We start from the raw sequence: 222,096 nt of genomic DNA, 5'->3' as shown, positions 1-222,096 counted from the left end.
AGCGACGATCCCGGCCGGCCGTCTCGGCAAGGCGGAGGAAATCGCGTCCATGGTGGCCTATCTCGCCTCCGAGGATGCGGCCTTCGTCACGGGTGCCGTGATGACCGTGAATGGCGGCCAGTACATCGCCAACGCCTGAGGGCGCTGCACAAGGGCGACGACGCGTATTAAACCTCTGCGCCGGAAACCGGCGGCGGAGAGCATCATGAGCAAGGGACGCGCGACGGCGGTGGGCTTCACCGCCGTCCTCATGTGGGCGCTACTCGCGCTGTTCACCGCGGCGAGCGGGCAGGTTCCGCCCTTCCAGCTTGCCGCGATGACCTTCCTCGTCGGAGGCACGATCGGCCTTGCCCGCATGGCCACGCGCGCCGAGGCGCGGGCGGCGCTGCGCCAGCCGCCCGTCGTCTGGGCGCTCGGGATCGGCGGGCTCTTCGGCTATCACGCGCTCTATTTCACTGCGCTGAGGAACGCCCCACCGGTGGAGGCGGGGTTGATCGCCTATCTCTGGCCGCTGCTGATCGTCGTCTGCTCGGCCCTGCTGCCGGGGGAGCGGCTGCGCGTCCATCACGTGGCGGGTGCACTCCTGGGGCTCGGCGGGGCGGCGCTGATCGTGACGAAGGGGCAAAGCCTGTCGCTCGATCCTGCGTATGCGACGGGTTACCTCGCTGCGCTGGGCTGCGCGGGGACATGGACCGCCTATTCGCTGCTGTCGCGCCGGTTCTCGGCAGTGCCGACGGACACGGTCACGGGTTTCTGCCTTGCGACGTCCGTTCTGGCGGCGGCCGCGCATCTTCTGGTCGAGGAGACGGTCTGGCCGGACGGCACCGGCGAATGGCTCGCGGTCCTCGCGCTCGGCCTGGCGCCGGTGGGCCTTGCCTTCTATGCGTGGGATTTCGGCTGCAAGCACGGCGACATACAGGTGCTGGGGGCGAGCGCCTATGCCGCGCCGCTGCTCTCGACGCTGGTGCTGATCCTCGCCGGATATGCCGGGGCGACGTGGCCTGTCGCAGGGGCTGCGCTGCTGATCAGCGGCGGCGCGGCGCTCGCGGCGAAGGACCTGATCGCGGGCCGTGCTCAGCCGCCCGGCTGACGCGGGCGCGGAAACCAGTCCTCGGGCGCCATCTCGAAGCCCGAAAACTCGAACCCCGGCGAAACCGTGCATCCGACGAGCGTCCAGCGCCCCAGGCTCTCCGCCGTCTGCCAGGCGTGCGGCGGAACCACGATCTGCGGACGTTGCCCCGTGGCGAGGCCCGGCCCCAGATGATGTGCCGCCGCGTCCTGGCCGTTTTCCGAGATCGTGAGGACGAGCGGCGCGCCCGCGTACCAGTGCCAGACCTCGGCGGCGTCCACCCGGTGCCAGCGGCTGACCTCGCCCGCTTCCAGCAGGTAATAGATCGCCGTCCCCGCGGCGCGCGCTCCCCCGGCCGCCGTGGCGCGCCACGTCTCGCGGTAGTGCCCGCCCTCCGGGTGCGGCTCAAGGCCGAGCAGCGCGACCACCTCCCGCGCGGTCAGGTCCCGCATCTCAGAAGGCGTCCTTGCGCGCGCGGGTCTCGGCGAACACGGCGACGAGGTCCGCGCCTGGCAGCCCCAGCGTCTTCTGCAGGTCCGGGCTGGCTGGCCGCAGGAAGGGGTTGGTCGCCTTCTCCAGCCCCATCGTCGTGGGCACCGTCGGCACGCCGCGGGCCCGCGCGGCCTCCACCTCCGCCGCCCGGCTCCTGAGGATTGCATTGTCCGGTTCGACCGAGAGCGCGAACTTCGCGTTCGAGAGCGTGTATTCGTGCGCGCAATAGATCGCCGTGTCGTCGGGCATCGCCATCAGCTTTTGCAGCGAGGCCCACATCTGCGCGGGCGTGCCCTCGAACAGGCGTCCGCAGCCCATGGCGAACAGCGTGTCGCCGACGAAGGCGGCCTTCGCCTCGCGGAACCAGTAGGCGATGTGTCCGCGCGTGTGGCCCGGCACGTCGAAGACGGTCGCCTCGGCATGGCCCAGCGCCACCGTGTCCCCGTCGCCGACCTCGACATCGATGCCCGGGATGCGCTCGCGGTCGGCGCGCGGGCCGACGATCGTGCAGCCATGGCGCGCCTTGAGCGCCCGGTTGCCGCCCACGTGATCGGGGTGATGGTGGGTATTGAGGATATGCGTGAGGGCGAGGCCGCGCTCCTTCAGCCGCTTCTCCACCGCGCCAGCGTCCGCAGGGTCGACGACGGCGGTCACGCCCGAGGTCGGCTCGTGCAGCAGGAAGATGTAATTGTCACTGAGGGCCGGGATCAGTTCGACCTGGAGTCCCGTTGTCTTTTCGCCGTTGGCGGTCATGGTCATCTCGTCTCCGCTTGGCCCGGACGGGATCGGGCGGCAGTCTGTTCAGCTTTTCCTGCCAACCTAGAGATCGGGCGGGAGCGTTTCAAATCCCGCGTGCGCGGGTACACTCGGTCGGACCATGCATCTCGACGTCATCGACCTCATGGCGTTCTACCGGACGCCGCTTGGCCTGATCGCCCGTGCGCAACTTCGGCGCAAGGTGCGCGGGATGTGGCCGCGCGTGAAGGGCGAGTCGGTGCTGGGCCTCGGGTTTGCGACCCCGCTGCTGCGTCCCTTCCGAGACGAAGCGGTGCGGGTGATGGCGCTGATGCCGGCGGCGCAGGGCGTCTTCCACTGGCCGCCCGAGGGGCGCAACTGCACGGCGCTGGTGGAGGAGACGCGGCTTCCCCTGCACGATGCGAGCGTCGAGCGGGTGCTGCTTCTGCACGCGGTCGAGACGGCGGACCAGGCGCCCGCGCTGCTGTCGGAGGTTTGGCGCGTGCTGACCGCGGGCGGCGAGGCCATCATCATCGTGCCGAACCGCCGGGGGCTCTGGGCGCGGGCGGAGACGACGCCCTTCGGCTATGGCCGCCCGTTCAGCCGCGGGCAGCTCGACCGGCTGTTGCGCGATGCCCAGCTTGCGGTCGAGGCGTGGGACACGATCCTGTACGTGCCGCCTACGCGGTTGCGCATGGTGCTGCGGTCTGCGGCGGCGTGGGAAGGCGCGGGCCAGCGCCTCTGGCCCGCGTTCGGGGGGCTGCATGTCGTCCGCGTGACCAAGCAGGTCTATGCCCGCCGGCCGCGCGGCACGCCGGCGACCGCGCGCCGCCCGGTGATCGCGATTCCCGGGCTCGCCGCGCCGCAGCCCATGCCCACGCCCCGTTCAGCGGCGGGTGAGGAGGAAGATGGCCTGTTCGCCCGTGAGGTTCACATGGCCCCGCGGTGAGCGCGTCAGCCGAGGACGGCCGCGCGTGTTCAGCGTGTAGGCGGTTTCGATCCGCACGCCCATCTCGTCGCACAGGCCCACGAAGTCACGGATGGTGCAGAGGTGGATGTTGTCGGTCGCGTACCAAGGCTCGTCCAGCGCCTCGGTCATCGGCATCGTGCCCTTGAAGAGCAGATGCAGCCGCACCTTCCAGTAACCGAAATTGGGGAAGGAGACGATGGCGCGGGTGCCCACGCGCAGCATCTCCTCCAGCATGCGCCGCGGATCGGTCATGGCCTGCAGCGCCTGGCTTAGGATGACGTAGTCGAAGGCGCCGTCGGGATAGTCGGCGATATAGACCTCGGCGTCGCCCTGGATGACCGACAGCCCCCGCGCCACGGCTGACCCCACCTCGTCCTGGTCGATCTCGATGCCGCGCCCGCGCACCTGCTTCTCCCGGCGCAGCAGGTCGAGCAGCAGCCCGTCGCCGCAGCCGATGTCGAGCACGCGCGCGCCCGCGCTCACCATGCCGGAGATGATGCGGAAGTCGTGCCGCTCGCTGCGATGGACGATCCCGCTCACAGGCCCCGCGCCTCCGCCGCCGACTGAAGGAAACCGCGCAGGGTCCGGAACATCTCCGGCTCGTCGAGCAGGAAGGCGTCGTGCCCGCGGTCGGTCTCGATCTCCACGAAGCTGACGTCGGCGGCGACCGCGTTCAGTGCCTGCACGATGCGCCGGCTCTCGACCGTCGGGAACAGCCAGTCGGAGGTGAAGGAGATCACGCAGAAGCGCGTCTCGGTCCCCTTGAAGGCGTCGGCCAGCACGCCGCCGTGATCCGCCGCGAGGTCGAAATAATCCATTGCCCGCGTGATGTAGAGATAGGAGTTGGCGTCGAACCGGTCGACGAAGGTGATGCCCTGGTGGCGCAGGTAGCTTTCCACCTGGAAGTCCGCGTCGAAGCCGAACGACAGCGCCTCCCGGTCCTGCAGGTTGCGGCCGAACTTCCGGTGCAGCGCCACCTCGGACAGGTAGGTGATGTGCGCGGTCATGCGCGCGACCGCGAGGCCCTTCTGCGGCGAGGTCCCGTGTGCGAGATACTCGCCCCCGTGCCAGTCCGGGTCCGCCATGATCGCCTGGCGCCCGACCTCGTGGAAGGCGATGTTCTGGGCCGAGTGCCGGGCGGCGGTCGCGATGGGAGCGGCAGCGAACACCCGGTCCCCGTAATCCGACGCCCATTGCAGCACCTGCATGCCGCCCATGGAGCCGCCGATCGCGCAGAAGAGATCGGGGATGCCGAGGTGGTCGAGCAGCATGGCCTGGCCGCGCACCATGTCGGCGATGGTGATGACCGGAAAGCGGATGCCCCACGGCTTGCCGGTCGCGGGATCGGTCTCGCGCGGGCCGGTCGTGCCCATGCAGCCGCCGATCACGTTCGGGCAGATGATGAAATAGCGGTCGGTGTCGAGCGGCTTGCCCGGGCCGATGATCGTCTCCCACCAGCCGGGCTTGCCGGTGATCGGATGCCGGCTCGCGGCATATTGGTCCCCGGTCAGCGCATGGCAGACCAGCACCGCGTTCGTGCGCTCCGCGTTGAGCGTGCCATAGGTCTCGTACGCCATCGTCACCGGCGCCAGGTCAATTCCCGACGACAGCTTCAACGGCGTTTCCACGGAAAAGGTGACCTTGTCGGACGACCGTTCCATCGAGCCCTCGTTCCCGCCGCGCGGCCCCTGCCCGCGCACCGCCGGTAGCTAGGAAGCCGGTTGCCCGGGTGTCAACGTTTTCTTTGATTTAAGAGGCCCCAGGGCGTAATGATGCCCGCCTGTTCGGCCAACAGATCATCAGGCAATCGAGATGGCGGAAACATCTGCGGCGCTGGAGCGTGCGCGGCACGAAATCGACCGGATCGACGACGCGCTTCATTCCCTGCTGATGGAGCGGGTGGAGCTTGTGTCCGAGATTGCTCGCGCGAAAACTTCGGGCGGGGCTGCGCCGGCCCGCGTGGCCCTGCGCCCGGCGCGGGAAGCGCAGGTGCTGCGCCGCCTGCTGGCGCGGCATGCAGGCGTGCTGCCTTTCGACGTGGTGGCGCGCATCTGGCGGGAGATGATGGCGGCCTTCACCCGCCTTCAGGGTCCGTTCTCCGTCGCCGTTGCGGGCGGCAGCGAGCCGATGGCCTATTGGGATCTCGCGCGGTTCTACTATGGCGCGGCGACGCCGATGTCGCTCGCCACGTCCGCGCTGGCCGCGGTTCAGCTGGTCGGCCAGGGCGGCGGCATGATCGCGATCGTCCCGGTGAGCGGCGACGACGCCGGTCCCCCCTGGTGGGTGCATCTGGGGGAAGGGCCGGATCAGCCGCGCGTGCTCGTCCGCCTGCCGCTGGTGCGCGGCACCGACGTTACGCGCGATCATCCGTCCGCCTACACGGTTGCCATCGCGCCACTGGAGCCGAGCGGCGACGACCTGACGCTCGTGGCCGTGGCGACGGCGGGCGACGTGACGCGCGCGCGCGTCGTCGCGACCTTCGAGGGGGCGGGGTTCGCCGCCCGCACGCTGGAACTGGCGGAGGAACCGGGCAGCGACGAGCGCATCCATCTGGTCGAGCTGGACGGCTTCTTCGCCAGCGGGCAGGACCCGCGGTTTGGCGTTCTGAAGCCGCGGCCGCGCGGGCTGATCCGCGACATTCGGGTGGTCGGGGCCTTCGCGCGCGGGATCGAGCCGGTGGAGAACGAGGCGGCGGCCGCGACGGGCGCAGCTCTAGGGGACGACAAGCGATGACGGATGGCGGTTCGGCCGGCGCGGGGCGCGCCCCCGCAGCCCGGCCCGGCGTGATGGAGATCAGCGCCTATGTGGGCGGCGCAAGCGGCGCGGCGGGGGCCGCGCGCACGGTAAAGCTCTCCTCCAACGAATGCGCCTGGGGGCCAAGCCCGAAGGCGGTCGAGGCTTTCGAGGCGGCCTCGAAGAAGCTCTACCGCTATCCGGACGGCGGCGCGGCAGACCTGCGCGCGGCAATTGCACGGCGCTTCGGCCTCGACGCCTCGCGGATCGTCTGCGGCGCCGGCTCGGACGAGATCATCTCGCTGCTCTGCCAGGCCTATCTGGCGCCAGGTGACGAGGCGCTCTACAGCGCGCACGGGTTCCTGATGTACCGCATCTCGACGCTGGCGGCGGGCGGCGTGCCGGTGACCGCGCCGGAAACCGACCTGCACGCGGACGTCGACGCCCTTCTGGCGAAAGTGACGGACCGCACGCGGATCGTCTTCCTTGCCAACCCGAACAATCCGACCGGCACCTACCTGCCGGCGGCCGAGGTGCGCCGCCTGCATGCCGGTCTCAGGCCGGACATCCTGCTCGTGCTCGATGCGGCCTATGCGGAGTTCGTGCGGCGGAACGATTACGAAGCCGGGATCGAGATGGTGGCGACCTCTGAAAACGTCGTCATGACGCGCACCTTCTCCAAGCTCTATGGGCTCGCCGGCCTGCGGGTCGGCTGGGCCTATTGCCCGGAGGGGGTGGCCGACGTCCTGAATCGCGTGCGCGGGCCGTTCAACGTCAACCTTCCAGCGCAGGCGGCCGCCGTTGCCGCGCTCGCCGACACGGGCTGGGCGGACAAGGTCGCGACCGAGACGATCCGCCTGCGGGGCCTTGCGGCGGAACGCCTCGCGGCGCTCGGCCTGACGGTCACGCCGTCGGAGGGGAACTTCCTCCTCGTCCATTTTCCGGTGACGGCAGGCCGCACGGCGCAGGACGCCGACGCGTTCCTGCAGCGCGAGGGCGTCATCGTGCGGCGCATGGAGGGCTACGGCCTGCCCGGCGCGCTGCGCATCTCCATCGGCACCGAGGAGGAGACCGCGGCCTGTCTCGACGCGGTTGCGCGCTTCGTGGAGGGCTGGGGTGGCTGAGGCCGGCCCCATGTTCGGCCGCGTCGCGCTGATCGGCCTCGGGTTGATCGGCTCCTCGCTCGGCCACGCCATGCGCCGCGGCAGCATCGCGGGCGAAATCGTCGGTGCGGCGCGCACGGCGGAGACCCGCGAGGCTGCCCTGCGCCTCGGTTTCATCGACCGGGGCTGCAAGACGGCGGCGGAGGCGGTCGCTGGCGCCGATCTCGTGATCCTGTGCACGCCCGTGGGCACCTATGGCGCGCTCGCCGCCGAGATTGCGCCGGCGCTGGCGCCGGGCGCCATCGTGACCGACGTGGGCTCGGTCAAGATGTCGGTGATCCGCGACATCGGCCCGCATATACCAAAAGGCGTGCATTTCGTGCCCGGCCATCCCATCGCCGGTACGGAGCAGTCGGGACCGGAGGCGGGCTTCGCGCACCTGTTCGACGGGCGCTGGACCATCCTGACGCCGACGGCGGTCGCGGATCCCGATGCGCTGGCCCGGCTGACGGCGTTCTGGACGGCGTGCGGCGCGAAGGTCGAGGTGATGGACCCGGAGCGCCACGACATGGTGCTCGCCATCACCAGCCATTTGCCGCACCTGATCGCCTACAACATCGTCGGCACGGCAGCGCACCTGGAGACGGTGACGGAGTCGGAGGTCATCAAGTTCTCCGCGGGCGGTTTCCGCGACTTCACGCGGCTCGCGGCATCCGATCCGACCATGTGGCGCGACGTGTTCCTGAACAACCGCGAAGCGGTGCTGGAGATGCTGGGCCGCTTCACCGAGGACCTGATCTCGCTGCAGCGGGCGATCCGCTACCGGGACGGCCAGGCGCTCTACGACCTCTTTTCCTACACGCGCCAGGTGCGCCGCGAGATCATCGAGGCCGGGCAGGAGACGCCGCTCGCCGACTTCGGCCGCCATCCGGGGGCCGACACGCACGTTCCGAACGCCCGTGGCGGTGCCGCGCGCAAGGGAAAGGCCTCAGAATAGCGGCGGCAGGGTCGCGATCCGCATCGGCCCCAGAAAGGCGACGCCGCCGGACATGTGGATGCTGACCGGGACACGGCCCTCTGCATCCGCGCCGATCGCGCCGAGCAGACCAAGCGCCGTGCGCAGGTTGGCGGCGGTTTCGGCCCGCAGAGCGCCCGCGGCAACCAGCCGGTCCAGCGTCTCCTCGTGACCCGCGATGCGCAGGGCGAGCGTCCCGGCCGGACGCCGCTCGGCATCGAGCATCAGCCGGCCCGTCCCGGCGACGGACAGCGGCCCCCAGTCGAAGGCGAGGTCTAGCACCTCGGCACTGATCGGACGGCCCGCCCGGATGCGCGCGCCAAGGCTTGCCAGGTCTTCCGGGTGCGACAGGCCCTCGAAGCGCAGGAAGGCCGACGCCCGCCCGATGTGCGTGCCGAGCCCCAGCCGCGCGATGTTCCCCGCGTGGACCTCGATGGCTTCGAGGCTTGCCCCGGCGCGCAGGCCCGGACGCTCCGCCCCCGGCTCGGCCGGATAGGCTTCGGCCAGCGCACGCCCTACCTGCGCGACCGGCCCCTCGGGTGCGGCGAGCGCGACGTCTCGGTAGTCCACGATCACGCGGCCGAGGTGCGCGCCGTCGCGCCGTGCGCTTGCCAGCGCCGTTTCAGGCGCGGCGGTCAGTGCGAAGGGAATGGGGCCACCCCGCCACTCGAAGGCCTGGTCGCCGTCGGCCTCGGCAATGGCATGGTACAGGTTCCAGGGCTGGAGATAGACGGTCAGCGCCGGGACCTGCCACGACCAGAGGTGCCCGTCCGCAGCGCCCGCCGCCGCGTTCTCGATGCCGATGGCAAGGCGGTAGGGGAAGCCTTCCACCTCGACCGCGCCGTAATCGAGCGCGACCGCGCCATGCGTGCCGCGGGCAGCGGCCAGCCGTTCGCCCGCGCGGTTGGCGAGCGTATTCCAATAGACCGTGTAGCCGGCGATGGCCGCAGCGACGGCGCCGATCAGCAGGAAATAGCGCAAGACAGTCTTTCCCCTTTCCGCCGGGGGGTGAACGGAGCGTCGGGCTTCGTTATAGAGGATGCTCGGCAAGCGGGCGAGATCGGGGCGAACGGAAACGGCCAGGCGTCATGTCGCATATCCACCAGGGCTTCTGGGTCTTCGGATACGGCTCGCTCATGTGGCGGCCGGGGTTTTCGTTCGTGGAGCGGCGGCGCGCGCGGCTCGACGGCTTCGCGCGCGCCTTCTGCCTGTCCTCGGTCCGCTACCGCGGTACGCCGGAGCGGCCGGGGCTCGTCCTTGGCCTCGACGAGGGCGCATCGTGCGAGGGCGTCGCCTACCGTGTCGCACGCGAACACGCGGAAGCGACCCATGCCTATCTCCGCGAGCGGGAGATGGTGACCTATGCCTATCGCGAGGCCTGGCTGCCGCTGACGCTGCACCCCGAACATGCGGGTGAGACGGTGGAGGCGCTGTGCTATGTCGTGCGGCGCGACCATCCGCAATATGCGGGCGGCCTCGACCTGGAGGCGCAGGCCCGCCGCATCGCGGGCTGCCGCGGACCCGCGGGACCCAATGCGGACTATCTTTTCAACACGGTCGCGCACCTGCGCGAAATGGGCGTCGAGGAACCGGCGCTCATCGCGCTCGAGGCGCGTGTGCGGGCCCATATTGCCGAGGGCTGTACGGACGAAGGGACCTGACCTGGCTCCGGCCCCGGCCTAGCTGCACTTGGAATGCCCGCAATTGAGGCAGGTCGCGCAGCCCTCCTGCCGAGCGAGCGCGCGCGCCCCGCATTTCGGGCAGGGTGGAAGCGCATTTGCCGGCGCGTCGACACGGGGCGAGGGGAGATCGGCGTCCCCGATATCGCCGCCGGCCGCATAGGCCGCGCGCAGGCCCGCCACGTCGGCCTCCCCGTCCGCCGCGAGGAAGCCGATCGCGCGCATGTGCTTCTCGATCACGGTGCCGATGGCCGCCAGCAGCGAGGGCACGTAGCGCCCCTCCATCCATTGCCCGCCGCGCGGATCGAACACCGCCTTCAGCTCCTCCACCACGAAGGAGACGTCGCCGCCGCGCCGGAACACCGCCGAGATCATGCGCGTCAGCGCGACGGTCCAGGCGTAATGCTCCATGTTCTTGGAGTTGATGAAGATCTCGAACGGCACGCGGCGCCCCTCGCGCACGATGTCGTTCAGCGTGATGTAGATCGCATGGTCGCTGTCGGGCCAGCGCAGCTTGTAGGTGTGCCCCTCCAGCGCGCCGGGCCGCTCCAGCGGCTTCGTCATCCAGACGACGGACCCGTGCCGGTCTCCCGGCGCAGGCGCATCGGGCGCACCGGACGAGGGGTGGGCCTCCGCCGCCGGCTGCGGCGCGGGGTCCGCCGACAGGACCGCGCCGGTGACGGGATTCGGGCGGTAGGTCGTGCAGCCCTTGCAGCCCGTGTCGTAGGCCAGCAGGTAGACGTCCTTGAAGTCATCGAACGAGATGTCCTCGGGGCAGTTGATGGTCTTGGAGATCGAGCTGTCGACATGGGCCTGCGCGGCGGCCTGCATGCGCACATGGTCGGCGGGCGCAAGCTCCAGCGCAGTGACGAAATAATCGGGAAGGGCTGCGTCCGCACCGAACATGCGGCGGTAGAGCGCGTAGGCGTAGCTCTCCACCCGCTCGGTCCGGGCGCTGCCGTCGGGCTCCAGCACGCGGCGGGTGTAGGAATGGCTGAACGCGGGCTCTATCCCGCTCGACACATTGCCGGCGAACAGCGAGATCGTGCCCGTCGGCGCGATCGAGGTGACGAGCGCGTTGCGGATGCCGTGCGCGGCGATCGCGTCGCGCACGTCGGCGTCGAGCGCCTGGACGGTGGGGCTTTCCAGATAGGCGTCGCCGTCGAAGAGCGGAAAGGAGCCCTTCTCTCGCGCGAGATCGACGGAGGCGAGATAGGCCGCCCGCTGCACGCGCGCCAGCCAGCGCCCGCTCACCTCGGCCGCCTGCGCCGTCCCGTAGCGCACACGTACCATGGCCAGCGCATCGGCGAGACCCGTCACGCCGAGACCGATGCGCCGCTTCGCGCGTGCCTCCTGCGCCTGCGCTGGCAGCGGGAAGCGCGAAACGTCGATCACATTGTCCATCATGCGCACGGCAACGCGGACGAGATCGTCGAGGGCGTCCTCGTCGAGGTGCGCCCCTTCCCCGAACGGGTCGGCGACAAGGCGCGAGAGGTTCACCGAGCCCAGCAGGCACGCGCCATAGGGGGGCAGCGGCTGCTCCCCGCACGGGTTGGTGGCGCGGATCGTCTCGCAATAGGCGAGGTTGTTCATCCGGTTGATGCGGTCGATGAAGATGACGCCCGGCTCCGCCACGTCATAGGTCGCGCGCATGATCCGGTCCCACAGCGCGCGGGCCTTCACGGTACGGAAGGTCACACCCTCGAACACGAGCGGCCAGTCGGCGTCGGCGCGCACCGCCTCCATGAAGGCGTCCGAGATCAGCACCGACAGGTTGAACATGCGCAGGCGCGCGGGGTCGCGCTTGGCCTCCACGAACGCCTCGATATCCGGATGGTCGCAGGAGAGCGTGGCCATCATCGCGCCGCGCCGCGACCCCGCGGACATGATGGTGCGGCACATGGCGTCCCACACATCCATGAAGGACACGGGGCCCGATGCGTCCGCGCCCACGCCGCGCACGGGCGCCCCGCGCGGGCGGATGGTGGAGAAGTCGTAGCCGATGCCGCCGCCCTGCTGCATGGTCAGCGCGGCTTCCTTCAGATGGTCGAAGATCCCGCCCATGTCGTCGGGGATCGTGCCCATGACGAAGCAGTTGAAGAGCGTGACCGACCGGTCCGTGCCCGCGCCTGCGAGAATCCGGCCCGCCGGGAGATAGCGGAAGTCCGTAAGCGCCTCGAGAAAGCGGGTCCGCCAGCGGTCCCGCGCGTTCGTCGCCTCGGCCTCCGCCAGCGCGGCAGCAACCCGCGCCCAGGTGTCCGACACGTCCTGGTCGACCGGCGTGCCGTCGGCAGCCTTCAGCCGGTATTTCAGGTCCCAGATGTGCCGGGCGATGGGGGCATCGAAACTCATGCGCGGTGCGGCTCCCTGCCGGTGGCGCTGCTGGCCGGGCTGAAAAGATAGGCCCGGCCGCGCGTATCGTCAACAAAAGTTCCGTTTTCGTTCACGCCTTGCGGGTTTCGGCGCGGGCCTCCGCGACGAGGCGGCCCACGGCCTCTTCTGTCACCGTTTCGAGCCGGGTGCGGAACTCGGCCTCCTCCAGGCCCGCGGGGATCGGGGGCAGGAATTCGATGACGCAGGTACCGGGATGGCGGATCAGGCTGCGCCGCGGCCAGAAGAGACCCGAGTTGAGCGCCGCGGGCACGCACGCGCGGCCCGTCTCGCGGTAAAGGGTCCAGATGCCGCGCTTGTAGTGCGGTTCGCCGTCGACCGGCATGCGGTGGCCTTCGGGGAAGATCAGCACGTCCCGGCCATGGTCGAGGCGGTCGGCGGCGTCCCGCGTCATCTTCAGGACCGCACGCCCGCCGCCCTTGCGGTCGACGACGATAAGTCCCGCCTTGCGCACGACGGGACCGACCAGCGGGATCAGCGTCAGTTCCTTCTTCAGGATGATCGCCGGGTCGTGGAGGATGCCGAAATAGGCCATCGTCTCCAGCATCGACTGGTGCTTGGAGGCGATCAGCACGCCGCCCCGGGCGACGTGTTCGCGCCCGCGCACCTCCAGCCGGATGCCCGCGATCTTCTCCATGCCCCAGGTGCCGGCCCGTCCCCACATCCGGAAACCGCGGCGCATGTGGCGCCCGGGCAGGAAAACCGCGGGCACGTGCAAGAGGACAAGGCCCACGGTCAGCCCGTAGAGGTACAGCTGAAAGGCAAGCGAGCGAAGCAGCGTCATGGGCGCGCGGTCTCCAGGGGCGGGCGGATCACAAGGCCCGGCGCAGGCGGGCGAGCACGGTCAGCCGGGCAGTTCCCCAGGCCACGAGCGCAGCCAGCAGCGGTGTGGCCGCAACCGCCAGGCTCTCCGCCCAGCCGAACTCCAGTTCCGGCAGGAAGCCGGCCATCGCGGTATCGGGAACCGTGAAGACCAGCGCGCCGATCAGGGCGATCGCCATTGCGGCCCCCGCCGCGCCGCCGATCAGGCCGAGTTCGAGGAAGCGCCGCTCGAACGCGCGCGCGATGAAGCCGTCGTGCGCGCCCATCAGGTGCAGGACGTCGACGATCTCGCGGTGGGCGGCGAGGGTCGCCCGCGTTGCAAATACGACGATGGCCGTGCCGGCGACGGCGATCAGCAGCGTGATCGTCAGTGCAACCGTACGTGCCGTCCGGGCAAGCGTGGCGAGCGAGGCGCGGGCGCCGGCGTGCGTGTCGGCCCGTGCGCCCGGAACCTCGGCAAGCGCCGCCGCCAGAACGCCTTGCGCGTCGTCCGAGCCCGGTTCGAGCCGCACGGCGATCAGTTGCGGCATCGGCAGGCTTCCGAGGTCCACGCCCTCTCCGAGCCAGGGGGCGAGCAAGGCCTCCGCATCCGTCTTCGGCACCTCCTCCGCCCAGACGACGCCGGGTGCGGCTGCCAGCGCGGCGATGGCACGCGCGCGTTGTTCTGCCGGATCGAGACCTTCGACCGGAAGAAGCTCGACGGTCGCGCTTCCATCGAGCGCTGCGCTCCAGCGGTCCGCGGCACCAGAGAGCGCCAGGCCTGCGACCAGTGCGAGCGTGCCCAGCGCGCAGATTGCCGCGATGACGATAAGCAGGAAGCGGATCTCCCCTCCCCGCGGCACGATGGGGGCAGTGCCGGCCTGGATGCGCCGCGACAGACTGGACAGGAGGATGGGCAGGCGGGTCATGGCTGCACCTCCTCCGCGACAGGGGAAAGTTGCGCTTCCGCGGGCACGGCAAGGCGGCCGTCGCGCAGCGCAAGCACCGAGGCTGCGAACCGCTCGATCAGGGTCGTGTCATGCGTGGCGATCAGGACGGTCGTGCCGAGGCGGTTCAGTTCGACGAACAGCCGCATCAGGCGCCGTCCGATCTCCGGATCGACGTTGCCCGTCGGCTCGTCGGCGAGGATCAGGTCGGGCCGCCCGATCACCGCGCGGGCGATGGCGACCCGCTGCTGTTCGCCGCCGGAGAGCGTCGAAGGAAGCGCGTCCATCCGGTCGCCGAGGCCGACCCATGTCAGAAGCTCGCGCACGTCGTCGAGATGCTCTTCCAGCCGCGCCCCCTGGATGCGCAGCGGCAGCGCGACATTGTCGAGGGCGGAGAGGTGCGGCAGGAGCCGGAAGTCCTGGAAGATGACACCGATTCGCCGCCGGATCCGCGGCAGGCCGCTGCGTGGCAGCGTGCCCATGTCCTCGCCGAACATCTCCACGCGGCCGCGCGACGGCCGGTGCGCAAGATAGAGAAGCTTCAGGAGCGACGTCTTGCCCGCACCGGACGGGCCGGTGAGGAAATGCATGGAGCCGGGGCTCAGGCGGAAGTTCAGGCCGCTCAGAACCTCCGGCCCGTCGCCGTAGCGCAGTGCGACGTCCTCGAACCGAACCAAAGCGCCAGCCGCCTCCCCCAGCGTCACCGTTCCGAGCGTTGTACCGGAGCGGGGGGGCGGTGGGAAGGGCCGGGCAAGGAACGGCCCCCTGCAGGTCGCTTTGTGGACAAGCGGCGCTGCGCGACCTTATAAGCGAAGAACCTCGAATGACGGGCTGTCGATGATTCTCACCTGCCCTGCCTGCGCCACGCGCTACCTCGCCGACGACGCCTCCATCGGGCCGTCGGGGCGCATGGTGCGCTGTGCAAGCTGCGGCCACACCTGGCACCAGGCCCCGCCGATCGAGCCGGCCGTCGATCCGGACGAGGGGTTCGACATGCCGATCGACGCGGCCGATGCGGCTGCCGCCGCCACGGCGGCGGAGGAGACCGCACCCGCGGCGGAGGCGGAGGAAGGCAGCGGGGCAGGCGTCGTGCTGGGGTGGGTGCTGCTGCTGGCGCTGACGGCGGCGGTCCTGTCCGGCGCCTACGTGTTCCGCGACCGGATCGTCGAGGCCGTACCCCAGACGGAGCGGCTCTATGCGCTGGTCGGCCTCTCGCCCAATCCGACGGGTCTCGAACTGCTCAGCCCGTATTTCGAGCGGTCGATGAAGAACGGTGAGCCGGTGCTGACCGTATTCGGCGAAGTGGTGAACGTGTCGACGCGGACAGTCACGGTGCCGCCGATTCGCGTGAGCCTGCGCGACGCGGCCAACGCGGAAGTGTTCGCCTGGACGAAGACGCTCGACCAGCCGGAACTCGTTCCCGGCGCAACCGCGAGCTTTGCAACCTCGATCGCCAACCCGCCGCTCGAGGCTGTCGACGTGCGTATCGAGATCACGCGGCCCGACGCGAAGTGACGCCGGGCTGCGGCGCTCAGAAACGCTCCAGCAGCCGCCTCAGATACTCCAGTTCCTCTCCCGGGCGGTCCTGTTCGGCCGCGCGGCGGCGCAGTTCCTGAAGGATTTCCCTTACGGTCTGCAATGCCCGCTCGTCGGGAACGCGCACGCTGTCGCCGTCGTCGGGCCCGCGCTGGGCGCGCGGACGGCCGAGGGGATCCTGCTCCTGCCCGTTGCGGCCGGTGCCGCGCTGCTGCGCCTGCCCCTGTCCGCCGTCCTGTTGCTGCTGCATCCGGTCCATCAGTTGCTGGGCGAGCGACTGAGCCCCGTCCCGCAACTGGTCGATGGCGTCGCGCTGGTGGCCGAGGGCGCGGCCCCTGTCGTTCTCGCTGAGCCCGTCCGTGGCGCCGCGCATCGACCCTTCCGCCTCCCCCAGCGCCTGCGGAAGGTCCGCGCCCGCCTCGCCGAGCCGCGACAGAAGCTCACCCAGTTGCCGGCGCAACGCATCCTGGTCCTGCGCCATGCCGCCCATGCCGCTTCCGGGCCGGGGGCGGCCCTGCTGGCCCTCGCCGCCCTGCTGCTCGCCCTGCTGCATCTGGCCCTGGCCCTGGCGCTCTCCGCGCTGGGTCCGGTCCATCAGGCGCTGCTGTTCCGTGATGATGTCCGACAGCTCCTGCAGCGCCTCGTTCATCTGCTGGTCCTGACCCTGCATCGGCTGGGGGATGCCGGCCTGCAGGTTCTCCATCATGCGGCGCAGCTCGTTCAGAAGCTGCTGTGCGGACTCGCGTGCGCCGGAGCGCGCCATGTCCTCGATGGCGTCGAGCATCCGTTCGAGCTGGTTCTGGTCGACCATGCGGTTCGGGTCGACGGGCTGCATCGCCTGCGGCGGAATCTCGCCGCGCTGCAGCGCCTCCATCATCTGGCGGGCCATTTCCTGCATGTAGCGGTTCATGGCTTCGCGCAGCTGGTCCATGAGACGGGAGATTTCCTCGTCCGAGGCACCTTCCTGCAGCGCGCGCTCCAGCGCCTCCTGTGCGGCGCGCAGGTCGGCCAGCGCCATGCTGGCGTCCCCCTCCTCGAGCGCGAGCGCGATCTCCCACAGCATCGCCTGGACGGAGGCGAGCCCTTCCGGCGACCGGTCGGCGCGCAGGCGCGCCGCCGCGACCGCAATGCCCAGGCCCGGCGTCACCCGCTCGAACAGGCCGTCGGGATAGAGCAGGATCGCGTCGAGCGCCGCGGCCACCTTGTCGCGCCGCTCCGGCGAAAGCGTCAGGACCTTCCGCTGCTCGACCAGTGCACGGGCTACCTCGTGCATGAAGACCCGCTCGGGCAGGACCATGGACACGGGGTCGGACAGGCCCGTGTTGCCGCCGCCGTCGCGTGCCAAGATCTGCACGGTGACCGGCAGGCCGGCGAACGGATGGGGCGTCAGGTCGCGGAACGTCTCCCCCGTCACCGCCGTGCGCTCGCCGGAGTAGGGAAGCGGTATGACGAGCGGGTCCGCCGCCTCGGCATTGTCGAGCGAAATGCGCGCTTCCAGCCGCTCCACGCCATAATCGTCCTCGGCCGCGTAGACGAAGCGCAGGGCGTAGTTCTGGGTGATGCCGATCTCCTCCCGGAACCGCACCTCTGGCGCCCGGTCGGGGGTGATCGCGAAGGCCTGGGCGAAGCGCGGCATGCCTGCTTCCGTGACCGTGACCGTGCCGTCCGCGGTGAGCGAGAGGCGGGTCTCCCGGATGCTTGTCTCGGTGGCAGGGGCCGAGGCGTTCGCGTCGGCCTCGACCGGCTCCTGCCCCGGCGCGTCGAGTGCGACCTCTCCGCCGCCGGAAACGCGGAGCGTCAGGACGCTGCCCGCGGGCACGTCCAGAATGTCGGGGATCGCCGCGTCTCCGGCGGTGAGAAAGACCGGTGCGACGCGCGTGTAGGCGGGCGGCGTGACCCAGGCGTCGACGTGCGCCGGCGGCGGGGCCGGCAGACGCAGGTCGATGTCCAGCGCACGGGCAAGGCGCGTTGGCGCGTCGGCGCCCGCGACGAAGAGGCCGGCAGCCAGCGCCAGCACGACCGCGCCGCGCAGGGCGAGCGGATCGCGCCGCGCCGCATCCGGGCGCGGGGCTCCGGCGCGTGCGCGCGCCGCGGCCTTGCGGGCGCGCTCCAGATGCGCAGCCCAGAGCGCGCTGGCAGCACCCTCGGCGCCGCCGACCGGGGTGTCGGCGAGCGTGGCGAGCGGACGGTGGGGCAAGCGGCCCGCAGTCTCCAGCCGCCTGAGCGCCATCTCGCGCGTCGGCCATCTCATGCGGGCAAGACCGCGGAGGGCAAGACCGATTGCGGCCAGCGCCAGAAGGGCGAGCAGGCCGATGTGGGCCCAGAGCGGCAAGACGGCGAACACGTCGAACAGCGCAAGCGCCAGCCCGAGGCCGACGACCAGCGCCGCGGGCATCAGCGCGGGCCACAGCGCCTCCCAGCCGAGCGCGAGGCGCGCCTGGGCGAGCCGCCAGCCGAGGCGGCGGGGCAGGTCGGGTTCCGGACGCGGTTCGGTGGCCATGGCGTGCCCCGTTCTTCCTGTCTCGCGCGCAGAACGGGGCCGCGGGAACGGTGCGGCTCAGTCCTCGCTCAACCAGTCTGGCACTCTATCACGCGCCAGCATCTCGTCATAAGTTGGGCGAACGCGGACAATTGACCAGTCCTCTGCGTTCACGAGCACTTCCGGGACGAGGGGGCGGGAGTTGTATTCCGAGGCCATCACCGCGCCATAGGCGCCCGCGCTGCGGAAGGCGACGAGGTCGCCCGCGGCCAGTTCCGGCACGCTGCGCGCCTTGGCGAAGGTGTCGCCCGTCTCGCACACAGGCCCCACCACGTCATAGGGGACCGCCGGCCCGCGCCCGCCCTCGGCGACGGGAACGATGTCGTGGTGCGCCTCGTACATCGCCGGGCGGACGAGGTCGTTCATCGCCGCGTCGAGGATCAGGAAGCGCCGTCCCTCGCCCTGCTTCACATAGATCGTGCGCGACACCAGGACGCCCGCGTTGCCGACGATCAGACGGCCCGGCTCGAACATCAGGCGGCAGCCGAGATGGCCCACCGTGTCGATGACCATGTCGGCATAGGCGTCCGGCGAGGGCGGCACTTCGTTGCCCGCGACATAGGGGATGCCGAGACCGCCGCCCAGGTCGAGGTGGCGGATCGCGTGCCCGTCGGCGCGGAGCGCCGTGACAAGGTCCGCGGCGCGCGCATAGGCCGCGCGGAAGGGTTCGAGGTCGGTCAGTTGCGAGCCGATGTGCAGGTCGACACCCGTCACCGAAAGGCCGGGCAGGCGGGCTGCATGGGCGTAGATTTCCCGCGCCCGCGCGATGGGGATGCCGAACTTGTTCTCCGACTTTCCGGTCGAGATCTTGTGGTGGGTCTTCGCGTCCACGTCCGGGTTGACGCGCAGCGAGACGGGCGCCGTCATGCCCCTGGAGACGGCGACCTCCGAGAGGGCCTCCAGTTCCGGCTCCGACTCCACGTTGAACTGGCATATGCCGGCGTCGAGGGTGGCCGCCATCTCCTCCCGCGTCTTGCCGACGCCGGAGAAGACGATGCGGCCCGGCGGCACGCCCGCGGCCAGCGCGCGGCGCAACTCCCCGCCGGAGACGATGTCGCAGCCCGCCCCTTCGCGTGCCAGCGTCGCCAGCACTGCGAGGTTCGAATTGGCCTTCATGGCGTAGGCGACGAGCGTGTCCTCATGGCCCGGCCGCCGCGTGAACGCCTGCGCGAAGACGCGGTAGTGCCGCACCAGCGTCGCGGTCGAATAGACATAGACGGGGGTGCCCACTGCCTCGGCGATGGCGTCGAGCGGTACGTCCTCGGCATGAAGCCGCCCGCCGCGATAGGTGAAATGGTCCATGTCCGGTCAGGCTCGCGTTTCGGGCAGGGGAAGCGCGCCGGTCTTCGGCGCCTCCTTCTTCGTATCGGGGGTGGGCGGCGGTTCGAGCGGTCCCTTGCGCCCGCAGGCGGAGACCCCGAGCGCCAGTGCGAGAACGAGGATGAGCGGCAGTGCCGTGCGTCCCGTCATGTCACACGCCCTCCCGCGCCAGCACGTCGCGCCAGTGCGCGATTTCGGCCCGCACGTTCTGGGGCGCCGTGCCGCCGAAACTCGTCCGGCTGGCGACCGAGCTTTCGACCGTCAGCACCTCGAAGATGTCCGCCGTGATGCGCGGCTCCACCCCCTGCAGGTCGGCGAGCGCGAGGGCCGCGAGGTCGCAGCCCTTCGCTTCCGCCAGCGCGACGATGCGGCCCGTCACGTGATGGGCATCGCGGAACGGCAGGCCCAACACGCGCACCAGCCAGTCGGCGAGGTCGGTCGCCGTGGCGAAACCGGCGCCGGCGGCCGCGGCCATCTTCTCCGCCACCGGTGTCATGTCGGCGACCATGCCTGCCGTCGCTTCCAGGCAAAGCTCGATGGTGTCGGCGGCGTCGAACAGCGCCTCCTTGTCTTCCTGCATGTCCTTGGAATAGGTGAGCGGCAAGCCCTTCATCAGCACCAGCAGCGTGTTCAGCTGGCCGATCACGCGGCCAGACTTGCCGCGCACGAGCTCGGCGGCATCCGGGTTCTTCTTCTGCGGCATGATGGAGGACCCGGTCGTCCAGCGGTCCGACAGCTTCACGAAGCCGAACTGCGGCGTCATCCAGATCACGATCTCCTCCGCCAGGCGCGACAGGTTGACCGCGCAGATCGCCGCCGCCGACAGGAATTCGAGCGCGAAGTCGCGCGCCGACACGCTGTCGAGCGAGTTGCGCGTCGGCCCGTCGAAGCCCAGCGCCTTGGCCGTCATGTGCCGGTCGATCGGGAAGCTGGTGCCGGCGAGTGCCGCCGCCCCGAGCGGGCAGCGGTTCATCCGCGCGCGGGCGTCGATGAAGCGGGCCCGGTCGCGGTCCAGCATGTTCACATAGGCGAGCATGTGGTGGCCGAAGGTCACGGGCTGCGCGCTCTGCAGATGGGTGAAGCCCGGCATGACGGTGTCGGCGTGCGCCTCGGCCTGTGCCAGAAGCGCGCGCTGCAGCTTCAGGATCTGCGCCGCGGTGCGGTCGCACGCCTCGCGCACGAAGAGGCGGAAGTCGACCGCCACCTGGTCGTTGCGCGAGCGCGCGGTGTGCAGCCGGCCCGCGGGAGCGCCCACGATCTCCTTCAGCCGCGCCTCGATGTTCATGTGAATGTCTTCGAGGGCGGTCGAATAGGCGAAGGTGCCATCCGCGATCTCGCGCTCGACCTGCGCCAGGCCCGCGTGGATCGCGTCGCGGTCGGCCGCCGTGATGATGCCGCACGCCGCGAGCATGTCGGAATGGGCCCGGCTGCCCGCGATGTCCTGCGCCGCCAGCCGCCGGTCCACGTCGATCGAGGCGTTGATCGCCTCCATCACCGCGTCGGGCGAGGTAGAAAACCGTCCGCCCCACATCATATTGCTGGAGGATGCGCCGCCTTGCGCCTCACGTACGGGGGTGGCTGTTGCCTTGTTTTCGTCCATGCCGTCGCGGATCCTTTCGGGATCGGAAATCGGGAGGTGCCAGATGCGTCGAACGCTGCTTGCCGGGATCGGGGCCACGATGGGCCTTTTCGCGCTTGCCCTATACGGCACATGGGGCGGGCCTGTCCACGCGGGCGCGCGCGACCTCGCCACGGGCGAGGTGGAGGGATTCGTCGTCCATGACGCGCCGCAGGCGGTTCCGGCAGGGGAGTTCACGGACGCGGGCGGCGGCACGCTGAGCTTCGCCGACTTCCGCGGCAAGGTCGTGCTCGTCAATTTCTGGGCGACATGGTGCGGGCCGTGCCGGGAGGAGATGCCGGCGCTCGACCGCCTTCAGGGCGCGCTCGGCGGGCGGGACTTCCAGGTGGTCGCCATCTCCACCGACCGGCAGGGCGCGTCGGTGGCGCAGCCTTTCCTCGACGAGATCGGGGCGAAGAACCTTGCGCTTTATCTCGATCAGCGCGGCTCGCTTGCCCGCGCACTCGGCCTGCGCGGCTTGCCTGCGACGCTGCTGCTCGACGGCGAGGGCCGCGAGGTCGGCCGCATGTTCGGCCCGGCGGAGTGGGATTCGCACGACGCCCTGCGCCTGATCCGGTACTTCATCGACCGGCTTGAGCCGTCGCCGACCAAGGCAACGGACGCGGGCAACGCACGCACCGCGTCATGACGCGAATCGGGCGGACCCCGGAAAAGGGCCCGCCCGCCATGTCGGTCCGAAATCGGGCGCGTCAGCGCGTCGGCACCGGCTCCTCGCCGCGATAGTCGTAGAAGCCCCGCTTCGTCTTCTGGCCGAGCCAGCCCGCCTCGACATATTTCACCAGCAGCGGGCAGGGACGGTACTTGCTGTCCGCCAGCCCCTCGTAGAGCACCTGCATGATCGAGAGGCAGGTGTCGAGGCCGATGAAGTCGGCCAGCTGAAGCGGTCCCATCGGGTGATTGGCGCCGAGCCGCATGGCGGTGTCGATCGCCTCGACGTTCCCCACGCCCTCGTACAGCGTGTAGACCGCCTCGTTGATCATCGGCAGCAGGATGCGGTTCACGATGAAGGCGGGGAAGTCCTCCGCGTTCGCGGTGGTCTTGCCGAGCCCCTGCACGAAGTCCCGCATCGTGACGAAGGTTTCCTCCTCCGTCGCGATGCCGCGGATCAGTTCGACCAACTGCATCAGCGGCACCGGGTTCATGAAGTGCACGCCCATGAAGCGTTCCGGGCGGTCGGTGCAGGAGGCAAGCCGCGTGATCGAGATCGACGAGGTGTTCGTCGCGATCATCGCCTTTGGGCCGAGCGAGGGGCACAGCTCCTCGAAGATCTTGCGCTTGACGGCTTCGTTCTCGGTCGCTGCCTCGATCACCATGTCGGCGTCCCCGAACGGCGCGTTCTCGAGGATCGGCGTGATGCGGGCCAGCGCCTCCGACACCTGTCCCTGCCCGATCAGGCCCTTGGCGGCCTGGCGGGCAAGGTTGCGCTCGATCGTCTTGAGCCCGGCATCCAGGCGGTCCTGGCTGATATCCTTGAGCAGCACCCGATGGCCGGCGACCGCACACACGTGCGCGATGCCGTTGCCCATCTGGCCCGCGCCGATGACGCCGACCGTTCTTGCCGTCATGCGATCCGTCTCCTTCGTGGGGCCGGGCTCAATACCCGGCCTTTTCCAGTTCCTGCTCAAGCTCCGGCACGGCCTGGAAGAGGTCCGCAACCAGGCCATAGTCGGCGACCTGGAAGATCGGGGCTTCCTCGTCCTTGTTGATCGCGACGATGACCTTGGAGTCCTTCATGCCCGCGAGATGCTGGATCGCGCCGGAAATGCCGACGGCGATGTAAAGCTCCGGCGCGACGACCTTGCCGGTCTGGCCGACCTGCAGCTCGTTGGGCACGAAGCCCGCATCGACGGCCGCGCGGCTCGCACCCACGGCGGCGCCCAGCTTGTCGGCGATCTTCTCCAGCATGACGAAATTGTCGCCCGACTGCATGCCGCGGCCGCCGGAGATGACGATCTTCGCCGCCGACAGTTCGGGCCGCGAGCTTTCCGACAGCTTGTCCTCGACCCAGCTCGACAGGCCCGGATCCTCCGCCGCGTCGACGCTCTCGACGCTTGCCGAGCCGCCTTCGCCCGCAGCCGCGAACGAGGTCGGGCGCACGGTGATCACCTTCTTGGCGTCCGTCGAGGTGACGGTCAGCATGGCGTTGCCGGCATAGATCGGCCGCACGAAGGTGTCGGCCGACTCCACCGCGATGATGTCGGAAACCTGCATCACGTCGAGCAGGGCCGCCACCCGCGGCATGAAATTCTTGCCCGTCGTCATGGTCGAGGCGACGAGATTGTCGTAGCCACCGGCCAGCTTGACGATCAGGGCGGCCATTGGTTCGGCCAGCATGTGCGCGTATTGCCCGCCCTCGGCCAGCAGCACCTTGGCCACGCCGTCGAGCTTTGCGGCGGCGTCGGCCACGGCCTTGCAGCCTTCGCCGGCGACCAGCACATGGACGTCGCCGCCCAGCGCCTTCGCCGCGGTGACCACCTTGGCGGTCGCTTCGTTCAGGGTTTCGTTGTCGTGATCGGCAATGACGAGGCTTGCCATGGTCAGATTACCCCCGCCTCATTCTTCAGTTTCTGCACAAGTTCCGCGACGCTCTCGACCTTGATGCCGGCCTGGCGCTGCGGCGGCTCGGTCACCTTCACGGTCTTGAGGCGCGGCGCGACGTCGACGCCCAGGTCGGCGGGCGACGTCTCGTCGATCGGCTTCTTCTTCGCCTTCATGATGTTCGGCAGCGAGGCGTAGCGCGGCTCGTTCAGGCGCAGGTCGGTGGTGACGATCGCCGGCAGCGCGATCTCGACCGTCTGCAGGCCGCCGTCTACCTCGCGGGTGACCGCGGCCTTGCCGTCCGCGATCTCCACCGCCGAGGCGAACGTGCCCTGCGACCAGCCCACCAGCGCCGCCAGCATCTGGCCCGTCTGGTTGCTGTCGTCGTCGATCGCCTGCTTGCCGAGGATGACCAGCTGCGGCTCTTCCCTGGCGACAAGTTCCTTGAGGATCTTGGCCACGCCCAGCGGCTCGACCTGGTCGTCCGTCTTCACAAGAATGCCGCGATCGGCGCCCATCGCAAGCGCGGTCCGGATCGTTTCCGATGCCTGCTGTGGGCCGACGGAAACGACGACGATTTCGCTCGCCGTGCCGGCCTCCTTCATGCGGATCGCCTGTTCCACCGCGATCTCGTCGAAGGGGTTCATCGACATCTTGACGTTGGCGAGTTCCACCCCGGTCTGATCCGCCTTGACGCGGATCTTCACGTTGTAATCGACAACCCGCTTGACGGGCACCAGAACCTTCATCAGCCGCTCTCTCGCTTGCGTCCCTAGCCTATGCCGCGCTGATGCGCGGCGCTCCCGCCGGGCCGCCCATGATGGTCAGATGGGCGATCCGCCTCGTTTTTGTGCAGCGCGAAACGCTACAAGCCGCCCGGCGCGCCTGTCAATCGACGGTTTCGCAGGGGCGGGTCCCGCCGCGCTGGGTGCGGCGCAACCGCCACGCTCAGGTCCGGTTGGCCCCCGGCACCCAGAGCACATCTGCAGCCCCCTGGTCGTTGACGTGACGGCCGAGCACGAAGAGATAGTCCGACAGCCGGTTGACGTAGCGCACCGCGGCGGGGTTGACCGGATCGCGTTCCGCGAGTGCGACGATGCACCGCTCGGCCCGGCGCGTGACCGTGCGGGCCTGGTGCAGGTAGGCCGCCGCCATCGTGCCGCCCGGCAGGATGAAGGAGCGCAGCGGGGCGAGGTCGGCGTTCAGCGCGTCGATCTCCCGCTCCAGCCGGACGACCTGTGCGTCGGTGACGCGCAGGGGCTCGTATTCCAGCGGCTCGTCCGTCTCCGGCGTGCAGAGATCGGCGCCGAGGTCGAAGAGGTCGTTCTGGATCCGCATCAGCGCGGCGTCCACCTCGGCAGCGTCGGGCAGGGTGTCGATATGCTGGCGCACGATGCCGAGGATGGCGTTCGCCTCGTCCACGGTGCCATAGGCCTCGATCCGCAGGTCGTACTTGCGGACCCGCTGCCCGGTCCCCAGCCCGGTCTCGCCCGCATCGCCCGTGCGCGTGTAGATCTTGTTCAGAACGACCATCGGTGTCTTGCCTCCCTCGGGGGTGCGCCGCGCCGGCGTCAGTCGAACCAGGTCGGCCCGCGGCCACCCAGCCAGATCGCCGCCATGATGAGCAGGATGGCGGCGAACTGGAGCGCCACGCGCATCCGCATCAGCTTGTTGGAGCGGCTGCGGTTCTCTGCGCCCCGGCGGAACAGCGTGACCAGTCCGAGCAGGACCATGAGCGCTGTTGCGCCCATGGCCACCGGGATCAGGATGTGCAGAAGGTTTTCCATGCGCCACCGATATAGTGCATGGACGCGGCTGGGAAGCCCCGGCTATAGGCCTACGCGCCGGACCTTTTGCCGCGGCGGGCGAGCGCGAGGCCCGCCAGCCCCAGCAGCAGCAGCGCGATCGGCGCCGGTTCGGGGACCGGCGTGCCGCCGGAGGACGTGCTGCCCCCAGACGAGGTGCTGCCGCCAGAGGTCGTGCTGCCCGAGGACGCTCCGGACGAGGTCGCTCCGGACGAGGTCGCGCCGGAGGAGGTCGCGCCCGAGGATGCGCCGGACGAGGTGGCGCCGCCGGACGTGGACCAGCCGCCCGAAGTCGAGGACCCGCCAGAGGCCGACCAGCCGCCGGAGGTGGAGGAGCCGCCGGACGTGGACCAGCCGCCGGAGGTTGACATGCCGCCCGAGGTCGACCAGCCGCCGGAGGTCGAGGAGCCGCCCGACGAACCGGACCCGCCGGACGAACCGCCTATAAAGACCGGCGGATAGAGGCCCCAGGCGCCGACATAGGGCAGGAGACGCGGCGCGCCGAGCACGAGCGGATCGGCCGGGGGCAGCGGGTTTTCCTCGCCCAGAACTACCGGGTCGGGATCGACCGGCGGGAAGGTCGAGACGGCAATGTCCATGCCGACGTGCGTGAACTCGCCCGAGCGGGTCTTGTCCGTGGTCATGCCCCACAGCCAGAAGATCATGTCCCGGCCTTCGCGATAGACGCCATTGTAGGGGCCCATCGCCATCTCCCAGAACTCCATGGTGTGAAGCTCGTCGGTGATGACGTTGCCCTGGGCGTCGCGCGTCTGGATGCGCACGGGCAGCTCGCCCGAGATGAAATTGGTCGGCCGGGTGCGCCGCGTACCGTCCCATCCCGCGCCGTCCAGATCCCACTCGCCGGAGAATTTCCGCGACTGCCGCCCGATGGTCAGCTTCCCGCCTTCGAGGAAGGTCATCTCGCCCGTGCGCCCTTCGTAGGCGTTGATGCCGATGAGCGGAACGACCGGGGCGCCAGCGATGCGCACCTCCGAGCCGTCGATCACCAGCCGCATCCGGGTATCGGCCAGCCGGTACAGGCGGGCGCCGGCGATGTTCGTGCGCGAGGGCGTTTCGTGCAGGATCGAGAAGCGGGTCTTCGCCTTCGAATTGTTCGACGTGAGGGAGTGGGCGAACCGTTCGTAACGGGCGGTGGGGTCGAATGTCTCGCGCGAGGGCAGTTGCGAATCGGGGCGCGCGGGCTTGACCGCGCCGATCGTCGTGACTGGCTGCATCGTCGCCGCAACCGGCGCCTCCGCGTGGGTCAGGATCGGTTGTGCGGTCACGGTGCCGACGGCTTCCGCCGGCGTGGCGACCGGTCTCGGCGCCGGCGCCCCCAGCGCGGCAGGCGCCTTGGCCACCTTGGGTGCGGCGCCCACGGCCTGGGCGACCCGGGCCGCCGAGGAGGCGTCGGGCACGATCGTGGTCTGCGCAGCAAGCGGGCCCGCAGGCACAAGGCACAGGACGAGGGCAGCCGTCATCGCCCGCGCGACAACGTCGGCACCACCCAGAATCCGCTCGATCTTCTTATGGCCAAACAACACGGTCGTGCTCCTTGCAAGCAACGCGAAGCCCGTTGCCCGCAGCAAGTTGTATGCCATGAAGATTAGCATTCCACGAACGGAAATCGCGGCGAGTCTTGACGAAACTCGCCGCGATTGACCCAAAATGCTACACAAATCCCGAGCCAGACCATCCGCGTCCCGGAGGCGGACAGGCCCCGCGGCCGGGGCTCAGGCCTCCAGCAGCCGCCGGGCAATGACCTGCGCCTGGATCTCGGCCGCGCCCTCGAAGATGTTGAGGATCCGGGCGTCGCACAGAACCCGGCTCACCGGGTACTCCAGCGCGAAGCCGTTGCCGCCATGGATCTGCAGCGCATTGTCGGCGTTGGCCCAGGCGACGCGCGCGCCCAGCAGCTTCGCCATGCCGGCCTCCAGGTCGCAGCGCCGGCCCGCGTCCTTCTCGCGCGCGGAGAAATAGGTGAGCTGGCGCGCGATCATGGTCTCGACCGCCGCCCAGGCGAGCTTGCCGTGGACGCGCGGGAAGGCGGAGAGCGGCTTGCCGAACTGCTTGCGGTCGCGGGCATAGGCGCGGCCGAGCTCGAGCGCGCACTGCGCGACGCCGACGGCGCGGGCGGCGGTCTGGATGCGCGCGCTCTCGAAGGTCTGCATAAGCTGCTTGAAACCCTGCCCCTCGCGCTCGCCCAGCAGGTTCGCGGCCGGAACCTCGAACCCGTCGAAGCCGATCTCGTACTCCTTCATGCCGCGGTAGCCGAGCACCTCGATCTCGCCGCCGCTCATGCCCGGCGCGGGGAAGGGGTCGGCGTCCGTGCCGCGCGGCTTCTCCGCGAGGAACATCGAGAGACCGCGATAGTCGGTGCTCCCGGGATCGGTGCGGACCATCAGCGTCATCATGTCGGCACGCGCCGCGTGGGTGATCCAGGTCTTGTTGCCGGTCACCCGGTAGACGTCGCCTTCGCGCACCGCGCGGGTGCGCAGGCTGCCGAGGTCGGAGCCGGTGTTCGGCTCGGTGAAGACGGCGGTCGGGATGATCTCGCCGCTTGCGAGCTTCGGCAGGAAGTGGGTCTTCTGCGCATCCGTGCCGCCCGACAGGATCAGCTCCGCCGCGATCTCCGAGCGCGTGCCGAGCGAGCCCACGCCGATATAGCCGCGGCTCAGTTCCTCCGACACGACGCACATCGCCATCTTGCCGAGGCCGAGGCCGCCGAACTCCTCCGGAATGGTCAGGCCGAAGACGCCCAGCTCCGACATCTCGCCGATCAGCTCGATCGGGATCAGCTCGTCGCGCAAGTGCCAGCCATGGGCGTGCGGCACGACCTTCTCCTCGGAGAAGCGGCGGAACTGGTCGCGGATCATCGCGATGTCCTCGTCCTCGCCGGCATCGCCGACGGTGGTGCCGGAGCCTTCCTCCATAAGCTCGTAGATGCGCGCGCGCGCGGCCGCCGTATTGCCGCCCTGCGCCAGCGCGCGGGTTGCGGGCGTGGCGAAGGCGCCAAGCGCCTGCTCGCCCACCAGGTCGCGGGCGCGCACGATCTCGCCCTGCGACATCGGGATGCCGCCCAGCATCTGCGAGAGATATTCGCCGAAGGCCGCCTGCAGCATCAGCTGCTCGATCTCGCCGAACTTGCCCGTTTCCTTCAGGCGCAGCGCCCAGCCCTGCATCTGGCGCAGGCTTTCCACATAGGTGGCGAGCCAGGCGAGGCCGTGGGCGAGGAACTGTTCCCGCTCGATCAGCGTGCCGGAGATCTTGTCGCCCTCGCTGACCCGCGCACGGACATTGGTGCGGGCGGCGGCGAGCAGGGCGTCGGCTGCCTCGACGGCGGCGGCCGTCTTGCCCAGGAGATCGTCCATCACCGGCGACCCGCCGGTTTCGAAGGCTTCGGCAACGGACATCGGGCGTGCTCCCTCGGCTGTTCTGAACTCTTGTGCAGCGTGTTTGCGTCCTACATGCACCAAGCGCCCCCTCCCGTCGAGGGAAGAGGCGCCGGGCGCAGTGTCGCAGGGCCATGCGCGCCGCGCATGGGCACTCAGGCCGCAGGGGTCAGCCCCAGGCGGCCTCGACCGCGTCCTCGAGCGTGCGCATCCCCGGATACTTGGCGGACACGAGCACGGACATGTTGCCGGGCTTGTGTTCGTTCCGCCACATCTTGGTGTGGGCGCGCGGGATCTCCTCCCACGGGAACACCTCGGACATGCAGGGGTCGAGGCGGCGCTCCAGCATCAGCTGGTTGGCCTGGCTCGCCTGGTAGAGGTTGGCGAAGTGGCTGCCCTGCACGCGCTTCTGGTGCATCCAGACGTAGCGCGCGTCGAACGTCAGGTTGAAGCCCGTGGTGCCGGCGCAGAACACGACCATGCCGCCTCGCTTCACCACGAAGCACGAGACGGGGAAGGTCGCCTCGCCCGGATGCTCGAACACGAAGTCGACATTGTTGCCCTTGCCCGTGATCTCCCAGATCGCCGCGCCGAAGCGGCGGGCTTCCTTGAACCACTCCCGGTACTCGGGCGAATTCACCTTGGGCATCTGGCCCCAGCAGTTGAAGTCCTTGCGGTTGATCACGCCCTTGGCGCCGAGACCGAGCACGAAGTCGCGCTTGTCCTCCTCGGAGATGATGCCGATGGCGTTCGCGCCGGCGGTGTTGATGAGCTGGATCGCGTAGGAGCCGAGGCCGCCCGACGCGCCCCACACCAGCACGTTGTGGCCGGGCCGCAGGATGTGCGGACGGTGGCCGAACAGCATCCGGTAGGCGGTCGCCAGCGTCAGCGTGTAGCAGGCCGCTTCCTCCCATGTCAGGTGCTGCGGCCGCTTCATCAGCTGCTGGGCCTGCACGCGCGCGAACTGGGCGAAGGAGCCGTCCGGCGTCTCGTAGCCCCAGATGCGCTGGGTGGGCGAGAACATCGGGTCGCCGCCGTTACACTCCTCGTCGTCGCCGTCGTCCTGGTTGCAGTGCACCACGACCTCGTCGCCGACCTTCCAGCGCTTCACCTTAGACCCGACCGCCCAGACGATGCCCGAGGCGTCGGAGCCCGCAACGTGGTAGGGCTGCCTGTGGACGTCGAAGACGGAAATCGGCTCGCCCAGGCCCGCCCAGACGCCGTTGTAGTTGACGCCCGCGGCCATCACGAGGACCAGGACCTCGTTCGCCTCGATCTCCGGAACGTCCACGACCTCGACCTGCATGGCCTGCTCGGGCGGGCCCTGCCGCTCCCGCCGGATCGCCCAGGCGTACATCTGCTTGGGCACATGGCCCATGGGCGGGATCTCGCCGACCTCGTAGAGGTCTTTCTTCACGCCCCAGCCCGTGCCTTCGTCCATGTTCTCGACCGCTGCCATGTTTCCCGTCCGCTGCAGTGCGTTCAGTAGATCCGTCCAGAAGTGGCCGATAATGCGCTCTGCGCAGTTAACCACTCATTGACCGGCCTCTGACGCAATTATGTTGCGTTTTAATGCCATCCCTGATGAAACTCGTTTCGTGTCCGCGCTGCAAGTGCGATTTTGCATTGCGGCAATCCGGATGCAAGGCTAGCAGCCGGTCCGGGTCCTGTCAGTCCGCCTTTTTGCCGGGGTGGAGGCAGCGCCTGGGGGTGTTATCCGAACGCGGAGACTGGAAGCGGAGACGGCACGGGATGACGACGCGCGACAAGCCCTGGATGATGCGGACCTATGCAGGCCATTCGACGGCCGCGGCGTCCAACGCGCTCTACAAGCAGAACCTCGCCAAGGGGCAGACGGGGCTTTCCATCGCCTTCGACCTGCCGACGCAGACCGGCTACGACGCCGATCACGCGCTGGCCCGCGGCGAGGTGGGCAAGGTCGGCGTTCCCATCTCCCACATCGGCGACATGCGCACGCTGCTGGGCGGCATCCCGCTCGGCGAGATGAACACCTCCATGACGATCAACGCCACCGCGCCGTGGCTGCTCGCGCTCTACATCGCGCTGGCCGACGAGCAGGGCGTACCGCGCGCGTCCCTGCAGGGCACCACGCAGAACGACGTGTTGAAGGAGTATCTGTCGCGCGGGACCTATGTCCTGCCGCCGGCGGCGTCGATGAAGCTGACCACGGACGTGATCGCCTTCACCTATTCGCAGGTTCCGAAGTGGAACCCGACGAATGTCTGCTCCTACCATCTGCAGGAGGCAGGCGCGACGCCGGCGCTGGAGTTGTCGTTCGCGCTGGCCATCGGGTGCGCCGTGCTCGATGCCGTGAAGGACAGCGGGCAGGTGCCGGACGCCGACTTCGCGCGCGTGGTCGGCCGCATCTCCTTCTTCGTGAACGCGGGCATCCGCTTCATCGAGGAAATGTGCAAGATGCGTGCGTTCGTGGACCTGTGGGACGAGATCTGCCGCGACCGCTACGGCATCGCGGAGGAGAAGTACCGGCGCTTCCGTTACGGCGTGCAGGTGAACTCGCTGGGCCTCACCGAAAGCCAGCCGGAGAACAATGTCTACCGCGTGCTGCTGGAAATGCTGGCCGTGGTGCTGTCGAAGAAGGCGCGCGCCCGCGCCGTGCAGCTTCCGGCCTGGAACGAAGCGCTGGGCCTGCCGCGCCCGTGGGACCAGCAATGGTCGCTGCGCCTGCAGCAGATCGTGGCCTACGAGACGGACCTGCTCGAATACGAGGACATCTTCGACAACAATCCCGTCATCGACGCGAAGGTCGAGGCGCTGAAGGCGGAAGCGCGCGCAGAACTTGCCCGCATCGACGAGATGGGCGGCGCGGTCGCCGCCATCGACACCGCCTACATGAAGCGAAAACTGGTGGAGGCGAACACCGCGCGGCTTGCGCGGATCGAGGCGGGCGCGCAGGTCGTGATCGGCGTCAACCGGTTCACGGAGACCGAGCCCTCGCCGCTGTCGACCGGGGACGGGGCGATCCTGACCGTCGATCACGGTGTCGAGGAGGAGCAGGTCGCCGCGCTGAAGCACTGGCGCGAGACGCGCGATGCCGATGCAGTCGCTGCCGCGCTTGCGACGCTGGAAGCCGCCGCGCGCGAGGGCCGCAACATCATGGAGCCGTCCATCGGCTGTGCGAAGGTGGGCGTCACCACGGGCGAGTGGGGCGACGTGATGCGCCGCGTCCACGGCGAATACCGGGCGCCCACGGGCGTCGGCAAGGCCGCGCGCACGGATGCAGCAGGCGAGATCGCGGCCGTGCGTGCGCGCGTGAGCGACGTTTCGGACAGACTCGGCCGGCGGATCAAGATGCTGGTTGGCAAGCCCGGTCTCGACGGGCACTCGAACGGGGCGGAACAGATCGCCGTGCGCGCCCGCGACTGCGGGTTCGAGGTGGTCTACGAGGGCATCCGCCTGACGCCCGCGCAGATCGTCAACGCCGCGCTGGAGGAAGGCGTGCACGTCGTCGGCCTGTCGATCCTGTCGGGGTCGCACGTGCCGCTGGTGACCGACGTGATGGAGCGGATGCGGGCGCAGGGCCTGCCGGACGTGCCCGTCGTGGTCGGCGGCATCATCCCGCCCGAGGATGCGCAGGCGCTGCGCGCGATCGGGGTCGCGGGGGTCTACACGCCGAAGGACTTCGACCTGACGCGGATCATGTCGGACATCGTCGATATCGTCGACGCCAGGACGCAAGAGGCCGCCTGACGCATCTTTTCTGCCGAGGGGGGGAGCCGTTAACCATGCTGTCCCATTGCGGGACAGCCCCCTTGTCGCTTACAATCATTTTTAGTGATTTGAGCGCATTGCGAAGGGGGCGTCCGCATGACGCGGCGCATGGGACAGAACGCAGCAGCGCGGCGAGGCGGGCAAGGGGCGGCCGGCGAGGGAGAGCCTGCGCCGGCGGGCGTTTCCGGCGAGTGTGCGCCCTCACGCGGTCTGCCCGCCACGCTTCCCCGTGCGCGCGGAGGGGCGGCGGCCCGGGTGGTCGACCTCGCCCGCCTTGATCCTATGGACCTTGCCGTCATGCGCCGCGTGCTGGATGGCGGGGAGAGTTACCTGCGCGCAGGCCGTGCGCTGGGTCTCACCTATGACGAGGTGCTGGCGCGTATCGCCCGCGTACGTGCCGCGCTGAGCGGCCTCGATCGGGGGCTGGTGCCGCCGTCTCCCTTCGGGCGGCTTGTGCTTGCCTATGCAGACAACCGGCTCGACACGCTGCGGGCGCGCCAGATTGCGCGCTGGCTCCGCGACCGGCCCGAGCACCGGGCGGAGGTGGAAAGCTGGCGCGACCAGAACCGCCTCCTGCGCGAGGCCTTCGAGGCCGAGCGGGAACTGGCCCCCGCCCGGCCCCGGCGGCGGCTGCGGCCGGGTGTGCGCGCGCCGCGGGTGGGTGCACGGCTGACCTGACGCCGGGCGGGCTTCCCAGGGGCGCGCTGACCCACTAGACATGCGCGCCCATGGACATGATCACCGGCCCCATCCTGACCATCGTCGGCCCCGTCTTCGGGGTGATCGGTCTCGGCTATGCCGCGACGAGGGCGGGCCTTTTCAGGGACGCATGGATCGACGGCCTGTCGGCCTATGTCTTCCGGTTCGCGATCCCGCTGCTGCTGTTTTCCAGCATGGCGCGTCTCGATCTCGCCGAGGTGTTCGAGCCGGACCTGCTGATCGCCTATTACACCGGCGCTTTCCTGACCTTCATCGTGGTCGGCCTGATCGCGCGCCGGCTGTTCCGGCGGCCGCTGGACCATGCGGTGACGATCGGCATGGGCGGCACGTTCTCGAATGCGGTGCTCGTCGGTTTGCCAATGACCATAGTGGCGTTCGGAGAGGCGGGCGCGGCCAAGATCATCCTGCTGATCGCGTTTCACGGGCCCCTGCTGCTGACCGTGACCGCGATCCTCATGGCCTTCGCCCGGGGGCGCGAGGCGGGCGGCGCGCAGGCGAAGATCGGCGCGATCCTCATGGAGACCGCGCGCGACATGGTGCGCAACCCGGTGCTCATCGGCGTCTTTACGGGCCTGGCGTGGAACTTGACCGGCTGGCCGCTCACCGGCGTTCCCGCAACGATCATCGAGAAGTTCGCGGCGACGGCGGGAACCTGCGCGCTGTTCGCGGGCGGGGCGTCGCTGACGCGCTATGCCATCGCGCGCTCGGTACCGGTGGCGGCCATGATGTCGGCAGGCAAGCTGATCCTGCTGCCCGCCATCGTGGCGGCGCTCTGCCTTGTCGTGTTCCGCGTACCGATGGAGAGCGCCCGCGTGGCGATCCTGATGGCGGCGATGCCTGCGGGCGTGAACACCTTCCTCGTCGCCAACTACTACAAGGCCGCCGAGGGTGCCGCGTCGAGCGCCATGGTGCTGTCGACGCTCCTCTCTGTGGTCACGGTGTCGGTGGTGCTGATCCTGCTGGGTGCGGGCTGAAGCCGAGCCGGGCGCGCACCTGTGCCGCCGTGACCCCTCGCGCACGCAGGTCGCCCAGCGTCTCCCCGCCCCGGCGCTTGGCGAGGCGTTCGCCGCCCTCGTCGCGGATCAGCCGGTGATGGTGATAGCGCGGAACGGGCAGCCCCAGCAGATCCTGCAGGACACGCTGCACCGGGGTTGCGAAAAAGAGGTCCTGACCGCGCGTAACCAGCGTCACACCTTGGAGCGCATCGTCGACGACGACGGAGAGATGATAGCTCGTCGGCACATCCTTGCGCGCAACCACGACGTCGCCGAGCGTTGCGGCCAGCGCCGCGTGCCCTGCCGCGATCTCCCCGCCGCCCCCGACGGGCGGGGTGCCGGTCTCGACAAAGCGGACAGGCCCCGTCAGCGCCATGGCGCGGGCGAGGTCGAGGCGCAGCGCGTGCGGGCGGCCCTCCGCAAGCCGGGCGTGCGCCTCCACCGCGGACAGGTGTCGGCAGGTGCCCGGATAGATGATGCCCTCCGGTCCGTGCGGGGCGTCGAGCACGCCCTCGATGTCGCGTCGCGTACAGAAGCAGGGATAGAGAACGCCCAGGCCCTCGAGTCGGTCCAGTGCCGCCCGGTAACCCTCGAAATGATCCGACTGGCGGCGCACCGGCGTCTCCCACTCAAGGCCCAGCCAGGCGAGGTCGTGGAAGATGGCCGCCTCGAACTCCGGCCGGGCGCGGGAGGTGTCTATGTCCTCGATGCGCACCAGGAAGCGCCCGCCGTGCGCGACGTCGGCGAGCGCTGCCGCGGTCAGCGCGGCGAAGGCGTGGCCGAGGTGCAGCGGGCCGTTGGGCGAGGGGGCGAAGCGCGTCGTCTCTGGCATGGCGGGCGCGAGACTGGCGCGGGCGGCAGGCCAAGGCAAGCGCCGGCAGCGAACGCGCGCTGCCGCCGCCTGTCCGGTCTTGCGGCTCAGTACTGGTAGTTGCCGTAATACTCCGTCCGGAGCGGCAGGCCGACCTCCTGGCGCAACGGGTTCTCGACCGTGTCGATGACCCTGTTCTCCTCGGCGTCGAACACGTCGGAGTAGGGCGGTGCCCCCTCGGCCTGATTGGCGCCGGAGTAGACACCGTTCAGGTGACCGAGTTCATGCGCGATGGTCACGAACATCGGCATCGGGATCACGGTGCCGTCGGCCTGTTCGTAGGTCGTGCCGTCGGGATTGGCGGCGTAGGCCCCGTCGAGCACCACGGCATTGCCGCTGACATTGCCGTTGTCGTCGCGGAACTGCCCGGAGAAGTTGGCGTTGCCTTCCAGCACGTAGAGGGGGGTGTTGCCTGCTGCCGCCCCAAGCTGGGTGAGTTGCGCCCTGCCCGTCGCGGTCGCCGCCAGCGTGTCGAGCTGCGCCGAAACCGCGGCCTGGAAGGCGGGGGAGCCCCCGATGTTCACCTCGGGCACGCCGGGTATGTCGCTGGTCCACAGGCCGACGCTTGCGTTCTGCGGGGCAAGCTGGGTCTGGGCCATCACGGCGCCGTCCTCGCCGACGAGGTTGCCGAGCATCGTGGGGCTCGGCGCGCTGCTGACGCCGAGCCCGGGCGCTGCTGCCGGGTCGGACAGGGTGAAAGGGGCCTCCGGGGCTGCGAAGGCCGTGGCGTCGGGGGCGATCGATTGGGAAGCGGCAATGGCCATGGGTTCACTCTCCTGTCGGGATGCATGAGGAAGGGGAGGACCGTTCAAGATCGCGCCATTACACTGGGGGCGATCCGGCATGAATGTGTTCCAAACAGAAACATTAACCATAGATGCAAGTCAATCAGGGTTTACATAAAGCGAATGGGCACGCGGCTTGATACCCCGGACGACCTCGCCCGTGCGGTTGCGGACCTCGCCTCGCGCGACATCCATCTCGCCCGCGCGGTGGAGGTGGCGGGACCGCCACGTCTGCGGGCGCAGCCGCAAGGATTTCCCGCGCTGCTCCGCATCATCACCGAGCAGCAATTGTCGGTCGCCAGCGCGAAGGCGATCTGGGCGCGCATCGAGGCGGGCCTTGCGCCGCTGACGCCGGAGGCCCTGCTCGCCCGCGACGAGGCCGCCTTGCGGGCCATGGGCTTCTCCGGACAGAAGGTGCGCTATGCCCGCGATCTGGCCGAGGCGCTGGTGGCGGGGCGCCTCGACCTCGCGGCGCTTCACGAGGCGGAGGAGGAGGAGGCGGTTGCCGCCCTCACCTCGGTCAAGGGGATCGGGCGCTGGACCGCGGAGATCTACCTGCTGTTCGGCCTGCGCCGGGCGGACATCATGCCCGCGGGCGACCTCGCGCTGCAGGCCGGGTTGCAGGCGCTGCACGGCCTCGACGCGCGTCCCGCCGAAGCCGACCTGCGCCAGATCGCGGAGGCATGGCGGCCCTGGCGCGGTGCGGCGGCACTGACGCTGTGGACCTACTACAGGCATGTGAAGGGTTTGCCCCCCGCCGCGCCTGACGATAAGGCTTGAGGCGCGTCCATGCCGAGAGAGAGGTACGAGAGCCAGATGACCGCCGAGACTCCCACGCTGACCGGTCCGATCGTCGAACCTGCCGACGGCCAGCCGCCGCGCCGCCTCGTCGTGCTGATCCACGGCTATGGCGCGGACGGGCAGGACCTGATCGGGCTCGCCCCGCACCTGCAGCGCATCCTGCCCGACGCCCTGTTCGTCGCGCCGAACGGGCCAGACCGCTGCGGAGTGAACCCGATGGGCTACCAATGGTTCCCGATCCCGTGGATGGACGGCTCGAGCGAGCAGGCGATGGCGCAGGGTTTCGTGCGGGCGGCCGCCGCGCTCGACGCCTTCCTCGATGCGCAGATGGCAGAGCACGGCCTTACGGAAGCACAGACCGCGCTGATCGGCTTCAGCCAGGGCACGATGATGAGCCTGCACATCGGTCCGCGCCGGGCGCGCCAGCTTGCGGGCATCGTGGGCTTCTCAGGACGGCTGGTGGATGGCGAGGGGCTGAAGCAGGCCGCCGTGACACATCCGCCGGTGCTGCTCGTTCATGGCGACATGGACGAGATGATCCCGGTCAAGGCGATGGAGGATGCGCGCGACGGTCTCGCCGCCGCCGGCATCCCGGTGCGCTGGCACGTCTCGCGCGGGATCGGCCACGGCATCGGCCCCGACGGGTTCGAGCAGGCGGCGCGGTTCCTCGCCGGTCTCGACTGGTAGGCGTGGCAAATCCTGTGGGCAGAGGGCGGACAATTCGCTATATAAAGGGGAGGTGTCACGGCACTGTCGTTATCCCGGCTTAGGAGAGGGTCCATGACGGCAAGGAGAGGCACATGACGGTTCACGTGGACCCGCCGAAGCCCGACGGGTGCCCCGCGCTGGTGCTCAACGCCGATTTCCGGCCGCTCTCCTACTTTCCCCTTTCGCTCTGGAGCTGGCAGGACGCCGTCAAGGCGGTGTTCCTCGACCGTGTCAACATTGTCTCGGAGTACGAGACGACGATCCGCTCCCCCTCCTTCGCCATGCGGCTGCCGAGCGTCGTGTCGCTCAAGGAATACGTCCGGCCGGCGGAGCATCCGGCCTTCACCCGCTTCAACGTGTTCCTGCGCGACGGGTTTTCCTGCCAGTACTGCGGTTCGGTGGAGGATCTGACCTTCGATCACCTGATCCCGCGCTCGCGCGGCGGGCGGACGACCTGGGACAATGTCGTCGCGGCCTGCGCGCCCTGCAATCTGCGCAAGGGCAACCACCTGGCACAGGAATGCGGGATGCTGCCCCGGCAATGGCCGTTCGAGCCGAACATCCATCAACTGCAGAAGAACGGCCGGCGCTTCCCGCCCAACTACCTGCACGAAAGCTGGATCGATTACCTTTACTGGGATGTCGAGCTCGATCCCTGAGGTGTGCTAGGAAGCCTATCTCCGGTTTGCGCAAGCGAGGGGTGCGGCGCCCATGTTCCAATCGTTCATCGTCATCGACGACTTCTACCAGAACCCCGACGAGGTGCGCGGCGTCGCGCTGGAGAAATGCACCTTTAACGAGGCCGGGCGCGGTATCTACCCGGGCCGGAACTCGAAAGAGTTCGTCATGCCTCCGAACGCCGACCAGATGTTCAGCCAGATCCTGCGCGAGCCGGTGGTCGGCCGCCGCGACATCGCGCACGGCAAGATGCGCATCGCGCTGAAGGGCGACGAGCGGATCGCCAAGGTGCACGTGGACGACGGCTGCTCCTGGGCCGGGATCGTCTACCTGACGCGCGACGAGGACATCCCCGCAGGCTCTGGCGAACAGGGGGCAGGCACCCAGTTCTTCCGGCACAAGGCGACAGGCAGCGACCGCGCGCCCCTGACCGATCGGGAAGCGCAGGAGAAGTTCGGCGTCCCGACCGCGGTTGAGGCCCTGAAGAAGGTGATCGGCAAGGACGGCCGCGACATGTCCAAGTGGGACCATGTCCTGACCCTGCCGATGAAATACAACCGCTGCGTCCTGTTCCGCCCGTGGTTCTGGCACACGAGCGGGATCGAGTTCGGCGACCGGATCGAGAACGGCCGCCTTGTCCAGCTTCTGTTCTTCAAGCCGCCGCAGGGCGCGAAGGTCCAGACGGTCCCGGTTGCGGGGCGCTGAGGCCCGGCGCAGGGCTCAGACCCGCTCGCTGATCCGGATGGCGGCGCGGCAGCCCGCCTTGATGACGGAAGAGAGCAGGCCGTAGCCCGGCGCCTGCTCCGCGCCTTCCTCGAGTGCGGTGTGGCGGTGCCCGGCCTCGTCGTCGCGGAACTGTTCCAGCGTGGCTTTCAGGTCCGCCTCGTCCTCGCCGAGGCTGTCGATCTGTGCCTGATAGTGATCCTCGATCACCTCTTCGACGGCAGCCGTGCAGGCCATCGCCGCCTTCTCGCCCATCAGCGCGGTGGCCGCGCCCAGTGCGAACCCCGCCACGTTCCATAGCGGCATCAGCGCGGTCGGGCGCACGCCCCGTTCCGGCAGCAGGCGGTTGAAGGTAGCGAGGTGATGCTCCTCCCCCGCCGCCATCTCGCGGACGCGCGCCGCGGTGATGCGGGTGCGCGGCGCGCGGCCGAGAACCGCGAGCTGTCCCTCGTAGATGCGGACCGCGCCATGTTCGCCGGCGTGGTCGACGCGCAGGATGCGGGCGAGCTTCTCCGCGGATCCCGGATTGCCCGGCAGCGGCACGGGGCCGCGGGGTTGGGGTGCGGTGTCGTCGGTCATGTGCGGCGCCCTCCGGCCGATGCGCGGAATGCAAGCAGAGCGAACCCCGCCAGCGCGACGGAGAATAGGGCGTTCCAGCCCGCAAGCGAAATTCCGAACAGCGCCCACGGCACTTCGTCGCACCGCACGACGCGGGTCTGCGCCATCAGTTGCGCCCGAAGGCTGTCAAGACTGCCGCCGGATGCCGCCCCGCTGCAATCGGTGGGGCCGGTCCAGAAGCCGTACTCCACGCCCGCGTGAAACACCCCGATGGCGCCGGACACGGCGACGGCCGCCGCCACGAGGAGGAGTGCGCCGCGCGCCTGCGCCGGGCGCCCGCCGAGTGTCAGCGCGCCAAGCAGGCCGAGCACGATGGCGACGCCATGCGGCCAGCGTTGCCAGATACACATCTTGCAGGGCGGCAGGCCGCCGTACTCCTGGAACAGCAGCGCGCCGCCCAGCAGCGCGGCGGAGCCGAGCGCCACGAGCAGGAGCGCGAGGCGGGGAGGGGCGGAAAGCAGCGTCATGCGCATGATCCTGGCGCGTTGCGGTCCGGCTGGCCAGCGGGCGGCTTGCCGCAGCCTGCCTTTAGAAGAGATAGCGGATCGCGACGAACCCGCCCAGCAGAAGCACGAAGAAGATCGTGGTCAGCAATCCCAGGCGCGCCTCGATGAAGGTGCGGATCGGGCGGCCGAACTTCCACAGCAGCGCGGCCACGAGGAAGAACCGCAGGCCGCGCGACAGCACGCTCGCGACCATGAAGACCACGAGGTCGAGCGTCATCGCCCCGCTCATGATCGTGATCACCTTGTAGGGAAAGGGCGTGAGCCCCGCCCCGAAGACGATCCACGCGCCCCATTCGCCGTACATCTCGCGGAAGGCCGCGATCTGGTCCGCCTTGCCGTAGAACTCCAGCACCGGGCGGCCGACCTCCTCGTAGAGAAGATAGCCGATGCCATAGCCCGCGAGCCCGCCGAGCACCGAGGCGACGGTGCAGACCGCCGCAATCCGCCAGGCCCGGTGCGGCGCGGCCAGCACCATAGGCAGCAGGAGGACGTCCGGCGGGATCGGGAAGACCGAGCTCTCGATGAAGGAGATGAAGGCCAGCGTCCACAGGGCGTGGGGCGTTTGCGCCTGGGCGATGGTCCAGTCGTAGAGGCGGCGAATCATCGGCGGCGCGTGCCCTTGTCGCTATGGCGGCGGTCGCGAGGCTTTAGCACCGCCGTCCCCGTCCGCCAAGCATGGCCGCGCATCCTCGCCGCAGTTGTGCGCACGGGGATTTTCGGGTAGGCACCGCTCCTCAGGAGCCCCAGTGGCGGAATGGTAGACGCGACAGACTCAAAATCTGTTGTCCGCAAGGGCGTGCTGGTTCGAGTCCGGCCTGGGGCACCAATCTTTTCAACGTCCGGGCAATCTGCGCTTCGCGTTTGAATCTTCCGGGTAGGCATGGGGTAAGCATGCCCTTCGTGCGCCTCTCAACAGGCTTCCCCCGGGCTGTGGTCTGAGGGCAGTTCTTCCGGCGTTTCCGTGCCTCCTCGATGTCCGGAGGCATTGGGCGCACTCAACCGATACGAGGATGATTGCCTTACCTGTGACCATGCGCCAGCCGAGCCGGATGGGCGGGGGTGTGGAGAGGTCTTCCTTGACCCTTTAAGACATTGATGCGCATCATAGCATCAATGCATCGAGGGCCGGATGAACCAACAGAGCCTCCCGGAGAAAGAACTGCAGCGGATGACGGGCCGGGACGGGATGACCGCCTACGGGCGCCTGGCGGCGGAGTTCTGGAGCAAGATATCGAGCGGCGAATGGCCGGCCGGGACGCGCCTTCCGACCGTGGCGCAGCTTTCGAAGCTTTACGGCGTGGCCCCGGTCACCGTGCGCGGTGCCCTGCATCTTCTTGTCGCCCAAGGGCTCGTCCATTCCCGCCAGGGGCGGGGCACGTTCGTTCTCGACCGGCAGGGTGCCAGCCGCGACGCAAGCGATGCGTTGGGAGAGAGCTATTTCGAGTCCTGGATCGTCGGGCCCCAGGAAGCGGTGAAGGTCCTCGACCGGAACGAGGGCGTTGCAGTCCCGCCCGAACTTGCGGACGGGGCGCCGGCTGCTGACAGCTATGTCCACCTGCGCCGCCTGCACATGGGGGGCGAGGTGCCGGTTTGCCTCGTCGATTTCTACATCGCGGCCGATGCCTACCGCAGCCTGCCGCCCGGCATTGACGATCAGTTCAAGGTCGGCTTGCTGCTTATGACCAAGGCTACCCCGCGGCCCGCGCGCGGCCGCCAGGTCACGACCGTCGGGCTTGCCAGTCTCGAGGATGCCGACCTTCTGCAGATTCCATCGGGATCGCCCGTCGTTCGGGTGGACCGGCGCTTCGTCGATGCGCGCGGGACGGTCGTCGGAGCGGGCGTGCACCGCTATCCGGGATCGGTGTTCCGGCAGGTTCTCGACCAGCCCATCGACGAGATCCTCGCCACCATCGATTCCTGGCTGCCGTCCAAGGAAGGGCGCAGCAGGACGCCAGCTACAGACAACCAGAAACTCAAGAACCAGCGAGAGGGAGGAAACACGCATGAGCAGGATCCGGACACCGCGTAAGCGCGGTCGCAATCTTGCCCTGAAACTTGCGGGCGCCGCGTTCGGTCTCGGTGCCGCGGCGACGGCGCACGCGGTCGAACTGAAGGTCGCGGACCAGTTCCCGGCGACGCACATCATCACGCGCGAGGGGACGCAGGCCTTCTTCGATCACGTGAAGGCGCATCCTGAGGCGGATCTCACGATCCAGCACTTCCCCGGGCAGCAGCTTGGCAAGGCAAACTCCATGCTGGACGTGGTGCGCAACCGGGTGGCCGAGATTGCGCTCGTCGGTATCAGCTATGTGACCGAGCGGATGCCGCTCGCCACCATGATGGAACTTCCCGGTCTCTACGAGGACAGCTTCGACGGGTACGCCCCATTCGTGAAGCTGGCCGAGAAGGACCTGGCCGCGATCGACTTCGACCGCAACAATGTGAAGCTGCTCTGGGTCGTGGTGACGCCGCCGTACCAGCTTCTCATGAAGCGCGACGACGAGGTCACCGATATCTCCCAGCTTTCAGGCATGAAGACGCGCGTCGCCGGGTCGACAGGCGAACTGGCGGCCAAGGAACTCGGCCTTGTGCCAGTGAAGATGGCGGCCCCGGACCTGTATGTCGCACTCGAGCGCGGTACGCTCGATGGGGCGATCTACACGCTTTCGGCGATGCGCTCCTATAAGCTCGAGGAGGTGACCAACAGCTTCACGACCAACGCCTCGCTGGGGGGCGTTGCCTTTGCGGCCTTCATCAACAAGGACGTCTGGAACGGTCTGACCGAGGCCCAGCAGAAGGTGCTGCTTGACGGGGGCGCCGAGGCGCAGTTCCACACGGCCTGCGCCATGATGAAGGGCGACCTCAAGGCGCAGGAGGCGCTGAAGGCCATGGGCAAGACCGTCTACGATCTTCCCGCGAACGTCGTTGCACAGTTCCGCGAGCGGCTTGCCGCCGTGGATGCCGAATGGGAGCGCCAGATGGAGGGCCGCAACCTGCCCGGCAAGGACATGATGGCGCGCTTCCGCAGCTATCAGCAGGAGATGCGGGCAGACGGCACGGCGGCGGCTGCCCGCAAGCGGTGCCTCGGCTCGTGATCGGGATCGAGCGGGCGGTTGGCCGGCTCGAACGCGCAGCCGATCTTCTGGCGGGTATTGCGCTGATCGCGATGATGCTCGTCATATCGGCAGATGCCCTGGGGCGGCTCTTCGGTGCGCCGCTCCAGGGCGCCTACGAGTTCACGGCCTATTATCTCATGGTGGTGGTGGCGTTCATGGCGCTGCCGCGCAGCTATGTGACCGGTGGACAGGTCCGGCTGGAGCTCATGGAGCGCTGGCTGAAGCGCGCGCCGGGCAACCTCTGGCCCCGGCTCGTCTCCGCCATGTTGCTTGCCGCCTTCGGCGTGCTTCTGTGGTTTGCGACGGAGGAAGCGTTGCGCCGCATCGCGGAGCGGGAGACGACCTTCGGTGTGATCCAGTGGCCGCTCTACCTCAGCTACCTCTGGATGCCGCTCGGCGTGGCGCTTCTGTCGGCGCGTCTCGCGCTCGATATCCTGCGCCCGCGCGAGGCGGGCGAGTTGCCTGAAACGGCTGCCACGGGCGGGGCGGAATAGACCCATGCTCGTCGCCGGCATTCTCCTACTCCTGTTCGCCCTCCTGCTCTTCGCGGTTCCTGTCTCTTTCGCGATGCTGATCGCCGGCATGGTGGGGCTCTACGCGGTAGGCGGGATCTACCCGCTGATCGGCGTTCTCAAGGCCGGCCCCTATGAGCATGTCGCAAGCTACACACTGTCCACGCTGCCCATGTTCATCCTCATGGCGGAACTGATGGGCGCGTCGAACATCACGCGCGACCTGTTCCGGGCGACGAACAGCTGGGTCGGGCATCTGCGCGGCGGACTCGCCTATGCGGCGGTATCGGGCGGCGTGCTGCTCGCCGCGGTCTGCGGTTCATCGAGCGCAGCGGCTGCGACACTCTCCTCGGCCATCCATCCGGAGATGCGGCGCTACGGCTATTCCTCGTCATTCTCCACGGGCGCGCTTGCCGCCGTGGGCACGCTCGCGATCATGATTCCGCCATCGATCGCGCTCGTGCTCTACGGCATCCTGACGGAAACGTCCGTCGGCAAGCTGCTGATCGCGGGCCTGATCCCAGGCTTGCTGACGGCGGTGGCATTCGTCATCACGATCCAGTTCGTCATCCGGATGCGGCCTGACCACGTGGCGGAGTCCATGCCGCGCATGCCTATGGAAGAGCGGGTGCGGGCGAGCCTTCCTGCCCTGCCGATGTTCGTCCTGCTGACGGCCATGATCGTTTTGATCTACACCGGGATTGTCACGCCGACCGAGGTGGGCGCGCTCGGGGCGCTCTGCGCGATGCTGATTGCGCTCGCCATGGGACGCATGGGCCGGGAGAACCTGTCGCGCGCCCTCGTGCGGGCCACCCGCAGCAGCGCCATGATCCTCGGCATCATTGCCTTTTCGGCCGTGTTTGCGGTGTTCCTCACCTTGAGCGGGGCGCCGCAGAAGACGCTATTGCTGGTGGAAGCCGCCGGGCTCGGGCCGTTTCCCGTCCTGTTGCTCGTTCTGGCGGTGCTGCTGGTCCTGGGGGTCTTCCTCGATCAGATCGCCATCCTGATCATCACCATGCCGCTGATCTTTCCGCTCCTGACGGGGCTTGGCTACGACCCGATCTGGCTTGGCGTGATCGTGGTCAAGACCGCCGAGATCGGCCTGATCACACCGCCCGTCGGGCTCAATCTCTTCATCGTGAGCGGTACCGCCAAGGTGCCGGTCGGGACGGTCGCCCGCGGCGTCGCACCCTTTGTGCTCGCCGAACTCGTCGTGCTCGCGATCCTCGTCGCGCTGCCGGAACTGTCGCTCTGGCTGCCCCAGCTATCCAACATATCCGGAGGATGACCATGTCTACCCCGCAGATGGTCGTGTCGCTCGACGACCTCGATGTCTATTCCCCGCCACTTCATTCAGGCACGCAGAACCGAAGGCTGGTCGAGGCGGGGCTGGGCGCGGGCGTGGAGGTGATCCACGGCACGATCGCGCCCGGTGGCATGGGTGACCGTCACAAGCACGCGACCGAGTGGCAGATCATCCTGCTCCTGGAGGGGGAGGGGCGGCTCGAGCTTGGCGACGAGCCTCCGCGCACGATCTCGGCGGGTGCCGTCGTCCGCATCCCGCCCGGGGTCGCGCACCTGTTCGTGGTGACGGGCGAGACGCCAGCCAAGGTCGTCGTCATCTACTCCCCGCCGCTCGGCAAGGATGGGTTCATCCCGGCATGAGCGCGGATCCGGTAGCGGAGGGACCGCTTGCGGGTATCCGCGTGCTCGACCTCACGGCAATCGTGCTGGGCCCGCTTGCCACGCTCTGCCTTGCGGACATGGGGGCCGACGTGGTCAAGGTCGAGCCGCCCGAGGGCGACGCCATCCGCAACGGCGGCGCGGCCCGCCATGCCGGCATGGGGGCGATCTATCTCGCGCTCAACCGCAACAAGCGCTCGCTCGCGCTCGATCTCAAGCGGCCTGAGGCGAGGGAGATCCTCGCCCGCCTTGCGCAATGGGCCGATGTGGTGGTGCACAACATGCGCCCGGAGGCAGCTCGCCGTCTCGGTATCGACGCCGAGACCCTGTGCGCCCAGAACCCGCGCCTGATCCATTGCTCGGCCTCTGGCTTCGCCGCCGGCACTGCCCGGGAGAAGGATCCGGCCGTCGACGACGTGATCCAGGCGGCATCGGGCGTCGCGGCCCTGTTCGCTGGCGAGGGGCAGGAGCCACGCTACGTGCCCGGCCTCATCGCCGACAAGGTCGCCGGCCTCCTTCTGACGCAGGCGATCCTCGGCGCATTGCTCGCCCGTACCCGGACGGGCCGGGGCCAGGCCGTGAGCCTTCCGATGTTCGAGGCCCTCGCGACCTTCACCCTGATCGAGCAACTGGGCGGGGACGCCTTCTTGCCGCGAGCCGGAGCACCCGGCTATGCCCGCCTCAAGACACCCTACCGCCGGCCGATGCGGACCGCCGACGGATACATCGCGATCACGCCCTATTCGCAGAGGAACTGGCAGGACTTCTTCCGCGCGGCGGGCAGGCCCGATCTCGCCGGGGATCCGCGGGTGACCGACACGGCCCGCCGGAATGCCGAGGTGGGCGACCTCTACGCCCTGCTCGCGGAAATGCTGCCAGCACGCCGCACGGCTCACTGGATGGAGATCGCGCGACAGACCGGCATCCCGGCCGCGCCGGTTCGCTCGGTGGAGGACCTGATTGCCTCGGGCGATCTCGAGGCGCTGGGCTACGTGGTGGAACTTGACCATCCGACTGAAGGGCGGACCCGTGCCCCGGGGCCGATTGTCCGGCTGGAGGGCGTCTCGACGGCCCATGCCAGGCCCGCGCCATGGCTGGGCCAGGATGGCGCGTCGGTACTGACCGGCCTCGGCTTTGAAGACGATGAGGTTCGCACCTGGCGCGACGCCGGCGTTCTCGTGGAGCGCAGGCCCGGCGGGGCGTAGGAAGGCGCCAGTTTCAGACAGCCTCGCGCAATTCTGACCTGCTGTGTTGTTCAGGGTGTGTCAGCGGATCGATTTGCCGTGGGAGAGCCGTCAGGAAAGGGAAGGCGTACCTGTCCTTGCCGCCGGGCAGGTTGATGCGGGCCGAACCTCCCGATCGCGCTAAACCGCGCGGTCGCGGTCCTTCCAGAACCGGCTGCGGATGTCGCGCTTCAATACTTTGCCGACGGGGCTCCGCGGCAGGTCGGGCCAGAACTCGACCGACTTCGGCGTCTTCATGCCGCCGAGACGTTCGCGGCACAGGGCGGTGATCTCGGCCTCGCTGAGGGTTGCGCCCGGACGCGGCTGGACGACCGCCTTCACGGCCTCGCCCCAGATGTCGTCCGGCACGCCGATCACGGCGCAATCCTGCACACCGGGATGGGACCAGATGACCTGCTCGATTTCCGTGGGGAAAATGTTGAACCCGCCGCTGATGATCACGTCGCGTTCGCGGTCGACGAGGTAGAGATATCCATCCTCGTCCTTGTAGCCGATGTCGCCGGTGTGGTGCCAGCCGAAGCGCCCGGCCTTCTCGGTCGCTTCCGGGTTGTTGTAGTAGCCCTTCATGACGAGGTCGCCCTTGACGACGATCTCGCCGCGCTCGCCCGGCGGCAGGAGGCGGCCTTCCGGGTCCATGATCTCGACGCGGACGAACGGCGTGCTCTGCCCGCAGCTTTTCAGGCGCCGGGCGACGGCCGGGTCGTCAAGGGGCACGTGTTCCGATTGCGGCAGGATGGTGCAGAAGAAGGGCGCCTCCGCCTGGCCGAACGCCTGCGCGAAGACCGGGCCGAAGCGCGCGATCGCCTGGGTCAGCTTGTCGACCGACATCGGCGCCCCGGAATAGATGACCGTGTGCAGCGAGGAGCAGTCGTGCGCCCCGATCTCCGGGTCGTTGAGCAGCATGTAGATCATGGTCGGCGTGAGGAATATGTGGGTGACGCGCTCCTCCTCGATCAACCGCAGGACGTCCCCCGGCGTGAAGCGTGGCATGACGCGCGTGCGTCCGCCGTGGATCATGGTGGCGAGCGCCATCGTTCCTGCGGCGTGACTTAGCGGCGCCGCCGCAAGGTGGACGGGGCCTGCGGGGAAAGGAAGGGTCGAGAACAGGCAGGCGAACAGCGTCTCGTAGTTGCGGTTGCTAATCATCACGCCCTTGGACGGGCCGGTGGTGCCGCCCGTGCTGCGGATCGCGACCACCGTGTCGGGTCCTTGGGGAACATCGATACCGGTATGCGGGTAGCCTCGGGACCAGTCCGCCAGGCCGGGGGCGCCGGGCACGGCCGTGTCGATGCAGACGATGCCGCGCATGTCCGGCAGCGTGCCGCAGGCCGTCCGGACCGCGTCCAGGTGCGCCGAATGGGTGAAGACGAAGCAGGCGTCGTTGCTCCTGAGCGCGTGCGCCATCTCGTCCGCGCCATAGCGCGCGTTCACCGGCAGCCAGACCGCGCCGGCCCGGACGATGCCGAGCACCGCCTCGAGATAGCGGACGTGGTTCGGGCTGACGGTCGCGACGACGTCGCCGGGCGTCACGCCTGCATCTGCGAGCGCGGCGGCGATGCGGTGGGAAGAGGCCGCAACCTCGGCATAGGTCAGCGCCGTCTCGCCGTCCGTGAGACACACGGACCGGGGCGCCCGAGAGACGCCCCGGTCGAAGAAATCGATCAGCCGCATGGTCAGTTGGTGGCCGCGAGCACGTCATTGAAGGCCACGAGGGCGTCCGACCCCGGAAGGCCGCGTGCGTCGAGCCCTTTGGCCCAGTCCTCGCGAACCTTCGCGAAGACGTCCTGCAGCACCTGCTGTTCCTGCGCGGACACGTCGGCAATCGTGATGCCGGCCTGCTCGAAGGTCTCGAAGGTCGCGGCCACGTCCTTGTCGACGTGCGCGCAGACACGCTGCATGGCCTCGTCGCCCACGGCCTCGATGACGGCCTGCACGTCGGCGGGCAGCTTCGCCCAGGCAGCGTCGCTGATCATGTAGCCGGTTGCCACGGTCGCCAGCTTGGCGCCGCGCGTACCCGACTTGATGAGGTCCTGCAGCTTGTAAGACTTGACCGTTGGAACCGGGAACACGATCCCGTCCACGGTGCCGCGCGACAGGGATTCCCGGATCTCGGGCGCCGCGAGGCGCACCGGCACGCCGTTCAGTTCCCGGACGACGAGGTCGAGCGCGCCGCCGACTGAGCGGACCTTCGCGCCGCCGAGGTCCAGCACGTTCGGCGTGTCGCCGGACGCGAGGAACATCTCGTAGGGCGGGTTCACATAGACGAAGACCTTCCGTGCGCCGGCCTTGCTGAACTCGTTCTTCGCAAGCCAGCCGTCCTGCTCTAGCAGTTCGGAGTAGACCTTGCCGCCCTGGCAGGAGGTGGAAGTGCCGCCCGGCAAATCGATGACGCCCGACAGCGGTAGCTTCTCGGACATGTAGGAGGGAACGACCAGCGCGATGTCGGCAAGTCCCGACTGGAGGATCGTCAGCATGTCCTTCGACTTGCCGAGCTGCTGCGAGGGATAGTACTCGAACGTCACGCGTCCGTCGGTCCGCTTCGTCACCTCCTCCATGAAATAGGTCGTGCCGTGCTCGGCCAGGAAGTGGGTCGCGGGCAGGTTGTCCGCGACGCGGAGCGTGATCTGCTGGGACATGGCGGGCGTTGCGACAGCGATCGCCGCGGCGGCGGCGACTGCGAGACAGGTCTTCATCGGGGCATCCTCCGTTCGATTATTCGAATATCATGCGCTTTTCTGCTCACTATCCGATGAACGTGGCTGCCGGTCAATCCGTGCCGCTTTCCGTGCTGCCGTCGTGACCCATGGCGCGGGAGAGGTCGGCTGCGGCGTCCATCACCGCGGAGCGGAAGAACTCGCCCTTCTGTCGGACCCTCATGGCGACAGTTGCCAGGACGAGGGCGTAGTGCACCGAGCCGTCGCGGTGGATGATGGGGGCGGCGAAGCCAGCGCCCCCGTCGGTGAATTCCTCCGACGATAGCGAGAACCCCTCCTGCCTTACACGGACCAGCTTGCGCCGCACCTCTTCGGTGTTGGTGATCGTCTGTTCCGTGATGCGCGTCATGGGGGTCGAGGCGAGATACTCCTCGATCCAGTCCGCAGTCTGGAAGGCGAGCAGCAGCCGTCCGGCGGCCGAGCAGTAGAGTGGGCGGGTGTCGCCGATCTGGACCGTGTAACGCACGGGGTTCGTGCTCTCGATCTGGTCGATGTATTGAACTTCCCGCGCGAAGCTGTTCAGCTCGGCGAGGATTACCGTCTCGCCCGTCAGCGCATGAAGTCGCTGCATGAAGGGACGTGCGATCGGTGCGATCCGCCATTTCGCTGTAATTGCGCCGGCAAGGTTGAACAGCGCAGGGCCGATCTCGTACCGGTCGTCCGCCCGCGTCGCTAGGTTCAGGCCGACGAGGGCGCGAAGAAGAGCCAGGACGCTGCTTTTCGGCGCGCCGATCCTTTCGGAAATTTCGGCGAGCGACAGTCCCGAGGGCGCGCGTGCAAGGAGGTCTGCGATTTCGAACGCGCGTCTCAGCGCACGGGGGCCGGCCTCCGCGGGTGACGTGGAGCGGGAGGAAGGGGCAGGCGTGTGGTCCTTGAGGTCTGGCACCGTCGTTCATTCCCAGGATCTGCGTTGACAGGAGCGCCATGCGTCGGCAGGGTGTTCGATAATCAATGTAACGTTCGGATAATCGAATGGCAAAGCCAAGGGAGGGGCGGGGCGTGCGCGAGGGTGACTCGGGCCGGGGCCGGCGGGTCTTTGCAGTGCTCGACCTGACGATCCACTCTGTCGAACGGGTTCTCCGCTTCATCGGCGCGTGCATGATGCTTGCAGTCATGGTGATCGTCGCCGGCGACGTCTTCGCGAGGTATTTCTTCAACGCCCCGTTTTCCTGGTCATACGATCTGATATCGATTTATCTCATGGTTGGGATCTTCTTCTTCTTCCTTTCCGATACCTTCCGCTATCACGGCCATGTCGCGGTTGACATCGTGCAGAACCGGCTGGGGCGGCGCGCCCGGCATGCCAGCCAGTTCGTCGCGGGCGCCGTCTCCTGCGTCGTGTTCGGGCTCGCCCTCTGGGTTGGTGTCGGGCGCGCGTGGTCCAGCTATGTGGTCGGCGAGGCGCTGGCCGGCGCCATCGCCTGGCCGATGTGGGTCGCCCTGTCCTTCGTTCCGCTGGGGATCAGCCTGCTTTTCCTGCGCCTCGTGCTCGCGACACTTGGCCACGCGGTCTCGTTCGCACTCGAGCGCGACTTTGCGCCGCTGCCTCCGCTTGCCGGAACCGAGGAGGCACCCTGATGCTCGCGGCCGCGGGGTTCCTCCTGCTCGTCGTGTTGCTGGCGCTGGGGACGCCGGTCGGCTTCTCGCTCGCCGTTGTCGGCACCGCCGGCCTCTGGTGGATCGGCAACCTCGACATCGTGCTGGGCGTGCTCAAGACCGCACCGCTGTCCACGGTCAGCTCCTACGAACTGATCGCTGTGCCCATGTTCATCCTGATGGCCGAATTCGTGATCCTGAGCGGGGTCGCGAACAGCCTCTTCTCGGCGGCAGCGACATGGGTGGGGCGCGTGCCGGGCGGCCTTGCCATCGCGACCTCGCTTGCAGGAGCGGGATTCGGCGCCATCTCGGGCTCGAGCACGGCCGCAGCGGCAACGCTTTCGGCTACCTCTATTCCGGCGATGCTTGAGCGCGGGTACGAGCCTCGGCTCGCCTGCGGGGTCGTTGCCGTCTCTGGTACGCTCGCCATGCTGATCCCCCCCAGCGTCGCGCTGGTCATCTACGGGATCATCGCAGACGTCGACATCGGCGCGCTGCTCATCGGCGGCATCATCCCGGGAATCATCGTTACATTCGCAATCGTCGCGACGATCCTCACGCTGATCTGGCGCGACCCGAGCCGGGCGCAGCGGTCGCGCGCCTACACGATGCGCGAAAAGCTGGCCTCGCTGCGGATCGTGGGGCCCATGCTCGTCCTGCTGTTCTCCGTCACGGGCGTGATCTACACCGGCATCGCCACGCCGACCGAGGCATCGGGTATCGGGGCGCTGGGGGCCTTCGCCATCGCGCTGGGTGCGGGCCGGGTGCGGCCTGCCCTGGTATTGCAGGCGGCCACGCGCGCCGGACATGCAACCTGCATGATCATGATGATCATCATGGGCGCGCACATCTTCGGCTATTTCTTCACGCTGACCCAGACCACTCAGATGCTTGTCGCGTGGGTCGCGGCACTCGACGTCACGCCGTACCTGATCATGGCATTGATTATCCTGGGCTACCTGGTGCTCGGCTGCCTGATGGACCAGATCGCGATCCTCATCCTCACCGTGCCCATCCTGCTGCCCGTAATCATCGATCTCGGTTTCGATCCGGTCTGGTTCGGTGTCCTGGTCATCATCACGGCCGAGGTCGGCCTGATCACGCCGCCCGTGGGCCTCAACGTGTTTGTGGTCGCGCGCTATGCGAAGCAGCCGATCGGAGAGATCTTCGCCGGTGTCTGGCCGCACGTCGTCGCGCATATTCTGGTGATTGCGCTTCTCGTTGCGCTGCCGCAGCTTGTGCTCTGGCTGCCATCGACAATGCGTTAGCGCCGGGGACACTTGCTGCCCGCGCAGGTTTCGGCAAGGGCCCGCGTTTCGAGCACAGTCGCCTATTGGCCTTCGTCCGCACCCCCTGATACGCCTGCCCCGATCATCCGGTCGATCTCGCCGTCGGCGAAGCCCAGTTCGGCCTGGATCTCCTCGGCGTGCCCGGTCCGGTCGCTTGCCTTCGCGTAGCGCGGGTCGCTCGCCATTCCCGCCTGACCGACGGTGGTGCAGAGCCTGTTGGCCTCATATAGATAAGTGTATGCGTTATAATAATTTGCTGGGCCACAATTATCTTTTTAGAGGGGGACTCTTGGCCCCTAGGTCACTGAATGATTTGAAGAAATCGGCGTCAGTTGATTCCTCTGTCCACCCCCATACAAGCGTCGAAAAGCGCGCGCGTATTCTCCCGCGTCATCTGGACAGGGTTTCCCGCGCAGGTCGGATCTTCCAGCGCCATTTCAGTCAGTTCGTCGAGGTGCGCGGGCTCCACACCCATCTCGGAAAGCGTAGCGGGGATCCCGAGGTCCGCCCTTAGCGCCAGGACGCGCGCCACGAAGCCGTCGAAGCCCCCCGCAATGCCGAGGTAGGGCGCAGCACGCTCGATGCGGGCTTCGATCGCAGGGCGGTTGAAGGCCAGAACCATGGGCATGACGACAGCGTTCGTGGTGCCGTGATGGGTGTTGTAGACCGCGCCCACGGGATGGCTGAGGGCATGGATCGCGCCCAGTCCCTTCTGAAAAGCTACCGCGCCCATCATGGCGGCGCTCATCATGTGCGCCCGCGCCTCGATATCGCTACCGTCGGCATGGACCCGCGGGAGGTTTTCCAGAACCAGGCGCATACCCTCCAATGCGATGCCCTGGCTCATCGGGTGATAGTGCGGACTGCAGAACGCCTCGAGACAATGGGCCAGCGCATCCATACCGGTGCCCGCGGTGATGCCCCTCGGCATCCCGACGGTCAGTTCCGGGTCGCAGATCGTTATGGTCGGCATGAGCTTCGGGTGAAAGATGATCTTCTTCCTGTGCGTTTTAGAATTCGTCAGAACGCCGGCGCGTCCGACCTCGGAGCCGGTGCCCGCAGTGGTCGGCACGGCGATGATCGGAGCGATCCTGGACGCGTCGGCGCGGGTCCAGTAATCCCCGATGTCCTCCAGGTCCCAGACGGGTATCTTCTGCCCGGCCATCAAGGCGATCATCTTCCCGAGATCGAGCGCGGATCCGCCACCGATACATACGACCCCATCGTGCCCGCCCGCGCGGAAGGCCGCGGTCCCGGCCTCCATGTTCGCTTCGGTCGGGTTCGGATCGATATCCGCGAACAGTGCGCGGCCCAGACCTCCGGCATCGAGGATGTCCAGCGCCCGCGCGACGATCGCCAGTTCGGCGAGCCCCCTGTCGGTGACGAGAAGCGGGCGCGTGATTCCAGCCGCCTGGCAATGATCAGCGAGCTCCACAATCCGTCCAGGACCGAACTTGATGGCAGTCGGGTAGGACCAGTTGGCAACGGGAACACTCATGCTTTCACCTTCGGGTCATGGAAGAGTGCGCGCAGGCGGCGAACACGTCGCCCCGGCCGGATGCACTCGCGCTGCGCTCGTCCTCGTTTCACGGGGTCCCCTCGTCAGGCGCGTTCGAACCCCCGCCTGACCTCCCAGTCGGTCACCACACGCTGTTGTTCCTCGATCTCCCAGCGCGCGGCGCGGTAATAATGCTCAACCACCTCTGCGCCGAAGGCACGGGTCAGCATCTCGCTGCCCCTCAGCAATTCCGCCGCCTCGGCCAGCGAGGTCGGCACGCTGCGCGCCTCGGCCGCCCGGTAGATGTCCCCGACCGTCGCCGGCTCCAGTTCGAGCGTCCGCTCGATCCCTTCCAGTCCCGCCGCAAGAAGCGCCGCGATCGCCAGGTAGGGGTTGAGGTCGGCGCCACCGATGCGGCATTCGACGCGGACCGCCTGCGTTCCCTCGCCGCAGACCCGGAAGCCGGCCGTGCGGTTGTCGAGACTCCAGACCGCCTTCGTCGGCGCGAACAGGCCGGCCACGAAGCGCTTGTAGCTATTGACGTAGGGCGCCAGGAAACAGGTGATTTCGCGCGCGTTGGCGAGCTGGCCGGCGATATAGTGGCGCATGAGATCCGACATGCCGTGGTCCGCGTTCATGTCGAGGAAAGCGTTCTGACCGTCTCGGAAAAGTGACTGGTGGACATGGCTCGACGAGCCAGCCCGGTCTGTGGCGTATTTCGCCATGAAGGTCGCGGCATGGCCGTGCTGGTTGGCAATGTCCTTGACGCCCATCTTCACGAGGCTGTGCATGTCGGCGGTGTCGAGCGCGTCGGAATATCGGACATTCAGTTCTTCCTGCCCGGCCTCCGCCTCGCCCTTGGAGTTCTCGACCGGGATACCAGCGCCGTAGAGGCCATTGCGGATCGCCCGCATCACATGTTCCTCTTTCGAGGTTCCGATGATCGAATAATCCAGGTTGTAGCGCCCCAGCGTCTGCAACGTTCGATAGCCCGCGTCGCTCAGCGCGTCGAAGCTTTCCTGGAACAGGAAGAACTCCAGTTCGGTGGCCACGCAGGGCTTCAGCCCCATCGCCTCGGCCCTGGCGACCTGACGCTTGAGAATCGTCCGAGGGGCGTGCGCCACCTCCTCGTGCCCATGGTGGTCGAGCAGGTCGCACATCACCAACGCGGTGCCCGGAAGCCAGGGGATCCGCCGGATCGTCGAGAGGTCCGGCTTCATGACATAGTCGCCGTAGCCCGCCTCCCACCCGGTGGACCGGTAGCCCTGAACTGTCATCATCTCCAGGTCGGTGGCCAGCAGGTAATTGCAGCAGTGGGTCTCCTGCCAGGCGGTATCGACGAAATGCTGCGCATGGAAGCGCTTGCCCTGCAGGCGCCCCTGCATGTCGACGATGCAGGCGAGGATCGTGTCAATCTCGCCCGAAGCAACCGCTTCCTTCAGAGCATCGAAGGTCATGTTCGCTGGCATTCCCGCCTTCCTCCCCCATCAGCTGGCTCGCCCGTCGTGAGAGGCGGGCCTCAACTGGTCTCTGTGCTGTGCATCATACTCCGGTATGAGGTCGCGTGCTGGAGTTAGAAAGAACTAATCCGACCCCTGCGAGCGGTCGACATGCGGGCGTCCGAAGTGTCGCAGGAAATAACCCTCTTGGCGGAAAAGGGGGTGGAACCTTCAAGGTGCGGGGCAATGCCCAGGAGGGTCAGTCTTGGTTCATCCTCTGATGGGGCAACTGCTACTCACTCGAAACCAGCGCGCCGCTCCCCTTCCTGAAGGACCGCCTGATGTCCGAGCGTGCCAATCTCGCCTGCACATGCTTCGGCCACACGCCGCGCCACGGCCGCTGTTTCCGCGTCATTGTGTGTATGGCAGCAAGCGCGATCAGAAGCGGCCCCACACCATCGATCCGGTGGGGAAAACAGTCATGAAACTGCAAAAAATGGGTATGGTCGCCTTCAAGTGGTGATGTCAGAGGGAAATGGCGGTATCGGCGGCAGCTGATATGCTACCCTTCAGGGATTGATGCACAAGCAGAACAAGGCGATATTGGCTCCAGGCGCCAGCCCTAGACTTGGGCGCCGGACTCATCCGTTCCCCTGGAAACAGTTGCTCAGGTTCTGTTCCGGGCAGGTGCCGCGCCATGATTGATCGTCGCCAGATCATTTCCGTCCCCAGATGGGCAAAGGCCCTGCTCGTACTGCTGCTCGGGTTCGTCTTGGCGACGTCGATTGTTGTCGCGCTCCGCTTTATCGGACAGGACGGAAAGACGGATCTTGTCCTGATCTCGTTGTCGTTGGCCCAGTCGACCATCACGATCTTCTTCGTGGGATTGATCGTGGTCTTCGCTGAAATGGGAACGGACGTTTCGCAGATCGAGCGAAAGTCCGAGGACTTTCTGACATCCATCCTTCCGTCCCGCCTGTCACGGATCGTGCTCGATGGTGTCCGTTGCCAGGCGCGGCCGCTGAGCGACATCGACATCTTCGGAAAGCTTTTCGAACTCCGTTTCGGATCGGAAACGTACCGGGTGTGGATCGGCCTGAACGTCAAGCGATTGCTGGTCATCCATTTCATCGGAGAGGATCCGGGCAACGCTGGCTTCCAGAGCTATTCGCAGAGGCAGCCGAGCGCGAGTTTCAGCGAGTGGCTGCGGCAAGACGTCTTCTCGATCACACTGCAGGGTGCCGAGAAGGTCGGCTATGAAGTCAACTGCCAACGCGCCACGGTCGACGGCGAGCCGCTTGTGGCGATCTGGATGGCAATCGACTGCGGGGACGACTTCATCCTGTCGCCCGGAGAAAAGCTCTTCTGGTCGAACGACATCGCGATGATGACGGAATCCTTCTTGCGGACGGCTGTGAGAAACGGCCTGAATCTTCGGACGTCCGCGGTGCCCCAGCCGCTTTGAGGGGGGCGGCGAGGAAGCTGCCAGGGGAAAATGCGTTGAGGGGGCAAACGGTGACCCTGGCCACGGTCAATGCCTAGGCCCCTTCGGCTGTCTCAAGACGTCGCCCGAGGTCATCCGCCTAGCTGTGATGATGTACGTCCGGTTCCCGCTCTCGCTCCGAAATGTCGAGGATCTGCTGCGCGGCCCAGGAGAGGATGCAATATGCTTCATTGCCTGCCGCGGTTCGTGGTGCCAAGCTGATTGCGGCGAGGCGGCTTCGGGGAACGCTTCTCCGCGTCCCTCCATCTGCAGCCCGGCTTCACATGCGAGGGATGCCATGGCGCTGGAAGTCATCGGGGCCGGTTTCGGCCGCACGGGAACCAATTCGCTGAGACTGGCGCTGGAGCGCCTTGGCTTCGGCCCCTGCCATCACATGTTCGAAGTGCGCGACAACCCCGAACAGCTGCCCGCCTGGGAAGCTGCCGCGCGCGGGGAGAAGGTGGATTGGGACGAGGCATTCAAGGGGTATCGCGCGCAGGTGGATTGGCCAGGCGCCGCATACTGGCGGCAGCTTGCCGAACACTATCCCGACGCCAGGGTGATCCTCAGCGTCCGCGCCCCGGATGACTGGTTCGACAGTGTTCAGGCGACCATAGGGCCCTTCATGACGACGATGCGCGGAAAGCACGCGCATCCGCACATGAACGCAATTGCCGAGATGTGCGGCCGCTTCATCGTCCAGGACATCTTCGACGGACGCATCGACGACAGGGAGCACGCGATTGCGGTCTTCAAGGCCCATACGAAGGAAGTGCGGGACACGATCTCCCCTGAGCGGCTCCTGGTTTACGAGACAGGCAGCGGATGGGGCCCGCTGTGCGCCTTTCTCGGCGTCCCGGAACCCGATAACCCCTATCCGATGACCAACAGCAGCAAGGAGTTCCAGGCGCGCCACGGCGGAGAGGGCTGACCTGCTGCGGCACACCTGACAACGACGACCATGCCTGCGCGATGCTCTGCGCCCTCGCGGCACCGGACCCGTTTTTCCAATACCATCGGCAGGATCAGATCCTTTCCAGGGGCGACCGGATAGACCGCGGAGTAGAACGTCTGGCAGACGGCACACCAGAGCCTGCAGAAGTCGAGTATGACGCCGGCGCCGAGGAAGTCCGACAGGTCGACCGTGGCTCCGCGCTGGTGCTGAGCGCTGAAGGTTGAGGCTTCCGAACCGATGGGCGCAGTGTGCGCAAGGCGGGGAAGTGCCACCGCGTTTCCGGCCGCAACACCGGCGAAGTGACCATCACAGTCGTCCAGCGGCGACATACCGTCTGCATTGGCAAGCGCCTCTGACAGCCGCCTCAGATCTTCGCGACTGCATCCGCCAGCATGTCCCTGACATCGCCGGCGACACGCTTCAGGTCCGGATTGTCGATGGCGGACATGGAGGCGACGGGGTCGACGGCGCTGACCTCGACGCCGCCGTCCACCTCCCTCAGGATGACGTTGCAGGGCAGCATCGCGCCGACGCGCGGCTCCAGACCCAATGCCTCCCACGCCATCTTCGGATTGCACGCCCCGAGAATCCGGTAGCCGGCCATGTCGCGGTCGAGTTTCTTCTTCATCGTCGCACGCACGTCGATCTCGGTCAGGACACCGAAGCCTGCGTCGGAGAGCGCCTGCCGGGTCCGTTCGTCCACATCGTCGAGGCTTGCGCCGCCGATGGTCCGGTCGATGGTGTAGCTCATCGGATTGTTCCCTTCCTTTTTGTCAGCGTGCCGTTGGTTGACCGGGTGCGCCGGGCAGGACGACGTCGATGGCCTCTGCGCCGCTTTCGTCGAGGCACGCCGTCTCCACCTGAAGCGTGACGAAGAAGAACCCGTACCGCGTCTTGAGCATCCGGTGCGCCTTCGCGAGGGTCTTTTGCGGGTCGTCTTTGCCTGCCGTGCGCAGGTGCGCCGAGAAGACGTGCTTGCCGCTGGTCAGCCCCCAGGCGTGGACGTGGTGAACGTCCGCGACGCCGGGCAGTTCCCTCAGCGCCGAGACGATGTCCGAAAGGCTGACGCCCGGCGGCGTGCCCTCCATCAGCAGGTGGAGGGCGTCGCGCAGGATGCCCCAGCTTGCCCAGAGCAGCACGAGACCAAAGGCGATCCCCAGAAGCGGGTCGATCAGCAGAAAATCCGTCAGCGCGATCACGACCGCCGTCACGATGATGAGGAGGCTGCCCACGAAGGTCTGGACGATGTGCCAGAAGGCGCCCTTCAGGTTCAGGTCGCTGCCCTGCCGGCGATAGAGGAGGGCGAGCGAGACGACCTCCGTGACCAGACCGCCCGCTGCCGCAATCAGCATCGGGGCCGTGGGCAGGTCGATGGGATGGCGCAGGCGCATGGCGCCCATCACGATCACGACGAGCGCCATGACGAGCAGAAAACCACCGTTCACCAGTGCGCCGGCGATCTCCGCCCTGTACCAGCCGAACGTCTTCATCTCGTCCGCCGGGCGGCGCGCGATGCGCGCGGCGACGATGGCGACGAGAACGCCGCCCACCGCCGAGAAGGTATGAAACGCGTCCGACATCACGGCGACCGAGCCGGTGTAGAGCCCGATGCCGAATTCCACGACGAAATAGACGCCGGTGAGCCACGCGGAGACGCTCAACGCGCGGGAATTTCCGCCGTCGTGCATCATCATTCCGTGGTCGGCGTGGTCGGCCATGTCCAGTCCCTCCAGGCCGCCCCGGCCGGACGGGCGATCCAGCCACCGGAAAGATGCCCGCATGCGAAGCGTCCGGCCGTTGCCACTTCACATCCTTGACCTTCCAGCCACAGGAGGGTCAAGGATGGCGTCCGCTTTCAACCCTTCATGTCCCAACAGAAGAGAAGGAGAAGCGACGATGGCAAAAGGAACGCGTTACCTGTTCACGACAACGGCCTTGTTATTCGCAACGAGCGAAGTGGCCGCAGCCGCACCGGGAGACAATTACTACCGGCACGGCGACATGATGTCCTGGGGCGGATGGTTTGTCGGCCCGATCATGATGCTGCTGTTCGTCGGGCTGCTGGTCGCGGCAATCGTCGTGGCGCTGAGGCTGGCGGGCCTGGACTTCGGTGCGGGGCGGCGGGAGAGCGACGTGTCCCGCGCCCTGTCGATCCTGCAGGAGCGCTACGCCCGCGGCGAGATCGACCATGAGGAATACGAGGAACGGCGCAGGCGTCTGGTCTGAGCGGCTGGCATCCGCTGACAACGCCGGGGGCTTGTTTCCGGATGCCGCCGTGCCAGATTTATCCGACGACGCTTGACCTTTCTCCAGGTGGAAGTTCCATTTGATCTCCATGCAGAGATTCGTTCGCATCCTGATGACCGCTCTCTTCGTGCTGGCCGCCGTGCTGGCGCTGCCGGGCGGCATGGGGAGTGCGCCTGGGACAGGTGAGGCCCATGCGGCCGTATCCGGGCATGTGCATGAGCATGGCGACGCAGGCCATGGGCACCAGCTTCCGGGCGATCCCGCCGGAAGTTGCGCCATGACCATGGGCCATTGCATCACGGGCATCCGCGACGTGGCGCCGGTCAGCATCGGGCGTAGCAGCCCCCGCATCCTCGTGCTGCGGCCCGCCGAGAGCGTTCCTGCAGCGGGCTTGCCGCACGAGACGGACACGCCGCCACCGCGCCTCTGAAGATACCGGACCCGCACCTGCCTCGCGCCCCGCCAACTGGGCAGCGTGCGGCGGTGTGCGCACCACTCCCGACCCGATATCTTCGAAGGTGAACACCATGAGCTATCCGACAGCACGCCGGGCCCTTGTGCCCGCACTGGTCTCCCTCACCCTGCTTCTGGGCGCGCCTGCGCTCGCCGCGGGCAAGCACGCCGGCGGCCACGGCCACGGCCACGGCGGGGGCGTCGACATCGGCCAGCCCGCCGACGCTGCCAGCGCGACCCGCACGGTGGAGGTCGAGATGCACGACAACTACTTCGAGCCCGAGACGATCACGGTGAAGGCGGGGGAGACGATCCGCTTCAAGGTCCGCAATGCGGGCACGCTGGTACACGAGTTCAACATCGGCACCGCAGCCATGCACGCCGCTCATCAGGGCGAGATGATGATGATGATGGAGCATGGCGTCCTGAAGCCCGACAGCATCGACATGGAGGCCGCCCGTCACATGCAGGCCACCATGGGCCACGGCATGCACGAGGAGCCCAACAGCGTGCTGCTGGAACCCGGCGCGGAAGGCGAGATCGTCTGGACCTTCCCCGCGGCGGGCGAGGTCGCGCTGGAGTTCGGCTGCAACGTGCCGGGACACTACGAGTCCGGCATGGTGGGCGACTTCCGGATGAATCGCTGAGCGTGCCGCAAGGCGGGGGCCGGCGTCCGTATGGGCATCCCGTGTCCGGCGGCCTCATTCACAGGATGAGCAAGACATGACGACCATCGCAATGGTCCGGGCGGCCGCGTTCGGGGCCGGGCTGGCCATGCTGCCCGGCGGGGCGGCAATGGCCGGAACCTATGACATCACCGTCGACCGGATCGCCATCGACACCGGCGACTTCGTGAAGCGGGGCGTGGGCTACAACAAGAGCCAGACGCCGACGATCCTGCGCTGGCGCGAGGGGGAGGAGGTCACCATCAACGTGACCAACAATCTCTCGGAGGAGACCTCGATCCACTGGCACGGGCTGATCCTGCCGTTCGACCAGGACGGCGTTCCGGGCGTGAGCTTCGAAGGTATCGCGCCGGGGGAGACCTTCACCTACCGCTTCCCGATCGTTCAGGCAGGCACCTACTGGTTCCACAGCCATTCCGGCTTCCAGGAGCCGGACGGGGCCTATGGCGCCATCATCATCGAGCCGAAGGGGCGCGAGCCCTTCCGCTACGACCGGGACCATGTGGTGCAGCTGACCGACAAGCACCCCCACTCCGGCGCACGGATCATGCGGAACCTCAAGATGATGCCGGACTATTACAACCGGCAGCAGCGGACGCTGTTCGACTTCCTCGGCGACGCGGCGGAGAAGGGGCTGGGGGCCGCGCTGGCCGACCGCGGGGACTGGGGCTCCATGCGGATGATGCCCACCGACATCGAGGATGTGCAGGGCTTCACCCCGCTCATCAACGGGAAGGGGCCGGCGCAGAACTGGACCGGCCTGTTCACTCCGGGAGAGCGGGTGCGTCTGCGCTTCATCAACTCCTCCGCCATGACCTATTTCGACATTCGTATCCCCGGCCTGAAGATGACCGTGGTGCAGGCGGACGGGAACAATGTCCAGCCGGTGACCGTGGACGAGCTGCGCATCGCCGTGGCCGAGACCTATGACGTCATCGTCCGGCCGATGGAGGACCGAGCCTACACGATCTTTGCGGAGTCCATGGGGCGGACGGCCTATGCCCGCGGCACGCTCGCCCCGCGCGAGGGCATGGAGGCCGAGGTGCCGGAGATGCGCAGCCCGCCGCTGCTCACCATGGCCGACATGGGGATGGCGCATGGGGACATGGGCCATGGTGCGATGCAGGGTGGCACCCACACCATGCCGGACGGAAGCGTCATGCAGGGCGCGGCGCACGGGCACATGGACCATGCCGGCCACGGCGCGGCGGATGCGGGCGGAGATCCCTTCTACGCCCCCGGTAGCGGCCTGACGCCCGAGGCGGCGAACGGCGGCAAGGTGCTCTCCTACGCCGATCTCAAGGCGCAGAAGCCGCTCTACGCGCATCGGGAAGCGACCCGCGAGATCGAGTTGCGGCTCACCGGCAACATGGAGCGCTACCTCTGGACCATCAACGGCGTGAAGCACGGCGACTCCGAACCCATCCGCCTGACGTACGGGGAGAGGGTCCGCTTCAAGTTCGTCAACGAGACGATGATGACGCACCCCATGCACCTGCACGGCATGTGGTCGATCCTCGACAATGGCAGCGGCGCGTGGAACCCGGTCAAGCATGTCGTCAGCGTCGCGCCCGGCACCACCGTCTACATGGAGACCGAAGTCGACGCGCCCGGGCAATGGGTCTTCCATTGCCATCTCGCCTATCACATGGAGGCGGGCATGATGCGCAAGGTCATCGTCGAGGGCGGCCCCGCGGCAAAGAGCGCGTCCTCCGCCGCCGTGACGGGGGGCTGAGCCGATGGCATACATGACAAGGACAGCCGGCTTCGCTGCGGTGCTCGCCGTCGCGGTTGCCTCTCCGGCGCTTGCGGAGTCCCCCTTCTGGGGCGTGCAGGTGGAACAGTTCGAGTATCGCGCGGGCGAGGGGAGCGATCTCCTGGCCTGGGATCTCGACGCGCTCGCGGGGACCGATGCGCTGAAGTTCGTCTGGCGCAGCGAGGGGGAGTTTGCGCTCGACGAGGACGCCTTCGAGGCCATGGAGAACCAGCTTCGCCTGCAGGTCCCGGTGACGGATTTCTTCGACGCGGTGGTCGGCGTGCGCGCCGACACGCCGGAGGGACCGGACCGGCTCTACGGGGTGATCGGGCTGCATGGCCTCGCCCCGCAATGGTTCGAGGTGGATGCGGACCTCTTCGTCTCCGACCGCCCCGTCGCCCGGTTCGAGGTGGAGTACGAGGGCCTCATCACCAACCGGATCGTCCTGACGCCGAGCATCGAGGTCGACCTGCCGCTGCGCGACGACCGGGCGATCGGGCTCGGGGCATGGGGGCCGAAGGTGGAGATCGGCGCGCGCCTCGGCTACGACCTCGTGGACCGGGCGATCTCGCCCTATGTCGGCGTCCACTACGAGCGCGTGTTCGGCGCGACCCGCAGGCTTGCGCGTGCCGCCGGAGAGGACGACGATGCGGTCTATCTCGTCGTCGGTACGCGGCTCATGTTCTGACCGCTAGCGCCCCGGCGGGGCACGCTCCGCCGGGGTGCACGCCCATCGCAGAAAGGACGAAGAAGATGAACCGCCGCATGTTTCTGGTCGCTTCCGCCGCCCTGGCGGTGGCAGGCTCCTCCGTCGCCGCCGCAGCGCCGCGCATGCTGGTCCGCAAGTCGCCGACCTGCGGCTGCTGCGGCGCATGGGTCGATCATGTGCGCCGCGCCGGGTTCGCGGTCGAGGTGCGCGAGATGCCGGACGACGCGCTCTACGCGCTCAAGGAAAAGCTCGGGATCGCGCCGGAGCACATGTCCTGTCACACCGCCGAGATCGACAGCTATGTGATCGAGGGCCATGTTCCCGCCGCCGATGTCGCCCGCCTGCTGAAAGAGCGTCCGCGCGCGCTCGGCCTCAGCGTGCCGGGCATGCCCGTCGGCTCGCCGGGGATGGAGATGGGCGACCGCCGCGATCCCTTCGACACGCTGCTCCTCGGCCCGAACGGGTCGGCGACGGTCTTCGTTTCTCATCGTTGATCGCACGCGCCCTGCTCCCCGGACGCGCCCCCGTCCGGGGAGCGAGTTTTCGGGCCTTGGTCGGCATAACGCGCTGGCTGCGCGTGCCGATTTGCCGCGTAGCAGCGCAGCGATAAGCCTGACTGAGTCAGAAAGCGCGGGCAATTCTCTCGGGCGAGGGCGGGCGTCGTGCATCGGGATCGGTAAACTGAACCATGGCTACCGGCTTTCGATCCCCCAGTGCCAGGAGAGGGGGGGCGGACTGGCGAGATCAGGGCTGCCAGCGGTCCCTCGATCGGATCGGTCACATTGTCAGTACCGCCGCTGGAGAATCCACGGGTATTGCAGGTCTGCGCCGCCTTTCACGTCCGCCCGGTGCTGCCGATGCAGGAGGCCTGGAAAGGCTCTGCCGCCCGCTGCGCGGCCGCAGCGGGCGGAGCCTGCAGGGGGTACGACCGCTCAGGGCGTCAGGTCGAGCGCCGCGACGATCCTTTCGTACGGGAGGCCCGCCGTGTCGTTGAGCCTTTGGACCTGCTCCGCGCTCTCGCCGTCGAACAGGCACATGCAGCGACCGTCATCGGGCGCGAACGTCGACCGGATGTACCGGATCGCCGCGCCGTCTTCCGACATCCGGTTCGCTGTCGCAATCGCTGCCTGCTGCGCACCCGCCAGGTCGTCCATGCTGATGCCCTTGAGATTGCGTTCGACCATGTAGACCGTCATGTCCGATCTCCTTCGTTGCCGCCAACCGGGAAAGTGAACGACACGCGCGCGGCTGGGCAAACTGACGAATCGTCATGGTTCGATAACTTCCGGTATCGTGCATCTTCGGTATTCTTGGGACCGGGAATGGGGAAGTGGGGGGCTTCTTCATGGAAATGTCGCAGATCCGCTATGTCCTGGCGGCAGCCAAGCATCTCAACTTCACGAAGGCCGCGGCGGCCTGCAATGTCACGCAGCCTGCGCTGACGAAGGGCATCAAGGCACTCGAGGAGGAACTGGGTGCGCCCATCTTCCACCGCGAGGGGCGGCGGATCCTGCTCAGCGATTTCGGCCATTCCATGCTGCCGCATCTCCGTCATATCGCAGACGAGGCGGCGGCGGCGCAGGTGCTGGCGCAGAACTTCCGGCTGCTCGACCAGGTTCCCGTGCGGCTGGGCGTGATGTCGACGATCGGCCATGTGCGCCTTGCGCGGTTCCTCGCGGACTTCGAGAAGAAGCACCCGGGCCTCGAACTCTCGGTCAGCGAAGGCTCGGTTGCCGACCTCGGCGACCGGCTCTCGAACGGGGAACTCGATGCCGCGGTCTTCACGCGCACCGCGGAGACCGAGGCCGGTTTCCGCGTGGATGAACTTTACCAGGAGCGCTATGTCGTCGTGTTCCCGCCGGACCACAGGCTGGGCCGAATGAACGCCATCCGCCTCGCCGATCTTTCCGGAGAGGCCTATGTGGACCGTCTCGCCTGCGAGATGCGGGAGATGGTCATGGGGGTCTGCAAGGACCGCAGCGTCGACCTCTATGCGCGCTTCCGGTCGGAGCGGGAGGACTGGGTCCAGGCGATGGTGCTCGCGGGACTGGGGTTTGCGTTCATGCCGGAGTTCTCGGTCACGCTGCCAGGCCTCCTCCAGCGGCCCCTGATCGAGCCGGGTGTGGAACGCTCGGTCGTCCTCGCCACCGTGCGGGGCCGCCGGTTTTCGCCCGCGCTCGCGGCTTTCATGCAGTCAGCCCAGAGATTCGCCTGGCCGGGTTAGAGACTGCGGCTGCCCGAGGCGACGCGTATGGCAAGGAAGGAAAAGGGTGAAAGACTGCAGTTGCTTCGGGTGGCGGTTCGCCGCCCCGGCGGCCCGAGATCATCCCTGATCCAGAGATTTGACGGCAGGACCGCGACCCGCCGCGGCATACCTGTTTCTCGGGGTAAAATCTGAAACTGACGTCATGTTTGTTGATTGCAGGCGCGCCGAATGGTATCAAGCATGGTCCGCGCGGAGCGGCGGAGGCAAGCAAAACGGGGGCGGTGACGCGCATGGCGCTCGTCGAGACTGCGGAGTATCTGCCGGGGGCCGACATGGCACGCCACCAGCAGGTGGCGTGGGAGGCGCAGTCGCGCTCGGTCGCTGCGCGCTCGGACTTCTACAAGGCGCTATGGACGGGGCATAAGGTGTCGGCGCGGCTGGAAGACCTGCCCGCCCTGCCCTTGTCGGACAAGGCGATGCTTAGGGTGGCGCAGGCCGACCATCCGCCCTTCGGGAACTACCTTGCGACGGACGTGACCGCGGTGAACCGGCTGCACCGGACGTCGGGCACGACGGGGCAGGCGATGAACCTCGCGCTGTCGGCACGCGACGCGCACGTCACCGCGGTCGTCGGCGGGCGCAGCCACCGGGCCAGCGGGCTCGGCCCCGGCCATCGCGTCGTGCACTGTCTCAATTACCAGATGTGGATGGGCGGGCTGACCGACCATCTGACGCTCGAGGCGACGGGCGCCCTCGTGATCCCGTTCGGCGTCGGCAGCACCAGGCTGCTGATCGAGACCATCCGCGACCTGAAGGTCACTGCGATCTCGTGCACGCCGTCCTATCCGGCGGTACTGGAGCGCGTGATCGCGGAAAACTTCCCCGGTCTTGCACCCCGCGACCTGGGGCTGAAACTCGGCCTGTTCGGCGGCGAGGCGGGGCTCGACAGTCCCGACCTGCGCCGACGCTTCGAGGAGGTGTGGGGCCTCGCGCCGCGCAACGCGAACTATGGCGTATCGGACGTCTTCTCGAACTTCGCAGGCCAGTGCGCGCACGACAACGACCTGCATTTCCTCGGGCTCGACGTGCTCTATCCGGAGCTGATCGACCCCGAAAGCACAACGCCCCTGCCGATCGCGGCGGGTGCGCGGGGGGAACTCGTTCTCACCCATCTCGACCGGGAGTGCCAGCCGCTCGTCCGCTTCCGCACCGGCGACGTCATCCAGGTCACGGGCACGGACCCCTGCGCCTGCGGGCGGACGGGGTTCCGGTTCCGCGTCGTCGGACGCAGCGACGACATGGTCGTGGTGCGCGGCATCAATGTCTTCCCGACCATGGTTGCCGCGGTGATGAACGGGCTGCCTGCACTGTCGGGAGAGTATCTCATCCGGCTCAAGGGCATCGGTCCCTACGACCGCCTCCCCGTCGAGGCTGAGGTGGCCGGTGGCGTCACACCAACGCCGGAGCTTGCGGCAGAGGTGGAGCGTGCGGTCAAGGATGCGCTGCGGGTGACAGCGGAGGTGCGGCTGCTTGCGCATGGCGCCTTACCACGCACGGCGGGAAAGACGCGCCGGGTCATACGGGAGGATTGAGAGAATGACCAAGACCGTGCTGTTGTCCGTGGCGGGCGGGATCGCCGAGGTCCGCCTGAACCGCCCGGACCGGCTCAACGCGATCAACCCGGACCTGCTCAGGGACTTCGCCGACGCGCTGCGTGCCGCGCAGTCCGACCCGGCGGTCGCGGCCATCGTCCTCGCCGGCGAGGGGAGGGCCTTCTGCGCCGGCGACGACCTGAAGGAGTTCGGGGAGCAATCGGCCGGACCGGCCGAAACGCGGGTCTTCATCGAGAACATCCAGGAGATCACCCGCCTGATGATGAACGGCGAGAAGATCGTCGTGGGCGGCATCCATGGCTGGGCCGTGGGCGGCGGCCTCGAATGGGTGATCAATTGCGACATCGCCGTGATGGCGGAGAGCTGCCGCTGCTTCTTCCCCGAGACGCAACTGGGCGTGTTCGTCACGGGCGGCGTGACAACGCTTCTGCCGAACATGATCGGACTGCAGAAGACCAAGGAATTGATTCTCCTGGGGGATCGCTTCACGGCGGCGGAGGCGCACCAGATGGGGCTCGTCGCGCGCGTCGTGCCCGACGGGCAGCACGAAACCGTTGCGCGGGACATGGCCGCCCGGATCGCGGACTTGCCTGCCGTCGCGCGCCGCAACGTGAAGGCGGTGCTGAACAAGGCGTTCCAGTTGCCGCTGGAACAGGCCATGGCGCTGGAGACCGATGCCACCGTCGAAGGCTTCCTCGACCCCGGAACCGCGGCGCGCGTACGCGAGGCGATCGCCGGGTAGGCGGGGACACGCCATTTGTCGGCATGGCCTGCCCATGCCTGGCGGGCAGGCTTCGTCAGGGTCGGCGGGGCAGCCGCGGCTCCCCCGTGAGCCAGGCGATCAGGCCGCCCTTTCATTGCGTACCGGCCGCCATGCCGGGGACGATCTCCCCCGTCCTGCGCCCGCGCGTCAGCCGGTGCGCGAGAGGGTCTCGTTCAGCGCCTCGAGGCTCCGGGCGAAGGCCAGCACATCTCCGAGATAACGGTTGAAATTGGCCTCGATGCGCGGTGCGGGCCCGGCGAGCGCGAAGCTCAGCCCCTCGCCCGCGATGCGCAGACTGACCGCGATTGCCATGACGTCGTCCACGTTCTCCCCGCGCGTCGTGTAATAGCCCTGCGCACGCCCGGCGGCGATGTTTTCCCGCAGCACCTCCGGATCGGTGATGGTGTTGCGGGTCCAGGCACGGAACTTCGTCCGTGCGAGATAGGCATCCAGATCGCGCTCGGACACGAGGCCGAGGAGCGCCTTCCCGATGGAGCTGGAATAGAGCTGGCGGGTCTGGCCCGACTGTGCGGAGTAGCGGATCGTGTGCGTGCCCTCGATCACCTCGAGATAGACCGCCTCGCTGCCCTGCCGCTTGCCCATCACCACGGTCTCACCCGTCCGGTCGCGCAGCGCGGTCATCAGCGGCGTGATCTTGCGCAGCAGCGGATCGTGCCGGGAGATCTCGCTCGTCAGTTCGAACATCCGCTTGGTCGGGTAGATCAGGCGGCGCTGGTCGAGGGTGTAGAGATAGCCGCGTGCCTGCAGCGTCTTCACCAGCGTGTGGCAACTGCTCACCGGGGAGTGGATCCGTTCGGCCAGCGCAGTGATCGACAGGGGCTCGCCCGCCGCGCAGAACGCCTCGAACACATCGAGCGTGCGGGCAGCCGTCTTGACGGTCTTGAGAGCGGCTTTCTCGGTCATGGGCTCACCTTTCGAAAGCGGGCGGTGCGGATGCGGGACAAGGGATGCTTGCCTCAGTATCCGCGCCTTCCGGTCCCTGTCATCTGTGCCTTCGGCCTATGTGCCACTCCCGTTTCGCCAGGATCGGTCCGCGCGCGTTGCGCGCTCAGCCGCGGTAGCGCCCGCCGGTGACATGCAGCAGCTCGCCGGTGATCCAGGACGCCCGCTCCGAGGCGAGGAAGGTCACCGCGTCGGCGATGTCCTCCACTCGGCCGAGGCGCGGGATCGGCGTGTTGTCGATGGTGCGCTGCTTGATCTTCTCGTAGTGCGGCAGCGCCTGGACGAGCGGCGTTTCCACGAAGCCCGGTGCGACCGCGTTGACGGTGATGTTGTTGCGCCCGTGCTCGGCGGCCTGCGAGCGGGTGAAACCCACCACACCGGCCTTCGCCGCGGAATAGTTCGCCTGCCCCGGATTGCCCCAGTGCGCCCGCGAGGCGATGTTGACGATGCGGCCCGACTTCTGCTCGGTCATCGCCGGGATCACGGCGCGGGTGCACAGGAAGGTGCCCTTCAGGATCACGTCGACGACGCTGTCCCAGTCGTCCTCCGTCATCTTGGTGATGCGCCCGTCGCGCGTGAAGCCCGCGTTGTTGACGAGGATGTCGATGCGTCCGAAGGCGTCGAGCGCAGCCTTCGCCAGCGCCTCGGCGTCCTCCGCGCGGGTGATGTCGCCCGCGACCGCGATGGCCTTCGCGCCGCCGGCGGTCAGCTCGGCACCCGTCTCCTCGGCCCGCGCCCGGTCGATATCGTTGGCGACGATGTGTGCGCCTTCCGCCGCGAGCGCCTTGCAGATCGCGGCCCCGATGCCGCGCCCGCCGCCCGTCACGATGGCCACCTTGCCGGCCAGTCCCATGTCCATGGTTCGGTTCTCCCTGTCCTGCTCCGGGCTCAGCCCTTCTTGTGCGGCGCGCTCAGCTCGTGCTCTGCCATGTCCCAGATGAAGCGGCAGGCGGGGTCTTCCTGCTCCTCGCGGATGTGCGCGACGAGGCCCGCGGCGCGGCTGACGACCGCGATGCCACGCGCGATGGAGGGCGGCACGTCGATCTCGCAGAGCAGCGCCCCGATGGCGCCGGTGGCGTTGATCGTCAGGTGCTTGCCTGCGATCCGGTCGAGGATGGTGGAAAGATCGCGGATGCCCGTCACGTACTTGCCGCCCAGCCCAAGCTCGTCGGCGAGCGCCAGCAGGCGGATCGAGCGCGGATCGTCCGGCCGGTGCAGGTGGTGGCCGAAGCCCGGCACCGCCTTGCGCTCGGCCCGGTAGCGGGCGATGACGGCTTCCGCGCGCGCCTCGAAACCTTCCGGGGCGTCGACAAGTTCCTTCAGCAGCAGGGCGGAGTCCTCGATGGTGCCGACGAAGCGGCTGCCGACGCCCAGGATGCCCGCGGCGATGGCGGCCTGCAGCGCCTCCGGCGCGGACGACGCGATCATGCGCGCGCTGATCGCGCTGGGGGTCAGCCCGTGCTCCATCAGCGTGACGAGGATCGCGTCGAGGACGGTCACTTCCGCCGCGCTGGGCGCGCGATTCATGAACTGGCGGAAGAACACCTCCGTGAAGCCCATCTTGCCGATCATGTCGTCGACGAGGTCGACACCGCGGAGATGGATGGAGTGCTCGTCATAGGTGCAGAGGTTGGTCTGCGGGCGCCGGGTTTCCTTGGCCATGGGTCTTGTCTGCCTTCGTGTCTTGCGTGTGGGGATGGGTGAGGGCGCGAGCGCCGTCAGGCCGCGTCCGATTTCTTCAGGATCAGCTTCCAGGTCGAGTCCATCACGGTCTCGCCGCGCTGATTCACCGCCTTGCGGGAGAGCACGAGCGTGCCCCGGTCGGGCTTGCTGCGCGAGGGGACCTTCTCCGTCACCTCCAGCACGACATGGATCGTGTCGCCGATGAAGGTCGGCTTCAGCCAGCGGCATTCGAGGTTGGCGAGGCCGACGATGGTGCTGCTCATGAACTTCATCACCGGCATCTGCGTGCTGAGGCCGGAGGCGATCGAGAGCACCAGAAGGCCGTGCGCGATGCGCTGGCCGTGCTGGGTGGTGGCCGCATACTCGGCATCGATGTGCAGCGCGTTGAAGTCGCCGGAGAGGCCGGCGAAGGCGATGATGTCGCGCTCCGTCACGGTGCGGCCCTCGCTGACGAAGCGCTCGCCCACCTCCAGCGTGTCGAAATAGACCTTGTAGTTCTCGATATCCCTGAGCATGTCTGCCTCTTGTCTCATGGTTTTGCGGCGTTGAAGGCGTCGAGGCCCAGAAGCTCCCGGCCGATGACCAGGGACTGGATCTCCGACGTGCCTTCGGGAATCGTACCACCGCGCGTGTCGCGGAAGATGCGCTCGATCGGCAGGTCCTCGCTGTAGCCGATGCCGCCGTGAAGCTGCAGCGCGAGGTGCGCGACGCGGTGCGCCCACTCGGTCGCCTGCCGCTTGGCCAGCGAGGTTTCGAGCCGCGCGGTCTCCCCCCGGTCGAGGCGGACGGCCGCGTCGTAGACCAGCCAGCGCGCGGCCCGCGTCAGCGCCACCATCTCGGCCAGGTGGCCCTGGACAAGCTGCTGCTCGCCGATCAGCCGGCCGAACTGGCGGCGCGTGCGGGCGTATTCGGTCGTGATGTCGAGCGCCGCCTGCGCCGCTCCGACCGCGCCGGAGGCGACGCTGACGCGGCCGTGGGCAAGCGTCGTCAGGATGTTGCGCAGGCCCCCGCCAACCTCGCCCAGCACGTTCGCGCGCGGCACGATCGTGTCGTCGAAGGTCAGTTCGGTCGTCTGCGTCGCACGTAGGATCATGGTGTCGACGCGGCGCACCTCAAATGCGCTTTCCTTCGGATCGACGAGGAAGGTCGTCAGCTTGCCGCGCCCGCCCGCCGGGTCGGTGACGCGCGCCAGCACGATGCCGAAGTCGCCGCCGCCGTTGGTGATCCAGAGCTTGCGCCCGTTGAGGCGGAAATGGTCGCGCCGGTCCTGCGCCCTCAGCTCGATGCTGTTCACGTCGGAGCCGTGGTTGGGCTCGGTGATCGCGACGAAGACCCGCGCCTTGCCGGAGAGCGCGGGCGCGAGGAAGCGTTCGCGCTGCTCGGCCGTGGCGTTCTCGTGAATGAGCGCCGCCACCATGTTCGCCACGTTCAGAAGCGAGCGCAGGCTGTGCCAGTGGTAGCCCACGGTCTCCATCAGAACCGACAGGTCGCGGAAGCCGAGGCCGAGGCCGCCCGCCTCCTCCGGCAGGGTCGCGCCGACGAGGCCGAGTTCGGCGCAGCGCTCCATCACCTCGCGCGGCACCTCGCGCGCCTTTTCCATGGCAGAGATACGGGGCGCGATCTCCGCCCGGATGAAGCGGTCGACGCTGTCGCGCAACGCGCGCTGGTCTGGCGTCAGGTCCATGCCCTTGTCCTTGTCCTTGTCCTTTCCGTGGCTGCTAGTAGATCACCCAGGTCACAAGGCCCGGGACGGTGGCGAGAAGCGTCAGGATCACGAGCTCGGCGATCACGAAGGGGATGGTGCCGCGGAACACCTCGCCGATGCTGAGGCGGCTGATCGCGCTCGCCACGAAGCAGTTCATGCCGAGCGGCGGCGTCATCAGCCCGATCTCGACGGTCTTGACCAGGATGATGCCGAACCAGATCGCGTCGTAGCCGAGCCGCTCGACCATCGGCAGCACGATGGGCACGGTCAGCACCAGGATCGCCAGCTGGTCCATGAAGCAGCCGAGGATCACGTAGATCACCAGCAGGATCAGGATGATTGTCCAGGGCTCCATGTCGAGCCCGTCGACGAGGTGCAGCAAGTGCTGCGGCGCCCCCGTCAGCGTCATGAAGTAGCCGAAGATGTGCGCGCCGATCACGATGGCGAAGATCATGGCCACGGTGGCCACGGTGCGGCGCAACGCCTCCCACAAGGCCGCGAAGGAGCGGCCGCGCTGGAACCAGATCGCGAGCAGGAGCGCGCCGAACGCGCCGATCCCTGCGGACTCCGTCACCGTCACGATGCCGGTGTAGAGCCCGCCGATGACCAGCACGAACAGGATCATCATGGGCCAGATGTCCTTCAGGCCCGCGATCCGCTCGCCCCAGCCATAGCGCTGGGCGGGCGGCGCCTCGCCCGGGTTGCGCTTCACATAGATGACGACGGTGGCGACGTAGAAGACGACGCTCAGCAGCCCCGGCACGATGCCGGCGACGAACAGCAGCCCGATCGAGGACTCCGTCAGGATGCCGTAGATGACCAGGATGATGCTGGGCGGGATCATCACGGCGAGCGTTCCCGCGGACGCGATGGTACCGACCGCGAGGCGCGGCGAATAGCCGTGGCGGATCAGTTCCGGCGTCACCGACTGCGACATGGCGGCGGTAGAGGCGGTCGAGGAGCCCGACACCGCGCCGAGGCCGGCGGCGGTGAAGATGCCCGCGATGGCGAGCCCGCCGGGGAAGTGCGCCACCCACTTGTTCGCCGTGTTGAACAGGAGCGTGGTGATGCGGCTGCTCGCCAGCAGTTCTGCCATCAGCACGAAGAGCGGGATCGCGGTGAGGAGCCACGAGGCCGTCGTGCGATAGGGCGCGGTTGCCATCAGTCCGATCAGCGCGCCCTCTCCGCCGACGAGCCACAGGCCGACAGCGCCCGAGATGCCCAGCGTGAAGGCGACCGGCACGCCCATCAGGAAGAGCACAGCCATGAGGATCAGGATGCCGGTGACGATCATGCAGACGCGGCTCCGGCGCGGGCGGGGGTGACGAGGGCCAGCACGTCCTGCACTGCCGACAGCAGGAGCCGCAGCGACAGGGCGCCCGCGCCGACCGGCACGATGATGAGCGCGGTCGCGAGCGGCAGGCGGATCTCGTGCGAGACCTCGTAGCCGAGCGACTGGGCGAAGAGGACCTCGCTCCAGCCCGTGTAGGCGACGAGCGCCCAGAACCCCATGGAAAGCAGTGCGATCACCGCGTCGAGCGCATGTTTCGCGCGTCCCGAGGCAAGCCGGTAGAGCACGATCACGCGCACATGGCCGTCCACGGTCTGCACATAGGCGAGCGCGAGGAAGACCATCAGCGGCATGATGTAGGCCTCGGTGATCGCCACGATCTCGCCCGCCGGGCTGTTGAAGGCGAAGCGCGCGGTCACCTGCACGACCACCATGCCCAGCAGGATCAGGAGCGCGATCCGCGCGATTCCGAGCAGCAGCCGTTCGGCACGGCCGAGCCAGAGGTCCGGCCCGGCAAGCGGGCGGCCCGGAGCGGGGCGGCCCGAAGCCGCCCCGTCATGCGTGTCAGCCGGTCCCATGGGGCGCGCGGCCTCAGTTCTTGCTGACGCCGGCGATCGCCTTGCGGAAATAGGCGAGCGTTTCCTCGCCCGGCAGGCCGCGGCCCTTCATGTCCGCCGCCCAGGTGTCGAACAGCGGCGCAAGACGCGCCTGCACCTTCGCCTGCTCGGCCTCCGGCAGCATGATGATCTCGACGCCCGCGGCCTTGTAGCCTTCCATCAGCTCGGCATCGCCGTCGTCGAAGATCTTGCCCATGCGCTCGCGCGTTTCGCGGTTGGCCTGCTCGAAGGCGGCCTTCACGTCGTCGGGCAGGCCCTTCCAGACCTCGAGGTTCATCACATAGGGCGCATAGAACACCGACACGTTGAAGCCCAGCGTGTAGAACTTGGCGACCTCCGGCAGCCGGTAGGACTTCGCCGCCGAGGACGGGAAGATCGCACCGTCGACGGTGCCGAGCTGGATCGCCTGGTAGGTCTCCGGGCTCGGGATGTTGAGCGGCACCCCGCCCAGCAGCTTGACCGCCTCGTTCTGGTAGCCGCCCGCTGTCTTGAGCTTCATTCCCTCAAGGTCGGCGAGGGAGCGCACGGCCTTGTCGCGCGTGAACACGTTGTATGTCGTGGTCATCACGCCCCACAGCGGATAGACGCCGTTGCGGATATAGTCGTTCTCCAGGATCGCCGTGTTCATGATCGTGTCGTAGTAGGCGAGCGTGCCCACGTAGGAGCTGTCGAACAGTCCCGGCAGATTGTGCACCGTGCTGAGCGGCATCCGCCCCTCGTTGAAGGTCGGCGGGACATAGGTGATCTCGGCCACCTTGCGCTGGGCGAGCGCCAGCATGTCCGACAGCTTGCCGAGCTGCTGGGCGCCGTAATACTCGAACTGGACCTTTCCGCCGGTCAGCTCGGTCACCCGCTCCATCCACCATTTCGTGCCCTGGTTGGCGATGTTGTGGTTGGGCGGGAACGAGTCCGCGACCTTGAGCGTGATCGTCTCGGCGTGCGCGGCCCCGGCGGCGAGCATCGCCAACCCGGTCGCCGCGCCCACGAGCGCCGCGACGGTCTGCCTGAATGCGAATGTCATCTTTTCCTCCCCGATGCCGGCCCGCCGCCGTCCCTGTTTGCGACCGGACGGTTCCTGCGCGCTCGCGGCGTTCTCATGGACTGAGATAGTTCGTTGCTTAATCCACAATGGCGGATATGATTTCCACATACGGAATAACCCGAGTCAAGAGAACAATCCGTCCGCCGGCCGCGCGCCGGCCAGCCGAACGGGGATGCGCCCAGGGAGATCGCGACATGCCGAACGACGCCGCAACCGCCAGCGGGGACTTCAAGCCCTTTCGCGGGGTGAAGGTCCTCGACTTCAGCCTCGGCATGGCCGGGCCGAACTGCGGCATGCAGTTCGCGCAGTTCGGGGCGGACGTGATCAAGATCGAGCCGCCGCAGGGCGACTGGTCGCGCACGCTCGGCGTGAACATGGGCGGGCACACGCCGCTGTCGGCGACGGTGAACCGCGGCAAGCGCTCCATCGCGCTCGACCTCAAGAACCCGCAGGCGCAGAAGCTCGTCCAGCGGATGGCCGAAGATGCCGACGTGGTGATCGAGAGCTTCCGCCCCGGCGTCGCCGACCGGCTCGGCTTCGGATACGAGACGCTCGGTGCGATCAATCCGGGCCTCGTCTATGTATCGGTCAGCGGGTTCGGCCAGACCGGGCCCTATGCGAAGGTCGCCTCCACCGACACTGTCGCGCAGGCCTACCCGGGCATGATGTGGCATACCCGCGACATGGAGGGCCGGCCCATGAAGATCGGCTTCTTCGTGATCGACGCGGCTGCCTCCCTCTATGCCTTCCAGGCCGCGGCAGCCGCGCTCTACGCACGCCGCGGGGGCGCGCCGGGCCGGCATCTCGACATCAGCCTGATGGCCGCCGCCGCCGCCCTCCAGGCCCCCAAGGTCACGGAGTATTCGGTGGAGAAGGGGGCTACGCTGCCGGTGAACGTGCCTGCCGGGAACTACGAGACGGCAGATGGCTGGGTCGCCATCACGCTCATGCGCGAGGAGCAGTTCCACAAGATCTGCAAGGTGCTGGGCGTGCCGGACCTGCCAGCCGATCCCCGCTTCGACAGCTTCCGGAACCGCGGTCTCAACTCGCGGCCCCTGCGTGCGATCCTCGACCCCATCGTGAAGTCCCGCACGACGGCGGAATGGGTCGAGGCACTGAAGGAGGCCGACGTGCTGTGCGCGCCGATCAACACCATCGGCGATTGGCTGGAGGACGAGCATGTCCGCGCCACGGGTGCGGCCACCCACTATGCGCATCCCGGTCTGGGCGAGGTAGCGATGCCCGTCCTTCCGGGGCTCGTCCCCGGCGACAGCGCGTGCACGGCCGTCGCCCCGGGGGTTGGCGAGCATGCGGCCGAGATTCTTGCCGAGCACGGCTACGATGCGGCCGGGGCCGAGACGTTGCGCGCTGCCGGTGCGTTCGGCTGACACCCTGGGCGCCCTCATCACCCCGCCATCGAGGAGAGCAGAATGACCGAGACGCCGCTCGCGCCAGGAGCCGAGTTCCGCAGCTATGGCCGCACCATCACCGAGACAGATCTCGTCAATTTCACCGGCCTTGCCGGCCTGAAGCTGCCGATCTTCATCGACGACGACTATGCCACGAACCGCGGGCCCTATGGCGGGCGGATCGTGCCCGGCTTCCTCACGGCGTCGCTGACGGCGGGCATGATGGAATCGGTTCTGGGGTCGCGCATCCGGGCGGGCCTCGGCTTCGACAAGTTCCGCTTCACCGCGCTGGTGCGCCCCGGTGACACTATCCATGCCCGCTTCCGTGTGGAGAGCGTGCGCACCTCCAAGGCCGGAACGGACGACGTGGTCGTGCTGTCGATCCGCGCCTTCAACCAGCGCGACGAGCAGGTCCTGGAGTTCCTGGCGACCGTCCTGATGTCGCGCGCGGGCTGAGGCAGTAGGCGCGGTCGTTCGGAGACGGGAAGCGTTCCTTAATCCTGTTTGATATAGTGTGGCATCGAACTTCCCGATCAGCCTGAGGCCAAGTCCTGGCGACCGTGCGTCAGGCTGCGTGTCTAGGCCGATCCCTCAAGCGTCTGGAGGGGGTGCGCGTGCAGCGACCGCTTAAAATCCTGTTCGTCGCCGGGTTCTTTCCGCCTTATGCGCCGCCAGGCGCGGTACGGAATCCCAAACTCGCGCAGTATCTTGCCGAGGCGGGGCACGACCTTCAGGTCTTGTCGATCCTGGAAGCCAAGCACGAAGGGTTGCACGATGCCGTGCTGCCCGAGGGGCGCGTGCATCCCTTGCCATATGCTGAGCCGGGTGCTGTTGTGACGCGCGCCGTTGGCCGTGCAAGGCAATTGGCCGCCTCGACCGTGACGCAAGGCGGAGGGGCAGGGGCGACTGAAGCGGTTGGAGGCGGGCCAAGCCGCGGCAACGGCCCGTCCCCGCTGAAGCTTCTTTATCGCCAGGCCATAGCGCTTCCCGACCGCTATCGCTCATGGGTGCGCGTGGCCGAAAAGCGTGGTCGCGCGCTGGCGCGAACCTGGCACCCGGACGTGATCTTGTCCTCTGGGCCGCCGCAATCGGCTCACATCGCTGCCGCGCGCCTGTCGAAGGCGTTAGCTCGTCCGTGGGTGGCCGAGTTGCGTGATCTCTGGGCAAACAACCCTTACGTCGATGTGCATCCCTTGTTGAGGGGCGTGTTCGAGGCCAAGGCGCGTGCCACCTTGAGCCATGCCAGCGCGATGGTCGCCCTTACGAAAACCGCGCAAGCCGAATTGCAGGCGACCTATGACGTGCCTGTGCTCCTCGCAATGAACGGATATGATCCTGCCGACTTCGAGGGCCTTCAAACGATCACGCGGCCCGTGGGGGATGCCGGCCGCCTGACCATCATTCATGCAGGCGTGATCTATCCGGGGCGCAGGGACCCGCGTGCATTGTTCGAGGCGATTACCCGCCTGGGGGCGGACAAGGCCCGAGTGCGCGTGCGTTTCTTCCATGACGAGTTGGATTTCGTAGGTCGGCTCGCGCGCGACCTCGAGGTGGAGGAGTGCGTGGAGATTCGTGCTGCGGTTCCACGCAAGGATATTCTGCGTATCGAGCGGGAAAGTGACGTACTGCTGCTCTGCCGCTGGGCGAACCCCGCAGACGACGGTGTGATCCCCGGCAAGGTTTTCGAGTATATCGGCGCACGCCGCCCGATTCTTTCCATCGGCTCGACCTCGGGAGAGGCGGCAGACATCGTGCGGGCCGGGCCGTTTGGTCTCGTTTCCAACGATCCCGACGAGATCGCGGCTCAACTCCACGCCTGGCTGGATCAGATCGATGCGGAAGGGCGTATCCCGGACCTTCCTGCAGATGCCGCCCATCCGTTTGAACGTGCGGCCCAGTTTCGCAAGATCGGGTCTTTGCTCGACGCGGTGGTTCGGGGCTGACGCGCCGCGGCGCTTTCAAAGCGCGGGACTTGGCGGTAGAAGGGCGCCGTGGAGAAGGGCGGGCGCGCGCACGTGCGCCGCTTCCTTCCCGGACACACCGGTATCCTGCAAGCGGAAGACATGCGATGGCCCGCACCGCCAAAGCCGCCCCGACCGTGGGCATCGTCAGCCTCGGCTGCCCCAAGGCGCTCGTCGACAGTGAGCGGATCCTGACGCGGCTGCGGGCCGAAGGCTATGACATCAGCCCGGACTACCAGGGCGCCGACGCCGTGATCGTCAACACCTGCGGTTTCCTCGACAGCGCGCGTGCGGAAAGCCTCGACGCGATCGGCGAGGCGCTCAAGGAAAACGGCAAGGTAATCGTGACGGGCTGCCTGGGGGCGGAGGAGAACGTCATCCGCGGCGCCCATCCGAACGTGTTGGCGGTCACGGGGCCGCACCAGTACGAGGCGGTGATGGAGGCCGTACATTCCGCGGTGCCGCCGCGCCACGATCCCTTCGTGGACCTCGTCCCGGAAGCCGGCGTGCGGCTGACGCCGCGGCATTACGCCTATCTGAAGATTTCCGAGGGCTGCAACAATTCGTGCTCCTTCTGCATCATCCCGTCGATGCGGGGCAAGCTGGCGAGCCGCCCGGTCCATCTCGTGCTGCGCGAGGCGGAAAAGCTGGCCGAGGCAGGCGTGCGCGAGCTGCTGGTGATCAGCCAGGACACCAGCGCCTACGGCGTCGACCTGAAGTACGAGCCCCACGTCTGGGGCGGGCGGGAGCGGCGGACGCGGTTCTTCGACCTGGCGGAAGCGCTGGGCGAACTCGATGTCTGGGTGCGCCTTCACTATGTCTATCCCTATCCGCACGTGGACGAGGTGATCGGCCTGATGGCATCCGGTCACGTGCTGCCCTATCTCGACATCCCGTTCCAGCACGCGAGCCCCGATGTGCTGCGCGCGATGCGCCGCCCGGCTGCGCAGGAAAAGACGCTCTCCCGCATCCACCGCTGGCGCGCGGAGTGCCCGGAACTGGCGATCCGGTCGAGCTTCATCGTCGGCTTCCCCGGCGAGACCGAGGCCGACTTCCAGATGCTGCTCGACTGGCTGGAGGAAGCCGAACTCGACCGCGTCGGGTGCTTCAAGTTCGAGCCGGTCGAGGGGGCGGCGGCCAACGACCTGCCGGGTGCGGTGCCGGAGGAGGTCAAGCAGGAGCGGTTCGAGCGCTTCATGGAGGTCGCCGAGGCCGTGAGCGCGCGGCGGCTGGAGGCCCGTGTCGGCATGGAGACCGAAGTGCTGGTCGACGCGGTGACCGAGGAGGGCGCGGTCGCGCGATCGAAGTGGGACGCGCCGGAGATCGACGGCGTCGTTCACCTGCCGGGGGGCTCGGACCTCGAGCCGGGCGACCTAGTGGCCGTACGCATCCTCGCGACGGATGGGCACGACCTGATCGCGGGGCCGATCCTCGCCGGCGAGGACGCAGCCGACGACGATTGGGATCTCTGACCGGGTGATGCCCGCGGGCATGGACGCCTTGCACGCTCCGCGGTTATGCTTCCGCCCGCCGTACTGCCCAAGGGTGCGGTGAGGGGGTCACGGCGCGGGGGGGCGCGGATGATCGAGGAATGGGCTGGATCGCTGACGGTGCTGGCAATCCTTGCGATTGCCGGGGGTCTCGTCGGCTGGGCGTGCCGGGCGGTGCTCGCGCGCGACGAGGTGGCGCGCGCGGTAGATACCCGCGATGCGCGGATCGCGGAACTCGAGGCCGAGCGAACGGCCTTGCAGGCCCGAACCGCCGAGCGTGAGCAGGCGCTCGACGCCTTGCGCCGGAAATGGGAGGCGGAATCGGCCCGGCTGTCGGGGCTGGAGCGCGACCTGCTCGACCTGCGGACGCGCGCGGGCGGGGCGTCGCGGCCGGCGGCACCGGTACAGCACGGCCCCGACGCGCAGGTTCCCGACGAGGGGCCCGTGCGCAAGCCGCAGGGCTTGTTGACCGCGCCTGCAGGAGCCCCCGACGACCTGACCGCGATCCGCGGGATCGGCCAGAAGATCCAGGGCACGCTCAATGACCTCGGCATCTACCATTTCCGGCAGATCGCCGCGCTGACCCCGGACGAGGTCCGCTGGCTCGCGGGCGAGCTTGGCGCGTTCCCGGGGCGGATCTCGCGGGAGAACTGGATTGGCCAGGCGCAGGCCTTGGCGGGACCCGACGCGGGCGGGCCGGCAGACGGGGCCTGAGTACTGGACCTGATTGCGGGGACCGGAACCCGTGCCCGCTCGGGCAAGGCCGGGAGCCTAAGCTCCCGGCATCATGTGCGCCGCGTCACTTCACCTGCGCGAAGCCTGCGGTGAAGCCCAGCAGCGACAGCGGCACGTCGATCGGCCGCATCTGGATGTTCTGGAAGGTGATGACGGCGCGGGAGCCGTTCTTCAGCCGGTTCAGCATCGCGCCTTCGAGCTTGAGCGCCGCCGCGCACCCGTTCGGCTGGCACACGTCCACGGGGATGCGCGTCTTCTCGCCGCCGTCGATCGCGATCTCGATTCCCGCGGGAAGGTAGATCCCGAGCGGGACGGTCAGCGCGAGGATGCGTCCGTTCTGGCTGTCGCCGACCTCGGCCTGCAGGATGCGGCGCTTGGTCTCGCTCACCACCACGCTTTGCAGCAGGTGGCATTGCTCCGGCGCGCCCGCATTGCCGGGCGGTGTCCCGCACACGAGTTTCCAGTCCCGGAAGTCTTCCGTCCGCGTGATGTTGGGCTGCGGCGGGGTGGGCTGGGCGGGCGTCGCCTCGGTCTGCGCAAGGGCGGGTACTGCGGGCATTGCCAGCGCGGCGGCCAGCGCCAACGCGCCGAGGGTCGTGGCGGCGCGCGCACCAATGCGGCTGGTGGGGGAGACAGGCATGAACACTCCTTCCGGACTGACTTTGGCAGGGAGAATAGGGGCCAACAGGCTCAGGTTTCGTTACGGGCGGCCTCGCGCAACGTGCGCCGCATGATCTTGCCCGTGGCGGTCATTGGCAACTCCGCGACGAAGCGGATTTCGCGCGGATATTCGTGTGCGGCCAGCCGCGTGCGGACGTGGTTGCGGATCTCGTCGGCGAGGCCGTCGCTGGCGTGCGTGCCCTCGCGCAGCACGATGTAGGCGCGGATGCGCTCCGTGCGTTCCGGGTCGGGCACGCCGATCGCCGCGGCCATGGCGACGGCCGGATGGGTCATCAGACACTCCTCGATCTCCGCCGGGCCGATCCGGTATCCGGCGCTGGTGATCACGTCGTCTGCCCGCCCGCGGAACCAGAAATAGCCGTCCTCGTCAACCGTCCCGGTATCGCCCGTCAGCCACCAGGGGCCGCGCAGCTTCTCCGTATTGGCGGCATTGTTGTGCCAGTAGCCGAGGAAAATGACCGGATCGGGGCGGCGCACGGCGATCTCGCCCACCTCGCCCGGCGGCAGTTCGTTGCCCTCGGTGTCGATCACGGCGACGCGGTGGCCGGGAACGGGCTTGCCCATGGAGCCAGGCTTCGGCGGGAAAAGGTCCGCATTGTTCGCGACCACGAGGTTGCATTCGGTCTGGCCGTAGAACTCGTTGATCGTGACGCCGAGGCGATCCTTCGCCCAGGCGACCAGCTCCTCGCCCAACGGTTCCCCGCCCGAGCCGACGGACCGCAGCTTCAGCTCCGGGTTGTGGGCGTCGGCCGCGCGCATCAGCTTCAGCGCGGTCGGCGGCAGAAAGGCGTTGCGCACCTTCAGCTTCGCCATCATGTCGACGGCGCGCTGCGGGTCGAACTTGCGCATGCGGTGCGCAACGACGGGCACGCCGTGGTGCAGCGCGGGCAGCAGCACGTCGATCAGTCCGCCGATCCAGGCCCAGTCGGCCGGCGTCCAGAACAGGTCGCCGCGCTTCGGGAAGAGCCTGTGCGGCATCTCCACGCCCGGCAGGTGGCCGAGCAGCACCCGATGCCCGTGCAGCGCGCCCTTGGGCTGGCCGGTCGTGCCGGAGGTGTAGATGATCAGCGCCGGGTCGTTCGGCGTCGTCGGCGCGGCGCCGAATCGCTCGTACCCGCGCGCCAGCGTCGGCCAGAAGGGGCGGATGCCGCGGCGCTCCGCATCGGGGGCGAGCGCACCCTCCCCGTCGGTCACGAGGATCGTCTCAAGCTCCGGCAGGCGGTTGCGGATCTCCTCGATCTTGGGCAGGTTCTCGAGGTCGGTAACCAGCGCCCGCGCGCCGGAGTTCTCCAGCCGATAGGCAAGCGCGTCGCCGCCGAACAGCGTGAACAGCGGCACCGCCACCGCGCCCATCTTGTAGGCGGCAACGTGGCTCACCGCCGTTTCAAGCGCCTGCGGCAGCAGAATGCCGATCCGGTCGCCGCGTGCCACGCCCATGCGCACCAGGATATCGGCGAGCCGGTTCGACATGACCGAAAGTTCGGCGAAGCTGACGCGGCGGGTCTCCTCGCCTGCGTCGTCGGTCAGGATCAGCGCCGTGCGCCGGGTGCCCGCCCACTTGTCAGAAACGTCCGCGCCGATGTTGTAGTGCGCGGGGATCTCCCACCGGAAATCCGCCTGCAGTGCGTCCCAGGTTTTCGCTTTCGGTAGCATCTGTGCCCTCAGCGTCCCGTCCTGACCCGTTCACGATGATACACATAGAGCCCGCTGGCCACGATGATCAACGCACCGGTCAGCGTTTGCGCATCCGGCAGGTCGCCGAACAGCAGATAGCCCCACATGGTCGCCCAGATGAGCGTCGAATAGGAAAAGGGCGCAACCGTCGAGGCACCCGCGACCGTCAATGCGCGGATCAGCGCGAACTGGCTGGTCACGCCGATCGCGCCCATCAGGACGAACAGGGCCCAGTCGCCAGCAGACGGCTCGGTCCAGAAGAACGGGACCGCGCACGTCGTCACCACGACGCCGACCGTCCCGGTATGCGCGAGCGTCGTCCACGGGCTGTCCACCAGCGAGACCTTGCGGGTCGTGATGTGGTAGAGCGCGTTCGACGTCGCCCCCGCCATCACGAACAGGGCGGCGATCCCCAGCGCGCCGCTGCCCGGCCGCACGATGATGAGCGCGCCCACGAAACCGACGAGGATGGAGGCCCAGCGCCGCCAGCCCACCTTCTCTCCCAGAAGCGGGACCGCCAGCGCCGTCACGATCAGCGGCGTGAGGAACATGATCGACGACGCCTCTGCCACCTGGAGCGAGCGAAGGCCCATGTAGAACAGCAGCGTGGTGACGAGCAGCAGCGCCGAGCGCGTGACCTGCAGAACCGGCGCCCTCGTCCGCATCATGCCCGGCAGATGGCGGTGCATCACGATGGCGAGCAGCAGGACGTGGAAGAAATAGCGCGCCCACACCACCTGCACGACCTCGTGGCGCTGCTGCAGCTCCTTGCCCACCGAGTCCATGGTGGTGAACAGGAACATGGTCAGCAGCATCCACAGGATGCCCTCGAGCGGACGCGCCTGCGCCGGCGGCGGCGACGCCGCCGGGGGGACCGGCGCCGCGACCGTCATCTTCGCGGGTGGGGGCGTGCTCACTCCTGCGGGACCGGACGGCGCACGCCATCACGGCCGAGGAAGGACGCCCCCCCGTCGCCATAGAAGGTTTCGCCGCCCTCGTTCTTCAGCACCTGCAGCATGGCGGGCAGGGGACGTCCCTCGGCCTCGATCCGCGCGGCGATCTTCGCAGGTCCCACGGCGTCCATCAGTTCGAACGGCCCCTTGCCCCAGGAGAAGCCCCAGCGCATCGCCCGGTCGATGTTGACGATGTCGTCGGATATCTCTGGCACCAGGTCCGCGGCATAGGCGAGCGTGCCGCCCATCAGGTCCCAGGCGAACCGCCCCTCGTCGGTTTCGGCGAACAGCAGCGTTTCTGCATGGTCGTTGGGGGCCGTGAGTGCCGCGTCCTCGGCCTCCCGCCAGGTCTCGGTCGTGAGGTCGAAGGTCTCCTTCCGGCGGCTGCCGTCCTCGGCCTTCAGCATGCGGTAGAAGCCCGCGCCTGTCTTGCGGCCGAGCTGCCCGCGCGCGAGCATCGCCTGCTCGGCATGGGGCAGGGCGGTGAAGGCGCGGCCTGCGTCGCCCTCCGGCAGGTTGACCGAGAGGTTCTTTCCGACCAGGTCCATGATGTCGAGGCCGATGAGGTCGATCAGCCCGTAGAGCCCGGTCGAGGGCAGGCCCACGGGCCGGCCCATCAGCGCGTCGATCGTCTCTTGAGTCAGCCCGGCCTTCAGCGCAGCCTTCGCCTTGTGCAGGCCCGACAGCATCCAGAAGCAGCCGATCCGGTTGCCGATGAAGTTGACCGTGTCCTTGGCGAACACGACGCCCTTGCCCAGGTGCGCGCGGTTGAAGGCGGCGAGCGCCTCGATCACCTCAGGGTCTGTATCGGTGTCGGGTACAAGCTCCAGCAGCTTCATCACCTTCACCGGGTTGAAATAGTGGGTGACGCAGACGTCGCGCCGGAAGCTTTCCGGCATGCCTTCCGAGATGGTGCGCAGCGGGATGCCGGAGGTGTTGGTGGAGACGACCGAGCCGGGCTTGCGCAACGGCTCGATCTTCCCGAAGAGCGCGCGCTTGGCGGCCAGGTCCTCGACGATCGCCTCGCACACCCAGTCGTAGTCCGCGAGCTTGCCCAGATCCTCGTCCACCGTGCCGATGGCGATGCGGGCGGCTGCGTCCGCGTCGTCGACCGCGGGCGGGCGTCCGTTGACGATGCGGTCGAGCGCCTTTTCCGCGCGTTCCCGGCTCGATTCCAGCAGAAGGACCGGGAAGCCCGCCTGCGCCACGGCCCCGGCGATGCCGCCGCCCATGGTGCCGCCGCCGATCACCGCCACCGACCTGATCTCGCGTGCCATCGCTCGCTTCCTTTCCATGTTCCCCGTGGCCTGCCACCCTCGTGCCTCGCGCGCGGACCATAAAGCGGGCGCGCCACAGCGGCAACGGGGGGCGGCATCGCCATGGCACAGGGCGGGCTTGCGGGGCGCGGGCTCCTCACCCATGATCGCCGCCGCTGGATATCGAGAGCACACGAACTCGAGAGAGGATGCCGCCGATGGTCGCGCCGAAGTTCCTGAAACCGGAGACGCTCGCCTTGCACGCGGGCCAGCGCCCGGACCCCGCGACAGGTGCGCGCGCGGTGCCGATCTACCAGACGACCTCCTATGTGTTCGAGAACGCGGATACGGCCGCGGCGCTCTACAATCTCGAACTTCCGGGCCACGTCTACAGCCGCATCTCCAACCCGACGGTCGCTGTGCTGGAGGAGCGGATCGCCGCGCTGGAAGGCGGCGTCGGTGCGGTCGCGACCGCCAGCGGCATGGGTGCGCTGCACCTCGCCATCGCCACGCTGATGGGGCAGGGCGGGCACATTGTCGCCTCGCGCGCGCTCTATGGCGGCTCGGTCTATCTGCTCGCCCACACGCTGCCGCGCTTCGGCATCACGACGACCTTCGTCGACCCCTCCGACCCGGCGGCGTTCCGCGACGCGATCCGGCCGGAGACGCGGCTCGTGTTCGGGGAGGTGCTGGGCAACCCGAAGCTCGCGGTCATGGACGTGCCCGCCGTCGCCGAGGTCGCGCACGCGGCGGGCGTGCCGCTGATGCTTGACGGCACCTTCACGCCGCCGCCCATGTTCCAGGCGTTCGACCATGGGGCGGACCTCGTCATGCATTCGGTGACGAAGTTCATGGGCGGCCACGGCATCGCGGTCGGCGGGGCCATCGTGGACGCGGGCCGCTTCGACTGGGAAAGGGACGGCAGGTTCCCGACGCTGAGCGAGCCCTACGCGGGCTATGCCGGCCTCGACTTCGCGGAGGAGTTCGGCCCCATCGCCTTCCTGATGCGCGCGCGCGGCGAGGGCCTGCGCGATTTCGGCGCGGTGATGTCGCCGCAGACCGCCTTCTACCTGCTGCAGGGACTGGAGACGCTGCCGCTCCGCCTGGCCCGCCACCAGGAGAACGCGCGCAAGGTGATCGACTTCCTGAAAGGGGCCGAGGGCGTCGCCTGGGTCAGCTATCCGGAGCTTGAGGACCATCCCGGCCACGCGGTGGCGAAACGCCTGCTGCCCAAGGGCTGCGGGTCGATCTTCACCTTCGGCATCGCGGGCGGGCGCAAGGCGGGGGCGACGTTCGTGGAGCGGCTGCGCCTCGTCTCGCACCTCGCCAACGTCGGCGACGCCAAGACGCTCGCCATTCACCCGGCCTCGACCACGCACCAGCAGCTGACCGCGGAGCAACTGGACGCCGCCGGGATCGGGGAGGAGATGATCCGCCTCTCCATCGGGCTCGAGGACCCCGACGACATCATCGACGACATCCGCCAGGCGCTGCGCGCCAGCCAGAAGGAGGCCCGCTGATGGACGTGCGCGTCGACGGAAGGGTTGCCCGCGCTGCGACCGGGGGGATTCCGGCCGCCGCGGATGCGCCGGTCCTCGTCTTCATTCACGGTGCAGGCATGGACGGCAGCGTCTGGCTGTTCCAGACCCGTCATTTCGCCCGGCTGGGATTCCGAGTGCTCGCCGTCGACCTGCCGGACCATGGCCATTCGGAAGGGCCGGTCCTGAGCAGCATCGGAGAGATGGGCGACTGGCTGGTCCGCTTCCTCGACGCCGCGGGCGTCGAGAAGGCAACGCTCGCCGGGCATTCCATGGGCTCGCTGATCGCGCTCGACGTGGCCGCGCGCTACCCCGGCCGGGTGAGCGGTATCGCGTTGCTCGGCACCTCGTCCTCCATGCAGGTGCACCCCGACCTCGTGGCGGCGGCGGAAGCGAACGCGCCGCTGGCGCCCGAACTGGTCACCGACTGGGGTTTCGGGACGCGCGCACACATCGGCAGCCACCCGCAGCCGGGACTCTGGGTGATGGGCGGCGGCCTCGCCGTGCTCATGAACTCCCGGCCGGGCGTGCTCGCCAACGATCTGAAGGCCTGCGCGGCCTTCGGCGATGCGCTGGCGCGCGCCGCGGCGGTCGCCTGCCCTGCGCTCGTGCTCATCGGCGACGGCGACCGCATGACGCCTCCAAAGGCGGGACGCGCGGTTGCCGACGCGCTCGCCGGCGCGGCCGTGGAGGTGCGCACCATCGCCGATTGCGGCCACATGATCATGGACGAAAAGCCCTTCGAGACGGCACACGCATTGCGCGCATTTCTGGGCGCATAGCTCTCTTTCCGCGACAGGATTTCTTAACCGTGGCACCGGCATCATCGGCGCCATGAGCATCGGGGAACAGCGCGCATCGTCCGGGGACGGATGCGGGATCCTGCCTGCCGTCCGGCTTTGCGTCCGCGCGCTGGCCTGCGGGCTTGGGATGCTGTCCGGGATGCTCGCGGGGACGGGCGGCGCGGCGGCGCAGCTTGCGGTCGACGATGCCGCCTCCACCGCGCAGATGCAGGCCGCATTGACCGGTCCGAATATCACGCTGCAGAACCTGAGTGCGATCACCGGGGCCGCGCACCAATACGGGATCTTCACGGGCGGCGCGTCGGCCAATCGGCCGGGGGCTGTCGTCGGCATCGCCGATGGCCTCTTCCTGAGCACGGGTGCCGGAAACCAGACGGCGCCGGACCGGCTGAACAATGCCGCGGGCCCTCACAACACCATCCTTGGGGCGAACTCCGGCGGCGGCGTCTCCTACGACAACGGCCGGATCTATTTCGACGCGGACCTGCGCGCGCTCGACCTTCTCGCGGTCTACGATCCCGCCATCCTGCAGGTGGATGCGACGCCGCAGGGCAACATCCTGCAGGTGCGCTTCGTCTACGCGGGCGAAGACTATCCGGAATATGTCTGCAGCCAGTTTCGCGACGTGTTCGGCATCTTCGTGACCGGCGTGTTCACGCCCGGAGGGGCGGAGGAGACGCGCAACCTCGCCCTCGTTCCCGGAACGAACACGCCCGTGTCGATCAACAGCGTCAATCCGGGCCAACCGGGCCAGTTCGGCAGCGCCGGCAATTGCCCGATCAACAACACCGCGCTCTATGTCGACAATGGCGACGGCTCCCGGCCCAACCAGCACCGCAATCTGCAGTTCGACGGGCTGACGCTGCCCATCACGGCGCAAACGCAGGTCGTGCCTGGCCAGACCTACCGGATCAAGCTGGCCATCGCGGACAGCGTCGACCGCTTCTGGGATTCCGCCGTCTTCATCGACGAGATCTCCTCGTCCGCGGCCGATCCGGCGGACCTGTCTCTGACGCTCGCCGCAGCGATTCAGCCCCCCGCAATCGGCGAAAGCGTGCCCGTGACCGTCACGGTTTCCAACGCAGGGCCGGGCGCGACGTCCGGTGTCGGCGTTTCGGTGGCTGTGCCGGCTGGACTGACGCTGCTCGGCCATGACGGCGGCCCGGCCTATGCGTCCGGTACCGGCCTCTGGACCGTGGGGACGCTCGCGGCAGGCGGGAGCGCCACGCTGACGCTCCATCTGGCGGCAGAGCGGACGGGGCCACATGCGGTCGAGGCCGAGATCGTGACCTCCTCGGCCTTCGACCCGGATTCGACGCCCGGGAATGCCGTTGCACAACCGGGCGAGGACGACAGTGCCACGCTCGATCTGACGCCGTTGCCGGAGTCGACTGCGGCGCTGCCTGCACCGGTGTGCGGGCTGCCGCTCGACGCGCTCGAGTGGCGCAACACCAACTGGCCGCGCGGGGATGCCGCTGCGAGCTTCACGAAAACCAGTGCGAACGGCGGGGATCCCGTCACGTTCGACTTCGCGTTCACCGGCGCGACCGGGCTCTTTACCAACAACCGGCCCGACGACACGTGGAGCACCCGCAACGGCGAGGGCGGGGCCTATCGTTCGCTCGACGTCTGGTTCGATCCGCCCGACAAGACGCAGGATCACGCCATCACGCTGACGATCACGCTGAGCCGGCCCATCGCCGACTTGCGGTTCACGCTGTTCGACCTCGACCGCGCCTTCGAGGGCGTGGAACGCAGCCGCGTGGAAGCCGTTGAAGTCACGGGCAGCAGCGCCGGAGGCGCAGTTGCCCCCGTTCTTCGGGCGGTAGGGGTATCGGCCGCCGCCACGGGGAACCGGGCCTTTGGCCTCGCCAGCGTCGCAACGGCCGCGAACAATGTGGAGGCGGCGTTCCCGGCCCCTGTCGACAGCGTCACCATCGTCTTCCGAAGCGCCGACACGAGCCCCGGCAATCCCGACAGGCACGACCTCGCGCTCGGCACGATCTTCTGGTGTGCGGAGACGCTCAGCCAGGCCGCGCTGACCGTGGCCCAGACCGTCGAGGTGTACGATCCCGGCGTGCTGGGGCTCAAGGCGTTGCCCGGAACCGACATGCTGCTAACCATCCGGGTCGAGAACGCGGGCCCGGGCGCCACCGATACCGACAGTGTCGTGCTTGTCGGCGCAGTCCCGCCGGACGTCATGTTCTTCAACGGGGACATGGACGATGCAGGGCCGGAAACCGGGCCGGTTGCGTTCGTGGACGCGGGCAGCGGTCTCGTTTGCTGTGGCGGGCCGGGCGATCTGGCCTACTCGGACGGTTCGCCCACAGTGTTCACCTATGTACCCCAGCCGGGATACGACCCGCAGGTGCGCTACATCCGGTTTCACCCCAAGGGCGCGATGGCCGGAAACGGGGGTACCCCGCCGGCCTTCGAGCTCAGGTACCGGGCGCAGGTCCGCTAAGGGGATTAACGAGTTCCTAACCGGCAATGACTAGCCTGATGCACAGGTATTTGCCCTTTCGGGGAGAGGCTGCGTCATGACCCAACCGACCGACCTGCTCGACATGGAGACGATCGGCGCGCTGCAATCGCTGCAGCGGCCCGGCATGCCGAGCGTTCTCGGCCGCATCGTCCAGGCCTTCGAGCGCAGCGGCGAGGGGCTGCTTTCCAGTTTGGAGGCCGGCTTCTCTGCGGCGGATGCGGCCGCCGTCGCCGATGCGGCGCACAGCCTGAAGTCGGGTGCGGCGAATGCCGGCGCACGGTCCGTGTCCGAGGCCGCCCGCAAGGTCGAGGCGGCCGCCCGCGAAGGCGACCTCGCTGCCGCGGAAGCCGCGTTCGCGTCGATCTGCGCAGACTGGCCCCGGGTGCTGCACGCCTTCGCGTGCGTGCTCGACGACGGTACGGCAGCCCGGCAGGTGGGCTGAGCAACACCGGCCTCACTTGCGCCGCGCGCGTCACGCCCTAGACTCTCAGCCGGATTTGCAACGGCACGGGGCGGCGCATGAGCGGACGGCTTCTCGGAATTGCAGTCAAGGCCCGCACGCGTGCGCCGATGAGCATGCGTTCGCAGGCCGCGCTCGATCCGGTGCACGGACTGGACGGCGACTGGCGCGGCACGCTTGACGGCCGGCAGGTTTCGGTGCTGTTCGAGGAGGATTGGGCACGGGTGTGCGCCGATGCCGGCGGGCGGCTTGCCTGGACACTTCGGCGGGCGAACCTTTATGTTGGCGGTCTCTCCAATCCGCGCGCATCCGGGGGATGCCTGAGCATTGGCGATGCGCTGCTTGCAATCACCGGTGAGACCGAGCCCTGCAGCCGTATGGAGCAGGAGCGTCCGGGCCTGCGCCGCCTGCTGGATCCGGAATGGCGGGGCGGCGTGACCTGCCGCGTGCTGCGCGGCGGGACGCTGCGGCTCGGCGACCGGGTGCAGTTCGTGCCGGAGGAGGGCGCGGCATGACGGCAGCGAGCCTTCCCGGACCCGGCGCGGTCCTCGACTTCTGGCGCGATCTCGGACCGAGTGGCTGGTTCCGCAAGGACGACGCCGTCGATGCCGAGATCCGGAGGCGGTTCCTGCCGCTCTGGCAAGCGGCGAAGGGCGGCGCGCTCGCCCACTGGGCGCGGGAGGGGAAGGACGCACTCTCCCTCGTCATCGTGCTCGACCAGTTCCCGCGCAACATGTTCCGGGACAGCGCCAAGGCATTCACGACCGACGCCGCCGCCCGCGCGGTCGCGCGGCTGATGCTCGAGGCCGGGCACGACCGGCGGATCGAGGAGGCCTTGCGCCCGTTCTGCTACATGCCCTTCATGCATTCGGAGGCGCTGGAGGATCAGGAGTTGTGCGTCGACCTCGTCCGCACCCGGCTCGACAATCCCAACACGCTGCATCACGCGATCCAGCACCGCGACATGATCGCCCGGTTCGGGCGCTTCCCGCACCGCAACGCCGCCCTGGGCCGGGTGTCCACGGAGGAGGAAACCGCCTATCTGGAAGGCGGCGGCTACGTGCCCTGAGCCGTCTGGCATCGTCCTTGCGTAACCGGTGACGGTTGTGTCCGTACCAGTTGCGTGAGGGATCCATGCCCGACCTTGCCGCAGTGACCGTCCGCGCCGGCGCGGTGCCGGGCGGCGACAATGCCTCCCATGCTGCCGCGCAGCGCCTGCGTGCGCGCATCGCCAGACCCGCGGCAGGCGGCCCGCGGATGAGCGTGCTCCTCAGTCTCGTGCTGCTTTGCGCCGGTGTCGCGCTGATCCTGCCGCGAACCGCAGACTCGCTGCCTGGCGCGTCGCCGGCGCCTTCTTTCGGGACGACAGCGTCGGGTCCGGGCCGGGACATGGCGGCTGCAGGGCCCGATACGCTCGCGGCGCTTGCCCGGCTGGCGCAGCCGGCGGCCGATCTTCTGGCCGGTACCGGAGAGCCGGCGGTACGGCCCGTCCGGCGGGGCACGGTCGTGACAGACCTCACGCGCCGCGTGATCCCGCGCCTGCCCGCGGCGCCCGCGTTCCCGGAAGAATTCCTGCCGACCCCGGTGATCGAGGCGCGCCTGGCCGAGGCCGAAGCCGTGCTGACGGCGGCCGAGGCAGCCGTGTTCGAGGCGCGCCGGACGCTGGGCGCAACCCGGCGAATGGTGGCCGATCGCCCCGATGCGGCCGACCGGTTGCGGGCGACGCAGGCGGCCGTGGCCGCCGGCGAAGGGGCGCGGGTGCGGGCCGAGGCGGCATGGTCCGTTCCGGCGGCGCAGCTGGAGGCGCGCCGGATCGAGGTGGAACGCGAGTTCGGCGCACGGGCCGAGGGCGGGCGCCGATACCCTTGACGGTTTATTCATATGCCGGACGTTCAATTCATGCGCGAGTCTGGCGGCTTGCGGCAACGGAGCGCACGGGGCGATGGATTGGGACAGGGAAGCCGAACGGCGGATCATCGGCACGGTCGAGCCAATCACGGTTCACCCCCTGACGCTTGCCTTCAACGATCCAGAGGCGGCGCACGCATATTGCGAGAACCGGGGCCGCTCGTCCGCCGTTGACCGCGGCACTGCGGCGGCTGCTGTAGCGGCATGGGGTCTTCTGCTCGTCATTGCGGGAGGCGTACTCGACGATGGCGCGGCGCACCTCGCTCTCCACGGTGCGAACCTTCTGATGCTCGGCAGCCTTGTCGCGATGCCGGCGTGCTTCCGGGCCATCGTGATGATGGCAGTGCTTTACCTCGGTGCGATGTCGGGGCTGTCCTTCCTGTCCCAGGCCGGCGGGCCGGTGGCCGAGGCCGGCCTGCTGGCGCTGATGACGTTGCCGATCCTGTTTGCCGTACGTCACCGCTGGGAGCGTGCCGAGAGGACAGGCTTTGCTCTCGCCCGGATGCTCGAGACCCAGAAGCGCATGGCCGTCGACCTCGCGCGCGAGGCGAAGGCGGCCAGCCGGTCCAAGTCCGAGTTCCTGGCCGTCGTCAGCCACGAATTGCGCACCCCTTTGAACGCGATCATCGGCTTCTCCGACATCGTGCGCGGCGAGATGTTCGGCCCCTATGCCACCCAGGGACCGCGTTACCGCGACTATGCCGAGGACATCCATGCGAGCGGCCGGCACCTCCTGTCGATCATCAACGACATCCTCGACCTGATGCGGGCCGAATCGGGCAAGATCGTCCTGCATGAAGAGGACGTCTGCCCGTCCGGCGTACTCGCCGATGTGCATCGCCTCCTGCGCGAGCAAGCCGGCGCGAAGGGGGTTGCCCTCGACATCCTGCCGGTGGCGGAAGGCGACCGCGGCCTCGTCCTCTGCGCCGATCCCCGGCTGTTGCGGCAGGCGCTGCTTAATCTCGGGTCGAACGCGATCAAGTTTACCCATCCGGGCGGGCGGGTCGCGGTGGAGACCGTCTGCGATCCGGCGGGTTTCGCCTTCATCGTCCGCGACAATGGCATCGGTATCGCCGAGCGCGACCTGGGCAAGGTGCTCGAACCCTTCGAGCGGGTCGAGACCGCGCTGACCAGGACCGCGGGAGGGACCGGGCTCGGCCTGCCGCTCGTCAAGCAGATCGCCGAACAGCATGGCGGCCGGCTGATCCTGGCAAGCAAGCTCGGCATCGGCACGACAGCGACGGTGCGTCTTCCCGCTGCCCGCGTGAAGGAACGTCCCGCTGAGGCAGGACAGGCGGCGGCCTGAAACACCCCCAGGTAGAAGAACGACAAAATTTTCTCACATTGGTTGACAGTAATGTCCCAATATGGGATTAACCACGGTGAGGATTGGTCACGGTTGGCCCCGTGACAAACCGGTCCTCGAAGGGCAGCGGATCCTTGGCCGGATCCGCATCACTGGGAGCTACATCATGAGCAGTTCGATCGGCGGCGCCGCGGGCGCCGAACCCCTCATTGTGCCTGAGACCGGCGGCGATTTCGCCCTGCCCGACACGAGCCCGGCGACGGGCAGCGAGGGTGGCACGCAGGTGGCGCTGTTCGGCGGTGGACCGGGCGAGAAGGTCCATGCCGATCCTCGCGCCCTGGGCGAGATGACCAATTACGAAGGCACCGGCGGCGACGATTCCGTCAGCGGCGCGTGGAATTATGTCTCCACGGGCCGCGGAGACGACACGGCAAACGGCTACGTCAAGTTCGCCGATCTCGGGCCGGGAAACGACAGCTTCGACGGCATGGTCGGACGCGAACTGGTCGCCGGCGCGGGCGACGACTTGGTCACGGTGCGCAGTCCCGGAAACAACGCGGTCTACGACCTCGGCTCCGGCGACGACCGGATGATCACCGACTGGAACACGATCTCCCAGGCCAGTCGTATCGACGGCGGAAGCAACGGCTTCCTCGGCAGCGGTGTTGGCGGAGAGGGCGACACGCTGCGTGTCATCACCCAGCCGGGCGATCCCGATATGCAGGCCGTCCGCAACGATGACGGCGGCATGGACCTGATGGTCCGGGACGCCAGCGGCAGTTGGTCGCGCGTTCCCCAGGTCCAGAACTTCGAGAACATCTACATCCAGAAGGATCCCCGCTACATCCCCGGTTGAAGCGCCAGGAAGCGGATCCCTGCCGGGCGCACCCCGGCGGCAACAGCAGGAGTCAAACATGAGTGTCATATCCAGCAATCTCGAGGCGGGTACCCTTGTCACCGGCGGCGACGCGGCGGACGGCGACTTCGCCTTGCCCGAAACTGGCGGCGATCAGGTCGCCTGGGGCTTCTTCGGCGGGAGTAGCGGCGGCGAGACCTTCAACGTGCCCGGCAATGGGGCGCGTCTGGAAGGGACGGACGGACCGGACACGTTCATCGTCGGCCCGGGCCATGCAAACTTCGTCTACGGCGGGGGTGGAAGCGACACGTTCAGGCTCACCCCCGGCGGAGAACTGACGGGGGCGAATGGCGGTCCCGGCGCGGATTCCTTCCTTGGCCAGCAAGGCGGCACGTTCGGCCGGATCGAAGGCGGTCCCGGCGACGACTATTACGCCAATCCCTACGGCACGATCGACAGCTTCGACGGCGGCAGCGGGAACGATTACGCAGTCGTGAACGCATCGGACCTGTTCCGCCTCGATCGCGGTCAGCCCGGCTATGGGATCGACGGCAGCAGCAACACTCCGCGCTGGCTTGGTGGCGGGGACACGCTGGAGGTGCGCGCCGGCCCGGGCGATCCGAACCTGCGCGCCGTGCAGGACGAGGACGGCCAGGCCCGCCTGCAGTACCAGACGGGCGGCGGCTGGGCCGATGTGCCCGGAGTCACCGGCTGGGAGGAGATCAACATCAGCCGGCAGTAACGAGGCCGGAGCTTCTCCGTTCAGTTCGGGCCGCCGTGCGCGGAGGCCGCAGCACGTGCGTCCCATGCGCCGCCGGAGGGGGTTCCCCGGCGGCGCATCGGGTTCTGGTGCGCCTGGCGCGCGTCAGGATTTCTTGGCGGCGCAGGGGTTCTTCGCCGCGCACGGGTTGGCCGCGCAGGGGTTCTTCGCGGCACACGGGTTCTTCGCCGCGCAAGGATTGGCCGCACACGGGTTCTTCGCTGCGCAGGGGTTCTTCGGCTTGCAGGGGCCGCAGGCGGCGTGCGCGACGTCGAGGCCCGTTGCCGTCCCCCCCACGCTCAGCCCGGCCGCGAGGCCGAGGGCGAGCGGTATCATGGCGGTCGTTGCAAGCAGCTTGGTGCGCGTGGTCATGGTCGTTCTCTCCCTGTGTCGTCGGGGCGCGGGCAGGATGCCGCATCCCTGAAAGGCCCATTTCATGCCGCATCTGGCGGGGGCCTGTCCGCCATCTCCGGGGGGCACGCATGTGCCTCGGTCAGGCTCAGCCCTCGACCCGGATTCGATAGTCGGGCGTCGGGTTCAGCGGGCAGGAATAGACATAGTCGCCGGGCGTCAGCGTGATCTCGTAGTCCTTCGTCACGCCCTTCGAGAGGCCACCGCCCGACGCGGACGGCAGCGTCGCCCGCCCGATCGCGCCGTCGCCCCGGATCCAGAAGCCGAGGCCGTAGGGCACGTCGCGGTTGGTCACCCGGAAGACATAGGTGCCGGGCTTCAGCGTCATCACCCTGGAGGCGGCGAGGCGGTCTTCGCCCGTGCGGGCGTTCACGGCCGCGCAATCGGCCTTCGCGGTCGTCGTGTAGCCGTGGTCGGTTCCCTCCGGCTCGAGAAACTGGCAGCCAGTCTGGGTCAGTTCGATCACTGTCTTCTGGCCGCCAGCGGCGGACGCGCCCGCCGGCGTCAGGCCCACGGCCAGAACCAGGCTGGCGCCGGCACCAAGGGCAGTCAGGAAAGTACGTGTCATGGCGAGAGGCTCCGGTCTTTCCGCAGCGGCCTGTTTGCCGATGCGTGCAAAGCGACAACAGCAGAAGCCGTCTTCAAGTGCCAATCACGCTCTCTCACAGCGACGTGAGACGCGCTTCCGGCATTGATTGTGATGTTTCATTATGTGCCGCTTTGACCGGCTTGAATGCGCATGTCCGCGCGGGGCAGTTTCACGTTCATCCCCGCTGCTGCACCTTGCGCGGCAAAAGATGCCGCGGCGCAGGACATTCCCGGCAGGGCGTTCTGCTCCAGCCAGTCTCAGATCCCGCGGCGCGCTGCTTCTACCCGCACGGCCGCGATGCGTTCAGGCACCGAGATCGCCTGTTCCGAGGCGATCTCGAGGTCGCGGTCCTCGAACACGTCCTCGCCCGGATGCCGCAGCGCCCATAGCCTGATCTGTGCGTCGCGGGCGCGCACCAGGCGCGCGATATCCGGCCGGTAGAGGCGGAGCAGGGCGGTCAGCCAGCGGTTGGTCGCGAGGCAGGGAGAGGCGTGGCCGACCTCGAAGCTGTCGAGCATCGAGATCACGTCTTGCGCGCCGTAGAACGTCTCCCCCGTGACCCAGCGGTTGGTGGTGAACAGCCCGATGGGCGCGCCGGCCTTGTCCATCGACACCGCGACGAGGTGGGCGATCGCATCGTCGCCAAGCGGGCGCGGCCAGCTGCCTTCATAGGGCGCAGGGCTCATGTGCGCCTCCATGCCCTTCGCGCGCAGGAAGGTGTGGAAGTGTCCATGCTCGGCCGTGCCCGTGCGGTGCGCGTGGTAGTAGTACTGGGCATGGCTCTCGTCGTCGTAGACGTCGCCATCGGGGTAGTGGTTCATCTCGTAGAACGTGCCTTGCCCGGCCAGAACCTGGCCGACCGGGTTGCGTCCCGCGCGGGCGAGCGCTCGTTCCATCGCTTCCACCTCGTCCGCTGCCGCGGCCATGGCGGCCAGCGCGTCGTCGGGCAGCGCAGCGATGGTTTGCGCGTCGTCCACGGCGGTCGTGCGGGGGTTGGTTGAAGGCATGAGGCTGTTGCCGTCCTCCTTGGCGCTCATCTCCCGCAGTCTAGCCTTGCTGCCCCGCCTTCCGTGAAGTCGTGGCGTTGCCCGATGACGGCAACGTGATGGCGCGCTAGATCACGGGCCATGACCCGTACCCTCGCCATCGTGTTCGGCGACCAGCTGAACCATGACAGCGCCCTGTTCGACGGCTTCGACCCGGCCCGCGACCGCGTCCTGATGATGGAGGTGGCGCACGAGGCCACCTACGTGCCGCAGCATGCCCAGCGCCTCGTCCTCTTCTTCTCCGCCATGCGCCACTATGCGGCGGAGGCGGCAGAGAAGGGGCGGCCCGTCAACTATGTGCGCCTCGACGATGCCGAGAACGCCGGCACGTTCGAGGGCGAGCTTGCGCGCGCCGTCGCCCGCCACAGGCCGGAACGCATCGCTGCGGTCCTGCCTGGCGACTGGCGTGTCGCGCGCCTGTTGGAAGGGGCGGCGGAGGAGGCGGGCCTCCCCCTCGACATGTTGCCCGACCGGCATTTCCTCTCCACGCCGGAGGAATTCGCCGCCTGGGCAGAGGGCCGCAGGGAGCTGGTCCTCGAATACTGGTACCGGCATCTGCGCCGCCGCGACGCGATCCTGGTGGACGGGGATGCACCCGTCGGCGGCGCCTGGAACTTCGATGCCGAGAACCGGGAGAGCTTCGGGAAATCCGGCCCTCCCGAGGTGCCGCACCTGCGCCGTTTCCGGCCCGATGCCGTCACGCGCGAGGTCATGGACATGGTGGCGCGGCGCTTTCCGGATGCGCCGGGCGACCTCGACGGCTTCGACTGGCCGGTCACGCATGCGGAGGCGCTGGTTGCCGCGCGCGACTTCTTCGACGGGCGGCTTGCGGACTTCGGGCGTTACCAGGACGCGATGGCGGCGGGGGAGCCCTTTCTCTGGCACTCGCGCCTGTCGGCGGCGCTGAACCTGCACCTGCTGGACCCGCGCCACCTCGTCGCGCGCGCCGTCGCGGCCCATGACGCGGGCGAGGCACCGTTGAACGCAGTCGAGGGCTTCATCCGCCAGATCGTCGGCTGGCGGGAGTATGTGCGCGGCATCTACTGGTTGAAGATGCCGGGCTATGCGGAGATGAACGCGCTCGGCGCGGACCTGCCTGCCCCTGCCGTGCTGTGGACCGGCGAGACGGAGATGGCCTGCCTCGCCGACGCCGTCGGGCAGTTGAAGCGCCACGCCTATGCCCACCACATCCAGCGGCTGATGGTGCTGGGGCTGTTCGCGCAGTTGCTGGGCGTCGACCCTTACGAGATGCACCGCTGGCACCTCTCCATGTATGCCGACGCGGTGGACTGGGTGTCGCTGCCGAACGTGCTGGGCATGAGCCAGTTCGGCGACGGCGGCATCGTCGGCACCAAGCCATATTGCGCGTCGGGGCGCTACATCGACCGGATGAGCGACCATTGCCGTTCCTGCCGCTACGATCCGGGAAAGGCGACGGGCACGGACGCGTGTCCCATGACCACGCTCTACTGGGATTTCCTCGACCGGCACGCGCAAAGGTTCAGCGCCAACCGCCGCATGGCGATGCAACTGAAGAACCTCGGCCGAAAGCCGCCCGCCGAGCTTGAGGAGATCCGCGCCCGCGCCGCCCGCCTGCGCGACCGCGCACGCGACAGCGCCTGGCTCCCGCCGCGCGCCTGACCGGAAAACTTATCCCCGTGCGTGCGCCGCTCTGCTAGGATTTTGCTTGACTGGACATGCGACTCCATTTCGCGCGTGGAACGGTTTCGCTTGACCGGAGTTTGCATTTCATGCGTGAATCTTGTGCCCGGTTTCGCGGCGGGTATGTGTTCGGGCCGCGCGGGCCAAAAGGGACAGGGACTGACATGGGCCAATCGGCGCTCGGGCCGCGAGGGTCGGCAAAACCCTCCTCCGGCCACATATCTTCCCCCGGCAGCGATGAAACCCGCCGCCGGATCAGGAACGCACGTATTCACGTCCTGATGGCAAGACTGGAAATTGCTCTCGAATCCGCGGGTTACAAGCCGCACCAGATCAAGGCGATCTCCGAGGTGCTCTATCCGATGATGATGCGCGGGGAGACGCTGACCTACGACGGCATCGTCAAGGGGCTGCATGCGAAGAGTTTCTCCAAGGAAGACGCGGCACACTTCGCATCTGTGTTTCTCGACCAGGATTAGACTTGCTCCGACTTGCTGCATTGCTTAGACCAATAGATTGGTTGCAGCGGTGGCGTGAGGTCGGCGGTCTTGAGCGGCGGAGAGGGCCAGAACGAGGAAAGCCTGCGCAAGCTCGGGCGCGAGTTCCGCTCCTATCGGAACATTCCTGACGATGAGAGCCGCATTGCGGCTGTCACGCGGCTGGTTTCCGACAGCGCGCGCCAAAGCCTGAAATTCGGGGAAGACCCTCCAGTCTTTTCCAAGGTTCAGCATGATTGCCTTGTCGACCTTGCAATTTTGATCGTCGTTTCGCTCGACGAAGCGCGCCGCAAACCAAAGAGATGGTGGCAATGGCGTAGATGGAGCGAAAAGGATGCGAGCTTCGCGGAGCGTTTCGGGATAATTCTTACGATTATTTCGATTTGCGTGGCGCTCTTTGCGATCGGCATTTCTTCAGCGCTTTGGTTTGTAGATCGATCTGAACGTCAGCGTCTCGAGACGCAACTGGAAGCGCCCAACGGAAAGGCGGCCCCGTCGCCGATCCAGTCTTCGCCGCCGCGCGTGTCCATGCCGCGGACGGTCGTGGCGGAGTAGGGGCGTGCCCCGGCCATCGCCGCCGCACCCCGAACCTCTCGCCTCCGCGCGCGAGTTCTGCTATGTCCCGGACCGGCGCGATGGCCCCGTAGCTCAGCAGGATAGAGCAACGGATTCCTAATCCGTAGGTCGCAGGTTCGAATCCTGCCGGGGTCGCCATGCCGGCCCGGGAGCGCGGCGGCTTGCCGTGTGGCATTGGCGTGACGAAAATCTTACATGCCATGTCACGAAACGGTCATGCCCCGATGAAATGCCTCGTCCGATGTCCTTAAGGAAGGGTGCCGCCATGCGATTCGGATCGCCCGCCGAGGCCCGGTTCCGCCCGCGTCCCCGTTCCATGCGGGCGGCGATTGCAGGGGGCGCGCTGGTCTGTGCCGGTATCGCCGGCGCCGCACTCGCGGCTGCTGCAGGCACGGCGGTTCCGTTGCCGCTCGGCGTGGCGCTGGCAGTTGCCGGGGGGGTGGCGGCCGCCGCGTTGCTCTGGGCATCCATGCGGGGGGGCGCTGAGCCGGTGACCCCCGCGCCGGCAGCAGCGGAGCCCCCCGCGTCCGGCGCCGAAGCGCCGCCCATCTCCTACCGCGACGTGCTGGAGCTTCTGCCCCAGCCGCTCGTCCTCGTCGACCGGCGCGGGCGTGTGCTGCTCACCAACGAAGCGGCGCGCCGCGCCTTCGGCGGACTGGCAACGGGCCGCCACATGACCTCGGCCCTGCGCCACCCTGCCCTCGTCCACGCGATGGAGCGCGTGATCGAGAGCGGCGAGGCCGAGCAGGTGGATTTTGCCGTCCGCGTGCCGGTCGAGCGGCATTTCGGCGCAACCGTGGCGCCGCTGGCCGGCCGTGCCGGCGAGGCGGGGGAGGATGCGCCTGCGGCCTTCGTGACCTGCTTCGACATCAGCGCGGTGCGCCGGGTGGAGCAGTTGCGGGCAGACTTCGTTGCCAATGCGAGCCACGAGTTGCGCACGCCTCTCGCCTCGCTCGCTGGCTTCATCGAGACGCTGCAGGGCCCGGCCCGCGACGATGCCGAGGCGCGTACGCAATTCCTCGACATCATGGCCGCCCAGGCCGCGCGGATGCGGCGGCTGATCGACGACCTGCTCTCGTTGAGCCGGATCGAGCTCAACGAGCACGTGCCGCCCTCGGGCACGGCCGATCTGCGCCGGTTGCTGTCGGAAGCGCTCGACGCGCTGCGGCCCGTCGCGGTCGAGAGGCGGATGACGCTTGCGCTCGACCTGCCGGAAGTTCCGGTCTTCGTGCCGGGCGACGCCGACCAGCTGACCCAGGTGTTCCAGAACCTCGTCGACAACGCCCTGAAGTATGGACGGCCCGACACCCCGGTCGTGCTGCGGCTTGCGCAGGGGCAGCCTCCTGCGCCCGCCATGATCGGCATTGCCATCGTGGATCGCGGCATCGGCATCCCGCGCGACCACATTCCGAGGCTGACCGAGCGGTTCTACCGCGTGAACGCCGCCGAAAGCCGCAACCGCGGCGGGACCGGTCTCGGTCTCGCCATCGTGAAGCACATCGTCAACCGGCATGGCGGCGTGCTGGACATCGAGAGCGAGCCAGGCGAGGGATCCACCTTCACGGTCTGGCTGCCCCTGGCGGCCGGAAGCGCGGCGGAAGACGGCAATGTCGTTCCCTTGCGCGCCCGCGTATCCTGATCTCCGGCGCGCGGCTTGTCACAATCCCTTTGCCTGCCTGTCACAAAGGTGTAACAGAGCCCCGGTAACTGCTCTCCCCAGACGGACGCCGATCCGCGGCGGCCGGAAACTCCAGGATACGGAGAGGGAGTCATGAAACTGAACGCACTGGGCCTCGCTGCCGTCGCATCGGTCGCCATCGTCGGCGCGGCAGAGGCACGCGATCAGATCCGCATCGTCGGCTCGTCCACGGTGTTCCCCTACACCCAGGCGGTGTCCGAGGAATTCGGCGCTGCGGGCTACAACGCACCGGTCGTCGAGTCGACTGGCACGGGCGGCGGCATGCAGATCTTCTGCGGCGGCGTCGGCGTCGATCATCCGGATATCACCGGCGCATCGCGGGCGATGAAGAAGTCCGAGTTCGAGCTTTGCCTGAAGAATGGCGTGGACAGCATCACCGAGGTGCAGATCGGCTCCGACGGCCTCTCCATCGCCCATTCGCAGGAAGGGCCGGAATTCGACCTGACCAAGGCCCAGATCTTCCAGGCGCTGGCCGCGAAGGTCGAGGTCGGCGGCAAGATCGTCGACAATCCCTACAAGATGTGGAGCGACATCGACCCGTCGCTGCCGAAGGAAGAGATCACGGTCTTCGGGCCGCCGCCCACGTCCGGCACCCGCGACGCCTTCGTCGAGCTGGTGATGGAAGAAGGCTGCGAGGCGTTCGGAGCCATCAAGGCCCTCGACAAGAAGGAACGCAAGCAAGTCTGCGGCCGCATGCGCCAGGACGGTCCGTTCATCGAGGCCGGCGAGAACGACAACCTGATCGTTCAGCGCCTGCAGGCCGATCCGCATGCGCTGGGCATCTTCGGCTACTCCTTCCTCTACGAGAACCAGGACACGCTGAAGGCCGTTGCGGTGAACGGTGTCCTGCCGAACGAGGAGACCATCGCCGACGGGTCCTACACCGTGTCGCGCCCGCTGTTCTTCTACGTGAAGAACGCGCACCGCGGCGTGATCCCGGGGCTTCAGGAGTTCGTCGAGGAATACGTCTCCGAGGAGGCCATGGGCCCCGGCGGCTACCTCGAGGAGCGCGGCCTGATCCCGATGTCCGACGCCAAGCGCGAGGACGTCCGCACGCAGGCGGTCGAAGGGGCCATGATGGGCCGCTACGGCAGCTGATCCGATGACGCGCGGGCCGGCCGGTTCCGGGGGCGCCCCCTGCCGGTCGGCCTTGCGCAGTTCCGGAGCCTGGCCGGTTCCGGGCAAACTGGGCAAGACGAAAAGGCGGACCGCTTACCGTGACCGGCTTCATCCTCCTCGCCATTGTGGCCTTCAGCCTGATCGCCTTCTACGTGGGGCGGTCGAGCGGACGACGCTTCGTCGCCGCGCATGGGCCCGAGGTGCACTCGCGGCCCGTCTATCACGGTGCCTATGTGGCGATCTGGGTCGGGATGCCGGCCTTCGTCCTCGTTCTTCTCTGGCTCCTGCTGCAGGGAACGGTCCTCGACCGGCTGATCCTTGCGACGCTGCCCGAGGCCCTGACCGCGGGTGCCAGTGCGGCCGAGCAGGCGCTGCTGCTGAGCGAGATCCGCAATGTCGCCGCCGGACGCATATTCGGCACGCCGTCGCCCGAGGTCATCGTCGCAGGTGAGACGCTCCTGCGGTGGGAGGGGATCGCGCGCTGGGCCATGCTGGTGGTCGCCGTCGCGCTGATGATCCTGCTGCTTCTCGGCGTCCGCTCCCGTTTGAGCCCGCGCTTCCGGGCGCGCCAGGGGTTCGAGCGCACCATGAGCGGGCTCATGATCTTTTCCTCCGTGGTGGCGATCTTCACGACGCTCGGCATCATCGCCTCGCTGGTGTTCGAGGCCGTCCAGTTCTTCAAGCTCGTTCCGCCGCACGAGTTCTTCTTCGGCCTGAACTGGGAGCCGCAGATCGCCATCCGCGCCGACCAGGTAGCGGGCGCGGGCGCGTTCGGTGCGGTGCCGGTGTTCACGGGCACGCTGCTGATCGCGACGATCGCCATGCTGGTCGCGACGCCCATCGGCCTCTTCTCGGCGATCTACCTCGTCGAGTACGCCGACCGGCGGGTGCGGGCGGTGGTCAAGCCGATCATGGAGATCCTCGCGGGCGTGCCGACCGTCGTCTACGGCTTCTTCGCGGTCCTGACCGTCGCGCCGGCGGTACGCGAGGCGGGCAGCGTCATCGGCATTACCGTGTCGCCCAACAGCGCGCTCGCCGCGGGCGGCGTCATGGGCATCATGATCATCCCGTTCATCTCGTCGCTGTCCGACGATGCGCTGAAGGCGGTGCCGCGTGCCATGCGCGACGGTTCGCTCGCCATGGGCGCGACCAAGGGGGAGACGATCACCAAGGTGCTGCTGCCCGCCGCCCTGCCCGGCATCGTCGGCGGCATCCTTCTGGCGCTCAGCCGCGCGATCGGCGAGACCATGATCGTCGTGATGGCTGCGGGCCTGATGGCGACGCTGACCGCCAACCCGCTCGACGGGGTGACCACGGTGACCGTTCAGATCGTCACCATGCTGATCGGCGACACCGCGTTCGACAATCCGAAGACGCTCGCCGCTTTCGCACTGGGCCTCGTGCTCTTCCTCGTCACGCTGTGCCTCAATGTCGTGGCGCTCCGCATCGTGCAGCGCTACCGCGAGAAATACGAGTAAGCCCATGACCGACGCGACCGAGACATCCTCCTTCGAGTGGAGTTCCCCGCAGGCGCATGCGCGCCGGCGCCGGCGCTATGCCGCCGACCGCCGGCTGAAGCTCTACGGCATCGCGGCCATCGCGGTGGCGATCGGCCTGCTCGGCATCCTGATCGTGTCGCTTGTGGCCAAGGGCTACCTCGCCTTCGTGGAGACCGTGGTCACCATCGACGTGACCGTTCCGGCCGGCGCGGCCGATCCCGCTGATCCGGCGAAAGCGAACTACCGAGCCATCGTGGCGGACAGCTTCGGCGCGCTCTTCCCCGAGGTCACCGACCGCCGCGCGCTGCGGGACCTGAACGGCATCCTCAGCCGGGGCGCGTCGCTCAAGGTGCGCGACATGGTCGCCGCGGACCCGGGGCTGATCGGGAAGACCTTCGCGGTCAGCGTGCCGGTCTCCGATCCCTTCGACCAGCTCTCCAAGGGTGTCATCGACCGCACGCTGCCGGAAAACCGCCGCCGCGTTTCCGACCGTGAGATCGCCTGGTTCGAACAGCTCGAGGCGCAGGGCCGTGTCGAGAAGGTCTTCAACAGCGGCCTTTTCCTCGACGCCGACAGCCGGTTCCCGGAGCTTGCGGGCCTCGCGGGCGCCGTCGTGGGGTCGTTCTACGCGCTGCTCGTCTGCTTCCTGATCTCCTTCCCCCTCGGCATCGCTGCTGCGGTCTATCTGGAGGAGTTCGCGCCGAAGAACCGCATCACCGACCTGATCGAGGTGAACATCAACAACCTCGCGGCGGTGCCGTCCATCGTGTTCGGCCTGCTTGGCCTTGCGCTCTTCATCCAGACCTTCGGCCTGCCGCGCTCGGCCCCGCTTGTCGGCGGCATGGTGCTGTCGCTGATGACGCTGCCGACCATCATCATCGTGACGCGGGCAGCGCTGAAGTCCGTGCCGCCGTCGATCCGGCAGGCCGCGCTCGGCGTCGGAGCGTCGAAACACGAGGTGATCCTGCACCACGTCCTGCCGCTCGCCGTTCCCGGCATCCTGACCGGCACCATCATCGGCCTTGCGCAGGCGCTGGGCGAGACCGCGCCGCTCCTGCTCATCGGCATGAACGCCTTCCTGACCAGCCCGCCCGGCGGCATCATGGATCCGGCGACCGCGCTGCCCACGCAGATCTACATCTGGGCCGACAGCCCGGAGCGCGGCTTCGTCGCGCTGACCTCCGCGGGGATCCTTGTCCTGCTCGGCTTCCTCATCGTGATGAACGGGATTGCCATCTTCCTGCGCCAGCGTTTCGAGCGGACCTGGTGAGGCCGGCCCCCGTGAACCAAGGACCCACCCTCATGAAGCACGCAACAACGGAACCCTTTGCCGAGACCGGGACTTCCGATGTCCTCGCCGGGACCGGTGCGGCCGAGAGCGCGCTGCCGGTCAAGCTCGTGACGCGCGGCGTCAATGTGCATTATGGCGACAACCATGCGCTCAAGAATGTCACGCTCGACATTCCTGCACGCTCCGTGACCGCCTTCATCGGGCCGTCGGGGTGCGGCAAGTCGACATTCCTGCGCTGCCTCAACCGGATGAACGACACGATCGAGGGGTGCCGCGTCACGGGCGCGATCACGCTCGACGGGCGCGACATCTACGACCCCGACCTCGACGTGGTGGAACTGCGCGCCCGCGTCGGCATGGTGTTCCAGAAGCCCAACCCGTTCCCGAAGTCGATCTACGAGAACATCGCCTATGGGCCTCGGATCCACGGGCTTGCCCGCAACAAGACGGAACTCGACCAGATCGTCGAGACGGCCCTGCGCAAGTCCTCGCTGTGGGACGAGGTGAAGGACCGGCTGGATGCGCCGGGCACCGGGCTCTCCGGCGGGCAGCAGCAGCGTCTGTGCATTGCGCGCGCCATCGCGGTCAGCCCCGAGGTCATCCTGATGGACGAGCCGTGCTCCGCGCTCGACCCCATCGCGACCGCGAAGATCGAGGAACTGATCGACGAGCTGCGCGACAATTACTGCATCGTCATCGTGACCCACTCGATGCAGCAGGCCGCCCGCGTTTCGCAGCAGACGGCCTTCTTCCACCTGGGCGAAATGGTCGAACACGGGTCCACGGACATGATGTTCACCACGCCCTCCGATCAACGCACGCAGGATTACATTACAGGGCGCTATGGCTGACCACGATCAACAGCTTCACACGGTCAAGGCCTACCAGGCGGAGCTCGAGCGGCTCTCGGCCATGATCGCCAAGATGGGCGGCTTCGCAGAGGAGCAGCTTGCGCGCGCCATCCGGTCCGTCGTCAAGCGCGACAGCCGCCTCGCCCAAGAGGTCGTGGCGGAGGACATCCGCATCGACGACCTCGAAGGCCAGGTCGAACAGCTTGCCGTGCGGGTGATCGCGCTGCGCCAGCCGATGGCGGTCGACCTGCGCGAGATCGTGGCCGCCATGCGCATCTCGATCGAGCTGGAGCGGATCGGCGACCTCGCCAAGAACATCGCCAAGCGCGCCCAGACCATCAATGTCGAGACGCCGTTCCCGAACCTCTTCGCCATCGACCGGATCGGCGCCGAGGCGATCCGGCAGGTGCACCAGGTGATCTCCGCCTACGCGGCGCGCGACGTGGAGATGGCGCTCGCCGTGTGGCGCCGGGACCAGACGCTGGACGAACTTTACAACAGCCTGTTCCGCGAGCTTCTGACCTACATGATGGAGGATCCCCGCACCATCGGCCGGGCCACTCACCTCCTCTTCGTCGGCAAGAACCTGGAGCGGATCGGCGACCACGCGACGAACATCGCCGAAACGGTCCATTACCTCGTCACGGGCCGCCCGCTGGCCGGAGAGCGGCCCAAGGCCGACACCACGGCGACGGAAGGCGTTGCCGGGCTGGCAGGGGGCGGCAAGGGATGAAGCCCCTGATCCTCATCGCCGAGGACGAGGACGCGCTGCGCACGCTTCTGCGCTACAATCTCGAGAAGGCGGATTTCGAGGTGATCGAGGCGGACGACGGCGACCAGGCGCTGCTGCTCGTGGACGAGCGCGCGCCCGATCTCGTGCTGCTGGACTGGATGATGCCCACGGTCTCCGGGCTGGAGATCTGCCGACGCCTGCGGGCCCGGAGCGAAACCCGCAACCTGCCGATCATCATGATCACGGCGCGCGGGGAGGAGACGGACCGCATCCGTGGCCTCGACACCGGTGCCGACGACTATCTGACCAAGCCCTTTTCCATTTCCGAGCTTCTCGCCCGCATCCGTGCGGTGCTGCGCCGGATCCGGCCAGCACTCGCCCAGGACGTGCTTGAGTTCGGCGACATCGTGCTCGACCGCACCGCGCGCCGGGTCCGCCGGTCGGGGCGCGAGGTGGCGCTGGGTCCGCGGGAGTTCACGCTGCTCTCGCGCCTGATGGACGCGCCGGGGCGCGTGTTCAGCCGGTCCCAGCTTCTGGATTCCGTCTGGGGGCAGGACTCCGAGGTTGAGGAGCGCACGGTCGATGTGCACATCGGCCGGCTGCGCAAGGCGCTGAACCGTCCGGGCGAGCGCGACCCGATCCGTACCGTCCGCGCAGCCGGCTATGCCATCGACGAGACCTTCGCCCGGCACTGACGCATCCGTGTCCGTTGTTCCTCAAGAAAAAAGGCCCGCGCGATGCGGGCCTTTTGCCGTCCGGGTCCTGTCCTCGCCCTCAGGCGTTGGGCAGCGCAGGCGTTTCGTCGCGCCCGCGGTCCCGGTCACGCCGGGTCGACGCCGGCTGGTAGGCGCGCAGCAGATGCTCCTGGCAATAGGGGTGCCCGCTGACCACGGACTCGCCACAGAAGCTGAAGTCCGCATCGCCCGGGTTGCCGATCGGCCATTTGCAGGTGCGGTCGTTCAGCTCCATGAGGCTCAGCGGCTTGCCCCGCTCCACCACTTCGTAGCGCGTCGGGATCACCGGCTTGGCGGCGACCGGCCGGGCGGTCTGCGTCCGGGCGGCGGGGCGGGCCGGCGCGGCCTCCGCCGTGCGCGCACGGGCCTCGCTCTTGCTGGCCGTGGCGGGCTTCCTGGCGGCGGAGGTGCGTGCTTCCGGCCGGGATGGGCGCGGGGCGGCGTCACGGCGCGCAATCCCCAGCCGGTGTACCTTGCCGATTACCGCGTTGCGCGTGACCTCTCCCAGCTCGCGCGCGATCTGGCTGGCGCTCCAGCCCTCCGCCCAGAGCTTCTTGAGAAGCGCCACGCGTTCCTCGGTCCACGCCATCGGATCCCCTCCTTCGTACTGGACACGGGCGGAAAATGGACATAACTCCCCGGTGGCCGGCGCACCCCTCTCTTGCGCCCACCGGCCGTCCTGCTTGCGACCGCCCTCTAAGCTGATGTCCAGATACTGTATCGGCTTTGGCTCGGGACACAACATGTTTGGTGCGCTCGTGCGCGCTTATCCACAAATAATCTGGCCCGCGGCCGGGGTGCGGGCTTTGCGAGAGGAAGGAGCACGCCATGACATCTGAGCGCCCACGCGCCCGGTTCGGCGAGCGCACGGTGCCCATGGTCAACCGGCTTGGCGTCTGGACCCTTTACGTCAAGGAGGTGCAGCGCTTCCTCAAGGTCGTGATGCAGACGATCGCAGCCCCCGTGGTCACCACCTTGCTCTTCCTGGCGGTGTTCATCCTGGCGCTGGGGCGGCTCCGGCCCGACGTCGGCGGCCTTGCATTCGAGGAATTCCTCGCGCCCGGCCTCGTCATGATGGCGATCCTGCAGAACGCCTTCGCCAACACGTCATCCTCGATCACCATCGCCAAGGTGCAGGGCAATATCGTCGACTTCCTGATGCCGCCGCTGGGGCCGGGTGAACTGGTTTTCGCCTTCGCGATGGGCGGCGTGACGCGCGGGCTGATCGTGGCGGGCGTCACCATGATCGGCATGGCGGTCGTCGTGCCGCTGCCCATGGTGCATCTGTGGGCCGTGCTGTTCTTCGGGCTGGCCGCCTCGCTCGTGATGTCGCTGGCGGGCATCCTGGCTGCGATCTGGGCGGACAAGTTCGATCATCTTGCGGCGATCACCAATTTCGTCATCACGCCGCTCGCCTTCCTGTCCGGCACGTTCTACTCGGTCGCCAGCCTGCCGGAGGGGTTCCAGCAGGCGGCCCACCTCAACCCCTTCTTCTACCTGATCGACGGGTTCCGCTACGGTGTCACGGGCTATGCGGACGGATCGGTCCTGATCGGCGTCCTGTACGTGGCGCTGCTCGTCGGTGGGCTCTGGTGGCTCTGCCACACGGCGTTCCGGCGGGGGTGGAGGCTCAAGGCCTGAGTTGCCGGAACCTCCCCGCACCCGCTGAAACCCGCGCAGGCGTTGACTTGGCGCGGATTTGACCGGATAATTCGCGGCTCTGGAGGGCGGCTTCGGCGCGCCTCCTTTTTATTTTGGATCCGACGGTTTCAGGCCCCAGTTTCGGGGCCGTCGTTTTTCAGGGCGAGCCGTCGCAAGAGAGGGAGTGACGACCGTGATTTCGTCCGTACTGCCAACCTATGCGCGGGCAGCCATGACCCCGGTCCGGGGCGAAGGCGTGCATGTGTATGCGGCGGACGGCCGACGCTTCCTCGACTTCGGCGCAGGGATCGCGGTCAACGCGCTCGGCCATGCCCATCCGCATCTCGTCGCCGCGCTGACGGAGCAGGCGCAGAAGCTCTGGCACGTCTCGAACCTCTACCCGATCGAGGGGCAGCAGCGGATGGCCGACCGGCTGACCGCCGCGACCTTCGCCGACACCGTGTTCTTCTGCAATTCGGGCGCGGAGTCGATCGAGGCGGCGATCAAGATGGCGCGCCGCTACCATTATGTCTCCGGCGCGCCGGAGCGGTACCGCATCGTCACCTTCGAGGGCGCCTTCCACGGGCGCACGCTCGCGACCATTGCGGCGGGCGGCCAGCCCAAATACCTCGAAGGCTTCGGGCCGAAGGTTCAGGGTTTCGACCAGGTGCCGTTCGGCGACCATGACGCGGTGAAGGCCGCGGTCGGGCCGGAGACGGCGGCGATCCTGATCGAGCCGATCCAGGGCGAGGGCGGCATCCGTCCCGTTCCCGACACCTGCCTGCGCGGCTTGCGGGAGTTGTGCGACGAGCATGGCATCCTGCTCATTTTCGACGAGGTGCAGTCGGGCGTCGGCCGGACGGGCAGGTTCTTCGCGCACGAGCACGCGGGCGTGACCCCGGACATCATGGGCATCGCCAAGGGCATCGGCGGCGGCTTCCCGCTGGGCGCCTGCCTCGCCACTGCGGAGGCGGCGAAGGGCATGACCGCGGGCACCCACGGCACGACGTTCGGCGGCAATCCGCTCGCCATGGCGGTGGGCAACGCCGTGCTCGACGTCGTTCTGGCGGACGGTTTCCTCGACCGCGTCAACGACACGGCCAACTTCATGGCGCAGCAGCTTCAGGCCCTGCGCGACGCGCATCCCGCGCTGGTGGCGGAGATCCGCGGCCGCGGCCTGATGCGCGGCGTGCGTCTCTCCGGTGCCGTGACCAATGGCGAGGTCGTGGGCAAGCTGCTCGACGCCGGCGTGATGACTGTCGGCGCGGGCGACAATGTGGTGCGCCTGCTGCCGCCGCTGATCGTGGAGAAGGACGAGATCCGCGCGGCGCTTCAGGCGTTCGACACCGTGCTGACGGACATCGGGGGCGCTGCGGCCGCCCCGGAAAGGGGGACCGCATGAGCGGACCGCGGCACTTCCTCGATATCGACCAGGTGACCTCGGGCGACCTCCGCTGGATCCTCGACGAGAGCCTGCGCCGCAAGCAGGCGCGCAACGGCCTCGGCCGCGCCGTGCCGGAGGGGGACCGCCCGCTCGCCGGCAAGATGCTCGCCATGATCTTCGAGAAGCCGTCGACCCGCACGCGCGTCTCCTTCGACGTCGCCATGCGGCAGATGGGCGGCGAGACGATCATGCTCACCGGCGCCGAGATGCAGCTTGGGCGGGGCGAGACGATCGCCGACACCGCGCGCGTGCTGTCGCGCTATGTCGACGCGATCATGATCCGCACCGGCAACCACGACACGCTGACGGAACTGGCAGAGAACGCGACCGTGCCCGTGATCAACGGGCTGACCTACCGCTCGCATCCCTGCCAGATCATGGCCGATCTCGTGACCTTCGAGGAGCGCAAGGGTCCCATCGCGGGCCGTTCGGTCGCCTGGACCGGCGACGGCAACAATGTGGCGCACTCCTGGATCCAGGCGGCGGCCCGGCTCGATTTCGAGATCCGCGTCGCCTGCCCGGCGGAACTGGAGCCCGATGCCGACGTGGTCAACTGGGCGCGGGCGCAGGGCGCGCGGGTGCGCATCCTGCGCGACCCGGCGGAGGCGGTGGCGGGCGTGGATTGCGTCATCACCGACACTTGGGTCTCCATGGGCGACGAGGATGCGGGCCGGCGGCACAATCTGCTCCAGCCCTACCAGGTCAACGCCCGTCTGATGGCCGCGGCGGACAAGGATGCGATCTTCATGCACTGCCTGCCCGCGCACCGGGAGGAGGAAGTGACCTCCGAGGTGCTCGACGGGCCGCAGTCCGTGGTGTTCGACGAGGCGGAGAACCGTCTCCACGCGCAGAAGGGCGTGCTCGCGTGGTGCCTGGGGAATGGCTGAGCCCGAGATGATGCCGGAACCGGCGGGCGGGACGCGCGACGACCGCGTCGTCCCCTTCCAGATCGAGGGCGCGCACGTGCGCGGCCGACTCGTGCGCATGGGGCCTGCCATCGACCGTGCGCTTTCTGGCCACGGCTACCCTGCGCCGGTCTCCCGGTTGCTGGGCGAGGCGCTGCTCGTCGCGACGCTGATCGGCTCCGGATTGAAGCTGCGCAACCGCTTCACCGTCCAGGCGCAGGGGCAGGGGGCGGTCAGCCTGCTCGTCGCCGACTACCGCGCGGGCGGCGAGGTGCGGGGCTATGCGGGCTTCGACGCGGACGCGGTCGCGGCGGCCGGGCCGGACGCCGATCCCTTCGCGCTGCTGGGCGGCGGCTTCCTCGCCATGACCATCGACCAGGGCCCGGATACCGAGCCCTACCAGGGCATCGTGCCGATCGAGGGGGGCTCGCTCGCCGCGGCGGCGACGCGCTATTTCGACCAGTCGGAGCAGATCGTCACCTCCATGCGCCTCGCGGTCGCCGAAGCCTTCGACCGCCGCACCGCCGAGGGTGCGCATTGGCGGGGCGGCGGCATCATGCTGCAGCGTCTCGGCAAGGGCGGCGAGGAAGCGAAGAAGGCGCTCGACACCGAGGAGGCTGCCGAGGACTGGGCGCGCGCCGGGATCCTGCTCTCGTCCGTCGAGGACGTGGAAATGATCGACCCCGACCTCACCCCCGCGACGCTGCTCTACCGCCTGTTCCACGAGGACGGCGTGCGCGTTTTCGAGGAGAGCGGGGTCGCCTTCGGCTGCACCTGCAGCGCCGAGAAGGTGGCAAACGTCCTGCGCCTGCACGGGCAGGAGGACCTCAAGGACATGGTCGAGGAGGGCGAGATCCGCGCGACCTGCCAGTTCTGCAGCGCACTCTACCGGTTCGACCCCGCCGATTTCCTCGACGACCGAGAGGCGGGGGCCTAGGCCGCGGCTGTCTTACCCGTCGAACGACGACGACGGGTTGCCGATTATCGTCAGGAACTCCCGCCGCGTCATCGGATTGGTGCGGAAGTCGCCAAGCATCTGGCTTGTCACCAGCGTCACGCCGGGCTTGTGCACGCCGCGCGTCGTCATGCACTGGTGCGCTGCCTCGATCACCACGGCCACGCCCTTCGGCTCCAGCACCTGCTGGATCGTGTTGGCGATCTGCGCGGTCATCTTCTCCTGCACCTGAAGGCGGCGGGCGAACGCCTCCACCACGCGGGCGAGCTTGGAGATGCCGACGACCTTGCCCGTCGGCAGGTAGGCGACGTGCGCCCGCCCGATGATCGGGGCGAGGTGATGCTCGCAATGGCTCTCGAAGCGGATGTCGCGCAGCAGCACCATCTCGTCATAGCCCTCGACCTCCTCGAACGTGCGCTCGAGATAGGCGACCGGGTCCATGTCATAGCCCGCGAACCACTCCTCGAAGGCCTTGGCCACGCGCTTGGGCGTATCGACGAGGCCCTCGCGGTCCGGATCGTCGCCGGCCCAGCGCAGCAGCGTGCGAACCGCCTGCTCCGCCTCCTCGCGCTCCGGACGGGGCATCGCGGGCGCGGCTTGGGGCTTCAGGTCGTGCGCGGCATCGCCAGCAGCCATGGAAAAACTCCTTCGGAACCCTGGGGCGAGGGCCGCGGCGGCCCTCTCTGAACGCTCAGTATACGCCTTCTTGCCCGCCGTGGTTCACCCTTTGGCCTGATCTCAGTTGACCACCCGGCGCGCGGCTGGCGAGTCGAGCGAAAAGACGGGGATGGCGATGTCGAACATCTCCCCGCCGGCGCTTTCCATCCGATAGCTGCCTGTCATGATGCCCGACGGCGTGGAAAGCGGGGTGCCGCTCGAATACTCGAAGGTCTCGCCCGGCGCGATCACCGGCTGCTCGCCCACGACGCCCGCGCCCTTCACGTCCTGGCGGCGGCCGTGTCCGTCGGTGATGATCCAGTGCCGCGCGCGCAGCCGCACCGGTCCCGTCGTCCTGTTGGTGATCCGGACGGTGTAGGCCCAGACGTGATAGCTCTCCTGCGGGCTCGATTCATGGTCGAGGTAGAAGGCGTCCACCTCTACGGCGATCCCGTCGGTCACGGCACGATACATGGATGCCCCTGCGTCCCCAGCCACGAAGATATTCAAGATAGGCTATCGCAGCCCCGAGTCGAGTGTTTCGGCCCGATCCTCAGCCTTCCAGCGCCGCGGTAAGATCGGCGATAAGGTCGCCGGCGTCCTCCAGCCCCACCGAGAGGCGCAAGGTTGCGTCCGTGATGCCCAGTTCCGCGCGCGCCTCCGGCGTGAGCCGCTGGTGCGTCGTCGTCGCGGGGTGCGTGATCAGCGATTTCGCGTCGCCCAGATTGTTGCTGATCGACACGATGCCCAGCCGGTTGAGCGCTGCGAACGCTTCCCGCTTCCCGCCCCTCACGTCGAAGGTGACGAGCGTGCCGCCCGCCGCCATCTGCCGGCTGGCGAGGTCGTGCTGCGGGTGGTCGGCGCGGCCCGGATAGAGCACGCGGGCGACGTTGGAATGCGCGGCCAGCGCATCGGCGATCCTCGACGCCGCGGCGCACTGCGCCTCGACCCTGAGCGACAGCGTCTCCAGCCCCTTCAGCAGGACCCAGGCGTTGAACGGGCTCATCGCCGGGCCGGTGTGGCGGCAGAAGGTTTCGAGGTAGTCCTTGCGGAATGCTTCCGACGACAGGACCGCTCCGCCCAGGCAGCGCCCCTGCCCGTCGATGTGCTTTGTCGCCGAATAGACGACCACGTCCGCGCCTTGCTCCATCGGCCGCTGCAGCACCGGGGTCGCGAACACATTGTCGACGACCACGCGGGCGCCAGCGGCGTGCGCGATGTCGCAGACGGCCTTCAGGTCGACGATCTCCAGCCCGGGATTGGAGGGCGTCTCCAGGAAGAACACCTTCGTCTCCGGCCGCACGGCGCGGGCCCAGGCTTGCGTGTCGCGCCCGTCGACCAGCGTGCAGGCGACCCCCATGCGCGGCAGCAGCGTCTCGCACACGTAGAGGCACGACCCGAACAGCGCGCGCGCCGCGACGATGTGGTCGCCCGCCGACAGTTGGCACATCAGCGCGGCTGTGACGGCGGACATGCCGCTCGCCGTCGCGGTGCAGGCCTCCGCGCCCTCGATCTGGGCCAGCCGCTGCTCGAACATCGCGACGGTCGGGTTGGAGAAGCGGGAGTAGATGAAGCCGTCCGCCTCCCCCTTGAAGCGCGCCTCCGCCTCCTCGGCGCTCGCGTACACATAGCCAGAGGTGACGAACATCGCCTCCGACGTCTCGCCGAAGGCGCTGCGCAGCGTCCCGCCGTGCACCATGCGGGTGCGGGGATGCAGCGCGCGGGCGTCGCGCGTCGCGGTCAGGGTCTTCGGCGTGGTGCTGTCGTGCGGCATGGCTGGCGGGTCCTTCGAACGTCCTGCGCCGACCGGGGGGCGGCCGGGGGATGACGTGACGTCGGTATGTCCCGCGGGCCCGACCTTTTAGCGCGAGTTTTTTCCGTGGCCGCAAGCCGGTCGGCACAAATCGCCACGTGAGGCGCGGGGATAGACCCCGCCCGGACGAGCGTCAAGATTTTTGTCCGCGTCGCGGGGGCGCAAGGGCCGCGCGCAGCCTATGGAAACGCGCCGCGCCCTGTGCTAGATCGTCAGCCGCGCGCGGGTGTAGCTCAATGGTAGAGCAGCAGCTTCCCAAGCTGACGACGAGGGTTCGATTCCCTTCACCCGCTCCATTTTCTTCACATGCCCCTCAGGACCACCGTCCACGCGACCGCCGTGCCGGCGACGCATGCGCCCGTCGTGAGAAGCGCGCCGAACCGCGTCCGCTCGTCCGCTGCAAGCGCCGCGACGCTGGCACTCGCCAGCGCGCCGAATGCCGCCGCCAGCGTCTCCGCACCGCCGTCCGACGCCCAGATCACCGCTGCAAACGGTGCTAAAAGCGCCAGGCGCGGCAGATCGCGTCCGCGCAGCAGCATCGCCACTGGGACGACTGGCGCCGCGGCAAGTGCTCCGGCTCCCGCGGCCATCGCTGTCTCCGGCGCGGGAAGGGGCGGTAGCCAGAGCCGCCCGGCAAGCGCCGGGTCGACGCCGCCTGCCTCCGTCACCCAGGCGCCATAGCCGACGAACAGTGCCGTCGTTGCCATCGGGACCGTCAGGAGGGCGAGTGCGGCAGGCACCCCTGGTCCCCGATGGCCGGCGAGCAACGCTGCGGGGAGCAGCGCGAGGCCAAGCGCCAGCCCCGCCGGTCCCGCAGGCGGCAGCAACGCCGCACCCCCTGCCACCAACAGCCAGCCCGCCTGTCCTTCGTCGCGGTCCAGCCGCGCGAGCCCGTCGAGCAGCAGAAGCGTGGCGAGCATCGTCCATGCTCCGCCCGGCGTGCCGAGCCCGCCATAGAGCAGCACCGGGTTGAGCGTCACGAGCGCCATCAGCGCTGCGCCATGCCACAGCGGCCGCCCGGACGCCGCCAGCACCTGCCAGGCCAGCATCAGCCAGAGGACGACGGGCAGCAGCGTCTCCCATCGCGCCGCCAGCGGGGCCGCCCCCGCGCGGCCGAGCGCCGCGACGTCCGCAGCAGGAAGCGATCCTGCGGCGATCAGCGCCGCGAGGCCCGCCCCGAGCCATGCACCCGCGCCCAATGCCAGCCAGACGCCTGCCGCCGGTGTCCGCAGCCGTCCCGCCATCATCGCGGCACCCCCGACACCTGCCGTGAGGGCCCCAGCCGCGCCAGCGCGCCGTCGCGTGCGGCCTCCGTCTCCCGGCTGAGGCCGTGCGCCGTCTTCTCCCAATAGCTCGGCCGGTGGACAAGCTGCCAGACGGCCTTCCACGCCGCCAGCGACGCCAGCGGCCAGTAGAACAGCAGCAGCGGGCACCAGGGAACGAGCCATCCCACGTCGCGCCGCGCGACCGCGATCATGCCCGAGAGGATCACGACGCCGCTGCCGAGGATCAGGAGCCCGGTGTTGACGGCCGCAAGCTCCGCCGGGAACAGCGGGTCGAAACGGCCCGTTCCGGTCGCCGCCCAGACGAGGTAGAGCGCCCACAGCACCGGGTGGGCCAGCGCGCCGATCACTGCGCCCGCGAAGATCACCTGCACGCCGAGGAACCCGCGCCAGCCCAGGTCGCGGCGCAACTCCCCCGGCATCCGCATGTGCGCGAACCAGGTCTGGGCATAGCCCTTGAGCCAGCGCGACCGCTGGCGGATCCAGTTGCCCGCGCGGCAGTTCGCCTCCTCCAGCGTCGTCGACTCCAGCATCCGGCAGCGCCAGCCGCGCCGGGCGAGACGCAGGCCGAGATCGGCGTCCTCCGTCACGTTCCAGGCGTCCCACGCGCCCAAGCTGCGCAGCACGTCCGTGCGGAAATGGATCGAGGTGCCGCCGAGGGGCACCGGCAGCCGCAGCGCGGCGAGGCCCGGCAGCAGGATCTCGAACCAGACCGCGTACTCGATCGCGAACATGCGCGTCAGCCAGTTCTCGCCCGCGTTGAAATAGGCAAGCCGCGCCTGAAGGCAGGCGGTGTCGGCCGGCGCGGCCTCGAAGCCCAGCACGGCCTTCTTCAGCTGGTCCGGGTCGGGCCGGTCCTCCGCATCGTATATCACCACATACTCACCCCGCGCCCGCGGCAGCGCATGGTTGAGCGCGCGCGGCTTCGTTCGCGGTGCGCCGTCCGGGACGATCACGATCTCGAAGTGGCGCGGCAAGGGCAGGGCAAGCGCGGCGGCCAGCGTCTCCGGATCTGTCTCCTCGAGGATCAGCTTCACGTCCAGCCGGTCGCCGGGATAGTCGAGCCGGGCCAGCGCATCGACAAGGATCGGCAGCACCTCCGCCTCCCGGTGCAGCGCGACCATGACCGTGTAAACCGGCCAGTCGCGGACCCGTGCCCGCCACACTTCGGGCGCGAGCACCAGGCCCTCGCGCATCAGTGCGGGCAGGCTCATCAGCACAAGGCGCAGGAGCACAAGCGCCAGGAAGAAGACCGATAGCACGGCCAGCAGCACCAGCCCCGCCGCCGCCGGATCGGCCATCACGAGAAGCGCAAGCCCGCAGGCTGCCACGCGCGCCCATGCGACCTGGCGGCGGCTCAGGCCATCGGCGAAGCTCGGCGAGGCGGGGTCATGCGTGATCGCACCCGCACCGTCGGAGGGACCGTGCGCAAAGCGCGCCGGGGCCTCGGCAAAGCCCGACCCGGCGTGCACGTTCGCGCCCGCTTTCCCGTTCAGCGTGAAGTTCTCCGGCCGCCCCATGCGGACAGCGCTCCCCCGTCGCGTGCCTGTCGCCAGCCTGCATCTCTTGGTTGATGCAAAGACTATTCAATCAGCTTTTGCTTGCATACACTCGTATGTGCACGGAGGGGGATGCATGAACATAAGCGGAACGCGATCGTATGCCGTGCTGGCGCGGACGGTTGCGGTCGCGCTGGCGGTTGGCGTTCTGCTTCCCGGCAGCGCCGTGGCCGCATGGACGCAGAAGCAGGGCGAGGGGTTGGCCATCGTGCGCCTCGGGGCGGAGCGGGCGGACGCCGCGACCGGGCGCGAGAGCCGTGCCGTGCTGACGGGCTACGCAGCCTACGGTTGGCGGCAGACTGTGACGGTCGGCGCGTCCGCCCGGGCCGACCGGACGGTGCGGGCCGGCGGCGGATCGGGCATCCATCTGCAGGAGGTCGCCCCGTTCGTCCGGGCGCGCCTGGCGGAGGGCACGGCCGGGCAGGGTGGCTGGATCGTCTCTGTCGAGGTACGCGCCGGTCTGCCGACCGGAAGGCTGTCCGGCGCGCCAGCCCGTGCGCCGCGGGCCTGGGAGGCGGGTGCCGCCCTGCTCGCCGGGATCGGGCATCCGGTCGCGGGCGCCGACGCCTTCGCGGTGGCCGAGGCCGGGTATCTTCACCGCTTCGCGGGCGGAGATGCGGAGGGGGCGATCTCCTTTACGGCGGGGTTCCGGGCTGCACGCTGGCTCGTCTATGCCCGTGGCGGGCTCACGCAAGGCGCGTCTGGCGGGGGTGTCCGCAGTCTCGAAGGGTCCGCCGTTCGGGAGATCGGCGGCGGTACGGCGCTCGAAAGCGGTCTGCGTGTGGAACGCGACCTCGGCGCAGGCGAGGAGACGGCCTTCCTCTTTCTCGGGCTCTGGCAGCGCTTCTGATGCGGGTGGGCGGCTGCGGGGGTTGCATGCAGCCCCGCTTTCCGTCTCATATTCCATTGCGGCGTGTGCATGGCCCCGATGGCCCGGCGACAGGGAGAGGCGGATCGGCGTGACCCAGACCGACACCGACGGCGGCAGCGTTGCCGGACAGGGCGCGCACGAGGTTGCGCTGCTCGCGGAGGACATCCACAAGTCTTTCGGAAACCTCGAGGTGCTGAAGGGCGTCACGGTGTCGGCGCGCCGGCACGACGTCATCTCCATCCTGGGGTCGAGCGGGTCGGGTAAGTCGACGCTGCTGCGCTGCATCAACATGCTGGAACCGCCGGACAAGGGCCGTGTGGTCGTGGGTGGCGAGGAGATCGCCATGACGGTCCGCGACGGCCGGGCCGAGCCTGCCGACCGCCGCCAGGTGGAGCGGTTGCGCACGCGCCTGGCCATGGTGTTCCAGCAATTCAACCTCTGGTCCCACATGACGGCGCTGGAGAACGTGATCGAGGCGCCCGTCCACGTTCTCGGGGTGCCGCGGCGCGAGGCCGTGGAACGGGCGCGCGCGCTGCTCGCCAAGGTCGGCGTGACGGGGCGCGAGGATCACTATCCCGCGATGCTGTCCGGCGGTCAGCAGCAGCGCGTCGCGATCGCCCGCGCGCTGGCGATGGAGCCCGACGTGATGCTGTTCGACGAGCCGACGTCGGCGCTCGATCCGGAACTCGTGGGCGAGGTGCTGAAGGTGATGCGCGACCTCGCGGAGGAAGGGCGCACCATGCTCGTCGTGACCCATGAAATGGGCTTTGCGCGGGATGTTTCGACCGGGGTAGTCTTTCTACACGAAGGCCGCGTGCTGGAGCAGGGAACGCCTTCGGAGGTGTTCGATACCCCGGCGTCGGAACGCTTCCGCCAGTTCATCGGCGGGCGCTAGGCCGGCCCGGAAAAGGCACGCACAGGACAGGGAGACGAAGTGTGAAGAAACTCATTGCAGGTCTCGGCGTCGCGCTCGCCATGGCCGTGACGCCCGCGGTGGCGCAGGATTGCCCGGCGAAAGTCCGGATCGGCGTCGAAGGCGCTTATCCGCCCTTCTCCGAAGTGACGCCCGAGGGGCGGCTGACCGGCTTCGACATCGACATGGCGCTGGCGCTGTGCCAGACGATGGCGGCGGAATGCACGCTTGTGCAGCAGGACTGGGACGGCATCATTCCCGGGCTGATCGCGCGCAAGTACGACGCGATCATCGCCTCCATGTCGATCACGGAGGAGCGCAGGCAGAAGGTCGACTTCACCGACAAGTACTACCAGACGCCGGCCCGCTTCATCGCCCGCAAGGGTGCGGGTTTCGAGATCTCGGCGGAGGGGCTGAAGGGCAAGAAGATCGGCGTTCAGCGCGCGACCATCCACGACAACTACATCAGCGACAATTATCCGGACGCCGACATCGTGCGCTATGGCACGCAGGACGAGGTCTACCTCGACCTCAAGGCCGGGCGCATCGACATGGCGCTGCAGGATTCCGTCGCGGCCTCGGACGGCTTCCTCAAGCAGCCGGGCGGCGAGGAGTTCGAGTTCATCGGCCCCTCGCTCACCGATCCGAAGTGGTTCGGCGAAGGCGCGGGGATCGCGATCCGCAAGGGCGACGACCGCCTGCGCCGGTGCTTCAACACCGCGATCGACAAGGTGCGCGCAAACGGCACCTATCAGCGGATCAACGACAAGTATTTCGACTTCGACGTCTACGGCGGCTGAGGTCCGATGCGGGTCGACTGACGGGTGACACGGCCCCCGACCGGAAGGTCCGGGGGCCGTGGCCGTTCAGGGGCAAGGAACCGCAGGAAACGGGGGGAGGCAACGCGCGTGCCGTTCGATCTCTACGGATACTGGCCGAGCCTGCTCGAAGGCGCCTGGACCACGGTGACCGTGGCCCTCGCTTCCGTGGCGATCGCCCTGATGCTGGGGCTTTCGGGCGCACTGGCGAAGCTGTCGCGCTCCCGCGTGGCCGCCGGAACCGCCGCGGCCTACACGACCGTGATCCGCGGCGTCCCCGACCTCGTTCTGATGCTGCTGATCTATTTCGGCGGCCAGATCTTCGTGAACTGGGTTGCCCCGATGCTGGGGCACGAGGACTACATCGACGTGAACCCGTGGATCGCGGGCGTCCTGACCATCGGCTTCATCTACGGCGCCTACATGACCGAGACGTTCCGCGGTGCGATCCTCGCGGTACCGAAAGGGCAGATCGAAGCGGCGGAGGCCTATGGCATGAGCCGGGCGCAGGTGCTCTTCAACGTGCTCGCGCCGCAGATGATCCGCCACGCGCTGCCGGGGCTCACCAACAATTGGCTCGTCCTGATGAAGACGACGGCGCTCGTCTCCGTCATCGGGCTCGACGACATCGTGCGGCGGGCGGACCTCGCGGGGAAGTCCGTGCGCGAGCCGTTTCTCTTCTTCATCGCGGTTGCGCTGGTCTACCTGCTCTTCACTTCGGCGACAGCGCCCGTGCTCCAGCGGCTGGAGGGCAAGGAGATCAAGCCCTTCCACCGGCTGGCGTGGCTGTTCGACCGGGCCGCGCGCATCGACCTGCCGGCGCTGCAGCGCCTGCTCGGCTGGGCTCTGCGCGCCCTTGGCTACGGTCTCGTTTTCCTGGTTTCTGCCGGGCTCGTCTGGTTTCTCGCCTTCGGGTTCGACTGGGGCCTCGTCTGGCGCAACCTGCCCTGGTATTTCGCGGGCGCGGGCGTGACGCTCGCGCTGGTGGCCGCGGCGCTCGTCCTCGGCCTTGCGCTCGCCATTCCGCTGTCGATCGCGCGCTGTTCGGCCAACCCGTTCCTGAACGGGCCGGTCTGGGTCTTCACCTATGTGTTCCGCGGCACGCCGCTGCTGGTACAGCTTTACGTCGTCTATTACGGCTTCAGCCAGTTCAGCGCCCTGCGCGACAGCTGGGCCTGGGTGCTGATCGACGAGGCGTGGAAGTGTGCGCTCATCACCTTCACGCTCAACACGGCGGCCTACACTGCCGAGATCCTGCGCGGCGCGATCCAGCGCACACCGATGGGAGAGGTCGAGGCGGCGCGCGCCTGCGGCATGTCGCGCGCGCTGGAACTGCGCCGCATCCTGCTGCCGAGCGCGATGCGGCGCGCCCTGCCCGCCTATGGCAACGAGATGATCTTCATGCTCCACGGCAGCGCGGTGGCGAGCATCGTGACGGTCGAGGATCTGCTGGGTGTGGCGCGCATCATCAACAGCCGGACCTATGCGCCCTACGAGGCCTATCTGACGGCTGGCGTCTTCTATTGCGTGCTGACCTTCGCCATTGTGCTCTTCGTGCGCTGGCTCGAGGCCCGCTACCTGCGGCATCTGCGCGCGCGCCCCGAGGGTGTTCGCGCGCAGCCGGTGCCCGTTCCGGCCGCCTGAACCGCCTCAGTCTTCGTCCGAAAGCGTCGAGATACGTCGCGGGGTGACGAAGCGTTCGAGCTTTCCGGTCCCCGGACCCGCGTCCGCCCAGCGGTCCACGGGAAAACTGATGACGGCCAGAGCGGCAGTCGGAAACTTGAGGCTCAACTCGACCGCTTCGGGGCTGTCGCGGTCGACGAGAAGCTCCTGCGCGGCATGGGCCAGCCCCGGATTGTGCCCCACCAGCATGGCGGTGCGGTGCGCATCGTCGGTACGCCGGACCGTGGCGACGATGGTCCCAACCCCCGCAAGGTACAGGTCCTGACGGTATTCGACCGGCGGCGTGCGTGCCGTCGCCAGAGACCAGAGGTCGAGCGTTTCCCGCGTCCGCCGTGCGGTCGAGCACCACACGAAATCCGGAACCAGGCCTTCCGCCGCCATGTAGCGCGCCATTACCGGCGCGGCATCGCGCCCGCGCCGGTTCAGCGGCCGGTCGTGATCGTCGATCTTGGGGTCGGTCCAGCTCGATTTTGCGTGACGGAGGAGCAGGAGGATCTTCATGAAGCACCAGGCAGACAGCGTTTAAGGGAATCTCTACTTTCCTTCGCGAAACATGGCGAAGCAGACGGTTTGCCACAAGCTTGCTGCAGCCCGCCTGAGTCATCGGCCGGGCCGGTTCGTATGTGTACTGACACGAGGTTATCATGGGCCTTCTTCTTGGCGATGTCGTTCCCGATTTCGAGCAGGAGTCTACCCACGGCCGCATCCGGTTTCATGACTGGATCGGCGAAAGCTGGGCGGTCCTGTTCAGCCACCCGAAGGACTTCACGCCGGTCTGCACGACCGAGCTCGGCGCAGTGGCCCGCCTCAGGGCGGAGTTCGAGAAGCGCCATACCAAGGTCATCGCCGTCAGCGTCGACACCGTCGAAGACCATCTGGGCTGGATCCGCGACATCGAGGAAACGCAAGGGGTCGAGCTCACCTACCCGATTCTCGCCGATGCGGACCGCACCGTCTCCGACGCCTATCAGATGATCCATCCGAAAGCCTCGGATTCGCTCACGGTGCGCTGCGTGTTCGTCATCGACCATCACAAGCGGCTGCGCGCCTCCATCACCTATCCGGCATCGACCGGCCGCGCCTTCGGCGAGATCCTGCGCGTCATCGACAGCCTGCAGCTGACCGATCGCTACAAGGTGGCAACGCCCGTCGACTGGCAGAACGGCGCCGACGTGATCGTGGTGCCCGCGCTGTCGGACGAGGCGGCGAGGCCGCTGTTCCCCAAGGGCTGGACGGCGGTGAAGCCCTATCTCCGCGTGACCCCTCAGCCGAACCGCTGAAGGCTGCCGGCGCAGTCCGGCCGTGACCGTGCGGCCGGCTTGCGGCACTCTCGCGCTCATGGAGCAGATCCTCACAGACGGTCCCGTCGGCGCCGCAGCGACCGTGCTCTTCGCGCACGGCGCCGGGGCGGGCATGGACAGCCCCTTCATGGCGGCTGCGGCACGCGGCCTGGCCTGCCACGGCATTCGCGTGGTGCGGTTCGAGTTCCCCTACATGCGCCGCGCACGTCTCGAGGGGCGCAAGGCGCCACCCGACCGGATGCCGGTCCTGTGCGATGCATTTCGCGGGGCTGCGGCGGGGCTCCGCGAGGCGCGCCGCATTGTCGTCGCGGGCAAGTCGATGGGCGCGCGCGTCGCGGCGTGCGTGGCGGCCGATGTCGGCGCGGCGGGCGTGTTGTGCTTCGGCTATCCCTTCCATCCGACGGGCAAGCCGGACCGGCTGCGGCTGGAGCCCTTGCTGGCGCTGGACTGCGCGGCGCTGATCGTGCAGGGGACACGCGATCCCTTCGGCACTTTCGAGGAGGTTCCGGGCTACGGTCTGCCGGACCGCGTGCGCGTTCACTGGGTGCCCGACGGCAACCACGACCTCGCGCCCCGCAAGTCCTCCGGCACGACGCCGGAGGCGGCTCTCGAGCGCGCGCTGGAGGCCGCGGCCCGCTTCATCCGCTTCCTGCCGGAGCGGTCTGCCCCCTGAAAGCCCTCAGACGCGGGCGTAACGGGCGCGCGCGCCCCGCTCGATCGCCGCGGCCGACAGCCGCTCGACACTGAGGCGGTGGCGGATCATCTCCAGCAGGCGCAACTCCTCCTGCCCGGCCTTGCCGTCGGAGGCCGCCACGTCGCAGGCAAGCGCGTAGGCCGTCTCGCGCAGGCGCACGGGAAGCGCCGCTTCCACAACGTCGAACACCCGGTCCAGCCCGTCCTCGTTCGAGAGCAGTTCCGCGCACGCCGAGGCGGTCGACACCAGCTTCTCGCGGTCGAAATCCTCGAAGATCGGCAGCGTCTTGACGATCTCGCCGATCGTGTAGAGTTCGCGGTCGGTCATCTCGCTGTCGGCGGCGGACACGATCACCATCACGTAGATCAGCGCGGCCTGCGGGCTCAGCGGGGAAGCGGAAGAGGACATCGGCACCACTCGCAGCTTGTTGCGTTGCCGGGACGCTAGGCGGTTCGCGGGGTCAGGGCAAGTCCCCAGCGTGCCGGTGCAGAAAGGCGCGCGTCTCTCCCACCGCCTCGGCGAGGCCCACGCGCGCAACCGGCGTCTCCGGCGGGAAGGCGGTCAGCAGGCGCGACGGCGTCATGGCGTCGAGCAGCACGAACACGCCCCGGTCGCCCTGCCGGCGGATCAGCCGTCCGAACGCTTGCGCGAGCCTCAACCGGACCAGCATGTCGTCGTACGTGCGCCGTCCGAAGTGCGCGCGCCGCGCCTTGTGCAGGATGTCGGGGCGCGGCCAGGGCACCCGGTCGAACACGGCGAGCCTGAGCGCGCGGCCCGGCACGTCCACCCCGTCGCGTACGGCGTCGGTGCCGAGCAGGCTTGCGTCCTCCTCCTCCCGGAACAGGTCGACCAGCCCGCCCACGTCCATCGCGTCGACGTGCTGGGCATAGAGGGGAAGACCATCGCCCTCCAGCTTCGGCGCGATCCGCTCGTGCACCGCCTTGAGCCGCCGGATCGCCGTGAAGAGGCCGAGCGTACCGCCGCCCGCTGCGCGTATCAGCGCCTCGTAGGCGGCGGCGACCTCCGCCGGTTCGTCGCGGCGCACGTCGGTCACGATGAAGACCCGCGTCTCCGCGCCATAGTCGAAGGGGGAGGTGAAACTCGCCCGGATCGCCGGCAGCGGGAGGTGGCGCGCACCGGTGCGCGCCTCCGCGCTCACCCAGTTTCCGTCCTGGGCGGCGTCGAGTTCCCGGTCGCGCAGCGTCGCCGAGGTGATGAGCGCGCCGTGCGCCGGGGCGAGCACCGACACCGCGAACGGCGCCATGGGGTCGAGCAGGTGGCGGCGCAGGGCGACGTCGAGCGCGCGCGCGCCGATGGGATCGACGGAGACCCAGTCGACCGCGCCCTCGGGAGGGTCCGCGTCGATACCCCGCAGCATCGAGATCCACGTCGGCAGCATGACCTTGGCGCGCCGGTCGAGGCCGCGCGCGGCCGCCGCGAGCCGCGTGCGCTCGGCGGTGTCCAGCGTCTCCGCCTCGTTTGTTAGCCGCGCACGCAGCGCGCCCGACAGCGCCCTCAGATTGCCCGCGAGATCGTCCAGCACGGTGGCGAGCGCGTCCGCCGCCTCGGACAGCCCATCGGTGAGCGGTCGCAACTCGGCTTCCTGCGCCAGTCCTGCACCCTCCGGGCTGCGCGCGCGCACATGCGCCATCAGCCCGGCCAGCAGCGTCTCGGCGGGACCGGCGGGCGTGCCCTCGCGGATGCGGCTCGTCCAGCCCTCGCCCGGCAGGTCGGCGGCGCGGGCGCGTGCTGCCCGCAGCGCGCCTTCCGCCTTCTCGCGCGGGCGATCCTCCGGGATCGCGGCGATGAGGTCGGCAAGCCGCGTCTCCAGCCCTCGCCCGCGCCGTCTGCGGCTCTCCGCGCCACGCACCCAGCGGCGCAGTTCGGCAGTCTCGAGGCCCGAGAGGCAGGCCGAGAAGGCGCTGTCGGCCGCCTCGAACAGGTGATGGCCCTCGTCGAACACGAGCCTGGTGCGTGCCTCCGACACGCCATCCTCGTCGGGCGCGTCGATCAGCGCGTCGAGGGCTGCCTGCGCCATGACGAGGGCGTGGTTCGCCACCACGATGTCCGCGCCGCGGGCGCGCCGCACCGTGCGCTCGATGAAGCAGCGGCGATAGTGCTCGCAGGCGGAATAGATGCACTCGCCGCGCCGGTCGGTCAGGCCCGAGAACGCGCCTCCCATCAGGTCCGGCAGCCAGCCCGGCAGGTCTCCGCCGATCACGTCGCCGTCGCGCGTCGCCACCAACCAGCGCGCGACGAAGCCCAGCGCCACCGGGTCGCTCCCGCCGGTTGCGGCACGGCCCACTGCCTCCTGGTAGTTCAGCAGGCAGAGATAGTTCTCCCGCCCCTTGCGCACGACGGCGCGGGCGCGCTTCTCCCGCGGGTCCGGGTAGAGCCGGTCGAGTTCGCGGTCGATCTGGCGCTGCAAGGCCTTGGTGTAGGTCGAGACCCAGACCGCGCCGTCGTTCTTCTCCGCCCAGACGCTGGCGGGTGCCAGGTAACCCAGCGTCTTGCCGATGCCCGTGCCCGCCTCCGCCAGCACGACGTTCGGCGCACCTTCCATGGCGCGCGGCGCGAAGGCCTTTGCGGCCGTCTCGGCATAGGCCGCCTGCGTGGGGCGCACCTCCGCCGCGCGGCCCACCAGGCGGGCGAGCCGGTCGCGCGCCTCCTGCCCGCTTACTGCTGCCGTTCCCGGCGCGCCGCGCCCGGCCTCGTCCTCCCAGCGGGGCAGGGCCTCCCACACGGCGAAGGCGTTGCGCGCACGCTCCGCGGGCGGTGCCTCCGCACCCTCGTCCAGCGCGCCGAGCAGGGGGCCCGCCCAGGCCCAGCCTGCCTTGCCCATCTGCCGGACGAGGCGGGCGACGTGCGCGCGCTCCTCCCCCGAGGTTCGTGCCGCCTCTGCCAGCAGTGCCTGGACGGCCATGTGCAGTGCGAGCGCCTGGTCCTCCAGCGTTTCCGGCACTTCAAGCCCCAGCGCGCGGGCGAGGCCCGACGGCGTCGGCGCGCAGGTGGCCGCAGGCCGAACGAACGCGAAGAGTTCCAGCGCGTCGAACAGGCCCGGATGCCGCGCGGGCCGCGCCGCGTCCAGCCTGCGCGCGGTGAAGGGCGCGTGCGCGACCAGGACCGGGCCGGCGGTCAGCAAGTTGCGCGCCGCGGACGGGGACGGTGCAACGATCTCTCCTTCCGCCGTGCAGACGAGCGCGCGCCCGGCCGCCGCGACGAGCGCAGCCGGTGCTTCCGCGGCCGAGGCCGCCGTGGGGCGCGGGTCCGCCTGCTGTTCGCTGTCGGCCATGACATGCGCGTTAGCATGGGCCGCGGTGACCGTCCATCGCTCCGGCCTCAGCACCGCGCGGACCCCGCGGACGTTGACGCCTTCCCTGCCGGGGAGTAGAGCGGGGGCCGCCCGCAGGAACGGGCCGAAAACGCCAGGGAAGCCGGAGATGATCGCCCACACGCCCGAGACCGCTGAAATCGCCCGCAACGCCAAGGCCTGGCCGTTCGAGGAGGCGCGGAAGCTCGAGAAACGCCTGGGCGGCAAGCTGCCGGAGAAGGGCTATGTGCTGTTCGAGACGGGCTACGGCCCCTCGGGCCTGCCGCACATCGGCACCTTCGGCGAGGTGGCGCGCACGACCATGGTGCGCCGCGCCTTCGAGATGCTGACCGGCATGCCGACGCGGCTCTTCGCCTTCTCCGACGACATGGACGGACTGCGCAAGGTGCCGGACAACGTGCCGAACCGCGACCTGCTGGCGCAGCACCTGAACGAGCCGCTGACGAAGGTGCCCGATCCCTTCGGCACGCACGAGAGCTTCGGCCACCACAACAATGCCCGCCTGCGCGCCTTCCTCGATGCCTTCGGCTTCGAGTACGAGTTCCAGTCGGCGACCGACTGGTACACCTCTGGCCGCTTCGACGACGCGCTGATCCGCGTGCTCGAGGAATACGACCGCATCATGGAAGTGATGCTGCCGACGCTGGGCGAGGAGCGCCAGCAGACCTATTCGCCCTTCCTCCCGATCTCGCCCAGGACGGGCCATGTCCTGCAGGTGCCGATCCTGGAACGCAATGCGTCGAAGGGCACGGTTGTGTTCGAGGACACCGACGGCGAGAAGGTCGAAGTGCCGGTGACCGGCGGGCACTGCAAGCTGCAATGGAAGCCCGACTGGGCGATGCGCTGGTACGCGCTGGGCGTCGATTACGAGATGGCGGGCAAGGACCTCATCCCCTCGGTCGACCTCGGCGGCAAGATCACCCGCATCCTCGGCGGCAACCCGCCCGCCGGGTTCAACTACGAACTGTTCCTCGACGAGAACGGGCAGAAGATCTCCAAGTCCAGGGGGAACGGCCTCACCATCGACGAGTGGCTGACCTATGCCAGCCCGGAAAGCCTCGCCCTCTACATGTTCCAGAAGCCGCGCGCGGCCAAGCGGCTCTATTTCGACGTGATCCCGAAGGCGGTCGACGAATACCTGACCTTCCTCGAGAAGTACCGCGGCGAGGGGTCCGACCGGCAGGTCGAGAACCCGGTCTGGCACATCCACGAAGGCACGCCGCCCGAGGAGACGAGCCCGATCAGCTTCAACATGCTGCTGAATCTCGTGTCCGCGTCGAACTCGCAGGATCGGGAGATTCTCTGGGGCTTCATCTCGGCCTATGTGCCGGGCGCGAGCCCCGCGAGCCACCCTCTGCTCGACCGCCTCGTCGGCTACGCGATCAAGTATTTCGAGGATTTCGTCCGGCCGACCAAGTTCTACCGCCCGCCGACGGCGGCGGAGCGCGCCGCGCTCGAGGATCTGCGCGGCACGCTGCAGGGCTTCGCGGAGGGGGCGGCGGCAGAGGACATCCAGAACGCGGTGTTCGAGGTCGGCAAGCGCCACGGGTTCGAGAACCTGCGCGAGTGGTTCGGCTGCCTCTACGAGACGCTGCTCGGCCAGACGTCGGGGCCGCGCATGGGCTCCTTCGTCGCGCTCTACGGCCTCGGGCGCACCGTCGGCCTGATCGACGCCGCGCTGCACCGCGACGCCGATGCGGGCGCGGCCTGAGCCTGCGATGACCCCGGTCTACAAGATCGCGGGGCGCGCGGAGTGGGCGGCGGCAGAGGCTGCCGGCGTCTACACCGGCGCGCCGGTCGACGTGGCCGACGGCTTCATCCATTTCTCCGCCGCCCACCAGGTGGCGGAGACGGCGGCCAGGCACTTCGCGGGCCGCGACGGCCTGCTGCTCGTGGCGGTGGACGCAGACGCGCTGGGCGACGCACTGAAATGGGAGGTATCGCGCGGCGGCGACCGTTTCCCGCATCTCTACGGTCCCCTGCCGCTCGACGCGGTGCTCTGGGTGAAGGCGTTACCACTCTGCGCCAAGGGCGCGCATGTCTTTCCGGAGGGGGTGCTGCCTCGATGAGCCTGCCGTTCTGCCTCGTCCGGCCCGTCCTCCATGCGCTCGATCCCGAGACCGCGCACCGCGCGACCATCGCAGGGCTGACGGCGGGTTTCGGCCCGCGCGACCGCACGCCCGCCGACCCCGCGCTGCGGATGGAGCTTTTCGGTCTCGACTTTCCCAACCCGGTGGGCCTCGCTGCGGGTTTCGACAAGGATGCCGAGGTGCCGGACGCCATGCTGGCGGCGGGCTTCGGCTTCGTCGAGGTGGGCACGATCACGCCGCGCCCGCAGGCAGGAAATCCGCGCCCGCGCATCTTCCGCCTGCCGGAGGACCGAGCGGTCGTGAACCGTCTCGGCTTCAACAATGGCGGGCTGGAGGCAGCGAAGCGCCGCCTCGCCGCGCGCGCGGGCAAGCCGGGCCTCGTCGGCGCCAACATCGGCGCGAACAAGGATGCCGACGACCGCGTCGCGGACTATGTGACGGGGCTGAAGGGGCTGCACGGCCTCTGCGCCTTCTTCACGGTCAACATCTCCTCGCCCAACACGCCGGGCCTGCGCGACCTCCAGGGACGCGAGGCGCTGGCCCGCCTGCTCGACGCGCTGGTGGAGGCGCGCGAAGGCCTGACCACCGGCGGCGCAACGCCGGTGCCGCTGCTGCTCAAGATCGCGCCGGATGTGGACGAGGCGGGCCTCGACGACATCGTGGAGGTCGTGCTCGCCCGCCCCATCGACGGCATGATCGTCTCCAACACGACGATCGCGCGGCCCGAAACGCTCCAGAGCGCCGCGAAGGCCGAAACGGGCGGGCTGTCGGGCGAGCCGCTGTTCGCCTCTTCGACCGAGGTGCTGCGCCAGGTCGCGGCGCGGGTGCAGGGGCGCATCCCGCTCGTCGGCGTGGGCGGCGTCCACGACGGGGCGAGCGCCTATGCCAAGATCCGCGCAGGCGCGAGTCTCGTCGAACTTTACAGCGCGCTGGTCTACGAGGGGCCCGCGCTTGTCGGGCGCATCCGGCGGGAGCTTTGCGCCCTGCTCGCCCGCGACGGCTTCACGCACTTGTCCCAGGCGGTGGGGGCGGATCAGCGCGCCTCGGCGTCGCCCACCACGCGCGGGTAGTACACCAGCAGCGTCAGCGCGCGCGCGATGAAGAACACGTGGATCGTGGCCCACAGGCCGTGGTTGCCGAAGGCGGGGATCAGCATCGCCCAGGCGGCGAGATAGACGGCGAACGCCGCGATCATGGCGTTGCGCATCTCGCGCCCCCGCGTCGCACCGATGAAGATGCCGTCGAGCAGGAAGCACCACAAGCCGGTCAGCGGGGCGAGCGCGGCCCACAGGACATAGACCCTCGCCTCCGCCCGCACCTCCGGCAGGATGGTCAGCAGGTCGATGACGAGGCCGCCCGCCGCCAGATAGACCAGCGACGCGAAGAGCGCCGCGCCAGCCGACCACAGCGTCGTCAGCCGCACCGCGCGGCGCAGGGCGGTGCGGTCCTTCCCGCCGATCGCCTCCCCCACCAGCGCCTCGACCGCGAAGGCGAACCCGTCGAGCGCATAGGCTGACACGTGGAAGAAATGGATGAGCACCGCGTTCGCCGCCAGCGTCAGGTCGCCTGCCCGCGCCCCTTCGCGCGTGAAGATCGCGAAGGCCAGCAGCAGCAGGATCGAGCGGATCATGATGTCGCGGTTGACCGCGATGGTGCGGACGATGCGCGCCCGCTCCACGATCTGCGCCCAGCTCGGCAGCGGCGTCCTGCGGGCATATGCGAGCGCGATGGCGAGGCCGGTGAGCGTCGCCGTCCATTCCGCGATCACCGTGCCGACCGCGACGCCGACGACGCCCCAGCCCAGCCACAGGCCGAGCACGAGGTCGAGCGCGATGTTGAGGCCGTTGAGCAGCAGTTGCAGCAGCAGCACGGTGCGCGTGCGCGACAGGCCGACGAACCAGCCGACCAGCGCGAACATGCCCAGCGCCGCCGGGGCCGACCAGATGCGGATGGCGAAATAGGTGCGCGCGTGGCTTTCCACCTCCGCGCTCGCGTCCATCAGCGGGAAGGTGCCTGCGGCGAGCAGCGCCTGCAGCAGGATCAGCGCGGCGCCCGCGGCGCCCGCGATCATAAGCGCGCGGGCGAGGCAGGCCGTCACCTCGATCCCGTCGCGCGCGCCCCTGGCCTGCGCCGTCAGGCCCGTCGTCCCCATGCGCAGGAAGCCGAAGCTCCAGTAGAGGAAGCTGAACAGCGTCGCCCCGACCGCGACCGCGCCAATGAAGGCCGGATCGTCGAGCCGTCCGACGATCGCCGTATCGACCACGCCCAGCAGCGGGACCGACACGTTCGACAGGATGATCGGCCCTGCGAGCGCGAGGATGCGCGCATGGCTTATGGGCGGGGTGTCGCCTGCGGCCGGGCTGGAGGGTGCGGTGCTCATCGCGCGCGACCATAGCAGGGTCGCCGGCGCCTGCGCTTGGCGCATGTTGCGCCGCGCGCTACATGCCAGCCATGCCGCTTCCCATCGTTCATCATCCGGGCTACCGGGCCCCCCTCGACCCTAACCACCGCTTCCCCATGGGCAAGTTCGGGCGGGTGTTCGAGATCCTGCTGGAGGAGGGCCTCGTCGCACCGGGCGGGCACGTGCAGCCGGTGGAGGCGCCTCCGAACTGGCTGCGGCTCGCCCATGACACGGCCTATGTCGACCAGGTAATGACGCTGACCGTGCCGCCGGACGTGGCGCGGCGCATCGGGTTTCCCATGACGGCCGAGGTGGCGCGCCGGTCCAGGCTCGCCTGCGCGGGCACGCTGCTGACCGCGCGGCTCGCGCTCGAACAGGGGCTCGCTTGCAACACGGCGGGCGGCAGCCATCACGCGGCGCGGCCGCACGGCGCAGGCTTCTGCGTCTTCAACGACGTGGGCGTGGCAGCGAGCGTCCTGCTGGCGGAGGGTGCGGTCTCCCGCATCCTCGTGGTGGATCTCGACGTGCACCAGGGTGACGGCACGGCCCAGATCTTCGCGGACGAGCCGCGCGTATTCACCTTTTCCATGCACGCGGAGAAGAACTTCCCTGCCCGCAAGATGCAAAGCTACCGCGACGTGCCCCTGCCCGACGGGATGGAGGACGCCGATTATCTCTCGACCCTCGCCACCCACCTGCCGGACTTGCTGACCCAGGTGCGGCCCGATCTCGTGTTCTACAATGCCGGGGTCGACCCGCACCGCGACGACCGGCTGGGGCGGCTTGCGCTCAGCGACGCCGGGATTGCCCGCCGCGACGCCTACGTGCTGGAGACATGCCTTGCCGTGGGCGTGCCTTTGGCGGGCGTGCTCGGCGGCGGCTATGACCGCGACGTGGACGTGGTCGCGCGCCGCCATGCGATACTGCACCGGACCGCTGCCGGGGTCTTCGCGCGCCGCCGGCTCTGACCTGCCTCAACCTCGACACATCGCGGAAGTGTTATGAGACATCGAGGCGCACGGTCCCGACCGGACCGCGCGGCTCGCAGTTTCGGAATCCGACCGGGAGGATAGCACCATGAAGACGCGCGCATTCCTGGCAGCGGTGGCAGCCGTGACGCTGGCGGGCGGCACAGCCGTGTTGGCGCAACAGGGGGCCTCCGACAACAAGGTGCCCATGCAGGGTGGCCAGATGCCGATGATGCAAGGCCAAGGCCAAGGCCAAGGCCAAGGCCAAGGCCAAGGCATGATGGGCCAAGGCATGATGGGCCAAGGCCAGGGGATGATGGGCCAGGGCATGCAGATGCGCCATGGCATGCACGGCGGCGACGGCGGCATGCACGGCAAGATGGGCGGCATGCACCACGGCAAGGGCAAGAAGCACGGCCCGACGCTGCGCATCGCGATCGAAAGCGAGGACCGCACGCTCCATTTCGAATGCAATGCCGAGATGGACGACTGCCTGAAGGCGCTGGCCCAGGTGCAGGGCGCCGCGCAGTAACCTGGCGAAGGCGGCGGTGCCGGGCGTTCAGGCGCCGGTGCCGCTCTCCTCGTCGCGGCGCAGCAGGAAGTGGCCGTGCAGTGCGGCGATGGGACGCGCGCGCTCGTCCTGCCAGGCTTCCACGCGAACGTTTGCGACGCGGCGGCCGGGCTTGGCAATGATCGCGCGGGCGAAGGTGTCCATGGGCCGGCCCGAGCGCAGATAGTCGACCGAGATGTCGATGGGCTTGGGCAGCGGCGCGCCCGGCATCGTCCAGGCGAGCTGCGCGATGGCAGTCACCTCCATGAAGGCGCCGATCACACCGCCGTGCAGCGCCGGCAGCACCGGGTTGCCGATGAGTTTCTCATCGAAGTTCAGTGTCGTCGTGATCTCGTCACCGCGCCGGTCGATGGTGATGCCGAGGAACCGCGCATATGGGATGCGCCCGATGAGGTCGCGCAGCGCTTGGCTGCGGGCTCTCTCCTCGGCGATGTCGATGCGGTTGCGCCCGTTCATTGCTGGCTCCCGATCTGCGCGGCCAGCTGCACCATGTATTCCGGCACCTCGGTCAGCATGAAGGTTCCCACCGAGGTGGCGACCGGGTCCCGCTCCTCGGTTTCCCACGCCGTGCCGCGCACGAAGGCGACCGACCGCGTGAGCTTGTAGCAGGTGGCGCGCGCGTAGATCGCCTTTCCCGGCACGGCCGGGCGGTTGTAGTCGATGCGCAGGTCGAGCGTTGCAACCTGCATCGGCGTGTCGCCGGCGAGGAAGGCTGCCAGGCCCGACGCATTGTCGAGCAGCGTCGTCACCACGCCGCCGTGGATCACGCCGGTGTCCGGGTCGCCGATCAGGTGCTCGGCATAGGGGATCGAGGCCACGCACGCGCCCCAATCCATGTCTATGACGCGCATGCCGATGGCGCGCGCATGCGGCAGCGCATCGATCATCAGCGGGCCAGCGCTTCGCAGCAGGTCTGGCAGGGGCGTGTCGGGCATTGCGATCAACTCCAGTCGGCAATGGCCCGATAAGGACCGCTGGGGCGCCTCTTGTCAATCGCACCCCTCCGGAAGCGGCGGCACTCGCCGCCGAGGCGAGCGGACACTTGTTCTTTATGCCGAAACAAGCGAAGATATTCAAAAAATAATACCATGCGGGGCGACGGTCAGCCGGGGGGGGATGGGCGAATGGACAGTATCACCCCGCGTGGAAAGCGGGCTCTCAACAAGGAAGCCAACAGGGACGCGATCCTGGAAGCGGCGCAGGACGTGTTCGCAGAATTGTCCTTCGGCGGGTCGAGCGTGCGCGACATCATCGCGCGGACCGGTCTCGCGTCCGGAACCTTCTACAATTACTTCCGCTCCAAGGAAGAGATCTTCTGCGCGCTGCTCGAGGAAATGGGCGCGGAGCTTCGCTCCGGGCTGCAGGAATTGCCGGGTCAGTATCCTGGTTGCATCGCGCACGCCCGCAGCTGTTTCGAAGTCTATTATCGCTGCATCCTGCGGAACCGGGGGCTCTACCTCGTTCTCCGGCGCAACATGGGAACGGTACGGTCGCAGGTCGAGATGCAAGGCACGTTGTTCGGATTTTCCTTCTTCATCAAGGATATCGAGGCGGCGGTCAGCCATGGTGGATTGAGTGACGCCGAGAACCGCCGGATAACGGCAGCGAGCCTGGGTCTCGCCCTCGAGGTTGGCGATGAGCTTCTGCAGCAGGAGAGCCCGGACATATTCGGTGCAGCGAGCTTTTCGGCGGAGTTTCTTATCGGCGGCATCATGATGATCAAGAACCTCTCCCAGAGCAAGCAAGCGAACCAGATCAAGATCGCCTAGTCTATCTGCCGGGGACAGGAGCCCCGGGGCCGCGAAGGTGACGGCTCCGGCAAGGGGTGTCCCTTGGGGGTCGTGTTGTCGGCCCCGCCGCTCTCGGCATTGGCCGCACTCGCCGAAAAGGCGAGTGCGCGCTTGTACTTTGTCCCGAAATGGGCGATAAGATATTCAAAAAGACGATGGCACGCGGGTCGGTGATCAGCCAGAGGGAATGGGCGAATGGACAGCATCACCCCGCGTGGAAAGCGGGCTCTCAACAAGGAAGCCAACAGGGACGCGATCCTTGAGGCGGCGCAGGACGTGTTCGCGGAACTGTCGTTCGGCGGGTCGAGCGTGCGCGACATCATTGGCCGCACGGGCCTCGCGTCCGGCACGTTCTACAACTACTTCCGCTCCAAGGAGGAGGTCTTCGGCGCTCTCCTCGACGAGATGGCGGACGAGCTGCGCTTCCGGCTGCAGCATCTGCGCGAGGAGGCGCCCGATTGCCTGACCCTCGCGCGGGGGTCCTTCGAGATATATTACCGCTGCATCCTGGAACATCGCCGACTCTATCTCGTGCTGCGGCGCAACATGGGCACGGTGCGCCTGCAGGTGGAGACGCCGGGGATGCTGGCGGGTTTCGTCGATCTCCTCGCCGATATCGAGATGGCGGTCAGTCATGGCGGCCTGACGGCGGCGGACAATCAGCGCATTACCGCCGCGACGGTCGGCATGGCGCTGGAAATCGGCGACAAGCTGCTGCGGGAGACCCCGCCGGACATCGCGGGCGCGGCCCGGTTCTCGGCCGATTTCCTGATCGGCGGGATCATGACGATGCAAAGCCTGGCGCAGATGCCGGACGAGGCACGGGTGGCGCAGGCCTGACGCCGGTCTTCACGGCACGAGGGTTTCGAGCGCGGCGACGGTGTCGGCCTCGGCGGGTGGCTTGTCCCACCGGATGCGGTGTACACGCGGGAAGCGCATGGCGACGCCGGACTTGTGGCGCGCGGACCTGGCGACCCCTTCGAAGGCGATTTCCAGGACGAGGCCGTGCGTAGGCTCGCGCCGCACCTCACGCACCGGGCCGTAGCGTGCGACCGTGTTGTCGCGGACGAAGCGGTCCAGCTGCTTCAGTTCCGCGTCGGTGAAGCCGAAATAGGCCTTGCCGACCGGAACCAGGTCGCCTTCTGCCGTCCAGCAGCCGAAGGTGAAGTCCGAGTAGAAGGACGAGCGCTTTCCGTGCCCGCGCTGCGCATACATCAGCACCGCGTCGACAAGGAACGGGTCACGCTTCCATTTCCACCAATGGCCCTTTGGCCGCCCCGCGATATAGGGCGCATCGCGCCGCTTCAGCATCACGCCTTCGATCACCGGATGCGGCGGATTGGCGCGCAGCGCATCGAGTTCGGCCCAGTCGGCGAAAGCCACGAGCGGCGAGATGTCCGTGCGCGCCGGCCCGGCCCGGGCGTGCCAGGCTTCGAGCCGCGCCCGCCGCACCGCGAAGGGAAGGCCGCGCAGATCCTCGCCGTTCTCGATCAGCAGGTCGTAGAGCCGCAGGCCAACCGGGTACTCCCGCATCAGCTTGGCGCTCACGCTCTTGCGTCCGAGGCGCTGCTGCAGGTCGTTGAAGGGTTGCGCCTCTCCGCCGCGCATGACCAGCAATTCGCCGTCGAGTGTCGCCTCGATGCCTGACAGCGCCTCGGCGAGGTCGGGGAAGGCGCCCGACAGGTCCTCGCCGGTGCGGGAATAGAGGTTCAGCGTGCCTCTTTCTCCGGCCGCCTGCACCCGGATCCCGTCCCACTTCCATTCTGCGGCGGCATCGGCGGGCGACAGGGTGGCAAGGTCGCCCTCGCCGATCGGGTGAGACAGCATGAGCGGCCGGAAGCCCCCCGGCACTAGCGGATCGGGCTTGGGCGTGCGCCCCTCCAGCCAGGCAAATAGGCTGGCATAGGGCGGCGTGAGCGCATGCCACAGCTCCTCGATCTCGGCAGCGTCGACCCCGCCCAGCTGTGCCGCAGCCGTCTTGGCGAGCCGCGCCGACACCCCGACGCGCAGGCCGCCGGTGACCACTTTGAGCAGAGCCCAGCGCCCCGTTGCGTCGAGCGTGTCCAGCCAATGCGCGAGCAGATCCGGCACCTGGTCGCGGCGCGCCGCCGACAGCGCGTCCACCACCTCGGCAAGCTCCGGCGGCCGGTTCGCCCCCGGCTGCGTGGGCCACATCAGCGCCGCCGTCTCCGCGAGATCGCCGACATAGTCGTAGGACAGCCCGAACAGCACCGGGTCGGTGCGCGCCCCGATCAGCGCGCGGATCGCACCCGCCTTCGCGTGCCGGAAGGAGAGGTCGCCGGTCAGCGCCGCCAGCGCCCAACCTCGGTCCGGGTCGGGTGCGGTGCGCAGGTACGCCTCGATCAGCGCAAGCTTTCCGTTCCGGCCGGGCTGATAGGACAGGCTGTCGAGCAGGTCTGCGAACCGCTGCATCAGGCGATGCTCCGCTCATCCATCGTCATTGTCCTCGCCGCGGCCGACGAGGGCCAGCGGGCGCGCCGGTATGCCCTGCGCGTGAGCCCAGTGGATCAGCGCATCGTCGCGTCCATGCGTGACCCAAAGCTCGCCTGGGGCGATCTCCGCGACGGTGCGTGTCAGTTCGTCCCAGTCCGCGTGGTCGGAGATGACCAGTGGAAGTTCCACGCCCCGTTGCCGGGCGCGGGCCCGCACGCGCATCCAGCCGCTTGCAAAGCAGGTGACGGGGTCGGACAGCCGGCGCGACCAGCGGTCGGCCAGCGCGGACGGCGGCGCGACGACGATGCCACCCGCAAGGTCGCCCTTGTCCGCCGCCGTGACCGGGCGCACGTCGCCCAGGCCGATACCCTGCGCGCGGTACCAGTCGGTCAGCTTCACCGCGGCACCGTGGAGCCAGACAGGCTTGTCCCAACCTGCCGCGCGCAGCAGCGCGATCAGCCGCTGCGCCTTGCCCAGCGCATAGGCGCCGACCAGGTGCGTCCGGCCCGGGAAGGTGGCGACGCTCGCCAGCAGGCGTGCGACCTCGTCCGCATCGTCCGGATGGCGGAACACGGGCAGGGCGAAGGTCGCTTCCGTGATGAAGACATCGCACGCCACCGGCTCGAAACCTGTGCAGGTCGGATCGCGCCGGCGCTTGTAGTCGCCGGAGACGACGATGCGCGTCCCGCCATGCTCGATCACGGCCTGTGCCGAGCCGAGCACATGTCCGGCGGGCGTCAGCCGCAAGCGCACGCCATTGATGTTCAGCGCTTCGCCGTAGGGCAGGGCCTGAAGCCGCCCTCCCGCGCCGTCTCCGTAGCGGATCTGCATGAGGCCCAGCGTTTCCGGCGTGGCAAGCACGTGGGCATGGCCGGGCCGCGCGTGATCGGCGTGCCCGTGCGTGATGACGGCCCGCTCCACGGGGCGGTGCGGGTCCACGAAGAAGTTCCCTTCCGGGCAGTAGAGACCCGAAGGCGTCGGGTGCAGAAGGTCCTCGGCGGCGATAGGCATGGTCCTCGTCGGCCCCGTCTTGCTCGTGCCTTACCTAGTGCGTCAGGCCTGCACCCAACAGGGGCAGAGCGCCCCGCACGCCCGGAAGGAGTGGACCGGCTTCTCGCAAACAACCCTTGCGCGAGCCTGCCAATCATGGTTTAAAGAGCTTGCCCCAGTGATGACAGGACGGTCTGCACTTCACACAAGCGGTCAACTAGCCATTGATCAGAAGTGCAGGCCGGCCTTCATTCCTTCAGGTGGCTTTCCAGAAAATCATGCATGTTTCGTGTGCGCCAGCGCCATCAGGGCTGGCGTGATCGAACCGTTCTTGCCCGCAGATGCCTGCTGCGCGGCGGACGTGAACGCTTCGGGGGCCAAGGGGCGGGACGGCCGGTGCTGCCGTCCCGCCCCTTGCTGTTCGGCGTGTTGCGCTACACCCGTGCGAGGAGCTCGGACAGCCGTTCGACCGCACCGGCGCTGCCGCCGCTTCCCAGGCCTTGCAGATACGCGGTCCAGGTGGCCTCCCACGCCTGTTGCGGCGACGTACCGAACTGTCGCTGCGCAAGATAGGCCTCGTTGGCGAGGCTTGCCGCCTGCGATCCCATGCCGCTCTGCTGGAACACCTCTCGGGTTACCGCGTTCGGCACGGCCGGCGTGGCCCGTTCGATCAGCGCCGCCTTGCCGCCGCTGCGATAGGCGTCGTTGACCCATTGCGCGGCGTCCGCGGGCTCGTGTCCGTCCTGCACATAGCGGGTGTAGGCGAACTGTGCGATGCGCTGCACGTCGGCGGGGGCGGCAGACTGCGTTCCGGCCGGCTGAGCGGAAGCCGCCGGCGCGGGATCTCCTGCCTGGCCCGCGGAAGCCGCCGCAGGGGCCGTCACCTCTGCGCGCAAAGCCTCGAGCGCCTGCAGGCCGCCAGCGTGGCCGCCGTTCGCATAGCCCTGCAGATAGGTGCCGAACACGGCCTGCCAGGCTTGCGTCGGCTGCATCTGGGGTCGCATCGCAAGATAAGCCTCGTTCGCCACGCCAGCCGCCTGTGTGCCCATGCCCGCCGCCGCGAACGCCGCGCCGTCCACGCTGGCCGGGGTGGGGGGCATGCCCTGCTCGATGAGCTTGGCAAGGCCGCCGCCATGGCGCTGGCCGTCCATGATCCACTCGATGGCCCAGGAGGGGTCCGCGCCCTGGCGCACCAGCGAGTCATAGGTCCATGCGGCCGCCCGCGCGCGGTCCGCCGGCCAGCCTATCTGCGTGAAGCTCTCTTCCGTGATGTCGTAGTTGCGCCTGCCCGGAGCCTCCACCGGCTCTGGCGCAAGGTCCGGCATCATGCTGCCGATGAGTTCCGGAAACGCGCCCTCCGGAATGCGCAGCGTGTTGCCCGCAAGGCGGATGTCGACGGTGCCGTTCCGATCCTCCGATATGCCGAAATTGTTGTAGCCGTGTCCGACGACCAGCCGCGCGCTGCTGACGGAATCGCGGACCGCCATCAGCGCCGGGAGCGCAGCAAGCGAAAGCCCCCCGGTCGCAGGTGCCGCCGCAAGGATCTTGGCGAGGCCGATCTTCGAGAAATAGTCGGCAAGCCGCTGTGCCGCTAGGTTCGATCCCGGAATCGGCGCATAGAGGCCGGAGAGCGTGTTGAAGCCGGCCTGCGAGATGCCGTCCTCGTCGAAACCTGCGCGGCCGCGCGTGTTGATCCAAGCGCCGATGCCGGTATTGCCGATCATCTTGAACGTCCCGGAGCCAACGTCCACGAGGCCCTGGCTGGGCGTGATGGTCACGATCGTTCCCATGGACGCGCCGGGGTGTGACTTCACGCTCAGGAAGTGCGTGACATCCTGCAGCCCGTCGCCCAATTGCTCGAGCGCACCTAACAGGTCACCCTGGTCGAGAAGGTCTTTGACCGCACCGTGGATGTACTTCGACGGGATCACGGCGGCGTAAGCCACGGGCATCCCGACCATCAGTCCGCTCCGCGGGTCGCCGACGCCCAGCGTCATAACCACCCCGGCGAGATAGCCGTCCGGACGCAGGGCATCCTTCAAGGGCTGTCCCGTTGGCGAGATCCATTCCGCCCCGCCTGGAAGCGGGGTGACGACGGGTCCTGAAGCGATGCCGTCAGGCGCACTGGCCGCGCCTGAAGTTTGTGCCACGACAGGCACCCCGTCCATGTCGGACGGAAAGAACGGTGGCGTGATGGATGCAGAATAGTCCGGCTGCCAGGCCGGAAATGCAGAGCTTGTCATTTTTGCCCCTGTGGATGCGTTTCCCCAAGGGGTCAGGAACCTACAATAAACTTTCGAGAACTTGAACAAGATTTGAGCAAGATTCCGGGTTGCTTGCCGCTTCGCGCATCAATCTGACCGGAAGGCGTCCCCTCTCGGCGCTTTCGCGCGTGCGCGTTCGCGCTAGATTGCAGCCCATGGCCAAGGCGACGTCCCGACATTCCGGCGATCTGGAGAAGGAACACCTCCTGCCTTCTGCCTTTGCCGACTGGTTTTCCGGCCGGGGCTGGACGCCGCGGCCGCACCAGCTTGCGATGCTGGAGGCGGCGCGCGCAGGCGAGAGCGTCCTGCTGACCGCGCCCACCGGCGGCGGCAAGACGCTCGCGGGCTTCCTGCCGAGCCTTGTCGACCTTGCGGGAATGGCGGAAGGAGATGCGTCCGGCGCGCGGCCCTGGCGGTTGCATACGCTCTATGTCTCGCCGCTGAAGGCGCTCGCCGTCGACATCGCGCGCAACCTGGAGCAGCCGGTGGCGGAGATGGGTCTCGGTCTCCGCATCGAGACGCGCACCGGCGACACGCCGCAGGCCCGCCGCCAGCGCCAGCGCACCCGGCCACCCGACATCCTGCTCACCACGCCTGAGCAGATCGCGCTTCTCCTCTCCTACCACGACGCGGACCGGATCTTCGCGGGCCTGAAGACCGTCATCGTGGACGAGTTGCACGCGATGGAGGGCGGCAAGCGCGGCGACCTGCTGGCGCTGGGGCTTGCGCGGCTGCGCACGCTCGCGCCGGGGCTCCGCGCCGTGGGGCTGTCGGCGACGGTGGCCGATCCGGACCGGCTTGCGCGCTGGCTCGTGCCGCAGCCGCCGGGCGGGGAGGCGCAGGCGCGGCGCATCGTGGGTGCGCCGGGCGCGAAGCCGGAGGTGGCGGTGCTCTTCTCCGACGCGCGCGTGCCGTGGTCGGGCCATTCGGCGCGCCATGCGGTGGGCGAGGTGATGACGGCGATCCGCGCGCACCGGACCACACTCGTCTTCGTCAACACGCGCTCGCAGGCGGAGGTGCTGTTCCAGGAACTGTGGCGGGAGAACGAGGACGCGCTGCCGATCGCGCTCCATCACGGCAGCCTGTCCGTGGAGCAGCGGCGCAAGGTCGAGGCAGCGATGGCAAAAGGCGCGCTCCGGGCGGTCGTCTGCACGTCCACCCTCGACCTCGGCATCGACTGGGGGGACGTCGACCTCGTTATCCAGATCGGGGCGCCCAAGGGCTCTTCGCGCCTGCTGCAGCGGATCGGGCGCGCGAACCACCGTCTCGACCAGCCGTCGCGTGCGCTGCTCGTGCCGTCCAACCGGTTCGAGTACCTGGAATGTCTGGCCGCCCGCGTGGCGGTGGAGGAGGGGGCTCTCGACGGAGAGCCGCCCGCGCCCGGCGCGCTCGACGTGCTTGCCCAGCACGTGACGGGCGTCGCCTGCGGGCCGGGGGTCGTGCCCGACCGGCTCCATGAGGAAGTGAGGAGCGCCAGCCCCTATGCCCACCTCGACCGGCAGACCTTCGACCGCGTGCTCGCCTTCGTGGAGACCGGCGGCTACGCGCTGCGCCGCTACGACCGCTTCCGGCGGCTGAAGGCCTCACCGGACGGGCGGCTGGTGATCGCCTCGCGCGGTGCGGCACAGGCCTATCGCATGAACGTCGGGACCATCGTCGAGGCGCCGATGCTGAAGGTCCGCCTGACGAAGCCGGGGCGCGGCGCGTCCGCGATGGGCGGGCGGATGCTGGGCGAGATCGAGGAATGGTTCGTCGAGCAACTGGGTCCCGGCGACACCTTCCTGTTTGCGGGCGAGGTGCTGCGCCTCGAGGGCCTGCGCGAGACCGACGTGTTCGTCAGCCGTGCGGGCGGGGCCGAGCCCAAGGTGCCGTCCTACCAGGGCGGCAAGTTCCCGCTCTCGACCTTTCTCGCCGACCGGGTCCGCGGGCTGCTCGCCGACCGGGAGGGGTGGGGGATGCTCTCGCCGCAGGTGGAGGAGTGGCTCGCCCTGCAGGCGGCGAAATCGGTCATACCTGCGCGCGACCAGATGCTGGTCGAGACCTTCCCGCGCGGGCGCAAGCACTACCTCGTCGCCTATCCCTTCGAGGGCCGGCTTGCGCACCAGACGCTGGGGATGCTGCTGACGCGGCGGCTGGAACGGGCCGGGCTGCGCCCCATGGGCTTCGCCGCCAACGAGTACGGGCTTGCGGTCTGGGGCTTGCGCGACATGCGCCGCGTCGGCATGGACGCGCTGTTCGAGGAGGACATGCTGGGCGACGACCTCGATGCCTGGATGGCGGAATCGGCGTTGCTCAAGCGCACCTTCCGCAATTGCGCGGTGATCGCGGGCCTCGTCGAGCGGCGCTTCCCGGGCCGCGAGAAGACCGGCCGGCAGGTCACCATGTCCACGGACCTGATCTACGACGTGCTGCGTCAGCACGAGCCGGATCACGTCCTGCTGCAGGCGACGCGGGCCGATGCGGCGCGCGGCCTGCTCGACATCGGCCGGCTGGGGGCATTGCTCGCGCGCATCCGGGGGCGGATCGTGCACCGCCCGCTTGCCCGGATCTCGCCGCTTTCGGTGCCGATCATGCTGGAGGTCGGCCGCGAGCCCATCTACGGTTCGGCCGATGAGGACCTTCTGGCCGAGGCCGCCGACACCCTCATCGCCGAGGCCAAGGGGTGAGCCCTGTATCTTCTGCGTTGCCTGGAACGGATATGACTGTCTTCGCTTCCGACCTTGCGGACGGTGCGCCTGAGTTATCGAACGCTCTGGCGGGCCATCCGGCCGAGACGCACGTCGCGGGTGTGCGCGTCGCGCTCGATCCCGCGGGCGTGATGCTGCTGCCGGAGAGCGGGGCGCTGATCGTTTCGGACCTGCACCTCGAAAAGGGCGCTTCCTTCGCCCGGCGCGGGGTGATGCTGCCGCCCTATGACACGGCGGCGACGCTTGCCCGGCTTGCCGCGCTGGTCGCGCGCTACCGCCCGCAGACGGTGGTGAGCCTCGGCGACAGTTTCCACGACGCCGATGCAAGCGCCGGGCTGGACGAGGCCGACCGTGCGCGTCTCGCCGCGCTGACCGAAGGCTGCCGCTGGGTCTGGATCCTCGGCAACCACGATCCCGCGCCGCCGGAAGGGCTGGGTGGCGAAGTGTGCGAGGCGGTGGAGGTCGGCGGGCTGACCTTCCGGCACGAGCCGGGCCCACGACCTGCGCAAGGCGAGGTGGCGGGCCACCTGCATCCGGCGGCGACGGTGGTGGCGCGCGGACGCAGGCTCAGGCGGCGGTGTTTCGCAAGCGACGGGACGCGGCTCGTCATGCCATCCTTCGGGGCCTACACTGGCGGTCTCTGCGTGCGCGATCCGGCGGTCTCGCGCCTGTTCGGGCCGGACTACCACGCATGGATGCTGGGCGAGGCGCGCGTGCACCCGGTCCGGGCGCGCCGCCTCGTGCCTGACAGCGCGATGCTGGGCCGCGGACTGCTCTGAGAGGCGGTCAGCCGAGCGTCGACAGCGCCGGGAAGGTCTCCAGCAGCCAGAACGACAGGTCCTGCAGCGTTCCCATGAAGATCATCACGCCGGTGACGACCAGCAGCGCGCCCGCGCCGATCTCGATCCAGCGCATCCAGGGCCGAATGCGCCGTGCGAATGCGAGAAAGCGGCTGACCCCGAGTCCCGCCAGCACGAAGGGTACGCCGAGACCCAGCGAATAGACCGCGAGCAGGGACGCGCCATAGGCGAGGCTGTCCTGGCTGCCGGCGATCACCAGGATGGTTCCGAGGATCGGGCCTATGCAGGGTGTCCAGCCGAACGCGAAGGCGAGGCCCAGGAGAAATGGCCCGAACAGGCCCATGGCCGACGTCGTGTCGGGCGAGAAGCGCGCCTCCCGCTGCAGGACCCCGATGCGGAAGACGCCCATCATGGCGAGGCCGAAGACGACGATCACGGCGCCCGCCACCATCGACAACTCGTAACTCCAGGCGAGCAGGAAGCGGCTGATGTAGGAGGCAGACGCGCCGAGCGCGACGAAGACCACCGTGAAGCCCAGCACGAACGCGACCGAGGCGGGCAGCACGCGGGCGAGCAGTGCACGCCCCTCTGCGCTGCCGTCGCCCTCAGCCTCCTGCAGGCGGTCGAGCGTCGTGCCCGTCATGTAACAGAGATAGGCCGGAACGAGAGGCAGCACGCAGGGGCTCAGAAAGCTGATCAGCCCGGCGAGCGCCGCCCAGAAATAGGTGATGTTCTCGACCGCCATCGGCCTTGTGGCTCCCTCCAGGGCACGTATCCGAAGGGGATATGCCAGTTTCAGGGCGCGCACGCCAGCGGGGCGCGGTGTCGCGGGAGGCGTCAGGGGCGGCGGAACAGCGCCGAGGCGAGCCACCCCAGGACGAGCGCGAGCGTGATCGCACCGAGTCCGTAGAGCAACGGCCGTTCGTGCGCGAGATTGAACAGGCTGCGTTCGATCCCGCTCTTGTCCACGGCGAAATAGGATGTCTCCCGGGTAACCAGGGCACCGTTCGCAAAGAGGTAGACGTCCACGGCATATTGCCCGACCGACACGGTCGCAGGCAGGTCGATTTCCGCGCGGAAAAGCCCGTCCCTGACCACCTGCACCGCACCTGGCCGGTCCTGGAACAGGTCCGCCTCCATTTTCCGGCGGATCAGTGCGGCGCGGAAGGCTTCCAGGTCCGCACCGTCGGTCGCCTCCCCCACTTCGGGGCGGAGGTTCTCCGTACCAAGCCCGTGCACCTGGCGGAAGAAGGCGCGCGTCGCCTCGTCGAGGGCGCGCGTGCTTGCCATCGCATAGACGTCGGGGACACCTTCGAACGTCACTTCGGATCGATTGACCCAGATGCCGGCGACCCGCTCCTTGCGGCGGACGGTCGCATCCGTTGCCGGCCCCCGGACCACGATGACGAGGTCGGTGCCTTCGCGCTCCAGCCCCGAGCGGGCGTAGCCGAAGATCAGCAGCGATGCGCCGGAAAAGTTCGACGTGATCTCGATGAGGCGGCTGGAGACGTCCGATGCGAGGTCGGTCACCGCCCGCGCCGGGCCGGCGGCGGAGAGGAACACCGCGCCCGCGAGCGCGGCGGCGAGCCGGCAGCGTGCGCTCATGTGCCAAGCCCCCGTGCAAGCGAGTAGAGGTCGTCCGGCGTCGCCACCAGGTCGTAGGCCAGGCGCAGGCAGACTGCGAGCACGAGCAGGGCAAGGAGGACACGCAATTGCTCGCTCTTGAGCTTGGCGCCCGCGCGCAGCCCGTACTGCGCACCGATCACGCCGCCCAGCAGCAGGATCAGCGCCAGCACCACGTCGACCGTCTGGTTCTGATAGGCATGCATCATCGTGGTGAAGCCCATCAGCACCACGATCTGGAAGAGCGAGGTCCCGATCGCCGCTGTCGTCGGCATGCCGAGGATGTAGATCATCGCGGGCACGATGATGAACCCCCCACCCACGCCCATGATGGCTGCCAGAAGCCCCACGGACGCGCCAATCACGAGAGGGGGAAAGACGCTCGTGTAGAGCTTGGAGCGCGGGAAGCGCATTTTCAGCGGCAACCCGTGAATCCATGTGTGGCGATGCAGCTTGCGCCGGGCGGCTTCCGTGCGCCGGGCGCGGTTGAGAGCTCTCAGGCTCTCCACCAGCATCATGGCGCCAATGGTGCCGAGAAACCCCACATATGCGAGGGAGATGGCGAGATCGACCTGGCCGAGGTCGCGCAGCAGCCGGAACAGTTCCACGCCCGCCGCGGAGCCCGCAATGCCGCCCGCCAGCAGCACGGCGCCCATGCGGAAGTCCACGTTCTTCCGCCGCATGTGGCCCAGCATGGCGGAAAAGGACGAGCCCATCGTCTGCGTCGTCGCCGTGGCGACCGCGACCGCGGGCGGGATGCCGATGAAGATCAGAAGCGGCGTCATGAGAAAGCCGCCGCCCACGCCGAAAAGCCCCGAGAGAAATCCGACCCCGCCGCCGAGGCTGAGCAGGAGCAGGATGTGCACCGACAATTCGGCGATGGGCAGATAGAGCTGCATCCCGGGGCCCGGAGGGTTCGGCGGGGGAATGCGGCAGGCGGACCGCCCGTCTGCCGCGAATCACGTGCCGCCAGTGTGGTCCGCGCCGCCGTCAGGGGCAACGCGGACCCTGGCGTCGGTCAGAGCACCAGGTAGGAGCCGCCAGCAAGGAGAACCACGATCGAGGCTGCGACGAGGCCGATGCGCAGCTTGCGACTGCCGTCCCCGCCCGTGGCGACCGCGGCTTCGTCCGCATCCTCGTCCTCGTCCTCGTCGTCGAACAGGGCCTCCACCGGATCGCCGTCCCGTTCTGCGGCCAGGTCCTCGCCGAAGTCGTCGCCGCGTGCGGCCTTGCGGATCGCCGCGATCACGTCCTCGGGCCGCCGGCCGCCAGCGGTTTCCGGCGCCATATCCTCGTCAGCCTCGTCGAGGGCGGCGGCTGCTGCTGCGAGAGGGGGAGGCGGAACCTCCCGGTCTTCCCGCGTCCAGCCGGCTTCTTCGGTGTCTGCCGCGCTCTCTTCGCGCAGCGCGGCGAGCGGGTCCTGCCCGGTCTCGGCTTGCGGTTCCGCTGCATCGTCCTCGCGATCGGCGAAGGACATCCCGTACGGTTCTTCCTCCCGCGGGAGAACGATCCCGTCCTCGTCGCTGAACTGGCCGAGGAAGGCGTCGATGGTCGACGTCGAAGGTGCCGGCGCAGCCTGCCGCTCCGCCGCGACGACCTCTCCGGCCGGAAGCGACGGGGATGGCACGAATGCGGCCGGTTCGTCGCCGGTCTCCTCGGCAGTTTCAGCCGGGGTTTCAGGCATCGCGGCGTGCACCCTGCCCATTCCGGCCGATTGCGTGTCCGGAGCGTGCCCGGCAGCGGCGCCATCGTGTCCGAGGTGCGCATCGAGATAGGCGTCGACGTCGAACGCAGCCTCCTCGATGTCGCCGGTGACCGCATCGGAGCCCGGCGTCCAGCGCTCGGCGGCAGTGCGCTGCGGCTCAGCCGCCGCATCCATGTCGTCGCTACCCTCGGGGGCGTTCATGGCAGCCGCGGTGGGCCAGCCATCGTCGGCGGCGGCAACGTCGTCCGGAGCTCCGGCCACGGCTTCCGCGGCCGATGCCTCCACCAGGTCTGCCGGGTCCGTCTCGCCGGTGCGCGTGATCGTCTCGAAACCATCGGAGTCCCAGCCGGTCGTCCAGTCGCCGGACGCCCCGGTCTCCGGTGCAGCATCTGCCGTGACGGGTTCTGCGGCAGGGGCGGTCCCGGCTTCCGTGTCTTCATTCAGCCAACGCGCCGCCTCGGGCCCGGTCAGCGACGTGCCGTCCGTGTCGGAAGCCTCGGCCTCGGGCAACCAGTCGTCCCGGTCAGACCCGGTAGGGCCGTCCGTTTCCGCGGCCTCGGTGTCGGCGGCAGCACTCGCCGCCATGGCAGCGGCCACGACGCCGGCGGCGCCCGTCGCGCCGGCCAGGCTGGGCTTGCCGTCCTGAGCCCGGTCATCGCCGGAAGCGGCGAAGGTGGCGCCTTCTGCCTGCATCCTCTGCTCGAGCCGGGAGAGCCGGCTGGCCATCATCTCGATCGCCTTGCCGACGGTCGTGACAGCCTCGTTGCTTTTCTCGAAGGACCGCTCGATGCGCTGCGACAGGGCGTCGAGGGACGCGCGGGTGTCGCCGATGGAGGCCTCGCTCGAACTGCGGACCTCCTCGGTGTGCCGGGCGAGATCGCGCAGCGCGGCCTGTAGCTCTGTCGTTGCCTCGCGGCGTACCTTGTCTATGCCGTCGACCTTCTCCGCCAGCGCCCGGAGAGCCTCCATCGCCCCCTCGTCCCCGCCCGACGCGGGCGGCGAGGCCATCTCGGCTTCCTCTATGCGGGCGGTGAGCGCCTCCACATGCGTGGCGGCGCTGTCCTCCGCGGCGTCAAGCCGTTCGGCCAGGGTCCGCACCGTATTCGACAGCGCCGCGATCTCCGCGCGCAGGGCGTCCGCCTCCTCCGCGGCCATGGCGGGCGCGCCATCGTGGGGGGGGCCGCTCTCCGGAGCGTCGCTGGCATCTGCCGTCTGCCGGATCGCCATGTCGGGATCGGCCGTCGTCAGCACGTGGTTGAACCATTCGCCGAGTGTCATGCCGGCGCGCGCAGCAGCCCGCTTGGCCGCCTCGCGGGCTTCCGGCTCGATCCCCTTGATGCTCCAGGGCGCTCCTGCCTTCATGTCGGTTCCCCGTCTTGCGGTCGGTCCGGAGCGGCCCGTCATGGGGCCTCGCCGCGGTCCGAAGATCACTGTCATCCGGTCATACCGGTATGACATGGTTAGTCCAGTTTGGTTAACAAAATCCTAGCCCAGGTAGGACCATCCCCGCGAGGCCCTTGTGCTCCGCGGCCCTCCCGGTCGTTCCGGGCAAAAAGTCCCTCCTGTTCATGGTACTACCGGCAGGCGGAACGTGCAGCGGGCGCTGCCGCCAGAACGCCGCCAGAACGCGGATTGACGTTGACGTAAGCGTCAAATAACGTCCCCGTGACGCAAGGGAAATATGGGTTGCGCAGCGCTGTCCCACTGACCGGGCTGGAGCGGAGAACGGACGGATGACACGGACCTATTCCATCAGTGACCTGGCACGGGAGTTCGGCGTGACGCCCCGCGCGATCCGCTTCTACGAGGACAAGGGGCTGCTGACGCCTGCGCGGCGCGGACAAACCCGCATCTACGCCCCGCGGGACCGGGCTCGGCTGATCCTGATCCTCCGCGGCAAGCGGTTCGGGTTCTCGCTCCGAGACATCAAGGAGATGCTTGACCTCTACGAGAAACCGGACGGCGGGATCGAGCAGTTGCGCGTGACGCTTGCCAAGTCGCGCGACCGGATCGCCGCGCTCAAGGCACAGCGCGACGAGCTTCAGGATGCGATCGCCGAGCTTGAGGATGGCTGCGACAAGATCCGGGAACGGCTGGCAGAACTTGGGGATACGGAGGAGGCGGCGGAATGACGGCGCCCCTTCCCTCGCGCTGGATGACCGAGGAGTTGCGGATCCTGGCGGATGCCGCCAGGCGCTTCTTCGCGGAAGAGTTCCTGCCGCACAACGAGCGGTGGGAGAGCCAAGGCTGCGTCGACCGCGACGCCTGGCGCAAGGCGGGGGAGGCGGGCCTCTTGTGTGCCGGGCTTCCGGAGGACTATGGCGGCGGTGGCGGCACCTACGCGCATGAAAGCGTGATCAACGGCGCACAGGTCGCCCTCGGCATCAGCGGGTTCGGGAACTCGGTCCATTCCGGCATCGTCGCGCCCTATGTCGCGGCCTATGGCACGGAGGAGCAGAAGCGGCGCTGGCTTCCGAAACTCGCCAGCGGCGAGATGGTCGGCGCGATCGCGATGACGGAGCCGGGCACGGGCTCCGACCTGCAGGCGGTGAAGACCACCGCGCGGCTCGACGGCAACCAGTACGTGATCAACGGCGCCAAGACCTTCATCACCAACGGCCAGACCGCGAATTTCATCATCGTCGTGGCCAAGACCGACCCGGCGGCCGGCGCGAGCGGCGTCTCCCTGATCGTGGTGGAGACGGACGAGGCGGCGTCGGGTTTCTCGCGCGGGCGGAACCTCGAGAAGATCGGCATGAAGGCGCAGGACACCTCGGAACTGTTCTTCGAGGACGTGCGCGTGCCGACCGCGAACCTGCTGGGTAGGGCCGAGGGGGAGGGCTTCGTCCAGCTGATGCAGCAATTGCCCCAGGAACGGCTGATCATCGCGGACATGGCCGTGGTAAGCGCGGAGACGGCGCTCGCCCACACCGTTGCCTACACGAAGGAGCGCAAGGCCTTCGGCAAGCGCATCCTGGATTTCCAGAACACCCGCTTCGAACTGGCCGACTGTACCGCGCGGGTGACCGCGGCGCGGGCCTTCGTCGACCGGCTGATCGAGGAGCACCTGGAAGGCCGTCTCGGCGTCGAGCACGCAGCCATGGCAAAGCTCGTCTGCACCGACCTGCAATGCAATGTGATCGACCGGTGCCTCCAACTCCACGGGGGCTATGGTTACATGACCGAGTATCCGATCGCGCGCATGTGGGCCGACGCCCGCGTGCAGAAGATCTACGGCGGCACGAACGAGATCATGAAGGAACTCATCGGACGCGGCCTCTAGCCCGAAGCCGCCACGGCGGAAACGGGCCGGCGCGCCGGTGCCAGAGGGAACGAGGAGGATCGACCAGATGGCCGACGCTTATGTCTACGACGCCGTGCGCACGCCGCGCGGCAAGGGCCGCAAGGACGGCAGCCTGCACGAGGTTCCGTCCGTCAAGCTCGCCACGGGCGTGCTCAGCGCGTTGAAGGATCGCAACAGCCTGCCCGAGAACGCCGTCGACGACGTGGTCATGGGCTGCGTCATGCCGATCGGCGAGCAGGGCGCGGACATCGCCCGCACGGCGACGCTGCTGTCGGGACTGGGGGAGCAGACGTCCGGCGTACAGGTCAACCGGTTCTGCGCGTCCGGACTCGAGGCGATCAACATGGCGGCCGCGCAGGTGATCTCGGGCGCCTCCGACCTCGCCATAGGCGGCGGGGTGGAGTCGATGAGCCGGGTGCCCATGGGCTCCGACGGCGGCGCGTGGGCGGTCGATCCGGAGTGCGCGATCCCGCTCTATTTCGTGCCGCAGGGCATCTCCGCCGACCTGATCGCGACCAAGTACGGGTTCAGCCGCGACGACGTCGACGCCTATTCGGTCGAGAGCCAGAAGCGCGCCCAGCGCTCGTGGGAGGAGGGGCGGTTTGCCAAGTCCATCGTGCCGGTGCACGACGACAACGGGCTGACCATCCTCGACCATGACGAGCACATGCGCGCGGAAACGACCATGCAGTCGCTGGGCGCGCTCAAGCCCTCCTTCCAGGGGATCGGCGAGGGGATGCCGGGCTTCGACTCCGTCGCCATCCAGCGCTACCCGGAGATCGAGCGCATCGACCACGTGCACCACGCGGGCAACTCCTCCGGCATCGTCGACGGGTCGGGCGCGGTGCTGCTCGGCAGCAAGGAAGCGGGCGAGAAGCACGGCATGAAGCCGCGCGCCCGCATCCGCGCCTTCACCTCCATCGGGTCGGAGCCGACGATCATGCTGACGGGGCCCGTCGACGTGACGCAGAAGCTCCTGAAGAAGGCCGGCATGACCACGGCGGACATCGATCTGTTCGAGCTGAACGAGGCGTTCGCATCGGTCGTCCTGCGCTACATGCAGGCGCTCGACATCCCGCACGACAAGATGAATGTGAACGGCGGTGCCATCGCCATGGGCCACCCGCTGGGTGCGACCGGCGCGATGATCTTCGGCACGGTGCTGGACGAGCTTGAGCGGTCCGGCAAGGAAACGGCCCTCGTCACGCTGTGCATCGGGGCCGGCATGGGGACGGCGACGATCATCGAGCGTGTGTGATGCCTAGGATCGATATCGGTGCGATGGAGTGGACTGGCGGCTGGGGCTATCCGGCGCCCTTCGCCGGGACCGTCGCCGGCAGGATGCGCAAGCGGCTCGGCAATGCGGTGGGTCTCGACCAGTTCGGGGTCAATCTCACGCGGCTCGAGCCAGGCGCGGCGAGCGCGCTGCGCCACTGGCACGAGCGGGAGGACGAGTTCGTCTATGTCCTCGACGGCGAACTGGTGCTCGTCGAGGATGGCGGCGAGACGGTGCTGCGCGCGGGCGATGCGGCGGGCTTCAAGGCGGGCGTCGCGGACGGCCATCAGCTCGTCAACCGCTCGGACCGCCCGGCGCACTATCTCGAGATCGGCGCCCGCAGCCCGGTGGAACGCGCGCATTACCCCGACGACGACCTCGCCGCGGTGAAGGACGAGCGCGGTTTCCGCTTCACGCACAAGGACGGCAGCCCCTACGCCTGACGGCGGCTGGCGGACCGGCAGAGACACCTGAGGGAAGGAACACCCATGAGCTTCGAACAGTTGCGCTACGACGTCGACGCCGATGGCATCGCGACCATCGCCTTCGACATGCCAGGGCGGTCGATGAACGTGCTGTCGGAGGACTCCATCCGCGAGTACGAGGAGGCGATCGACAAGGCGCTCGCCGACGACGCGGTCGTCGGCGTCGTGGTGACGAGTGGCAAGGACAGCTTCATGGCCGGCGCCGACCTCTCCATGCTGGAGAGGCAGGCGAAGGACGCAGCCAATTTGCCGAAGGAGGCGCGCGCGCAGGCCGTCTTCGATTTCACCATGGGCCTGCACCGCATGATGCGAAAGCTTGAGGCAGGCGGCAAGCCGGTCGCCAGCGCGATCACCGGCACCGCGCTCGGCGGCGGGCTGGAGCTGTGCCTCGCAACGCACTACCGGGTTGCCGTCGACAACGACAAGGCGCAACTCGGCCTTCCCGAGTGCAAGGTCGGCCTGCTGCCCGGCGGCGGCGGCACGCAGCGCCTGACGCGGTTTCTGGGCGTGATGGGGTCGGCGGAGACACTGCTCGAAGGAAAGCCCATGTCGCCGAAGAAGGCGAAGGCCATGGGCCTCGTGCACGAGGTCGTGGCGAAGGGCGAGGACCTGGCCGCCGCCAAGGCCTGGGTCAAGGCCAATGCGGAAGAAGGCCGCAAGGTGCGGGAGAAGCGCGCCGCGGGCGGCAAGGCGGAGGGCAGCTTCGAGCAGCCCTGGGACCGCAAGGGCTTCAAGATCCCCGGCGGCGGGCCCTACCACCCGTCGGGCATCCAGATGTTCCTCGGCGGCAATGCCATGATCCGCAAGAACACCTACGGCCTCTACGAGGCGCAGAAGGAGATCATGGCCGCGGTCTACAACGGGCTGCAGATGCCCTTCGACCTCGCGCTGAAGGTCGAGGCGCGCCATTTCACCAAGCTCATGGTGGGCGACCAGGCGCGCAACATGATCCGCACGCTGTTCCTCTCCAAGCAGGCGCTGGAGAAGGGCGCGCGCCGTCCCGAGGCGGTGCCGCCGCAGCCGACGAAGGTGCTGGGCATGCTGGGCGCGGGCATGATGGGCGCGGGCATCGCCTATGTCTCGGCGCTGGTGGGGATCGAGGTCGTGCTCCTCGACCGCGACGCGGACGCCGCCGCCAGGGGCAAGGGCTATGCCGAGAAACTGCTGACCGACCGCGTGAAGAAGGGCCGCATGAGCCAGGCCGATGCCGACGCCGTGCTGGCCCGCATCCGGCCGACTGCGGACTATGCCGACCTGAAGGACTGCGACCTGATCATCGAGGCCGTGTTCGAGGATCCGGGCATCAAGAAGGACGTGACGGAAAGGACCGAGGCGGCGATCCCCGAAGGGTGCATCTTCGGCTCCAACACCTCGACCCTGCCGATCACAGGACTTGCGAAGAACTCGAAGCGCCCGGCGCAGTTCATCGGCATCCACTTCTTCTCGCCCGTGGACAAGATGCCGCTCGTCGAGATCATCATGGGCAAGGAGACGGGGCCGGAGGCGCTGGCCAAGGCGCTCGACTACGTCCGGCAGATCCGCAAGACGCCCATCGTCGTGAACGACAGTCGCGGCTTCTACACGAGCCGCGTGTTCTCGACCTATGTCCGCGAGGGGCAGATCGCGCTCGCCGAGGGCGTGACACCTGCGCTGATCGAGAACGCGGGCCGCATGACCGGCATGCCGCGCGGACCGCTGGAGCTGACCGACGACGTGGCGCTCGACCTTGCGCACAAGGTGCAGAAGGCGACGCGGGCGGCGCTGGGCGAGGCCTACCAGGTCACGCCTGCCGACGCGTTGATCGAGGAGATGGTGGAAACGCACCAGCGGTTCGGGCGGAAGAACGCCAGGGGGTTCTACGAATATCCGGAGGGTGGAAAGAAGCGTCTCTGGCCCGATCTCGGCACGCTCAAGGCGGTCGGGCCGCGTCTTCCGGAGGAAGAGCAGCCCTCGGCAGAGGACCTGAAGCAGCGCTTCCTGACCATCCAGGCCCTTGAAACGGCACGGTGTTTCGAGGAAGGCGTGCTGGAGGACGTGCGCGACGCAGACGTCGGCGCGATCTTCGGCTGGGGGTTCGCCCCTTGGACAGGCGGACCGTTATCGTATATCGATACCGTTGGCCTTCAGGAGTTCGTCGCCCGATGCGAGGCGCTCGAGAAACTCCATGGGCCGCGCTTCGCCCCGACGCCGCTCCTGCGGGAGATGGCGGAAAAGGGGGACCGCTTCTATTCGCGCTTCGCACCGGCGGAGTCGGATCAGCAGGCGGCCTGAAGCCCACGCGCGCGATACGAAGAAAAAGGCCGGCTGGTGATCCCAGCCGGCCTTTTTCGTTGCCGCAAGTGTACAGGCGTCAGTTGCTGCCGCCCGTCGCCCAGTCCTCGAGGTCCTGGTAGAGCTGCCTCCCGCCGTCGACGATGCCGTCCCAGGCATTGCCCAGCGCTTGCGCGTCCGGCGCATCCGGGTTGTAACCCGTGTTGAAGCTGAACACCGGGTAGATCGCGCTGGTCCGGCCCTCGACCGTAGGATCGATCTGGAACTGCGAGGTTCCGATTGCCATCTTCGGCGACACAGGATCGCGGTCGCGCCCGATCAGGACGGCCCCCGGCCCCGCGTTCACGACGGTCGCATAGCCGAAGCTTGCAACGTCTGCCGCCGCCAGCGCGCTCAGTGACGCGCCGCCAGCCCCGGGCCCGACGTCGGCGCGCGGGAAGTTGACACCGACCCGGCCGAGCGTCGCATTGGCCGTTTGCGACATGTTGTAGTTGGTCGTGCCGAACGACCACCCGAACTGCGCAATGGGTCCGGTCGCCACAGCGGTGGAGGTTGCCGTGATCTGCTGCTTGGCTGTCGAGGGGCCGATCCAGGGCTGTGCACCCGGCTGGCCCGGTCCGAGCGACGGCGGAAGGACCACGCCTTCGCCTGCGCCGAAGCCCGCAAGCGCCCGGCCGCCCGGGACCCCCGGGATCTCCGCATAGAAATACTGGAACTCGAGGCCCTTCGGAATGTTGAGGGCGCGCCGGACCGCCTGCGCCTCGGCCGGGGCGTTGGGGTCGCCGGCGGTCGCGGTGCCCTGCACCAGCGTGCCGTTCTCCGCCGCGATGGCGAGTGTCGCCACCGTCGCCGCGCCGGCCACCTTGATCGATTGCTTGGCGTGGCCGTTGGCCGTGGCTATGCCATCCCAGAAGGCGTCGTTGCCAAGGGTGGCGTTGTAAGCCGATGTGGCGACCTGTCCCGGGGGCGTCTGCTGGAAGGCCGTGGCCGCCGTATTCCATTGTGCAGACAGCGTGTCCGCGGCCTGGCCGACCGCCTGGCCCACCGGCGTCTGGGCCAGCGGCTGCAGCACCTGGTTCGTCACGAAATTGTCGATCGGCTGCGCGACGTGCTGACGGTAGGCGGCTGCCCCCACGCCATTGATGTTGCGGTAGGCAAGGTCGCTGATCTGCGGCAGGTCGCCCACCCCCTGGGAGACGTCCGAATAGGTCAGGTCGTCGAAGCCGAGCGGTCCCGCCCGTTGGCCGGCCGCCGGATAGCCGGTGTCGCCCACCGAATAGGTCAGGCCATCGGGCCCCGTATAGGAGGTCGGGCCGCCGCTGCCGCCGCCGGGGCCGGAGGGAGGCGTTCCGTCACCGCCGAAGAGCGTGTCCGCATTGGACTGGTAGGGATTGAAGTCCGGCGGGTTCATGGGATCGGGGAATGTCGTTCCGATGCCCCGCAGACTCTGGTTCGCGCCCGGCACGTCGAAGCTCACCGGTACGCTCGTCGCGCCATCCGGGGTGTAGCCGAAGATCAGCTGGGTCTGGCTGCCCCCGCCGCCGTTCTGCACGGGCACCATCACGGGCTCGCCGGTCTTGGGATGGATGACCGGGTTCCCGGCATCGTCGAGCAGCGGGAAGGGTCCGCCATGTACCGCATTCGGGTCGCTTAGTGTCACCCAGTCGGGTGCGCGGCCCATCGCTGTCTGTGGGCTGTAGATGCCGCGCTCGATCACGTTCTCGGCGCCCGTGGTGTAGGCAACCACATGGTCGCCGCGTGCGAGAGCGGTTTCCACCGCCTCGCGCGTCGCCTGCGTGCCGGCGCCCGGCACGTTCCGTCCGCCCGCGACCTGGCCGAGGTACTGGACCGTCCCTGTCGTCCCGTCGGTCATGCGCGCTTCGGTCGGCATCAGTGCGGCAATGCCGCCGACATCTCCGTTGGCATCGGTGACCACGAAGACTTCGCGGCCGGGCCGGTTGAGGATCGCGGAGATCTCGTCCGGCGACTTGCCGGCATAGGTTCTCGGGTTCCATTGCGGCAGCGCCTCGACGACCTGCTGCTGGATCCCGTCAGACATGCCCTGGAAGCCACCGTTGACGACATAGCGCGTCTCTGCCGCGCCGGTCTTGGGGTTCAGGTTCTGGAAGGTGCTGACCCTCGCCTGCTCGACCAGGGAGGTATCGGAGCCAGAGACCGGCCCGGACTGGGTCAGGGGCACGCCATTGTCGGTGTAGGTCACGCCGACCATGCGGTCGCTCGGCACGATTGCCGACTGATCGCCAAGCGGACGGGACGCCCGGATGTCGTCCGGCAAGGGAAGCTGATCGGGGAACAGCGTGTTGCCGTTCGGTGCGGCTTGCGGCCGCGCCGTTTGCAGGCCGATGTCGCGGGGTGGCGGGGCATTGTCCAGCGCACCGAGATTCGCCCCGGGCCCGGTCTGTGTGCGCAGCGGAACCGTTCCGCCGGCATTGTCGAGAGCGCCCAGGTTCGCCGTGGGGCCGGCTTGCGGACGCGGGCCGACGGTCGGCTGGGTGGTGCCGCGGGGAAGCAGTTCGACACCGTCGATTCCTGCGACGAGGCTCGCATCGAGTGCGTCGTCGATCCGACCCACATTGCGGCCCGCCGAGAGAGAGGTCGCCGCCGCTGCCGGTATCACGGCGATTCCGAGGTCGGCGACGCGCTGCGTCATCGCGCCGTCGCCGAATTCCTGGCTCTGCATCCAGGCGCCGTTCGGACCGCCATAGGTGTAGTCGATCTGTGCCTGGTAGGACTGGGCAGCGTCCTGCAGGCCCGAGTCCACCGGGACGACCCCATTGTTGACGAGCCCGCGCGCATTGACCGAGCCGTCGAGGCCCGGGCTGCCCGCGGCGCCGAGGCCGGTCATAGCCATGTCGAGCATCCCGCCGCCGAGACGGCCGAGTTCCGCAACATTGGACGCCGTCTGGTGCGCGAAGCCTGCCGCGAAGCGCAGCGCCGGGTTTGCCGGTCTGTCGTCCGGCTCGGGGAACACATAGCCCTCCGGCAGCGCGCCGATACGAACCGTGTTCGGGTCGGTATAGACAGTCTGAAGCGATGCACGCGGATCGGGCGGCAACTCGCCGGTCACCGGGTCGATAAGCGCAAGGTCGCTGATGACGGGGCCGCCGCCCGTGCCGCCGCCCGTGCCGCCGCCCGTGCCGCCGCCCGTGCCGCTGCCCGTGCCGCTGGCAGTCTGGCTCGGCTGGCTCGGCGCGATACCGGGCATCGCGCGGATGTCGTCGAGCGCGCCGTCCACATCCATCGGGTTCTGGATCGTCTCACCGGTGATGAGGTTCGTGGGCTGCGTCCCCGGCGTCAGCGGCGTGAAGGGATCGCCGTAGGTCACCGTATCCGGCAGGTCGGCAGGCGCGTCCCAGTCGACCGAAGGCATCGGGATCTGCGCGGGTGGCGGCGCGGTGCCGTCCAGCACGTCGAGGAAGGGATCGCGCGTGGCGCCCTGCAAGGCACGCTGCATCGAGGGGTTGGGTGTGAAATCGTCCTGGGGCGGCGGTGCATACCCGCCCACGTTGACGACCCGTGGCCCGGAGAAGGAGAAGTCGTCCACTCCCTCGCCCGGCATCTGGACCTGCGGCCCCGTCGACTCCGGCTGCGAGACGTCATCAGGGCTGCCGGTCCCCGCGTCGGCGATGAGCAAGGGCTCGTCCGGCATCGCGCCGGTGTCCGTTGGAGAAGGTGGGGTTTCGTCGGCGGGGATACCCGCGCCGTAAACGTCCGCACCTGCATCGGCAGGCGGCACCTCGGGGGCAGGGGAAACGTCAGGGCTTTCAAGCGTGAACTCTTCGTTCGGATCCTCGGCGCCGAACGAATGGGACTCCGTTCCGACACCGCTGCCGGTAACATCGACCATGATCAACCCTCCAACAAACAACAGACCCAGTGACCCCCGCGTGGAACCCGGGGTGTTTCGCTGTCAGGGCGTAACGTGCGTTACGCCAGAATGTGCATGGAGGGGAGCAAGGTGCTGTTCATCTCCCGTGTATCAAAAGGCTACGTTACCGATTTGTGACTGTAAAACGGTTTTTTTATGCTGCGCTGCAGCACCGCGCGCTGCTGTTCCGGCCCGCGTCTCAGCCGGCGCGGACAAACTCCACGACACTGAACAGATTGAGCAGGCCCAGGCGGCGCTGCTGGCGCAGTTCCGCATCCTCGACCGCCGCAATCGCGTCGAGCGAGAGTTCCGGCCGCCAGCCGAGTCGGCGGGTCAGCGGGGTCAGCAGGTTCTCGACCCGGCCCCAGACCGGGTGGCCGCTGTGGAAATGGCTGACGATGACGATAGTGCCGCCGGGCTTCGTCACGCGAACGATCTCCTGCATGACCCGGATCGGATCCGGCACCGCTGTGATCGTGTACATGGAGACGACGGTGTCGAAGCTCTCGTCGGGAAAGGCGAGGTTCTGCGCGTCCATCTCGCGGATCGCCTCGATGTTGGCGAGCCCGGCGCGGCGGACGCGGTCCCGCGCGCGGGCGAGCATCTGCGGACTGAGGTCGACGCCCGTGACCGCCGCGTCGGGCCGGTAGAGAGGCAGCGACAGCCCGGTGCCCACGCCCACGTCCAGCAGGCGGCCGCCCGTGCGGTTGGCGATCTCCACCGCCGCCTTGCGCCCGGCCTCTACCGTCGGACCGAAGACGACGTCATAGACGGGCGCCCAGCGCGCATAGGCGTCCATCAAGCCCTTTTCCTCGAGCACGCGGCGGGACGGGTCGTTGCGGAAGGTGGAGCGGGGCATCTGTGTCCTGATAGAAAGTTCACCAGGGACTATGCCAGATCGGAAACGCCCGCGCACCTCCCTGGAGGCGGGACCGCGCAATGTGAATGCTGCAGGGGAGGTGCAGGACGGGGGCGTTGCCAATGGCGCCGCCCCGTTTCGTTGTTCGGCACGGCAGCCAATCTTCGGTTAGGCTGATGCCCTGGTCGCAGTGGTGTGCCGGAGGGATGGTCATGGCAGAGGCACTTTCGCTCTTCGACCTGTTCAAGGTCGGGATCGGCCCGTCGTCGAGCCACACGGTCGGGCCGATGCGGGCGGGCGGCCTGTTCCTGGCCGAGACGCACGCCCTCGGCATCATGCCCGCGGTCGCGCGTGTGGAGGCACATCTCTATGGCTCGCTGGCGCTGACCGGAAAGGGGCATGCGACCGACAAGGCGGTGATCCTGGGACTTTCGGGCTTCGTGCCGCAGACCGTCGACCCTGACGAGGCCGACCGCGTCTTCGCGCGCGTGCGGGAGACGGGGCGCCTGACGCTGGGCGGCGGCGGGCCGGAGGTCGCGTTCGCGGAAGGCCGGGAGCTTCACTTCCACAAGGACCGGTTCCTGGAGCACCACCCGAACGGGATGCGGCTCGTCGCGTTCGATGCGGGCGGGGTCCCTTCGCTCGACGAGATCTATTACTCGGTCGGCGGCGGCTTCGTGCTGACGGAGGAGGAGATGGCGCGGGACCGGGCGGACGGGTCCGGCATCGCGGTGCCTCACCCCTTCGGCTCCGGCAAGGAATTGCTGCAGCGCTGCCACGAGACGGGCCTCGACATCGCGGGCGTGGCGCTGGCGAACGAGCGGGCGTTTGCGAACGGCGCCGAGGCGCAGGCGGGCCTCATGCACATCTGGGGGGTGATGGAGGCCTCCATCGCGCGCGGCATGGCGACGGACGGGGTGCTGCCGGGTGGCCTCGGCGTGCGCCGCCGCGCCAGGGCGCTGCACGAGGCGCTGGTCGAGGGGCGCGGGGCCAACGCCGACGTGCTGGGGCTGATGGACTGGGTGTCCTGCTTCGCGCTGGCGGTGAACGAGGAGAACGCCGCCGGCGGGCGCGTCGTGACCGCGCCGACGAACGGGGCGGCGGGGGTGATCCCGGCCGTGCTCGCCTACTACCGCCGGTTCGTGCCGGGGGCGGACGACGCGGGCGTCGTCACCTTCCTCGCGACGGCGGGCGCGATCGGGATGCTGTACAAGCAGAACGCCTCGATCTCCGCGGCAGAGGTCGGCTGCCAGGGGGAGGTGGGGGTCGCCTGCTCCATGGCGGCGGCGGGGCTCGCAGCCGTGATGGGCGGCACGCCCGAGCAGGTAGAGAACGCCGCCGAGATCGGCATGGAGCACAACCTCGGCCTCACCTGCGACCCGGTGCGGGGCCTCGTGCAGATCCCCTGCATCGAGCGCAACACCATGGGCGCGATCAAGGCGATCAATGCGGCCAAGCTGGCCATGCGCGGGGATGGAACGCATATCGTCTCGCTCGACGTGGTGATCGAGACGATGCGCCAGACCGGCCGCGACATGTCCTCCCGCTACAAGGAGACTGCCGAGGCCGGGCTCGCCGCCAACGTCACGCTCTGCTGACGCATCAGAGCCTGAGCGTGCGCAGGCGCAGCGCGTTGCCGATCACCGAGACCGACGAGAGGCTCATGGCCGCCGCCGCGATGATGGGCGAGAGCAGCACGCCGAACACGGGATAGAGCACGCCCGCCGCGACCGGCACGCCCGCGGCATTGTAGACGAAGGCGAAGAAGAGATTTTGCCGGATGTTGCGCATGGTCGCGCGCGACAGCGCCCGCGCCCGCACCAGCGCCGCGAGGTCGCCCTTGAGCAGGGTCAGCCCCGCGCTTTCCAGCGCCACGTCCGCACCCGTGCCCATTGCGACGCCGACGCTTGCGGCTGCAAGTGCGGGCGCGTCGTTCACGCCGTCGCCCGCCATGGCGACGACCCGGCCGCCCTCGGAAAGCGTGCGGATGAGCCTTGCCTTGTCCTCCGGCTTCAGCCCGGCGTGAACCTCGTCGAGGCCCAGTTCGCGGGCGACGGCGCGGGCCGTGCCCTCCTGGTCGCCGGTTGCCATGACGATGCGCACGCCGTCGCGGTGCAGGGCGTCGATGGCGGGTTTCGCACTCTCCTTCACCGGGTCGGTGACCGCGAGCAGCGCGAGCAGGCGCCCGCCCTCGGCCAGATGGACGACGGTTGCACCTTGTTCGCGCAGACGCTCCGCCTCGGCCTCCGCGTCAGACGGATCGGCGCCCGCGCGGGTCATCATGGCCGCGTTGCCCAGCGCGACGGCTACGCCATCCGCCGTCGCCTCCACGCCCTCGCCAGTGACGGAGGCGAAGCCCGCGACGCGGGCGGGGGTAACGCGGCGCTCCGCCGCCGCCGCGAGGATGGCCGCGGCCAGGGGATGCTCCGAGCCTGTCTCCAGCCCTGCGGCGAGCGCGAGGATGCGGTTCTCGTCCGCGCCGCCGAAGGGCACGATCCCGGTCAGCCGGGGCTTGCCCTCGGTCAGCGTACCGGTCTTGTCGACGACGATGGTGTCGGCGGCGGCGAACGTCTCCAGCGCGGCGGCATCGCGCACCAGGATCCCGGCCAGCGCACCGCGCCCGGTCGCGACCATGATCGACATGGGCGTGGCGAGGCCGAGCGCGCAGGGGCACGCGATGATGAGCACCGACACCGCGGCAATCAGGCCATAGAGCATGGCGGGCGAGGGACCGAACATGCTCCACGCGATGAAGGCGACGACGGCGACGGCGACCACCGCGGGCACGAAGATCGCGGCGAACCGGTCGGCGAGACGCTGGATCGGGGCGCGGCTGCGCTGGGCCTGGGCGACCATGGCGACGATGCGCGAGAGCATGGTGTCGGCGCCGACGCGCGTTGCCTCCATCACGAAGCCGCCGCGCCCGTTGACCGTGCCGCCTGTCACGCTGTCGCCCCCGGCCTTCTCCACCGGAATGGGCTCGCCCGTGACCATGGATTCGTCGACTGCGCTGGACCCCTCGACGACGACGCCGTCCACCGGCACGGCCTCGCCCGGACGCACGCGCAGCCGCCATCCGGTCTGTACCTCGGCGATCTCGACATCTTCCTCACGCCCGTCGCCGTGGACACGGCGCGCGGTCTTCGGCTGCAGCCCGATCAGCGCGCGAATCGCATCGCCCGTTCGGGCGCGGGCACGCAGTTCCAGCACCTGGCCCAGAAGCACGAGCACGATGATGACGCCTGCTGCCTCGAAATAGACCGGCACATGGCCGTCCGTGCGGAACTCCGCCGGGAAGAGGCCGGGCGCGATCAGAGCCGCAAGGCTGAAGAGATAGGCCGCGCCCGTGCCGATCCCGATCAGCGTCCACATGTTGTAGTTGCCGGTCTTGAGCGACAGCGCCATGCGCTCGAAGAACGGCCAGCCGGCCCAGAGGACGAGCGGCGTGGCCAGCGCGGCCTGAATCCACGCGTTCCACTGGTGCGGGACGACGGCGTCGACGGGAAGGCCCAAGTGCCGGCCCATCTCCAGCGCCAGCAGGCCTGCAGCCAGCGGCAGGCCGACGAGGAAGCGGCGCTGCATGGAGATCAGTTCCGGGTCCGGCCCCTCCTCGCCCGTGGGCAGGCCCTTCGGCTCCAGCGCCATGCCACAGATCGGGCAGGTGCCCGGGCCGACCTGTTCGATTTCCGGGTGCATGGGGCAGGTGTAGATCGTGCCCGGCGGCATCTCGGGCTCGGCGGGCTTCGGCTTGCTGCCCAGATAGGCCTCCGGGTCGGCGGCGAACTTGTCCCGGCACTTCGGATTGCAGAAGTGATAGGTCGCGCCCTTGTAGTCGAGCGACGGTTTGCCCGCGTTCAGGCGGACCGTCATGCCGCAGACGGGATCGATGACGGTATCGGGCTCGGGTCCGGGTTTCGGGCCGCGCGCGGCAGCGGGCGCGGCGTCAGACGTCTTGGAATGGGCGTGGCAGCAGGACTGGCTCATGGCGCTATCCCCTCGGGTGTGGAGGGTTGTTCTCTCGTGGTTGCGCACCAGATGGGCCTTCCAGTAGCAGGAAGGTCAATAGGGCGTCGTGTCGCCTGTGTTCCTTGAAACCCGCATGGCCGGGCTGCAGTGCGCTCAATGGTCGTCGGTCCGGTCCCAATAGGGGTCGGGACCACATCGGTCTGCCAGGAAGTCGACGAAGGCCCGGACCTTGGGCGAGAGCGCGCGTCCCGGCGGATAGACCGCGTGGATCGATGCCTCCGGGCCGCACCAGTCGGGCAGGACCCGTACGAGGCTGCCCTCCCGCAGGGCCTGCCAGCAGATGAAGGTTGGCTGCAAGACGATGCCCTGCCCCGCAATCGCGGCGTCCCGCAGGATGTTGCCATTGTTGGCGAGGCAGGCCGGCCGCACGCGGATCCGCGCCTCCGCCCCGCGCGGCCCCTGGAGCGTCCAGACATCGCCTGCACGCAGAAGGCCGTAGTGCAGGAGGCGGTGACCGGCCAGGTCGTCCGGGGTTTGCGGCGTGCCGAACCGCTCCAGATAGACAGGGGAGGCGGCAAGGACGGATCGGGCCGGCGCGATCCGGCGGGCACGCAGCGAGGAGTCGGGCAGCCGTCCGATCCGGACCGCGGCGTCGAATCCCCCCTCGATCAGGTCGACATAGCGGTCGTCGAGCGCCAGGTCGACCCGGACGTCCGGGAAGCGGCCCATGAACTCCGCCAGCGCCGGCGACAGGTGGTCCAGGCCGAACGACATGGGCGCGGACAGTTTCAACGTGCCGCGCGGGCTGCCGTGCAGGTCGCGGACGGCCTCGTCGGCCTCGTCGATCTCGTCGAGGATGCGGCGCGTGCGCTCGTAATAGGTCTCGCCGACCTCCGTCACCGCAACCTGCCGGGTCGACCGGATGAGCAGAGGTGCGCCCAGTTCCGCCTCGAGCGCCTGGACATGCTTCGACACTGCCGACTTTGCGAGCCTCAGCCGGGCGGCGGCACCCGTGAAACTGCCTTCCTCCACGACGGCGGTGAAGACGCGCAATGCTGCGAACCGGTCCATGATCGTTCTCCCTTTGAGAACAATCATATTCATCTGCGATGCATTGTCATTAGAGGAGATGGCACACATTTCTCGGCGACGCAGGGCGGACACCGGGTCCGCCGCACCGGAAAACCCGAAGGGGGAGAACCGCATGAGCACGCACGACACGACGCCCGCGCCCGCACTTCACGACCTTGGCGACCTGGTCATCCGGGCCAGCGCCGGGCTGATCCTCGTACCGCACGGTGCGCAGAAGCTGTTCGGCGCATTCGGCGGCTACGGACTCGATGGCACGGCGCAGTTCTTTTCCACGCAACTCGGCCTGGAGCCCGCCTTCCTCCTGGCGCTGCTGGTCGGCGTGACGGAGTTCTTCGGGGGTATCGCGCTGGCCGCGGGGCTTCTGACCCGGATCGCGGCGCTTGGGATCGTCGTCCTGATGGCGGTGGCGGCATTCCACGTCCACCTGGGCAACGGCTTCTTCTGGACCAACGGCGGTTACGAGTACCCGCTGCTCTGGGGCCTCGTGGCGCTGGGCTACGTGCTGCGCGGCGGCAACCGCTATTCGCTCGACCGCAAGTTCGGCCTTCCGGCCTGAGCGGTGCAGCAACCGGGAGCGAGACTCCATGATTAGCGTCAGACGCAGCGCCGAGCGCGGCCGGTTCGACATCGACTGGCTACAATCCCGGCACACCTTCTCCTTCGGGCACTATCTCGACCCCAATCACATGGGGTTCGGCGCGCTCCGGGTCATCAACGAGGACCGGGTCGCGCCGGGTGCGGGGTTCCCGCCGCACGGTCACGCGGACATGGAGATCGTGTCCTATGTGCTCGACGGCGCGCTGGAGCATCGCGACTCGCTTGGCACCGGCTCGGTGATCCGTCCGGGCGACGTGCAACGGATGAGCGCAGGCACCGGCATCCGGCACGCGGAATACAACGCCTCCGACAGCGCGCCCGTGCATTTCCTGCAGATATGGATCCAGCCGGGCACGCGCGGCGTTACGCCGGGGTACGAGCAGAAGGCCTTCGGCGATGCGTTGAAAGGCGCCTTCCGCCTCGTCGCCTCGCCGGACGGACGCGACGGGTCGCTGACGATCCACCAGGACGCGGCGCTTTACGCCGCGCGCCTCGCCGCCGGGGAAACGGCAGCGCTGACCCTCGGCGACGGCCGCCGGGCCTGGCTCCAGGTCGCGCGCGGCAGTGTGACAGCGAACGGGGCCCGCCTCGATGCGGGCGACGGGGCCGGGCTCACCGGCGTCGCTGATATCGCCGTCGCCGCCGAAACGGACGCGGAGGTTCTGCTGTTCGACCTCGCCTGAGGGGGCAACAGGGCTGATCGGAAACACAGGTTTGGGAAAGGAACGGAAGCAGATGACCAAGGTACTGGTGCTTTACTATTCGAGCTGGGGCCACATAGAGACGATGGCCAAGGCTGTCGCGGAAGGCGCGCGCGAGGTCGAGGGCGTCGAGGTGACGATCAAGCGGGTGCCCGAACTGGTGCCCGAGGAGGTAGCGCAGAAGTCGGGCTACAAGCTCGACCAGGACGCGCCGGTGGCGAACCCGCAGGAGCTTGCGGACTATGACGCGATCCTGTTCGGCACGCCCACGCGCTTCGGCAACATGGCGGCGCAGATGCGCAACTTCCTCGACCAGACGGGCGGCCTGTGGGTCAAGGGCGCGCTGATCGGCAAGATCGGCTCGGTCTTCACCTCGACCGGCACGGGCGGCGGCAACGAGAGCACGATCCTGACCTTCTGGCCGACGCTTGCGCACCAGGGGATGCTCATCGCGGGCCTGCCCTATTCCGCGCCGGAACTGGCCGACATCTCCGAGCCCAAGGGCGGCTCGCCGCTGGGTGCCGGCGCGCTGGCGGCAAGCGATGGCTCGCGGCCCGTGTCGGAGAAGGAGAAGGCGCTCGCCCGCTTCCAGGGACGTCACGTGGCAAGCCTCGCGAAGAAGCTCGCCGGGTGATATGACCCGGGACAAACGGGGCCCGACGGGCCGCCCCGGTTCCCCACGCGGGAGCCGGGGCGGTTCGCGTGAGAGCGGACGGGGATGATCGAAAGCGTGTTCTTCTTTGCGGTGGCTGTGCCCGCGGTGCTGCTGGCCGGGATATCGAAGGGCGGCTTCGGCGGCGGGCTCGGGATCGTCGCTGTGCCCCTGATGGCGCTTGCCGTGCCGGTGCCGGTGGCGGCGGCGATCATGCTGCCCATTCTCTGCCTGATGGACCTGCTCAATCTGGGGGCCTATTGGGGCAAGTGGGACCGCCGGAACCTCGCCCTGCTGCTGCCCGCGAGCATGGCCGGGATCGCGCTCGGCGCGCTGACCTTCCGCTATGTGGACGAGGCGAGCCTGCGCCTCATCATCGGGACGATCGCGGTGGGTTTCACGCTCAACCACTGGCTCAAGGGCCGCAAGGCGGCTCCGAGGGCTGCAACGCGGCTTGCCGGAGGCTTCTGGGGCGGCGTCGCCGGGTTCACGAGCTTCGCCGCCCACGCGGGCGGGCCGCCGATCAATGTGTTCCTGCTGCCGCAGCGGCTCGACAAGACCGTCTACCAGGCGACGACGGTCGTGTTCTTCACGGCGGTGAACTATGTGAAGCTGCTGCCCTATTGGTGGCTGGGACAGCTCAATGCGCCCAACCTGACGACGAGCGCGGTCCTCGCCCCGCTTGCCTTTCTAGGCATCTGGGCCGGTGTGCGGCTGCACCGCGCGGTGCCGGAAGGGCCGTTCTACCGGATCGCCTATGCGCTGGTCTTCGTCACCGGCCTCAAGCTGCTCTACGACGGGATCACGGGGCTCGCCTGAGCCGTGCCGTCACGTCGCCGGTCAATACAGCGGCAGCATCAGGCTGAAGCCCAGCACCTCGACCCCCGGATTGCGGTCGCCTAGTCCCGCGTTCGAGATGTGGTGGTACGACACGCCGACCCGCATGCCGCCGTCGAAGCGCCAGCCGACCATCGCGCCCGAGCGGAACTGGACGGCGTGGCCCAGGTCCTTGCCGTCGCCATCGGCATAGAGACCCGCCGCAACGCTCGGCATCAGGAACAGGTTGTCGGTCAGGAACAGGTCTGCATGGAGACCGCCATAGCCGTAGACCGCGCCGTCGGTCGTCGCCATTACCCCCGCCATCGGCGCGATCTTCCACAACAGCGGCTTTCCGGAGAGCCAGGCGAGGCGGAAGGACACGGCCTCGTCGTCACGCTCCACCGGATCGAATGCGCCGATCTCGATGTCGAGAAGCGCGTCCTGGGATCGCGCCGTGCCCGGCAGGACCAGAGCACTTGCGATTGCGGCGCCCGCCACCGCCCGCGTCAGGAATGCCATGCGTATGCCCCCCTCTCCCTGTCACGGGTTCAAAAGTCTGAATTTCTTATCGAATCACCCGGGACCGACCGAATCATACTCTCCGGAGCGTTTGGTAAAAGTCCGGGTGTGTATCAGACTGGGGTCGGGCCGGTGCGCGAGGGGGGCGGTGCACGGCCTTGAAGGAAACGTCAGGCGCAGGAGACGGGTGATGGGTAAGTGCGCGAATGCAATCCGCGAGGCGGCGCGAGCCGGTCTTGCGGGCCTGATGCTGCTGACGGCGGGCTGTGCGGGTGACAGCGCGCAGGGAGAGGGCTTTTCGCTCATCTCGCCCGAGCAGGAAAAGGAACTGGGCGCCCGTGAGCATCCGAAGATGCTGGAGCGGTATGGCGGCGTCTACGAGGAGGGCGACATCGGCGCCTATGTGGCGACCGTCGGCGGCCGCGTGGCGGCAAACTCCGACCGGCCCGACATCGCCTACCGCTTCACGGTGCTGGATAGCCCGGTGGTCAACGCGATGGCGCTGCCGGGCGGTTATGTCTATGTCACGCGCGGGCTGCTGGCGCTCGCCAATTCGGAGGCCGAGCTTGCCGGCGTGCTGGCGCACGAGGTGGGCCATGTCACTGCGCGCCACACCGCGAGCCGGGTGACGCAGGGCACGGTCGCCAATGTGCTCGCCGGGCTCCTCGGCGTCGCGACGGGCAGCCAGGCGGTGGCGCAGATCGCGGGGCTTGCAGGCCAGGGCTATCTGGCGAGCTTCTCCCGCGACCAGGAGTTCGAGGCCGACCGGCTGGGCGTGCGCGCGCTGGCGCGGACCGGCTACGACCCTTATGCCCAGGCCGATTTCCTCGCCAACCTTCAGGCCCAGTCGGAGCTGTACGCGGCGCTTGCCGGCAAGACCGACTACGATCCCAACCGGGTCGATTTCTTCGCGACCCACCCGGCTACGCCGGACCGCGTGCGGGCTGCGATCGGCGAGGCGCGTGCCTCCGGCGTGCCGTTCGACGGCCGCCCCGACCGGCGGGGGGACTTCCTCGCTGCCATCGACGGCATGATGTACGGGGACAATCCCAAGGAAGGCTATATCCGCGGACGGCAGTTCCTGCATCCGGTGCTGCGGTTCGCGTTCGAGGTGCCGGAGGGGTTCCGGCTGACAAATTCCTCTCGGGCCGTGACGGCGCAAGGGCCCCAGGGGACTGCGATCAGCCTGGACAGCGCGCCGGTCGATCGCCCCGTCGCCACGACGGACTATCTGACGCGCATCTGGCAGAAGGACCTGCCGCTGCGTGAGGTGGAGCGGATCCGCGTGAACGGCCTGGAGGCAGCGACGGGCTGGACGGTCGCGAATTCGAACCGGGGCCAGGTCTACGCCCGGTTCGTGGCTGTCCGCGAGGCGGCGGACAGGGTCTACCGCTTCATCATGATCGCGCCGCCCAATCCCTCCGCCGCCGTTCTGGAAGGCTTCCGCAAGACAACCTACTCGTTCCGCAGGCTCGGCGCGCGCGAAGCGGCCGCCCTCAAGCCCCTGCGCCTGCAGGTCGTCACCGTTCGCCGGAGCGACACGGTCGAGACCCTTGCGCGGCGCATGGCGTTCGACGAGGCGCGGGAGGAACGGTTCCGCGTCCTCAACGGACTGGGCCCCCGCGACCCTGTGCGTGCGGGGGACCGGGTCAAGATCGTCGTGGAAGGGCGGTAGCCGCGCTTACGCGCCGTAGGCGTCGAGCAGCCGGGGGTCGCCGCCGGCCTGATCGACAACCGCGGCGCGCAGCTTCTTCAGCGCCTGGTGCTCGATCTGGCGGACGCGCTCCTTGGAGATGCCGAGCTGGCGGCCGAGTGCCTCGAGCGTCACACTGTCGTCGCGCAGCTTTCGCTCCTTGATGATGATGGCTTCGCGCGGGTTCAGCCGCTGCATCGCCTTGGCGATCCAGCCTGCGTGGATCTCGGAATCGCGCATGGAGAGTACGATCTCGTCCGGCGTCTCGCGGGTGTCGGCGAGCAGGTCCTGCCATTCCAGGCTTTCGCCGTCCTCGCCCACGGGCGCATTGAGCGACCGGTCAGAAGCCGCGAGGCGCGATTCCATGTAGATCACGTCCTGCTCCCGCACGCCGAGCTTCCGCGACACTTCCTGCCGCGACTCCGGCGTCATATGCTGGGCGCCGGAATCGCCGGTCAGCGCCCGCAGGCGGCGCAGGTTGAAGAACAGCGACTTCTGGGCCGCCGTCGTCCCCGTGCGAACGATGGACCAGTTGCGCAGCACATAGTCCTGGATCGCTGCGCGGATCCACCAGCTGGCATAGGTGGAGAAACGCACCTCGCGGTCCGGTTCGAAGCGGGCTGCGGCCTGCATCAGGCCGACATTGCCCTCCTGCACGAGGTCGCCCATGGGCAGCCCGTAATTGCGGAAGCGACCTGCCATGGATATGACGAGGCGAAGATAGGCGGTCGTCAGTTCGTGCAGCGCGGCCTCGTCGTTGTCCTCGCGCCAGCGCCGCGCCAGCTCGAGCTCGTGCGCCGGATCGAGCAGCGGCGCGCTCATCGCTTCCTTGACATAGCGGCGATTGGCGCGCTGCGTGTCGGGTGTGTCGATCGAACCCATGTCTAGCCTCGCCTTTCCCTATTCCGGGGGCCTGCCTGGTTGGTCCGGGGCCCTTGATCCTTGGGCGATGCGATGCGTCGCCGTTCGAGTCTACGCTGGAATCAAACTTCTGGATCGCTTCAAAAGTTCATTCTCACGAAAAAGAGATGTTCGGGATCGGGGACAGTCGGGTGCGAAAACGCAAACGCGCCCCGCGAACCGGACAGGGTTTGCGAGGCGCGTGCATGCATGCGTCGGCAGGATGTGCAGCAGGTCCCGGCGGTCGCCCCCGCAGACGGCGGGGGTGCGACCTGCCCGGATCAGGCGGCTGTCTTGAGAAGCGCCGATTCCACCCGCTTTGCCGCATCGTCCGCGGCAATGTTCTGAACCGCGGCCACTTCGCGAGTGAGCCGGTCGAGCGCCGCCTCGTAAAGCTGCCGCTCGCTGTAGGACTGCTCCGGCTGGCCCGCGCCCCGGTAGAGGTCGCGCACCACCTCGGCGATCGAGATCAGGTCGCCGGAGTTGATCTTGGTCTCGTACTCCTGCGCGCGGCGGCTCCACATCGTGCGCTTGACGCGCGCGCGGCCCTTCAGCGTCTGCAGCGCATCCTCGACGATGGAGGGCGAGGACAGCTTGCGCATGCCGGTCGACGCGATCTTCGAGGTCGGCACGCGCAGCGTCATCTTCTCCTGCTCGAAATAGATCACGATCAGCTCGAGCGACATGCCCGCGATGTCCTGTTTCTCGATCGACGTGATCCTGCCCACGCCATGGGTCGGATAGACCACATGGTCGTTGACGGAGAACTCAGCGCCCGACGTCTTCGTCGACTTGACCATACTTTTTCGCCTCGCTTCAGAACGCGTCTGTCATCGCGTTGTCATTGCCGCGCGCTTTCATGCCGCGCAGCACGGGCCGACTGGCTGTCCCGCAAGGTTTTCCGCGCGAAACGCGCACAAAAACCTCTGGACAGAGAACCCGCCCAAGTGAAGTTGCCGTTTTCGACAGAGACCCACCTCTGTGCGCGGGCCGATAGACCGCGCAAGGAAACTATATAGCACGATCGGGGGCGAATTCAAAGGCGCATGTTGCAATGCCGCAATGCGTCATGCGCCTGATGCACGGCACGCGGCCGTCCATGCGGGGCGCGTCAGGAACCCTCGCCAGGCTCGGCGCTGAAGTACTTCTCGAACTTGCCGGGAACCCCGTCATAGTCCTTTGCGTCGGCCGGCTGGTCGCCCTTCTCGGTGATGTTTGGCCAGATTTCGGAATACTTCCGGTTAATCTCCAGCCATTGCTCGAGGCCCGATTCGGTGTCCGGCCGGATGGCGTCGGCGGGACATTCCGGCTCGCACACGCCGCAGTCGATGCACTCGTCCGGGTGGATGACGAGCATGTTCTCACCCTCGTAGAAGCAGTCCACGGGGCAGACCTCGACACAGTCCATGTACTTGCACTTGATGCAATTGTCGGTGACGATATAGGTCATCTGGCCGTCATTCCTCGACAAAAGACCGCGAAATCAGGGGCTTGCACAACATCAGGCTCACGCGCCGCCGCCATCGATGCCGAGCCGCTCGCGAACCCGGACCGCAGCGGCGCCGCGGTCCCGGTCGGTCACGTGCAAGAGCCCGCCGAGGCGGCGCATCAGCCCTGCCTCGATGTCGTCCACGCGGCCGTCTGCGTACACCACCTCCCACAGCATTTCAACGAGGCCGATCCGTTCCTCGGGCGACCAGGCGGTCTTGACCGCGTGCGTGAACCGGAAGAGGCCGCCCGCGGCGGCGCGCTGGCCGCGCGCCTCGGCGATCATCGCCTCGACCTTGGTGTGGTCGTGACCGCGGCGGGCGAGCAGGGTGCGGATCGCATCCAGTTCCTCCGGCGCCTCCTCCCCGTCGGCCTCCGCCGCCTCGAGCAGCAGCGCCGTGAGGGCAGTGTCGGGGTCCTGCGCGACCTCGCTCGCGGTCTCCGCCGGTCCCCGCAGGAAGGTCTTGAGTTTCTCGATCACGGCTGTGCACTCCCTTGATGCATGAGCGCCATATGGGGCCGATGCGGCGTCAGTCGAGCCCCTTGAGCCGGTCGGTCGCACGCCGCTCCCGCTTGGTGGGGCGGCCTGTGCCCTTCTCCCGCTCACCGTCCGGGGCGGCAGCGGGGCTTCCATCGCGCTGTGGCGGCGGGGGCGAGAGGTCCTCGTACAGCGTCCGGGCCTCCGGCGCCGGGCTGCGGCGCAGTCCGGGCGCCAGCACGCGCACGACGCGCACGCGCTCCCCGTGGGTGAAGGTCAGGGTATCGCCTGGCTTGACCATCGCCGACGGCTTGGAGACGGGCGTACCGTTGAGCCTGAACGGGCCCGAGGCGACCGCCTTGCCCGCCAGCGTGCGCGATTTGTAGAAGCGGGCGCACCAGAGCCAGCGATCGATTCTCTGCGCATCGGCGCGGTGGCTTTCCGTGGGGTCGCCTGGCAGGGGCAAGCGGCAGGGCTTCCGGTCAGGACCGCCGCGTCAGCGCGGCCTTGAGATCGGCGAGCGCGGCGAAGGGGGAATCGGGATCGATTGGTTTCTCCTCCCGGCGCGGACGGCCGGCGCCGGCCTGCTGCGCGGAACCGGTCTGCCCGCCCGGCTTGTGACCGTGCGGCTTGTGACCGTGCGGCTTGCCGCGTGGCCTGCCTTTCTGCGGTCCCTTGCCGCCGCGCGGCGGGCGCGGCGCGTGGCCCTCGCCCTGACCCTGGCGCTGACCTTGACCTTGACCCTGGCCTTGGCCTTCTGCCGCTGCCTGGCCTTCCGGCCTGCGGCCGCGCGGACGGCCTGGTCCCTTGCGGCGCCAAAGCGTCTTGCTCTGGCCCATGTCGTCGGCGACGGTCTGCGCCTGGTAGCCGAGGCTGCGGAGGATGGCGGCAAACTCCTCCCCGCTGCGTCCGACGAGCGACATGAGGTCGGCATTGGCCTCGAAACTGCCTTCCGGGTTCTCCGGCCCGCGCTTGGTGAGCGGGCGCAGGGCGTCGGCCAGGCGCTCCGTCATGTCGATGCGCGCGGCGAGCGGCCCGCAAACGCGGAAGCCCGCAACACCGTAGTAGCCCTCCGGCATCTCCGGATCGACCGGCACGGTGACGAGGCCTGGCGGGGGGGCGGGCGGCACCTCGCCCAGGCCCTTGTCGAGCGCCCAGAGATAGAGCTTCAGCCGCGTCGGCGCGGGCTTCAGCAGTGCCGGCACATAGATCGAGTATTCCGCGAAGCGCACGCCGCGGGCGCGCAGCTTGCCGCGGTCCTCCTGGCTCAACTGCTTGACGGTCTCGCCGACCTCGGCGCGGTCGAGGAGGCCCAGCGATTCCACGAGCTGGAACGCGAGGCCGCGGGTGAGGCCGTCGAGGTCGGACGCCTCCCGCAGATCGAAGAGGGGGCCGAGAAGCCCGCGCGCCTGACGGCGCATCCAGTCGTCGAGGTGGCGGACGAGCTTCTCGCGCGCGTCGGCCGGCATGTGCTCGTCCACGAAGGGCTCGACCGCGGGCGACAGCATGTCGCCGGTCGCCTTCAGCCGGGCGATCAGCCGCCCGTCCCAGGTGACGCCCGCCTGCTCGGTAAAGTCGAGCGCCTTGTCTTCCGCCGCGCATAGCGCATCGACGCGCGCCGCGAGCGCAGGCCCCAGCGCACTTGCCGCGGCGGCGCGCAGCGCCTTGCCTTCCGCGCCCCCAGCCTTGGGGTCGGCCGTGAAAACGAACCCGTCGAGACGGCCCACATATTCCCCCTCGACGTGAACCTCGCCCTGATCGCTGACCGATGCCATGAGCTCTTCTCTCTGCCGCAGACGCCTCATGAGGACACTTGTGCGCCGGTCGATAAACCGGTGCGTGAGCCGTTCGTGTAGCGCATCCGACAGCCTGTCTTCAATCTCGCGCGTGCGTCCCTGCCAATGGCGCGGGTCGTCGAGCCAGTTCGGACGGTTGGAAATATAGGTCCAGACGCGGGTGTGTGCGATGCGCGCGGCCAGCGTATCGATGTCGCCCTCGGTGCGGTCGAGGCGGGCGACATGGCCCGCCACCCAGTCCTCCGGCAGCGTGCCGCGGTCGGACATGAGGTGGGCGTGGACGCGCTTCAGAAGGCCGACGTGGTCGCCCGACAGCGTCTTGCGGAAATCGGGCACCTGCGCCACGTCCCAGAGCTTCAGCACGGCGGCGGGCCCGCCCGCGAGGCGGCGCACCTCGGGATCGCGGGCAAGCTGCTTGAGCACCAGGAGGTCGCCGGCTTCCCGCCCGCGGGCGAGCATCGGGTGACCGGACGGCACCTCCAGGCTGGCGACAAGCGCGTCGAGCGACGCGGGCGCAAGGTGGCTGTTGCGCCATTGCAGGACGCGGACGGGATCGAAACGGTGATCCTCGATCTGCGCGACGATCTCCGGATCGGGCTCGCCCGCGCTGCCGGTGACGCCGAAGGTGCCGTCGGACATGTGGCGTCCGGCGCGTCCGGCGATCTGCGCCATCTCGGGCGCGGCGAGCGGGCGGGTGGTGCGGCCGTCGAACTTCTCCGTTGCGGCGAAGGCGACGTGGCTCACGTCCATGTTGAGGCCCATGCCGATGGCGTCGGTGGCGACGAGAAAATCGACCTCGCCGCTTTCGTAGAGCGCCACCTGCGCGTTGCGCGTGCGGGGGCTGAGGGCGCCCATCACGACCGCCGCGCCGCCGCGCTGGCGGCGTATCAGTTCGGCGATCGCATAGACCTCGTTGGCGGAGAAGGCGACGATGGCGGACCGTCGCGGCAGACGCGAGAGTTTCTTGCCCCCCGCATAGGCCAGTTCGGAAAAGCGGGGCCGGGAGACGAACTGCGCCTCGGGCAGCAGGGCGCGCAGGACGGGGCGCATCGTCTCAGACCCCATCAGCATGGTCTCGGCGCTGCCGCGGGCGCGCAGGATGCGGTCGGTGAAGACGTGGCCGCGCTCGGCGTCGGTGGCAAGCTGCACCTCGTCGACGGCGAGGAATTCGACCGGGAGGCCGAGGGGCATGCTCTCCACCGTGCAGACCCAGTAGCTGGGGTGGGCGGGGACGATCTTCTCCTCGCCCGTGACGAGCGCAACGGCGGCGGGCCCCTTCACGCGGACGACCTTGTCGTAGACCTCCCGCGCCAGAAGCCGCAGCGGCAGGCCGATCATGCCCGAACGGTGCGCCATCATGCGTTCGAGCGCAAAATGGGTCTTGCCCGTGTTGGTCGGGCCGAGAACAGCCGTCACGCGGCCGGGAAGGGGGGAGGTCGACGGCTGGATACGGGACATGACAGGCAGAGACTTGTTCCTTACCGGGGACGAAAGCAAGCGTGCCCTAGACATGTGTCTGGCTTGCGGCGGCCGCGGGAAACCGGCATTTGACCCCCGAGGCGGCGTTTCCGATACTGCGCCCCCGAAACCGAACAGATGCGCCCGGCGCCGCAGATGAGGCGCGCGGGTGCGTACGCTGCGCAAAAGGGCCAAGGGATGAGCAAGGACAAGAGCGGACTGCCGGAGGACTGGGCGAAGCTGGCGGAGAAGGAACTGAAGGGCAAGAGCCCGGAGAGCCTGACCTGGACCACGCCCGAGGGCATCGCGGTGAAGCCGCTCTACACCGCAGCCGACCTGGAGGCGATGGGGCACGAGGACACGCTTCCGGGCGTCTTCCCCTTCACCCGCGGCGTGCGCGCGACGATGTATGCGAACCGGCCCTGGACGATCCGCCAATATGCGGGCTTCTCCACGGCGGAGGAGTCGAACGCCTTCTACCGCAAGGCGCTGGCGGCCGGGCAAAAGGGGCTGTCGGTCGCCTTCGACCTCGCCACCCACCGGGGCTATGACAGCGACCATCCGCGCGTGGTGGGCGACGTCGGCAAGGCGGGCGTCGCCATCGACAGCGTCGAGGACATGAAGATCCTGTTCGACGGCATCCCGCTCGACGAGATGTCGGTCTCGATGACCATGAATGGCGCGGTGATCCCGACGCTCGCCATGTTCATCGTCGCGGGCGAGGAACAGGGTGTCGCCGCGGAGCAGCTCTCCGGCACCATCCAGAACGACATCCTCAAGGAGTTCATGGTCCGCAACACCTACATCTACCCGCCCGCGCCCTCGATGCGGATCGTGGCCGACATCATCGCCTACACGGCGGAGAAGATGCCGCGCTTCAACTCCATCTCGATCTCCGGCTACCACATGCAGGAGGCGGGCGCGACGGCGGTGCAGGAGCTGGCGTTCACGCTGGCCGACGGCATGGAGTATGTGCGCGCGGCGACCGCCAAGGGGCTGGACGTCGACGCCTTCGCGGGGCGGCTGTCGTTCTTCTTCGCGATCGGCATGAACTTCTTCATGGAGGTCGCCAAGCTGCGCGCGGCGCGGATGCTGTGGGCGAAGATCATGAAGGACTTCGGCGCGAAGAAGCCGGGCTCCATGATGCTGCGTACCCACTGCCAGACGAGCGGCGTCAGCCTGACCGAACAGGATCCCTACAACAACATCGTGCGCACGGCGTTCGAGGCGATGGCCGCGGTGCTGGGCGGCACACAGTCGCTGCACACCAACTCCTTCGACGAGGCCATCGCGCTGCCGACCGAGTTTTCGGCCCGCATCGCGCGCAACACGCAGCTCATTCTCGCGCACGAGACGGGCGTGACGAACGTGGTCGATCCGCTGGGCGGGTCCTACTATGTCGAGAGCCTGACCGAGAGCCTCGCCGCGGAAGCCTGGAAGCTGATCGAGGAGGTCGAAGGGCTGGGCGGCATGACCAAGGCGGTCGAGAGCGGGATGCCCAAGCTGCGCATCGAGGAGGCCGCCGCACGCCGGCAGGCCCGCATCGACCGCGGCGAGGAGGTGATCGTCGGCGTCAACAAGTACACCGCCGAGGCCGACGCGCCGTTCGAGATCCTCGACATCGACAATGCCAAGGTGCGCGATGCGCAGATCCGGCGGCTGGAGAGCGTACGCGGGAGCCGCGACGAGGCGGCCTGCCAGGCCGCGCTCGACGCGCTGACCAGAGCCGCGGAGACGGGCGAGGGCAACCTGCTCGCCGCCGCCGTGGATGCCGCGCGGGCGCGCGCGACCGTGGGCGAGATCTCGCTGGCGATGGAAAAGGTCTATGGCCGCCACAAGGCCGAGATCCGCTCGATCACCGGGGTCTATGGCGCGGCCTACGAGGGCGACGCGGGCTACGAAACCATCGTCAAGGACGTCGAGGCGTTCGCCCGGGAGGAGGGCCGCCGCCCGCGGATGCTCGTCGTGAAGATGGGTCAGGACGGCCACGACCGCGGCGCGAAGGTGATCGCGACGGCCTTCGCCGACATCGGCTTCGACATCGACGTGGGCCCGCTCTTCCAGACGCCGGAGGAGGCCGCACAGGACGCCATCGACAACGACGTGCACGTGATCGGCGTGTCCAGCCAGGCGGCGGGCCACAAGACGCTGGTGCCGCAACTCATCGAGGCGCTGAAGGACAAGGGTGCCGAAGACATCCTGGTGGTGTGCGGGGGCGTGATCCCGTCGAAGGACTACGATGCGCTGAAGGCTGAGGGTGTGGCCGCGATCTTCGGGCCGGGCACCAATATCCCGAAGGCGGCCGCCGAGGTTCTGTCGCTGATCCGCGCGAAACGCCCCCAGGCGGCCTGAGCCGCCCGAGAGCGCATCGCCGGTGGCAGGTTCAGTCGGCGCTGGCCGCGCGCGTGGCGGGGCCGACCTCGAGCCGCGTGTTCTTGAGCACGGCGACGCCGACGGGCGTCCGCCCCGTCACCATCACGGGCACGTAGTAGCGCCCGCCCGCGACGGGCCGGAACCAGGCGTCGATCGGCGGCAGGGGATCCTTGGCCATCTGCTTGGCGGAGAAGCCGGCCATCCGTTCGTATTGCGCGCGGCAGGCGACGAGGCCCTCGGTATCCGAGGGTGTGGCGCCAGCCGCGGGGGCGTCGGGGTCGAGCGGGGCGAGCACGAAGTCGTAGCGCCGCTTGCCGTCGAACACCGGGATGCGCCGGTCGCAGGGATTGGCGCCGGCCGGCAGCATCAGCGCGACCAGCGCGCTCGCCGGGTCGAGGGAGGCGCGCCGGTCCTCCGGTCCCATGCGGAAGACGTCCTCGCCCTCGTCCGGTTCCCGCTCCACAGCGACAGGAAGGTCGCCGGCAAAGCCGATGCGCAGGATTTCGGGCGCGCCCCCGTCGTTCAGTGTCCGTTCGAACCGCGTCGGCTGCAGCGTTCCGTCAGAGCCGCGCAGACCGTTCGCGGTCGCATCGACCTGCGCGTCGTAGAGCGCACCGATCAGGCCGCGCGAGTTCATCTGCACACCGGCGTGGTACCTGTCTGCCGTCAGCTTCGCCTCGACACTGAGATCGCCGACCCGGAAGCCGCCGACATTCATCTCGTAGCCGAGCGCGACCCGATCCTCGGCCGCGTAGGCAGCCGTGGCGAGCGTCAGGGCGGCCAGAAGCCCGGCGAACGCGGTCCGAAAGCGGCAAAACGGTGATTCATGCGTCGGGAAAGCCATGGCATACCCCTTCCATCGCGGGAAACCCGAACATTGAACGGTCTTTTACCACGGTTTCCGTCGCCGGGGACAAGTTTCGCCAGGGGACCGGGTCTCCTGTGCTGCCCGATGTGGTTCTGCGGGGGGCGTAACACAAGCGGTGGAGCGGCAGGGGGCATTGCGGCTAGTCTCGGCGCCTGCAAGCCGATTCACGCCCGCAGAGGCGGCGGCGAGGGACGGGACGGAGGGATCCCCGCGTGAGCGATCTGGACGAAAAGGCGCTGGCCGACGGCGTCCTGGCAGGCGACCGGCGCGCACTGGCCCGCGCGATCACGCTGGTGGAATCGACCCGTGCCGATCACAGGCGCGCGGCGGAAGCGCTGCTCGCCCGCGTCCTGCCGCAGACCGGGCGGGCGGTGCGCCTCGGCCTCTCCGGCCCGCCCGGCGCCGGCAAGTCGACCTTCATCGAGGCGCTGGGCGGCATGCTGATCGCGCAGGGCAAGCGGATCGCGGTGCTGGCGGTCGATCCGTCCTCGGCGCGGTCGGGCGGCTCGATCCTCGGCGACAAGACGCGGATGGAGACGCTGGCGCGCGATCCGGCGGCCTTCGTGCGGCCCTCGCCCTCGGCGGGGCAACTGGGCGGGGTCGCCCGGCGGACACGCGAGGCGATGCTGCTGGTGGAAGCGGCGGGCTTCGACGTGGTGATCGTCGAGACGGTGGGCGTCGGCCAGTCGGAAACGACGGTCGCCGACATGACGGACATGTTCCTGCTGCTGCTCTCGCCCGGCGGCGGCGACGAACTGCAGGGCATCAAGCGCGGGATCATGGAGCTTGCCGACCTGGTGATCGTGAACAAGGCGGACGGCGACCTGGAGGCGGCGGCCAAGCGGTCCGAAGCGGACTATGCCGCCGCGCTGAGGATGCTGAGGCCGCGCACGGCGGAGTGGACGCCGCGGGCGATGCGGGTGTCGTCGCTGAAGGGCACGGGCCTCGAGGACGTCTGGGCGGCGGTCGAGGCGCACCGGGACGCCATCGCGTCCGGCGGCGGGCTCGCCGCGTTGCGGGCGGCGCAGGCGAAAAGCTGGCTCTGGGCCGAAATCCGCGAAGGTCTGATGGAGCGGTTCCAGGCGCATGAGAGCGTTGCAGCGGCGCTGCCTGCGGCGGAACGCGCGGTGGCGGGCGCGCGCGGGCTGCCCGCGGAGGAGGCGCGGCGGCTTCTCGATCTTTTTGCCGGAGAATCGGGCGGGGAAACCGACCGCACGTCTTGACGGCGTTGCCGCTTTCCGCCTATAGCGACCGCTCGAATTCCGGCGGGCGCGCGCGACGCGCCCCCTCCGACCTGTTTTTGCGAGGAATGACCCATGGCACGGCGGTGCGAGCTGACGGGTAAGGCCGTCATGACCGGCAACAATGTGAGCCACGCGAACAACAAGACGCGTCGGCGCTACCTGCCGAACCTGAACACGGTCTCGCTGGCGAGCGAGTCGCTGAACCGGTCCGTGAAGCTGCGCATCTCCATGGCGGCGCTGCGCACGGTGGACAAGGTGGGCGGCCTCGACGCCTATCTGCTGAAGGCGCGGGCCGAAGAGCTTTCGCCGAACGCGCTCAAGCTGAAGCGCGAAGTGCAGAAGGCCGTCGCTGCGGCCTGAGCCGCGCAGGCACACCCCCGAAAGACATCGCCGCCGGCCCGATGGGCGCCGGCGGCGTTTCTTTTGTCCCGCGCGGCGCGGTACCTCAGGGCGTGGCGGGAACCCGGAACACCAGCAGCAGCGTGCGCTGCAGCGGGCTGAAATTGTCGTCCGACATCACGTATAGCAGCGTTGAGCCATCGGGCATCGCGCGGCTTGCCAGCGCCTCCATGTTGTCGATGGCGTAGCGTGCGGGCAGATCGATCAATTCCTCCCCCTCGATGTGCGCACCCGGCGTGAGGTCTGTCGGCGCCAGCAGGCGCATCCGCATCCCCACGCCGCCGATCAGGGTGAAGCGCCGCTCCAGCAGGACGAGACGGCCGTCCGCAAGAGTGGCCGCGTCGGTAATGTGGTAGCGGCCTGCGGGCGCGACGGTCAGCCCCTCGAACCCATCCCGTGTCTGGATGAGGCCGATGATGTCGCCCCCGGGCGTCTCGGTGCGCTCGGAAAAGGCCACGATGCGCCCATCGGGCCCCCCGTCCGGCCTGAGCGCCAGCGCCTCCACGCCTTCGTTGAAATTGAACCGGGCGAGCACCGCCGGAGTGTCGACCGGAACCGGAACCGCCTCCGGACCCTGCGCCGCGAAGGGGTAGCGCCAGATGCGGTGCCGCCGCTCGAAGGAGACGAGCATGTCGCCGGAAGGCGTGCGCATCAGCCCCTCGGCGTCGTGGTCGCCGTCGCGCACCGGCTTGCCGTTGGGGGCGAGCAGCGGCGAGATGCGGGCATCCGAGATGGCGACCGGGCGGTGCGATTCATCGCTCTCCAGCCGCGCGGTGAACCATGTGCCGCGGTCGGAGATGGCGACGAGGTCCGCTCCGTCTTCGGAGATCTCCAGGCCCGAAATGCCGCCGAACCGGGCGTCGGAGGAGGACAGGACGAGCCCGCCCACGTATTCGAGCTTCCCGAAGTCGGTGCGGTCGGGCTTCTCGGGATCGAGGGCGATGGGCCGGGCCGTCACCTCGATCGGTGCGGCCTCGGCTGCGATGGCGGGAAGCGGTGCGGCGAGCGCCACGCAGAGGGCGGCCGCGAGAAGGCCCGCGCGCCGCATCAGGCCGCGCGGCTGCGGCGGCTGCGGGAGCCGGCGGCAGGGCCTGTCCGGCCCTCCTCCTCGAACAGGGACGCCAGCTGCTCCGTCATCGCGCCGCCAAGCTGGTCGGCGTCCACGATCGTCACGGCGCGGCGGTAGTAGCGCGTCACGTCGTGCCCGATGCCGATGGCGATCAGTTCCACGGGGCTCTTCGTCTCGATCCATTCGATGACCTGCCGCAGGTGCCGCTCGAGATAATTGCCGGCGTTGACGGAGAGCGTCGAATCGTCGACCGGCGCGCCGTCGGAAATCACCATCAGGATCTGCCGCTGCTCGGGACGGGCCAGAAGGCGCCGGTGCGCCCAGAGCAGCGCCTCGCCATCGATGTTCTCCTTCAGCAGACCTTCGCGCATCATCAGGCCGAGATTGCGGCGGGCCCGCCGCCAGGGCGCGTCGGCAGCCTTGTAGACGATGTGGCGCAGGTCGTTGAGGCGGCCGGGCGTCGGCGGCTTGCCGGCCTGAAGCCATTGCTCCCGCGACTGGCCGCCCTTCCAGGCGCGTGTCGTGAAGCCCAGGATCTCCGCCTTCACGCCGCAGCGTTCCAGCGTGCGCGCGAGGATGTCGGCGCACATGGCCGCGACCGTGATCGGCCGGCCGCGCATCGAGCCGGAATTGTCCAGCAGGATGGTGACGACGGTGTCGCGGAAATCCATGTCCCGCTCGATCTTGAAGGACAAGGGGTGCATCGGGTCGGTGACCACGCGGCTGAGGCGGGCCGCATCGAGCAGGCCCTCTTCGAGATCGAAGTCCCAGGAGCGGTTCTGCTGCGCCTGCAGGCGGCGCTGGAGCCGGTTGGCGAGCCGGGAGACGACGCCCTGGTGGGCGTAGAGTTGCTGGTCGAGATAGGCGCGCAGGCGGGTGAGTTCCTCCGGGTCGCACAGCTCGTCGGCAGCCACCGTCTCGTCGAAGGCGGTCGTGAAGACGCGGTAGGACGGCTCGTTCAGGAGGTCGCCCCACGGATCGTTGGGGCGCTGCGGGCGGCGGCCCTCGGCGCTTTCCTCGCCGTCGGCCTGGGCGTCGGAGTCCATGCCCTCGAGCTCGACTTCCTCGTCGGAGCCGCCGTCGGTCTCCTCCGTCTCGGTCGCGGCGGCATCCTGTTCGACGCCCTGCTCGCTCTCGGCGCCTTCCTCGCCGGCCCCGTCCTCGGGCGACTGGCCGTCGTCCTGGTCTGGCTGGTCGCCGTCCTCGTCGGACGACTCTTCCGGCTCCTCGCTCAACTGCTCCGCCATGTCGAGGTCGTGCAGCAGGTCGCGCGCGGCGCGGGCATAGTTCGACTGGTCGTAGAGGAGGTCGGTAAGGCGGGACAGCGCGTCCGCCCCCTTCTGCTCCACCCAGGGGCGCCACGCCTCGACGAGCGCGGTGGCGGCCTCCGGCGGTTTCGCGCCGGTCAGGCGTTCCCGCAGGATCAGCGCCAGAGCGTCCGAAAGCGGCGCCTCGTCCCGGCCGCGGATCGCCTCGTACCCGTTCTCCTGGCAGCGGTGTTCGAGCGCGGCGAGCAGGTTGTCGGAGACACCCGGCATCTCGGTCGCGCCGATCGCCTCGCAACGGGCCTGCTCCATGGCGTCGAAGATGCTGCGTGCCGCCGCACTTTCAGGCAGGAAGTGCCGGTGGGTGACGTCGTCGTGATGCTTGAGCCTGAGCGCGTAGGAATCCGCCAGTCCGCGCAGGCGCGCGGCCTCGGCGGCGTCGAGCTTGCCTGCAAGGTTCGGCAACCGGACGCGCGCACCCCGGATGCCGGGCGTGTCCTTTGCGAAGGTCACCGCCACCTCCGCATCCTCCGCGATGGTGCGGAGCGTGGTGGCGAGCGCCTCCTTCGCGGCGTCGGTGGTGCGGTCTGCCGTCATTTCAGCTGGACGAGCACCGATTCCGGCAGCTCCTTGCCGAAGCACCGCTGGTAGAACTCCGCCACCGTCGCGCGCTCGAGCTCGTCGCACTTGTTGAGGAACGTCACGCGGAAGGCGAAGGCCACGTCGCCGAAGATGCGCGCGTTCTCCGCCCAGGTGATGACCGTGCGCGGGCTCATGACCGTGGACAGGTCGCCGTTCACGAAGGCGGTGCGCGTCAGGTCGGCGAGGCGCACCATCGCGCTGACCGTCTTGCGCCCCTCGTCCGTGTCGTAGGCGGGGTTCTTGGCCAGGACGATCTCCGTCTCGGCGCTGTGCGGCAGATAGTTCAGCGTGACCACGATGTTCCAGCGGTCCATCTGGCCCTGGTTGATCTGCTGCGTGCCGTGATAGAGGCCCGTCGTGTCGCCGAGACCCACCGTGTTCGCCGTCGCAAACAGCCGGAAGGCCGGGTGCGGCCGAATGACGCGGTTCTGGTCGAGTAGGGTCAGCTTGCCCTCGACCTCGAGGATCCGCTGGATCACGAACATGACGTCCGGGCGGCCAGCGTCGTACTCGTCGAACACGAGCGCGGTCGGATGCTGCAGCGCCCAGGGCAGGATGCCCTCGCGGAACTCCGTCACCTGCTTGCCGTCGCGCAGAACGATGGCGTCCTTGCCGACGAGGTCGATGCGGCTGATGTGGCTGTCGAGGTTGATCCGGATGCACGGCCATTTCAGGCGCGCGGCCACCTGCTCGATATGCGTGGACTTGCCGGTGCCATGATAGCCCTGGATCATCACCCGCCGGTTGTGGGCGAAGCCCGCGAGGATGGCGAGCGTCGTCTCCCGGTCGAAGCGATAGGTGGGGTCGAGGTCCGGAACGTACTCGTTGCCTTCGCTGAAGGCCGGGACCGTCAGGTCGGTGTCGATGCCGAACACCTCGCGCACGGACACTTGCGTGTCGGGCCCGGCGGGCGCGGTCTCGGGGAAATCATGAGCCATGTTCTGAGCGTCTTTCCTGGGGCCCGCCACCGTGGCAGGCCGGGTTCGGGTCCGCTGCCCCTGCGGGGCCGGGCGTGCGGACGATGCATCCCTCGCGGGGCGGCCTTCCGGCCTCACGACCGGACATAGCGGCTGCCCTTGAGAAGACCATAGGCCCAGATCACCCGCCTGAGCTGGTCTTCCGCGCCGCGATCCCCGCCATTGGCGTCGGGATGGAAGCGCTTCACGAGTTCCTTATACCGCCGTTTCAACTGGGACAAGGTGAGCGGCAGTTCAAGGTCCAATGCGCCCAGCGCATCGGCGACCGGCCGCGGAAGCTGGGCCGGATCGGGTTCCTCGGCGTTTCGCGCGCGCTGAGCTGCTTCCGCCTGCTCGCGCCCGAAGAGGCCCAACGGGTCGGCAAGATCGTCGTAGGTCCAGCGCGCGTTGCGCTTTTCCTCCTCCGCCTTGCCGCCCATCTTCCAGGTCGGGCGCTGCCAGGTGGCATTGTTGCGGACATAGTCCTCGACCTGGCCGTCCTCCCAGCCGGCGAAGAAGTTCCAGGAACGGTTGTAGGCGCGCACGTGATCGAGGCAGAACCAGCGGTATTCGCGCAGCCGGGCCGGGCTGCGGGGCGCGCGGAATTCTCCTGCTGCGGTGCAGCCGTCCCACTCGCACGCATGCGCATGCGGTCCCGCGCCGCGGGACTTGGCGGCGCTGATCCGGATGTCGAACTCGAAGCTCTGGCGCGTGGACCGTTCCATGGTTCCGGATTATGGTTTGCACACAAGGGCCAGACAAGCGCACGGCCTGTCACGGCGGGGTCATGAAGGAAGGTTAGGACATGAGTGTGGCCGAACGGTTGAAAGGCAAGCTGGAAGCCGCCTTCGCACCGGCCGAGGTCGCGGTCGTGGACGAATCGCACCTCCATGCGGGCCACGCCGGCGCCCGGCCAGAGGGCGAGACGCATTTCCGCGTGCGGATCGTCTCCCCTGTCTTCGAGGGTCAGTCCCGTGTCGCCCGCCAGCGCGCGATCCACGCGGCGGTGGCTGCCGAGCTGGCGGGGCCCGTCCACGCTTTCGCGGTCAAGGCGCTGACACCGGACGAGGTCTCCGGGTGATACTGGAGAATACTACCTAAGAGTGCGTTAGTCTTGACAACACGTATACGGTGAACATCCTTGTGCTGCAGTGGGAGTGCAGATCGGGGATTGGTTGCATGTTCACTTCGTTGATAAGCCGGAACGTGAGGATCGGAGAGCACCGTACCAGTGTTCGGCTGGAGCCGGAACTCTGGGAGGCGCTTGAGGACATATGCATGCGGGAAGACCTCTCGCTGCATGACGTGTGTACGGAAGTGGCGCAGCAGGACCGGAGCGGAGGCTTCACCTCCGCCCTGCGCGTCTTCGTGATCCGGTATTTCCGGGCGGCCGCCGCCGGGAGGGACGTGCGCAGCCCGGTCATGGCGCTGCGCCGAAGGGCCGCCTGAGCCGCCTGCGAACGGGACCGCGGACGTCCCCGGGCACGGCGCCGGCGCCTGCCGGTCACCGGGGAGTTGCGCGGTCCCGGTTGCGCAAGGGCGTGATGCGCAGCAGCGTGATCTGGTTGCGCTGACGTTCCAGCACCTGGAAGCGGTAGCCGTAGAAGGTGAAGGTCTGTCCCTTCTCCGGGATCGCCCTCGCCTCGTGAATGACAAGTCCGGCGGCCGTCGTCGCCTCGTCATCGGGCAGCGACCAGTCGAGCGACCGGTTGAGGTCGCGGATCGCCACCGTGCCGTCGACGATGAAGCTACCGTCCGGCTGCTGCTCGACGCCCGCCACCTCGACGTCGTGCTCGTCGGTGATCTCGCCCACGATCTCCTCGAGGATATCCTCCAGCGTGATGAGGCCCTGCAGCGCACCATATTCGTCCACCACGAGGGCGAAGTGCTGGCGGCGGTTGAGGAAGGCGTCGAGCTGCTCGGCGAGCGAGGTCGTGTCGGGCACGAACCAGGGCTGGCGCGCGATCCGCGAGATGTCGAGGGTCTCCATCGTGACCTCGCCGCTGGACAGCGCCCGCAGCACGTCCTTTGCGTGGATCACGCCGATGATGTTCTCCGGGTTGTCGCGCCAGACCGGGATGCGCGTGAAGGGGCTGCGCACGATCTTGCGGACAAGCTGGTCGGGCGGCAGGTCGGCATTGAGCATCACCATGCTCTTGCGGTGCACCATCACCTCCGACACCTCCAGCGTGCGCAGGTTCAGCAGGCCGCCGAAACGGTCGCGCTCGTCCTTCACCACCGCGCCCTCGGCATGGTGATAATCGATGGTGCCCTTGATCTCCTCGTGCACGGGGATGTGCTCTTCCTCGGTGCGCACGTTGAAGAGGCCGAGGACACGGCTCACGATCGCCTGCACGGCTGCCGACACGGGCGTGAACAGGGCGACGATCACCATGATCGGGGTGGCGACCACCCGCGCGACCTTGTTCGGGAAGGCAATGGCGAAGGTCTTGGGCAGCACCTCGGCAAAGATGACGACCAGCGCGGTCATCACCAGCGTCGCATAGGCCACGCCCGCATCCCCGAAGAGCTTGAGAAAGAGGCTCGTCGCCAGCGCCGAGGCAAGGATGTTCACGAGGTTGTTGCCGAGCAGGATGGCGCCGATCAGCCGCTCCTTGTCCTCGGTCAGGTGCAGCACCCGGCGGGCGGCGTGGTCGCCCTGCTTTTCCAGCGCATGCATGCGCGCCCGGCTCACCGCTGTCAGTGCGGTTTCGGAGCCGGAGAAGAAGCCGGAAAGAACGAGCAGCGCAACGATCGCGCCGAGGAAAAGGATAAGGGTCAGGTCCATGAGCCGTGCCGTAGGTTGCGATCAGGAAGGTACATGCAGGGCAGGAACTGCCGGCCCGGCCGGCACAGTCGGGTCACGCGCTTGCAGCACCGTCCGCAGCCAGACGCGCCGCGATCGCGGCTGTCTCCACGTCCTGCGTGGTGAAGGCGCGGCCGATGCCGTGCGCAAGAATGAGCGTGAGCGTGCCCCCCACGACCTTCTTGTCCTGCTGCATATGGTGGACCAGCCGCTCTACCGCCAGTGGTCCGCCCGGAATGTCGGCAATCGAGACGGGAAGGCCCGCCGCCTTGAGGTGCGCCCGCACCCGGTCGGCGTCGGCGCGCGGCGCGAGGCCGAGATCGGCGGACAGGTCGAAGGCCAGCACCATGCCGATCGCCACCGCCTCGCCATGCAGCAGGCGGGCGGAATATCCGGTCTCCGCCTCCAGCGCGTGGCCGAAGGTGTGGCCGAGGTTGAGCAGTGCGCGGGCGCCCTGCTCGGTCTCGTCGGCGGCGACCGTCGCGGCCTTGGCGCGGCAGCTCGTGGCGACCGCGCGGACGAGCGGGCCGGTCTCGCGGGCGAGCACGCGCGCGCCCTTCTCCTCCAGCCAGGCGAAGAAGGGTGCGTCGCCGATGAGGCCGTATTTCACGACCTCGGCATAGCCCGCGCGCATCTCCCGGTCGGGCAGCGTCGCGAGGTGGTCGGTGTCGGCCAGCACGAGCGAGGGCTGGTGGAAGGTGCCGACGAGGTTCTTGCCGTGGCGCGTGTTGATGCCGGTCTTGCCGCCCACCGAGCTGTCGACCTGCGCAAGGAGCGTGGTCGGCACCTGCACGAAGCGCACGCCGCGCCGCAGGATGCTGGCCGCAAACCCCGTCAGGTCGCCCACCACGCCGCCGCCAAGCGCAACGACGAGGTCCCGGCGTTCCACCCGCGCCTCGAGTAGGCGGTCGAGGACGTCCTCCAGCGTGCCGAACCGCTTCGACGTCTCGCCCGGCGGCACGAGGATCGGCACCGCCTCGTACCCGGCGGCGGCGAGCGCATCGACAAGCGGCGCGAGATGCTGCGCGGCGACCGCCTCATCGCTGACGATGGCAACGCGGGTCTGGCGCGACAGCGCCTTCAGGCGGGCGGGCAGTTCCGCGCTCACCCCCGACCCGATGCGGATGTCGTAGGCACGTGCGCCCAGTGCGACATGGACCGTTTCGGTCTGGCCCGCCTCCGCGGTGCCGGGCGCCGGGGCAGCCGTATCGGAAACCGTCATGCGGACCCCCGTTTCTGTTCGAGATGGCGGAGAAGGGCACTTGCGACCGAGGCGACACCTTCCTCGTGGGGGGCGTCGCGGCTCTCCACGGTCACGTCGGCCAGCGCATAGACCGGATAGCGGGCGTCGATCAGGTCGGACAGCACCTTGCGCGGGTCCGCGGTGCGCAGCAGCGGCCGGTGCGTGCGGTGCGCGGTGCGCTTGTGCAGCAGGTCGAGGTCGGCCTTGAGCCAGACGGAAATGCCCCGCTCGGCAATGCGGTCGCGGGTCTCTTCGCTCATGAAGGCGCCGCCGCCCGTCGCCAGCACGCCGTGGCGTTCGGCCAGCAAGCGGGCGATGACCTTGCGCTCCCCGGCGCGAAACTCCTCCTCGCCGTGGGCGGCGAAGATGTCGGCGATGGACTGGCCGGCCGCCGCCTCGATCTCGGCGTCGGCGTCGCTGAAGGGCAGACCGAGCTTCTTCGCCAGCCGCCGCCCGATCGACGACTTCCCCGCCCCCATCAGGCCGACGAGAACGATGGAGCGGTCGGAGGGAAGCGCGGCCTTCAGGCGGTCGTAGAGTGCATCCTGCGTCATGGATCGGAGCTTTACGCGAAAACCGCCGGGCGCGCCAGAAGCCGGAGCCAGAAGCCGGAGCCAGAAGCTGGTGTCTTTGGGCCAGCCTCGTTTTCGCCACGGGTCCCGTCCTATACACTGCGGAACGAATCGGACGCGACCAGACCGGCCGGGGCCCTCCATGCGCTATCTCTTCTTCCTGCTCATCCTGCTGATCGGGTTCGGCATCGGCGCCCTGTTCGTCATCGATGTGCCGGCACCCTCCCAACAGGTCGAGAAGCCCATTCCCGCCGAGCGGTGGCAGAAATGAGCCGGGGCGGAGCATTCGCTCTCGGCTTGGCGCTGACCCTTGCCGGTGCCCTGCCCGCGGCCGCGCAGTCCGTGCCGCCGCCGCAAGGCGCAGCCCAGCCCGTGCAGCAAGTGCAGCCCGCGCCGGCTGCCGAGGCACCGCGCAAGGGCCCGCTTGTCATCCTCCCGCCCGCGGCCCGCGAGGGCGCGCCCGTGCCCGGCACCGCGCCGGTGTTCGACCGTCCCATCGAGGGCGTGGCGGTGGAGCGGCTGGGCGCGATGAGCGGCGCAGCTGCGGACCTGACGGCCCGCGGAGCCGAGGGTCTGGGCGCGGATCTCTGGCTCGGCCAGCGCGGCAACCTGATCTCCGGACTGCTGGAGCGGGTCGAGCCGCACCCCACGGCGCGCAGCATGAATACGCTGATGGCGCGGCTGTTGCTGACCGGCGCCGAGCCGCCGGACGGGCGCGCCGCCCGCTTCGGCGAGCGCCGGGTCGCGGCCCTGCAACGTTTCGGACGCGCCGACGAGGCCGCCCGCCTTGCGCGCGCGCTCGCGGGCGAGGATCCGAAGCTGCGCCGGATGGCCGCGGATGCGGCGCTGCTCGACGGCAATGCCGAAGCCGCCTGTTCGCTTGCCGACGAGGTGGGGCAGAGCCCGGTCGGGGCCGACCCCTATTGGACGAAGGTTCGTGGCTATTGCGCGGCGCTGGCCGGCAACGAGGCCGAGGCGCTTTTCGAGACGGAGCTTCTGCGCGAGGGCGGGGTGCAGGACCCTGCCTATTACCTGCTGATGGACCGGCTGCTGTTCGACTTCGAGAGCGAGGTTCCGGCCTACACCGAGATGACGCCGCTGCACCTTGCGATGCTGCGGTCCGCCGACGGGACGCTGCCGCTCCGGCGCGGGCAGGGGGTGCCGGCGGCATATGTGCCTGCCCTGCTCGCCGCCGCCGACGGACCGGCTGATGCCGCCGTGCTTGCGGTGGAGGCGTGGTCGCTCGCCCGCATCGACGCGGACGAGGTGGCCCGGCGGCTGGCGGAGGTTCCGGCGGACCGGCGCGGCCCGCTGGCCCAGGCGCGCGCGGCGGCGCTCGCGGCGGCAAGCCCGGCTGACCGCATCGCTGCCGTCACCCGCCTGATGGGCGACGGCGCGGCGCGGGAGCGGATCGCGCTCGACGCTGCGCTGGCGGAGCCCGCAGCCAAGGACCTGCCCGTCATGGCGGACGATCCGGGCTTGCGCGGCCTGATGGTCGAGGCCGCGGTGGCAGGCGGCAATCTCGCGCGCGCCTACGACTGGTTCGAGGCGCCGGCGCCGGCAGAGCCCGCCCGCGAGGCGGAACTGGAAGCGCTGCTGCTCGTCGCCGACCCGCAGACGCCGCTTGCGCGCACGCCTGCTCTGGCCACGATGCTGGGGACGAGCCCGCCGGGCCTGCGCCGCATCGCCCTGCTCGACGCCTTCGACCTGTCGCGTCCCCTGAACGCCAACGGCGGTACGGACGTCATGGAGCTGATGGACGCGGCCCGCGCGGGCAGCCGCGGCGAGACGGTGCTGCGCGCCATGGACGTGCTGGGCGGCCGTCCGCTCGCGGACACCGACGCCGACCGGATCGCGGCGGCGGTGCGCGCCCTCGACATGGCCGGTTTCAAGGCGGAGGCGCGGGCGCTCGCGGTCGAGGCGATGCTGGCCGTACCCGCCTTCGCAGGCCGCTGAGCGCCATGGCCCGGCCCGCGCGCGCGCACGCGGCGAGCGGCCGGGTCGAGGCCTTTCTGGAAATGCTGAGCGCCGAACGCGGGGCGAGCGCGAACACGCTCGCCGCCTATGGCCGCGACCTCGGCGACCTTGCGGCCTTCGTCGCCGCAAGGGGGCAGAGCGGGCCGGAGGCGGCGGAGCGTGCCGATCTCGAGGCCTGGCTCGACGCGATGGGGGCGGAGGGGCTTGCCCCCGCGACGCGGCGGCGGCGGCTCGCGGCGGTGCGGCAGTTCTTCGGCTTCCTCTACGAGGAGGGGGTGCGGGGCGACAATCCGGCGGCGACGCTGGAGGGCCCGGCGCGCGCCCGCAGCCTGCCGAAGAGCCTGAGCGAGGGGGAGGTTGACGCGCTGCTCGCCGCTGCGCGCGCGATACCAGGGCCGAAGGGGGCTCGGCTGCTGTGCCTCGTGGAGCTGCTCTACGCGACGGGCATGCGGATTTCCGAGCTGGTGACCCTGCCCGCCTCGGCGGTGAAGAAGGGTCCGGAGATGTTGCTGATCCGCGGCAAGGGCGGCAAGGAGCGTATCGTGCCGCTCGGTGCTGCGGCGCGCGAGGCGATCGCGGCCTATCTGCCCCTGCGGCCTGCGTTCCTCGCGCCGGAGCCTGGCGGCGGCGAGAGCCCCTGGTTCTTCCCGGCGCGGGGCGGGCCCGGCCACCTGCCGCGCGGCAGCGTCCACCGGATGCTGAAGGATCTCGCCGTCGCGGCCGGGATCGACCCGGAGAGGGTGTCGCCCCATGTCCTGCGGCACGCCTTCGCCACGCATCTCCTGGCTCATGGCGCGGACCTGCGCGCGATCCAGACGCTGCTCGGCCACGCCGACATCTCGACGACGGAGATCTACACCCATGTGCTTGATGCGCGGCTGCGCGCCATCGTGGAGGAGCGTCACCCGCTGGCGCGCCGGGGAGCCTGAGAGCACGCCGCTCGCTGGCGCGGCGGGGGTCCTTTCATGACGCCGCTCGCTGGCGCGGCGGCGTTGACGCCTTGCCCCCGCGCGCTTAGTGTCCGGCGCCACCGGTCGTGCGCCAGATGGCCGGCGCGCGGGCGGCCGTCGCGCACGCCGTCCGCCGGGCTATCATCCAGAAGCGCGCCAGAGGGGGCATCGAGAGCGTCATGAGTTTCACGGACATTCCAGCACCGCCCGCACGTCCGAACAGGTCGCAGCTGTTCGTTCCGGGCTCGCGGCCGGAAATCTTCGAGAAGGCGGCGAAGAGCGCCGCGGACGTGATCAATCTCGACCTCGAGGACTCCGTCTCCCCCGCCGAGAAGCCGAAGGCGCGCGCGAACGTCATCGCCGCGCTCAACGACATCGACTGGGGCACGAAGACCGTCTCGGTGCGGATCAACGGCCTCGACACGCACTTCTGCTACCGCGACGTGGTCGACCTGATCGAGAAGGGCGGCGACCGCCTCGACCTCATCATGATCCCGAAGGCCGGCACCGGCGCCGACCTCTACGCCATCGACATGCTGGTCACCCAGGCCGAGAACGCCATGGGGCGCACGAAGCGCATCGGCTTCGAGATCATCATGGAAACCGCGCTCGGCCTCACCAACATGAAGGAGATGGTGCAGGCGACGAAGCGGCTGCAGTCGGTGCATTTCGGCGTCGCGGACTATGCCGCCTCCATGGGCATGGCGGTGACCGGCATCGGGGGGACCCAGGAGCATTACGGCATGCTGCTCGGCGCGGCGGGAGACACGGACCGCGCCTTCCACATGAACGATCCCTGGCACTATCCGCTGGTGCAGATGGTCGCGGCTTGCCGGGCGCATGGCGTGCTGCCCATCGACGGGCCGTTCGGCGACTTTTCCGACGACGACGCCTACCGGGCGCAGGCGCGCCGGGCGCAGACGCTGGGCTGCGCGGGCAAATGGGCGATCCACCCCAAGCAGGTGGCGCTCGCCAACGAGATCTTCACGCCGTCCGAGGCGCTGGTCGGCCAGGCGCGCCGAATCCTCGCCGCCATGGAAGAGGCGCGGGAGAAGGGCATGGGCGCGGTGACGCTCGACGGCAAGCTGATCGACCTCGCGTCGATCCGGCAGGCCGAGGTGATCATTCGCCAGGCCGACATGATTGCGGGCACGGCCTGAAGGGCCGGTTTTCGGGGAGTCTCGTCGCGTGCGAACCTATCTGGATTTCGAGAAGCCGATTGCGGAACTGGAGGGGAAGGTTCGCGAGCTGCGGCAGATCGGCGAATCCGACGGCAACGCCATGGACATCGCCGAGGAGGTGCAGAAGCTCGAGAAGAAGGCCGAGCAGCTTCTGAAGGACACCTACGAGAAGCTCGATCCCTGGCAGAAGACGCAGGTCGCGCGCCACCCGGACCGGCCGAAGTTCCTCGACTACGTGGGTGCCCTCGTCACCGACTTCGTCGAGCTGAAGGGCGACCGCGCCTATGCCGACGACGCCGCCATCGTGGGCGGTCTCGGCCGGTTCCAGGGGCGCACGGTCATGGTGATCGGGCACGAGAAGGGCTCAGACACGACCTCGCGCATCAAGCGGAATTTCGGCATGGCGCGGCCCGAGGGCTACCGCAAGGCAGTGCGCCTGATGCATCTTGCCGACCGCTTCGGCGTGCCCGTCGTCACGCTGGTCGACACGCCCGGCGCTTATCCCGGCATCGGGGCGGAGGAGCGCGGCCAGGCGGAGGCCATTGCCCGCTCGACCCAGGCCTGCCTGCGGCTCGGCGTGCCGCTGATCTCCGTCGTGATGGGCGAGGGCGGCTCTGGCGGGGCCGTGGCGCTCGCCACCGCCAACCACGTCATCATGCTGGAGCACTCGGTCTATTCTGTGATCTCTCCGGAGGGCTGCGCCTCGATCCTGTGGCGCGACGCGGCGAAGGCGAAGGACGCGGCCACCGCGCTCAAGCTGACCGCGCAGGATCTCATGCAGCTCAACGTCATCGATACGGTCGTGGCCGAACCGATGGGCGGGGCGCACCGCGATCCGCAGACGGTTTATGCCGCTGTGCGCGGCGCCATCGCCCACGCGCTGGAGAAGCTGGGCGCGAAGTCGCCGGACGAGCTGCGCCAGCACCGGCGGCAGAAATATCTCGACATGGGCAGGCAGGGCCTCGCCTGACCCGAGCCCAGCCTAGGCCTTCGGCGCTGCGATCTTGCGGTCGTGGGTCAGCGCGGGCACGCGGGCGCGCGCCTCTGCCACGCGGGCGAGGTCGAGGTCGGCGACGATCACGCCCGGCTCGGTCCCGGCATCGGCCAGCACCTCGCCCCACGGCGCGACGATCAGGCTGTGGCCGTATGTGCGCCGTCCGTTCGGGTGCGTGCCCGTCTGCGCGGGCGCGATCACGAAGCAGCCGGTCTCGATGGCGCGGGCGCGCAGCAGGACGTGCCAGTGCGCCTCCCCCGTCGGCACGGTGAAGGCCGAGGGTACGGTCAGGACCTGCGCTCCGGCGTGCGCCAGCATCCGGTAGAGGTAGGCAAAGCGCAGGTCGTAGCAGATGCTGAGGCCGAGCCGGCCCCAGCCAAGGTCCGCAACCACGGCCCGGTCTCCTGGCCGGTAGCGCGCGGATTCGCGGTAGCTTTCGCCGTCCGGCAGGTCCACGTCGAACATGTGGATCTTGTCGTAGGTGGCGAGGCGCACACCGTCCGGCCCGAACAGGACCGAGCGGTTGGCGGCGCGCGCGTCGTCCGCCAGCTTCACGCCGGTCGAGCCGACGAGGACCGCGACGCCGTGCTGCCGCGCGAGCGCCGACATCGCGGCGAACATCGGCGTCCCGTCCTCGGGTTTCAGAAGTCCTGCGAGCCGCTCGGGCCGGCTTTCGAGGAAGCCCGCGTTCTCGGGCAATGTCAGGAAGGTCGCGCCCTGGTCCACAGCCCGCCGGGCGAGGTCCGCGGCTTCAGCGATGTTGGCGTCGAGGTCGTCGCCCGACGTCATCTGCAGGCAGGCGGCGCGGACGGTTCCGGACATCGTTGCAGGCGCTCAGGCCGCGCCGGAGAGCAGCGGGTCGAGTTCCCCGGCCGCGTCGAGCGCGAACAGTTCGTCGCAACCGCCGACGTGCCGGTCGCCGATCCAGATCTGCGGGACCGAGGTGCGGCCCGCCTTCTCCGCCATCTCGCGGCGAATGCCGGGCTCGAACGTCACGTCGATCTCGGTGAAGCTCGCCCCCTTGCGCTTCAGCAGGCTCTTTGCCCGGCTGCAGTAGGGGCACATCATGGTGGTGTAGATGGTGATGGTGCTCATGGCGCGATGATATAGGCGTTCCCCGCATCGGGGACAACGCGCGCAACGGTCAGCGCGTTGACCCGCGCCGCACCGCCCTTCAGCAGGGCGCGGGCGCAAGCCTCAAGCGTCGCGCCCGTCGTCGCAACGTCGTCGATCAGCAGGACCGTGCGGCCTGCAACGCGCGGCCGGGCGCGCGGGGGCACGGCGAAGGCTCCCGCGACGTTGCGGCGGCGTCCGGACCGGCTCTGTCCGCGCTGCATGGGTGTCGCGCGCATGCGGCGGAGGACGTCCACCTCGACAGGCAGGCCGGTAGCCCGGCCCAGCGCGCGGGCGAGCAGCGCCGCCTGGTTGTAGCGCCGGCGCACGAGTCGGCGCCAGTGCAGCGGAACGGGAACGATCAGGTCCGCCCCGTCGAGCGCCGTGCCGCCCCCCGCCATCAGCCAGCGGGCGAGCAACGGCGCATGCTCCAGCCGGTCGCCATGCTTGAAGGCGAGCAGAACCTTGCGGGCCGGGTCGGCATAATGGACGGCGGCGCGCAGAACGGCGATGCGGGGCGGTTCCGCCATGCAGCCCGCGCACAGTTCTGCAGCGGCGGCCTCCACCTCGAACGGCAGGCCGCAGGCGGCGCACATCGGGTCCGTGATGAAGCGCACCTGCCCCCAGCAGGCGGGACAGAGCGCGTGCGGGTCGGAGACGACGGTCCCGCACGCCGCGCACACGGGCGGCAACGCAAGGTCCAGGAGCCCGCGCGCGGCAGCGGCCAGAGGCCGGATCGCGGCCCCGATGCGTCCTGCGCGCACATTCCCCGCCGCCATGCCCCTGTACCTCCACCCGGGTTGCGCCACATCGGCGGAGAGGATAGCAGCAGGACACACGCGCCGCGACGGTGCGCCGAGATGAATGAGCGAGCGGGTTTCGATGGCCGGACAGACTCCGCAGATCTTCGACCGGACCTTGCGCCGCCGCCGCCTCGTGCGGGCGGCCCGGCAGCGGGGCGAGCCGCCGTTCCTCGCCGCCGAGGTCGCGGACCGGCTGGCGGACCGGCTGTCGGAGGTCACGCGCGATTTCGCCCGCACGGTGGAGATTTCGGCGGTGCCGGGCGTGCTGCCGGCGGGGCCGGAGCGCATCGTGCTCTCTCCCGTCCCTGCGTCTGCGGCGTCGGGTGCCGTGACCGATGCCGAGGTTTTGCCGCTGGCGGAAGGCTCCGTGGACCTCATCGTCTCGGTCCTCGACCTGCACGCGGTCAACGACCTTCCGGGCGCCCTGGTCCAGATGCGCCGCGCCCTGCGGCCCGACGGCCTGCTGCTCGCGGCAATGTTCGGCGGCGAGACGCTGACCGAACTGCGTCAGTCGCTGATGCAGGCCGAGGCCGAGGTGCTAGGCGGGGTCAGCCCGCGCGTCTTTCCCTTCGTCGACGTGCGGGATGCGGGCGCGCTGCTGCAGCGCGCCGGTTTCGCCCTGCCGGTCGCCGATTCAGAGCGGGTTACCGTGCGCTATGCGAACCCGCTCCGGCTTTTCGCCGACCTCCGGGACATGGGGGAGACGAACATTCTCCATGACCGGCTGCGCCGCCCGATTCCGCGGCGGATGCTCGCGCGCGCGCTGGACATCTATGCGGAGCGGTTCGAGGGCGATGACGGCCGCGTGCCCGCGACCTTCGATATCGTGACGCTGACCGGCTGGGCCCCGCACGAGAACCAGCCGAAGCCTTTGCGGCCCGGCAGCGCCACGCATCGGCTGGCGGATGTGCTCGGAACCGTCGAGCGCCCGCTCAAGTCCGGCGGGTGATCAGAAGAAGCTCGCGACCGTACCCCACAGGCTGCCGACGTCGCCCGACAGGGCGCTGATCGAGACGGCGATCGCGGCACCCAGCGCCATGGCGATGACGGCGTACTCCACGGCCACGGCCCCGGCGTCGTTCCGGCAGAAATCACGGGCGGCGCGGATGATGTACAACATGTCTCGACTCCATTCCGTTCTGGCGGATCCCCGCCGTTCCGGTGGGGTGAGTGCCGTTTCGTTCAGAGCAGATCCCGGAGATGCGCGACCAGCGGCACGTCCGCGGGGGGCATGGGGTAGTCTCCCAGCCGAACCGGGCGGACCCAGGCCAGCTTCTGCCCCTCGCGCGCCTCGACCGTCCCCGACCAGCGCCGGCAGACGTAGAGCGGCATCAGCAGATGGAAGTCCTCGTAGCGGTGCGAGGCGAACGTCAGGGGCGCCAGGCAGGATTCCGCAACGTCGATCCCAAGCTCTTCCGCCAGTTCCCGGATGAGCGCGGTTTCCGGTGTCTCGCCCTCCTCAACCTTGCCGCCCGGGAACTCCCACAGGCCGGCCATCGTCTTGCCCTCGGGCCGTTGCGCGATCAGCACACGGCCTTGCGGGTCCACGAGCGCGCAGGCGGACACGAGCACACGTTTCATTCACGTCCCCTCCCGCGCCGCACCGTCTTAACCATGGGCGCGTAAAGATCGGCTTAAATCCCAGATGCTTGCGGAAATGCCTAGCTGCGGTAGTCGGCGTTGATGTCGATATAGGCGTGGGTGAGGTCGCAGGTCCACACGGTCGACCGTGCCCGGCCCACACCCACGTCCACCTCGATCTCGATCTCCGTCCGGCGCATCGCGCGGGCGACCACCGGCTCGTTGTAGGCCGGGTCGACCTCGCCGTTCTTCGCCACCGGGTAGCCCGCGATGCGCACGGCGATCCGGTCGCGGTCGGCGGCCTCGCCCGCCTTGCCTACCGCCATCACGATGCGGCCCCAATTGGGGTCCTCGCCGGCGATGGCGGTCTTGACCAGCGGCGAGTTGGCGATGGACATGGCGATGCGGCGGGCGGCGTGCGCCGTCTCCGCACCCTTGACCGTGATTGCGACGAACTTGGTCGCGCCCTCCCCGTCGCGCACGATCTGGTGCGCGAGGTCGAGCATCACTGCGTCCAGCGCCTCCCGGAAATCCTTGAGCCGCGGATCGGCCGCGCGGCGCACCGCCTCGTGCTTCTCGCCGCGGCCCGTGGCGAACATCAGCACCGTGTCGGAGGTGGAGGTGTCGCCATCCACCGTGATCGCGTTGAAGCTGTCGCGCACGCTCATCATCAGCAGCGTCTGCAGCACGTCCGGCGGGATCGAGGCGTCGGTCGCGACGAAGGCCAGCATGGTCGCCATGTCCGGCGCGATCATGCCGGAGCCCTTTGCGATGCCGTTGATCGTCACGGTTGCGTCGTCGATCTTCGCGGTGCGCGTCGCGCCCTTGGGGAAGGTGTCCGTCGTCATGATGGCGGCGGCGGCGGCCTCCCATGCGTCGGCGTCCTGCGCGGCGACGATGGTGTCGATCTGGGCGAGGATGGGGGCGGGCGGCAAGGGTTCCCCGATCACGCCGGTCGAGGCCATGTAGAGGTCGTGCGCCTGGCAGGAGAGTTTGTCCTGCAGCGCCGCTGCAACCTTGTCGATCGCGTCCTTGCCCGCCTTGCCGGTGAAGGCGTTGGCATTGCCGGAATTGACGATGCAGGCCCGTGCAGCCCCGTGCGGCAGCGCCTCGCGGCACCAGTCGACGGGGGCGGAGGCACACTTCGATTTCGTGAGGACGCCGGCCGCGGTCGTGCCCGGCTCGAACGTCATCAGCAGCAGGTCCGTGCGATCCTTGTAGCGCACGCCGGCGCGCGCCGCAGCCATGCGCACGCCCTTGACCGGCGGCATCTTGGGGAAGCGCTCGGGCGCGAGCGGCGAGACAGGCAGCGCCTTCTTGGCAGGGGCCGCGACCTTTGCAGCCTCCTTCTTGGCGACCTTCTTGGCGACCTTTTTCGCCACCTTCTTGAGCATCTTGCGCGCGTGATCGGGCGAGATGTCGCCGCCGGCGGGGGGATTGGTCTTGTCGTTCTCGGTCATTGCGGCCCTCTCCGGCTCGAAACCCCAGGCACGAAAAATGCGGGTGTGAGCGTTATGCCCGCACCCGCATTCCGTCAAGCGGTGCGCCAGCGGTGGCCGCGTTGCGCGGCGCCCGCAGGCGGTCCGGCGATCACTGCTTCGCCGGGGCCTTCTCCTCCCCGGCCTTGCCCTCTTCGGCGGGCTTTTCCGGCTCGGGCAGCGTCATGACGATCTCGGCCCCGCTGCGCAGTTCCTCCAGCGTGGACTGGATGACGTCCTGCGCGATCTCGTTGCGCAGTTCGCCCTCCATCTCCTCCATGGTGGGGGCGGGCGCCTCGCGCCGGTCCTCGACCTTGATGACGTGCCAGCCGAACTGGCTCTGCACGGGGGCCGAAACCTCGCCGGGCTGCAGCGCGAAGGCCGCGTCGGCGAATTCCTTCACCATGCGGTCCTGCGTGAAGTAGCCGAGGTCGCCGCCCGCCGGGCCGGACGGGCCGGTCGACAGCTCCTTGGCCAGTTCGCCGAAGTCCTCGCCCGCCTTGGCGCGCTCGGCGGCGGCCTGCGCGGCTTCTTCCGTCTCGAGCAGGATGTGGCGGGCGCGCACCTCTTCCTGCGGCTCGATCCCGGCGACCTTCTCGTCATAGAGCGCCTTCAGCCGCTCTTCCGTCGTCTCGGCGCGGATCCGCTCGGCGACCCAGGTGTCGCGGAAGAGGGATTCCCGCGCGAACTCGAGCTGCTGCTGCACCTGCGGGCGGTCTCCGACGCCTGCCTTCGCGGCTGCCTGGGCGGCGAGCTTGCGGTCGATGATCTGGCGGACCAGCGGCTCGGTCAGGGCGGCGATGGGGATCTGCTGGTACTGCTGCGGCAGCGCCTGGTAGGCGAGCGCCACGTCGGAGCGGCGGATCTCCTCGCCGTTGACGGTGGCGAGCACGCTGTCCTCGGGCTCGGCGGCGTTGCCCGCGGCCTGCGCCAGCGCCGGTGCGGCGGTCATCGCCGGGAACGGGGCGGCGAAAGCGAGGGCGAGCGCGGCGGCGCAGACCGCCCCGCGCACGGAGAAGTTGGAACGCGTCATGGAATCACTGGTGTCCCTGCCTTGTTTCACGCGGAGTGGACCCTACGCCCTGCACCCCCTTCATGTCACGGGTGTGGCGGCGCGTCCTTTTGCCGATACACCCCCAAATCCGCATTCTCTCGCGCCGATGACCTTTTGGTCAGCGCTTGCGTCGTATATATGGGCCAGCAACAGACGGATCAGACGCGAGGCAAGTGGGCATGCTGGGCCTGGGCACGATCGGCCGCAAGATTTTCGGCTCCGCCAACGACCGCAGGGTAAAGGGCTTCCGGGCGCGGGTGGCGCGCATCAACGCGCTGGAGCCCGAGATGGAGAAGCTCTCCGACGACGAATTGCGCGCGCGCACCCAGCGTTTCCGCGAGGAGGTTGCGAACGGCAAGCCGGTCGACAGCCTGCTGGAGGAGGCCTTCGCCACCGTGCGGGAGGCCGCCCGGCGCACCCTCGGTCAGCGGCCCTTCGACGTCCAGCTGATCGGCGGCATGGTGCTGAACGAGCGCTCCATCGCCGAGATGAAGACCGGCGAGGGCAAGACGCTCGTCGCCACGCTGCCCGCCTATCTCAACGCGCTGGCCGGCAAGGGCGTGCACGTCGTCACCGTCAACGACTATCTCGCCCGCCGCGACGCCGAATGGATGGGGCAGATCTACCGCTTCCTCGGCCTCACCGTCGGCTGCGTCGTGCCAAACCTCGACCATGTCGCACGTCAGCAGGCCTATGCCGCCGACATCACCTACGGCACCAACAACGAGTTCGGCTTCGACTACCTGCGCGACAATCTCGCCCACGACCTGCGCCAGATGGTCCAGCGGCCGCACCACTACGCCATCGTCGACGAGGTCGATTCCATCCTGATCGACGAGGCGCGCACCCCGCTCATCATCTCCGGCCCGGCGGAGGATCATTCCGAGCTTTACCGCGCAATCGACAAGTTGGTCGCGACGCTCGCGCCGGAGCATTACGAGGTCGACCTGAAGCAGCGCTCCGCATCGCTGACCGAGGAGGGCCAGGAGAAGATGGAGGAGCTTCTCGGCGCGGCCGAACTGCTGAAGTCGGAAAGCCTCTACGACAGCGAGAACGTGATGCTCGTGCATCACACCAACCAGGCGCTCCGGGCGCACCAGCTGTTCCAGAAGGACCGCGACTACATCGTCAAGGACGACCAGGTCATCATCATCGACGAGTTCACGGGCCGCATGATGCCGGGCCGCCGCTACTCGGAGGGGCTGCACCAGGCGCTCGAGGCAAAGGAGGGCGTGCGCGTCCAGCAGGAGAACCAGACGCTCGCACAGATCACCTTCCAGAACTATTTCCGCCTCTACGAGAAGCTGGGCGGCATGACCGGTACCGCCTCGACCGAGGCGGCCGAGTTCGCGGAGACCTACGGCCTCGAGGTCGTCGAGATCCCGACCAACGTGCCCATCGCCCGCCTCGACGAGGACGACGAGGTCTACCGGACCGCGAAGGAGAAGTTCGACGCCATCGTCGCCGACATCGAGGAGGCGCGCACCAAGGGCCAGCCCGTGCTGGTCGGCACCACCTCCATCGAGAAGTCGGAACTGCTGGCCGCGGAACTGAAGAAGCGCGGCTTCCGCCAGAAGGACGCGGGCGACACCAACGCCTTCCAGGCGCTCTACGGCGGCAAGGACGAGCGCGTGTTCGCCGTCCTCAACGCCCGCTATCACGAGCAGGAAGCCTATATCGTCGCGCAGGCCGGGGTGCCGGGCGCTATCACCATTGCCACCAACATGGCTGGCCGCGGCACCGACATCCAGCTCGGCGGCAACCCCGAGATGCGCATCGCACACGAGCTTGCGGACATGGAAGAGGGGCCGGAGCGCGAGGCGAAGGCCGCCGAAATCCGCGCCGAGGTCGCCCGCCTGAAGGACAAGGCGCTCGCTGCCGGCGGCCTCTACGTCATGGGGACCGAGCGGCACGAGAGCCGCCGCATCGACAACCAGCTGCGCGGCCGTTCGGGCCGTCAGGGCGACCCGGGCCGGTCGAAGTTCTTCCTGTCGCTGCAGGACGACCTGATGCGCATCTTCGGGTCGGAGCGGATGGACGGCATGCTGCGCAAGCTCGGCCTGAAGGAAGGCGAGGCCATCGTCCACCCCTGGATAAACAAGGCGGTGGAGAAGGCGCAGGCCAAGGTCGAGGCGCGCAACTTCGACGCGCGCAAGCACCTGCTGAAGTTCGACAACGTGATGAACGACCAGCGCAAGGTCGTGTTCGACCAGCGCCAGCAGATCATGCGCGCCGACGACGTTTCGGACACGCTGAAGGAGATGCGGCACGGCTTCATCGACGACATCGTGCGCGATCACATCCCGGAGAAGGCGTTTGCCGAGCAATGGGACGTGGACGGGCTGACGCAGGAGGTGCAGGAGGGGCTGGGCCTCGACCTCCCCGTCAAGGACTGGGCGGCCGAGGAGGGCATCGCCGACGAGGAGATCCGCGAGCGCCTGTACAACGCCGCCGACTCCCGCGCAGCCGAGCGTGCGGTCGAGATCGGCCCCGACGTCATGCGCCAGGTGGAGAAGTCGCTGCTTCTCCAGACGCTCGACCACCACTGGCGGGAACATCTCGTCCAGCTCGAGATGCTGTCCAAGGTCGTCGGCTTCCGCGGCTATGCACAGCGCGACCCGCTGAACGAATACAAGACCGAAGCCTTCGAGATGTTCCAGTCGCTGCTCGCCCGGCTTCGCAAGGACGTGACGCGTGCGCACATGACCGTGCAGATCCGCCTGCAGCCGCCGCCGGAGCCGGAGATGCCGGACGTGGAGGACCTGCAGCCCGTCCATGCAGACCCGCGCACCGGCGAGAACGAGGCGATGCAGCCCGCGATGGCGGCAGCGGGTGCGGCCGCGGCGGCCGCGATCGACCCGGCAGATCCCTCCACCTGGGGCAAGGTCGGGCGCAATTCGCCGTGCCCGTGCGGTTCCGGCAAGAAATACAAGCATTGCCACGGCGCGCTGGCGTGACACTCTGAGCCTGCCGGCGGAAGACCGGGGGCATGGCGCGAGGAGGGGTGCGGATGGCGCAGCGCGATCCGATGGCGACGGCAGGCGGCAGTCTCGGTGCAAGCGGCAGCGCCGGCGCGGGCTCTGCGCTGATCGGCACCGTCGCGGAATGGCTGGTGGACCAGTCGCTCGGCCAGAATGCCATCGAGGACACGTTCGACGGCACCTGCAAGCATCTCAATTCCGTCGGCGTGCCCCTGGCGCGCGGGCAACTGATCTTCGTCACGCTGCACCCGCAGATCTCGTCGGTCGCGCTGACCTGGCGGGCGGGTGAGGGGATCGGGCGCGCCGACTTCAGCCACAGCGAGGTCGAGAATACCTCGCCCCAGTTCAAGCGCAGCCCCTTCTACCATATCCTGACGAACAACCTCAGCCTGATGCGCCGCCGCCTCGCCGGACCCGCAGCGACGCTGGATTTCCCGGCTCTGGAGGAGTTCGCGGCCGAGGGCTACACCGACTATCTTGTCTGTTCGGTCGGTTTCGTGAGCCCTGCGAGCGCGCGTTGGATGCACGGCACGGGCATCCTCGTCTCCTGGGCGACGAAGCGGCCGGGCGGCTTCACCGACGACGACATCGCTGACCTCTTGCGCCTGCAGCGCCGCCTCGCGGTCGCCTGCAAGGTATCGATCCAGGAGCAGATCACCCGCAACGTGCTGCAAACCTACCTCGGCAAGGGCGCCAGCGACCAGGTGCTCGAAGGCGCGATCAAGCGCGGCGACGGCTCGGTGGAGCATGCGGTCATCTGGTACTCCGACATGCGCGGATCTACCCGGCTCGCCGAGAGCATGCCGTCGGAAGACTATCTCGCCATGCTCAATACCTATTTCGAGATCACGGCCGGCGCCGTGCAGGAGCGCGGCGGCGACATTCTCACCTTCATCGGCGACGCGGTGCTGGCCATCTTCCCCGTGCCGCGCGCCGTGCCGGGCGAGGCCTGCCCGATCCGCAACGAGGCGCTGGCGGCCGCCACCGATGCGCTGGAGCGGGCCCGCGCCGTCAATGTCGATCGCAAGGAGAAGGGTCTGCCGGAGATCCGCTTCGGCATCGCGCTGCACGTGGGCGACGTCGTGTTCGGCAACATCGGGATCCCCGAACGGCTGTCTTTCTCGGTCATCGGGCCGGCGACCAACGAGGCAGTGCGACTGGAGGCGCTGACCAAGGTGCTCGACCGTCCGATCCTGGCGACGCGCGATTTCGCGTCTTGCCTCTCCCAGAAGTTCGAGGATCTGGGCTCCCACGCGCTGCGCGGCGTCGGCCAGCCGTGCGAAGTTCTGGCGCCCGTGCTGGAGAGCGCGGACTGACGCCTCAGACGTCGCGGACGGCGCAGATGCGCTGGCGCACCGCGCGCGGCGGGTCGCCCTCGGGCCCATGGGCATAGGCGATCACGGTCAGTTCGCCGTTGACCGCCTCCAGAAGCTCTCCCGGGTTCAGCAGGTGATCCGGGTTCGACGGGCGCCCGTGCCGCTCGTTCCCCTTTGCGAAGGTCTCGTAGATCAGCACGCCGCCGGGCGCGACCGCGGCGACGATCTCCGGCAGGATCGGCCGCCAGAGATAGTTCGTCACGATCACGCCCGCGAACGTGCGCGCATCCAGCGGCCAGGTGCCATTCTCCAGGTCTGCCTCGACGATCTCGAGGTCCGGACCGGGGCGCAGCGTCTTCAGCCCCTCGACCTCGCGGTCCACGGCGGTGACGGGGTGGCCTGCGGCGCGTGCGAGCGCGGTATGCCGCCCGCGCCCGGCGGCGAGGTCGAGGACGCGCCCGCCCTCGGGCATCAGGCCAAGGTGTGCTGCGACGAACGGGCTGGGCGCTGCGGGACCGCAAGGTTGGCCATGCCCATAGGTTCCCGCGGCCGTGCCCGCCGCCCCGGACTTGCCGTTTTCCGCCCGCTCCGCCATATGACACTCCTGCGACACGCCGATCTTCCAAGGGGAGCCGAGCCCGGACGCCGCCTATGATCCGCTACGCCCTGCGCTGCACGAACGGTCACGACTTCGACGGATGGTTCCGCTCCGCCGCCGACTATGAGGCGCAGGCGGAGGCGTGTGAAGTCACCTGCCCGCAGTGCGGCTCGGCGCTCGTCGAGAAGGCACCGATGGCTCCCGCGATCGCCCGCGGCGGGCGCGAGGAAGCGGCCCCGGAGGCGCACCAGGAGGTGGCGCTTTCGCCCCGCGACGTGATGCTCGCGAAACTCGCCCAGCTTCGCGAACACGTGGAGAAGACCTTCGAGAACGTCGGCGACCGCTTCGCCGCCGAGGCGCGCGCCATCCACGAGGGCCGCGCGGAAGAGCGCGGCATATATGGCGAAGCACGCGGCGACGAGGTGAAGGCGCTGATCGACGACGGCGTGCCGGTCGCGCCGCTGCCGCCCGCGCCCAAGGTGAACTGACCCCGAATGGCCGCCCTCAGGCGGGACGCCGCGCGGCGATCATGTAGTTGACCGCCATGTCCTTCGACAGCCGCCACTCGTCGAGGAGCGGGTTGAAGCTGACCCCGCGCCGGTCGAAGACCTCCAGCCCCGCCGACGTCAGCGGCCGCTCCACTTCTTCCGGTTTCAGGAACTTGGACCATTCGTGCGTGCCGCGCGGCAGCCAGCGCAGCACGTATTCCGCGCCGACGATGGCGAGCGCGAAGGCCTTGGTCGTGCGGTTCAGCGTCGCGACGACGGTCAGGCCGCCCGGGCGCACAAGCCCCGCGCAGGTTTCGAGGAACGCCGCCGGGTTCTCGACGTGCTCGACCACTTCCAGGTTGAGAACGATATCGAACGTCTCGCCGGCGGCTGCCAGCGCCTCCGCCGTGGTGTGGCGGTAGTCGACGGCGACGCCCGTGCGCGCCGCGTGGGCGGCTGCGGTCTTCACGTTCCGCTCGGCCGCGTCGGCGCCCACGACCTCTGCCCCCAGCCGCGCAATCGGCTCCGACACGAGGCCGCCGCCGCATCCGATATCGAGCAGGCGTAGTCCCTTCAGCGGTTCCGGCGCCTTCGGATCGCGCCCGAACGCGCGGCAGGCCGTGTCGCGGATATAGGCAAGGCGGACCGGATTGAACTTGTGCAGCGGGCGGAACTTGCCGCGCGGATCCCACCATTCGTCCGCCATGGCGGAGAACTTGGCGATCTCCTCGGCGTTGACGCTGCTCGCTGCCGTTGCATCCGGCGATGCCTGGTCCGCCGAGACGGGCTTTACCGTGCGCTTGGTCCGCTTCGCCGCTGCTGCCGCCATGACCTCTCTCCGCTCCTCCGTCCGCTGCGAACCGTTCGCCGCCTCTGCGTCGCTTGCGCAGCCTGCGCGCCGCCGATATGAATGGCGCCGCGTTCACCGGCGGTCGCGTGAGGCGTGGGCGCGGCTGCACGGATCTGAAGACGATCTATCACGTTTCCGGCCATTGGCGATGCCGCCGTTTGCGCGGCGCGGCCAGTATTGCCGGGTCTTGTCGGGGGAGCCCATGTCACGGCTCGTGATGAAATTCGGCGGCACCTCGGTCGCGGACCTGGAGCGCATCCGCAACGTCGCGGCGCGCGTCAAGGCCGAGGTCGAGGCGGGCCATCATGTCGCGGTCGTCGTCTCTGCCATGGCGGGCGTGACCAACCAGCTCGTGGCCTGGTGCCGCGACGCCTGCCTGCTGCACGATGCGCGCGAGTACGACACGGTCGTCGCGACGGGAGAGCAGGTGACGGTCGGCCTGCTGGCGCTGACGCTTCAGGACATGGGCGTGCCCGCACGCTCCTGGCTCGGCTGGCAATTGCCGATCCGCACCTCTTCGGTGCACGGCTCTGCACGCATCCGCTCGATCGAGACCGAGGGCATCCTGAAGCGGTTCGAGATGGACGGCACGGTCGCCGTGGTCGCGGGCTTCCAGGGCGTGGCCGACGACGGGCGCATCACCACCCTGGGGCGCGGCGGCTCGGATACGAGCGCGGTGGCGCTCGCCGCGGCGCTCGAGGCGGAGCGGTGCGACATCTACACCGACGTGGACGGCGTCTATACCACCGATCCGCGGATCGTGCCCGCCGCGCGCAAGATCGACAAGATCGCCTATGAGGAGATGCTGGAGCTGGCCTCGCAGGGCGCCAAGGTGCTCCAGACTCGCTCGGTCGAGCTTGCATATGTGCACAAGGTGCGGGTGCAGGTCCGCTCCAGCTTTTCCGACGCGCCCGGAACGCTCGTTTGCGACGAGGATGAAATCGTGGAACAGGAAGTCGTCAGCGGCATCGCCTATTCGAAGGACGAGGCCAAGGTCACCCTAACGAACGTTGCCGACGTGCCCGGCGTCGCGGCCCGCATCTTCGGCCCGCTGGGCGACGCGGCGATCAATGTGGACATGATCGTGCAGAACGTGTCGGAGGACGGCGAGCGCACGGACATGACCTTCACCGTGCCGAAGTCGGAACTGGAACGCGCCCTCAATGTCGTGGAGAAGGCGCGCGACTCCATCGGGTTCGAGCGGATCATCAAGGACACCAACGTCGCCAAGGTCTCGGTCATCGGGATCGGCATGCGCTCGCACACCGGCGTCGCCAAGACCATGTTCGAGACGCTGGCGGCCAAGGGCATCAACATCCAGGTCATCTCCACCTCGGAAATCAAGATCAGCGTGCTGATCGCGGCGGAATACACCGAGCTTGCGGTGCGCGCCCTGCACACCGCCTATGGTCTCGACGCGGCCTGAGGCGGGACCTGAGGCAGGAGGCGCGGGAATCGGGTAAGACTGTCCGGACGCTGGCCGGGCAAGTGGAAGGCGGGAGCCCATGATCGCGGGGATGCGACAGATGCGGGACAGGGACGCGACCTGATGCCGGAACGCGGCGCCACGGGTCCTCGCGTCCTGCTCCGGCGGCTGCGCGAGGTCATGGCGCAGCCGGCGAGTGCGCAGGTGCGCCTCGACCGCATCGTCAAGATCATCGCCGCCGACATGGTGGCGGAGGTCTGCTCGATCTACTTGAAGCGCCAGCCCCAGGTGCTGGAGCTGTTCGCGACCGAGGGCCTCAATCCCGACGCCGTCCACAAGACCACGATGCGTGTGGGCGAGGGCCTGATCGGCGACATCGCGGCCAATGCCGCCGCCCTCAATCTCGCCGACGCGCAGGCAAGCCCGAAGTTCGCCTACAAGCCGGAGACCGGGGAGGACCCCTACCAGTCGCTCATGGGCGTGCCGATCCTGCGCGACGGCCGTGTCCTCGGCGTGCTCGCGGTGCAGAACCAGACGCGGCGCCACTACACCGACGAGGAGGTCGAGGCGCTGGAAACCGTCGCCATGGTGGTGGCGGAGATGGTCACCGGCGACCTGATCGACCCGGCCTCGCTGAGCGGAGAGGAGGGCCGCATCGGGCCGCGCCTCGTGAAGGGGCTTGCGCTCTGCGACGGTGTGGCGATCGGCACTGCCGTGCTGCACGAGCCGCGCGTCGAGGTGCACAGCCTGATCGCCGAGGATCCGGAGGCGGAGCGGATGCGCCTGCTGCGCGCCGTGGACGAGCTGCGCGCCTCGCTGGAAGAGCTTTTCGCCCGCGCCGAGCTTGGCGCCATGAAGGGCGAGCACCGGGAGATTCTCGAAACCTACCTGATGTTCGCCGAGGACAAGGGCTGGCTGCGCCGCATGACCGAGGCGGTGGAGCAGGGCCTGACCGCGGAGGCCGCGGCGGAGCGCGTGCACAACGAGACGCGCGCCCGCATGCTGCGCCAGACCGACCCCTATCTGCGCGAGCGGCTGCACGATCTCGACGACCTGACCAACCGGCTCCTGCGCAAGCTGGTGGGCGAGGAGACGGCGGCAGTCTACGCCCTGCCCGACGATGCGGTCGTGATCGCGCGCGCCATGGGGCCGGCGGAACTGCTCGACTATCCGCGCGACAAGCTCGCGGGCGTGGTGCTGGAGGACGGTTCGCCGACAGCGCACGTGACGATCCTCGCCCGCGCTCTCGACATCCCCATGGTGGGCCGCGTGGGCGAGATGGCGGACCTCCTGCGCACGGGCGACCCCGTGATCGTGGACGGCGAGGCGGGGGAGATCCATCTCCGCCCCGCCCCGGACGTGCTGGAGGCGTTCCGCGCCAAGACGAAGCTGCGCGCCCAGCGCCGCGCAGCCTTCGCGCGCGCCCGCACGCTGCCGCCCGTGACCCGCGACGGGGTGCGCATCGCACTCAACATGAACGCGGGCCTCCCCTTCGACCTGCCGCACCTGGCCGAGACGAACGCCGACGGCATCGGCCTCTTCCGGACCGAGCTGCAATACATGATCGGCAGCGAGATGCCGCGACTCAACGCGCAGTCGGCCTTCTACCGCGAGGTGCTGGACACCGCGGGGGACAAGCCGGTCGTGTTCCGTACTCTGGACCTCGGCGGCGACAAGCTCCTGCCTTATGGCCGCCAGCTTCACGAGGACAATCCGGCGCTTGGCTGGCGGGCGATCCGCATGGCGCTCGACCGTCCGGCGCTCTTGCGCTACCAGATCCGCGCCCTGCTCGAGGCCGCGGGCGGCCGCGCCCTCTGGCTGATGTTCCCGATGGTCGCCGACGTGACGGAGTTCGACGCGGCGCGCGCCCTCGTCGACCACGAACTTGGGCGCCTCGACCGCTTCGGCAAGCCGCGCCCCGCGGACCTGAAGGTCGGCGCCATGCTGGAGGTGCCCTCGCTCGCCATGCGCATCCGCGCCATGGCGGGGCGGGCGGACTTCATCTCGGTCGGCTCCAACGACCTGCTGCAATTCTATTTCGCCGCCGACCGGGGCAATCCGCGCCTCGCGGGGCGGTACGAGCGGCTGTCGCCAGCGGCCCTCGGCCTCTTGCGCCATATCGTGACGGAAGCGGAGGCCGCCGGCATTCCCGTCAGCCTGTGTGGGGAGATGGCGGGCCGCCCGCTGGAGGCGATGGCGCTTGTGGCCCTCGGGTTCCGTGCGCTCTCCATGCCGGCCGCGGCCATCGGTCCCGTGAAGTTGATGGTGCGCAGCCTTACGATTGCCACAGCCGAGCGGTTCATTCTCGACAGGCTGACATCCCCCGCGGCCACGATCCGCCGGGAGCTTGAGGAATTCGCCTTCCACGAAGGCGTGATCGTATAAGCTGCGGCGAAGGCGATGGCCGCGCTCGGGGGCGCTTGCGGGAACGGAGCCCGGAACGGTGAGCATGGACGACGAGACGGATCGACTGGCTGGAGCGCCCATGGCGGCGCTGGGCGAGACATTCCGCGCGGCGCGCCAGTCGCGCGGCGAGGAACTGGACGCCGTGGCCGGGAACCTGCGCATCCGCCGGTCGCTGCTGGCGGCGCTCGAAGACGGCAATTATGCCGAGCTGCCTGGCCCGGCCTACACGGTCGGCTTCGTGAAGACCTATGCCTCCTACCTGGGCCTAGACGCCGCTGCCGCGGTCGAGCGCTACAAGGAGGAAACCGACGGCCGCACCCAGAGCGCGCTGGTCTTCAAGGAGCCGCCGGAGCCCGCCCGCCTTCCCGGGCTCGGGACCATTGCCGCGGCCCTGGTGGTCGCCGCGCTGGGCGCGGGTGCCTGGGCGCTCTATGCGCGCGAAGGCGGCGATCTTCCGCGCATCGCCGACATCCCGCCGCGCCTCATGGCGATGCTGAAGGGCGAAAGCGCCGCCCCCGTTCCGCCTGCCGTGATGGGCGACGACGGCGCCGCGGTGCCCGTTTCGCCGCCCTCGGCGGACCAGGCTTCCGGCGAACGGCAGGCTGCGGCACCGGCGGCCGGGACCCTGGAAGGCGCCCCCGCTCCCGCTCGCACCTCGTCCGTGGCGCCGGGTCTGCGGACGGCGCCCGCGGGCGACGGGGGGGCGCTGACCGCCGTCCTGCCGTCCTATGGCGTCGCCGAGGGGCGCATCGGTGCGGGTGCGCCGGTGCCGGCGGAGCAGGCCGCACCAGGCGAGCCCCCCGTGCAGCTGGCTGCCCCGGAGCAGGTCCCCCCGCAACCGTCTGCCGACCGCGCTGCGCCGGACAGTGCCGCAGCCATGTCCGGGGAGGCTGCCTCGGCACCTTCGCAGCAAGCCGCGGCGACGGGTCCCGCGCAACCCGCGCCGGCAGAGCGACCGGCGCAGACGCCGCCGGCGCCGGTCGAAAGGAGCGGCGAGGCAGTCGTGCCGGGTGCCGCGCCGGCCCCCGCATCCCCAGGCCAGGACGGCCGTCCTGTGCCGCAGCCGGAGGTAACCGTCGGGATCGTTCGGCCGCAGGCCAACCCCGCGCGCCTCCGCGGGCAGGCGGCGGCCGCCCCGGTGGAGCAGACGGTTCGTGCGCTCGCTGCAGGCGCCCCCGCCGCGCCGCCGCCGGTACCGGTTGCGCGAGCGCTTCCGACGGACACGGTCGTTCCTGCGACCGGCGCAGCAACGGTCACCGCCGCCACTGGTGCGGGGGCGCTGTCGCGGGCCGAGGACGTCGGCGCGCCGCGCGCCTCGGCCCCCTCGCGCGTGACCGTGCGCGCTGTCGAGCGCGCCTGGGTGCAGATCCGCGACGGTGACGGCGACATCGTGTTCAGCCGCATCCTCAATGCGGGCGAGACCTATCGCGTGCCGGGCGATGCGGGTACCGCCACCATGATCACAGGGAATGCCGGCGGGGTTGTCCTCGTGCTCGACGGACAGCAATTGCCCGCGCTCGGCGACGTTGGCGAGGTTCGCCGCAACATCCCGCTCAGCCCCGCGGCGCTGGCGGGCTGGCAGCCCTAGAAGCGGTCGGCGCCTTTTGCCGCCCCCTGTCGCAGGGGCGGCGGCGTCGCTATATTGCACAGGCGAAGAGAGCGCCCGCGCGGGCGCTCCGGATACGGAACCAAGGGACGGTCAGGAGCAGGTTCGGTGAGCGTCAGACCCTATCGCGACATCCACCGGCGCAAGAGCCGCCAGATCATGGTCGGCGACGTTCCCGTGGGCGGGGACGCGCCGATCACGGTGCAGTCCATGACGAACACGATCACGGCCGACGCGGCTGCGACCATCGCGCAGGTGAAGGCGCTGGAGGACGCGGGCGCCGACATCGTGCGCGTCTCATGCCCGGACCAGGCGTCGACGAAGGCGCTGAGGGAGATCGTGCGCGCCGCCCGCGTGCCGATCGTCGCCGACATCCATTTTCACTACCGCCGCGCCATCGAGGCGGCGGAGGCGGGTGCGGCCTGCCTGCGCATCAACCCGGGCAACATCGGCTCCGACGCCCGCGTGCGCGAGGTCGTGCAGGCTGCGAAGGACCACGGCTGCTCCATGCGCATCGGCGTCAACGCGGGTTCGCTGGAACGCGACCTGCTGGAGAAGTACGGGGAGCCCTGTCCCGAGGCGATGGTGGAAAGCGCGCTCGACCATGCGGCGATCCTGCTCGACCACGACTTCGACCAGTTCAAGATCAGCGTGAAGGCATCGGATGTCTTCCTCGCGGTTGCCGCCTACCAGCAGCTGGCGGACGCCTGCGACCATCCGCTGCACCTCGGCATCACGGAAGCCGGCGGCCTGATGAGCGGGACGGTGAAGTCCTCCATCGGCCTTGGCATGCTGCTCTGGTCCGGCATCGGCGACACCATCCGCGTCTCGCTCTCCGCCGACCCGGTGGAGGAGATCCGAGTCGGCTACGAGATGCTGAAATCGCTCGGCCTGCGGCGCCGCGGCGTGACCATCGTTTCCTGTCCGTCCTGCGCGCGCCAGGGCTTCGACGTCATCAAGACCGTTTCGATCCTGGAGGACCGGCTCGCCCACATCACGACGCCCATGACGCTGTCGATCATCGGATGCGTCGTGAACGGCCCGGGCGAGGCGCGAGAGACCGACATCGGCTTTACCGGCGGCAACGGCGGCTCGGGCATGGTCTATCTGTCGGGTGTCGCCGACCACAAGATGGAGAACGTCCGCCTCGTCGACCACATCGTCGAACTGGTCGAGAAGAAGGCCGCCGAGATCGAGGCTGCGCAGACGCCGGCGGAAGCGACCGAGCCCGCATGATCCCGACCGACACGCTGGCGCAGGTCGTCGACCGCTACGAGGAGCTGGAGGCGCTGCTGGCCGAAGGCCGGGCGGACGGTGGGGAGCTTGCGAAGCTCTCCAAGGAATATGCGGACCTCGGCCCGGTGGTGGAGGCCGTGCGCGCCTGGGAGGCCGCGCGGCGCGAGGTTGCGGACCTGAAGGAGATGGCCGCCGACCGCACCGCCGACGCCGCCATGCGCGAACTGGCCGAGGAGGAACTGGACGGCGCACGCGAACGGTGCGAGGCGCTGGAGCATGCGTTGCTCGTCCAGCTTCTGCCGAAGGACGAGGACGACGCCCGCAATGCCATCCTCGAGATCCGCGCCGGCACGGGCGGGGAGGAGGCGGCGCTGTTCGCGGGCGACCTTCTGCGCATGTACCTGCGCTACGCCGAACTCAAGGGCTGGAGCACGGAAATCCTCGACGCGACCGAGAGCGACCTCGGCGGCTACCGCGAGGTGATCGTGCGCATTGCCGGGCGCGGCGTGTTCGCGCGGCTGAAGTTCGAGTCGGGCGTGCATCGGGTGCAGCGCGTGCCGGTGACCGAGGCAGGCGGGCGCATCCACACCTCCGCCGCCACCGTCGCCGTACTGCCCGAAGCCGAAGACGTCGACATCGACATCCGGCCGGAGGACATCCGCATCGACACCATGCGCGCCTCGGGCGCAGGCGGCCAGCACGTCAACAAGACGGAATCGGCGGTACGCCTCACGCACCTGCCAACGGGCATCGTCGTCACCTCCAGCGAGAAGTCGCAGCACCAGAACCGTGCCCGCGCCATGCAGGTGCTGAAGACCAGGCTCTACGACATGGAACGCCAGAAGGCCGCGAGCGAGCGGGCAGCCGCGCGCAAGTCGCAGGTCGGCTCCGGCGACCGGTCGGAGCGGATCCGCACCTACAATTTTCCGCAAGGCCGCCTGACCGACCACCGCATCAACCTCACCCTCTACAAGCTCGACCGGATCGTGGCGGGCGACGATCTCGACGATGTCATCGGCCCGCTGATCGCGGCGGACGAGGCCGCGCGGCTCGCAACGCTCGGCGCCGATGCCGCCTGAAGAGGATCCCGTCCGCGCCTGCCCGGAAACCGTGGGCGCTGCACTCGCCTGGGCGCGGACACGGCTGCGCGCGGCGGGTGTTCCGGACGCGGGCGTGGATGCGCGCGTGCTGCTGCGCGGTGTCACGGACCTCGACGCCGCCGCCATCATCGCACGGCCGGAGCAGGCGCTCGACCCCGAGGCCCGTACCCGCTACGCAGATGCGATCGGTCGGCGGGAGACGCGGGAGCCCGTGGCCCACATCCTCGGCGTGCGGGAATTCTGGGGCCTGATGCTGGAGGTCAGCCCGGCGACCCTGATTCCCCGGCCCGACACCGAGACGCTGGTGGAGGCCGCGCTCGCGCGCGTAACCGACCGGCGGGCCCGGCTCCGCGTCCTGGACCTCGGCACGGGAACGGGAGCCATCCTGCTTGCGTTGCTGCACGAGATGCCGCGGGCGGAAGGCCTCGGCACGGACGTTTCCGCGGATGCCGTGGCGCTTGCCCGGCGCAATGCGGCCCGCCACGGTCTGGGCCCGCGTGCCCGGTTCGCGGTGGCAGACTGGTTCGATGGGCTCGACGGCACGTTCGACCTGATCGTATCGAACCCGCCCTACATCGCTGGCGGGGACATTGCCGGTCTCGAGCCCGACGTGGCCGTGCACGAGCCGGCCGCCGCTCTCGACGGCGGAACGGACGGGCTCGACGCCTACCGGCGAATCGCTCTTGCCGCGCTTGGCCATCTCGCGCCCGCGGGAACGCTTCTCGTGGAGATCGGAGAGGGCCAAGCACCGGCCGTGACGGAGATTTTCGCCGCCGCAGGCCTTGAAACCGTCGCGATTGCGGCCGATCTGGCAGGAATTGACCGCGTTATCGCTGCGCGCGCGAAAAAAGAACTTGGAAACCCTTGCATGCCAAGATAGTTTCCAAGCGTTCTCGAACGGATTGGACGCGCCGGACTTTACCGGGATTTCGGCCCTTGATGGGTGCGGTTCCTTTGGCGCATGCGGTAACGAGAACGCCACCGAGGATAGCTTTGGCACGTGATCGCTGAGATCGCCTCCGCTTATGCGGCGGCAGGTGCCGCACGGACAAACAAGAGAATTGGCAAGCTGACAGCATGAGGCAGGGGCAGAACGCGAAACGGTCGCGTGGACGCGGCCGCAGAGGCGGCGGACAGGGGTTCTCGCTCAACCGCGTCTTCGAGTCGAACGGACCCGACGTCAAGGTGCGCGGTACCGTGCAGCAGGTGTACGAGAAGTATCTCAACCTGTCGCGCGACTCGAACTCGGCGGGGGACCGCATCGCCGCGGAAACCTACATGCAGCACGCGGAGCACTATTTCCGCCTGATGTGCGCGATGCAGGCCCAGTCGGGCCAGCCGCGCAACATGGCGCAGGCGCCCGTGCAAGGCTATGAGCCGCAGCCGGAGATCGACACGACGCCAGGCGCGCAGGGCCGCGACGAGGATGACGACGGCGACGAGGACGAGGACGAGGACCAGGCGCCGGCCGAGGCGCAGGTCGTGCGTCGCTTCGACCGCGATTCCACCGCTCAGGAGGCGGAGCAGCAGCAGGATGCAGGCCGCGCCGCGTCGCGTCACGATGAGGAAGCGGAGGCCGCTCAGCAGGCGGACGTCCCCCGTCGCCGCGGCCGTCCGCGCCGCCGGCCCGATGGCGACGTCCAGCCGCAGCAAGACGCCGCACCGGCTCCGTCCGGCGGCGCTGCCGAGGCCGCCGATGGCAGCGAGGGCGAGGCAGCGGATGCTGCGCCGAAGCGCCGCCGTGGCCGGCCGCGCAAGGTGCAGGCCGAGGCGAAGGAGCCCGTGTCCGCCGACAATTGAACGGCTTCCGGGGGCGCGTCTCCCGGCCCGTATCAGGCAAACCATCCGAGAGGCCGCCCCCCGCCGGGGCGGCCTCTTGTGTGTCTGACGGGCAACACCCACATCCCCTCATGTCACGGGAGCGGTGCCTTCGCGGGCCGTTCCAATCTCAACGTGCCGGAGAACCGCGTGTCCTGCTGCCATCGTTGGGGCCGGATACAGGATCGCCTGAAGAAGGGGTCAGACCATGGATTTCGAGAAATATACCGAGCGCGCACGGGGGTTCCTGCAGGCCGCACAGACCATCGCCATGCGCGAGGGGCATCAGAGGCTCGTACCGGAGCATCTGCTGAAGGCGCTGCTCGACGACGAGGAAGGGCTCGCCGCGAACCTGATCGGCCGCGCGGGCGGCGACGCGAAGGCGGCGCTGAGGGCGGTCGACATTGCGCTCGGCAAGCAGCCGCGCGTCGAGGGCCAGGGCGCGGGCCAGGTCTATCTCGCGCCGGAGACCGCGCGCCTCTTCGGCCAGGCGGAGGAGCTTGCCAAGAAGGCCGACGACAGCTTCGTGACGGCCGAGCGCCTGCTGCTCGCGCTCGCCATGGCGCCCGAAGGCGACGCGGTGAAGATCCTGAAGCAGGCGGGCGTCACGCCGCAGGCGCTCAACGGCGCGATCAACGACATCCGCAAGGGCCGCACCGCCGACAGCGCGACCGCCGAGAACGCCTATGACGCGCTGAAGCGCTATGCCCGCGACCTCACCGAGGACGCGCGCGAGGGCAAGCTCGACCCCGTCATCGGCCGCGACGAGGAGATCCGCCGCACGGTGCAGGTCCTCTCGCGCCGGACCAAGAACAACCCCGTCCTGATCGGCGAGCCGGGCGTCGGCAAGACCGCCATCGTCGAGGGGCTGGCGCTGCGCATCGTCAATGGCGACGTGCCGGAGAGCCTGAAGAACAAGAGCCTGCTCGCGCTCGACATGGGGTCGCTGATCGCGGGCGCGAAATACCGCGGCGAGTTCGAGGAGCGGCTGAAATCCGTCCTGCAGGAAGTGACCGCGGCGGAAGGCGAGATCGTTCTCTTCATCGACGAGATGCACACGCTCGTCGGCGCGGGCAAGGCCGACGGCGCAATGGACGCCTCCAACCTGCTCAAGCCCGCACTCGCGCGCGGCGAGTTGCACTGCGTCGGCGCGACCACGCTCGACGAGTACCGCAAGCATGTCGAGAAGGACGCGGCGCTTGCCCGCCGCTTCCAGCCGGTCTTCGTGACCGAGCCGACGGTGGAGGACACCATCTCCATCCTGCGCGGCCTGAAGGAGAAGTACGAGCTGCACCACGGTGTGCGCATCGCCGACAGCGCGACGGTGGCCGCCGCGACGCTCTCGGACCGCTACATCACCGACCGCTTCCTGCCCGACAAGGCCATCGACCTGATGGACGAGGCTGCCGCGCGTCTGCGGATGCAGGTCGATTCCAAGCCCGAGGCGCTGGACGAGCTCGACCGCCGCATCATCCAGATGAAGATCGAGCGCGAAGCCCTGAAGAAGGAGAAGGACACCGCCTCCCAGGACCGGCTCGCCAAGCTCGAGAAGGAACTGGCGGAACTGGAGCAGAAGTCCGCCGACATGACCGCCCGCTGGCAGGCGGAGAAGGACAAGCTCGGTGCCGGCCAGAAGCTCAAGGAGGAGCTGGAGCGGGCGCGCAACGAGCTGGAGCAGGCGCAGCGGCGCGGCGACCTCGCGCGCGCGGGGGAGCTGGCCTATGGCACGATCCCGGGGCTCGAGAAGCAGCTGAAAGAGGTCGAGGCCGAGGCCGGGAACGGTCATGCGACCGCCATGGTCCGCGAGACCGTGACCGAGGACGAGATCGCCGCCGTCGTCTCCCGCTGGACCGGCATCCCCGTCGACAAGATGCTCGAGGGCGAGCGCGAGAAGCTCCTGCACATGGAGGAGAAGATCGCGACCCGCGTCGTCGGTCAGGAGCGTGCGGTCCGCGCAGTCTCCAACGCCGTTCGCCGGGCGCGCGCAGGACTGCAGGACCCGAACCGGCCGATCGGCTCGTTCATGTTCCTCGGCCCCACCGGCGTCGGCAAGACAGAGCTGACGAAGGCCCTCGCCGCCTTCCTGTTCGACGACGAGCAGGCGATGGTCCGCATCGACATGTCGGAATACATGGAGAAGCACTCAGTCGCCCGCCTGATCGGCGCACCTCCGGGCTATGTCGGCTATGATGAGGGCGGCGCGCTGACCGAGGCCGTGCGCCGGCGTCCCTATCAGGTCGTGCTGTTCGACGAGATCGAGAAGGCGCATCCCGACGTGTTCAACGTCCTCCTGCAGGTGCTCGACGACGGGCGCCTGACGGACGGGCAGGGCCGCACGGTCGACTTCCGCAACACGCTGATCATCATGACCTCCAACCTCGGGGCGGAGTTCCTGGCGACCGGCGAGGAAGGCATCACGCCGGAGGCGCGCGAGCGGGTGATGGGCGCGGTGCGCTCCCACTTCCGCCCGGAGTTCCTGAACCGGCTCGACGAGATCATCCTCTTCGATCGGCTGGGGCGCGGCCAGATGTCGGGCATCGTCGATATCCAGCTTGCCCGCCTTGCAAAGCTGCTGGAGCCGCGCAAGATCACGCTCGACCTCGACGACGCGGCGCGGACCTGGCTGGCGGACGCCGGCTACGATCCGGTCTACGGCGCACGTCCGCTGAAGCGGGTCATCCAGCGGAGCCTGCAGAACCCTCTGGCCGAGATGATCCTCGCGGGCGAGGTGACGGACGGCCAGACCGTTTCCGTGACGGCGGGGCCGGATAGCCTCGTGCTCGGCGACGGCAAGGTCGGCCGCCCGGAGGACGATACCGAGGAGGCACACGCCACGGTCCACTGATCGCATGGAGTTGGCGGAACGCGCCCGCACTCCGCAGGGCGCATGAAAAAGGCCCCCCGCATCGGTTCGTGCGGGGGGCCTCTTCGGTTCTGCGGGGCGCGCGGGGCCTTACCTGCTGCTCGTGCCGCGCGGCACACCGTCCTCCGCGCCCGGTCGGTCGCGCGGAGCCTCGGCGGCGGGCGCCAATGCAGATGCCGCTGCGGGCGTCGAAGCTGACGCGGCTGGGACGGGCGCCGCGTCTGCGACCGCTTTCGTCTCCACCGGTCCGGCGATCCTCGGCTCGTCTTCCATTCCGCCGCGCTGGCGGTCGATCTCCGCGACCAGCGCCTTGAAGGCTTTCAGATCCTTCCCCGCAAGTTCGCGCCCGACAGGCACGCGCACTCCCATCGGGTTCACCTGCGCGCCGTTCATCAGGATCTCGTAGTGCAGGTGCGGGCCCGTCGACCGCCCTGTCGAGCCGACATAGCCGATGATCTGGCCCTGGCGGACTCGTGCACCCCTGCTCATGCCCTTGGCGAAGCGGTGCATGTGCGCATAGGCCGTCGAGAACGTTCCATTGTGTCGGATGCGGATGTAGTTGCCATAACCACCGTTGCGGCCTGCGACCTCGATGGTGCCGTCGCCCGCGGCCATGATCGGCGTACCGGTGGGTGCGGCGAAATCGACGCCCTTGTGCATCTTGTTGTAGCCGAGGATCGGGTGCCGTCGCTTGCCGAAGCCGGAGGAGAGCCGCGCCCCGTCGACCGGCGTCCGCATCAGCATGCGCTTCACCGAGTAACCGTCGCGCACGAAATAGTCGACGCTGCCGTCGGAGGGCACTTCGAAGCGGTACAGCTCCTTCATCTTGCCGCCGAGGCGTAGCGCGGCGTAGCGCATCTCGCCCGCCTTCAGCGGCTGTCCCGCAGGATCGACCATGGTGTCGTAGAGCACCTCGAACGCATCGCCCGGCTGGATTTCCCGCTGGAAGTCGACCGAGTAGGAGAAGGCCCTAATGAGCTCGACGATGATGTTCGCAGGAACCTTCGCATCCTGCGCCGCGAGATAGAGACTGGAGTCGATCTCGGCCCCGGCGAGCCGCGGCAGCGCGATGAGCTGCACCACGTCTTCCCGCGCGGCGTAGCTGCCGTCGTCTCCCCGCTCGACAACGACGGTACGATCGACGTCGGCGACGATTTCGAGCGCGTTGAGGTAGATCTGCTCGCCGGCATTGCCAAGCGCCAGCTTCACCTCCTGGCCGGCGCGCAGGGCGCGCGGATTGTAGAGTGGGCGGAGTGCCTCAACCGCGTTGTGCGCCTCGATACGGTCGGCACCGGCGCTCGTCAGCAGTTCGATCAGCGTGTCGCCGGGCTGCAGCCGCACGACGGTTTCCGCAGGAGTGGCGGCGGTAGGCGCGGCGGCTACTTCTGCCTGCCCTTGCTCTCCGGACTGGGGATCCGCGCCGGCTGCGGCGTCCTGCTCCGGCTCGATGCCGCGTGCGGGGACCTGCTCCGGCAGGCTGGCCACCTCGACCGGCGCGTCTGAGGCGGACGCGGCCTCCGGCGGCCGGGTTTCCGCGACGGTGTCCTGCGGCATCGTCGCGGGCGCATCGGTCCGGGCGGCGCTCCGTGGAGAACCGTTCGACGCCGAGGCGGGCAGGGTGGGGGGCAACTCGACGCGCGCGACCGGGGCGCCGCTGCGGACGGCCTCGGCCTGGTTGTTGAAGAAGGCTGCCGCGCCAAGTCCGGCGGCAACGCCGGTGGCAAACAACAGGCTTCCGACCTTCAGCGTCTGGCTGGCGGATGTCTTGTGCGGTGTGCGGGACGTCACGTCGCCTCCAGGGGATGCGCCGAACACCGTGATTCGGCCGCTGTCGTGAACCTGCGGCGACGATGCGTGCGCGTCCGGGCGCTGTCAACCGGTCCGCCCTTTGCGCGCGCCCCTCGCGCGCGTGCGCGTGCCTATATATGGGGCTGGCGGTGTCTCCTCGGGGTAGCACTGGACGATGGGTCAAACGGGCTGTCCTGATGCCCTGGTGCGGCCCACCGAACGGGAGATGGCGGCGCCTCTCGGGCCGACAAAAAAACGTGCAGAAATCGTGTGACAGGCGCTTGACACTCTTGGGGCGCTTCGCCTACATAAGGGCTCCGCGCGACGGACTGGCACACGCCGGTTCATCCTCCGCGGACATTACCTTGATCAGGCGACGTCTCAAGCGCCATGCGGCGCTCTGGGGCTTGTTTGGTCCGCTCTTTGACAGATTTGAGGATTGAGGAGACGTGTGGGCGGCGGTGCATGGGCACTGTTATATGGTCGCTCATATG

The 222,096-nt window shown here is 68.7% G+C and carries 211 protein-coding genes, 3 tRNA genes, 1 pseudogene and 1 riboswitch (1 of these 216 only partly in view); of the genes and pseudogenes, 116 read left to right on the top strand and 99 right to left on the bottom strand.

The window, feature by feature from the left end; all coding sequences use genetic code 11:
• Together phbB and yddG are read left to right on the top strand one after the other, a co-directional pair.
• A protein-coding gene (phbB, locus tag NJQ99_RS07980) for an acetoacetyl-CoA reductase (protein WP_269332302.1) crosses the window boundary here: on the top strand, positions 1–139 show its end. It extends 590 nt beyond the left edge of the window; the window shows 139 of its 729 coding nt (coding positions 591–729); its start codon lies beyond the left edge, outside the window; the stop codon is at positions 137–139.
• Positions 140–205: 66 nt separating this feature from the next.
• Positions 206–1,090 (top strand): aromatic amino acid exporter YddG, encoded by an 885-nt coding sequence (gene yddG, locus NJQ99_RS07975; protein ID WP_269332301.1) that lies wholly within the window; start codon positions 206–208, stop codon positions 1,088–1,090.
• On the opposite strand, the gene NJQ99_RS07970 is transcribed toward yddG, so the two are convergent.
• Both NJQ99_RS07970 and gloB read right to left on the bottom strand, forming a co-directional pair.
• Positions 1,075–1,521 (bottom strand): cupin domain-containing protein, encoded by a 447-nt coding sequence (locus tag NJQ99_RS07970; RefSeq protein ID WP_269332300.1) that lies wholly within the window; start codon positions 1,519–1,521, stop codon positions 1,075–1,077. The genes yddG and NJQ99_RS07970 overlap by 16 nt on opposite strands.
• A 1-nt stretch (position 1,522) precedes the next feature.
• On the bottom strand, positions 1,523–2,320 hold the full coding sequence (gloB, locus tag NJQ99_RS07965; protein ID WP_269332299.1) for a hydroxyacylglutathione hydrolase: 798 nt from the start codon (positions 2,318–2,320) through the stop codon (positions 1,523–1,525).
• A 118-nt stretch (positions 2,321–2,438) separates the two neighbouring features.
• Here gloB and NJQ99_RS07960 point away from each other — a divergent pair, with 118 nt between their 5' ends.
• Complete coding sequence (locus tag NJQ99_RS07960) at positions 2,439–3,245, top strand: methyltransferase domain-containing protein (protein WP_269332298.1); 807 nt, start codon at positions 2,439–2,441, stop codon at positions 3,243–3,245.
• Here the strand turns inward: NJQ99_RS07960 and metW are convergent.
• Both metW and metX read right to left on the bottom strand, forming a co-directional pair.
• A complete protein-coding gene (gene metW, locus NJQ99_RS07955) occupies positions 3,183–3,806 on the bottom strand; it encodes a methionine biosynthesis protein MetW (RefSeq protein ID WP_269332297.1) in 624 nt (207 codons plus the stop codon). The two genes, NJQ99_RS07960 and metW, sit on opposite strands and share 63 nt — an antisense overlap.
• A complete protein-coding gene (gene metX / locus NJQ99_RS07950; RefSeq protein WP_269332296.1) occupies positions 3,803–4,927 on the bottom strand; it encodes a homoserine O-acetyltransferase MetX in 1,125 nt (374 codons plus the stop codon). Before metX ends, metW begins: the two co-directional genes overlap by 4 nt.
• 151 nt (positions 4,928–5,078) lie before the next feature.
• On the opposite strand from metX, the gene pheA reads away from it, so the two are divergent.
• The 3 genes from pheA to NJQ99_RS07935 are packed head-to-tail and all read left to right on the top strand — an operon-like array spanning position 5,079 to position 8,099.
• On the top strand, positions 5,079–5,999 hold the full coding sequence (gene pheA / locus NJQ99_RS07945; protein ID WP_269332295.1) for a chorismate mutase: 921 nt from the start codon (positions 5,079–5,081) through the stop codon (positions 5,997–5,999).
• Positions 5,996–7,123 carry a histidinol-phosphate transaminase gene (gene hisC / locus NJQ99_RS07940; RefSeq protein WP_269332294.1) on the top strand — a complete coding sequence of 376 codons (1,128 nt, stop codon included), beginning with the start codon at positions 5,996–5,998 and terminating at the stop codon, positions 7,121–7,123. Before pheA ends, hisC begins: the two co-directional genes overlap by 4 nt.
• Positions 7,124–7,133: 10 nt before the next feature.
• Positions 7,134–8,099 carry a prephenate/arogenate dehydrogenase family protein gene (locus NJQ99_RS07935; protein ID WP_269333197.1) on the top strand — a complete coding sequence of 322 codons (966 nt, stop codon included), beginning with the start codon at positions 7,134–7,136 and terminating at the stop codon, positions 8,097–8,099.
• Here NJQ99_RS07935 and NJQ99_RS07930 read toward each other — a convergent pair.
• A complete protein-coding gene (locus tag NJQ99_RS07930) occupies positions 8,091–9,098 on the bottom strand; it encodes a DUF2125 domain-containing protein (RefSeq protein ID WP_269332293.1) in 1,008 nt (335 codons plus the stop codon). The two genes, NJQ99_RS07935 and NJQ99_RS07930, sit on opposite strands and share 9 nt — an antisense overlap.
• 107 nt (positions 9,099–9,205) lie before the next feature.
• Between NJQ99_RS07930 and NJQ99_RS07925 the strand changes: the two genes are divergently transcribed.
• Positions 9,206–9,778, top strand: a complete 573-nt coding sequence (locus tag NJQ99_RS07925; protein ID WP_269332292.1) for a gamma-glutamylcyclotransferase — start codon at positions 9,206–9,208, stop codon at positions 9,776–9,778.
• Positions 9,779–9,796: 18 nt separating this feature from the next.
• Here the strand turns inward: NJQ99_RS07925 and NJQ99_RS07920 are convergent, their stop codons facing one another.
• From NJQ99_RS07920 to ftsE, 4 genes are all read right to left on the bottom strand, one after another.
• The gene (locus NJQ99_RS07920; RefSeq protein WP_269332291.1) at positions 9,797–12,148 is read right to left on the bottom strand and encodes an adenosylcobalamin-dependent ribonucleoside-diphosphate reductase; all 2,352 of its coding nucleotides are present in this window, start codon (positions 12,146–12,148) and stop codon (positions 9,797–9,799) included.
• 91 nt (positions 12,149–12,239) lie between these two features.
• The gene (locus tag NJQ99_RS07915) at positions 12,240–12,971 is read right to left on the bottom strand and encodes a lysophospholipid acyltransferase family protein (protein WP_269332290.1); all 732 of its coding nucleotides are present in this window, start codon (positions 12,969–12,971) and stop codon (positions 12,240–12,242) included.
• 28 nt (positions 12,972–12,999) lie between these two features.
• Positions 13,000–13,917 (bottom strand): cell division protein FtsX, encoded by a 918-nt coding sequence (locus NJQ99_RS07910; RefSeq protein WP_269332289.1) that lies wholly within the window; start codon positions 13,915–13,917, stop codon positions 13,000–13,002.
• The gene (ftsE, locus tag NJQ99_RS07905; protein ID WP_269332288.1) at positions 13,914–14,612 is read right to left on the bottom strand and encodes a cell division ATP-binding protein FtsE; all 699 of its coding nucleotides are present in this window, start codon (positions 14,610–14,612) and stop codon (positions 13,914–13,916) included. The genes NJQ99_RS07910 and ftsE overlap by 4 nt, the downstream gene beginning before the upstream one ends.
• A gap of 160 nt (positions 14,613–14,772) precedes the next feature.
• On the opposite strand from ftsE, the gene NJQ99_RS07900 reads away from it, so the two are divergent.
• Positions 14,773–15,450, top strand: a complete 678-nt coding sequence (locus NJQ99_RS07900; protein WP_269332287.1) for a DUF3426 domain-containing protein — start codon at positions 14,773–14,775, stop codon at positions 15,448–15,450.
• 16 nt (positions 15,451–15,466) lie between these two features.
• Here NJQ99_RS07900 and NJQ99_RS07895 read toward each other — a convergent pair whose 3' ends face one another.
• The 4 genes from NJQ99_RS07895 to argH are packed head-to-tail and all read right to left on the bottom strand — an operon-like array spanning position 15,467 to position 20,930.
• A complete protein-coding gene (locus NJQ99_RS07895; protein WP_269332286.1) occupies positions 15,467–17,971 on the bottom strand; it encodes a TIGR02302 family protein in 2,505 nt (834 codons plus the stop codon).
• Between the two features lie 57 nt (positions 17,972–18,028).
• Positions 18,029–19,312 (bottom strand): diaminopimelate decarboxylase, encoded by a 1,284-nt coding sequence (gene lysA, locus NJQ99_RS07890; protein WP_269332285.1) that lies wholly within the window; start codon positions 19,310–19,312, stop codon positions 18,029–18,031.
• Between the two features lie 6 nt (positions 19,313–19,318).
• A complete protein-coding gene (gene lptM, locus NJQ99_RS16305) occupies positions 19,319–19,480 on the bottom strand; it encodes an LPS translocon maturation chaperone LptM (protein WP_331283290.1) in 162 nt (53 codons plus the stop codon).
• Position 19,481: 1 nt separating this feature from the next.
• Positions 19,482–20,930, bottom strand: a complete 1,449-nt coding sequence (gene argH, locus NJQ99_RS07880; protein WP_269332284.1) for an argininosuccinate lyase — start codon at positions 20,928–20,930, stop codon at positions 19,482–19,484.
• A 43-nt stretch (positions 20,931–20,973) separates the two neighbouring features.
• On the opposite strand from argH, the gene NJQ99_RS07875 reads away from it, so the two are divergent.
• Positions 20,974–21,597 carry a TlpA family protein disulfide reductase gene (locus tag NJQ99_RS07875; protein ID WP_269332283.1) on the top strand — a complete coding sequence of 208 codons (624 nt, stop codon included), beginning with the start codon at positions 20,974–20,976 and terminating at the stop codon, positions 21,595–21,597.
• Between the two features lie 61 nt (positions 21,598–21,658).
• Here the strand turns inward: NJQ99_RS07875 and NJQ99_RS07870 are convergent, their stop codons facing one another.
• From NJQ99_RS07870 to ccrA, 8 genes are all read right to left on the bottom strand, one after another.
• Complete coding sequence (locus NJQ99_RS07870; protein ID WP_269332282.1) at positions 21,659–22,534, bottom strand: 3-hydroxybutyryl-CoA dehydrogenase; 876 nt, start codon at positions 22,532–22,534, stop codon at positions 21,659–21,661.
• A 28-nt stretch (positions 22,535–22,562) separates the two neighbouring features.
• On the bottom strand, positions 22,563–23,504 hold the full coding sequence (locus tag NJQ99_RS07865) for an electron transfer flavoprotein subunit alpha/FixB family protein (RefSeq protein ID WP_269332281.1): 942 nt from the start codon (positions 23,502–23,504) through the stop codon (positions 22,563–22,565).
• 2 nt (positions 23,505–23,506) lie between these two features.
• Positions 23,507–24,256, bottom strand: a complete 750-nt coding sequence (locus NJQ99_RS07860; protein WP_269332280.1) for an electron transfer flavoprotein subunit beta/FixA family protein — start codon at positions 24,254–24,256, stop codon at positions 23,507–23,509.
• 199 nt (positions 24,257–24,455) lie between these two features.
• Entirely contained in the window at positions 24,456–25,040 is a 585-nt protein-coding gene (locus NJQ99_RS07855; protein WP_269332279.1) for a cob(I)yrinic acid a,c-diamide adenosyltransferase, read from the bottom strand.
• Between the two features lie 38 nt (positions 25,041–25,078).
• Positions 25,079–25,294, bottom strand: a complete 216-nt coding sequence (locus NJQ99_RS07850; protein WP_269332278.1) for a twin transmembrane helix small protein — start codon at positions 25,292–25,294, stop codon at positions 25,079–25,081.
• Between the two features lie 50 nt (positions 25,295–25,344).
• Positions 25,345–26,856, bottom strand: a complete 1,512-nt coding sequence (locus NJQ99_RS07845) for a PEP-CTERM sorting domain-containing protein (protein ID WP_269332277.1) — start codon at positions 26,854–26,856, stop codon at positions 25,345–25,347.
• Positions 26,857–27,045: 189 nt separating this feature from the next.
• Positions 27,046–28,725: an acyl-CoA dehydrogenase family protein gene (locus tag NJQ99_RS07840; RefSeq protein ID WP_269332276.1), complete on the bottom strand. Its 1,680-nt coding sequence runs from the start codon at positions 28,723–28,725 to the stop codon at positions 27,046–27,048.
• Positions 28,726–28,873: 148 nt separating this feature from the next.
• Positions 28,874–30,163, bottom strand: coding sequence for a crotonyl-CoA carboxylase/reductase (gene ccrA, locus NJQ99_RS07835; RefSeq protein WP_269332275.1), 1,290 nt, complete (start codon positions 30,161–30,163; stop codon positions 28,874–28,876).
• 293 nt (positions 30,164–30,456) lie between these two features.
• On the opposite strand from ccrA, the gene NJQ99_RS07830 reads away from it, so the two are divergent.
• The 3 genes from NJQ99_RS07830 to NJQ99_RS07820 all read left to right on the top strand — a co-directional run bounded on the left by NJQ99_RS07830 (position 30,457) and on the right by NJQ99_RS07820 (position 34,148).
• Positions 30,457–32,433 (top strand): protein meaA, encoded by a 1,977-nt coding sequence (locus NJQ99_RS07830; RefSeq protein ID WP_269332274.1) that lies wholly within the window; start codon positions 30,457–30,459, stop codon positions 32,431–32,433.
• 117 nt (positions 32,434–32,550) lie between these two features.
• Positions 32,551–33,132, top strand: coding sequence for an anti-sigma factor (locus NJQ99_RS07825; protein ID WP_269332273.1), 582 nt, complete (start codon positions 32,551–32,553; stop codon positions 33,130–33,132).
• A gap of 50 nt (positions 33,133–33,182) precedes the next feature.
• Positions 33,183–34,148: an AEC family transporter gene (locus NJQ99_RS07820; protein ID WP_269332272.1), complete on the top strand. Its 966-nt coding sequence runs from the start codon at positions 33,183–33,185 to the stop codon at positions 34,146–34,148.
• On the opposite strand, the gene gluQRS is transcribed toward NJQ99_RS07820, so the two are convergent.
• Positions 34,108–35,001: a tRNA glutamyl-Q(34) synthetase GluQRS gene (gene gluQRS / locus NJQ99_RS07815; RefSeq protein ID WP_269332271.1), complete on the bottom strand. Its 894-nt coding sequence runs from the start codon at positions 34,999–35,001 to the stop codon at positions 34,108–34,110. The two genes, NJQ99_RS07820 and gluQRS, sit on opposite strands and share 41 nt — an antisense overlap.
• 86 nt (positions 35,002–35,087) lie before the next feature.
• Positions 35,088–35,804, bottom strand: a complete 717-nt coding sequence (locus tag NJQ99_RS07810; protein ID WP_269332270.1) for a M91 family zinc metallopeptidase — start codon at positions 35,802–35,804, stop codon at positions 35,088–35,090.
• A 144-nt stretch (positions 35,805–35,948) separates the two neighbouring features.
• On the opposite strand from NJQ99_RS07810, the gene NJQ99_RS07805 reads away from it, so the two are divergent.
• From NJQ99_RS07805 to NJQ99_RS07790, 4 genes are all read left to right on the top strand, one after another.
• On the top strand, positions 35,949–36,605 hold the full coding sequence (locus tag NJQ99_RS07805) for a DNA-3-methyladenine glycosylase family protein (protein ID WP_269332269.1): 657 nt from the start codon (positions 35,949–35,951) through the stop codon (positions 36,603–36,605).
• A 36-nt stretch (positions 36,606–36,641) separates the two neighbouring features.
• Positions 36,642–37,313, top strand: a complete 672-nt coding sequence (locus NJQ99_RS07800; protein ID WP_269332268.1) for an alpha/beta hydrolase — start codon at positions 36,642–36,644, stop codon at positions 37,311–37,313.
• A gap of 113 nt (positions 37,314–37,426) precedes the next feature.
• Positions 37,427–37,993 carry an HNH endonuclease gene (locus NJQ99_RS07795; RefSeq protein ID WP_269332267.1) on the top strand — a complete coding sequence of 189 codons (567 nt, stop codon included), beginning with the start codon at positions 37,427–37,429 and terminating at the stop codon, positions 37,991–37,993.
• A 52-nt stretch (positions 37,994–38,045) separates the two neighbouring features.
• Positions 38,046–38,717: a DUF6445 family protein gene (locus tag NJQ99_RS07790; RefSeq protein ID WP_269332266.1), complete on the top strand. Its 672-nt coding sequence runs from the start codon at positions 38,046–38,048 to the stop codon at positions 38,715–38,717.
• Positions 38,718–38,732: 15 nt separating this feature from the next.
• On the opposite strand, the gene NJQ99_RS07785 is transcribed toward NJQ99_RS07790, so the two are convergent.
• The 3 genes from NJQ99_RS07785 to NJQ99_RS07775 all read right to left on the bottom strand — a co-directional run bounded on the left by NJQ99_RS07785 (position 38,733) and on the right by NJQ99_RS07775 (position 40,463).
• The gene (locus NJQ99_RS07785) at positions 38,733–39,314 is read right to left on the bottom strand and encodes a demethoxyubiquinone hydroxylase family protein (RefSeq protein ID WP_269332265.1); all 582 of its coding nucleotides are present in this window, start codon (positions 39,312–39,314) and stop codon (positions 38,733–38,735) included.
• A complete protein-coding gene (locus NJQ99_RS07780) occupies positions 39,311–39,820 on the bottom strand; it encodes a disulfide bond formation protein B (protein WP_269332264.1) in 510 nt (169 codons plus the stop codon). The genes NJQ99_RS07785 and NJQ99_RS07780 overlap by 4 nt, the downstream gene beginning before the upstream one ends.
• Positions 39,821–39,881: 61 nt before the next feature.
• Positions 39,882–40,463 carry a YqaA family protein gene (locus NJQ99_RS07775; RefSeq protein ID WP_269332263.1) on the bottom strand — a complete coding sequence of 194 codons (582 nt, stop codon included), beginning with the start codon at positions 40,461–40,463 and terminating at the stop codon, positions 39,882–39,884.
• A gap of 136 nt (positions 40,464–40,599) precedes the next feature.
• Here NJQ99_RS07775 and NJQ99_RS07770 point away from each other — a divergent pair.
• From NJQ99_RS07770 to NJQ99_RS07740, 7 genes are all read left to right on the top strand, one after another.
• Positions 40,600–40,685, top strand: a tRNA-Leu gene (locus NJQ99_RS07770).
• A 342-nt stretch (positions 40,686–41,027) separates the two neighbouring features.
• A complete protein-coding gene (locus NJQ99_RS07765) occupies positions 41,028–41,888 on the top strand; it encodes a GntR family transcriptional regulator (RefSeq protein WP_269332262.1) in 861 nt (286 codons plus the stop codon).
• Positions 41,863–42,954 carry a TRAP transporter substrate-binding protein gene (locus NJQ99_RS07760; RefSeq protein ID WP_269332261.1) on the top strand — a complete coding sequence of 364 codons (1,092 nt, stop codon included), beginning with the start codon at positions 41,863–41,865 and terminating at the stop codon, positions 42,952–42,954. The genes NJQ99_RS07765 and NJQ99_RS07760 overlap by 26 nt, the downstream gene beginning before the upstream one ends.
• Positions 42,951–43,469, top strand: a complete 519-nt coding sequence (locus tag NJQ99_RS07755; protein WP_269332260.1) for a TRAP transporter small permease — start codon at positions 42,951–42,953, stop codon at positions 43,467–43,469. Before NJQ99_RS07760 ends, NJQ99_RS07755 begins: the two co-directional genes overlap by 4 nt.
• Before the next feature lie 4 nt (positions 43,470–43,473).
• Positions 43,474–44,775, top strand: a complete 1,302-nt coding sequence (locus tag NJQ99_RS07750) for a TRAP transporter large permease (RefSeq protein WP_269332259.1) — start codon at positions 43,474–43,476, stop codon at positions 44,773–44,775.
• A gap of 2 nt (positions 44,776–44,777) precedes the next feature.
• Positions 44,778–45,152 carry a cupin domain-containing protein gene (locus tag NJQ99_RS07745; protein ID WP_269332258.1) on the top strand — a complete coding sequence of 125 codons (375 nt, stop codon included), beginning with the start codon at positions 44,778–44,780 and terminating at the stop codon, positions 45,150–45,152.
• Positions 45,149–46,375, top strand: coding sequence for a CaiB/BaiF CoA transferase family protein (locus NJQ99_RS07740; protein ID WP_269332257.1), 1,227 nt, complete (start codon positions 45,149–45,151; stop codon positions 46,373–46,375). Before NJQ99_RS07745 ends, NJQ99_RS07740 begins: the two co-directional genes overlap by 4 nt.
• 159 nt (positions 46,376–46,534) lie before the next feature.
• On the opposite strand, the gene NJQ99_RS07735 is transcribed toward NJQ99_RS07740, so the two are convergent.
• From NJQ99_RS07735 to NJQ99_RS07725, 3 genes are all read right to left on the bottom strand, one after another.
• Positions 46,535–48,085 (bottom strand): class I adenylate-forming enzyme family protein, encoded by a 1,551-nt coding sequence (locus NJQ99_RS07735; protein WP_269332256.1) that lies wholly within the window; start codon positions 48,083–48,085, stop codon positions 46,535–46,537.
• Positions 48,086–48,087: 2 nt separating this feature from the next.
• Complete coding sequence (locus tag NJQ99_RS07730) at positions 48,088–49,107, bottom strand: TRAP transporter substrate-binding protein (protein WP_269332255.1); 1,020 nt, start codon at positions 49,105–49,107, stop codon at positions 48,088–48,090.
• 73 nt (positions 49,108–49,180) lie between these two features.
• Positions 49,181–50,014: an IclR family transcriptional regulator gene (locus NJQ99_RS07725; RefSeq protein WP_269332254.1), complete on the bottom strand. Its 834-nt coding sequence runs from the start codon at positions 50,012–50,014 to the stop codon at positions 49,181–49,183.
• Positions 50,015–50,127: 113 nt separating this feature from the next.
• Here NJQ99_RS07725 and NJQ99_RS07720 point away from each other — a divergent pair, with 113 nt between their 5' ends.
• Positions 50,128–50,706: a TRAP transporter small permease gene (locus NJQ99_RS07720; RefSeq protein ID WP_269332253.1), complete on the top strand. Its 579-nt coding sequence runs from the start codon at positions 50,128–50,130 to the stop codon at positions 50,704–50,706.
• Positions 50,706–51,992, top strand: a complete 1,287-nt coding sequence (locus NJQ99_RS07715) for a TRAP transporter large permease (RefSeq protein ID WP_269332252.1) — start codon at positions 50,706–50,708, stop codon at positions 51,990–51,992. The genes NJQ99_RS07720 and NJQ99_RS07715 overlap by 1 nt, the downstream gene beginning before the upstream one ends.
• A 62-nt stretch (positions 51,993–52,054) precedes the next feature.
• Here the strand turns inward: NJQ99_RS07715 and NJQ99_RS07710 are convergent, their stop codons facing one another.
• The 3 genes from NJQ99_RS07710 to NJQ99_RS07700 form a co-directional block, all read right to left on the bottom strand.
• On the bottom strand, positions 52,055–52,198 hold the full coding sequence (locus tag NJQ99_RS07710; RefSeq protein ID WP_269332251.1) for a hypothetical protein: 144 nt from the start codon (positions 52,196–52,198) through the stop codon (positions 52,055–52,057).
• 143 nt (positions 52,199–52,341) lie between these two features.
• Positions 52,342–53,511, bottom strand: a complete 1,170-nt coding sequence (locus NJQ99_RS07705; RefSeq protein ID WP_269332250.1) for an iron-containing alcohol dehydrogenase — start codon at positions 53,509–53,511, stop codon at positions 52,342–52,344.
• 104 nt (positions 53,512–53,615) lie between these two features.
• Complete coding sequence (locus NJQ99_RS07700) at positions 53,616–54,980, bottom strand: glutamine synthetase family protein (protein WP_269332249.1); 1,365 nt, start codon at positions 54,978–54,980, stop codon at positions 53,616–53,618.
• Positions 54,981–55,647: 667 nt separating this feature from the next.
• On the opposite strand from NJQ99_RS07700, the gene NJQ99_RS07695 reads away from it, so the two are divergent.
• Positions 55,648–56,415, top strand: a complete 768-nt coding sequence (locus tag NJQ99_RS07695) for a hypothetical protein (RefSeq protein WP_269332248.1) — start codon at positions 55,648–55,650, stop codon at positions 56,413–56,415.
• Between the two features lie 316 nt (positions 56,416–56,731).
• Positions 56,732–57,364, top strand: coding sequence for a sulfotransferase family protein (locus tag NJQ99_RS07690; protein ID WP_269332247.1), 633 nt, complete (start codon positions 56,732–56,734; stop codon positions 57,362–57,364).
• On the opposite strand, the gene NJQ99_RS16375 is transcribed toward NJQ99_RS07690, so the two are convergent.
• From NJQ99_RS16375 to NJQ99_RS07680, 3 genes are read right to left on the bottom strand one after another with little or no spacing between them, the layout of a single operon-like run.
• On the bottom strand, positions 57,307–57,717 hold the full coding sequence (locus NJQ99_RS16375) for a redoxin domain-containing protein (protein WP_407933358.1): 411 nt from the start codon (positions 57,715–57,717) through the stop codon (positions 57,307–57,309). The two genes, NJQ99_RS07690 and NJQ99_RS16375, sit on opposite strands and share 58 nt — an antisense overlap.
• Positions 57,718–57,752: 35 nt before the next feature.
• Positions 57,753–58,139 (bottom strand): DUF302 domain-containing protein, encoded by a 387-nt coding sequence (locus tag NJQ99_RS07685; protein ID WP_269332246.1) that lies wholly within the window; start codon positions 58,137–58,139, stop codon positions 57,753–57,755.
• Between the two features lie 22 nt (positions 58,140–58,161).
• Positions 58,162–59,106: a cation diffusion facilitator family transporter gene (locus tag NJQ99_RS07680; protein ID WP_269332245.1), complete on the bottom strand. Its 945-nt coding sequence runs from the start codon at positions 59,104–59,106 to the stop codon at positions 58,162–58,164.
• Between the two features lie 178 nt (positions 59,107–59,284).
• On the opposite strand from NJQ99_RS07680, the gene NJQ99_RS07675 reads away from it, so the two are divergent.
• The 6 genes from NJQ99_RS07675 to NJQ99_RS07650 all read left to right on the top strand — a co-directional run bounded on the left by NJQ99_RS07675 (position 59,285) and on the right by NJQ99_RS07650 (position 63,733).
• On the top strand, positions 59,285–59,614 hold the full coding sequence (locus tag NJQ99_RS07675; RefSeq protein ID WP_269332244.1) for an SHOCT domain-containing protein: 330 nt from the start codon (positions 59,285–59,287) through the stop codon (positions 59,612–59,614).
• Between the two features lie 133 nt (positions 59,615–59,747).
• Complete coding sequence (locus tag NJQ99_RS07670) at positions 59,748–60,065, top strand: hypothetical protein (protein ID WP_269332243.1); 318 nt, start codon at positions 59,748–59,750, stop codon at positions 60,063–60,065.
• 97 nt (positions 60,066–60,162) lie between these two features.
• Entirely contained in the window at positions 60,163–60,735 is a 573-nt protein-coding gene (locus NJQ99_RS07665) for a cupredoxin domain-containing protein (protein ID WP_269332242.1), read from the top strand.
• Positions 60,736–60,811: 76 nt separating this feature from the next.
• Positions 60,812–62,509, top strand: a complete 1,698-nt coding sequence (locus NJQ99_RS07660) for a copper resistance system multicopper oxidase (protein WP_331283288.1) — start codon at positions 60,812–60,814, stop codon at positions 62,507–62,509.
• A gap of 13 nt (positions 62,510–62,522) precedes the next feature.
• Positions 62,523–63,218, top strand: coding sequence for a copper resistance protein B (locus NJQ99_RS07655; protein WP_269332241.1), 696 nt, complete (start codon positions 62,523–62,525; stop codon positions 63,216–63,218).
• A gap of 65 nt (positions 63,219–63,283) precedes the next feature.
• A complete protein-coding gene (locus tag NJQ99_RS07650) occupies positions 63,284–63,733 on the top strand; it encodes a DUF411 domain-containing protein (RefSeq protein WP_269332240.1) in 450 nt (149 codons plus the stop codon).
• A 438-nt stretch (positions 63,734–64,171) separates the two neighbouring features.
• Here the strand turns inward: NJQ99_RS07650 and NJQ99_RS07645 are convergent, their stop codons facing one another.
• Positions 64,172–64,435: a DUF4242 domain-containing protein gene (locus NJQ99_RS07645; RefSeq protein ID WP_269332239.1), complete on the bottom strand. Its 264-nt coding sequence runs from the start codon at positions 64,433–64,435 to the stop codon at positions 64,172–64,174.
• A 149-nt stretch (positions 64,436–64,584) separates the two neighbouring features.
• Here NJQ99_RS07645 and NJQ99_RS07640 point away from each other — a divergent pair, with 149 nt between their 5' ends.
• The 3 genes from NJQ99_RS07640 (at position 64,585) to NJQ99_RS07630 (ending at position 67,800) form a co-directional block, all read left to right on the top strand.
• A complete protein-coding gene (locus tag NJQ99_RS07640) occupies positions 64,585–65,463 on the top strand; it encodes a LysR family transcriptional regulator (RefSeq protein ID WP_269332238.1) in 879 nt (292 codons plus the stop codon).
• Positions 65,464–65,735: 272 nt separating this feature from the next.
• The gene (locus NJQ99_RS07635; protein ID WP_269332237.1) at positions 65,736–67,037 is read left to right on the top strand and encodes a phenylacetate--CoA ligase family protein; all 1,302 of its coding nucleotides are present in this window, start codon (positions 65,736–65,738) and stop codon (positions 67,035–67,037) included.
• Positions 67,038–67,041: 4 nt separating this feature from the next.
• Positions 67,042–67,800 carry an enoyl-CoA hydratase/isomerase family protein gene (locus tag NJQ99_RS07630; RefSeq protein ID WP_269332236.1) on the top strand — a complete coding sequence of 253 codons (759 nt, stop codon included), beginning with the start codon at positions 67,042–67,044 and terminating at the stop codon, positions 67,798–67,800.
• A gap of 168 nt (positions 67,801–67,968) precedes the next feature.
• On the opposite strand, the gene NJQ99_RS07625 is transcribed toward NJQ99_RS07630, so the two are convergent.
• From NJQ99_RS07625 to NJQ99_RS07590, 8 genes are all read right to left on the bottom strand, one after another.
• Positions 67,969–68,745 carry an IclR family transcriptional regulator gene (locus NJQ99_RS07625; RefSeq protein ID WP_269332235.1) on the bottom strand — a complete coding sequence of 259 codons (777 nt, stop codon included), beginning with the start codon at positions 68,743–68,745 and terminating at the stop codon, positions 67,969–67,971.
• Positions 68,746–68,890: 145 nt separating this feature from the next.
• Complete coding sequence (locus tag NJQ99_RS07620) at positions 68,891–69,643, bottom strand: glucose 1-dehydrogenase (RefSeq protein ID WP_269332234.1); 753 nt, start codon at positions 69,641–69,643, stop codon at positions 68,891–68,893.
• Positions 69,644–69,672: 29 nt separating this feature from the next.
• Positions 69,673–70,446: a citryl-CoA lyase gene (locus tag NJQ99_RS07615; RefSeq protein ID WP_269332233.1), complete on the bottom strand. Its 774-nt coding sequence runs from the start codon at positions 70,444–70,446 to the stop codon at positions 69,673–69,675.
• A 56-nt stretch (positions 70,447–70,502) separates the two neighbouring features.
• Positions 70,503–70,982 (bottom strand): MaoC/PaaZ C-terminal domain-containing protein, encoded by a 480-nt coding sequence (locus tag NJQ99_RS07610; protein WP_269332232.1) that lies wholly within the window; start codon positions 70,980–70,982, stop codon positions 70,503–70,505.
• Between the two features lie 14 nt (positions 70,983–70,996).
• On the bottom strand, positions 70,997–72,151 hold the full coding sequence (locus tag NJQ99_RS07605) for an acyl-CoA dehydrogenase family protein (RefSeq protein WP_269332231.1): 1,155 nt from the start codon (positions 72,149–72,151) through the stop codon (positions 70,997–70,999).
• Between the two features lie 34 nt (positions 72,152–72,185).
• Positions 72,186–73,466, bottom strand: coding sequence for a TRAP transporter large permease (locus NJQ99_RS07600; protein WP_269332230.1), 1,281 nt, complete (start codon positions 73,464–73,466; stop codon positions 72,186–72,188).
• Entirely contained in the window at positions 73,463–74,041 is a 579-nt protein-coding gene (locus tag NJQ99_RS07595; RefSeq protein WP_269332229.1) for a TRAP transporter small permease, read from the bottom strand. The genes NJQ99_RS07600 and NJQ99_RS07595 overlap by 4 nt, the downstream gene beginning before the upstream one ends.
• Positions 74,042–74,054: 13 nt before the next feature.
• Positions 74,055–75,101 carry a TRAP transporter substrate-binding protein gene (locus NJQ99_RS07590; RefSeq protein WP_269332228.1) on the bottom strand — a complete coding sequence of 349 codons (1,047 nt, stop codon included), beginning with the start codon at positions 75,099–75,101 and terminating at the stop codon, positions 74,055–74,057.
• Positions 75,102–75,316: 215 nt separating this feature from the next.
• Here NJQ99_RS07590 and NJQ99_RS07585 point away from each other — a divergent pair, with 215 nt between their 5' ends.
• The 5 genes from NJQ99_RS07585 to NJQ99_RS07565 all read left to right on the top strand — a co-directional run bounded on the left by NJQ99_RS07585 (position 75,317) and on the right by NJQ99_RS07565 (position 80,696).
• Complete coding sequence (locus NJQ99_RS07585; RefSeq protein ID WP_269332227.1) at positions 75,317–76,510, top strand: CaiB/BaiF CoA transferase family protein; 1,194 nt, start codon at positions 75,317–75,319, stop codon at positions 76,508–76,510.
• 42 nt (positions 76,511–76,552) lie between these two features.
• Entirely contained in the window at positions 76,553–76,987 is a 435-nt protein-coding gene (locus tag NJQ99_RS07580) for a MaoC family dehydratase (protein ID WP_269332226.1), read from the top strand.
• Between the two features lie 158 nt (positions 76,988–77,145).
• Entirely contained in the window at positions 77,146–78,474 is a 1,329-nt protein-coding gene (locus tag NJQ99_RS07575; protein WP_269332225.1) for a glycosyltransferase family protein, read from the top strand.
• 125 nt (positions 78,475–78,599) lie between these two features.
• Positions 78,600–79,964, top strand: coding sequence for a 30S ribosomal protein S12 methylthiotransferase RimO (rimO, locus tag NJQ99_RS07570; protein ID WP_269332224.1), 1,365 nt, complete (start codon positions 78,600–78,602; stop codon positions 79,962–79,964).
• Positions 79,965–80,072: 108 nt separating this feature from the next.
• Positions 80,073–80,696 (top strand): hypothetical protein, encoded by a 624-nt coding sequence (locus tag NJQ99_RS07565; RefSeq protein ID WP_269332223.1) that lies wholly within the window; start codon positions 80,073–80,075, stop codon positions 80,694–80,696.
• Positions 80,697–80,781: 85 nt separating this feature from the next.
• Here NJQ99_RS07565 and NJQ99_RS07560 read toward each other — a convergent pair whose 3' ends face one another.
• Genes NJQ99_RS07560 through NJQ99_RS07545 form a run of 4 tightly spaced genes read right to left on the bottom strand, consistent with a single transcriptional unit; the run spans position 80,782 to position 85,302 of the window.
• Positions 80,782–81,357 (bottom strand): invasion associated locus B family protein, encoded by a 576-nt coding sequence (locus tag NJQ99_RS07560; protein WP_269332222.1) that lies wholly within the window; start codon positions 81,355–81,357, stop codon positions 80,782–80,784.
• A gap of 50 nt (positions 81,358–81,407) precedes the next feature.
• Entirely contained in the window at positions 81,408–83,051 is a 1,644-nt protein-coding gene (locus tag NJQ99_RS07555) for an acyl-CoA synthetase (protein WP_269332221.1), read from the bottom strand.
• A gap of 8 nt (positions 83,052–83,059) precedes the next feature.
• Positions 83,060–83,989 (bottom strand): DMT family transporter, encoded by a 930-nt coding sequence (locus tag NJQ99_RS07550; protein WP_269332220.1) that lies wholly within the window; start codon positions 83,987–83,989, stop codon positions 83,060–83,062.
• Positions 83,986–85,302, bottom strand: coding sequence for a 3-hydroxyacyl-CoA dehydrogenase family protein (locus NJQ99_RS07545; protein WP_269332219.1), 1,317 nt, complete (start codon positions 85,300–85,302; stop codon positions 83,986–83,988). The genes NJQ99_RS07550 and NJQ99_RS07545 overlap by 4 nt, the downstream gene beginning before the upstream one ends.
• Positions 85,303–85,499: 197 nt before the next feature.
• Here NJQ99_RS07545 and NJQ99_RS07540 point away from each other — a divergent pair, with 197 nt between their 5' ends.
• The 10 genes from NJQ99_RS07540 (at position 85,500) to NJQ99_RS07495 (ending at position 95,379) form a co-directional block, all read left to right on the top strand.
• Positions 85,500–86,801, top strand: coding sequence for an O-acetylhomoserine aminocarboxypropyltransferase (locus NJQ99_RS07540; protein WP_269332218.1), 1,302 nt, complete (start codon positions 85,500–85,502; stop codon positions 86,799–86,801).
• Positions 86,801–87,601 (top strand): alpha/beta fold hydrolase, encoded by an 801-nt coding sequence (locus tag NJQ99_RS07535; RefSeq protein ID WP_269332217.1) that lies wholly within the window; start codon positions 86,801–86,803, stop codon positions 87,599–87,601. The genes NJQ99_RS07540 and NJQ99_RS07535 overlap by 1 nt, the downstream gene beginning before the upstream one ends.
• Before the next feature lie 52 nt (positions 87,602–87,653).
• Positions 87,654–90,086, top strand: a complete 2,433-nt coding sequence (locus tag NJQ99_RS07530) for a DUF11 domain-containing protein (RefSeq protein ID WP_269332216.1) — start codon at positions 87,654–87,656, stop codon at positions 90,084–90,086.
• 76 nt (positions 90,087–90,162) lie between these two features.
• Positions 90,163–90,549 carry an Hpt domain-containing protein gene (locus NJQ99_RS07525; RefSeq protein ID WP_269332215.1) on the top strand — a complete coding sequence of 129 codons (387 nt, stop codon included), beginning with the start codon at positions 90,163–90,165 and terminating at the stop codon, positions 90,547–90,549.
• 77 nt (positions 90,550–90,626) lie between these two features.
• Positions 90,627–91,082 carry an MOSC domain-containing protein gene (locus NJQ99_RS07520; RefSeq protein ID WP_269332214.1) on the top strand — a complete coding sequence of 152 codons (456 nt, stop codon included), beginning with the start codon at positions 90,627–90,629 and terminating at the stop codon, positions 91,080–91,082.
• A complete protein-coding gene (locus NJQ99_RS07515; protein WP_269332213.1) occupies positions 91,079–91,636 on the top strand; it encodes a DUF924 family protein in 558 nt (185 codons plus the stop codon). The genes NJQ99_RS07520 and NJQ99_RS07515 overlap by 4 nt, the downstream gene beginning before the upstream one ends.
• A 65-nt stretch (positions 91,637–91,701) precedes the next feature.
• Positions 91,702–92,436, top strand: a complete 735-nt coding sequence (locus tag NJQ99_RS07510) for a hypothetical protein (RefSeq protein ID WP_269332212.1) — start codon at positions 91,702–91,704, stop codon at positions 92,434–92,436.
• A gap of 73 nt (positions 92,437–92,509) precedes the next feature.
• Positions 92,510–93,781, top strand: coding sequence for a sensor histidine kinase (locus tag NJQ99_RS07505; protein ID WP_269332211.1), 1,272 nt, complete (start codon positions 92,510–92,512; stop codon positions 93,779–93,781).
• Between the two features lie 166 nt (positions 93,782–93,947).
• Positions 93,948–94,637, top strand: coding sequence for a hypothetical protein (locus NJQ99_RS07500; protein WP_269332210.1), 690 nt, complete (start codon positions 93,948–93,950; stop codon positions 94,635–94,637).
• Between the two features lie 58 nt (positions 94,638–94,695).
• Positions 94,696–95,379, top strand: coding sequence for a hypothetical protein (locus NJQ99_RS07495; RefSeq protein WP_269332209.1), 684 nt, complete (start codon positions 94,696–94,698; stop codon positions 95,377–95,379).
• 123 nt (positions 95,380–95,502) lie between these two features.
• Here the strand turns inward: NJQ99_RS07495 and NJQ99_RS07490 are convergent, their stop codons facing one another.
• From NJQ99_RS07490 to NJQ99_RS07480, 3 genes are all read right to left on the bottom strand, one after another.
• The gene (locus NJQ99_RS07490) at positions 95,503–95,769 is read right to left on the bottom strand and encodes a hypothetical protein (protein WP_269332208.1); all 267 of its coding nucleotides are present in this window, start codon (positions 95,767–95,769) and stop codon (positions 95,503–95,505) included.
• Positions 95,770–95,896: 127 nt separating this feature from the next.
• Positions 95,897–96,376 (bottom strand): hypothetical protein, encoded by a 480-nt coding sequence (locus tag NJQ99_RS07485; protein ID WP_269332207.1) that lies wholly within the window; start codon positions 96,374–96,376, stop codon positions 95,897–95,899.
• Positions 96,377–96,654: 278 nt separating this feature from the next.
• Positions 96,655–97,434, bottom strand: a complete 780-nt coding sequence (locus NJQ99_RS07480; RefSeq protein WP_269332206.1) for a DUF6969 family protein — start codon at positions 97,432–97,434, stop codon at positions 96,655–96,657.
• Positions 97,435–97,524: 90 nt separating this feature from the next.
• Here NJQ99_RS07480 and NJQ99_RS07475 point away from each other — a divergent pair, with 90 nt between their 5' ends.
• The 11 genes from NJQ99_RS07475 to phoB all read left to right on the top strand — a co-directional run bounded on the left by NJQ99_RS07475 (position 97,525) and on the right by phoB (position 108,065).
• Entirely contained in the window at positions 97,525–99,084 is a 1,560-nt protein-coding gene (locus NJQ99_RS07475; RefSeq protein ID WP_269332205.1) for a cryptochrome/photolyase family protein, read from the top strand.
• A 302-nt stretch (positions 99,085–99,386) separates the two neighbouring features.
• Positions 99,387–99,584 (top strand): hypothetical protein, encoded by a 198-nt coding sequence (locus tag NJQ99_RS07470; RefSeq protein WP_269332204.1) that lies wholly within the window; start codon positions 99,387–99,389, stop codon positions 99,582–99,584.
• Between the two features lie 69 nt (positions 99,585–99,653).
• Positions 99,654–100,157, top strand: a complete 504-nt coding sequence (locus NJQ99_RS07465) for a hypothetical protein (RefSeq protein WP_269332203.1) — start codon at positions 99,654–99,656, stop codon at positions 100,155–100,157.
• A gap of 82 nt (positions 100,158–100,239) precedes the next feature.
• A tRNA-Arg gene (locus tag NJQ99_RS07460) sits at positions 100,240–100,316 on the top strand.
• Between the two features lie 127 nt (positions 100,317–100,443).
• Positions 100,444–101,817 carry an ATP-binding protein gene (locus tag NJQ99_RS07455; RefSeq protein WP_269332202.1) on the top strand — a complete coding sequence of 458 codons (1,374 nt, stop codon included), beginning with the start codon at positions 100,444–100,446 and terminating at the stop codon, positions 101,815–101,817.
• A gap of 132 nt (positions 101,818–101,949) precedes the next feature.
• The gene (locus tag NJQ99_RS07450) at positions 101,950–102,975 is read left to right on the top strand and encodes a PstS family phosphate ABC transporter substrate-binding protein (protein WP_269332201.1); all 1,026 of its coding nucleotides are present in this window, start codon (positions 101,950–101,952) and stop codon (positions 102,973–102,975) included.
• A 119-nt stretch (positions 102,976–103,094) separates the two neighbouring features.
• A complete protein-coding gene (gene pstC, locus NJQ99_RS07445) occupies positions 103,095–104,474 on the top strand; it encodes a phosphate ABC transporter permease subunit PstC (protein WP_269332200.1) in 1,380 nt (459 codons plus the stop codon).
• A gap of 4 nt (positions 104,475–104,478) precedes the next feature.
• Complete coding sequence (gene pstA / locus NJQ99_RS07440; RefSeq protein ID WP_269332199.1) at positions 104,479–105,765, top strand: phosphate ABC transporter permease PstA; 1,287 nt, start codon at positions 104,479–104,481, stop codon at positions 105,763–105,765.
• A 32-nt stretch (positions 105,766–105,797) separates the two neighbouring features.
• The gene (gene pstB, locus NJQ99_RS07435; RefSeq protein ID WP_269332198.1) at positions 105,798–106,637 is read left to right on the top strand and encodes a phosphate ABC transporter ATP-binding protein PstB; all 840 of its coding nucleotides are present in this window, start codon (positions 105,798–105,800) and stop codon (positions 106,635–106,637) included.
• Positions 106,630–107,370, top strand: coding sequence for a phosphate signaling complex protein PhoU (gene phoU, locus NJQ99_RS07430; RefSeq protein ID WP_269332197.1), 741 nt, complete (start codon positions 106,630–106,632; stop codon positions 107,368–107,370). Before pstB ends, phoU begins: the two co-directional genes overlap by 8 nt.
• Positions 107,367–108,065: a phosphate regulon transcriptional regulator PhoB gene (gene phoB, locus NJQ99_RS07425; RefSeq protein ID WP_269332196.1), complete on the top strand. Its 699-nt coding sequence runs from the start codon at positions 107,367–107,369 to the stop codon at positions 108,063–108,065. The genes phoU and phoB overlap by 4 nt, the downstream gene beginning before the upstream one ends.
• Before the next feature lie 79 nt (positions 108,066–108,144).
• On the opposite strand, the gene NJQ99_RS07420 is transcribed toward phoB, so the two are convergent.
• On the bottom strand, positions 108,145–108,693 hold the full coding sequence (locus NJQ99_RS07420; protein ID WP_269332195.1) for a GcrA family cell cycle regulator: 549 nt from the start codon (positions 108,691–108,693) through the stop codon (positions 108,145–108,147).
• A 239-nt stretch (positions 108,694–108,932) separates the two neighbouring features.
• Between NJQ99_RS07420 and NJQ99_RS07415 the strand changes: the two genes are divergently transcribed.
• From NJQ99_RS07415 to NJQ99_RS07400, 4 genes are all read left to right on the top strand, one after another.
• Positions 108,933–109,745, top strand: a complete 813-nt coding sequence (locus NJQ99_RS07415; RefSeq protein WP_269332194.1) for an ABC transporter permease — start codon at positions 108,933–108,935, stop codon at positions 109,743–109,745.
• A 193-nt stretch (positions 109,746–109,938) separates the two neighbouring features.
• Complete coding sequence (locus NJQ99_RS07410; RefSeq protein ID WP_269332193.1) at positions 109,939–111,147, top strand: aspartate aminotransferase family protein; 1,209 nt, start codon at positions 109,939–109,941, stop codon at positions 111,145–111,147.
• Positions 111,144–112,076 carry an ornithine carbamoyltransferase gene (gene argF, locus NJQ99_RS07405; protein ID WP_269332192.1) on the top strand — a complete coding sequence of 311 codons (933 nt, stop codon included), beginning with the start codon at positions 111,144–111,146 and terminating at the stop codon, positions 112,074–112,076. Before NJQ99_RS07410 ends, argF begins: the two co-directional genes overlap by 4 nt.
• The gene (locus NJQ99_RS07400; RefSeq protein ID WP_269332191.1) at positions 112,069–113,031 is read left to right on the top strand and encodes an Hsp33 family molecular chaperone; all 963 of its coding nucleotides are present in this window, start codon (positions 112,069–112,071) and stop codon (positions 113,029–113,031) included. Before argF ends, NJQ99_RS07400 begins: the two co-directional genes overlap by 8 nt.
• 12 nt (positions 113,032–113,043) lie before the next feature.
• Here NJQ99_RS07400 and folE read toward each other — a convergent pair whose 3' ends face one another.
• The 3 genes from folE to metZ form a co-directional block, all read right to left on the bottom strand.
• Positions 113,044–113,685 (bottom strand): GTP cyclohydrolase I FolE, encoded by a 642-nt coding sequence (gene folE, locus NJQ99_RS07395; RefSeq protein WP_269332190.1) that lies wholly within the window; start codon positions 113,683–113,685, stop codon positions 113,044–113,046.
• 102 nt (positions 113,686–113,787) lie between these two features.
• A complete protein-coding gene (gene apaG / locus NJQ99_RS07390) occupies positions 113,788–114,180 on the bottom strand; it encodes a Co2+/Mg2+ efflux protein ApaG (RefSeq protein WP_269332189.1) in 393 nt (130 codons plus the stop codon).
• A gap of 79 nt (positions 114,181–114,259) precedes the next feature.
• Positions 114,260–115,480, bottom strand: a complete 1,221-nt coding sequence (gene metZ, locus NJQ99_RS07385) for an O-succinylhomoserine sulfhydrylase (protein ID WP_269332188.1) — start codon at positions 115,478–115,480, stop codon at positions 114,260–114,262.
• A gap of 67 nt (positions 115,481–115,547) precedes the next feature.
• Positions 115,548–115,627, bottom strand: a riboswitch (SAM riboswitch).
• A 114-nt stretch (positions 115,628–115,741) separates the two neighbouring features.
• Between metZ and NJQ99_RS07380 the strand changes: the two genes are divergently transcribed.
• A tRNA-Gly gene (locus tag NJQ99_RS07380) sits at positions 115,742–115,815 on the top strand.
• A 6-nt stretch (positions 115,816–115,821) separates the two neighbouring features.
• Here the strand turns inward: NJQ99_RS07380 and NJQ99_RS07375 are convergent.
• Both NJQ99_RS07375 and NJQ99_RS07370 read right to left on the bottom strand, forming a co-directional pair.
• The gene (locus NJQ99_RS07375) at positions 115,822–116,766 is read right to left on the bottom strand and encodes a hypothetical protein (RefSeq protein WP_269332187.1); all 945 of its coding nucleotides are present in this window, start codon (positions 116,764–116,766) and stop codon (positions 115,822–115,824) included.
• Positions 116,763–118,322, bottom strand: coding sequence for a glycosyltransferase family 2 protein (locus NJQ99_RS07370; protein WP_269332186.1), 1,560 nt, complete (start codon positions 118,320–118,322; stop codon positions 116,763–116,765). Before NJQ99_RS07370 ends, NJQ99_RS07375 begins: the two co-directional genes overlap by 4 nt.
• Positions 118,323–118,437: 115 nt before the next feature.
• Between NJQ99_RS07370 and NJQ99_RS07365 the strand changes: the two genes are divergently transcribed.
• The 5 genes and pseudogenes from NJQ99_RS07365 (at position 118,438) to NJQ99_RS16365 (ending at position 122,607) form a co-directional block, all read left to right on the top strand.
• The gene (locus NJQ99_RS07365; RefSeq protein ID WP_269332185.1) at positions 118,438–119,211 is read left to right on the top strand and encodes a hypothetical protein; all 774 of its coding nucleotides are present in this window, start codon (positions 118,438–118,440) and stop codon (positions 119,209–119,211) included.
• Between the two features lie 109 nt (positions 119,212–119,320).
• Positions 119,321–120,127 (top strand): ABC transporter ATP-binding protein, encoded by an 807-nt coding sequence (locus NJQ99_RS07360; RefSeq protein WP_269332184.1) that lies wholly within the window; start codon positions 119,321–119,323, stop codon positions 120,125–120,127.
• A 41-nt stretch (positions 120,128–120,168) separates the two neighbouring features.
• Positions 120,169–120,945 carry an ABC transporter substrate-binding protein gene (locus NJQ99_RS07355; RefSeq protein ID WP_269332183.1) on the top strand — a complete coding sequence of 259 codons (777 nt, stop codon included), beginning with the start codon at positions 120,169–120,171 and terminating at the stop codon, positions 120,943–120,945.
• A gap of 108 nt (positions 120,946–121,053) precedes the next feature.
• Positions 121,054–121,713: pseudogene (locus tag NJQ99_RS16370) on the top strand (ABC transporter permease); the annotation flags it as partial.
• A gap of 126 nt (positions 121,714–121,839) precedes the next feature.
• Entirely contained in the window at positions 121,840–122,607 is a 768-nt protein-coding gene (locus NJQ99_RS16365; RefSeq protein ID WP_407933365.1) for an ABC transporter permease, read from the top strand.
• Positions 122,608–122,613: 6 nt separating this feature from the next.
• On the opposite strand, the gene NJQ99_RS07340 is transcribed toward NJQ99_RS16365, so the two are convergent.
• Positions 122,614–123,147, bottom strand: coding sequence for a SixA phosphatase family protein (locus tag NJQ99_RS07340; RefSeq protein WP_269332182.1), 534 nt, complete (start codon positions 123,145–123,147; stop codon positions 122,614–122,616).
• Between the two features lie 143 nt (positions 123,148–123,290).
• On the opposite strand from NJQ99_RS07340, the gene NJQ99_RS07335 reads away from it, so the two are divergent.
• Both NJQ99_RS07335 and NJQ99_RS07330 read left to right on the top strand, forming a co-directional pair.
• Positions 123,291–123,926 carry a peroxiredoxin gene (locus NJQ99_RS07335; protein WP_269332181.1) on the top strand — a complete coding sequence of 212 codons (636 nt, stop codon included), beginning with the start codon at positions 123,291–123,293 and terminating at the stop codon, positions 123,924–123,926.
• Positions 123,927–123,948: 22 nt separating this feature from the next.
• On the top strand, positions 123,949–124,620 hold the full coding sequence (locus NJQ99_RS07330; RefSeq protein ID WP_269332180.1) for an alpha/beta family hydrolase: 672 nt from the start codon (positions 123,949–123,951) through the stop codon (positions 124,618–124,620).
• A 6-nt stretch (positions 124,621–124,626) separates the two neighbouring features.
• On the opposite strand, the gene NJQ99_RS07325 is transcribed toward NJQ99_RS07330, so the two are convergent.
• Both NJQ99_RS07325 and NJQ99_RS07320 read right to left on the bottom strand, forming a co-directional pair.
• Positions 124,627–125,049: a tellurite resistance TerB family protein gene (locus tag NJQ99_RS07325; RefSeq protein ID WP_269332179.1), complete on the bottom strand. Its 423-nt coding sequence runs from the start codon at positions 125,047–125,049 to the stop codon at positions 124,627–124,629.
• Positions 125,050–125,101: 52 nt separating this feature from the next.
• Positions 125,102–127,933 (bottom strand): ATP-dependent DNA helicase, encoded by a 2,832-nt coding sequence (locus tag NJQ99_RS07320; RefSeq protein ID WP_269332178.1) that lies wholly within the window; start codon positions 127,931–127,933, stop codon positions 125,102–125,104.
• Between the two features lie 148 nt (positions 127,934–128,081).
• Between NJQ99_RS07320 and NJQ99_RS07315 the strand changes: the two genes are divergently transcribed.
• The 3 genes from NJQ99_RS07315 to NJQ99_RS07305 are packed head-to-tail and all read left to right on the top strand — an operon-like array spanning position 128,082 to position 131,132.
• Positions 128,082–129,683: a lysine--tRNA ligase gene (locus NJQ99_RS07315; protein ID WP_269332177.1), complete on the top strand. Its 1,602-nt coding sequence runs from the start codon at positions 128,082–128,084 to the stop codon at positions 129,681–129,683.
• Between the two features lie 7 nt (positions 129,684–129,690).
• On the top strand, positions 129,691–130,041 hold the full coding sequence (locus NJQ99_RS07310) for a DUF952 domain-containing protein (RefSeq protein ID WP_269332176.1): 351 nt from the start codon (positions 129,691–129,693) through the stop codon (positions 130,039–130,041).
• A complete protein-coding gene (locus tag NJQ99_RS07305) occupies positions 130,038–131,132 on the top strand; it encodes a quinone-dependent dihydroorotate dehydrogenase (RefSeq protein WP_269332175.1) in 1,095 nt (364 codons plus the stop codon). Before NJQ99_RS07310 ends, NJQ99_RS07305 begins: the two co-directional genes overlap by 4 nt.
• Here NJQ99_RS07305 and NJQ99_RS07300 read toward each other — a convergent pair.
• The gene (locus NJQ99_RS07300) at positions 131,096–132,442 is read right to left on the bottom strand and encodes an MATE family efflux transporter (protein WP_269332174.1); all 1,347 of its coding nucleotides are present in this window, start codon (positions 132,440–132,442) and stop codon (positions 131,096–131,098) included. The genes NJQ99_RS07305 and NJQ99_RS07300 overlap by 37 nt on opposite strands.
• A 71-nt stretch (positions 132,443–132,513) precedes the next feature.
• On the opposite strand from NJQ99_RS07300, the gene NJQ99_RS07295 reads away from it, so the two are divergent.
• Positions 132,514–133,431, top strand: coding sequence for a histone deacetylase family protein (locus NJQ99_RS07295; protein ID WP_269333194.1), 918 nt, complete (start codon positions 132,514–132,516; stop codon positions 133,429–133,431).
• Between the two features lie 109 nt (positions 133,432–133,540).
• Positions 133,541–133,963: a hypothetical protein gene (locus NJQ99_RS07290; RefSeq protein WP_269332173.1), complete on the top strand. Its 423-nt coding sequence runs from the start codon at positions 133,541–133,543 to the stop codon at positions 133,961–133,963.
• Positions 133,964–133,990: 27 nt separating this feature from the next.
• On the opposite strand, the gene NJQ99_RS07285 is transcribed toward NJQ99_RS07290, so the two are convergent.
• Complete coding sequence (locus NJQ99_RS07285) at positions 133,991–134,458, bottom strand: PaaI family thioesterase (RefSeq protein WP_269332172.1); 468 nt, start codon at positions 134,456–134,458, stop codon at positions 133,991–133,993.
• Positions 134,455–134,937, bottom strand: a complete 483-nt coding sequence (locus tag NJQ99_RS07280) for a PaaI family thioesterase (RefSeq protein WP_269332171.1) — start codon at positions 134,935–134,937, stop codon at positions 134,455–134,457. Before NJQ99_RS07280 ends, NJQ99_RS07285 begins: the two co-directional genes overlap by 4 nt.
• Before the next feature lie 189 nt (positions 134,938–135,126).
• Here NJQ99_RS07280 and NJQ99_RS07275 point away from each other — a divergent pair, with 189 nt between their 5' ends.
• Together NJQ99_RS07275 and NJQ99_RS07270 are read left to right on the top strand one after the other, a co-directional pair.
• The gene (locus tag NJQ99_RS07275) at positions 135,127–135,771 is read left to right on the top strand and encodes a TetR/AcrR family transcriptional regulator (protein WP_269332170.1); all 645 of its coding nucleotides are present in this window, start codon (positions 135,127–135,129) and stop codon (positions 135,769–135,771) included.
• Positions 135,772–135,987: 216 nt separating this feature from the next.
• The gene (locus tag NJQ99_RS07270) at positions 135,988–136,632 is read left to right on the top strand and encodes a TetR/AcrR family transcriptional regulator (RefSeq protein WP_269332169.1); all 645 of its coding nucleotides are present in this window, start codon (positions 135,988–135,990) and stop codon (positions 136,630–136,632) included.
• 9 nt (positions 136,633–136,641) lie between these two features.
• Here NJQ99_RS07270 and NJQ99_RS07265 read toward each other — a convergent pair whose 3' ends face one another.
• The 3 genes from NJQ99_RS07265 to NJQ99_RS07255 form a co-directional block, all read right to left on the bottom strand.
• Positions 136,642–138,225: a cisplatin damage response ATP-dependent DNA ligase gene (locus NJQ99_RS07265; RefSeq protein WP_269332168.1), complete on the bottom strand. Its 1,584-nt coding sequence runs from the start codon at positions 138,223–138,225 to the stop codon at positions 136,642–136,644.
• A 15-nt stretch (positions 138,226–138,240) separates the two neighbouring features.
• Complete coding sequence (locus NJQ99_RS07260; RefSeq protein ID WP_269332167.1) at positions 138,241–139,257, bottom strand: ligase-associated DNA damage response exonuclease; 1,017 nt, start codon at positions 139,255–139,257, stop codon at positions 138,241–138,243.
• A 413-nt stretch (positions 139,258–139,670) separates the two neighbouring features.
• Positions 139,671–141,278 carry a hypothetical protein gene (locus tag NJQ99_RS07255; RefSeq protein WP_269332166.1) on the bottom strand — a complete coding sequence of 536 codons (1,608 nt, stop codon included), beginning with the start codon at positions 141,276–141,278 and terminating at the stop codon, positions 139,671–139,673.
• A 377-nt stretch (positions 141,279–141,655) separates the two neighbouring features.
• Here NJQ99_RS07255 and NJQ99_RS07250 point away from each other — a divergent pair, with 377 nt between their 5' ends.
• Both NJQ99_RS07250 and pdeM read left to right on the top strand, forming a co-directional pair.
• A complete protein-coding gene (locus NJQ99_RS07250) occupies positions 141,656–144,166 on the top strand; it encodes a ligase-associated DNA damage response DEXH box helicase (RefSeq protein ID WP_269332165.1) in 2,511 nt (836 codons plus the stop codon).
• Between the two features lie 32 nt (positions 144,167–144,198).
• Positions 144,199–144,966, top strand: a complete 768-nt coding sequence (pdeM, locus tag NJQ99_RS07245; RefSeq protein ID WP_269332164.1) for a ligase-associated DNA damage response endonuclease PdeM — start codon at positions 144,199–144,201, stop codon at positions 144,964–144,966.
• Positions 144,967–144,973: 7 nt separating this feature from the next.
• Here the strand turns inward: pdeM and NJQ99_RS07240 are convergent, their stop codons facing one another.
• The 4 genes from NJQ99_RS07240 to NJQ99_RS07225 form a co-directional block, all read right to left on the bottom strand.
• Complete coding sequence (locus NJQ99_RS07240; protein ID WP_269332163.1) at positions 144,974–145,732, bottom strand: cytochrome c biogenesis CcdA family protein; 759 nt, start codon at positions 145,730–145,732, stop codon at positions 144,974–144,976.
• 92 nt (positions 145,733–145,824) lie between these two features.
• Positions 145,825–146,592 carry a TIGR02186 family protein gene (locus tag NJQ99_RS07235; protein WP_269332162.1) on the bottom strand — a complete coding sequence of 256 codons (768 nt, stop codon included), beginning with the start codon at positions 146,590–146,592 and terminating at the stop codon, positions 145,825–145,827.
• Positions 146,589–147,509 (bottom strand): sulfite exporter TauE/SafE family protein, encoded by a 921-nt coding sequence (locus NJQ99_RS07230; RefSeq protein WP_269332161.1) that lies wholly within the window; start codon positions 147,507–147,509, stop codon positions 146,589–146,591. Before NJQ99_RS07230 ends, NJQ99_RS07235 begins: the two co-directional genes overlap by 4 nt.
• 119 nt (positions 147,510–147,628) lie before the next feature.
• Positions 147,629–149,677 (bottom strand): hypothetical protein, encoded by a 2,049-nt coding sequence (locus NJQ99_RS07225; RefSeq protein ID WP_269332160.1) that lies wholly within the window; start codon positions 149,675–149,677, stop codon positions 147,629–147,631.
• Positions 149,678–150,048: 371 nt separating this feature from the next.
• Here NJQ99_RS07225 and NJQ99_RS07220 point away from each other — a divergent pair, with 371 nt between their 5' ends.
• The 5 genes from NJQ99_RS07220 to NJQ99_RS07200 all read left to right on the top strand — a co-directional run bounded on the left by NJQ99_RS07220 (position 150,049) and on the right by NJQ99_RS07200 (position 155,651).
• The gene (locus NJQ99_RS07220) at positions 150,049–150,447 is read left to right on the top strand and encodes a MerR family transcriptional regulator (RefSeq protein WP_269332159.1); all 399 of its coding nucleotides are present in this window, start codon (positions 150,049–150,051) and stop codon (positions 150,445–150,447) included.
• Complete coding sequence (locus NJQ99_RS07215) at positions 150,444–151,598, top strand: acyl-CoA dehydrogenase family protein (RefSeq protein WP_269332158.1); 1,155 nt, start codon at positions 150,444–150,446, stop codon at positions 151,596–151,598. Before NJQ99_RS07220 ends, NJQ99_RS07215 begins: the two co-directional genes overlap by 4 nt.
• A gap of 67 nt (positions 151,599–151,665) precedes the next feature.
• Positions 151,666–152,877: an acetyl-CoA C-acetyltransferase gene (locus NJQ99_RS07210; protein WP_269332157.1), complete on the top strand. Its 1,212-nt coding sequence runs from the start codon at positions 151,666–151,668 to the stop codon at positions 152,875–152,877.
• The gene (locus NJQ99_RS07205; protein WP_269332156.1) at positions 152,877–153,338 is read left to right on the top strand and encodes a cupin domain-containing protein; all 462 of its coding nucleotides are present in this window, start codon (positions 152,877–152,879) and stop codon (positions 153,336–153,338) included. The genes NJQ99_RS07210 and NJQ99_RS07205 overlap by 1 nt, the downstream gene beginning before the upstream one ends.
• A 45-nt stretch (positions 153,339–153,383) precedes the next feature.
• Positions 153,384–155,651: a 3-hydroxyacyl-CoA dehydrogenase NAD-binding domain-containing protein gene (locus NJQ99_RS07200; RefSeq protein ID WP_269332155.1), complete on the top strand. Its 2,268-nt coding sequence runs from the start codon at positions 153,384–153,386 to the stop codon at positions 155,649–155,651.
• A gap of 79 nt (positions 155,652–155,730) precedes the next feature.
• Here the strand turns inward: NJQ99_RS07200 and NJQ99_RS07195 are convergent, their stop codons facing one another.
• Entirely contained in the window at positions 155,731–159,519 is a 3,789-nt protein-coding gene (locus NJQ99_RS07195; protein ID WP_269332154.1) for a hypothetical protein, read from the bottom strand.
• Between the two features lie 220 nt (positions 159,520–159,739).
• Positions 159,740–160,399: a class I SAM-dependent methyltransferase gene (locus tag NJQ99_RS07190; protein ID WP_269332153.1), complete on the bottom strand. Its 660-nt coding sequence runs from the start codon at positions 160,397–160,399 to the stop codon at positions 159,740–159,742.
• Positions 160,400–160,611: 212 nt separating this feature from the next.
• Between NJQ99_RS07190 and NJQ99_RS07185 the strand changes: the two genes are divergently transcribed.
• A complete protein-coding gene (locus NJQ99_RS07185; RefSeq protein ID WP_269332152.1) occupies positions 160,612–161,997 on the top strand; it encodes an L-serine ammonia-lyase in 1,386 nt (461 codons plus the stop codon).
• 4 nt (positions 161,998–162,001) lie between these two features.
• On the opposite strand, the gene NJQ99_RS07180 is transcribed toward NJQ99_RS07185, so the two are convergent.
• Both NJQ99_RS07180 and NJQ99_RS07175 read right to left on the bottom strand, forming a co-directional pair.
• Positions 162,002–164,383, bottom strand: a complete 2,382-nt coding sequence (locus NJQ99_RS07180; RefSeq protein WP_269332151.1) for a heavy metal translocating P-type ATPase — start codon at positions 164,381–164,383, stop codon at positions 162,002–162,004.
• Between the two features lie 135 nt (positions 164,384–164,518).
• Positions 164,519–165,436: a LysR family transcriptional regulator gene (locus NJQ99_RS07175; RefSeq protein WP_269332150.1), complete on the bottom strand. Its 918-nt coding sequence runs from the start codon at positions 165,434–165,436 to the stop codon at positions 164,519–164,521.
• Between the two features lie 133 nt (positions 165,437–165,569).
• Here NJQ99_RS07175 and NJQ99_RS07170 point away from each other — a divergent pair, with 133 nt between their 5' ends.
• The 4 genes from NJQ99_RS07170 (at position 165,570) to NJQ99_RS07155 (ending at position 168,226) form a co-directional block, all read left to right on the top strand.
• Positions 165,570–166,013, top strand: a complete 444-nt coding sequence (locus tag NJQ99_RS07170) for a DoxX family protein (protein ID WP_269332149.1) — start codon at positions 165,570–165,572, stop codon at positions 166,011–166,013.
• A 28-nt stretch (positions 166,014–166,041) separates the two neighbouring features.
• Positions 166,042–166,737 carry a pirin family protein gene (locus NJQ99_RS07165; protein WP_269332148.1) on the top strand — a complete coding sequence of 232 codons (696 nt, stop codon included), beginning with the start codon at positions 166,042–166,044 and terminating at the stop codon, positions 166,735–166,737.
• A 52-nt stretch (positions 166,738–166,789) separates the two neighbouring features.
• Entirely contained in the window at positions 166,790–167,389 is a 600-nt protein-coding gene (gene wrbA / locus NJQ99_RS07160; RefSeq protein ID WP_269332147.1) for an NAD(P)H:quinone oxidoreductase, read from the top strand.
• Positions 167,390–167,473: 84 nt separating this feature from the next.
• On the top strand, positions 167,474–168,226 hold the full coding sequence (locus NJQ99_RS07155; protein WP_269332146.1) for a sulfite exporter TauE/SafE family protein: 753 nt from the start codon (positions 167,474–167,476) through the stop codon (positions 168,224–168,226).
• A gap of 21 nt (positions 168,227–168,247) precedes the next feature.
• Here NJQ99_RS07155 and NJQ99_RS07150 read toward each other — a convergent pair whose 3' ends face one another.
• A complete protein-coding gene (locus NJQ99_RS07150) occupies positions 168,248–168,745 on the bottom strand; it encodes an acyloxyacyl hydrolase (RefSeq protein WP_269332145.1) in 498 nt (165 codons plus the stop codon).
• A 190-nt stretch (positions 168,746–168,935) separates the two neighbouring features.
• Between NJQ99_RS07150 and NJQ99_RS07145 the strand changes: the two genes are divergently transcribed.
• Positions 168,936–170,420, top strand: coding sequence for a M48 family metalloprotease (locus NJQ99_RS07145; protein ID WP_269332144.1), 1,485 nt, complete (start codon positions 168,936–168,938; stop codon positions 170,418–170,420).
• Between the two features lie 6 nt (positions 170,421–170,426).
• Here NJQ99_RS07145 and NJQ99_RS07140 read toward each other — a convergent pair whose 3' ends face one another.
• The 6 genes from NJQ99_RS07140 to NJQ99_RS07115 all read right to left on the bottom strand — a co-directional run bounded on the left by NJQ99_RS07140 (position 170,427) and on the right by NJQ99_RS07115 (position 176,558).
• Positions 170,427–171,320: an RNA polymerase factor sigma-32 gene (locus tag NJQ99_RS07140; RefSeq protein WP_269332143.1), complete on the bottom strand. Its 894-nt coding sequence runs from the start codon at positions 171,318–171,320 to the stop codon at positions 170,427–170,429.
• Positions 171,321–171,619: 299 nt separating this feature from the next.
• Complete coding sequence (locus tag NJQ99_RS07135) at positions 171,620–172,138, bottom strand: CarD family transcriptional regulator (protein ID WP_269332142.1); 519 nt, start codon at positions 172,136–172,138, stop codon at positions 171,620–171,622.
• 311 nt (positions 172,139–172,449) lie between these two features.
• Positions 172,450–172,788 (bottom strand): ferredoxin FdxA, encoded by a 339-nt coding sequence (gene fdxA, locus NJQ99_RS07130; protein ID WP_269332141.1) that lies wholly within the window; start codon positions 172,786–172,788, stop codon positions 172,450–172,452.
• A 57-nt stretch (positions 172,789–172,845) separates the two neighbouring features.
• On the bottom strand, positions 172,846–173,307 hold the full coding sequence (locus tag NJQ99_RS07125; RefSeq protein ID WP_269332140.1) for a tellurite resistance TerB family protein: 462 nt from the start codon (positions 173,305–173,307) through the stop codon (positions 172,846–172,848).
• A gap of 49 nt (positions 173,308–173,356) precedes the next feature.
• Complete coding sequence (locus NJQ99_RS07120) at positions 173,357–173,764, bottom strand: RNA-binding S4 domain-containing protein (protein ID WP_407933364.1); 408 nt, start codon at positions 173,762–173,764, stop codon at positions 173,357–173,359.
• A 22-nt stretch (positions 173,765–173,786) separates the two neighbouring features.
• A complete protein-coding gene (locus NJQ99_RS07115) occupies positions 173,787–176,558 on the bottom strand; it encodes a helicase-related protein (RefSeq protein ID WP_269332138.1) in 2,772 nt (923 codons plus the stop codon).
• A gap of 198 nt (positions 176,559–176,756) precedes the next feature.
• On the opposite strand from NJQ99_RS07115, the gene scpA reads away from it, so the two are divergent.
• On the top strand, positions 176,757–178,910 hold the full coding sequence (gene scpA, locus NJQ99_RS07110) for a methylmalonyl-CoA mutase (protein ID WP_269332137.1): 2,154 nt from the start codon (positions 176,757–176,759) through the stop codon (positions 178,908–178,910).
• Between the two features lie 31 nt (positions 178,911–178,941).
• Here the strand turns inward: scpA and NJQ99_RS07105 are convergent, their stop codons facing one another.
• The gene (locus NJQ99_RS07105) at positions 178,942–179,775 is read right to left on the bottom strand and encodes a DUF3108 domain-containing protein (protein ID WP_269332136.1); all 834 of its coding nucleotides are present in this window, start codon (positions 179,773–179,775) and stop codon (positions 178,942–178,944) included.
• 236 nt (positions 179,776–180,011) lie between these two features.
• Between NJQ99_RS07105 and meaB the strand changes: the two genes are divergently transcribed.
• Both meaB and rpmB read left to right on the top strand, forming a co-directional pair.
• Entirely contained in the window at positions 180,012–181,022 is a 1,011-nt protein-coding gene (gene meaB, locus NJQ99_RS07100) for a methylmalonyl Co-A mutase-associated GTPase MeaB (RefSeq protein WP_269332135.1), read from the top strand.
• 93 nt (positions 181,023–181,115) lie between these two features.
• Entirely contained in the window at positions 181,116–181,403 is a 288-nt protein-coding gene (rpmB, locus tag NJQ99_RS07095) for a 50S ribosomal protein L28 (RefSeq protein ID WP_269332134.1), read from the top strand.
• Positions 181,404–181,488: 85 nt separating this feature from the next.
• Here the strand turns inward: rpmB and NJQ99_RS07090 are convergent, their stop codons facing one another.
• The 4 genes from NJQ99_RS07090 to NJQ99_RS07075 all read right to left on the bottom strand — a co-directional run bounded on the left by NJQ99_RS07090 (position 181,489) and on the right by NJQ99_RS07075 (position 186,099).
• On the bottom strand, positions 181,489–182,490 hold the full coding sequence (locus NJQ99_RS07090; RefSeq protein ID WP_269332133.1) for an esterase-like activity of phytase family protein: 1,002 nt from the start codon (positions 182,488–182,490) through the stop codon (positions 181,489–181,491).
• Complete coding sequence (cobT, locus tag NJQ99_RS07085; protein ID WP_269332132.1) at positions 182,490–184,373, bottom strand: cobaltochelatase subunit CobT; 1,884 nt, start codon at positions 184,371–184,373, stop codon at positions 182,490–182,492. The genes NJQ99_RS07090 and cobT overlap by 1 nt, the downstream gene beginning before the upstream one ends.
• On the bottom strand, positions 184,370–185,356 hold the full coding sequence (gene cobS / locus NJQ99_RS07080; RefSeq protein WP_269332131.1) for a cobaltochelatase subunit CobS: 987 nt from the start codon (positions 185,354–185,356) through the stop codon (positions 184,370–184,372). Before cobS ends, cobT begins: the two co-directional genes overlap by 4 nt.
• Positions 185,357–185,469: 113 nt before the next feature.
• On the bottom strand, positions 185,470–186,099 hold the full coding sequence (locus tag NJQ99_RS07075; RefSeq protein WP_269332130.1) for a J domain-containing protein: 630 nt from the start codon (positions 186,097–186,099) through the stop codon (positions 185,470–185,472).
• A gap of 80 nt (positions 186,100–186,179) precedes the next feature.
• On the opposite strand from NJQ99_RS07075, the gene NJQ99_RS07070 reads away from it, so the two are divergent.
• Both NJQ99_RS07070 and NJQ99_RS07065 read left to right on the top strand, forming a co-directional pair.
• Positions 186,180–186,455, top strand: a complete 276-nt coding sequence (locus tag NJQ99_RS07070) for a BolA family protein (protein WP_269332129.1) — start codon at positions 186,180–186,182, stop codon at positions 186,453–186,455.
• Positions 186,456–186,553: 98 nt separating this feature from the next.
• Complete coding sequence (locus NJQ99_RS07065) at positions 186,554–186,823, top strand: ribbon-helix-helix domain-containing protein (RefSeq protein ID WP_269332128.1); 270 nt, start codon at positions 186,554–186,556, stop codon at positions 186,821–186,823.
• Between the two features lie 55 nt (positions 186,824–186,878).
• Here the strand turns inward: NJQ99_RS07065 and NJQ99_RS07060 are convergent, their stop codons facing one another.
• The 3 genes from NJQ99_RS07060 to NJQ99_RS07050 all read right to left on the bottom strand — a co-directional run bounded on the left by NJQ99_RS07060 (position 186,879) and on the right by NJQ99_RS07050 (position 189,977).
• A complete protein-coding gene (locus tag NJQ99_RS07060; RefSeq protein ID WP_269332127.1) occupies positions 186,879–188,162 on the bottom strand; it encodes an HlyC/CorC family transporter in 1,284 nt (427 codons plus the stop codon).
• 73 nt (positions 188,163–188,235) lie between these two features.
• On the bottom strand, positions 188,236–189,402 hold the full coding sequence (gene aroB, locus NJQ99_RS07055) for a 3-dehydroquinate synthase (RefSeq protein WP_269332126.1): 1,167 nt from the start codon (positions 189,400–189,402) through the stop codon (positions 188,236–188,238).
• Positions 189,399–189,977: a shikimate kinase gene (locus NJQ99_RS07050; protein WP_269332125.1), complete on the bottom strand. Its 579-nt coding sequence runs from the start codon at positions 189,975–189,977 to the stop codon at positions 189,399–189,401. The genes aroB and NJQ99_RS07050 overlap by 4 nt, the downstream gene beginning before the upstream one ends.
• A 160-nt stretch (positions 189,978–190,137) precedes the next feature.
• Between NJQ99_RS07050 and NJQ99_RS07045 the strand changes: the two genes are divergently transcribed.
• The 5 genes from NJQ99_RS07045 to NJQ99_RS07025 all read left to right on the top strand — a co-directional run bounded on the left by NJQ99_RS07045 (position 190,138) and on the right by NJQ99_RS07025 (position 195,073).
• Positions 190,138–190,266: a hypothetical protein gene (locus NJQ99_RS07045; RefSeq protein ID WP_269332124.1), complete on the top strand. Its 129-nt coding sequence runs from the start codon at positions 190,138–190,140 to the stop codon at positions 190,264–190,266.
• A 26-nt stretch (positions 190,267–190,292) separates the two neighbouring features.
• Positions 190,293–191,951 (top strand): hypothetical protein, encoded by a 1,659-nt coding sequence (locus NJQ99_RS07040; RefSeq protein WP_269332123.1) that lies wholly within the window; start codon positions 190,293–190,295, stop codon positions 191,949–191,951.
• A gap of 5 nt (positions 191,952–191,956) precedes the next feature.
• Complete coding sequence (locus NJQ99_RS07035; protein WP_269332122.1) at positions 191,957–192,901, top strand: site-specific tyrosine recombinase XerD; 945 nt, start codon at positions 191,957–191,959, stop codon at positions 192,899–192,901.
• Between the two features lie 200 nt (positions 192,902–193,101).
• A complete protein-coding gene (locus NJQ99_RS07030; protein ID WP_269332121.1) occupies positions 193,102–194,082 on the top strand; it encodes an HpcH/HpaI aldolase/citrate lyase family protein in 981 nt (326 codons plus the stop codon).
• 28 nt (positions 194,083–194,110) lie between these two features.
• Positions 194,111–195,073, top strand: a complete 963-nt coding sequence (locus NJQ99_RS07025; protein WP_269332120.1) for an acetyl-CoA carboxylase carboxyltransferase subunit alpha — start codon at positions 194,111–194,113, stop codon at positions 195,071–195,073.
• Between the two features lie 12 nt (positions 195,074–195,085).
• Here the strand turns inward: NJQ99_RS07025 and NJQ99_RS07020 are convergent, their stop codons facing one another.
• Genes NJQ99_RS07020 through NJQ99_RS07010 form a run of 3 tightly spaced genes read right to left on the bottom strand, consistent with a single transcriptional unit; the run spans position 195,086 to position 196,989 of the window.
• The gene (locus NJQ99_RS07020; RefSeq protein WP_269332119.1) at positions 195,086–195,919 is read right to left on the bottom strand and encodes a carbon-nitrogen hydrolase family protein; all 834 of its coding nucleotides are present in this window, start codon (positions 195,917–195,919) and stop codon (positions 195,086–195,088) included.
• 12 nt (positions 195,920–195,931) lie between these two features.
• On the bottom strand, positions 195,932–196,192 hold the full coding sequence (grxC, locus tag NJQ99_RS07015) for a glutaredoxin 3 (protein ID WP_269332118.1): 261 nt from the start codon (positions 196,190–196,192) through the stop codon (positions 195,932–195,934).
• A complete protein-coding gene (locus NJQ99_RS07010; protein ID WP_269332117.1) occupies positions 196,189–196,989 on the bottom strand; it encodes a ComF family protein in 801 nt (266 codons plus the stop codon). The genes grxC and NJQ99_RS07010 overlap by 4 nt, the downstream gene beginning before the upstream one ends.
• Before the next feature lie 103 nt (positions 196,990–197,092).
• Between NJQ99_RS07010 and NJQ99_RS07005 the strand changes: the two genes are divergently transcribed.
• Positions 197,093–197,962: a methyltransferase domain-containing protein gene (locus NJQ99_RS07005; RefSeq protein ID WP_269332116.1), complete on the top strand. Its 870-nt coding sequence runs from the start codon at positions 197,093–197,095 to the stop codon at positions 197,960–197,962.
• Here NJQ99_RS07005 and NJQ99_RS07000 read toward each other — a convergent pair whose 3' ends face one another.
• From NJQ99_RS07000 to NJQ99_RS06985, 4 genes are all read right to left on the bottom strand, one after another.
• A complete protein-coding gene (locus NJQ99_RS07000) occupies positions 197,963–198,133 on the bottom strand; it encodes a Flp family type IVb pilin (RefSeq protein ID WP_269332115.1) in 171 nt (56 codons plus the stop codon).
• Positions 198,134–198,195: 62 nt separating this feature from the next.
• Positions 198,196–198,594 carry an 8-oxo-dGTP diphosphatase MutT gene (gene mutT / locus NJQ99_RS06995; RefSeq protein ID WP_269332114.1) on the bottom strand — a complete coding sequence of 133 codons (399 nt, stop codon included), beginning with the start codon at positions 198,592–198,594 and terminating at the stop codon, positions 198,196–198,198.
• A gap of 80 nt (positions 198,595–198,674) precedes the next feature.
• Positions 198,675–199,865: a bifunctional glutamate N-acetyltransferase/amino-acid acetyltransferase ArgJ gene (gene argJ / locus NJQ99_RS06990; protein WP_269333193.1), complete on the bottom strand. Its 1,191-nt coding sequence runs from the start codon at positions 199,863–199,865 to the stop codon at positions 198,675–198,677.
• A 319-nt stretch (positions 199,866–200,184) separates the two neighbouring features.
• Positions 200,185–201,105 carry a peptidylprolyl isomerase gene (locus NJQ99_RS06985; RefSeq protein ID WP_269332113.1) on the bottom strand — a complete coding sequence of 307 codons (921 nt, stop codon included), beginning with the start codon at positions 201,103–201,105 and terminating at the stop codon, positions 200,185–200,187.
• 200 nt (positions 201,106–201,305) lie between these two features.
• On the opposite strand from NJQ99_RS06985, the gene secA reads away from it, so the two are divergent.
• Together secA and NJQ99_RS06975 are read left to right on the top strand one after the other, a co-directional pair.
• Positions 201,306–204,083, top strand: a complete 2,778-nt coding sequence (secA, locus tag NJQ99_RS06980) for a preprotein translocase subunit SecA (RefSeq protein ID WP_269332112.1) — start codon at positions 201,306–201,308, stop codon at positions 204,081–204,083.
• 53 nt (positions 204,084–204,136) lie between these two features.
• The gene (locus NJQ99_RS06975) at positions 204,137–205,423 is read left to right on the top strand and encodes an adenylate/guanylate cyclase domain-containing protein (protein ID WP_269332111.1); all 1,287 of its coding nucleotides are present in this window, start codon (positions 204,137–204,139) and stop codon (positions 205,421–205,423) included.
• A 4-nt stretch (positions 205,424–205,427) separates the two neighbouring features.
• Here the strand turns inward: NJQ99_RS06975 and NJQ99_RS06970 are convergent, their stop codons facing one another.
• Positions 205,428–205,895 (bottom strand): class I SAM-dependent methyltransferase, encoded by a 468-nt coding sequence (locus NJQ99_RS06970; protein ID WP_269333192.1) that lies wholly within the window; start codon positions 205,893–205,895, stop codon positions 205,428–205,430.
• 179 nt (positions 205,896–206,074) lie between these two features.
• On the opposite strand from NJQ99_RS06970, the gene NJQ99_RS06965 reads away from it, so the two are divergent.
• Entirely contained in the window at positions 206,075–206,509 is a 435-nt protein-coding gene (locus NJQ99_RS06965; RefSeq protein WP_269332110.1) for a DUF1178 family protein, read from the top strand.
• A 16-nt stretch (positions 206,510–206,525) separates the two neighbouring features.
• Here NJQ99_RS06965 and ubiG read toward each other — a convergent pair whose 3' ends face one another.
• Positions 206,526–207,338, bottom strand: coding sequence for a bifunctional 2-polyprenyl-6-hydroxyphenol methylase/3-demethylubiquinol 3-O-methyltransferase UbiG (gene ubiG / locus NJQ99_RS06960; protein WP_269332109.1), 813 nt, complete (start codon positions 207,336–207,338; stop codon positions 206,526–206,528).
• A 223-nt stretch (positions 207,339–207,561) separates the two neighbouring features.
• On the opposite strand from ubiG, the gene NJQ99_RS06955 reads away from it, so the two are divergent.
• From NJQ99_RS06955 to clpB, 8 genes are all read left to right on the top strand, one after another.
• Positions 207,562–208,785: an aspartate kinase gene (locus NJQ99_RS06955; RefSeq protein WP_269332108.1), complete on the top strand. Its 1,224-nt coding sequence runs from the start codon at positions 207,562–207,564 to the stop codon at positions 208,783–208,785.
• A 123-nt stretch (positions 208,786–208,908) separates the two neighbouring features.
• Entirely contained in the window at positions 208,909–211,170 is a 2,262-nt protein-coding gene (gene ptsP, locus NJQ99_RS06950; protein WP_269332107.1) for a phosphoenolpyruvate--protein phosphotransferase, read from the top strand.
• 64 nt (positions 211,171–211,234) lie between these two features.
• Complete coding sequence (locus NJQ99_RS06945; RefSeq protein ID WP_269332106.1) at positions 211,235–212,779, top strand: helix-turn-helix domain-containing protein; 1,545 nt, start codon at positions 211,235–211,237, stop codon at positions 212,777–212,779.
• Between the two features lie 126 nt (positions 212,780–212,905).
• On the top strand, positions 212,906–214,033 hold the full coding sequence (ispG, locus tag NJQ99_RS06940; RefSeq protein WP_269332105.1) for a flavodoxin-dependent (E)-4-hydroxy-3-methylbut-2-enyl-diphosphate synthase: 1,128 nt from the start codon (positions 212,906–212,908) through the stop codon (positions 214,031–214,033).
• On the top strand, positions 214,030–215,112 hold the full coding sequence (gene prfA / locus NJQ99_RS06935) for a peptide chain release factor 1 (RefSeq protein WP_269332104.1): 1,083 nt from the start codon (positions 214,030–214,032) through the stop codon (positions 215,110–215,112). Before ispG ends, prfA begins: the two co-directional genes overlap by 4 nt.
• Positions 215,102–216,013, top strand: coding sequence for a peptide chain release factor N(5)-glutamine methyltransferase (gene prmC, locus NJQ99_RS06930; protein ID WP_269332103.1), 912 nt, complete (start codon positions 215,102–215,104; stop codon positions 216,011–216,013). Before prfA ends, prmC begins: the two co-directional genes overlap by 11 nt.
• Before the next feature lie 197 nt (positions 216,014–216,210).
• Positions 216,211–216,933, top strand: a complete 723-nt coding sequence (locus NJQ99_RS06925) for a DUF4167 domain-containing protein (RefSeq protein WP_269332102.1) — start codon at positions 216,211–216,213, stop codon at positions 216,931–216,933.
• 226 nt (positions 216,934–217,159) lie between these two features.
• Positions 217,160–219,796, top strand: a complete 2,637-nt coding sequence (clpB, locus tag NJQ99_RS06920; RefSeq protein ID WP_269332101.1) for an ATP-dependent chaperone ClpB — start codon at positions 217,160–217,162, stop codon at positions 219,794–219,796.
• A gap of 108 nt (positions 219,797–219,904) precedes the next feature.
• Here clpB and NJQ99_RS06915 read toward each other — a convergent pair whose 3' ends face one another.
• A complete protein-coding gene (locus tag NJQ99_RS06915; RefSeq protein WP_269332100.1) occupies positions 219,905–221,602 on the bottom strand; it encodes a M23 family metallopeptidase in 1,698 nt (565 codons plus the stop codon).
• Between the last annotated feature and the right edge of the window lie 494 nt (positions 221,603–222,096).

Source organism: Futiania mangrovi (assembly GCF_024158125.1).
Lineage (GTDB): Bacteria > Pseudomonadota > Alphaproteobacteria > Futianiales > Futianiaceae > Futiania > Futiania mangrovi.
Note: the sequence above shows the minus strand (reverse complement) of the source record. Positions and strands in the feature narration are given on the sequence as shown.

What these genes read in the sequence shown, in the direction of transcription:
- NJQ99_RS06925 (WP_269332102.1), top strand. Translation starts at nt 216,211, where the DNA reads ATGAGGCAGGGGCAGAACGCGAAACGGTCGCGTGGACGCGGCCGCAGA.
- NJQ99_RS07190 (WP_269332153.1), bottom strand. Translation starts at nt 160,399, where the DNA reads ATGCCCCGCTCCACCTTCCGCAACGACCCGTCCCGCCGCGTGCTCGAG.
- NJQ99_RS07325 (WP_269332179.1), bottom strand. Translation starts at nt 125,049, where the DNA reads ATGTCCTCTTCCGCTTCCCCGCTGAGCCCGCAGGCCGCGCTGATCTAC.
- NJQ99_RS07115 (WP_269332138.1), bottom strand. Translation starts at nt 176,558, where the DNA reads ATGTCCCGTATCCAGCCGTCGACCTCCCCCCTTCCCGGCCGCGTGACG.
- NJQ99_RS07855 (WP_269332279.1), bottom strand. Translation starts at nt 25,040, where the DNA reads ATGGTCGTTCTGAACAAGATCTACACGCGCACGGGCGATGCGGGCGAG.
- NJQ99_RS07850 (WP_269332278.1), bottom strand. Translation starts at nt 25,294, where the DNA reads ATGGAAAACCTTCTGCACATCCTGATCCCGGTGGCCATGGGCGCAACA.
- NJQ99_RS07665 (WP_269332242.1), top strand. Translation starts at nt 60,163, where the DNA reads ATGAGCTATCCGACAGCACGCCGGGCCCTTGTGCCCGCACTGGTCTCC.
- NJQ99_RS07370 (WP_269332186.1), bottom strand. Translation starts at nt 118,322, where the DNA reads ATGGGGCGGCCGGAGAACTTCACGCTGAACGGGAAAGCGGGCGCGAAC.
- NJQ99_RS07165 (WP_269332148.1), top strand. Translation starts at nt 166,042, where the DNA reads ATGATTAGCGTCAGACGCAGCGCCGAGCGCGGCCGGTTCGACATCGAC.
- NJQ99_RS07545 (WP_269332219.1), bottom strand. Translation starts at nt 85,302, where the DNA reads ATGGCACGCGAGATCAGGTCGGTGGCGGTGATCGGCGGCGGCACCATG.
- NJQ99_RS07220 (WP_269332159.1), top strand. Translation starts at nt 150,049, where the DNA reads ATGACACGGACCTATTCCATCAGTGACCTGGCACGGGAGTTCGGCGTG.
- NJQ99_RS06965 (WP_269332110.1), top strand. Translation starts at nt 206,075, where the DNA reads ATGATCCGCTACGCCCTGCGCTGCACGAACGGTCACGACTTCGACGGA.
- NJQ99_RS07135 (WP_269332142.1), bottom strand. Translation starts at nt 172,138, where the DNA reads ATGGTCAAGTCGACGAAGACGTCGGGCGCTGAGTTCTCCGTCAACGAC.
- NJQ99_RS07240 (WP_269332163.1), bottom strand. Translation starts at nt 145,732, where the DNA reads ATGGCGGTCGAGAACATCACCTATTTCTGGGCGGCGCTCGCCGGGCTG.
- NJQ99_RS07690 (WP_269332247.1), top strand. Translation starts at nt 56,732, where the DNA reads ATGGCGCTGGAAGTCATCGGGGCCGGTTTCGGCCGCACGGGAACCAAT.
- NJQ99_RS07290 (WP_269332173.1), top strand. Translation starts at nt 133,541, where the DNA reads ATGAAGACGCGCGCATTCCTGGCAGCGGTGGCAGCCGTGACGCTGGCG.
- NJQ99_RS07840 (WP_269332276.1), bottom strand. Translation starts at nt 28,725, where the DNA reads ATGTCCGTTGCCGAAGCCTTCGAAACCGGCGGGTCGCCGGTGATGGAC.
- NJQ99_RS07515 (WP_269332213.1), top strand. Translation starts at nt 91,079, where the DNA reads ATGACGGCAGCGAGCCTTCCCGGACCCGGCGCGGTCCTCGACTTCTGG.
- NJQ99_RS07625 (WP_269332235.1), bottom strand. Translation starts at nt 68,745, where the DNA reads ATGACCGAGAAAGCCGCTCTCAAGACCGTCAAGACGGCTGCCCGCACG.
- hisC (WP_269332294.1), top strand. Translation starts at nt 5,996, where the DNA reads ATGACGGATGGCGGTTCGGCCGGCGCGGGGCGCGCCCCCGCAGCCCGG.
- NJQ99_RS07615 (WP_269332233.1), bottom strand. Translation starts at nt 70,446, where the DNA reads ATGGCCAAGGAAACCCGGCGCCCGCAGACCAACCTCTGCACCTATGAC.
- NJQ99_RS16375 (WP_407933358.1), bottom strand. Translation starts at nt 57,717, where the DNA reads ATGTCGCCGCTGGACGACTGTGATGGTCACTTCGCCGGTGTTGCGGCC.
- NJQ99_RS07150 (WP_269332145.1), bottom strand. Translation starts at nt 168,745, where the DNA reads ATGGCATTCCTGACGCGGGCGGTGGCGGGCGCCGCAATCGCAAGTGCT.
- NJQ99_RS07335 (WP_269332181.1), top strand. Translation starts at nt 123,291, where the DNA reads ATGGGCCTTCTTCTTGGCGATGTCGTTCCCGATTTCGAGCAGGAGTCT.
- NJQ99_RS07000 (WP_269332115.1), bottom strand. Translation starts at nt 198,133, where the DNA reads ATGTTGTACATCATCCGCGCCGCCCGTGATTTCTGCCGGAACGACGCC.
- NJQ99_RS07565 (WP_269332223.1), top strand. Translation starts at nt 80,073, where the DNA reads ATGATCGAGGAATGGGCTGGATCGCTGACGGTGCTGGCAATCCTTGCG.
- prmC (WP_269332103.1), top strand. Translation starts at nt 215,102, where the DNA reads ATGCCGCCTGAAGAGGATCCCGTCCGCGCCTGCCCGGAAACCGTGGGC.
- NJQ99_RS07610 (WP_269332232.1), bottom strand. Translation starts at nt 70,982, where the DNA reads ATGCTCAGGGATATCGAGAACTACAAGGTCTATTTCGACACGCTGGAG.
- NJQ99_RS07415 (WP_269332194.1), top strand. Translation starts at nt 108,933, where the DNA reads ATGACATCTGAGCGCCCACGCGCCCGGTTCGGCGAGCGCACGGTGCCC.
- NJQ99_RS07475 (WP_269332205.1), top strand. Translation starts at nt 97,525, where the DNA reads ATGACCCGTACCCTCGCCATCGTGTTCGGCGACCAGCTGAACCATGAC.
- folE (WP_269332190.1), bottom strand. Translation starts at nt 113,685, where the DNA reads ATGGCTGCTGGCGATGCCGCGCACGACCTGAAGCCCCAAGCCGCGCCC.
- NJQ99_RS07825 (WP_269332273.1), top strand. Translation starts at nt 32,551, where the DNA reads ATGACGCGGCGCATGGGACAGAACGCAGCAGCGCGGCGAGGCGGGCAA.
- NJQ99_RS07750 (WP_269332259.1), top strand. Translation starts at nt 43,474, where the DNA reads ATGCTCGTCGCCGGCATTCTCCTACTCCTGTTCGCCCTCCTGCTCTTC.
- NJQ99_RS07735 (WP_269332256.1), bottom strand. Translation starts at nt 48,085, where the DNA reads ATGCGGCTGATCGATTTCTTCGACCGGGGCGTCTCTCGGGCGCCCCGG.
- pstB (WP_269332198.1), top strand. Translation starts at nt 105,798, where the DNA reads ATGAAGCACGCAACAACGGAACCCTTTGCCGAGACCGGGACTTCCGAT.
- NJQ99_RS07200 (WP_269332155.1), top strand. Translation starts at nt 153,384, where the DNA reads ATGAGCTTCGAACAGTTGCGCTACGACGTCGACGCCGATGGCATCGCG.
- prfA (WP_269332104.1), top strand. Translation starts at nt 214,030, where the DNA reads ATGATCCCGACCGACACGCTGGCGCAGGTCGTCGACCGCTACGAGGAG.
- NJQ99_RS07495 (WP_269332209.1), top strand. Translation starts at nt 94,696, where the DNA reads ATGAGTGTCATATCCAGCAATCTCGAGGCGGGTACCCTTGTCACCGGC.
- rpmB (WP_269332134.1), top strand. Translation starts at nt 181,116, where the DNA reads ATGGCACGGCGGTGCGAGCTGACGGGTAAGGCCGTCATGACCGGCAAC.
- NJQ99_RS07295 (WP_269333194.1), top strand. Translation starts at nt 132,514, where the DNA reads ATGCCGCTTCCCATCGTTCATCATCCGGGCTACCGGGCCCCCCTCGAC.
- NJQ99_RS07265 (WP_269332168.1), bottom strand. Translation starts at nt 138,225, where the DNA reads ATGCAGCGGTTCGCAGACCTGCTCGACAGCCTGTCCTATCAGCCCGGC.
- NJQ99_RS07105 (WP_269332136.1), bottom strand. Translation starts at nt 179,775, where the DNA reads ATGGCTTTCCCGACGCATGAATCACCGTTTTGCCGCTTTCGGACCGCG.
- NJQ99_RS07745 (WP_269332258.1), top strand. Translation starts at nt 44,778, where the DNA reads ATGTCTACCCCGCAGATGGTCGTGTCGCTCGACGACCTCGATGTCTAT.
- NJQ99_RS07400 (WP_269332191.1), top strand. Translation starts at nt 112,069, where the DNA reads ATGGCTGAGCCCGAGATGATGCCGGAACCGGCGGGCGGGACGCGCGAC.
- NJQ99_RS07820 (WP_269332272.1), top strand. Translation starts at nt 33,183, where the DNA reads ATGGACATGATCACCGGCCCCATCCTGACCATCGTCGGCCCCGTCTTC.
- NJQ99_RS07680 (WP_269332245.1), bottom strand. Translation starts at nt 59,106, where the DNA reads ATGGCCGACCACGCCGACCACGGAATGATGATGCACGACGGCGGAAAT.
- NJQ99_RS07555 (WP_269332221.1), bottom strand. Translation starts at nt 83,051, where the DNA reads ATGCTACCGAAAGCGAAAACCTGGGACGCACTGCAGGCGGATTTCCGG.
- gloB (WP_269332299.1), bottom strand. Translation starts at nt 2,320, where the DNA reads ATGACCATGACCGCCAACGGCGAAAAGACAACGGGACTCCAGGTCGAA.
- NJQ99_RS07810 (WP_269332270.1), bottom strand. Translation starts at nt 35,804, where the DNA reads ATGGCCATTGCCGCTTCCCAATCGATCGCCCCCGACGCCACGGCCTTC.
- NJQ99_RS07595 (WP_269332229.1), bottom strand. Translation starts at nt 74,041, where the DNA reads ATGGGACCGGCTGACACGCATGACGGGGCGGCTTCGGGCCGCCCCGCT.
- NJQ99_RS07530 (WP_269332216.1), top strand. Translation starts at nt 87,654, where the DNA reads ATGAGCATCGGGGAACAGCGCGCATCGTCCGGGGACGGATGCGGGATC.
- NJQ99_RS06970 (WP_269333192.1), bottom strand. Translation starts at nt 205,895, where the DNA reads ATGCCCGAGGGCGGGCGCGTCCTCGACCTCGCCGCCGGGCGCGGGCGG.
- NJQ99_RS07270 (WP_269332169.1), top strand. Translation starts at nt 135,988, where the DNA reads ATGGACAGCATCACCCCGCGTGGAAAGCGGGCTCTCAACAAGGAAGCC.
- NJQ99_RS07915 (WP_269332290.1), bottom strand. Translation starts at nt 12,971, where the DNA reads ATGACGCTGCTTCGCTCGCTTGCCTTTCAGCTGTACCTCTACGGGCTG.
- NJQ99_RS07520 (WP_269332214.1), top strand. Translation starts at nt 90,627, where the DNA reads ATGAGCGGACGGCTTCTCGGAATTGCAGTCAAGGCCCGCACGCGTGCG.
- secA (WP_269332112.1), top strand. Translation starts at nt 201,306, where the DNA reads ATGCTGGGCCTGGGCACGATCGGCCGCAAGATTTTCGGCTCCGCCAAC.
- NJQ99_RS07730 (WP_269332255.1), bottom strand. Translation starts at nt 49,107, where the DNA reads ATGAAGACCTGTCTCGCAGTCGCCGCCGCCGCGGCGATCGCTGTCGCA.
- mutT (WP_269332114.1), bottom strand. Translation starts at nt 198,594, where the DNA reads ATGAAACGTGTGCTCGTGTCCGCCTGCGCGCTCGTGGACCCGCAAGGC.
- scpA (WP_269332137.1), top strand. Translation starts at nt 176,757, where the DNA reads ATGAGCAAGGACAAGAGCGGACTGCCGGAGGACTGGGCGAAGCTGGCG.
- lptM (WP_331283290.1), bottom strand. Translation starts at nt 19,480, where the DNA reads ATGACGGGACGCACGGCACTGCCGCTCATCCTCGTTCTCGCACTGGCG.
- NJQ99_RS07860 (WP_269332280.1), bottom strand. Translation starts at nt 24,256, where the DNA reads ATGAAGGTTCTGGTGCCCGTCAAGCGGGTTGTCGATTACAACGTGAAG.
- NJQ99_RS07305 (WP_269332175.1), top strand. Translation starts at nt 130,038, where the DNA reads ATGAGCCTGCCGTTCTGCCTCGTCCGGCCCGTCCTCCATGCGCTCGAT.
- NJQ99_RS07075 (WP_269332130.1), bottom strand. Translation starts at nt 186,099, where the DNA reads ATGGAACGGTCCACGCGCCAGAGCTTCGAGTTCGACATCCGGATCAGC.
- fdxA (WP_269332141.1), bottom strand. Translation starts at nt 172,788, where the DNA reads ATGACCTATATCGTCACCGACAATTGCATCAAGTGCAAGTACATGGAC.
- NJQ99_RS07420 (WP_269332195.1), bottom strand. Translation starts at nt 108,693, where the DNA reads ATGGCGTGGACCGAGGAACGCGTGGCGCTTCTCAAGAAGCTCTGGGCG.
- NJQ99_RS07285 (WP_269332172.1), bottom strand. Translation starts at nt 134,458, where the DNA reads ATGAACGGGCGCAACCGCATCGACATCGCCGAGGAGAGAGCCCGCAGC.
- apaG (WP_269332189.1), bottom strand. Translation starts at nt 114,180, where the DNA reads ATGTATCGTGCCGTGACCGACGGGATCGCCGTAGAGGTGGACGCCTTC.
- NJQ99_RS07650 (WP_269332240.1), top strand. Translation starts at nt 63,284, where the DNA reads ATGAACCGCCGCATGTTTCTGGTCGCTTCCGCCGCCCTGGCGGTGGCA.
- NJQ99_RS07090 (WP_269332133.1), bottom strand. Translation starts at nt 182,490, where the DNA reads ATGCGGCGCGCGGGCCTTCTCGCGGCCGCCCTCTGCGTGGCGCTCGCC.
- pstA (WP_269332199.1), top strand. Translation starts at nt 104,479, where the DNA reads ATGACCGACGCGACCGAGACATCCTCCTTCGAGTGGAGTTCCCCGCAG.
- yddG (WP_269332301.1), top strand. Translation starts at nt 206, where the DNA reads ATGAGCAAGGGACGCGCGACGGCGGTGGGCTTCACCGCCGTCCTCATG.
- ubiG (WP_269332109.1), bottom strand. Translation starts at nt 207,338, where the DNA reads ATGGCGGCAGCAGCGGCGAAGCGGACCAAGCGCACGGTAAAGCCCGTC.
- NJQ99_RS07205 (WP_269332156.1), top strand. Translation starts at nt 152,877, where the DNA reads ATGCCTAGGATCGATATCGGTGCGATGGAGTGGACTGGCGGCTGGGGC.
- NJQ99_RS06945 (WP_269332106.1), top strand. Translation starts at nt 211,235, where the DNA reads ATGGACGACGAGACGGATCGACTGGCTGGAGCGCCCATGGCGGCGCTG.
- aroB (WP_269332126.1), bottom strand. Translation starts at nt 189,402, where the DNA reads ATGACGGTTTCCGATACGGCTGCCCCGGCGCCCGGCACCGCGGAGGCG.
- phoU (WP_269332197.1), top strand. Translation starts at nt 106,630, where the DNA reads ATGGCTGACCACGATCAACAGCTTCACACGGTCAAGGCCTACCAGGCG.
- cobS (WP_269332131.1), bottom strand. Translation starts at nt 185,356, where the DNA reads ATGGCTCATGATTTCCCCGAGACCGCGCCCGCCGGGCCCGACACGCAA.
- NJQ99_RS07645 (WP_269332239.1), bottom strand. Translation starts at nt 64,435, where the DNA reads ATGACGGTCTACATGGTCGAACGCAATCTCAAGGGCATCAGCATGGAC.
- NJQ99_RS07795 (WP_269332267.1), top strand. Translation starts at nt 37,427, where the DNA reads ATGACGGTTCACGTGGACCCGCCGAAGCCCGACGGGTGCCCCGCGCTG.
- NJQ99_RS07510 (WP_269332212.1), top strand. Translation starts at nt 91,702, where the DNA reads ATGCCCGACCTTGCCGCAGTGACCGTCCGCGCCGGCGCGGTGCCGGGC.
- gluQRS (WP_269332271.1), bottom strand. Translation starts at nt 35,001, where the DNA reads ATGCCAGAGACGACGCGCTTCGCCCCCTCGCCCAACGGCCCGCTGCAC.
- NJQ99_RS07655 (WP_269332241.1), top strand. Translation starts at nt 62,523, where the DNA reads ATGACAAGGACAGCCGGCTTCGCTGCGGTGCTCGCCGTCGCGGTTGCC.
- NJQ99_RS07785 (WP_269332265.1), bottom strand. Translation starts at nt 39,314, where the DNA reads ATGACCGACGACACCGCACCCCAACCCCGCGGCCCCGTGCCGCTGCCG.
- NJQ99_RS07685 (WP_269332246.1), bottom strand. Translation starts at nt 58,139, where the DNA reads ATGAGCTACACCATCGACCGGACCATCGGCGGCGCAAGCCTCGACGAT.
- NJQ99_RS07790 (WP_269332266.1), top strand. Translation starts at nt 38,046, where the DNA reads ATGTTCCAATCGTTCATCGTCATCGACGACTTCTACCAGAACCCCGAC.
- NJQ99_RS07535 (WP_269332217.1), top strand. Translation starts at nt 86,801, where the DNA reads ATGGACGTGCGCGTCGACGGAAGGGTTGCCCGCGCTGCGACCGGGGGG.
- NJQ99_RS07700 (WP_269332249.1), bottom strand. Translation starts at nt 54,980, where the DNA reads ATGCCAGCGAACATGACCTTCGATGCTCTGAAGGAAGCGGTTGCTTCG.
- NJQ99_RS07675 (WP_269332244.1), top strand. Translation starts at nt 59,285, where the DNA reads ATGGCAAAAGGAACGCGTTACCTGTTCACGACAACGGCCTTGTTATTC.
- NJQ99_RS07660 (WP_331283288.1), top strand. Translation starts at nt 60,812, where the DNA reads ATGACGACCATCGCAATGGTCCGGGCGGCCGCGTTCGGGGCCGGGCTG.
- NJQ99_RS07045 (WP_269332124.1), top strand. Translation starts at nt 190,138, where the DNA reads ATGCGCTATCTCTTCTTCCTGCTCATCCTGCTGATCGGGTTCGGCATC.
- grxC (WP_269332118.1), bottom strand. Translation starts at nt 196,192, where the DNA reads ATGAGCACCATCACCATCTACACCACCATGATGTGCCCCTACTGCAGC.
- NJQ99_RS07935 (WP_269333197.1), top strand. Translation starts at nt 7,134, where the DNA reads ATGTTCGGCCGCGTCGCGCTGATCGGCCTCGGGTTGATCGGCTCCTCG.
- NJQ99_RS07805 (WP_269332269.1), top strand. Translation starts at nt 35,949, where the DNA reads ATGGGCACGCGGCTTGATACCCCGGACGACCTCGCCCGTGCGGTTGCG.
- NJQ99_RS07630 (WP_269332236.1), top strand. Translation starts at nt 67,042, where the DNA reads ATGACCAAGACCGTGCTGTTGTCCGTGGCGGGCGGGATCGCCGAGGTC.
- NJQ99_RS07910 (WP_269332289.1), bottom strand. Translation starts at nt 13,917, where the DNA reads ATGACCCGCCTGCCCATCCTCCTGTCCAGTCTGTCGCGGCGCATCCAG.
- NJQ99_RS07070 (WP_269332129.1), top strand. Translation starts at nt 186,180, where the DNA reads ATGAGTGTGGCCGAACGGTTGAAAGGCAAGCTGGAAGCCGCCTTCGCA.
- NJQ99_RS07505 (WP_269332211.1), top strand. Translation starts at nt 92,510, where the DNA reads ATGGATTGGGACAGGGAAGCCGAACGGCGGATCATCGGCACGGTCGAG.
- NJQ99_RS07960 (WP_269332298.1), top strand. Translation starts at nt 2,439, where the DNA reads ATGCATCTCGACGTCATCGACCTCATGGCGTTCTACCGGACGCCGCTT.
- NJQ99_RS07450 (WP_269332201.1), top strand. Translation starts at nt 101,950, where the DNA reads ATGAAACTGAACGCACTGGGCCTCGCTGCCGTCGCATCGGTCGCCATC.
- NJQ99_RS07320 (WP_269332178.1), bottom strand. Translation starts at nt 127,933, where the DNA reads ATGGCCGACAGCGAACAGCAGGCGGACCCGCGCCCCACGGCGGCCTCG.
- NJQ99_RS07490 (WP_269332208.1), bottom strand. Translation starts at nt 95,769, where the DNA reads ATGACCACGCGCACCAAGCTGCTTGCAACGACCGCCATGATACCGCTC.
- NJQ99_RS07250 (WP_269332165.1), top strand. Translation starts at nt 141,656, where the DNA reads ATGGCCAAGGCGACGTCCCGACATTCCGGCGATCTGGAGAAGGAACAC.
- NJQ99_RS07275 (WP_269332170.1), top strand. Translation starts at nt 135,127, where the DNA reads ATGGACAGTATCACCCCGCGTGGAAAGCGGGCTCTCAACAAGGAAGCC.
- NJQ99_RS07340 (WP_269332182.1), bottom strand. Translation starts at nt 123,147, where the DNA reads ATGAAGATCCTCCTGCTCCTCCGTCACGCAAAATCGAGCTGGACCGAC.
- NJQ99_RS07740 (WP_269332257.1), top strand. Translation starts at nt 45,149, where the DNA reads ATGAGCGCGGATCCGGTAGCGGAGGGACCGCTTGCGGGTATCCGCGTG.
- argF (WP_269332192.1), top strand. Translation starts at nt 111,144, where the DNA reads ATGAGCGGACCGCGGCACTTCCTCGATATCGACCAGGTGACCTCGGGC.
- NJQ99_RS07065 (WP_269332128.1), top strand. Translation starts at nt 186,554, where the DNA reads ATGTTCACTTCGTTGATAAGCCGGAACGTGAGGATCGGAGAGCACCGT.
- rimO (WP_269332224.1), top strand. Translation starts at nt 78,600, where the DNA reads ATGGCCCGCACCGCCAAAGCCGCCCCGACCGTGGGCATCGTCAGCCTC.
- NJQ99_RS07195 (WP_269332154.1), bottom strand. Translation starts at nt 159,519, where the DNA reads ATGGTCGATGTTACCGGCAGCGGTGTCGGAACGGAGTCCCATTCGTTC.
- NJQ99_RS07215 (WP_269332158.1), top strand. Translation starts at nt 150,444, where the DNA reads ATGACGGCGCCCCTTCCCTCGCGCTGGATGACCGAGGAGTTGCGGATC.
- NJQ99_RS07140 (WP_269332143.1), bottom strand. Translation starts at nt 171,320, where the DNA reads ATGGGTTCGATCGACACACCCGACACGCAGCGCGCCAATCGCCGCTAT.
- NJQ99_RS07300 (WP_269332174.1), bottom strand. Translation starts at nt 132,442, where the DNA reads ATGAGCACCGCACCCTCCAGCCCGGCCGCAGGCGACACCCCGCCCATA.
- clpB (WP_269332101.1), top strand. Translation starts at nt 217,160, where the DNA reads ATGGATTTCGAGAAATATACCGAGCGCGCACGGGGGTTCCTGCAGGCC.
- NJQ99_RS07830 (WP_269332274.1), top strand. Translation starts at nt 30,457, where the DNA reads ATGACGACGCGCGACAAGCCCTGGATGATGCGGACCTATGCAGGCCAT.
- NJQ99_RS07525 (WP_269332215.1), top strand. Translation starts at nt 90,163, where the DNA reads ATGACCCAACCGACCGACCTGCTCGACATGGAGACGATCGGCGCGCTG.
- NJQ99_RS07210 (WP_269332157.1), top strand. Translation starts at nt 151,666, where the DNA reads ATGGCCGACGCTTATGTCTACGACGCCGTGCGCACGCCGCGCGGCAAG.
- NJQ99_RS07060 (WP_269332127.1), bottom strand. Translation starts at nt 188,162, where the DNA reads ATGGACCTGACCCTTATCCTTTTCCTCGGCGCGATCGTTGCGCTGCTC.
- NJQ99_RS07705 (WP_269332250.1), bottom strand. Translation starts at nt 53,511, where the DNA reads ATGAGTGTTCCCGTTGCCAACTGGTCCTACCCGACTGCCATCAAGTTC.
- NJQ99_RS07470 (WP_269332204.1), top strand. Translation starts at nt 99,387, where the DNA reads ATGGCAAGACTGGAAATTGCTCTCGAATCCGCGGGTTACAAGCCGCAC.
- NJQ99_RS06975 (WP_269332111.1), top strand. Translation starts at nt 204,137, where the DNA reads ATGGCGCAGCGCGATCCGATGGCGACGGCAGGCGGCAGTCTCGGTGCA.
- NJQ99_RS07480 (WP_269332206.1), bottom strand. Translation starts at nt 97,434, where the DNA reads ATGAGCGCCAAGGAGGACGGCAACAGCCTCATGCCTTCAACCAACCCC.
- NJQ99_RS07185 (WP_269332152.1), top strand. Translation starts at nt 160,612, where the DNA reads ATGGCAGAGGCACTTTCGCTCTTCGACCTGTTCAAGGTCGGGATCGGC.
- NJQ99_RS06955 (WP_269332108.1), top strand. Translation starts at nt 207,562, where the DNA reads ATGTCACGGCTCGTGATGAAATTCGGCGGCACCTCGGTCGCGGACCTG.
- NJQ99_RS07775 (WP_269332263.1), bottom strand. Translation starts at nt 40,463, where the DNA reads ATGATTCGCCGCCTCTACGACTGGACCATCGCCCAGGCGCAAACGCCC.
- NJQ99_RS07765 (WP_269332262.1), top strand. Translation starts at nt 41,028, where the DNA reads ATGACGGGCCGGGACGGGATGACCGCCTACGGGCGCCTGGCGGCGGAG.
- pheA (WP_269332295.1), top strand. Translation starts at nt 5,079, where the DNA reads ATGGCGGAAACATCTGCGGCGCTGGAGCGTGCGCGGCACGAAATCGAC.
- NJQ99_RS07635 (WP_269332237.1), top strand. Translation starts at nt 65,736, where the DNA reads ATGGCGCTCGTCGAGACTGCGGAGTATCTGCCGGGGGCCGACATGGCA.
- NJQ99_RS07970 (WP_269332300.1), bottom strand. Translation starts at nt 1,521, where the DNA reads ATGCGGGACCTGACCGCGCGGGAGGTGGTCGCGCTGCTCGGCCTTGAG.
- NJQ99_RS07035 (WP_269332122.1), top strand. Translation starts at nt 191,957, where the DNA reads ATGGCCCGGCCCGCGCGCGCGCACGCGGCGAGCGGCCGGGTCGAGGCC.
- metZ (WP_269332188.1), bottom strand. Translation starts at nt 115,480, where the DNA reads ATGCCGCACGACAGCACCACGCCGAAGACCCTGACCGCGACGCGCGAC.
- NJQ99_RS07225 (WP_269332160.1), bottom strand. Translation starts at nt 149,677, where the DNA reads ATGAAGGCAGGAGCGCCCTGGAGCATCAAGGGGATCGAGCCGGAAGCC.
- NJQ99_RS07695 (WP_269332248.1), top strand. Translation starts at nt 55,648, where the DNA reads ATGATTGATCGTCGCCAGATCATTTCCGTCCCCAGATGGGCAAAGGCC.
- NJQ99_RS06985 (WP_269332113.1), bottom strand. Translation starts at nt 201,105, where the DNA reads ATGACGCGTTCCAACTTCTCCGTGCGCGGGGCGGTCTGCGCCGCCGCG.
- lysA (WP_269332285.1), bottom strand. Translation starts at nt 19,312, where the DNA reads ATGGACCATTTCACCTATCGCGGCGGGCGGCTTCATGCCGAGGACGTA.
- NJQ99_RS07760 (WP_269332261.1), top strand. Translation starts at nt 41,863, where the DNA reads ATGAGCAGGATCCGGACACCGCGTAAGCGCGGTCGCAATCTTGCCCTG.
- NJQ99_RS07455 (WP_269332202.1), top strand. Translation starts at nt 100,444, where the DNA reads ATGCGATTCGGATCGCCCGCCGAGGCCCGGTTCCGCCCGCGTCCCCGT.
- ccrA (WP_269332275.1), bottom strand. Translation starts at nt 30,163, where the DNA reads ATGGCAGCGGTCGAGAACATGGACGAAGGCACGGGCTGGGGCGTGAAG.
- NJQ99_RS07005 (WP_269332116.1), top strand. Translation starts at nt 197,093, where the DNA reads ATGGCCGGACAGACTCCGCAGATCTTCGACCGGACCTTGCGCCGCCGC.
- NJQ99_RS07670 (WP_269332243.1), top strand. Translation starts at nt 59,748, where the DNA reads ATGACCGCTCTCTTCGTGCTGGCCGCCGTGCTGGCGCTGCCGGGCGGC.
- cobT (WP_269332132.1), bottom strand. Translation starts at nt 184,373, where the DNA reads ATGACGGCAGACCGCACCACCGACGCCGCGAAGGAGGCGCTCGCCACC.
- NJQ99_RS07925 (WP_269332292.1), top strand. Translation starts at nt 9,206, where the DNA reads ATGTCGCATATCCACCAGGGCTTCTGGGTCTTCGGATACGGCTCGCTC.
- NJQ99_RS07875 (WP_269332283.1), top strand. Translation starts at nt 20,974, where the DNA reads ATGCGTCGAACGCTGCTTGCCGGGATCGGGGCCACGATGGGCCTTTTC.
- NJQ99_RS07895 (WP_269332286.1), bottom strand. Translation starts at nt 17,971, where the DNA reads ATGGCCACCGAACCGCGTCCGGAACCCGACCTGCCCCGCCGCCTCGGC.
- NJQ99_RS07900 (WP_269332287.1), top strand. Translation starts at nt 14,773, where the DNA reads ATGATTCTCACCTGCCCTGCCTGCGCCACGCGCTACCTCGCCGACGAC.
- NJQ99_RS07500 (WP_269332210.1), top strand. Translation starts at nt 93,948, where the DNA reads ATGAGCAGTTCGATCGGCGGCGCCGCGGGCGCCGAACCCCTCATTGTG.
- NJQ99_RS07280 (WP_269332171.1), bottom strand. Translation starts at nt 134,937, where the DNA reads ATGCCCGACACGCCCCTGCCAGACCTGCTGCGAAGCGCTGGCCCGCTG.
- NJQ99_RS07170 (WP_269332149.1), top strand. Translation starts at nt 165,570, where the DNA reads ATGAGCACGCACGACACGACGCCCGCGCCCGCACTTCACGACCTTGGC.
- NJQ99_RS07180 (WP_269332151.1), bottom strand. Translation starts at nt 164,383, where the DNA reads ATGAGCCAGTCCTGCTGCCACGCCCATTCCAAGACGTCTGACGCCGCG.
- NJQ99_RS07800 (WP_269332268.1), top strand. Translation starts at nt 36,642, where the DNA reads ATGACCGCCGAGACTCCCACGCTGACCGGTCCGATCGTCGAACCTGCC.
- NJQ99_RS07590 (WP_269332228.1), bottom strand. Translation starts at nt 75,101, where the DNA reads ATGACATTCGCATTCAGGCAGACCGTCGCGGCGCTCGTGGGCGCGGCG.
- NJQ99_RS07540 (WP_269332218.1), top strand. Translation starts at nt 85,500, where the DNA reads ATGGTCGCGCCGAAGTTCCTGAAACCGGAGACGCTCGCCTTGCACGCG.
- ptsP (WP_269332107.1), top strand. Translation starts at nt 208,909, where the DNA reads ATGCCGGAACGCGGCGCCACGGGTCCTCGCGTCCTGCTCCGGCGGCTG.
- argJ (WP_269333193.1), bottom strand. Translation starts at nt 199,865, where the DNA reads ATGCCGCCGGTCAAGGGCGTGCGCATGGCTGCGGCGCGCGCCGGCGTG.
- NJQ99_RS07050 (WP_269332125.1), bottom strand. Translation starts at nt 189,977, where the DNA reads ATGACGCAGGATGCACTCTACGACCGCCTGAAGGCCGCGCTTCCCTCC.
- pdeM (WP_269332164.1), top strand. Translation starts at nt 144,199, where the DNA reads ATGACTGTCTTCGCTTCCGACCTTGCGGACGGTGCGCCTGAGTTATCG.
- NJQ99_RS07485 (WP_269332207.1), bottom strand. Translation starts at nt 96,376, where the DNA reads ATGACACGTACTTTCCTGACTGCCCTTGGTGCCGGCGCCAGCCTGGTT.
- NJQ99_RS07560 (WP_269332222.1), bottom strand. Translation starts at nt 81,357, where the DNA reads ATGCCTGTCTCCCCCACCAGCCGCATTGGTGCGCGCGCCGCCACGACC.
- NJQ99_RS07920 (WP_269332291.1), bottom strand. Translation starts at nt 12,148, where the DNA reads ATGAGTTTCGATGCCCCCATCGCCCGGCACATCTGGGACCTGAAATAC.
- NJQ99_RS07640 (WP_269332238.1), top strand. Translation starts at nt 64,585, where the DNA reads ATGGAAATGTCGCAGATCCGCTATGTCCTGGCGGCAGCCAAGCATCTC.
- NJQ99_RS07230 (WP_269332161.1), bottom strand. Translation starts at nt 147,509, where the DNA reads ATGCAGCTCTATCTGCCCATCGCCGAATTGTCGGTGCACATCCTGCTC.
- NJQ99_RS07020 (WP_269332119.1), bottom strand. Translation starts at nt 195,919, where the DNA reads ATGTCCGGAACCGTCCGCGCCGCCTGCCTGCAGATGACGTCGGGCGAC.
- NJQ99_RS07780 (WP_269332264.1), bottom strand. Translation starts at nt 39,820, where the DNA reads ATGACGCTGCTTTCCGCCCCTCCCCGCCTCGCGCTCCTGCTCGTGGCG.
- NJQ99_RS07580 (WP_269332226.1), top strand. Translation starts at nt 76,553, where the DNA reads ATGACCGAGACGCCGCTCGCGCCAGGAGCCGAGTTCCGCAGCTATGGC.
- NJQ99_RS07310 (WP_269332176.1), top strand. Translation starts at nt 129,691, where the DNA reads ATGACCCCGGTCTACAAGATCGCGGGGCGCGCGGAGTGGGCGGCGGCA.
- NJQ99_RS07715 (WP_269332252.1), top strand. Translation starts at nt 50,706, where the DNA reads ATGCTCGCGGCCGCGGGGTTCCTCCTGCTCGTCGTGTTGCTGGCGCTG.
- NJQ99_RS07315 (WP_269332177.1), top strand. Translation starts at nt 128,082, where the DNA reads ATGATCGCCCACACGCCCGAGACCGCTGAAATCGCCCGCAACGCCAAG.
- argH (WP_269332284.1), bottom strand. Translation starts at nt 20,930, where the DNA reads ATGGACGAAAACAAGGCAACAGCCACCCCCGTACGTGAGGCGCAAGGC.
- NJQ99_RS07375 (WP_269332187.1), bottom strand. Translation starts at nt 116,766, where the DNA reads ATGATGGCGGGACGGCTGCGGACACCGGCGGCAGGCGTCTGGCTGGCA.
- NJQ99_RS07030 (WP_269332121.1), top strand. Translation starts at nt 193,102, where the DNA reads ATGAGTTTCACGGACATTCCAGCACCGCCCGCACGTCCGAACAGGTCG.
- NJQ99_RS07235 (WP_269332162.1), bottom strand. Translation starts at nt 146,592, where the DNA reads ATGAGCGCACGCTGCCGGCTCGCCGCCGCGCTCGCGGGCGCGGTGTTC.
- NJQ99_RS07365 (WP_269332185.1), top strand. Translation starts at nt 118,438, where the DNA reads ATGAACATAAGCGGAACGCGATCGTATGCCGTGCTGGCGCGGACGGTT.
- NJQ99_RS07260 (WP_269332167.1), bottom strand. Translation starts at nt 139,257, where the DNA reads ATGCCTATCGCCGCCGAGGACCTTCTGCACCCGACGCCTTCGGGTCTC.
- NJQ99_RS07865 (WP_269332281.1), bottom strand. Translation starts at nt 23,504, where the DNA reads ATGGCAAGCCTCGTCATTGCCGATCACGACAACGAAACCCTGAACGAA.
- metX (WP_269332296.1), bottom strand. Translation starts at nt 4,927, where the DNA reads ATGGAACGGTCGTCCGACAAGGTCACCTTTTCCGTGGAAACGCCGTTG.
- NJQ99_RS07620 (WP_269332234.1), bottom strand. Translation starts at nt 69,643, where the DNA reads ATGGACATGGGACTGGCCGGCAAGGTGGCCATCGTGACGGGCGGCGGG.
- NJQ99_RS07600 (WP_269332230.1), bottom strand. Translation starts at nt 73,466, where the DNA reads ATGATCGTCACCGGCATCCTGATCCTCATGGCTGTGCTCTTCCTGATG.
- NJQ99_RS07155 (WP_269332146.1), top strand. Translation starts at nt 167,474, where the DNA reads ATGATCGAAAGCGTGTTCTTCTTTGCGGTGGCTGTGCCCGCGGTGCTG.
- NJQ99_RS07175 (WP_269332150.1), bottom strand. Translation starts at nt 165,436, where the DNA reads ATGGACCGGTTCGCAGCATTGCGCGTCTTCACCGCCGTCGTGGAGGAA.
- NJQ99_RS07870 (WP_269332282.1), bottom strand. Translation starts at nt 22,534, where the DNA reads ATGACGGCAAGAACGGTCGGCGTCATCGGCGCGGGCCAGATGGGCAAC.
- wrbA (WP_269332147.1), top strand. Translation starts at nt 166,790, where the DNA reads ATGACCAAGGTACTGGTGCTTTACTATTCGAGCTGGGGCCACATAGAG.
- NJQ99_RS07585 (WP_269332227.1), top strand. Translation starts at nt 75,317, where the DNA reads ATGCCGAACGACGCCGCAACCGCCAGCGGGGACTTCAAGCCCTTTCGC.
- NJQ99_RS07145 (WP_269332144.1), top strand. Translation starts at nt 168,936, where the DNA reads ATGGGTAAGTGCGCGAATGCAATCCGCGAGGCGGCGCGAGCCGGTCTT.
- phoB (WP_269332196.1), top strand. Translation starts at nt 107,367, where the DNA reads ATGAAGCCCCTGATCCTCATCGCCGAGGACGAGGACGCGCTGCGCACG.
- NJQ99_RS07710 (WP_269332251.1), bottom strand. Translation starts at nt 52,198, where the DNA reads ATGGCGAGCGACCCGCGCTACGCGAAGGCAAGCGACCGGACCGGGCAC.
- NJQ99_RS07010 (WP_269332117.1), bottom strand. Translation starts at nt 196,989, where the DNA reads ATGGCGGCGGGGAATGTGCGCGCAGGACGCATCGGGGCCGCGATCCGG.
- NJQ99_RS07605 (WP_269332231.1), bottom strand. Translation starts at nt 72,151, where the DNA reads ATGGACCTGACGCCAGACCAGCGCGCGTTGCGCGACAGCGTCGACCGC.